The organism is Weizmannia sp. FSL K6-0777, assembly GCF_038593185.1.
Taxonomy (GTDB): Bacteria; Bacillota; Bacilli; order Bacillales; family Bacillaceae_C; genus Weizmannia; species Weizmannia faecalis.
Genome location: NZ_CP151971.1, coordinates 2,535,728 through 2,766,413 on the forward strand (window position 1 = coordinate 2,535,728; position 230,686 = coordinate 2,766,413).

General features: G+C 44.7%; 198 protein-coding genes, 16 tRNA genes, 3 rRNA genes, 7 pseudogenes, 1 riboswitch and 3 other annotated features (1 of these 228 only partly in view). Of the genes and pseudogenes, 61 read left to right on the forward strand and 163 right to left on the reverse strand.

Going from position 1 to position 230,686, the window contains the following annotated elements:
- Positions 1-218: 218 nt before the first annotated feature.
- The 3 genes from NST70_RS12185 (at position 219) to NST70_RS12195 (ending at position 2,472) form a co-directional block, all read left to right on the forward strand.
- On the forward strand, positions 219-746 hold the full coding sequence (locus tag NST70_RS12185) for a hypothetical protein (RefSeq protein WP_014097485.1): 528 nt from the start codon (positions 219-221) through the stop codon (positions 744-746).
- A 68-nt stretch (positions 747-814) separates the two neighbouring features.
- Positions 815-1,354 (forward strand): hypothetical protein, encoded by a 540-nt coding sequence (locus tag NST70_RS12190; protein ID WP_285958800.1) that lies wholly within the window; start codon positions 815-817, stop codon positions 1,352-1,354.
- 200 nt (positions 1,355-1,554) lie between these two features.
- On the forward strand, positions 1,555-2,472 hold the full coding sequence (locus NST70_RS12195) for an Rpn family recombination-promoting nuclease/putative transposase (protein ID WP_014097483.1): 918 nt from the start codon (positions 1,555-1,557) through the stop codon (positions 2,470-2,472).
- 199 nt (positions 2,473-2,671) lie between these two features.
- On the opposite strand, the gene smpB is transcribed toward NST70_RS12195, so the two are convergent.
- The 16 genes from smpB to fdhF form a co-directional block, all read right to left on the reverse strand.
- Positions 2,672-3,136 carry an SsrA-binding protein SmpB gene (smpB, locus tag NST70_RS12200; RefSeq protein ID WP_014097481.1) on the reverse strand — a complete coding sequence of 155 codons (465 nt, stop codon included), beginning with the start codon at positions 3,134-3,136 and terminating at the stop codon, positions 2,672-2,674.
- A gap of 39 nt (positions 3,137-3,175) precedes the next feature.
- Positions 3,176-5,470, reverse strand: a complete 2,295-nt coding sequence (gene rnr, locus NST70_RS12205) for a ribonuclease R (RefSeq protein ID WP_276210451.1) — start codon at positions 5,468-5,470, stop codon at positions 3,176-3,178.
- A gap of 27 nt (positions 5,471-5,497) precedes the next feature.
- Positions 5,498-6,247, reverse strand: coding sequence for a carboxylesterase (locus NST70_RS12210; RefSeq protein ID WP_026684975.1), 750 nt, complete (start codon positions 6,245-6,247; stop codon positions 5,498-5,500).
- Positions 6,248-6,441: 194 nt separating this feature from the next.
- On the reverse strand, positions 6,442-6,675 hold the full coding sequence (secG, locus tag NST70_RS12215; RefSeq protein WP_014097478.1) for a preprotein translocase subunit SecG: 234 nt from the start codon (positions 6,673-6,675) through the stop codon (positions 6,442-6,444).
- Between the two features lie 1,016 nt (positions 6,676-7,691).
- Positions 7,692-8,987, reverse strand: coding sequence for a phosphopyruvate hydratase (eno, locus tag NST70_RS12220; RefSeq protein ID WP_035190575.1), 1,296 nt, complete (start codon positions 8,985-8,987; stop codon positions 7,692-7,694).
- Between the two features lie 229 nt (positions 8,988-9,216).
- Positions 9,217-10,752: a 2,3-bisphosphoglycerate-independent phosphoglycerate mutase gene (gpmI, locus tag NST70_RS12225; RefSeq protein ID WP_061565845.1), complete on the reverse strand. Its 1,536-nt coding sequence runs from the start codon at positions 10,750-10,752 to the stop codon at positions 9,217-9,219.
- The gene (tpiA, locus tag NST70_RS12230; protein WP_342475188.1) at positions 10,745-11,506 is read right to left on the reverse strand and encodes a triose-phosphate isomerase; all 762 of its coding nucleotides are present in this window, start codon (positions 11,504-11,506) and stop codon (positions 10,745-10,747) included. The genes gpmI and tpiA overlap by 8 nt, the downstream gene beginning before the upstream one ends.
- Before the next feature lie 26 nt (positions 11,507-11,532).
- Entirely contained in the window at positions 11,533-12,717 is a 1,185-nt protein-coding gene (locus tag NST70_RS12235; RefSeq protein WP_014097473.1) for a phosphoglycerate kinase, read from the reverse strand.
- An 89-nt stretch (positions 12,718-12,806) separates the two neighbouring features.
- Positions 12,807-13,814: a type I glyceraldehyde-3-phosphate dehydrogenase gene (gap, locus tag NST70_RS12240; protein WP_014097472.1), complete on the reverse strand. Its 1,008-nt coding sequence runs from the start codon at positions 13,812-13,814 to the stop codon at positions 12,807-12,809.
- Between the two features lie 65 nt (positions 13,815-13,879).
- Positions 13,880-14,908 (reverse strand): sugar-binding transcriptional regulator, encoded by a 1,029-nt coding sequence (locus NST70_RS12245; RefSeq protein ID WP_026684781.1) that lies wholly within the window; start codon positions 14,906-14,908, stop codon positions 13,880-13,882.
- 135 nt (positions 14,909-15,043) lie between these two features.
- Entirely contained in the window at positions 15,044-15,289 is a 246-nt protein-coding gene (locus tag NST70_RS12250; protein WP_014097470.1) for a glutaredoxin family protein, read from the reverse strand.
- 193 nt (positions 15,290-15,482) lie between these two features.
- The gene (rpoN, locus tag NST70_RS12255) at positions 15,483-16,817 is read right to left on the reverse strand and encodes an RNA polymerase factor sigma-54 (protein WP_017551322.1); all 1,335 of its coding nucleotides are present in this window, start codon (positions 16,815-16,817) and stop codon (positions 15,483-15,485) included.
- A 199-nt stretch (positions 16,818-17,016) separates the two neighbouring features.
- The gene (locus NST70_RS12260) at positions 17,017-17,142 is read right to left on the reverse strand and encodes a hypothetical protein (protein ID WP_014097468.1); all 126 of its coding nucleotides are present in this window, start codon (positions 17,140-17,142) and stop codon (positions 17,017-17,019) included.
- Positions 17,143-17,156: 14 nt separating this feature from the next.
- Entirely contained in the window at positions 17,157-17,375 is a 219-nt protein-coding gene (locus tag NST70_RS12265; RefSeq protein WP_014097467.1) for a heavy-metal-associated domain-containing protein, read from the reverse strand.
- On the reverse strand, positions 17,368-17,874 hold the full coding sequence (locus NST70_RS12270) for a DUF1641 domain-containing protein (protein WP_014097466.1): 507 nt from the start codon (positions 17,872-17,874) through the stop codon (positions 17,368-17,370). Before NST70_RS12270 ends, NST70_RS12265 begins: the two co-directional genes overlap by 8 nt.
- Positions 17,875-17,945: 71 nt before the next feature.
- Positions 17,946-20,939: a formate dehydrogenase subunit alpha gene (gene fdhF, locus NST70_RS12275; RefSeq protein WP_017551324.1), complete on the reverse strand. Its 2,994-nt coding sequence runs from the start codon at positions 20,937-20,939 to the stop codon at positions 17,946-17,948.
- Positions 20,940-21,068: 129 nt separating this feature from the next.
- Between fdhF and NST70_RS12280 the strand changes: the two genes are divergently transcribed.
- Positions 21,069-21,287: a hypothetical protein gene (locus tag NST70_RS12280; protein ID WP_014097463.1), complete on the forward strand. Its 219-nt coding sequence runs from the start codon at positions 21,069-21,071 to the stop codon at positions 21,285-21,287.
- Between the two features lie 308 nt (positions 21,288-21,595).
- Here the strand turns inward: NST70_RS12280 and NST70_RS12285 are convergent, their stop codons facing one another.
- The 6 genes and pseudogenes from NST70_RS12285 to NST70_RS12310 form a co-directional block, all read right to left on the reverse strand.
- Complete coding sequence (locus NST70_RS12285) at positions 21,596-22,894, reverse strand: globin-coupled sensor protein (protein WP_017551326.1); 1,299 nt, start codon at positions 22,892-22,894, stop codon at positions 21,596-21,598.
- A gap of 240 nt (positions 22,895-23,134) precedes the next feature.
- A complete protein-coding gene (locus tag NST70_RS12290; protein ID WP_014097459.1) occupies positions 23,135-23,368 on the reverse strand; it encodes a hypothetical protein in 234 nt (77 codons plus the stop codon).
- A gap of 1 nt (position 23,369) precedes the next feature.
- Positions 23,370-23,602: pseudogene (locus NST70_RS12295) on the reverse strand (hypothetical protein).
- Positions 23,599-23,826 (reverse strand): hypothetical protein, encoded by a 228-nt coding sequence (locus NST70_RS12300; RefSeq protein ID WP_014097458.1) that lies wholly within the window; start codon positions 23,824-23,826, stop codon positions 23,599-23,601. Before NST70_RS12300 ends, NST70_RS12295 begins: the two are co-directional and overlap by 4 nt.
- On the reverse strand, positions 23,823-24,737 hold the full coding sequence (locus tag NST70_RS12305; protein ID WP_014097457.1) for an Rpn family recombination-promoting nuclease/putative transposase: 915 nt from the start codon (positions 24,735-24,737) through the stop codon (positions 23,823-23,825). Before NST70_RS12305 ends, NST70_RS12300 begins: the two co-directional genes overlap by 4 nt.
- A 210-nt stretch (positions 24,738-24,947) precedes the next feature.
- Positions 24,948-27,044: a PBP1A family penicillin-binding protein gene (locus tag NST70_RS12310; RefSeq protein ID WP_014097456.1), complete on the reverse strand. Its 2,097-nt coding sequence runs from the start codon at positions 27,042-27,044 to the stop codon at positions 24,948-24,950.
- A 228-nt stretch (positions 27,045-27,272) separates the two neighbouring features.
- Between NST70_RS12310 and NST70_RS12315 the strand changes: the two genes are divergently transcribed.
- Together NST70_RS12315 and NST70_RS12320 are read left to right on the forward strand one after the other, a co-directional pair.
- Positions 27,273-27,776 (forward strand): universal stress protein, encoded by a 504-nt coding sequence (locus NST70_RS12315; protein ID WP_014097455.1) that lies wholly within the window; start codon positions 27,273-27,275, stop codon positions 27,774-27,776.
- A 298-nt stretch (positions 27,777-28,074) separates the two neighbouring features.
- Positions 28,075-28,155 (forward strand): annotated as a pseudogene (locus NST70_RS12320) (YjcZ family sporulation protein); the annotation flags it as partial.
- 139 nt (positions 28,156-28,294) lie between these two features.
- Here NST70_RS12320 and NST70_RS12325 read toward each other — a convergent pair.
- The 7 genes from NST70_RS12325 to NST70_RS12355 all read right to left on the reverse strand — a co-directional run bounded on the left by NST70_RS12325 (position 28,295) and on the right by NST70_RS12355 (position 36,221).
- On the reverse strand, positions 28,295-29,311 hold the full coding sequence (locus tag NST70_RS12325; RefSeq protein ID WP_035184070.1) for an oligopeptide/dipeptide ABC transporter ATP-binding protein: 1,017 nt from the start codon (positions 29,309-29,311) through the stop codon (positions 28,295-28,297).
- Positions 29,312-29,443: 132 nt separating this feature from the next.
- On the reverse strand, positions 29,444-30,352 hold the full coding sequence (locus NST70_RS12330; RefSeq protein WP_046721102.1) for a C40 family peptidase: 909 nt from the start codon (positions 30,350-30,352) through the stop codon (positions 29,444-29,446).
- A 163-nt stretch (positions 30,353-30,515) separates the two neighbouring features.
- Complete coding sequence (locus tag NST70_RS12335; RefSeq protein ID WP_014097451.1) at positions 30,516-32,126, reverse strand: peptide ABC transporter substrate-binding protein; 1,611 nt, start codon at positions 32,124-32,126, stop codon at positions 30,516-30,518.
- Between the two features lie 97 nt (positions 32,127-32,223).
- A complete protein-coding gene (locus tag NST70_RS12340; protein ID WP_017551332.1) occupies positions 32,224-33,231 on the reverse strand; it encodes an ABC transporter ATP-binding protein in 1,008 nt (335 codons plus the stop codon).
- Positions 33,232-33,236: 5 nt separating this feature from the next.
- Positions 33,237-34,190: an ABC transporter permease gene (locus tag NST70_RS12345; RefSeq protein WP_014097449.1), complete on the reverse strand. Its 954-nt coding sequence runs from the start codon at positions 34,188-34,190 to the stop codon at positions 33,237-33,239.
- Between the two features lie 146 nt (positions 34,191-34,336).
- Positions 34,337-35,266: an ABC transporter permease gene (locus tag NST70_RS12350; protein ID WP_061565851.1), complete on the reverse strand. Its 930-nt coding sequence runs from the start codon at positions 35,264-35,266 to the stop codon at positions 34,337-34,339.
- Between the two features lie 250 nt (positions 35,267-35,516).
- Positions 35,517-36,221 (reverse strand): gamma-glutamyl-gamma-aminobutyrate hydrolase family protein, encoded by a 705-nt coding sequence (locus NST70_RS12355; RefSeq protein ID WP_014097447.1) that lies wholly within the window; start codon positions 36,219-36,221, stop codon positions 35,517-35,519.
- 273 nt (positions 36,222-36,494) lie between these two features.
- Here NST70_RS12355 and corA point away from each other — a divergent pair, with 273 nt between their 5' ends.
- Positions 36,495-37,445: a magnesium/cobalt transporter CorA gene (gene corA, locus NST70_RS12360; protein ID WP_014097446.1), complete on the forward strand. Its 951-nt coding sequence runs from the start codon at positions 36,495-36,497 to the stop codon at positions 37,443-37,445.
- A 79-nt stretch (positions 37,446-37,524) separates the two neighbouring features.
- Here the strand turns inward: corA and NST70_RS12365 are convergent, their stop codons facing one another.
- A complete protein-coding gene (locus NST70_RS12365) occupies positions 37,525-37,791 on the reverse strand; it encodes a YhdB family protein (RefSeq protein WP_014097445.1) in 267 nt (88 codons plus the stop codon).
- A 372-nt stretch (positions 37,792-38,163) separates the two neighbouring features.
- Here NST70_RS12365 and NST70_RS12370 point away from each other — a divergent pair, with 372 nt between their 5' ends.
- Complete coding sequence (locus NST70_RS12370) at positions 38,164-39,573, forward strand: SpoVR family protein (protein WP_342475198.1); 1,410 nt, start codon at positions 38,164-38,166, stop codon at positions 39,571-39,573.
- 116 nt (positions 39,574-39,689) lie between these two features.
- Here NST70_RS12370 and NST70_RS12375 read toward each other — a convergent pair whose 3' ends face one another.
- Together NST70_RS12375 and NST70_RS12380 are read right to left on the reverse strand one after the other, a co-directional pair.
- Complete coding sequence (locus tag NST70_RS12375) at positions 39,690-40,673, reverse strand: acyltransferase family protein (RefSeq protein WP_061565852.1); 984 nt, start codon at positions 40,671-40,673, stop codon at positions 39,690-39,692.
- A gap of 307 nt (positions 40,674-40,980) precedes the next feature.
- The gene (locus NST70_RS12380; protein WP_014097441.1) at positions 40,981-41,682 is read right to left on the reverse strand and encodes a GDSL-type esterase/lipase family protein; all 702 of its coding nucleotides are present in this window, start codon (positions 41,680-41,682) and stop codon (positions 40,981-40,983) included.
- Between the two features lie 421 nt (positions 41,683-42,103).
- Between NST70_RS12380 and NST70_RS12385 the strand changes: the two genes are divergently transcribed.
- Entirely contained in the window at positions 42,104-42,532 is a 429-nt protein-coding gene (locus NST70_RS12385; RefSeq protein WP_014097440.1) for a disulfide oxidoreductase, read from the forward strand.
- A gap of 19 nt (positions 42,533-42,551) precedes the next feature.
- Positions 42,552-43,034, forward strand: a complete 483-nt coding sequence (locus tag NST70_RS12390; RefSeq protein ID WP_014097439.1) for a thioredoxin family protein — start codon at positions 42,552-42,554, stop codon at positions 43,032-43,034.
- Positions 43,035-43,096: 62 nt separating this feature from the next.
- On the opposite strand, the gene NST70_RS12395 is transcribed toward NST70_RS12390, so the two are convergent.
- Positions 43,097-43,492, reverse strand: coding sequence for a YhcU family protein (locus tag NST70_RS12395; RefSeq protein WP_026104608.1), 396 nt, complete (start codon positions 43,490-43,492; stop codon positions 43,097-43,099).
- 337 nt (positions 43,493-43,829) lie between these two features.
- Here NST70_RS12395 and NST70_RS12400 point away from each other — a divergent pair, with 337 nt between their 5' ends.
- The 4 genes from NST70_RS12400 to NST70_RS12415 all read left to right on the forward strand — a co-directional run bounded on the left by NST70_RS12400 (position 43,830) and on the right by NST70_RS12415 (position 46,396).
- Positions 43,830-44,450, forward strand: a complete 621-nt coding sequence (locus NST70_RS12400) for a DUF47 domain-containing protein (protein ID WP_014097437.1) — start codon at positions 43,830-43,832, stop codon at positions 44,448-44,450.
- Positions 44,451-44,462: 12 nt separating this feature from the next.
- A complete protein-coding gene (locus NST70_RS12405; RefSeq protein WP_014097436.1) occupies positions 44,463-45,461 on the forward strand; it encodes an inorganic phosphate transporter in 999 nt (332 codons plus the stop codon).
- Between the two features lie 129 nt (positions 45,462-45,590).
- Entirely contained in the window at positions 45,591-46,151 is a 561-nt protein-coding gene (locus NST70_RS12410) for a GNAT family protein (RefSeq protein WP_014097435.1), read from the forward strand.
- 32 nt (positions 46,152-46,183) lie between these two features.
- On the forward strand, positions 46,184-46,396 hold the full coding sequence (locus tag NST70_RS12415; protein ID WP_014097434.1) for a hypothetical protein: 213 nt from the start codon (positions 46,184-46,186) through the stop codon (positions 46,394-46,396).
- Between the two features lie 365 nt (positions 46,397-46,761).
- Here NST70_RS12415 and yhbH read toward each other — a convergent pair whose 3' ends face one another.
- From yhbH to queG, 5 genes are all read right to left on the reverse strand, one after another.
- Positions 46,762-47,928 (reverse strand): sporulation protein YhbH, encoded by a 1,167-nt coding sequence (yhbH, locus tag NST70_RS12420; protein WP_014097433.1) that lies wholly within the window; start codon positions 47,926-47,928, stop codon positions 46,762-46,764.
- 235 nt (positions 47,929-48,163) lie between these two features.
- Positions 48,164-50,059 carry a PrkA family serine protein kinase gene (locus NST70_RS12425; RefSeq protein WP_014097432.1) on the reverse strand — a complete coding sequence of 632 codons (1,896 nt, stop codon included), beginning with the start codon at positions 50,057-50,059 and terminating at the stop codon, positions 48,164-48,166.
- 654 nt (positions 50,060-50,713) lie between these two features.
- Positions 50,714-51,187 (reverse strand): tRNA (uridine(34)/cytosine(34)/5-carboxymethylaminomethyluridine(34)-2'-O)-methyltransferase TrmL, encoded by a 474-nt coding sequence (gene trmL, locus NST70_RS12430; RefSeq protein WP_026104609.1) that lies wholly within the window; start codon positions 51,185-51,187, stop codon positions 50,714-50,716.
- 35 nt (positions 51,188-51,222) lie between these two features.
- A complete protein-coding gene (locus NST70_RS12435) occupies positions 51,223-52,104 on the reverse strand; it encodes an amidase domain-containing protein (RefSeq protein ID WP_019721276.1) in 882 nt (293 codons plus the stop codon).
- A gap of 320 nt (positions 52,105-52,424) precedes the next feature.
- Complete coding sequence (queG, locus tag NST70_RS12440) at positions 52,425-53,555, reverse strand: tRNA epoxyqueuosine(34) reductase QueG (RefSeq protein WP_035189499.1); 1,131 nt, start codon at positions 53,553-53,555, stop codon at positions 52,425-52,427.
- Positions 53,556-53,925: 370 nt separating this feature from the next.
- Between queG and NST70_RS12445 the strand changes: the two genes are divergently transcribed.
- Positions 53,926-54,549, forward strand: coding sequence for a MarC family protein (locus NST70_RS12445; RefSeq protein WP_017551342.1), 624 nt, complete (start codon positions 53,926-53,928; stop codon positions 54,547-54,549).
- A gap of 329 nt (positions 54,550-54,878) precedes the next feature.
- Here NST70_RS12445 and NST70_RS12450 read toward each other — a convergent pair whose 3' ends face one another.
- A complete protein-coding gene (locus tag NST70_RS12450) occupies positions 54,879-55,808 on the reverse strand; it encodes a manganese-dependent inorganic pyrophosphatase (protein ID WP_017551344.1) in 930 nt (309 codons plus the stop codon).
- 172 nt (positions 55,809-55,980) lie between these two features.
- On the opposite strand from NST70_RS12450, the gene NST70_RS12455 reads away from it, so the two are divergent.
- Positions 55,981-56,445: a ferritin-like domain-containing protein gene (locus NST70_RS12455; protein ID WP_014097426.1), complete on the forward strand. Its 465-nt coding sequence runs from the start codon at positions 55,981-55,983 to the stop codon at positions 56,443-56,445.
- An 8-nt stretch (positions 56,446-56,453) separates the two neighbouring features.
- Here the strand turns inward: NST70_RS12455 and NST70_RS12460 are convergent, their stop codons facing one another.
- Positions 56,454-57,311 carry a proline iminopeptidase-family hydrolase gene (locus NST70_RS12460; protein ID WP_014097425.1) on the reverse strand — a complete coding sequence of 286 codons (858 nt, stop codon included), beginning with the start codon at positions 57,309-57,311 and terminating at the stop codon, positions 56,454-56,456.
- A 150-nt stretch (positions 57,312-57,461) separates the two neighbouring features.
- Here NST70_RS12460 and NST70_RS12465 point away from each other — a divergent pair, with 150 nt between their 5' ends.
- The 3 genes from NST70_RS12465 to NST70_RS12475 are packed head-to-tail and all read left to right on the forward strand — an operon-like array spanning position 57,462 to position 59,688.
- Positions 57,462-58,259: an amino acid ABC transporter substrate-binding protein gene (locus NST70_RS12465; RefSeq protein ID WP_014097424.1), complete on the forward strand. Its 798-nt coding sequence runs from the start codon at positions 57,462-57,464 to the stop codon at positions 58,257-58,259.
- Positions 58,246-58,938, forward strand: a complete 693-nt coding sequence (locus NST70_RS12470; RefSeq protein WP_014097423.1) for an amino acid ABC transporter permease — start codon at positions 58,246-58,248, stop codon at positions 58,936-58,938. Before NST70_RS12465 ends, NST70_RS12470 begins: the two co-directional genes overlap by 14 nt.
- Positions 58,939-58,950: 12 nt before the next feature.
- Positions 58,951-59,688 carry an amino acid ABC transporter ATP-binding protein gene (locus NST70_RS12475; RefSeq protein WP_061565103.1) on the forward strand — a complete coding sequence of 246 codons (738 nt, stop codon included), beginning with the start codon at positions 58,951-58,953 and terminating at the stop codon, positions 59,686-59,688.
- Between the two features lie 62 nt (positions 59,689-59,750).
- Here the strand turns inward: NST70_RS12475 and NST70_RS12480 are convergent, their stop codons facing one another.
- The gene (locus NST70_RS12480; protein WP_026683951.1) at positions 59,751-60,587 is read right to left on the reverse strand and encodes a formate/nitrite transporter family protein; all 837 of its coding nucleotides are present in this window, start codon (positions 60,585-60,587) and stop codon (positions 59,751-59,753) included.
- A 667-nt stretch (positions 60,588-61,254) separates the two neighbouring features.
- A pseudogene (locus tag NST70_RS12485) lies at positions 61,255-62,304 on the reverse strand (IS630 family transposase).
- A 146-nt stretch (positions 62,305-62,450) separates the two neighbouring features.
- On the opposite strand from NST70_RS12485, the gene NST70_RS12490 reads away from it, so the two are divergent.
- The gene (locus NST70_RS12490; protein WP_142010184.1) at positions 62,451-62,702 is read left to right on the forward strand and encodes a hypothetical protein; all 252 of its coding nucleotides are present in this window, start codon (positions 62,451-62,453) and stop codon (positions 62,700-62,702) included.
- A gap of 365 nt (positions 62,703-63,067) precedes the next feature.
- Here the strand turns inward: NST70_RS12490 and NST70_RS12495 are convergent, their stop codons facing one another.
- A complete protein-coding gene (locus tag NST70_RS12495; protein ID WP_014097420.1) occupies positions 63,068-64,228 on the reverse strand; it encodes an iron-containing alcohol dehydrogenase in 1,161 nt (386 codons plus the stop codon).
- A 378-nt stretch (positions 64,229-64,606) separates the two neighbouring features.
- On the opposite strand from NST70_RS12495, the gene pflB reads away from it, so the two are divergent.
- Positions 64,607-66,871 carry a formate C-acetyltransferase gene (pflB, locus tag NST70_RS12500; RefSeq protein WP_342475208.1) on the forward strand — a complete coding sequence of 755 codons (2,265 nt, stop codon included), beginning with the start codon at positions 64,607-64,609 and terminating at the stop codon, positions 66,869-66,871.
- Positions 66,872-66,960: 89 nt separating this feature from the next.
- The gene (pflA, locus tag NST70_RS12505) at positions 66,961-67,698 is read left to right on the forward strand and encodes a pyruvate formate-lyase-activating protein (RefSeq protein ID WP_014097418.1); all 738 of its coding nucleotides are present in this window, start codon (positions 66,961-66,963) and stop codon (positions 67,696-67,698) included.
- A gap of 260 nt (positions 67,699-67,958) precedes the next feature.
- Here pflA and NST70_RS12510 read toward each other — a convergent pair whose 3' ends face one another.
- The 6 genes from NST70_RS12510 to NST70_RS12535 form a co-directional block, all read right to left on the reverse strand.
- Complete coding sequence (locus NST70_RS12510) at positions 67,959-68,516, reverse strand: NADPH-dependent FMN reductase (RefSeq protein ID WP_014097417.1); 558 nt, start codon at positions 68,514-68,516, stop codon at positions 67,959-67,961.
- A gap of 18 nt (positions 68,517-68,534) precedes the next feature.
- Entirely contained in the window at positions 68,535-69,068 is a 534-nt protein-coding gene (locus tag NST70_RS12515) for a DUF6241 domain-containing protein (RefSeq protein WP_014097416.1), read from the reverse strand.
- A 118-nt stretch (positions 69,069-69,186) separates the two neighbouring features.
- Positions 69,187-70,167: an ABC transporter permease gene (locus tag NST70_RS12520; RefSeq protein ID WP_014097415.1), complete on the reverse strand. Its 981-nt coding sequence runs from the start codon at positions 70,165-70,167 to the stop codon at positions 69,187-69,189.
- Complete coding sequence (locus NST70_RS12525) at positions 70,164-71,075, reverse strand: ABC transporter ATP-binding protein (RefSeq protein WP_014097414.1); 912 nt, start codon at positions 71,073-71,075, stop codon at positions 70,164-70,166. The genes NST70_RS12520 and NST70_RS12525 overlap by 4 nt, the downstream gene beginning before the upstream one ends.
- Complete coding sequence (locus NST70_RS12530) at positions 71,072-71,875, reverse strand: GDSL-type esterase/lipase family protein (protein WP_017551795.1); 804 nt, start codon at positions 71,873-71,875, stop codon at positions 71,072-71,074. The genes NST70_RS12525 and NST70_RS12530 overlap by 4 nt, the downstream gene beginning before the upstream one ends.
- Before the next feature lie 420 nt (positions 71,876-72,295).
- A complete protein-coding gene (locus NST70_RS12535; RefSeq protein ID WP_014097412.1) occupies positions 72,296-72,526 on the reverse strand; it encodes a hypothetical protein in 231 nt (76 codons plus the stop codon).
- Between the two features lie 235 nt (positions 72,527-72,761).
- Between NST70_RS12535 and NST70_RS12540 the strand changes: the two genes are divergently transcribed.
- A complete protein-coding gene (locus NST70_RS12540) occupies positions 72,762-73,997 on the forward strand; it encodes an IS256 family transposase (protein WP_026684065.1) in 1,236 nt (411 codons plus the stop codon).
- Positions 73,998-74,683: 686 nt separating this feature from the next.
- Positions 74,684-75,664 (forward strand): hypothetical protein, encoded by a 981-nt coding sequence (locus NST70_RS12545; protein WP_061086853.1) that lies wholly within the window; start codon positions 74,684-74,686, stop codon positions 75,662-75,664.
- A gap of 405 nt (positions 75,665-76,069) precedes the next feature.
- Here NST70_RS12545 and NST70_RS12550 read toward each other — a convergent pair whose 3' ends face one another.
- Positions 76,070-77,107 carry a hypothetical protein gene (locus tag NST70_RS12550; RefSeq protein ID WP_014097410.1) on the reverse strand — a complete coding sequence of 346 codons (1,038 nt, stop codon included), beginning with the start codon at positions 77,105-77,107 and terminating at the stop codon, positions 76,070-76,072.
- Between the two features lie 544 nt (positions 77,108-77,651).
- Here NST70_RS12550 and NST70_RS12555 point away from each other — a divergent pair.
- Positions 77,652-78,338 (forward strand): response regulator transcription factor, encoded by a 687-nt coding sequence (locus NST70_RS12555; RefSeq protein ID WP_046721857.1) that lies wholly within the window; start codon positions 77,652-77,654, stop codon positions 78,336-78,338.
- Positions 78,338-79,696: an ATP-binding protein gene (locus tag NST70_RS12560; RefSeq protein WP_061086854.1), complete on the forward strand. Its 1,359-nt coding sequence runs from the start codon at positions 78,338-78,340 to the stop codon at positions 79,694-79,696. The genes NST70_RS12555 and NST70_RS12560 overlap by 1 nt, the downstream gene beginning before the upstream one ends.
- 179 nt (positions 79,697-79,875) lie before the next feature.
- Here NST70_RS12560 and NST70_RS12565 read toward each other — a convergent pair whose 3' ends face one another.
- The gene (locus NST70_RS12565) at positions 79,876-80,508 is read right to left on the reverse strand and encodes a DUF5666 domain-containing protein (protein WP_014097407.1); all 633 of its coding nucleotides are present in this window, start codon (positions 80,506-80,508) and stop codon (positions 79,876-79,878) included.
- A 292-nt stretch (positions 80,509-80,800) separates the two neighbouring features.
- On the opposite strand from NST70_RS12565, the gene NST70_RS12570 reads away from it, so the two are divergent.
- The 4 genes and pseudogenes from NST70_RS12570 (at position 80,801) to NST70_RS12585 (ending at position 84,453) form a co-directional block, all read left to right on the forward strand.
- Positions 80,801-81,328, forward strand: a complete 528-nt coding sequence (locus NST70_RS12570) for a folate family ECF transporter S component (RefSeq protein ID WP_026684938.1) — start codon at positions 80,801-80,803, stop codon at positions 81,326-81,328.
- Positions 81,329-81,473: 145 nt separating this feature from the next.
- Positions 81,474-82,196 carry a GntR family transcriptional regulator gene (locus NST70_RS12575; protein ID WP_035185274.1) on the forward strand — a complete coding sequence of 241 codons (723 nt, stop codon included), beginning with the start codon at positions 81,474-81,476 and terminating at the stop codon, positions 82,194-82,196.
- 132 nt (positions 82,197-82,328) lie between these two features.
- Positions 82,329-82,979, forward strand: a pseudogene (locus NST70_RS12580) (oligopeptide:H+ symporter); the annotation flags it as partial.
- 160 nt (positions 82,980-83,139) lie between these two features.
- Complete coding sequence (locus NST70_RS12585) at positions 83,140-84,453, forward strand: IS1380 family transposase (RefSeq protein WP_168986133.1); 1,314 nt, start codon at positions 83,140-83,142, stop codon at positions 84,451-84,453.
- Between the two features lie 565 nt (positions 84,454-85,018).
- Here the strand turns inward: NST70_RS12585 and NST70_RS12590 are convergent.
- The 3 genes from NST70_RS12590 to NST70_RS12600 form a co-directional block, all read right to left on the reverse strand.
- Positions 85,019-86,329, reverse strand: a complete 1,311-nt coding sequence (locus tag NST70_RS12590) for a transposase family protein (protein ID WP_013858128.1) — start codon at positions 86,327-86,329, stop codon at positions 85,019-85,021.
- A gap of 347 nt (positions 86,330-86,676) precedes the next feature.
- Positions 86,677-86,758: transfer RNA gene (locus tag NST70_RS12595), tRNA-Leu, on the reverse strand.
- A 117-nt stretch (positions 86,759-86,875) separates the two neighbouring features.
- Positions 86,876-87,895: an LLM class flavin-dependent oxidoreductase gene (locus NST70_RS12600; protein WP_017550137.1), complete on the reverse strand. Its 1,020-nt coding sequence runs from the start codon at positions 87,893-87,895 to the stop codon at positions 86,876-86,878.
- A gap of 373 nt (positions 87,896-88,268) precedes the next feature.
- Here NST70_RS12600 and NST70_RS12605 point away from each other — a divergent pair, with 373 nt between their 5' ends.
- Together NST70_RS12605 and NST70_RS12610 are read left to right on the forward strand one after the other, a co-directional pair.
- Positions 88,269-88,472: a hypothetical protein gene (locus tag NST70_RS12605; RefSeq protein ID WP_017550138.1), complete on the forward strand. Its 204-nt coding sequence runs from the start codon at positions 88,269-88,271 to the stop codon at positions 88,470-88,472.
- Between the two features lie 48 nt (positions 88,473-88,520).
- The gene (locus tag NST70_RS12610; protein WP_272870388.1) at positions 88,521-88,733 is read left to right on the forward strand and encodes a YetF domain-containing protein; all 213 of its coding nucleotides are present in this window, start codon (positions 88,521-88,523) and stop codon (positions 88,731-88,733) included.
- Positions 88,734-88,974: 241 nt separating this feature from the next.
- Here the strand turns inward: NST70_RS12610 and NST70_RS12615 are convergent.
- The 19 genes from NST70_RS12615 to NST70_RS12705 all read right to left on the reverse strand — a co-directional run bounded on the left by NST70_RS12615 (position 88,975) and on the right by NST70_RS12705 (position 96,436).
- Positions 88,975-89,056, reverse strand: a tRNA-Leu gene (locus tag NST70_RS12615).
- A gap of 9 nt (positions 89,057-89,065) precedes the next feature.
- Positions 89,066-89,139 (reverse strand) — tRNA-Cys (locus NST70_RS12620).
- Positions 89,140-89,144: 5 nt separating this feature from the next.
- Positions 89,145-89,219 (reverse strand) — tRNA-Gly (locus NST70_RS12625).
- Positions 89,220-89,222: 3 nt separating this feature from the next.
- Positions 89,223-89,294, reverse strand: a tRNA-Gln gene (locus NST70_RS12630).
- A gap of 7 nt (positions 89,295-89,301) precedes the next feature.
- Positions 89,302-89,377, reverse strand: a tRNA-His gene (locus NST70_RS12635).
- An 8-nt stretch (positions 89,378-89,385) separates the two neighbouring features.
- Positions 89,386-89,459 (reverse strand) — tRNA-Trp (locus tag NST70_RS12640).
- 8 nt (positions 89,460-89,467) lie between these two features.
- Positions 89,468-89,549 (reverse strand) — tRNA-Tyr (locus NST70_RS12645).
- A gap of 8 nt (positions 89,550-89,557) precedes the next feature.
- A tRNA-Thr gene (locus tag NST70_RS12650) sits at positions 89,558-89,633 on the reverse strand.
- Positions 89,634-89,637: 4 nt separating this feature from the next.
- Positions 89,638-89,713: transfer RNA gene (locus NST70_RS12655), tRNA-Phe, on the reverse strand.
- 18 nt (positions 89,714-89,731) lie between these two features.
- Positions 89,732-89,807, reverse strand: a tRNA-Asp gene (locus NST70_RS12660).
- Between the two features lie 12 nt (positions 89,808-89,819).
- Positions 89,820-89,893 (reverse strand) — tRNA-Met (locus NST70_RS12665).
- A gap of 9 nt (positions 89,894-89,902) precedes the next feature.
- Positions 89,903-89,978: transfer RNA gene (locus tag NST70_RS12670), tRNA-Val, on the reverse strand.
- 11 nt (positions 89,979-89,989) lie between these two features.
- Positions 89,990-90,061: transfer RNA gene (locus NST70_RS12675), tRNA-Glu, on the reverse strand.
- Between the two features lie 13 nt (positions 90,062-90,074).
- Positions 90,075-90,164 (reverse strand) — tRNA-Ser (locus NST70_RS12680).
- 4 nt (positions 90,165-90,168) lie between these two features.
- A tRNA-Asn gene (locus NST70_RS12685) sits at positions 90,169-90,243 on the reverse strand.
- A 6-nt stretch (positions 90,244-90,249) separates the two neighbouring features.
- A 5S ribosomal RNA gene (gene rrf / locus NST70_RS12690) occupies positions 90,250-90,365 on the reverse strand.
- A 176-nt stretch (positions 90,366-90,541) separates the two neighbouring features.
- Positions 90,542-93,474, reverse strand: a 23S ribosomal RNA gene (locus tag NST70_RS12695).
- A 318-nt stretch (positions 93,475-93,792) separates the two neighbouring features.
- Positions 93,793-95,346, reverse strand: a 16S ribosomal RNA gene (locus NST70_RS12700).
- The 16S, 23S and 5S rRNA genes sit together here with 15 tRNA genes alongside, the layout of an rRNA operon.
- A gap of 217 nt (positions 95,347-95,563) precedes the next feature.
- The gene (locus NST70_RS12705; protein ID WP_017551383.1) at positions 95,564-96,436 is read right to left on the reverse strand and encodes a nucleotidyltransferase-like protein; all 873 of its coding nucleotides are present in this window, start codon (positions 96,434-96,436) and stop codon (positions 95,564-95,566) included.
- Between the two features lie 139 nt (positions 96,437-96,575).
- On the opposite strand from NST70_RS12705, the gene NST70_RS12710 reads away from it, so the two are divergent.
- Entirely contained in the window at positions 96,576-96,935 is a 360-nt protein-coding gene (locus NST70_RS12710) for a YgzB family protein (protein ID WP_035183901.1), read from the forward strand.
- Between the two features lie 111 nt (positions 96,936-97,046).
- Here the strand turns inward: NST70_RS12710 and budA are convergent, their stop codons facing one another.
- Positions 97,047-97,796, reverse strand: coding sequence for an acetolactate decarboxylase (gene budA / locus NST70_RS12715; RefSeq protein WP_017551385.1), 750 nt, complete (start codon positions 97,794-97,796; stop codon positions 97,047-97,049).
- Positions 97,797-97,880: 84 nt separating this feature from the next.
- Positions 97,881-99,569, reverse strand: coding sequence for an acetolactate synthase AlsS (gene alsS / locus NST70_RS12720; protein ID WP_035189984.1), 1,689 nt, complete (start codon positions 99,567-99,569; stop codon positions 97,881-97,883).
- A 193-nt stretch (positions 99,570-99,762) separates the two neighbouring features.
- Between alsS and alsR the strand changes: the two genes are divergently transcribed.
- Positions 99,763-100,650, forward strand: a complete 888-nt coding sequence (gene alsR, locus NST70_RS12725) for an acetoin biosynthesis transcriptional regulator AlsR (RefSeq protein ID WP_014097391.1) — start codon at positions 99,763-99,765, stop codon at positions 100,648-100,650.
- Between the two features lie 193 nt (positions 100,651-100,843).
- Here the strand turns inward: alsR and perR are convergent, their stop codons facing one another.
- From perR to NST70_RS12740, 3 genes are all read right to left on the reverse strand, one after another.
- Complete coding sequence (perR, locus tag NST70_RS12730) at positions 100,844-101,293, reverse strand: peroxide-responsive transcriptional repressor PerR (protein ID WP_014097390.1); 450 nt, start codon at positions 101,291-101,293, stop codon at positions 100,844-100,846.
- A 210-nt stretch (positions 101,294-101,503) separates the two neighbouring features.
- Complete coding sequence (locus tag NST70_RS12735; RefSeq protein ID WP_328228394.1) at positions 101,504-102,058, reverse strand: cob(I)yrinic acid a,c-diamide adenosyltransferase; 555 nt, start codon at positions 102,056-102,058, stop codon at positions 101,504-101,506.
- A gap of 318 nt (positions 102,059-102,376) precedes the next feature.
- Positions 102,377-102,781: a potassium channel family protein gene (locus tag NST70_RS12740; RefSeq protein ID WP_013860258.1), complete on the reverse strand. Its 405-nt coding sequence runs from the start codon at positions 102,779-102,781 to the stop codon at positions 102,377-102,379.
- 143 nt (positions 102,782-102,924) lie between these two features.
- On the opposite strand from NST70_RS12740, the gene NST70_RS12745 reads away from it, so the two are divergent.
- The 5 genes from NST70_RS12745 (at position 102,925) to NST70_RS12765 (ending at position 108,040) form a co-directional block, all read left to right on the forward strand.
- Complete coding sequence (locus NST70_RS12745; protein WP_342475220.1) at positions 102,925-104,217, forward strand: glutamate-1-semialdehyde 2,1-aminomutase; 1,293 nt, start codon at positions 102,925-102,927, stop codon at positions 104,215-104,217.
- A gap of 130 nt (positions 104,218-104,347) precedes the next feature.
- Positions 104,348-105,352 (forward strand): sulfonate ABC transporter substrate-binding protein, encoded by a 1,005-nt coding sequence (locus NST70_RS12750; RefSeq protein ID WP_328228396.1) that lies wholly within the window; start codon positions 104,348-104,350, stop codon positions 105,350-105,352.
- Entirely contained in the window at positions 105,349-106,131 is a 783-nt protein-coding gene (locus NST70_RS12755) for an ABC transporter permease subunit (RefSeq protein ID WP_017552891.1), read from the forward strand. The genes NST70_RS12750 and NST70_RS12755 overlap by 4 nt, the downstream gene beginning before the upstream one ends.
- A 16-nt stretch (positions 106,132-106,147) precedes the next feature.
- Complete coding sequence (locus NST70_RS12760) at positions 106,148-106,936, forward strand: ATP-binding cassette domain-containing protein (protein ID WP_342475222.1); 789 nt, start codon at positions 106,148-106,150, stop codon at positions 106,934-106,936.
- A 462-nt stretch (positions 106,937-107,398) separates the two neighbouring features.
- On the forward strand, positions 107,399-108,040 hold the full coding sequence (locus NST70_RS12765; RefSeq protein ID WP_342475223.1) for a YitT family protein: 642 nt from the start codon (positions 107,399-107,401) through the stop codon (positions 108,038-108,040).
- 92 nt (positions 108,041-108,132) lie between these two features.
- Here NST70_RS12765 and NST70_RS12770 read toward each other — a convergent pair whose 3' ends face one another.
- A complete protein-coding gene (locus tag NST70_RS12770) occupies positions 108,133-109,404 on the reverse strand; it encodes an MFS transporter (RefSeq protein ID WP_342476222.1) in 1,272 nt (423 codons plus the stop codon).
- Positions 109,405-109,534: 130 nt separating this feature from the next.
- Here NST70_RS12770 and NST70_RS12775 point away from each other — a divergent pair, with 130 nt between their 5' ends.
- The gene (locus NST70_RS12775; protein WP_230090475.1) at positions 109,535-109,882 is read left to right on the forward strand and encodes a hypothetical protein; all 348 of its coding nucleotides are present in this window, start codon (positions 109,535-109,537) and stop codon (positions 109,880-109,882) included.
- 279 nt (positions 109,883-110,161) lie between these two features.
- On the opposite strand, the gene NST70_RS12780 is transcribed toward NST70_RS12775, so the two are convergent.
- On the reverse strand, positions 110,162-110,440 hold the full coding sequence (locus NST70_RS12780; RefSeq protein ID WP_014097379.1) for a YqhV family protein: 279 nt from the start codon (positions 110,438-110,440) through the stop codon (positions 110,162-110,164).
- 237 nt (positions 110,441-110,677) lie between these two features.
- Here NST70_RS12780 and NST70_RS12785 point away from each other — a divergent pair, with 237 nt between their 5' ends.
- Complete coding sequence (locus NST70_RS12785) at positions 110,678-111,757, forward strand: aromatic acid exporter family protein (RefSeq protein ID WP_014097378.1); 1,080 nt, start codon at positions 110,678-110,680, stop codon at positions 111,755-111,757.
- Between the two features lie 155 nt (positions 111,758-111,912).
- On the opposite strand, the gene NST70_RS12790 is transcribed toward NST70_RS12785, so the two are convergent.
- The 10 genes from NST70_RS12790 to NST70_RS12835 form a co-directional block, all read right to left on the reverse strand.
- Positions 111,913-112,782 (reverse strand): MurR/RpiR family transcriptional regulator, encoded by an 870-nt coding sequence (locus NST70_RS12790; RefSeq protein ID WP_035183891.1) that lies wholly within the window; start codon positions 112,780-112,782, stop codon positions 111,913-111,915.
- Positions 112,782-114,251, reverse strand: a complete 1,470-nt coding sequence (locus NST70_RS12795) for a PTS transporter subunit EIIC (protein ID WP_035189993.1) — start codon at positions 114,249-114,251, stop codon at positions 112,782-112,784. Before NST70_RS12795 ends, NST70_RS12790 begins: the two co-directional genes overlap by 1 nt.
- Before the next feature lie 17 nt (positions 114,252-114,268).
- Positions 114,269-115,156: an N-acetylmuramic acid 6-phosphate etherase gene (gene murQ, locus NST70_RS12800; RefSeq protein WP_179234587.1), complete on the reverse strand. Its 888-nt coding sequence runs from the start codon at positions 115,154-115,156 to the stop codon at positions 114,269-114,271.
- A complete protein-coding gene (locus NST70_RS12805; RefSeq protein WP_035183885.1) occupies positions 115,147-116,226 on the reverse strand; it encodes a MupG family TIM beta-alpha barrel fold protein in 1,080 nt (359 codons plus the stop codon). The genes murQ and NST70_RS12805 overlap by 10 nt, the downstream gene beginning before the upstream one ends.
- Before the next feature lie 331 nt (positions 116,227-116,557).
- Entirely contained in the window at positions 116,558-118,306 is a 1,749-nt protein-coding gene (locus NST70_RS12810; RefSeq protein ID WP_014097373.1) for an ABC transporter ATP-binding protein, read from the reverse strand.
- Positions 118,307-118,406: 100 nt separating this feature from the next.
- Entirely contained in the window at positions 118,407-118,937 is a 531-nt protein-coding gene (locus NST70_RS12815) for a DUF402 domain-containing protein (protein ID WP_014097372.1), read from the reverse strand.
- A gap of 154 nt (positions 118,938-119,091) precedes the next feature.
- Entirely contained in the window at positions 119,092-119,346 is a 255-nt protein-coding gene (locus NST70_RS12820; protein WP_179234589.1) for a YgaB family protein, read from the reverse strand.
- A gap of 146 nt (positions 119,347-119,492) precedes the next feature.
- On the reverse strand, positions 119,493-119,723 hold the full coding sequence (locus tag NST70_RS12825; protein WP_035189998.1) for a gamma-type small acid-soluble spore protein: 231 nt from the start codon (positions 119,721-119,723) through the stop codon (positions 119,493-119,495).
- A 95-nt stretch (positions 119,724-119,818) separates the two neighbouring features.
- Complete coding sequence (gene fabL / locus NST70_RS12830; protein WP_014097369.1) at positions 119,819-120,568, reverse strand: enoyl-[acyl-carrier-protein] reductase FabL; 750 nt, start codon at positions 120,566-120,568, stop codon at positions 119,819-119,821.
- A 282-nt stretch (positions 120,569-120,850) separates the two neighbouring features.
- Positions 120,851-121,765 carry a LysR family transcriptional regulator gene (locus NST70_RS12835; RefSeq protein WP_014097368.1) on the reverse strand — a complete coding sequence of 305 codons (915 nt, stop codon included), beginning with the start codon at positions 121,763-121,765 and terminating at the stop codon, positions 120,851-120,853.
- A 124-nt stretch (positions 121,766-121,889) separates the two neighbouring features.
- Between NST70_RS12835 and gltB the strand changes: the two genes are divergently transcribed.
- Complete coding sequence (gene gltB, locus NST70_RS12840; RefSeq protein WP_342475229.1) at positions 121,890-126,452, forward strand: glutamate synthase large subunit; 4,563 nt, start codon at positions 121,890-121,892, stop codon at positions 126,450-126,452.
- Between the two features lie 289 nt (positions 126,453-126,741).
- Positions 126,742-128,199: a glutamate synthase subunit beta gene (locus tag NST70_RS12845; RefSeq protein WP_342475231.1), complete on the forward strand. Its 1,458-nt coding sequence runs from the start codon at positions 126,742-126,744 to the stop codon at positions 128,197-128,199.
- A gap of 129 nt (positions 128,200-128,328) precedes the next feature.
- On the opposite strand, the gene NST70_RS12850 is transcribed toward NST70_RS12845, so the two are convergent.
- The 6 genes from NST70_RS12850 to NST70_RS12875 all read right to left on the reverse strand — a co-directional run bounded on the left by NST70_RS12850 (position 128,329) and on the right by NST70_RS12875 (position 131,720).
- Positions 128,329-128,637, reverse strand: a complete 309-nt coding sequence (locus tag NST70_RS12850) for a YfzA family protein (RefSeq protein ID WP_035190004.1) — start codon at positions 128,635-128,637, stop codon at positions 128,329-128,331.
- Between the two features lie 34 nt (positions 128,638-128,671).
- Entirely contained in the window at positions 128,672-128,965 is a 294-nt protein-coding gene (locus NST70_RS12855; protein ID WP_337680480.1) for a hypothetical protein, read from the reverse strand.
- Entirely contained in the window at positions 128,952-129,311 is a 360-nt protein-coding gene (locus NST70_RS12860) for an ABC-2 transporter permease (RefSeq protein WP_342475233.1), read from the reverse strand. The genes NST70_RS12855 and NST70_RS12860 overlap by 14 nt, the downstream gene beginning before the upstream one ends.
- A complete protein-coding gene (locus NST70_RS12865) occupies positions 129,289-130,164 on the reverse strand; it encodes an ABC transporter ATP-binding protein (RefSeq protein WP_035190007.1) in 876 nt (291 codons plus the stop codon). The genes NST70_RS12860 and NST70_RS12865 overlap by 23 nt, the downstream gene beginning before the upstream one ends.
- A 330-nt stretch (positions 130,165-130,494) precedes the next feature.
- Positions 130,495-130,653 carry a small, acid-soluble spore protein K gene (locus tag NST70_RS12870; protein WP_014097362.1) on the reverse strand — a complete coding sequence of 53 codons (159 nt, stop codon included), beginning with the start codon at positions 130,651-130,653 and terminating at the stop codon, positions 130,495-130,497.
- A gap of 86 nt (positions 130,654-130,739) precedes the next feature.
- A complete protein-coding gene (locus tag NST70_RS12875; protein ID WP_014097361.1) occupies positions 130,740-131,720 on the reverse strand; it encodes a metal-dependent hydrolase in 981 nt (326 codons plus the stop codon).
- A gap of 178 nt (positions 131,721-131,898) precedes the next feature.
- On the opposite strand from NST70_RS12875, the gene mutY reads away from it, so the two are divergent.
- On the forward strand, positions 131,899-133,017 hold the full coding sequence (gene mutY, locus NST70_RS12880) for an A/G-specific adenine glycosylase (protein WP_026684724.1): 1,119 nt from the start codon (positions 131,899-131,901) through the stop codon (positions 133,015-133,017).
- Positions 133,018-134,847: 1,830 nt separating this feature from the next.
- Here mutY and NST70_RS12885 read toward each other — a convergent pair.
- Both NST70_RS12885 and recX read right to left on the reverse strand, forming a co-directional pair.
- Positions 134,848-135,165, reverse strand: a complete 318-nt coding sequence (locus NST70_RS12885; RefSeq protein WP_014097359.1) for a YfhH family protein — start codon at positions 135,163-135,165, stop codon at positions 134,848-134,850.
- Positions 135,146-135,961, reverse strand: a complete 816-nt coding sequence (gene recX / locus NST70_RS12890; protein WP_026684896.1) for a recombination regulator RecX — start codon at positions 135,959-135,961, stop codon at positions 135,146-135,148. The genes NST70_RS12885 and recX overlap by 20 nt, the downstream gene beginning before the upstream one ends.
- 86 nt (positions 135,962-136,047) lie before the next feature.
- Between recX and NST70_RS12895 the strand changes: the two genes are divergently transcribed.
- Together NST70_RS12895 and NST70_RS12900 are read left to right on the forward strand one after the other, a co-directional pair.
- Positions 136,048-136,170: a YfhE family protein gene (locus tag NST70_RS12895; protein ID WP_014097357.1), complete on the forward strand. Its 123-nt coding sequence runs from the start codon at positions 136,048-136,050 to the stop codon at positions 136,168-136,170.
- An 80-nt stretch (positions 136,171-136,250) separates the two neighbouring features.
- The gene (locus NST70_RS12900; RefSeq protein ID WP_017551419.1) at positions 136,251-136,433 is read left to right on the forward strand and encodes a YfhD family protein; all 183 of its coding nucleotides are present in this window, start codon (positions 136,251-136,253) and stop codon (positions 136,431-136,433) included.
- A 258-nt stretch (positions 136,434-136,691) separates the two neighbouring features.
- On the opposite strand, the gene trpA is transcribed toward NST70_RS12900, so the two are convergent.
- The 24 genes from trpA to NST70_RS13020 form a co-directional block, all read right to left on the reverse strand.
- Complete coding sequence (gene trpA / locus NST70_RS12905; protein WP_014097355.1) at positions 136,692-137,483, reverse strand: tryptophan synthase subunit alpha; 792 nt, start codon at positions 137,481-137,483, stop codon at positions 136,692-136,694.
- Positions 137,476-137,880, reverse strand: coding sequence for a hypothetical protein (locus tag NST70_RS12910; RefSeq protein WP_328229590.1), 405 nt, complete (start codon positions 137,878-137,880; stop codon positions 137,476-137,478). Before NST70_RS12910 ends, trpA begins: the two co-directional genes overlap by 8 nt.
- A complete protein-coding gene (trpB, locus tag NST70_RS12915) occupies positions 137,873-139,078 on the reverse strand; it encodes a tryptophan synthase subunit beta (protein WP_071452051.1) in 1,206 nt (401 codons plus the stop codon). Before trpB ends, NST70_RS12910 begins: the two co-directional genes overlap by 8 nt.
- On the reverse strand, positions 139,056-140,480 hold the full coding sequence (trpCF, locus tag NST70_RS12920; protein WP_342475238.1) for a bifunctional indole-3-glycerol-phosphate synthase TrpC/phosphoribosylanthranilate isomerase TrpF: 1,425 nt from the start codon (positions 140,478-140,480) through the stop codon (positions 139,056-139,058). Before trpCF ends, trpB begins: the two co-directional genes overlap by 23 nt.
- Positions 140,481-141,506, reverse strand: coding sequence for an anthranilate phosphoribosyltransferase (gene trpD, locus NST70_RS12925; protein WP_342475240.1), 1,026 nt, complete (start codon positions 141,504-141,506; stop codon positions 140,481-140,483). It abuts the gene before it with no gap.
- Complete coding sequence (locus NST70_RS12930; RefSeq protein WP_342475242.1) at positions 141,490-142,089, reverse strand: aminodeoxychorismate/anthranilate synthase component II; 600 nt, start codon at positions 142,087-142,089, stop codon at positions 141,490-141,492. The genes trpD and NST70_RS12930 overlap by 17 nt, the downstream gene beginning before the upstream one ends.
- Entirely contained in the window at positions 142,070-143,452 is a 1,383-nt protein-coding gene (gene trpE / locus NST70_RS12935) for an anthranilate synthase component I (protein ID WP_342475244.1), read from the reverse strand. The genes NST70_RS12930 and trpE overlap by 20 nt, the downstream gene beginning before the upstream one ends.
- A gap of 174 nt (positions 143,453-143,626) precedes the next feature.
- Positions 143,627-143,877: a binding site (T-box leader), on the reverse strand.
- A 44-nt stretch (positions 143,878-143,921) separates the two neighbouring features.
- Positions 143,922-144,164, reverse strand: a binding site (T-box leader).
- A gap of 272 nt (positions 144,165-144,436) precedes the next feature.
- Complete coding sequence (locus tag NST70_RS12940; protein ID WP_315958678.1) at positions 144,437-145,618, reverse strand: FtsX-like permease family protein; 1,182 nt, start codon at positions 145,616-145,618, stop codon at positions 144,437-144,439.
- Complete coding sequence (locus NST70_RS12945) at positions 145,615-146,298, reverse strand: ABC transporter ATP-binding protein (RefSeq protein WP_061577815.1); 684 nt, start codon at positions 146,296-146,298, stop codon at positions 145,615-145,617. The genes NST70_RS12940 and NST70_RS12945 overlap by 4 nt, the downstream gene beginning before the upstream one ends.
- Positions 146,299-147,357, reverse strand: a complete 1,059-nt coding sequence (locus NST70_RS12950; RefSeq protein WP_342475246.1) for a biotin/lipoyl-binding protein — start codon at positions 147,355-147,357, stop codon at positions 146,299-146,301.
- A gap of 187 nt (positions 147,358-147,544) precedes the next feature.
- Positions 147,545-149,098 carry an IS5 family transposase gene (locus NST70_RS12955; protein ID WP_265114716.1) on the reverse strand — a complete coding sequence of 518 codons (1,554 nt, stop codon included), beginning with the start codon at positions 149,096-149,098 and terminating at the stop codon, positions 147,545-147,547.
- 744 nt (positions 149,099-149,842) lie between these two features.
- Positions 149,843-150,067: a hypothetical protein gene (locus NST70_RS12960; protein WP_061577745.1), complete on the reverse strand. Its 225-nt coding sequence runs from the start codon at positions 150,065-150,067 to the stop codon at positions 149,843-149,845.
- A gap of 20 nt (positions 150,068-150,087) precedes the next feature.
- Positions 150,088-150,627 (reverse strand): stage II sporulation protein M, encoded by a 540-nt coding sequence (locus tag NST70_RS12965; protein WP_061577744.1) that lies wholly within the window; start codon positions 150,625-150,627, stop codon positions 150,088-150,090.
- On the reverse strand, positions 150,599-151,318 hold the full coding sequence (locus NST70_RS12970; RefSeq protein ID WP_061577743.1) for an ABC transporter ATP-binding protein: 720 nt from the start codon (positions 151,316-151,318) through the stop codon (positions 150,599-150,601). Before NST70_RS12970 ends, NST70_RS12965 begins: the two co-directional genes overlap by 29 nt.
- Positions 151,311-152,963, reverse strand: coding sequence for a hypothetical protein (locus tag NST70_RS12975; protein WP_061577742.1), 1,653 nt, complete (start codon positions 152,961-152,963; stop codon positions 151,311-151,313). Before NST70_RS12975 ends, NST70_RS12970 begins: the two co-directional genes overlap by 8 nt.
- Before the next feature lie 224 nt (positions 152,964-153,187).
- Positions 153,188-153,520: an uberolysin/carnocyclin family circular bacteriocin gene (locus NST70_RS12980; protein ID WP_061577741.1), complete on the reverse strand. Its 333-nt coding sequence runs from the start codon at positions 153,518-153,520 to the stop codon at positions 153,188-153,190.
- A 47-nt stretch (positions 153,521-153,567) separates the two neighbouring features.
- A complete protein-coding gene (locus NST70_RS12985) occupies positions 153,568-153,912 on the reverse strand; it encodes a T7SS effector LXG polymorphic toxin (protein ID WP_061577740.1) in 345 nt (114 codons plus the stop codon).
- A gap of 605 nt (positions 153,913-154,517) precedes the next feature.
- A complete protein-coding gene (locus NST70_RS12990) occupies positions 154,518-156,071 on the reverse strand; it encodes an IS5 family transposase (protein WP_342475087.1) in 1,554 nt (517 codons plus the stop codon).
- 450 nt (positions 156,072-156,521) lie between these two features.
- Positions 156,522-157,322: a GNAT family N-acetyltransferase gene (locus NST70_RS12995; RefSeq protein WP_061574706.1), complete on the reverse strand. Its 801-nt coding sequence runs from the start codon at positions 157,320-157,322 to the stop codon at positions 156,522-156,524.
- A gap of 58 nt (positions 157,323-157,380) precedes the next feature.
- On the reverse strand, positions 157,381-158,151 hold the full coding sequence (gene istB, locus NST70_RS13000) for an IS21-like element helper ATPase IstB (protein WP_035191190.1): 771 nt from the start codon (positions 158,149-158,151) through the stop codon (positions 157,381-157,383).
- A complete protein-coding gene (locus NST70_RS13005) occupies positions 158,135-159,139 on the reverse strand; it encodes a hypothetical protein (RefSeq protein ID WP_342475252.1) in 1,005 nt (334 codons plus the stop codon). Before NST70_RS13005 ends, istB begins: the two co-directional genes overlap by 17 nt.
- A 281-nt stretch (positions 159,140-159,420) precedes the next feature.
- Entirely contained in the window at positions 159,421-160,731 is a 1,311-nt protein-coding gene (locus tag NST70_RS13010) for a transposase family protein (protein WP_013858128.1), read from the reverse strand.
- A gap of 183 nt (positions 160,732-160,914) precedes the next feature.
- The gene (locus tag NST70_RS13015) at positions 160,915-161,430 is read right to left on the reverse strand and encodes a helix-turn-helix domain-containing protein (protein ID WP_342475253.1); all 516 of its coding nucleotides are present in this window, start codon (positions 161,428-161,430) and stop codon (positions 160,915-160,917) included.
- A 964-nt stretch (positions 161,431-162,394) separates the two neighbouring features.
- Positions 162,395-163,354 carry a LacI family DNA-binding transcriptional regulator gene (locus tag NST70_RS13020; protein WP_061577576.1) on the reverse strand — a complete coding sequence of 320 codons (960 nt, stop codon included), beginning with the start codon at positions 163,352-163,354 and terminating at the stop codon, positions 162,395-162,397.
- Between the two features lie 327 nt (positions 163,355-163,681).
- Here NST70_RS13020 and NST70_RS13025 point away from each other — a divergent pair, with 327 nt between their 5' ends.
- Positions 163,682-164,251, forward strand: coding sequence for a Uma2 family endonuclease (locus NST70_RS13025; protein ID WP_041848315.1), 570 nt, complete (start codon positions 163,682-163,684; stop codon positions 164,249-164,251).
- A 93-nt stretch (positions 164,252-164,344) separates the two neighbouring features.
- Here the strand turns inward: NST70_RS13025 and NST70_RS13030 are convergent, their stop codons facing one another.
- The 3 genes from NST70_RS13030 to NST70_RS13040 all read right to left on the reverse strand — a co-directional run bounded on the left by NST70_RS13030 (position 164,345) and on the right by NST70_RS13040 (position 167,494).
- Positions 164,345-164,758, reverse strand: a complete 414-nt coding sequence (locus NST70_RS13030; protein ID WP_041903402.1) for a hypothetical protein — start codon at positions 164,756-164,758, stop codon at positions 164,345-164,347.
- 207 nt (positions 164,759-164,965) lie between these two features.
- Positions 164,966-166,201, reverse strand: a complete 1,236-nt coding sequence (locus NST70_RS13035; protein WP_064505188.1) for a DnaB-like helicase C-terminal domain-containing protein — start codon at positions 166,199-166,201, stop codon at positions 164,966-164,968.
- 81 nt (positions 166,202-166,282) lie between these two features.
- Positions 166,283-167,494, reverse strand: coding sequence for a DnaD domain protein (locus NST70_RS13040; RefSeq protein WP_061577575.1), 1,212 nt, complete (start codon positions 167,492-167,494; stop codon positions 166,283-166,285).
- Positions 167,495-168,003: 509 nt separating this feature from the next.
- On the opposite strand from NST70_RS13040, the pseudogene NST70_RS13045 reads away from it, so the two are divergent.
- Positions 168,004-168,290, forward strand: a pseudogene (locus NST70_RS13045) (transposase); the annotation flags it as partial.
- A gap of 280 nt (positions 168,291-168,570) precedes the next feature.
- Here the strand turns inward: NST70_RS13045 and NST70_RS13050 are convergent.
- From NST70_RS13050 to NST70_RS13125, 16 genes and pseudogenes are all read right to left on the reverse strand, one after another.
- A complete protein-coding gene (locus NST70_RS13050; RefSeq protein WP_061575799.1) occupies positions 168,571-168,996 on the reverse strand; it encodes an NUDIX hydrolase in 426 nt (141 codons plus the stop codon).
- Between the two features lie 193 nt (positions 168,997-169,189).
- A complete protein-coding gene (locus NST70_RS13055) occupies positions 169,190-170,089 on the reverse strand; it encodes a hypothetical protein (RefSeq protein ID WP_328229432.1) in 900 nt (299 codons plus the stop codon).
- A 69-nt stretch (positions 170,090-170,158) separates the two neighbouring features.
- Positions 170,159-170,908: a 5'/3'-nucleotidase SurE gene (locus NST70_RS13060; RefSeq protein WP_342475257.1), complete on the reverse strand. Its 750-nt coding sequence runs from the start codon at positions 170,906-170,908 to the stop codon at positions 170,159-170,161.
- Positions 170,905-171,909, reverse strand: coding sequence for a hypothetical protein (locus tag NST70_RS13065; RefSeq protein ID WP_342475258.1), 1,005 nt, complete (start codon positions 171,907-171,909; stop codon positions 170,905-170,907). Before NST70_RS13065 ends, NST70_RS13060 begins: the two co-directional genes overlap by 4 nt.
- A 92-nt stretch (positions 171,910-172,001) precedes the next feature.
- Positions 172,002-172,478, reverse strand: coding sequence for an AAA family ATPase (locus NST70_RS13070; protein ID WP_342475260.1), 477 nt, complete (start codon positions 172,476-172,478; stop codon positions 172,002-172,004).
- Positions 172,479-172,482: 4 nt separating this feature from the next.
- A complete protein-coding gene (locus tag NST70_RS13075; protein ID WP_342475262.1) occupies positions 172,483-173,490 on the reverse strand; it encodes a hypothetical protein in 1,008 nt (335 codons plus the stop codon).
- A gap of 149 nt (positions 173,491-173,639) precedes the next feature.
- Positions 173,640-174,413, reverse strand: coding sequence for a glucose 1-dehydrogenase (locus tag NST70_RS13080; protein WP_342475264.1), 774 nt, complete (start codon positions 174,411-174,413; stop codon positions 173,640-173,642).
- Between the two features lie 24 nt (positions 174,414-174,437).
- Positions 174,438-175,688 (reverse strand): aminotransferase class V-fold PLP-dependent enzyme, encoded by a 1,251-nt coding sequence (locus NST70_RS13085; RefSeq protein ID WP_342475266.1) that lies wholly within the window; start codon positions 175,686-175,688, stop codon positions 174,438-174,440.
- 44 nt (positions 175,689-175,732) lie between these two features.
- Positions 175,733-176,938 carry a methionine adenosyltransferase gene (locus tag NST70_RS13090; RefSeq protein ID WP_342475267.1) on the reverse strand — a complete coding sequence of 402 codons (1,206 nt, stop codon included), beginning with the start codon at positions 176,936-176,938 and terminating at the stop codon, positions 175,733-175,735.
- Positions 176,931-178,028 carry a myo-inositol-1-phosphate synthase gene (locus NST70_RS13095; RefSeq protein ID WP_342475269.1) on the reverse strand — a complete coding sequence of 366 codons (1,098 nt, stop codon included), beginning with the start codon at positions 178,026-178,028 and terminating at the stop codon, positions 176,931-176,933. The genes NST70_RS13090 and NST70_RS13095 overlap by 8 nt, the downstream gene beginning before the upstream one ends.
- Before the next feature lie 20 nt (positions 178,029-178,048).
- Entirely contained in the window at positions 178,049-179,035 is a 987-nt protein-coding gene (locus NST70_RS13100) for an HAD-IIB family hydrolase (protein ID WP_342475270.1), read from the reverse strand.
- Between the two features lie 47 nt (positions 179,036-179,082).
- Positions 179,083-179,337 carry a PqqD family protein gene (locus NST70_RS13105; protein ID WP_342475271.1) on the reverse strand — a complete coding sequence of 85 codons (255 nt, stop codon included), beginning with the start codon at positions 179,335-179,337 and terminating at the stop codon, positions 179,083-179,085.
- The gene (locus NST70_RS13110) at positions 179,334-180,167 is read right to left on the reverse strand and encodes a hypothetical protein (protein ID WP_342475273.1); all 834 of its coding nucleotides are present in this window, start codon (positions 180,165-180,167) and stop codon (positions 179,334-179,336) included. The genes NST70_RS13105 and NST70_RS13110 overlap by 4 nt, the downstream gene beginning before the upstream one ends.
- On the reverse strand, positions 180,151-181,320 hold the full coding sequence (locus NST70_RS13115; RefSeq protein WP_342475274.1) for an MFS transporter: 1,170 nt from the start codon (positions 181,318-181,320) through the stop codon (positions 180,151-180,153). Before NST70_RS13115 ends, NST70_RS13110 begins: the two co-directional genes overlap by 17 nt.
- Positions 181,310-181,948, reverse strand: coding sequence for a CPBP family intramembrane glutamic endopeptidase (locus tag NST70_RS13120; protein ID WP_342475275.1), 639 nt, complete (start codon positions 181,946-181,948; stop codon positions 181,310-181,312). Before NST70_RS13120 ends, NST70_RS13115 begins: the two co-directional genes overlap by 11 nt.
- A 217-nt stretch (positions 181,949-182,165) precedes the next feature.
- Positions 182,166-182,540: pseudogene (locus tag NST70_RS13125) on the reverse strand (transposase); the annotation flags it as partial.
- A 4-nt stretch (positions 182,541-182,544) separates the two neighbouring features.
- Between NST70_RS13125 and NST70_RS13130 the strand changes: the two are divergent.
- A pseudogene (locus tag NST70_RS13130) lies at positions 182,545-182,892 on the forward strand (transposase); the annotation flags it as partial.
- 572 nt (positions 182,893-183,464) lie between these two features.
- Here NST70_RS13130 and NST70_RS13135 read toward each other — a convergent pair.
- The 3 genes from NST70_RS13135 to NST70_RS13145 form a co-directional block, all read right to left on the reverse strand.
- Positions 183,465-183,890, reverse strand: a complete 426-nt coding sequence (locus NST70_RS13135) for an FtsX-like permease family protein (RefSeq protein WP_342476224.1) — start codon at positions 183,888-183,890, stop codon at positions 183,465-183,467.
- Positions 183,891-184,118: 228 nt separating this feature from the next.
- On the reverse strand, positions 184,119-186,530 hold the full coding sequence (locus tag NST70_RS13140) for a glycogen/starch/alpha-glucan phosphorylase (protein WP_342475276.1): 2,412 nt from the start codon (positions 186,528-186,530) through the stop codon (positions 184,119-184,121).
- Positions 186,531-187,047: 517 nt separating this feature from the next.
- Positions 187,048-189,024 (reverse strand): methyl-accepting chemotaxis protein, encoded by a 1,977-nt coding sequence (locus tag NST70_RS13145; protein WP_342475277.1) that lies wholly within the window; start codon positions 189,022-189,024, stop codon positions 187,048-187,050.
- Positions 189,025-189,270: 246 nt separating this feature from the next.
- Between NST70_RS13145 and NST70_RS13150 the strand changes: the two genes are divergently transcribed.
- From NST70_RS13150 to serA, 3 genes are all read left to right on the forward strand, one after another.
- Positions 189,271-190,233, forward strand: coding sequence for a D-2-hydroxyacid dehydrogenase (locus NST70_RS13150; RefSeq protein WP_017550951.1), 963 nt, complete (start codon positions 189,271-189,273; stop codon positions 190,231-190,233).
- 389 nt (positions 190,234-190,622) lie between these two features.
- The gene (locus NST70_RS13155) at positions 190,623-191,783 is read left to right on the forward strand and encodes an alanine--glyoxylate aminotransferase family protein (RefSeq protein ID WP_014097324.1); all 1,161 of its coding nucleotides are present in this window, start codon (positions 190,623-190,625) and stop codon (positions 191,781-191,783) included.
- A complete protein-coding gene (gene serA / locus NST70_RS13160; protein WP_026684362.1) occupies positions 191,776-193,401 on the forward strand; it encodes a phosphoglycerate dehydrogenase in 1,626 nt (541 codons plus the stop codon). The genes NST70_RS13155 and serA overlap by 8 nt, the downstream gene beginning before the upstream one ends.
- A 78-nt stretch (positions 193,402-193,479) precedes the next feature.
- On the opposite strand, the gene NST70_RS13165 is transcribed toward serA, so the two are convergent.
- The 11 genes from NST70_RS13165 to ilvD all read right to left on the reverse strand — a co-directional run bounded on the left by NST70_RS13165 (position 193,480) and on the right by ilvD (position 207,360).
- Complete coding sequence (locus NST70_RS13165) at positions 193,480-194,508, reverse strand: PTS sugar transporter subunit IIC (protein ID WP_342475281.1); 1,029 nt, start codon at positions 194,506-194,508, stop codon at positions 193,480-193,482.
- Positions 194,509-194,847: 339 nt separating this feature from the next.
- Positions 194,848-195,978 (reverse strand): HAD family hydrolase, encoded by a 1,131-nt coding sequence (locus tag NST70_RS13170; protein WP_014097321.1) that lies wholly within the window; start codon positions 195,976-195,978, stop codon positions 194,848-194,850.
- A 144-nt stretch (positions 195,979-196,122) separates the two neighbouring features.
- Positions 196,123-197,175: a threonine ammonia-lyase gene (ilvA, locus tag NST70_RS13175; protein WP_026684364.1), complete on the reverse strand. Its 1,053-nt coding sequence runs from the start codon at positions 197,173-197,175 to the stop codon at positions 196,123-196,125.
- Complete coding sequence (gene leuD / locus NST70_RS13180) at positions 197,132-197,722, reverse strand: 3-isopropylmalate dehydratase small subunit (protein WP_014097319.1); 591 nt, start codon at positions 197,720-197,722, stop codon at positions 197,132-197,134. The genes ilvA and leuD overlap by 44 nt, the downstream gene beginning before the upstream one ends.
- A gap of 84 nt (positions 197,723-197,806) precedes the next feature.
- Positions 197,807-199,222, reverse strand: a complete 1,416-nt coding sequence (leuC, locus tag NST70_RS13185) for a 3-isopropylmalate dehydratase large subunit (RefSeq protein ID WP_014097318.1) — start codon at positions 199,220-199,222, stop codon at positions 197,807-197,809.
- A gap of 146 nt (positions 199,223-199,368) precedes the next feature.
- Positions 199,369-200,469: a 3-isopropylmalate dehydrogenase gene (leuB, locus tag NST70_RS13190; protein ID WP_014097317.1), complete on the reverse strand. Its 1,101-nt coding sequence runs from the start codon at positions 200,467-200,469 to the stop codon at positions 199,369-199,371.
- Positions 200,470-200,488: 19 nt separating this feature from the next.
- The gene (locus NST70_RS13195; protein WP_061086985.1) at positions 200,489-202,030 is read right to left on the reverse strand and encodes a 2-isopropylmalate synthase; all 1,542 of its coding nucleotides are present in this window, start codon (positions 202,028-202,030) and stop codon (positions 200,489-200,491) included.
- Positions 202,017-203,045, reverse strand: a complete 1,029-nt coding sequence (gene ilvC, locus NST70_RS13200) for a ketol-acid reductoisomerase (protein ID WP_014097315.1) — start codon at positions 203,043-203,045, stop codon at positions 202,017-202,019. The genes NST70_RS13195 and ilvC overlap by 14 nt, the downstream gene beginning before the upstream one ends.
- 31 nt (positions 203,046-203,076) lie before the next feature.
- Positions 203,077-203,598 carry an acetolactate synthase small subunit gene (gene ilvN / locus NST70_RS13205; RefSeq protein WP_013860312.1) on the reverse strand — a complete coding sequence of 174 codons (522 nt, stop codon included), beginning with the start codon at positions 203,596-203,598 and terminating at the stop codon, positions 203,077-203,079.
- On the reverse strand, positions 203,595-205,310 hold the full coding sequence (ilvB, locus tag NST70_RS13210) for an acetolactate synthase large subunit (RefSeq protein WP_061086986.1): 1,716 nt from the start codon (positions 205,308-205,310) through the stop codon (positions 203,595-203,597). Before ilvB ends, ilvN begins: the two co-directional genes overlap by 4 nt.
- Before the next feature lie 349 nt (positions 205,311-205,659).
- Positions 205,660-207,360 carry a dihydroxy-acid dehydratase gene (gene ilvD / locus NST70_RS13215; protein WP_342475289.1) on the reverse strand — a complete coding sequence of 567 codons (1,701 nt, stop codon included), beginning with the start codon at positions 207,358-207,360 and terminating at the stop codon, positions 205,660-205,662.
- Between the two features lie 468 nt (positions 207,361-207,828).
- Positions 207,829-208,070 (forward strand) — a binding site (T-box leader).
- A 57-nt stretch (positions 208,071-208,127) separates the two neighbouring features.
- Here ilvD and brnQ point away from each other — a divergent pair.
- A complete protein-coding gene (gene brnQ, locus NST70_RS13220) occupies positions 208,128-209,474 on the forward strand; it encodes a branched-chain amino acid transport system II carrier protein (RefSeq protein WP_258921148.1) in 1,347 nt (448 codons plus the stop codon).
- A 220-nt stretch (positions 209,475-209,694) separates the two neighbouring features.
- On the opposite strand, the gene NST70_RS13225 is transcribed toward brnQ, so the two are convergent.
- Both NST70_RS13225 and NST70_RS13230 read right to left on the reverse strand, forming a co-directional pair.
- Positions 209,695-210,552 (reverse strand): STAS domain-containing protein, encoded by an 858-nt coding sequence (locus NST70_RS13225; RefSeq protein ID WP_342475290.1) that lies wholly within the window; start codon positions 210,550-210,552, stop codon positions 209,695-209,697.
- A 432-nt stretch (positions 210,553-210,984) separates the two neighbouring features.
- The gene (locus NST70_RS13230) at positions 210,985-212,244 is read right to left on the reverse strand and encodes a hypothetical protein (RefSeq protein ID WP_342475292.1); all 1,260 of its coding nucleotides are present in this window, start codon (positions 212,242-212,244) and stop codon (positions 210,985-210,987) included.
- A 216-nt stretch (positions 212,245-212,460) separates the two neighbouring features.
- On the opposite strand from NST70_RS13230, the gene NST70_RS13235 reads away from it, so the two are divergent.
- Complete coding sequence (locus NST70_RS13235; RefSeq protein WP_026684372.1) at positions 212,461-212,664, forward strand: hypothetical protein; 204 nt, start codon at positions 212,461-212,463, stop codon at positions 212,662-212,664.
- Here NST70_RS13235 and NST70_RS13240 read toward each other — a convergent pair.
- A complete protein-coding gene (locus NST70_RS13240; RefSeq protein ID WP_014095882.1) occupies positions 212,659-213,777 on the reverse strand; it encodes an RNA-guided endonuclease TnpB family protein in 1,119 nt (372 codons plus the stop codon). The two genes, NST70_RS13235 and NST70_RS13240, sit on opposite strands and share 6 nt — an antisense overlap.
- Positions 213,778-213,864: 87 nt before the next feature.
- On the opposite strand from NST70_RS13240, the gene NST70_RS13245 reads away from it, so the two are divergent.
- The gene (locus NST70_RS13245; protein ID WP_003352379.1) at positions 213,865-214,005 is read left to right on the forward strand and encodes a ribbon-helix-helix protein, CopG family; all 141 of its coding nucleotides are present in this window, start codon (positions 213,865-213,867) and stop codon (positions 214,003-214,005) included.
- Positions 214,006-214,079: 74 nt separating this feature from the next.
- On the forward strand, positions 214,080-214,475 hold the full coding sequence (locus NST70_RS13250) for a hypothetical protein (protein WP_017550132.1): 396 nt from the start codon (positions 214,080-214,082) through the stop codon (positions 214,473-214,475).
- Positions 214,476-214,497: 22 nt separating this feature from the next.
- On the opposite strand, the gene NST70_RS13255 is transcribed toward NST70_RS13250, so the two are convergent.
- Positions 214,498-215,133, reverse strand: a complete 636-nt coding sequence (locus NST70_RS13255; RefSeq protein WP_014097308.1) for a Bax inhibitor-1/YccA family protein — start codon at positions 215,131-215,133, stop codon at positions 214,498-214,500.
- Between the two features lie 150 nt (positions 215,134-215,283).
- Positions 215,284-215,387: riboswitch (SAM riboswitch) on the forward strand.
- Between the two features lie 140 nt (positions 215,388-215,527).
- Between NST70_RS13255 and NST70_RS13260 the strand changes: the two genes are divergently transcribed.
- The gene (locus tag NST70_RS13260; RefSeq protein ID WP_035183803.1) at positions 215,528-216,631 is read left to right on the forward strand and encodes a 5-methyltetrahydropteroyltriglutamate--homocysteine S-methyltransferase; all 1,104 of its coding nucleotides are present in this window, start codon (positions 215,528-215,530) and stop codon (positions 216,629-216,631) included.
- Between the two features lie 120 nt (positions 216,632-216,751).
- Here the strand turns inward: NST70_RS13260 and NST70_RS13265 are convergent, their stop codons facing one another.
- From NST70_RS13265 to NST70_RS13280, 4 genes are all read right to left on the reverse strand, one after another.
- On the reverse strand, positions 216,752-217,987 hold the full coding sequence (locus NST70_RS13265; RefSeq protein WP_014097306.1) for an OFA family MFS transporter: 1,236 nt from the start codon (positions 217,985-217,987) through the stop codon (positions 216,752-216,754).
- A 430-nt stretch (positions 217,988-218,417) separates the two neighbouring features.
- A complete protein-coding gene (locus NST70_RS13270) occupies positions 218,418-219,167 on the reverse strand; it encodes a LytTR family DNA-binding domain-containing protein (protein ID WP_014097305.1) in 750 nt (249 codons plus the stop codon).
- Positions 219,127-220,827: a sensor histidine kinase gene (locus NST70_RS13275; RefSeq protein ID WP_172653407.1), complete on the reverse strand. Its 1,701-nt coding sequence runs from the start codon at positions 220,825-220,827 to the stop codon at positions 219,127-219,129. Before NST70_RS13275 ends, NST70_RS13270 begins: the two co-directional genes overlap by 41 nt.
- Positions 220,828-221,933: 1,106 nt before the next feature.
- Positions 221,934-222,950: an asparaginase gene (locus NST70_RS13280; protein ID WP_035183786.1), complete on the reverse strand. Its 1,017-nt coding sequence runs from the start codon at positions 222,948-222,950 to the stop codon at positions 221,934-221,936.
- A 472-nt stretch (positions 222,951-223,422) separates the two neighbouring features.
- On the opposite strand from NST70_RS13280, the gene NST70_RS13285 reads away from it, so the two are divergent.
- The 4 genes from NST70_RS13285 to NST70_RS13300 form a co-directional block, all read left to right on the forward strand.
- Entirely contained in the window at positions 223,423-224,991 is a 1,569-nt protein-coding gene (locus NST70_RS13285) for a multicopper oxidase (protein ID WP_014097300.1), read from the forward strand.
- Between the two features lie 364 nt (positions 224,992-225,355).
- On the forward strand, positions 225,356-225,940 hold the full coding sequence (locus NST70_RS13290) for a TetR/AcrR family transcriptional regulator (protein ID WP_017550125.1): 585 nt from the start codon (positions 225,356-225,358) through the stop codon (positions 225,938-225,940).
- Between the two features lie 142 nt (positions 225,941-226,082).
- Positions 226,083-228,992 carry a YhgE/Pip domain-containing protein gene (locus tag NST70_RS13295; RefSeq protein WP_035188796.1) on the forward strand — a complete coding sequence of 970 codons (2,910 nt, stop codon included), beginning with the start codon at positions 226,083-226,085 and terminating at the stop codon, positions 228,990-228,992.
- Positions 228,993-229,553: 561 nt separating this feature from the next.
- A protein-coding gene (locus NST70_RS13300) for a TIGR02677 family protein (protein WP_035188800.1) crosses the window boundary here: on the forward strand, positions 229,554-230,686 show its 5' portion. The gene runs 358 nt beyond the window's last position; the window shows 1,133 of its 1,491 coding nt (coding positions 1-1,133); the start codon lies at positions 229,554-229,556; its stop codon lies off the right edge, out of view.

Here is a 230,686-nt window from a genome sequence, read left to right on the forward strand (position 1 = left end):
AACCCCTTTATCTTTTTGATCGGTTTCATTTCCAATTCTGTTGCCCCTTCAGCATATCGTTCACAGCATTTTTACCGTCCTAGTAGTTGGTCCACTGTACCAATTAGAATACTATGAAAGCATTCTCATATAATGACAATTTAGAAAAAAGACTGTGCCGCGTTTTCCTGACAGTATGATACAGCAGAAAATACATACAATACCTATAGGTGAAAATAATGAATGAAAGAAAACTGTATAAGTCCCCCCTTTCTGCCCTGCTGTGGTCGGCTGCCTTTCCGGGCTTCGGGCAGCTTTACAACGGTGATTATTTTATCGGATTTCTGCTCATGCTTTGTACGGCAGCCATCAATTTCGGTTCGAACCTGAATATGTCGGTTTACGTTGCGTTTAAAGGAAATTTTGGCCTGGCCAGCGAACGATTCCATCCCGAGTGGGGGATTTTTTTCCCTGCCGTTTACTGCTTCTCCCTGTGGCAAGCCTTTAACCAGTCGGTATCCATTAACCGGAGATTGGCATCATTAGGGGTAAAAAAGCCAAAAAAAGCAACACATTTAACCGGTTTCTTTTTCGGCATGTTGGCGGGTTTCAACTTTGGCCTCTTCTGGCATTTCTCTTTTTTCAGGTTGCTCGGATGTTTGCGTGTTCTCGATTTGCCAGTGATTAACGGGCTAGTGATCGGTTCTATTTGTGCCGCCTTGGGCCACTGGATTGAGTCTCTTTGTGATAAACACGATAAAAAGTAGATCCTTTAGCGTTTCGTACATACTCAACAAGAAATAAAAAAGAAATTGAAATAAAGGAAGTATGCTTTTTGGAAAAGCCAACAAATTATAAGTCCCCGGTTGCGGCACTCTTGTGGTCTTTTGCATTGCCTGGATTTGGTCAATTTTATAACGGTGACTATTTGCTCGGTTTTCTTTTTATGGCTTTGGAATTGACCATTAACCATCAGTCCCGTTTGAATTTGGCCATTATTTATGCATTCCAAGAGAACTTTGAAAATGGGCATCATGTGATTAATTATGAATGGGGCATGTTTTATCCATCCGTACTCTGTTTTTGTCTTTGGCAAGCTTTTAACCGGGCAAAAGAAATCAATTGGCATTTAGAACAGAAAGGGGTTTCACCTCCAAAAAACAAAGTCAGTCTCACAGGAGTTCTATTTGGACAAGTAATAGGAATGAATTTTGGCTTTTATTGGCACCATTTTTTCTTTTACGAAAAATTCCGTATGCTGCGCTTTCTTGATATTCCGGTTATGAACGCATTCGTTTTTGGGCTTATTTTTAGCTTTATGGGTTATGGAATCGAAAAATTTTTTCGTTCGTCGAAAAAAGTAAAGTTCAATTAAAAGACTTGCAAGCAGTGGTACTTTCTTGATTCTGGTAACGGTAAAAAAAGCTCATTCTGCAGGGTAGTCTGAAGTTTTGAAAGCAGGGAGGCAAACAATGTGAAAGTCGGTTTTGTTTATAAAAAAAGATAAGCCGGTATTGAAAAACGAACGTTTGTCCTTTATAATAAAACTGAAAAATAAGAAAAGGAGTGCTGCCATTGGAACTGGTAATGGAAAAACATGCCGGTTATCACGTGCATGATCGTTTTTTTAAGGAGCTGATCCAAAACTTTTTTCAGGAGTTTATGGAGGCGTTTTTCCCGGATGTGTCAGCTGATCTCGACTACCGCCGGGTGCGGTTTTTGTCGCAGGAACAGTTTACGGACTTTCCGGGCGGTGAGCAAAAACGGGTTGATATTCTTGCCGAAACAAAGGTAAAAGGGAAAGACACGGTGATTCTCATCCATGTAGAGCCGCAGTCGTATTACGAGAAATCTTTTCCTGAACGCATGTTTCGTTATTACATGATGATCAATCTCCGGCACCGGAAACCGGTATTGCCGATTGCTGTTTTTAGTTATGAGGAGAAAACAGAAACCCCTGATACATACATCTTTGCGTTCCACAACATTGAAATTCTTCGTTTTCACTATTTATCCATTCATCTGATGAAACAAAATTGGAGAAATTATATCCGGAGCAACAACCCAGTTGCCGCAGCATTATTAAGCAAAATGGGGTATACAGAAAAAGAACGGGTGCAGGTCAAACTGGAGTTTCTGCGGATGCTGGCCCGGATGGAGCTTGACCCTGCAAAAATGAGGCTGCTATATGGTTTCTTTGATTATTATTTAAAATTGAACGAAAAAGAGGAGGCGGAAGTAATGGAAAACATTAAAATGCTGGATCCGAACGAAGCAGAGCAAGTATTAAAGCTGCCGAATTCTTACTTTGACCGCGGGTATAAGAAGGGGAAAGAGGAAGGAAGAGAAGAAGAGAGAAAAGAATTGCTGCAAACGATTCCAATTGCCATCAAAATGTTGCTTTCGGGTATGGATCTTCAATTAATTGTAGAAAAAACCGGTCTGAGCCAGACGGAAGTGGAAAAAATAAAACAGCAACTGGAGAATTTATAAGATGGAAGTCAGGCTCCCTGGTGAGGATGGAAAAGAAGTTGTCTTAGACTTGCCAAATGCAACAGTTGGAACAATGGCAAGGCAAAAGCCGTTAGACCCCTCTTTCCCTCAATTGAAAAAGCCATTTCTTAAGGGAAGCGCGCAATCTTCAATCCGGCGCTTTCCCTTTTTTCGCTCAAAGAGCCGTCATCCTGTTTTTCTAGTGCTGGCGTGCTTTAAAGGCACGTTCAATCTCGCGGGCGGCTTCTTTCTTCTTCAGGGATTCACGCTTGTCATAATTCTTTTTCCCGCGGGCCAGGCCGACGAGCACTTTTGCATACCCATTTTTAATATAGATTTTGAGCGGGATTAAAGCATAACCTTTCTCTTTTGTCACACCGGCCAGCCGGTCAATTTCTTTCTTGTGCAGCAAAATTTTCCGCGGGCGGAGCGGGTCATGATTGTACCGGTTTCCCTGCTCGTACGGGCTGATGTGCATCCCGTAGACAAAGACTTCCCCATTTTCCACACGGGCAAACGAATCACGCAAATTTACGCGGCCAGCCCGGATCGATTTGATTTCTGTCCCCTGCAGAACAATGCCTGCTTCATATGTTTCTTCGATAAAATAATCATGGCTTGCTTTCTTGTTTTGCGCCAGCACTTTCCCTTCGCCTTTTGGCATTTCATTTCCCCTCCGGTGAAGGCAGCCGAAAAAATCCGGTTACCTTCGATTTGCTTTTTTCTTTTTCTTTTTCGGCGGCCTCGTCGCCCAGTCTTCGTCGGCATGGTGCGATTTTTGCGGCCTAGTAGAATGGGTGCCGCGCACTTTGACGATCTTTTTCGGGCGTTCTTCTGTTTTTTCTCGGCGGTTGTTTTGCATGCCGACAATTTCAAAATCAATATTGTGTTCGTCTTTGTTCACATTGAGCACGCGGACGCGGATCTCATCACCAATGCGGAATACATTTCCTGTTCGTTCGCCGATCATGGCATATTGCCGCTCATTGTAATGGTAATAGTCATCTGTCATATAGCTGACATGGACAAGCCCTTCAATCGTGTTCGGCAGTTCGACAAACATGCCGAAATTCGTAACTGAGCTGATAATCCCGTCGAATTCTTCCCCGATTTTGTCTTCCATAAATTCGGCTTTTTTCAGCTCATCCGTATCCCGTTCAGCTTCTACTGCTCGGCGTTCCATTTTCGAGGCATGGTCCGCAATTTCCGGCAGTAATGCTTTCCATTTTTCTTTCGTCTTTTCATCCAATTTTCCGCTGATCAAATACGTGCGGATCAGCCGGTGGACAATCAGGTCCGGATAACGGCGGATCGGTGAGGTGAAATGTGTGTAAAATTTCGTTGATAAGCCGAAGTGGCCAATGCATTCCGGATCGTACTTCGCCTGCTGCATCGACCGCAGCATGACCGTCGACACGACCATTTCCTCAGGCCGTCCGGAAACCGTATCAATGATTTCCTGCAACGCACGCGGATGCACTGAATTGGCTGTACCGCGTACGATCAGACCAAAATTGGTAATAAATTCAAAGAACCGCTGCAGTTTCTCCGCTTTCGGCTCTTCGTGGATCCGGTAAATAAACGGCACGTCCAGCCAGTAAAAATGTTCGGCAACCGTTTCGTTGGCAGCAAGCATAAATTCCTCGATCAGCTTTTCTGCAACCGACCGCTCACGCAACACAACATCCGTTGGTTTGCCCTTTTCATCGACAATGACTTTTGCTTCTTTAAAATCAAAATCAATAGCGCCGCGCTCCATCCTTTTTTTGCGCAAAATCTCCGCGAGTTCGGCCATTTGTTCAAACATTGGAACGAGCGGCTCATAGTGTTTTCTAAGCGCTTCGTCGCGGTCGACAAGGATTTTATTAACGTCCGCATACGTCATACGAGCGGTCGTTTTGATGATGCTTTCAAAAATTTCATGATTAACAACGCGGCCTGTTTCATCAATTTCCATTTCGCACGACAGCGTAAACCGGTTGACTTGTGGATTCAGGGAACAGATGCCGTTTGACAAACGGTGCGGGATCATCGGAATGACGCGGTCAACAAGGTACACGCTCGTCCCGCGTTCAAATGCTTCACGGTCAATCGGCGATCCTTCCGTTACATAATGGCTGACATCTGCAATATGGACGCCGAGCTTATAATGACCGTTTGCCAGTTTTTTCACGGTAACAGCATCGTCGAGATCTTTTGCATCAGCCCCATCAATCGTTACAATCATTTCCCCGCGCAAATCGCGACGGCTGCCAATTTCACTCTCATCAATTTCTTCCGGCACCCGGTTTGCCTGTTCGAGCACTTCTTCCGGAAAGGCTTGGGGCAGCCCATACTGATGGATAATCGACAAAATATCAACACCGGGATCATTTTTATGGCCAAGAATTTTGATGATTTCGCCTTCCGCATTTTTCGTGCCTTCCGGGTAGGCGGTAATATGGACAATCACTTTATGGCCTTCGACAGCACCACCGTTTGCTGTTTTCGGTATAAAAATATCGCTGCCGAACCGTTTGTCATCGGGTACGACAAATCCGAAATGTTTGCTTTCGACGTATGTGCCGACAAGTTCTGTCTGGCCCCGCTCAAGAATGCGCACAACGGTTCCTTCCTGGCGCTGGCCTGAGCTTTTGGTGGACACACGGACAATCACGGTGTCTCCATTTAACGCATGGTTAGTTTCATGCGGCGGGATAAAAATATCGTCCATCCCAGGCTCATCGGGGGCGACAAAAGCAAAACCTTTTGGATGGCCGATCAGTTTTCCCCGTACGAGATTCATTTTTTCCGGCAGGCCGTAACGGTTGCTTCGCGTGCGGACAATGAGGCCTTTTTCTTCCATATAAACGAGCACTTTCACAAATGCTTTAAACTCGGAAGAATCGTCAATGCCGAACGCTTTTTCCAGTTCCTGAACCGTCAGCGGCTTGTACGTCTCTTCTTTCATATAAGATAAAATTTTTTCAACATCTTGCCGTAGTTGGTCTTGTTCCATTTATTTCCCTCCTTTTTCGGGAAAATTTTAAACCGACCAGTCAAGTGACTCCAGAAACGTGTACACATCTTCGTGAAGTTGATCTTTTTCGTCGTCGAGTGTAATAACATGGCCGGAGTTCTCATACCATTTGAGTTGCTTATGGTCTGTTTCCACTTCTGAATAAATAATATTGGCGCTTTCCGGGCGGATCATTTCGTCATGGCGCGCTTGTACGACAAAAACGGGCGCATAAATGTGATCGACATGGTTGCGCACATCCTGAATAAGCTCTTGCAGCGATTGCAGCGTATGCATCGGCGTCTTTTTGAATTCCCGCATTTCCTGTTCGATTTGCGCTTCGCTTTTCCCTTCGAACTGTTTGTATTTGCGGGCATACGCAACCACGCCTTCATACATCGTTTGCTCGCTTTTTATGTACATGGGCGCGCACATGGTGATAATTCCCTTTACAGGTACAGTGTAACCCAATTTTAAGGAAAATACCCCGCCCAATGACAATCCGGCTACTGCAATTTCATGATACCCTTTTTCTTTTAATAACTGGTAGCCATTCATAACATCTTGCCACCAGTCGCTTGGACCCGTATGCAAAAGGTTTTCAGGCGGTACCCCGTGCCCTTTGTATTGCGGCGCATGGCAAGTGTATCCTTTTTTTTCAAGGAAGCGCCCGAGCATCCTGACGTCGGCGCTGCTTCCGGTAAATCCGTGCAAAAGCAGTACAGCCCTTTTGCCGGCTTCAAATAAAAACGGTTTTGGTGGTACAATTCTCATCATCCGTAAAAAACGCCTCTTTCCTGCTGTTTTTCTTTGGGGCCTTTGTTCATTTTATTTGTAACAAAGTCGTTTCGGAAATGCCAGCAATCCGCATAAAAATACCCGGCCTGGATTTTGAGACCGGGATGGAAGTCATAAAGTTTACAGGCATGTGCGGATAAGGCTTCTTTATAAGTTGCCTGATTTGCATACCCTTATAGGTTTATATATGCAAGTCCGATGGCCAGCAGGAAAAATAAAACAGCGAGCACAATCGTAATCCTGTGTAAAATCAGGTCAATTCCGCGCACTTTTTGTTTCCCGAAAAGCTGTTCAGCGCCGCCGGAAATGGCGCCGGACAATCCCGTGCTTTTCCCGGGCTGGAGCAGTATGACTGCAATCAACAGAATTGAATCGATGATTAGTAATGTTAATAACAATGTATGCACAACTGCACACCTCCTGAGACGGGCAATACCTAATCTTGAGTGTACCATATTGGGGGGCAGGGTTCAACTACATTGGAATAATTGTCCGAAAATGAACAGTATCTTATTGGTCCGGCCCCCGTTTTGTCTTTATGGGCTCGATGATGAAGGATGTTTTTTGATTTCCGGGTACCTGTTTTGTCTTACACGTGGCTAATGAAAAATATCTCTTTCATCCAGGTACTTCGTTGTCTTTCGTAAGCCCCGTGAAGAACATTTCTCTGGTTACCGGTCCCTGGTTTGTCCTTCATAACCTTTCCTTGTTTCTCAGCCCGTATTTTGTCTTTCATAGATCCAATGAAGGACATTTCTTTCGCCCTGGTGCCTCATTTTGTCTTTCATAAGCTTGATGAAGGACACTTCTCTGGTTATCGGTCCCTGTTTTGTCTTTCATAACCTTATTGAAGGACATTTCCTTGTTTCTCAGCCCGTGTTTTGTCTTTCATGAACCCTATGAAGGACATTTCCTTCGTCCCGGCGCCTCTTTTTGTCTTTCATGAACCTTATGAAGGACATTTCCTTCGTCCCGGCGCCTCGTTTTGTCTTTCATGGAACCGATGAAGGACATTTCTTTCGTCTCGACTCCCCGTTTTGTCTTTCATGAACCCTATGAAGGACATTTCCTTCGTTCCAGAGCCTCGTTTTGTCCTTCATAAGCTCGATGAAGGACATTTTCTTCATCCAGGCGCCTCGTTTTGTCTTTCATAAGCCCAGTGAAGGACATTTTCTTCGTCCCGACTCCCCGTTTTGTCTTTCATGAACCCTATGAAGGACATTTCTTTCACCTCGGCCCCTCGTTTTGTCTTTCATAAGCCCAGTGAAGAACATTTCTCTAGTTACCGGTCCCTGTTTTGTCCTTCATGTCCCTCACCCCGTTCCGCGTTTTTGTCAGCCAGACGCAAAACGAATAGCCCCATTTTTCCCGTACAACCAAAAAACTGCCCGGTGAAAACCGGGCAGCCTGCAGCAGAATGGCATTATTTTTTCAAGTTGTAGAAAGTTTTTTTGCCAAGGAACTCGGCTGTTTCAGCCAGTTCGTCTTCGATGCGGAGCAATTGGTTGTATTTTGCTACGCGGTCGGTACGGGATGGCGCACCTGTTTTGATTTGGCCGGCGTTTGTCGCAACAGCAATATCCGCAATGGTGCTGTCTTCTGTTTCGCCGGAACGGTGGGAAACAATTGCAGTATAGCCTGCACGTTTTGCCATTTCAATCGCATTGAAAGTTTCCGTCAAAGTACCGATTTGGTTTACTTTGATCAGAATGGAGTTGCTGATGCCTTCTTCAATACCGCGGGCAAGTTTTTCAGTATTGGTTACGAACAGGTCGTCGCCTACCAATTGGACTTTCTTGCCAAGGCGTTCTGTTAACATTTTGAAGCCTTCCCAGTCATTTTCATCCAGACCGTCTTCAATCGAAATGATTGGGTACTTCGAAATTAATTCTTCATACCAATTCACCATTTCTTCCGCAGTCAGGACTTTGCCTTCGCCGGCTAAATGGTATTTATGGTCTTCGTCGCTGTAAAGTTCGGAAGATGCAACGTCCATTGCAAGCAAAACTTGTTCGCCTGGTTTGTAGCCGGCTTTTTCGATGGCTTCAATAATGGTAGAAAGGGCTTCTTCATTCGATTTCAAGTTTGGTGCAAAACCGCCTTCGTCACCGACAGCAGTATTATAACCTTTCGCTTTTAAAACAGAACGCAGGTTGTGGAAAATTTCAGCACCCATGCGCAACGCTTCTTTGAAAGTCGGAGCGCCGGCAGGCATGATCATGAATTCCTGAATGTCCACGTTGTTGTCAGCATGCGCACCGCCGTTTAAGATGTTCATCATCGGAACCGGCAGTTGTTTTGCGTTGAATCCGCCAAGGTATTTGTACAAAGGCAAATCCAATTCGTTTGCTGCAGCACGGGCAACAGCAAGGGAAACGCCAAGGATGGCATTTGCGCCAAGTTTGCCTTTGTTCGGTGTGCCGTCAAGTTCGATCATTGCTTTATCAACGCCGACTTGGTCAAATACATCGTAACGGCCGATAATCGCTTCAGCGATCGTGTCGTTCACATTTTTAACAGCTGTTTCGACACCTTTACCGAGGAAACGGCTTTTGTCGTTGTCACGGAGTTCAACGGCTTCGTATTCACCTGTAGAGGCACCGCTTGGCACCAATGCGCGGCCAAAACCGCCGTCTTCTGTGTAAACTTCTACTTCAACAGTTGGGTTGCCGCGCGAGTCCAATACTTCGCGTGCATAAACATCAGATATTAAAGACATCTTCTTATCTCTCCTTTTTCAATGCATAAATGGGGTTTCCATCACTTTGCCCGGCACTTTCCAGGCATGGCGCTAAGGGCATGTCCGCAAAAAATTTTTCCGGCATGCCCCCGGGTGTCATCCCATTCCATGCCCGCAGCACCTTTCAGGCATGGTGCTCCCGTTTTCAGGGCATCACTTTCAACGCATTTGGCCCGATTTTCCTTTTATCAGGCTTTCCCACAAAGGGTCATTTTTTAATCAGGCTTGTGCCTGTCATTTCTTTCGGTTTTTCAATGTTCAGCAGATCAAGCATGGTTGGTGCCAGGTCGGCAAGGATGCCGCCGTCACGCACTTCAACGCCTTTTTTCGTGATGATGACCGGAACCGGATTTGTCGTATGGGCCGTCATCGGTTTGCCTTCCGGTGTCAGCACTTCATCCGAGTTGCCGTGGTCAGCCGTGATAATGGCATAGCCGCCTTTTTCAAGGATCAGGTCCACGATTTTGCCGAGGCATTCATCGACTGCTTCGATCGCTTTAATGGTTGGTTCCAGCATGCCGGAGTGGCCGACCATATCCGGGTTTGCAAAGTTCAAAATGATAGCATCTTGTTTGTCATTCCGAATTTGCTCCAGCAAAGCATCCGTTACTTCATAGGCGCTCATTTCCGGTTGCAAGTCATATGTTGCCACTTTAGGGGAGTGAATTAAAATTCTTTCTTCCCCTGGAAATGGTTCTTCACGCCCGCCGTTCATAAAGAACGTTACATGCGGATATTTTTCAGTTTCTGCAATCCGCAGCTGTTTTAACCCGTGCTGTGACAATACTTCGCCGATTGTATTGTCAAGACCGACCGGTTTGAAGGCAACATAGCCTTTGACCGTTTCCGAAAAATGTGTCATGCAGACGAAGTACAAATCTTTCGGGTGATTCGAGCCGCGGTCAAATGCACGGTAATCTTCGTTCGTAAAAGCATTTGAAATTTGGATGGCACGGTCCGGACGGAAGTTGTAGAAAATGACCGAGTCATGATCCTGAACCGTTGCAACCGGTGATCCGTCTTCTTTTGTAATCACAGAAGGAATAACGAATTCATCAAAGATGCCATTTTTATAGGAATCTTCAATGACCGCCATTGGGTCCGGATATTTCGGACCTTCGCCGTATGCCATGGCGCGGTACGCTTTTTCCACACGGTCCCAGCGTTTGTCACGGTCCATGGAATAGTAACGGCCGGTAATCGTTGCAAATTCGCCGACACCGTATTCTTTAAATTTTTCTTCTGTTGCTTTGATGTATTTTTCCGCTGTTTTCGGGCCTACATCACGTCCGTCAAGGAAAGCATGGACGTACACTTTTTTCACACCTTGATCGGCTGCGAATTTCAGCAGCGCGAACATATGGCGGATATGGCTGTGCACGCCGCCGTCCGACAACAAGCCGAATAAGTGGAGGCTTGTCCCGTGTTTTTTCACGTTTTCAACCGCGCCGAGGAAGGTTTCGTTCTTTTCAAACTCGCCTTCGCGGATCGACATGTCTACGCGCGTCAAATTTTGGTAAACGATACGCCCTGCACCGATGTTTGTATGGCCGACTTCCGAGTTCCCCATCTGGCCGTCAGGAAGGCCGACGGATTCGCCGCTTGCGCCGAGTTGATTGTGCGGGAATTCCTTCCAGTAGCGGTCAAAATTTGGTTTTTTTGCTTGGGCTACAGCATTGCCGTATGTTTCTTTCCGGCAGCCGAAGCCGTCTAAAATGATTAATGCCACAGGTGCTTTACTCATGGCTTACCGCCTCCAATAATTGCAAATAAGATTGTGGGTCAAGGCTTGCACCGCCCACTAATGCGCCGTCAATATCCGGTTGTTCCATAAATTCTTTAATGTTGCCGGGTTTTACACTGCCGCCGTATTGAATTCGAACGCTGTCAGCAACATCCCGGCTGAATTGGTCCGCGATCACACTGCGGATATAGGCACAAACTTCGTTGGCATCTTCGGCAGTCGAAGATTTGCCTGTTCCGATTGCCCAGATGGGTTCATAGGCAACGACAACCTGTTTTGCCTCGTCGTCAGAAAGCCCGGCAAAAGCAGCTTTTACTTGCGATCCGACGATTTGTTTTGTTTCATTGTTTTCCCGTTGTGCCAGTGTTTCTCCCACGCAAACGATTGGTGTTAAATGATGGGCAAAAGCAGCTTTTACTTTCTTATTGACTGCTTCATCCGTTTCATTAAACATTTCACGGCGTTCAGAGTGTCCCAGGATGACATATTCAACATGCAAATCAGCGAGTGCAACCGGGCTGATCTCGCCTGTAAAAGCACCACTTTCTTCATAGTGCATGTTTTGGGCGCCAATTTTTACGCGGGTGCCTTTCGTTGCTTCCACCAGGCGTTCCAAAAAGAGCGCAGGCGCACATATGACGCTGTCGACAACAGATTCGCCAGGTACCGAATGTTTTACCTTTTCGGTAAAAGCCAGCGCTTCCGGCAAGGTTTTATTCATTTTCCAGTTCCCCGCAATGATCGGTTTACGCAATAAGGACACTCCCTTTCCTGATAAAATTATTTGTCATTTAAAGCTGCGACGCCAGGAAGTGTTTTCCCTTCCATGAATTCAAGCGATGCGCCGCCGCCTGTTGAAATATGGTCCATTTTCTCTGCCAGATGGAATTTTTCAACAGCTGCCGCAGAGTCGCCGCCGCCGATGATGCTGTAAGTGCCGGTTGCATCCGCGAGCGCTTCTGCAACGCCTTTTGTCCCGTTTGCATAGGCGTCCATTTCGAATACGCCCATCGGTCCGTTCCAAATGACAAGTTTCGATTCTTTGATGACTTTGGCATACAGTTCAACCGTTTTCGGGCCAATATCAAGTGCCTGCCAGTCAGCCGGGATTTCTTCAATCGCTACCTCTTTTTTGTTGGCAGTTTCGGAGAATTCGTCTGCTACGATCGCATCAACCGGCATATAGAAGTTGACGCCTTTTTCTTTCGCCTTTGCCATAAAAGATTTTGCAAGGTCAATTTTGTCTTCTTCAAGCAGCGATTTGCCGATTTCATGGCCTTGTGCTTTGACGAACGTATAAGCAAGGCCGCCGCCGATGATCAGGTTGTCGACTTTATCCAGCAAATTGTCGATGACGCCGATTTTGTCTTTTACTTTTGCGCCGCCGATAATGGCAGTAAAAGGGCGTTCCGGATTGGACAATGCTTTGCCGAGCACATCCAGTTCTTTTTGCATTAAAAAGCCGGATACTGCAGGCAGGTGATGGGCAATCCCTTCTGTTGATGCATGGGCACGGTGGGCAGCGCCGAATGCGTCGTTTACATACAGTTCAGCTAAAGATGCAAATTCCTTTGCCAATTCCGGGTCATTTTTTTCTTCACCCGGATAGAAACGGACGTTTTCAAGCAACAATACGTCACCATTATTCATTTTGCTGATTTCCGCCTTAACCGATTCGCCATAAGCTTCATTTGCTTTTTTGACGTCTTTTCCAAGCAGTTCGCTCAGGCGTTTTGCAACCGGTGTGAGGCGCAACTCTTCCACAACCTGGCCCTTAGGACGGCCGAGGTGGCTGGCAAGAATGACTTTCGCACCGTTTTCCACCAAATATTTGATCGTTGGAAGGGCAGCACGGATTCTTGTATCATCCGTTACATTGCCGTCTTTTAACGGAACATTGAAGTCGACACGGCAGAAAACGCGTTTGCCTTGCAATTCAACATCTTTAATCGATTTTTTGTTCATGGCAAAACGAACCTCCTTTTGTTTTACAGGCATTGAAAAAAGGGAGAGGGGATTCTTCCCCACCCCCCTGCAACGTTTTATCGTTCAAATTAAAGGCCTTTAGAAGCGATGTATTCAACAAGGTCAACAACGCGGTTGGAATAACCGAATTCGTTGTCATACCAAGAAATGACTTTTACCATGTTGCCTTCGATAACCATTGTGGATAATGCATCAATGGTCGAAGAAACAGTTGTATGGTTGTAGTCACGGGATACAAGCGGTTCTTCGCTGTATGCGAGAATGCCTTTCAATTCGCCTTCAGCCGCTTCTTTAAATGCTGCGTTTACTTCTTCAACCGTTACGTTTTTGCCAAGTTCAGCAACAAGGTCAACAACAGAAACGTTTGGAGTCGGAACGCGCATGGCCATACCGTTCAATTTGCCTTTCAGTTCAGGCAATACAAGTGCAACTGCTTTAGCAGCACCGGTTGTAGTCGGGATGATGCTTTGTGCAGCTGCACGTGCACGGCGGTAGTCTTTGTGCGGCAAGTCAAGAATTTGCTGGTCGTTTGTGTAAGAGTGAACAGTTGTCATCATACCACGTTTGATTTCGAATTTTTCTTGCAGCACTTTTGCAAACGGCGCCAGGCAGTTTGTTGTGCAGGATGCGTTCGAAATGACGTTATGGTTTTTAGGATCGTATTTGTCTTCGTTAACACCCATTACGATCGTAATATCTTCGTTTTTCGCAGGAGCGGAAATGACGACTTTCTTTGCGCCTGCTTCAAGGTGTTTTGCAGCCCCTTCACGGTTTGTGAAACGGCCTGTTGATTCAACAACAACGTCAACACCGAGGTCGCCCCATCCGAGATTTGCAGGTTCGCGTTCAGCCAAAACTTTTACTTTATGGCCGTCTACAACGATGGAATCACCGTCTACAGTGACTTCTTCTTCCAGGTTGCCATGAACAGAGTCATATTTTAACAAGTGTGCAAGCATTTTTGCGTCTGTCAGGTCATTGATTGCAACGATTTCAACATTAGGATTGCCTAAAGCAGCACGGAATACGTTACGTCCGATACGTCCAAATCCGTTAATACCAACTTTAACTGCCATTTGTATTTCCTCCTTGAGTCGTAAAGATTTTATATTTCAAAAGGGTTATCCCTTTTAAAAACAGGTTAGCGCCAAGCGAGAATTTGTTTTGCTGCCCCTTCGTCCGTAATCAGAACAGTGGATTCCGGTTTCGTGTTCATGTAGGCTTTAATGGCCTTTGCCTTGGATGCCCCGCCGGCAACCGCAAAAACATGGCGGATCCGGTGCAAATCCTCGAGTTGCAGGCCGATCGTCCGGACCTTGTGAACAATTTCACCCTGTTCGTTAAAATAGTACCCGAACGCTTCTCCGACTGCATGCCCACGGATGATTTTCTCCATCTCTTCTTTTCCGGTCTTGCGGCGTTCTGCCATTGTCATGGCTTCGCCAATGCCGTGCAGCACAATATCCGCTTGTTTAATAAGGGTAAGGACTTCTTTAATGGACGGCTCGTTTACGACCGATTTGTACACTTCCGGGCTGACCTGGTCAGGCACATATAATACCCTGTGTTTTCCGCCGGTCCTTTCCGCCATTTTTGCGCAGATCGTGTTGGCCTGATTTGCGACATCTTCACCAATCCCGCCTCTGGCCGGCACGAACAGCAGCTGCCTCTTGGCACTGATGTCGGGAGTTAACACATCTGCGACTGCGGCCATCGTCGATCCTCCGGTTACAGCGATTATATTGTTTCCCGTTAAGGCGGCTTTCATTCTTACAGCACAAGCCCTTCCAAGCTCGTTTTTCACCCACGGTTCTTTGTCGCTGTCCCCTTGAACCACGACCACGTCTTCGAGGCCCAAAGCTTGTTTCAGCTTTTCTTCCGTTTCATTTATACCCGATATTTCTCTCATCATGCTTTCCATATTTTGTAACAAGGCAGCACCATCATTTGTCACCGACATGCCCGAGGGTTTTACGTCAATGAGCTTTTGGTTTTTCAAAAAATCCGTTTCGCTCCGAAGAATGCGTTCTGACATGCCAAGCATTTGTGCCAATGTTCTTCTTCCCACCGGTTCCGCAAAAGAAATGGAACGGAGAATCCGGTATCGTTTTTGCATGACAGCGAGGATATCGGGGTATAATTTTTTTTGAACCTCTATCAACGATCGCATAGATAATGTACTCCCTTAAATAATTATGTAGGTCGTGTTGAGTCCCACAGAGACATTTTTTGTCCCACCTGCTTCAAAAAAAATTACCCTCGCTACATGTTTCATTCTAGCAGGATAAATTTTGCATTTCAACTATTATTGCTCATGAATTTCATGTAAGCGCTCCTTTATGGCAAAAAGGTGAATCCGCCCATATCCGAGCAGTTCCCCTTTGTACTCGATAACCGGGATCATAAGGCCGTATTTTTCCGTCCATGCATCGCACGCTTCGATGTCTTTTTCAATCAGCCGGAACGGGATTTCCTTTTGCAGGAGTTGCAGCTGTTCTTTTGCTTCCGCACAAAGCGGGCATTGTTTTCTTGTATATAGCACCAGTTCCATTTTAAAATCCTCCCCCTTTCCGGCCATTCGTGGCAGGCACATGGGCTGTGCTCCCGACCCGATATACCCAAATGCCTGATCCGTTATTTATTTATTTCAAAGTGTGTGCGAAATTTGCCCGTTCCCGTCCGATTCGTCCTTTTTTGCCGGCGGATGAAACGCGAAACTTCCGTTTTGAAAAAATATTCCCGGCTTATTCGTACCTTTTTCTTTTGGAAGATGACGGAATGCCGAGCTGTTCGCGGTATTTCGCCACTGTCCGGCGCGAGATTTCAAACCCTTTTTCATTTAATACGGTCACAATCGCCTGGTCGGAAAGCGGCTTCCGCTTGTCTTCCCCGCTTATAAGTGCTGAAATTTCATTTTTGACCTCGGCGCTTGATGCTGCTTCTTCCCCGCCGGCAGAACGAACCGGCAAGGCGGTCGTGAAAAATGTTTTTAATGGGAAAGTCCCGAATGGCGTTTCCATATACTTTTCTCTCACTGCACGGCTCACCGTCGACTCGTGCATCCCGATGTCATCCGAAATTTCTTTCATCGTAAGCGGCTTCAAATGCCCTTTTCCATATAAAAAGAAATCCCGCTGTTTTTCAAGCAGTGCTGCGCCGACTTTTAGCAGCGTTTCTTTCCGGCTTTCGATGCTTTTTCGGATCCAGTAATATTCCTGCGTTTTTTCTTTTAAATAACGGGTGACGCCGGCATCTCCGGCCGGGTTCATGCTTGCATAACTTTCATTCAAACGGAGTTTTGGAACCTGGTTTTCTACAAGATACAATTCGAGCTTTCCCGCATGATTTTTGACCAAAAGATCGGGAACGATGTATTGCGGCCGATCTGCCATAAAACCGGATCCAGGACGCGGGTTTAACGTCTGCACATAATCAGATACCCGCTGGATTTCCTGCAGGGATATATCAAGTTTTTTCGCAATGCCTCTCCATTTTTTTTCGGCAAAATCGAGAAAATGGCGGCTGATCAATTCTTCCGCATGCCCGGGCGCATCCGGATCCCTTTTTATCTGGATCAGTAGACATTCCTGAAGCGATCTTGCGCCGATTCCGGCCGGATCCAGCGACTGGAGAATGCCAAGTGCTTTTTCGGCGTCTTCTTCGGAAATGGCAGCCATTTTTGCCGCTTCCTGAACCGAGATGGCAAGGTAGCCGTTTGCATCCAGATGGCGCGCATAAAGTTGGACCGCTTTCAAAATCTTGTTTGATAACGCTTTCATATCCAATTGGCTGATCAAAAAGTCTGGAAGTGTTTCCGTCTGTGCAGGAATTTGTTCAATCCAGTTTTTGTCCTGGCTTTTTTTCTGCCCCTTTACACGGCTCAGCCCGGAAAAACGGGAATCGACCAGTTTAATATTGGCGCTGGACAGTTCGATGAGAGGATTTTCCGCAGCTTTTTCTTCCAAAAAAGATGCGAGCTCCTGGGATGAGAACTGAAGAACCTCGATTGCTTGTTTTAATTCCTGGGTCATTGCCAGTTTCATTGACTGCTTTTGCCACAATCCGACTTGAAGATCCATAACATTCCCCCCTTGGCAATGATAAAAGGCTTCTCTTGCTATTGTCTTTTATTTTACAACATTTTTGTGTTTTAGTATATGCAATGGCAAGAAGTCCCATGCTTCCGGGGATATGGGCAGCCGGCAAACGCAGACGCCATTTTTTTTGCCGGAAAATTTGCGCACATAAATGGCGTTGCGGTGCCGCAACGCCATTTGCTTAATTTTCTTCTTCAAAATCGAATTTCCGGTCGGTCCGGCAGTTTTCACAGACATAAAGCACTCTTCTTGATTCCGCTTCGTTTTCTTCCGGTGTTTGGGAACCGCAGATTTCGCATACTTTCAAGTGCCTTCCTCCTTTTATGGTTCCATCATTTCAGCACGGTAACCCTGCTCCGTCACGGCTTGCATCATATCGTGGCAGGATGCCGATTGGTCATTATAGGTAAAAGTCGCTTCTTTTCTTGCCAAACTGATTTCAATATCGCGGACGCCCCAGACTTCATTCAGGGCGCGGCGGACTTTGGCGGCATCTTCTTCATTCACCATATCACTTACTTTCAACATCCCTTTAGCCAATGTCCGTTCCTCCTTCAGGAAGCGAATGGTTTTGCTCCATGGCTTCCCCCATCCCCGCCAAAATGCTTGTCATCATGGCAAGCGACCGTTTCACTTCCGGGGAGCGCATGCTTTTTCCGAGCTTCCACAGACTCTCCTGGCCCCCGGATTGGGCTGCTTTTTCAAACCCGCTCGTGATGCCTGACAAGATCGTTTGCAGTTGTTCCGGATCGATGGCGCCTAAAAATTTAAATACGTTCATCCCGTTTTTGACGACATGGTACATGGTGGGCTGGTTTAGTTGCCCTAAGGCAATTTCGGCAACGTCAACGCGGTTTTGGAGCAAACCTTCCATCGCATTAAGCACGCCCATGCCATCCAGCTGTTTGATGATCTCTAACAGTTTAATCAGTGATTCCCCGTTTTCGGCGGCTGCCTTTACAACCGCCGACAGAGAGGCTGCCTGCCATTCTTCCGGGGCCGGATCCACTTGTTTAATTTGCCTGATCGCCTTCGCCATATGCTTTCCCTCCCGGCTTTATTAATTTCACGGCCGGAACAGAGCCTTCCCGTCCGCGGATTTCTTTCTCATTACCGGCCCGTCCCGTTTGCCTGATCACCTTCGCCATATGCTTTTCCTCCCGGTGAAAATAATGCCGTGATCGGGATAAAGTCATCCCGCTTCCATTTTTCTTCCACTCTTACACTGATTTGCGGAATCCGATTGCCATAACGGTGGTTCACCTTTGGCAGCGGCGGTTTTCCTTTTTCCTCTAAAATCTCCATTTTTACGCCCATTTCTTTATAGTTCGGGGTATGGGTCACCCTGTCATGATAGCTGCTCGTCAGCCGGTTCACCATTTCATCCTCTTTCCGGGCGTTCATCGTTAAGTACAATTCTTTTCCTTGTACCCGCCCGGTCACAACGGCCCGTACTTTCACCTTTCCGTAAGGCGATGTCAGCCGTACAAGCGCCCCGTCTTTTATCCCCCGTTCACTTGCTGCCTCCGGTGAAATCTCAAGCCACGGCTCCGGCACTTTGTGATGGATGCCCGGAGAACGGTCCGTCAAATTCCCTTCATGGAACTGTTCCAGCAAGCGGCCGTTGTTAAGATGGTAATCAAATCCCTCCCCGGCTGAAAAAGGCGGTTCCCAGTCAACCGGTACCAGTCGGGCTTTACCGTCCGGAAAGGCAAAACGGTCTTGATATAGAAGCGGTGTGCTCGTACCGTCTTTTTTAACCGGCCATATTTGGCTGTTAAACCCTTCCAGTCTCTCGTAGCTGATGCCTGCAAAGTACTTTGCTAGGCTTGCCGCTTCTGCCATGATTTCGCCGGGGTGCTGGTAATGCCACTGGGCTCCCATTTTGTTCGCGAGCTCCTGAAAGATGACCCAATCCGGCTTCGATTCACCCATCGGTTCAAATACCTGGTAAAAGCGCTGGATGCGCCGTTCCGTATTTGTAAACGTCCCTTCTTTCTCAAGGCTCGGCGCAGCCGGCAGGATCACATCGGCAAATTGGGCCGTTTTGCTGAAAAACACATCCTGTACAACAAAAAAGTCGAGCTTTTCCAGATGTTCTTCCACAAAATTAATATTGGAATCAACGATCGCCATTTCTTCACCGAACAGGTAGAGGCCCCGGAGCTTGCCGCTTTTTATCCCGCCGATCATTTGATGATTGTCAAGCCCCGGGTTTTCCGGAAGTTTGACCCCCCAAGCCTTTTCGTACCGTTCCCTCACTTCATTATCTTCTACTGGTTCGTAGCCCGGGAACCAAGCGGGCATCGTTCCAAAATCACAGGCGCCTTGCACATTGTTGTGCCCTCTGAGCGGATATGCCCCCGTCCCAGGGCGGCCGTAATTACCGGTAACCAATAACAAGTTGGAAATGGCCGTGCTTGCATCCGTCCCGCATGTGTGCTGGGTGATGCCCATCGCCCAAAGAATGCATACGGATTTGGCTTCATGGATCATCGTTGCCATTTTGATTAAGTTCTCTTTCGAAATGCCGGTTTTCTCCTCGGCAAACGCCAGCGTGTATTTTTCCAGTGAAGCTCTGAACTTGTCTAGCCCTTTGACCCTGGCTTCAAGAAATGCTTTGTCTTCCCAGCCCTGATCGAGAATGTATTTTGTCACGGCGTTAAGCCAAATCAAATCTGTGCTTGGCTTCGAATGAATAAATAAATTGGCGCGGCTGGCCAGTTCGTTTTCCCTTAAATCGACGACCATAAGCTTTTGTCCATGCAATTTGTGCGCCCGTTTAATGCGTGTCGCAAGGACAGGATGGGATTCGGCCGGGTTCGCCCCCACCGTAACCACCAAATCCGCCTGCTGGATATCCCGGATGGTGCCGGAGTCCCCGCCAATACCAACGGTCCGCAAAAGCCCTGACGTTGCCGGCGACTGGCAGTAACGCGAGCAATTATCCAGATTATTTGTACCGATGATCGCGCGGGCGAATTTTTGAAAGAGATAGTTTTCTTCATTCGAACATTTAGATGAAGCAATAAAGCCAAGCGCGTCCGGCCCGTGCTGTTCTTTTATTTCCTGCAATTTGCTTGCGATCAGATTCAGGGCTTCATCCCAGCTTGCTTCAACAAATTCTTCCCCTTTGCGGATCAACGGCTTTGTTAAACGTTCTTCGCTGTTGACGAAGTCCCACCCGAACTTTCCTTTGACACATGTCGAGATGCCGTTTACTGGCGCATGTTCCTGCGGCTCGACTTTTAAAATGTGGCGCCCTTTTGTCCAAATTTCAAAACTGCAGCCGACACCGCAATAGGTGCAAACGGTTTTCGTTCTTTTGATTCTCGATTTTCGCATTGCCGCTTCCATTTCGGATATTGCAAAAATCTCTTTATATCCCGGTTCGACTTCTTTAGTGAGATCGATCATCGGCTCCAGCACTTTTTGCGGAATGCCGGTTAAATACCCTGCTTCCCCGAGCATGGACTTTTCCATAAGCGCATTGCACGGGCAGACCGTGACGCAATGGCCGCAAGATACACAAGAGGACTCATCGATGGGAACATCATTGTCCCAGATCACTCTTGGCACTTCCCGGTCCCAGTCAATCGTCAATGTTTCATTGACTTGCAAATCCTGGCAGGCCTCAACACATCTTCCGCAAAGAATGCACTGGTCCGGTTCATAGCGGTAAAAAGGATGGGATTGGTCCGGCGGGTAGGGTTTAGCTTCAAACTGGTATTTTTGATGCTCGATTTCAAGATGCTCGGCCGTGTTATGGACAACACAATTGCCATTATTGTTGTCACACACGGTGCAATAAAGCTCGTGGTTTTTCAGAATCCGTGACATTGCTTCATATTGGGCATCTTTTACAGGTTTGGAACCGGACTCCACTTCCATTCCCGGCTCTACCTTGGTTGCACATGCCCGCACCAGATTCCCGTTTACGTTCACAAAACAGGTATCACAAGTTTGAATCGATCCGAGATTCGGATGGTAACAGATCGCGGGGATGTACATATCGTGGGCGTTGGCCACTTCCAAAATCGTTTGCCCTTTACGCGCCGCCAGTTCTTGCCCGTTTATTCGAATCGAAAAGGTTGCTTCTTCCATCATCGGTCCCCCAATCATGCCTTTTTTATTAGGATTGCCAATTGACTTTCTTCTATAACTGATTTGGGATTGTTTCTTTACCATTTTGCGTATAATAAAAGTAGATTTTTTTAAAAAGGGGATCAAACCATGGAACAAGCGGAATTGTTTGAACGAATCAAAAACATGATTATCTCATCCACAAAAGAACCGAAATATACTGCACTGTCTACTGTCAAGCTTGCCGATCTATTTGACACGGACCCTCGTGAAATAGAGAGGGTCATCGGGGAATTGGTTGAAAAAGGAAAACTGAAGAAATCCAAACTTGAGGAACCGCCGCACGCGGAAATCTATTCCTTGCCTTGACTTGTCCCGCTCCCTGCATCCGGCAAAGCGGTTTCGAAAAAATGAAAAAACATGGGTGTAAGCTTGCATAAGCCGGCTTTGGATGCTACCTTTAAGAAAGGGAAAGCTGCAAACGGTTTAAATGGCCGGAGCATTTTGTGTGGGGGAGGGGAATCTATGAACGGGTTTATGAAAAAACAATATTTACCTATGATAATCGTTGCCATCGCCTTGGGCATTGTGATGGCCCCATTTGTTTTAAACTTGATTGCCTATCTTGCTTTGCGATAAATTTTATTGGTAGTTTCTGTTAAAAAAGCGGGAATTTTTCAGATTCCCGCTGCATTGTGGAGTTTTTCAGCCGCGGCCGCGACCCCGGCGCTGGCTGTTTCAATTTCTTTTACAGTATTGACGAGTTCTGCTATATGGCCTTGGACGGTTAAAGCAGTTTGTTTGCTTTGTTTGACCGTGGCGGTAATTTGCTGGAACGATTGCCCTGCCTCTTCCGCGCTGCCCAATCCGGAGTGAATGGCGCTGTCAACTTGGATTAAAGAATTTTTAACATCCAAATTGTATTGCCCTGAGGCGGATAACATCGATTGGATCTGCCCTGCCAGCTTTTTCGTCTCCTCTGATAACTTCCGGATTTCTTGAGAGACAATCGAAAATCCTCTACCATACTCTCCGGCCCGTGCTGCCTCGATGGCTGAGTTTAACGCGAGCAGGTTGGTCTGGTCAGCGATCTCTTTCACAGACAGCACCACATCTTCAATCTGGCGGGAAGAGTCGCTCAGATTCTCGATCGTTTCCATCATTTCTTTTGTACGGGTGGCAATCATTTTGACATCGCGGATCAGGATGCCCAGCTTTTTTTGCCCCTCTGCTGCCGATGACTCGGCATAGCTTGCTTCCCGGCTGCTCTCAATAGCCATTTCATCCGTTTTTTGCAGATTGAAACCTAAAGATTCTACCGAAGCTTGGGTTTCCTCTGCCAGCGCAACCAAACCTTCACTGATTTGTACCATTTGTTCTTTCAAATCGTGCTGCCCGTTTTGATACTGCTCATTCAGTCTCCTGATCGTCTCATTTTCGTAAGCTTCAAGAACGATTTGTTGTTCAAAACTCAATATTTTGCTGATGGCAGCCGAGATGATCCGGACTTCTTCTTTCCTGCCGATTTCTTGAAAAAGGATATCGTTCAAGACATTTTGAATATTTTGGAAAGAACCGATATACCAGCCGTGTTCAAGGCCGATCCGGTAATGCGTGCTTGCAATCTGCAAGCGTTTTTCGACAAAATTTTTGTTGATGTTGCCTTGAAACATTTCAATAAGATGGACCCTTAACGTTTTTTGGAGCCGCTCAACCGTACTGTGTTTTTCAATGATATCCCTCAGCTCCTGCACTTGCAAAATCGCATCATAAAAGGCCTTGACAATTTTGTCAATATATTTTTGTACAAGGGGTTGTGCACTTTTTATGATTTTTAAATCTTCTTCTGTCAGGTGAATCAATTTCAATCGTTCCGGAATGCCAGGTTGATCGAGATCGATGGAAACCTCCATTTTTTCTGCATTTTCCAATACGCTGCTGTGTTTATCTGATTTCAACTTATAATACAGACCCATTCTGCCTTCCCTCCTATCGATGCCAGTCAAAAATGAACATCAGATACGCCCCACCTATGTCTTTAGACCTATTATACAATAATTTTTCCTTATTTCTATCTTTTCAATAAAAGAATCGTTCCCCTTTTTCTGTTGAAGCATTGTATGAGTGAGCGGGGTGAGGAGGAATGGCACAAGTTCTGAAAGGGAGGGGCTTATGTATAAGCCCCTCCCTGTTTTTTCGGTGATGGTGAAAAGCATTTACGGCTCCTGCCCTTCTACCTGCCTTTTGATTTTCATGATCTCATCTTCACTCAAGCCGGATGCTTGGGCAATGAGTTTCACATCCACTTGATTTTTTAACAAATTGACAATAAATCTTCTTAACCTTTCTTCACCTTCTTCTTTCCCCTTCTTATACCCGCGGTCAAAGTAAGAATTCGGCAAGTCTAAGAAAACTTCTTTTCCATCCACACCGGGAAATTTGACTTCCATCTTATGAATACTCCAGTCGCTGTTTTATTTTTTCCACTTCTGTCTGGCTTAGGCCGGTCATCTCAACTATCAATTGTGGGTCCAGGCCATTCTTAAGCATCCTAACCACAATTGTTTGTAATAATTCCTTTCTCCCCTTTTCTACTCCTTCTTCTAATCCTTTTTATACCCGCGTTCAAAATAGGAGTTCGGCAATTTTAATACTTGCTCTGCTTCGTCATAGCTCAGGTTCAAGGCTTTTCCCCTTCTATCTGCCTTTTGATTTTCATGATCTCGTCTTCACTCAAGCCGGTTACTTCTGCAATGAGCTTCAAATCTAATTGCTTTTTTAACAAATTAGAAATAAATCTTTTTCTTAATCTTTCTTCACCTTCTTCCAATCCTTTCTTATACCCGCGGTCAAAATAGGAATTCGGCAATTTCAATACTTGCTCTGCTTCGTCATAACTCGGGTTCAAGGCTTTTCCCCTTCTATCTGCCTTTTGATTTTCATGATCTCGTCTTCACTCAAGCCAGATGCCTGGGCAATGACCTTCACATCCACTTGATTTTTTAACAAGTTGACAATAAATCTTCTTAATCTTTCTTCACCTTCTTCTCTTCCTTCCTCTTTCCCCTTCTTATACCCGCGATCAAAGTAAGAATTCGGCAATTTCAATACTTGCTCCGCCTCGTCCGGGTCCAGCATTTTAATGTTTTCCATTACTTCCGCCTCCTCTTTTTCGTTCAATTTTAAATAATAATCAAAGAAACCGTATAGCAGCCTCATTTTTGCAGGGTCGAGTTCCATCCGGGCCAGCATCCGCAGAAACTCCAGTTTGACCTGCACCCGTTCTTTTTCTGTATACCCCATTTTGCTTAATAATGCCGCGGCAACAGGGTTGTTGCTCCGGATATAATTTCTCCAATTTTGCTTCATCAGATGAATGGATAAATAGTGAAAACGAAGAATTTCAATGTTGTGGAACGCAAAGGTGTATGTATCAGGGGTTTCTGTTTTCTCCTCATAACTGAAGACGGCAATCGGCAATACCGGTTTCCGGTGCCGGAGACTGATCATCATGTAGTAACGAAACATGCGTTCAGGAAAAGGTTTCTCGTAATACGACTGCGGCTCTACATGGATGAGAATCACGGTGTCTTTCCCTTTTACCTTCGTTTCAGCAAGGATGTCAACCCGTTTTTGCTCACCGCCCGGAAAATCCGTAAACTGTTCCTGCGACAAAAACCGCACCCGACGGTAGTCGAGATCCGCTGAAAGATCCGGGAAAAACGCCTCCATAAACTCCTGAAAAAAGTTTTGGATCAGCTCCTTAAACAAACGATCATGCACGTGATAACCGGCATGTTTTTCCATTACCAATTCCAATGGCAGCACTCCTTTTCTTATTTTTCAGTTTTATTTTATAGGACAAAAGTCCGTTTTTCAAGTACTTTTCACTCTCGCAAGCTGCCGAGTTTAACGGCAAACAGGGGAAAAACATGCAGTCCCCGCAATCCTTTTTAAAAGCAATCAATCATTAAAGCCGAAATGTCTCACCTTGATGGAAGACATTTCGGCTTTATAAGTGTGTACTGTTTATTGACCAAGAATCCCTTTCAGCTGCTTTTTAATCTTATCTGTCGCACCTTTCCAAAATCCTTGGTTATCCTCAATTTTTTTCTGCAATTTATCGGCTTGTTCTTTTATCGCTTCATCGATGTTTTGCAGTTTTTCTTTTAACGGGTTACCGTTTTCCTTCTGGTCATTGATGGATTCCACCCCGAAGTCACCCGGTTTTGTATATTTCAGTGTGGCATTCATCACACCATTGAAAACCGGCACAATGCCCTGTTCACTCAGACCGTATAAATAATGGTTCCGGTCTGTCTGGTCATATCCCATCCAGACCACCCCGACAAGATTTGGCGTATAGCCCGCAAACCATTGATCCATTGTACCGTCGACCCCGCTGAACGGCAATTGGGTGGAGCCTGTTTTTCCGGCAATTTTATAGCCGGGGACCGCTACCCCTTTGCCGGTTCCGGATTCCACAACGTTCAGCAGCATAGATGTCATTTCCTGGGAAACTTTTTTCGATATGACCCTTTCCTGCTTGTCTTTATGCTCTGCCAAAACTTTTCCGGTCGGGCTCACGATTTTTGTAATGATGTGCGCTTCGGAACGTTTTCCGTTGTTTGGAAACGTGGTGTAGGCCTCTGCAATGTCTTCGGGGGAAACGCCGTTTTGAATATTCCCGAGCGCAATGCCGAGCTGCTTATCCTTCTTTGTGACCGGGATGCCGAATTTTTTCGCCGACTCGTACCCTTTTTCCACCCCGATTTTATTCAACAGCCAGACAGCAGGAAGATTAAGCGATTTTTCGACCGCCATGTACATCGGCACTTTACCGAGATATTGGTTGTTATAGTTTTTCGGCGCATAACCGCCTTTAAACGTCATTTCTTTATCTTCTAGCATCGAGTCGGGGCTGTACCCTTCTTCAAGCGCCGGCGTATAAACGGTAATCGGCTTCATGATCGATCCGGGTTGCCGTTTCAGCTGCGTTGCCCTGTTGAAGCCGCGGAATACTTTTTCTCCCCTTCCTCCGACAAGCCCGCGGACGCCGCCGGTTGACGGATCTACAAGTATTGCGCCGCTTTGGATGATCTGACCGGATGTGCCGGAAGGAAAGAGTGATGATTTCTGGTAAACATTTTCCAATGCTTTTTGAATATTTTGATCCATGGCGGTATAAATTTTATACCCTCTTGTTAAGATCTCTTCCTGTGTCAGTCCATACTGATCGATTGCCTCGTCCAGCACCGCATCGACGTAATACGGGTATTTGCCTGTCAGTGCATCTGTTTTTTTATCTTTTAGCACAAGCTTTTCGCTTTTTGCCTGTTTATACTCGGATTGCGTGATCATCCCGTACTCTTTCATGGCGAAAAGCACGACATTACGGCGGTGAATGGCGCGTTTATAATGACGGTACGGGTCGAGTGCATTCGGTGAATTAACAAGGCCCGCCAAAGTTGCCGATTCGGATAAGTCCAGATCTTCCACGTCTTTTCCAAAATATTTATTGGCCGCTTTTTCAACACCCCAGGCGCCTTCCCCGAAATAGACCTGGTTTAAATACATCTCCAAAATTTCTTTTTTTGTGTAATGCTTCTCAATTTCAATCGCCAAAAAAAGCTCCTGAATTTTCCTTTTTAATGTCCGTTCCGGGGAAAGCAGCGCATTTTTCGTTAACTGCTGGGTAATGGTGCTTCCCCCGGCAGCCGCCCCTCCGATCCGGATATCTTTTAAAAGCGCGCTCAAGGTACCGATGATATCAAACCCATGGTGTTTGTAGAAACGGTGGTCTTCGATGGCTACCACCGCATTTTGCAGGTCTCCCGGCATTTTTTTAATCGATACGCCTTCCGAGCGGTTTGCCGAAATTCTGCTTGCTGTGTCCCCGTCTTTGTCATAAATAACGGTCGTCTGTTCCAGCCCTTTTTTTAACTGCCCGACATTCGCGCTTTTTGCATAATAAGCAAAAAAAGCTAAAAAGCCAAGCAATGAAAGAGAAGCTGCCAGAATGATGATTTGAGTCATATGGGCTCTTTTCCAAATTTTTTTGAACCCGTCCCAAAACACCCGGAAATAAGGTTTGATTTTATCTATATAAGGTTTGAATTTGTTCATATCTGTTGATGTCCTCATCTTTCCCCAATCTGTAAACCTTCTATCTCAAACACCATGCTGATTTGCCCTTTAGCAAAAGGATATTATGAATGGCCGGAAAAATCAATGACAACTATAGAAAATACAGTGCTTTAAAACCGTAAAAATGCACTGAAACCGTTTTTTTCCTTCTGGTTCCGGGTAAAGAAAAGAGGGTGTTTCAAGCCATACATGAAAGGATGATGGTACATGTACAAGCATATTGCCATTGCATACGATGACTCAGAGGGGAGCCGGAAAGCGCTGGACAGAGCCTGTTCATTGGCCCTTGCCTTAAGAGATATAAAATTATCCGTTGTCCACGTGAACCAGGAAAGTGAAGTGGCAGCACCGGTACCGGATGAAAACATCGGCGTGCCGCCAACCATTTCCGTGCCGGGGCTGGACGGTCGGGTTTACCCGGTTGACCCACCGCCGGTTGATGAACCTTCCACACAGCAATTCATCTTAAACGATGCGGAGGAAGTCATGAATCATGCCCGCGAATTATTAGATGCAAAAGGGGTCAAAGCCGATACCCATATTTTAGAAGGCAAGGTGGCCGACAGCATCATTGATTTCGCCCGCAACGAGAATGTAGACTGCATCATTACTGGAAGCAGCGGAAAAAATGCTGTGAAAAGTCTATTCATTGGAAGTGTGAGCAAAAGCCTTGTAAAAAATGCGGAGGTGGATGTGCTTGTCGTGAAATAACCAACCATCGGCACCGCTAATGGCAAAAATGGAAGGGAAACAACTATTTTGACAATAGACAAAAAATTGTATCCCTATAAACGATAACAGATTGGCAAACATGATCGCATTCTGGTGGAAAACCGTGGCGGACGTACAGGAAAGTCGCAATTCCAGAATGCTTTTTTGTATTCTTTGATAAACGTCCAAACTTCTGTCTTCCGTCTTGCATACATTAACATTGCATGACGGAAAGATGGAGGTGAAAAATATGGGCTTTTGGGGCTGCGGATACGGCGGCTATGGCGGTGGCTATGGCGGCGGATACGGCAACAGCTTTGCGCTGATTGTTGTACTGTTTATTCTGCTGATTATTGTAGGTGCCGCATACCTGTTCTAAGAACCGAGGCCCGGCCTTATTGGGCTTGGGCCCGGCTTCTTTTTCCCAAACGCTTATAAGAAAACCATTCGTACGGTTTCTACATACCACTCCCGCGCTGTTCCACCGGCTTGCCGCAGCTGCATGTCTTTTCAAACAATCAAACTTTTCCTACCTGATTTGCACTGGAAGAAACGGTTGCTGCCGGACTGCCCTTTCCATCGTAAAGATGACATGCGACATAATGGTGGTCTTCAATCTCCAGCCATTCCGGTTTTACACTTGCACATATATCCATTGCTTTCGGGCATCTTGTCCGGAATACACACCCGCTCGGCGGCGTAACCGGGCTCGGGATTTCCCCTTTTAAAATAATTCTTTCCCTTTTATCTTCAATTTTCGGATCCGGAATCGGAATGGCCGACAGCAACGCTTCCGTGTAAGGATGCAGCGGTTTGCGGTACAGGCTCTTGCTCTCCGTCAATTCGACTAGATGGCCGAGATACATGACGCCGATCCGGTTGCTGATATGCTTTACCATCGATAAATCATGGGCAATAAACAAGTAGGTGAGGTTTTTTTCCCTTTGCAGTTTTTTCAATACATTGACAACCTGGGCCTGGACAGAAACATCCAGTGCGGAAATCGGCTCATCGCAAATCACAAACTCCGGGTCAAGCGCGAGCGCCCTTGCAATCCCGATCCGCTGCCGCTGCCCCCCGCTGAATTCATGCGGGTACCGGCCTGCATGCTCTCTGTTTAGCCCGACTTCTTCGAGCAATTCATATATTCTTTCAAGCTCTTCACGTTTGTTTTTATAAATGCCATGGACTTCAAGCGGTTCAGCAAGGATCTCGCGGACAGTGGAACGGGGATTCAGAGAAGCATACGGATCCTGAAAAATCATTTGGACATTTCTTTTCATCAGAAAACGCTCCCGCTCATCCAGTGCGTGGATATCTTTGCCGCCGTAAAGGATTTGCCCTTCAGTTGGGGTGTAAATCCCCATCATCAGCCGCCCTGCCGTCGATTTTCCGCATCCCGATTCCCCGACAAGCCCGAACGTTTCCCCTTTATAAATATCAAAAGAAAGATCGTCCACCGCTTTTAAAAATTGTTTCTTCCCAATCTCAAAATATTTTTTGACATGCTTGACTTCCAACAGTTTTTCCATCATGGTGCACTCCCTTCACTCGGCTGCTGTAACCCGTATTGCTTTTGCGGCAGGTTTGCCGCATTCTTCCGGCCACCAACGCCGCTCTGCACTTCATTCGCAACCAGTTGCGTTGCGGTTTCCCATTGCGCGGCTTTACATCCAGTAACGCCGCGCACAGCATAGTTCTTTTTCGTAAATCGTTCCTTCCATATCCAGCAGTTCAACAGGCCGGCCTGTTTTCGGCGAGTGGAGTAGCTTCCCCTCCCCCGCATAAATCCCGACATGGTGGATGACGCCTCTTCCTTCCTCATGGGCAAAAAATAAAAGATCGCCGGGTGCGATGCTTCCAAGCGGGACGGCTGCTCCTCCTTTTGCCTGTTCATGGGCGTCACGGGCAATGGTCCTGCCTGTCGCAGCAAGCACCATCGTATAGGAAAATCCTGAGCAGTCATAGCCATATCCGCTCATGCCGCCCCATAAATACGGCAGGCCGAGAAACATTTTTCCGGCGTCAAGCATATACCTGTTCTGGCTGCCGGGACTGCTCCCTTTCAACTGCACATCTTGTTTTTTGAGCGATGCCGGTTTCCCGTGCACCGTTTTTACAACGAACTGGTCCTTTGTTTCATCCACTACAAAAAAACGTGTTTGAAAGCTCACTTCAAATAAAGGGAGTTGATTTTCATCATAGAGCATTGCAAATGGTTTTTTGACGGCACAAACAGCAGCATCTTGCGGCCATCCTTCTCCCTGCTTCAGCTGGCAGCGGGGAACCCAGCCGGGATAGCCGTCCGGATGTTTGCTGGAACGCTGTTCCGGAACAGAAATATACGCCCACTTCCCCTCTGTTTTGTGGACAATGACTTTCAGGCCGTAGAGCACCTGTGTCTGGATTTTATTTTTCCGCCAAAGTTCGTGCCGCTGTTCCAATGAGAGTCCGGTGAGCCACTGCTTCATATTCGCCGGGTTCCGGAGGGCTTCTTCGTCTCCGGCACCCGGTGATTGTGCGGAAGTCCAAACGGTGGCGACAGGGGTATCTACCAAATAAACTTGCTTTCCCATGTTCAACCCCCTTTCCCTCAGATTTCCATGTTGGGCAGTATCAAGCGGGAACTCCCCCGCTTGATACTGCCCATTCTTTTCCATTCGTCCAGACAGCCGGGCTGCGGATAATGCCTGCCATATGGCTCTCATGGGCAAACCGTCCCCTGCCAAAAACAGAACATTATTTTACATTGGCCCATTTCAGTTCAAGATAGCCGACAGGGTGGCGGACAATGCCTGTTACATGATCTTTTTGCAAAAATACCTGGTTGTAAAAATAGAGCGGGAAGATCGGCATGTCGTCAAACAGAATTTTTTCCGCTTCGTGCATCAGCTCGTAACGTTTCGTTTCATTGGTTTCATTTTTTGCCTGCTGGATCAACTGGTCATATTTCTTATTGCCCCATCCAGTCCTGTTCATCGCTTGCCCGGTTGTGAAGCTTTCGAGGAAGTTAATCGGATCCCCGTAATCAGCAAGGAATGAACTGCGGGACAATTGGAATTTCAATTTTTTCTGCTCAGCCTGGAAGACATTCCATTCCATATTGGCAAGTTTTACCTGGATGCCGAGATTTTCTTTTAGCATCTGTTGGATTGTTTCAGCAATTTTTTTATGAACCGGGTCCGTGCTGTAAGTGAGGGTGACCTCAGGCAGTTTCGTATACCCCTCTTCTTGCATTCCCTTTTTCAGGAGGGTTTTCGCTTCTTTTGCATTTGAAGTATACAAATTGCCTCCTTTTTTCCGGAAGTCGTTGCCGTCAGGTTCGGTAAACCCGTAAGAAACAAAACCGTAAGCCGGCTTTTCATCATTTTTTGTGACATATTTGACAATTTGTTTCTGGTCAATGGCCATCGCGAATGCTTTCCGGATATTTTTATTCTGGAACGGTTCTTTATTGACATTAAACCGGTAAAAATAAGTGCCGGCCTGGTCCTCTACTTTCACTTTTCCTTCCTTAAACAGCCGGGCTGCCATATCTGCAGGAACATCTGAAACATCCAGTTCCCCGTTTTGGTACATTTGGTATTCAGTGTTCGGATCGTCAACCTCCGCCCATTTCACTTTATCAAGTTTTACATTTTTGGCATCCCAATAGTTTTCATTTTTTTCCATGATGAAATGATCATCGTGTTTCCATTCTGTGAGCTTAAACGGCCCGTTCGAAACATACGTTTTCGCTTCTGCAAACCATTTCGGATTTTTTTCTGCCACTTTCTCGTTGATCGGGAAGAAAGCAGGGTTTGCGATGACGTTCAGAAAATAAGATTGCGGCCCGGTTAACGTGACTTCCAGTGTTTTGTCATCGGCCGCTTTCACTTTGACGCCGTCTTTTGATCCTTTTCCGGTGTTATACGCCTCCCCGCCTTCAATAAAGTATCCTAAAAATGCGGCAGGCGAAGCAGTTTTCGGGTCGAGCATTCTTTTCCACGCATATTCAAAATCACCCGCTGTCACCGGATCCCCATTTGACCATTTTGCATTGTCCCGGAGGTGGAACGTATACGTCTTGCCTCCATTTGTGACATCCCAGCTTTTTGCAATCGCAGGGTGCGGCTTATTGTCTTTGCCGAGGCGGACAAGCCCTTCCATTAAATTGTTCAGTGCATTCCATGAAACGGAATCGAACCCGATTGGCGGGTCAAATGAGGTGGGCTCAGACCCATTGTTTAAATTTAATACCTTTTCTTTGCTGCTTCCACCCGGACTGTTTTTTGAGCTTGACTGGCTCGTACAGGCAGCAAGCGAAGCAATAAGCGCCAAACTGACAATCATACTCCAAAATTTCTTCATACATTTCCCCCTTTTCTTTTCCGCATTGCGGGCAGCCCTGACCCGTTTGTCCCCCTTGCAGTATCTGGGCGCCGTAAATGCCTGTTTTCTATTTCATCTACAGGCGTACACCCGTAGTTGAAAACGCAAATTTTGCCCGTTCGTCCTGCAGCCAACAATAAACCTGATGGGAAGCTGATTTTTTCGTGCGAAAAGGTTCCACACGGCTGCATACTTCCATTGCCATTGGGCATCTCGCCGTAAACGGGCAACCGGGAGGCGGCGCAAATAAATCCGGCGGCGTACCGGGAATCGGAATCAGTTCTTCCTCTTCCATATCAAGCCTTGGGACCGAGTTTAGCAATCCTTTTGTATAAGGGTGTTCCGGATGATAAAAGATTTCTTCTCTTGTGCCGGTTTCGACAATCTTACCGGCATACATCACCGCTATCCGGTCGGCAACCTGGGCCACAACACCGAGGTCGTGCGTGATCAAAATAATGGATACGCCCGTCTCCCGCTGGATTTTCTTAAACAGTTCAAAAATCTGCGCTTGAATGGTGACATCCAAAGCAGTAGTCGGTTCGTCCGCGATAATGATCTCCGGATTGCAAATCAAAGCCATCGCAATCATGATCCGTTGGCGCATGCCGCCGCTGAACTGGTACGGGTATTGTTTTAACCGTTCATGCGGGCTCGGAATGCCGACCATGTGCAACATGTCAATGACCGTTTTTTTCGCTGCCTCGCGGGATAGATTTTGATGCTCCTGAACCGCTTCAAGCAACTGGTTCCCGATGGACAAAGTTGGGTTCAGACCTGTCATCGGATCCTGGAAGATCATGGAGATTTCCGCCCCGCGGATTTTCCGCATTTGCTTTTCGCTGTATTTTAAAATATCCGTTCCTTTAAAGTGGATCGAGCCGCTTAATTGTTTCACATTATTATTGGGAAGAAGCTTGAGGATCGCTTGCGATGTCACGCTTTTGCCGCATCCGGATTCACCGACAATGGCAAGCGTCTCGCCTTTGTTTAAATAAAAGTTCACCCCGCGCACAGCCTGCACCGTTCCGCCGTATGTCGAAAACGAAACGTGCAGGTCTTCCACTTCCAGAATCTTGTTCATTTCCGTCACCTCCTCAGCTTCGGATCGAGCGCATCCTGCAGCCCGTCGCCAAGCACATTAAATGCGAACATCGTCAGCGAAATAAAGAATGCCGGGAAAAATAAGCGCCACCACTCGCCCGTTAAAATCGCCGACAACCCGTCATCCGCCATCACGCCCCAGCTCGCATGCGGCGCCTGAACCCCCAATCCTAAAAAACTGAGGAATGCTTCACTGAAAATGGCACTTGGCACGGTCAGCGTCATTTGGACAATAATTGGGCCCATTGTATTGGGGAGCAGGTGTTTGCGGATGATCCGTGACGTTTTGGTGCCGAACGTTTTGGAGGCCATTACAAATTCATAGTTTTTTATCTGTAATACCTGGCCGCGGACAATCCTGGCCATGCCGACCCATCCTGTTACGGTAAGCGCAACAATAATTGTGCCGAGCCCCGGCCCCATCACAACCATCAACAAGATCACAACAAGCAAATAAGGAAGGCCGTACAGCACTTCAATAATCCGCATCATCACTTGGTCGGTGCGACCGCCTTTGTAACCTGCAATACCGCCGTATATCACCCCAATGAAAAATTCAATGATAGCCGCCATAAACCCGACAAACAGCGAAATACGCGCGCCATACCATGTTCTTGAAAACATATCGCGTCCGAGCTGGTCGGTCCCGAACCAATGCTCCTTGGAGGGCGGCAAATTCTGGTTCGTTAGTGACAGTTTCGTCACGCTTTCAGGTGCAATCAGCGGGCCGATGATGGCCATCATGATCAAAAGAATCAGCACGACAAGGCCGAGCATCGCGAGCTTATTTTTGGCAAGCCGGTTCCATACATCATGCCAGTATGATATGCCCGGCCTGACAACGGCTTCCTGCATTCCGGCTTCTTTCTTTTTCGGGACAAACCATTCATCCGGAATCTCTGAAATGGTATCCACTCTATCCTGATTGGCTGTTTGCAAGATGTCCACCCCTTATTGCTCTATTTTATGCACCAGATTTTGTGAATCGGGACGATGGTTGTTTTTGCTCGCCTGCACCTTGTGTTACGAAAAGCCAAGGCCCGATACTTATGTAAAGCCGGGCTGCTTCTTTTCGAAACCAGGGCTCACTGTTCTTTTTTATGTAATTTGATCCGCGGATCGAGAATGCCGTACGCGATATCCACGAGAAACAGCATAATAATCAAAAAAATGCTGTAAAATACGGTTGTCCCCATGATGACAGGATAATCCCGATTATTGATGCTTTCGACAAAATACTTTCCCATGCCCGGAATGGAGAATATTTTTTCAATGACAAAGCTTCCCGTCAAAATGCTCGCCGTCAATGTCCCTAAAATGGTAATAACCGGCATCAGCGCATTTCTGAGGGCATGTTTGATGATAATTTTAACAGGAGAAAGACCTTTTGCACGGGCGGTTTTGATGTAATCCTGCGTCAGCACTTCCAATAGGCTTGACCTTGTCAGGCGGGCGATGATGGCCATCGGGCTGACTGACAAGGCGGCAGTTGGCAGGATCATATGCGCCGGGGATGTCCACGTTGCAGCCGGCAGGATTTTCAGATTGACCGCAAACTCCTGGATTAACATCGTTGCCAGAATAAAGTTCGGAATCGAGATGCCAAGCACGGCGATGGTCATCGCCAGATAGTCGATGATGCCGTTATGTTTTAATGCAGCAAAAACGCCAAGCACGATGCCGGATAAAACCGCAACCAGAAGTGCTGTCATACCAAGTTCGAATGAAACCGGAAAGCCCCTGCCCAGCATGTCGTTTACCGTCTGGGACGGCTGTTTGATGGACGGGCCGTAATCAAATAAAAGAATGGATTTCACATAATACAAATACTGGATATAAACCGGCTGATCCAGATGGTACTGCGCCTCCATATTTCTTTGCACGGCTTCGGATGTATTGCGTTCTTGGTTAAAAGGCGATCCCGGAATGGCCTGCATCATGATAAAAGTCAGGGTGGTGATCACCCACAGTGTGACAACCATGGCGGCAAGCCTTTTGAGTACATACTTTGCCATACGCAGACACCTTCTCACGTTTAAAATGGGCATACTGTTGTGGTATATTTTTATTATTAAATAAATAGACGAAAAATTCAATAGCGTTCAATATTTATTTTAATTCCACAATAGCAATATTTTCGGAATACAGGAAGCGCTTTTATTTTTTCTTGTTCTCCACCGGTAGAAGACAGGAGTTAAGCAAGCGCCTGCAAATTTTCCGGTTTAAAAAATACGAGGAGGCAAGCATTTCATAACAGCAAACGGACTAAACGGTTTTACAGGAAGCGATAAAGGCGGAAAATATTTTCAAGGAAACAGGATCCTTTATGGCGGCCAAAGCTTCAGGATGCCACTGAACGCCAATCATAAAACGGGCATTGCGATTTTCCACCGCTTCAATGATTCCATCAGGCGCACGAGCAGAAACCATAAGCGGCGCTTTCACGGTCCGGACTGCCTGGTGATGAAAAGAGTTTACTTTCATCGTTTCGCTTCCGGCCCATTTTTCCAGTAAACTTCCCGGCAAAACATGGACCGTGTGGGAAAGATGGGAACGGGCGGCCCGCTGTTTGTGCTGCAACAGCGGGGGTTTTCCCTGGCTGTAAATATCCTGGAACATATCCCCGCCGGATGCAACAGCGAGAATCTGGATGCCCCTGCAAATGGCGAGAATCGGCACATCCGCCTGAATCGCAAACCGGCATAGCGCAATCTCAAATGCATCGCGGCCGGGCTCAATTTCACCGAGCCCCGGAACCGGCTCTTCCCCGAACCAGGATGGATCTACATCACCTCCCCCGGAAAGCAGAATTCCGTCCGTTTTGGACAATAATAAAGGGATGTCCGCTTCACCGCCGGCCGGAAGCAATACCGGGACGCCGCCCGCCATGCGGACAGCCTTGATGTAGTCATCAGCCAAATACTGGGAAGTCTGATTGGCACTGCATGTAATGCCGATCACCGGTTTCATTTTTCATCATCCTTTCGCATTTTTTGTATCAACAGCACGGGCGCCTGTCTTTGCGCCCGGTTTTTCTGCCAGGCCCAGCGTGAATGGCCGTGACGTTTATGTTCTTGCTGCTTTCGATATCGCGGATGCCCTTCTTTTTTCGCGCCCGTTATCCCGAAAAAAAGACGAGCGAATTGCCTTTCATTTTGATTTAATGCAAGGCCGTCTGCGACATAGTAAAATAATGCTAAACGGACGATTGGCAAACCTCATGTGAAAAGGATGTGCCTTTTTATGATACATATTATGGCGATGACAAAAGAAAATGTACTGAAAGCCCCCGCTTCCATTGAAGAATTGGAAGGGACCAGCTGGAAATGGTATTGGATTGATTTCGACCAGCCTTCACAAGAAGAAATATTAAAACTGCGCCATCCGCTCGGTTTCCATCCGCTGGCCATCGAAGACTGTATTCATAAGCTGCAACGGCCGAAACTGAATGATTACGAAGACCATGTCTTTTTTGTATTCCAAAGCCTGAATCCCGACAGGCTGCAGAAAGAAGAATTGAACCTGTTTCTCGGGGAGCATTTTGCCGTGACCTTTCACCATCTCCCGTCAAAAGAAATCAGCGAAGTGCGGGATAAGCTGAAAAAAACGGATAAACCGGGCAAATGGGGGCCGGCCATTATTCTTTATGAAGTACTGGACAAGATTGTCGATCAATATTTTCCTTATTTGTATAAGATTGAAGACCGTCTGAATGAAATTGAAGATAACTCAAAAAATGAATCGATGGAGGATCTGCTTACAAGCCTGTATTCAACGAGGCATGATTTGCTTGTGTTAAGGAATACGATTATGCCGATGACGGATCTTGTGTACCGGATGCTGAATTCCCATACGATTCCAGGCATTCAGGAAAAACGCGCGTATTTTCATGATATCCATGACCACTTGCTGAAACTATCCGGGATGGTGGAGTCCAATCGTGAGTTTACGACCGATATCCGGGACAGTTATTTGTCTTTAAACTCACACCAAACGAACCGGGTAATGAAGATTCTTACCATTTTCACTACGATTTTTATGCCTTTAACTTTTATTGCAGGGGTGTACGGCATGAATTTCAAATATATGCCCGAACTGGAATGGAAATACGGTTATTTCGCTACCCTTATTGTCATGTTTCTGATCGGCGCCGGCATGACTTACTGGTTTTTCAAAAAAGGCTGGCTGAAATGAATTTGCAAACACCCCGCATCCGCCCAGAATAAAGCAGGACTGGAACAAGGTGCAAAGCAAAAAAGCGGAGGCGCCTTTTTCAGGCATGGCCTCCGCTTTGGTACACAAAACCCGGTTCCGCCCCGCTCCGGTCCGCCATTTCGTTGGCATGGTCAATATAGCGGTGCAGCGCAAACAGGCATCTTTCAATTACGTTATAGTCATGCGAAAAATGATAAGCATGTAAGACATGCTCAATTTTTTTGGAAAGAAAATCATCTTTCGTCCGCACCATCAAAATCAGCAAATTATCCCATTGCGAGCGGTGTGTGTAATATAAAGCGCGGTCATAATCAATGGGATTCATCCCGGCTCCCCCTTTCTTGTGCATTTGCTTGAAAAAAGCAAATCCTAATAAAAGGAGTCAACATTATTGTATGTGTTTTTCCTGATTTTGCGCGCTGAAAAACTTGCCTGGAGGGAAAACAAAAGGCTGTTATCATTTGGAATGCATTTTGCTGGTTTTCAGCCCGTGGCAAGCTTTTATGCAGCCGGGTCAGAATCATTCGGATCTTTTTTACCGGAAATAACGGGTGATTTCCAGTGCTTTGTCGCCTGCTCGTGCGCGGGCTGTTTCATTTCTCGTGATCATGCGAAAATCCTTCTTTGTGTCCTCATGTTTTTTCCCTTTCATTCATACATTGGAAAAAAGGGTGACTTTTAAAGGGAGGAACATTTCATGCGTGATCATGAAAGCCTGCAATATGCGATTGATGAGATAACGGAAATCGCGTCCGGTTTTGGGCTTGACTTTTACCCGATGCGCTACGAAATCTGCCCGGCGGATATTATTTATACTTTTGGCGCTTACGGCATGCCGACCAGGTTTTCGCACTGGAGTTTCGGTAAGCAGTTTTTCAAAATGAAGTTACAGTATGATCTCGGGCTGAGTAAAATTTATGAGCTTGTCATCAATTCCGATCCGTGCTACGCCTTTTTGCTGGATTCCAACACGCTTGTTCAAAACAAGCTGATTGTGGCGCATGTTTTGGCGCATTGTGATTTTTTCAAAAACAATGTCCGTTTTCAAAACACGAAGCGTGATATGGTGGAGAGCATGTCTGCAACGGCGGAAAGAATCCGGGCATATGAGCTGAAATACGGTAAAAAGGAAGTGGAGCAATTTATTGATGCCGTGCTGGCAATTGAAGAGCATATCGACCCGTCGCTCATGCGGCCGAAATTGAACTGGAGCATGGAAGACGCGGAAGAATGGGATGAGGAACCGAAACGCAAAGAGGGACCTTATGATGAATTATGGTCGCTTGATGAGAAAAAGCCGGAACAAAAAGCAGTGAAAAAAACGAAAAAGTTCCCGCCACAGCCGGAAAAAGATATTGTCCTTTTTATTGAACAATACAGCCGGGAATTGACGGAATGGCAGCGTGACATTATGACCATGATCCGCGAAGAAATGCTCTATTTCTGGCCGCAGCTCGAGACAAAAATCATGAATGAAGGGTGGGCCTCTTTCTGGCATCAGCGGATCATGCGCGAACTTGATTTGACAACAGATGAAGCAATTGAATATGCGAAACTGAATGCGGGCGTTGTCCAGCCGTCCAAAACCGGCATCAATCCGTATTATTTGGGAATCAAAATTTTTGAAGATATTGAAGAACGCTGGAACAACCCGACGGAAGAAATGAAAAAACGGGGCATACGGCCTGGGACCGGGTGTGAAAAAATATTCGAAGTGCGCGAAATTGAAAGCGATATTTCATTTCTGCGCAATTACTTGACAAAAGAACTGGCCACAAGGGAAGATATGTATTTGTTCCAAAAACAGGGGCGGGACTATAAAGTGGTGGACAAAGAGTGGGAACATGTACGCGACCAGCTTGTCAGCATGCGGGTAAACGGCGGTTTCCCATATTTGACCGTTACGGACGGAGACTACCGGAAAAACGGGGAATTGTATATTAAACACTGGTATGAAGATATTGAACTTGATTTAAAATACCTGGAAAAAGTGCTGCCCTACCTTTACCAGTTATGGGGCAGAAATGTCCACCTCGAAACGGTTGTGGAAGAAAAGCCGATTGTCTTCTCTTATGACGGAAGAAGCGTGCAACGGAAATACATGTAAAAAACACGAGCCCTCCGCTCAATAAAAAAAACAGCTTTCATGATTGGGACGCAGCATACCAAAAAGCGGCGAAAAACCATTTGATTTTCCGCCGCTTTTTAGCTATTTTATTTTTTCTACAACCGGAGTTCAATAATCGGCCTTGTAAATTTCCGGATATAGTAACTGCCGAGAAATAAACAGATGCCAAGTGAAAAAACAATCAGCAACAGGTAATTGCCCGCCAGCCAGTCAAGCACATTGGGGGAAGCGGCTGCTTCTATTGTCTTAATGATAAAACCGTGCAGCAAATACACATAGAGCGTACGCTCGCCAATTTTTGTCCACTTGTACCCTTTGCTCGGGATTAACAGGAAGAACCCGAGAATGACAAGCAGCGTGACAGCATATTGGGCCAGGCGGATTAGCCCGCTAAACCAATATTCCATCCCCATGCCGGCGTAAGAGGTATCGCCAAGGAGCCACGGCACAGCATCTTTCGGGAAAAACTGGCCGGTTGCAAGCGTGACGGCACACAAAATCAAAATGCCGGCTGCCGGCGCGTAAGGTATATTGCGCATTTTTTGCAAATGCTTCCCTTCCAGCAAAAATCCGAGCAGAAAATACGGAAAAAATACGAACGTGCGGGAGAGGCTCAGAAAACTTCCGGCCTCATCCCAGTAGCCAATCCCTATGCCGAGCGCCGCCGCAGCCGCGAGACCGAAAAAGTGGAAGCGGGCAAACAGATGGAGCAAAAGGTTCCAAAAAAACAAGCTCAGCAAAAACCATAATGTCCAGTGCGGTTTCAGAAAATTTACTGTCAGGTGCGATTCTTCGCCTGTATAGTAATAATAAACGGAATAAATACATTGAAAAATGAAATACGGGACCAAAATCTTTTTAAAGGATTTTGAAATATGGCCTTTTTTTCGGTATCCTTTTGAAAAATAGCCTGAAATAAGAATAAATGCTGGCATATGAAACAGGAAAATGACGGTATACAGCGTAAAGAGGAAATTGTCTTCGGTTTTAAACGGGCTGATCAGATGCCCGAGAACGACAAGATAAATCAGAATAAATTTTGCATTGTCAAAATACGAATTTCTTTTTCCTGCTGACATCTGCCATCCCCCGTTCCTGTTGTACAGCAAGTATTGCGATGTCGACGTCTTCCGTTTTCTATACCCCCTGTACGGGAAAATGAATCAATATTCATGCAGGAAACCCTGCGGTTCCTATTATACAAACTTTATATTACAAAACGGTAAAAATTTATTTAAACCATGAAGATTTTTAACAGCATTGCAAAAAGGCCGGTCACCGGCCTTTTTGATCACAAATATGGTTGGTTTGTTTTGTGCAAGGGGCGGGCAGCATCTGTGACGTTCGGTCAAACCGCCGGAAACCCCTCTTGCCTGCTTGTATTGCTTAAATTCCGCTCCCGGCTTTTTGCCCGGCAAATTGCGCAGTTAAATCCGTGTAAATTGTTTTCGCCATTACTTTATAACCTTCTGCTGTTAAATGGATGCCATCATCACTGATCAAGTCCTTCAGGTCACCGGCTTTTTTGATCGCTGTCCGGACATCAATGGCCGGGACGTTCAACTGGTTGATGAGTTTTTTCAGGCACCTGTTATATTGGCCGTGCCAGTGTTCAATACCGCCCGACAATCCGATCCAGTGGCCGATGCTTTTCCCAAAGCGTGCACTGATGGACTGGTAGTAGCGTTTCGGGTCAAGCGGCGGGAGCGTCAGCAAAATGGGCGTAATGCCCTGTTCTTTTACGGTTTTGACTAGATGCCTGATATTGTTCGCATATCGCTCAAGGGGTACAACCGGGACATGCGTATCATCCGGTTTCTCTGCTACTTCGTTCCATTTGAAATTGCAGTCATTACCGCCAATACAGATCAGCACGGCATGGGGATGCTCGCCGATCACATCCTTGTCGAGACGCCGAACAAGCAGGTCGGAATTATCATTGAACACGCCTTTATTAACAATCTCTGTGCTGCTGTCACCAAAATACTGCTGAAGTACTGTGGGATAATTGTCTTTTAAAATCCGGAGCCTTCCTTTTATACAAGTGACACCTCTTGTAATACTATCCCCGAAACAAACAATTTTCATTTGAGGCCCTCCCTTGAATGCATAATCATGCAAAAAGTCAGAATGATAGACATATTTTATTGTAAACTTGCCGGGCTTATTCGACAAGTGATTGTACTGCCCGCGGGCGAACGCTCTCCGCTTCTCATTGTCCAGGTGCGGGGGCTGTCGGCTTGTGAATTTCCAGTCCCCTCTCCTACGATAGGCGGGCGACGATTCATCGTGTTTCCTTTCGCTCGGCCGAAGACGATAAAATCCGTACGCCGCTGTACAGTCGCCTCCGCCTTTCTTTGTCCGGCTGTTGCTCCTAGCCCATCGAGTGGAATAACCCGTCCATCATGAAGCGCATGTCTATTCCGGCCGGAACAGTCGCCTCCGCTTTTCATTTTTTGGGATGGATACTATAATTTACAAGGAAGGGATTGATGAAGGAGGTAAGGGATTGAGTAGAGGACGGAGGGAAGAGATTTGGTTTTTTGCCTGGGCGGTTTCGGTCGTTGCTACGCTCGGCAGTCTTTATTTTTCGGAAATTAAGGGGTATGAACCGTGCGAACTGTGCTGGTACCAGCGCATTCTCATGTATCCAATGACGGTCCTGATCGGGATGGCCGTTGCCAGGAAAGATACCCGCATGTCGCTTTATACCGCTGTTTTGTCCGGAATCGGCATGTGTGTGTCACTTTACCATTACTGTCTGCAAAAACTTGCTTTTTTTTCGGACAGGCTTCCTGCATGCGGCCGCATCCCCTGTACGGCGGAATACATCAACTGGTTCGGCTTTATCACCATCCCCTTTTTGGCTCTCACAGCATTTGTCCTGATTTTTATTTCAAGTCTCATCGTTTGGAAGCAGGCTGGCACTTCCAAGTAAACATAACTGGAGGATTATCATGAAAAAAATTATCCTTTTTTTGGCCATTGTTCTCATTGTTTTTGGCGGGATTGCCGGAATCACAAAGTATAAGCAATCCCAGCAGGCGAAAAACAATCCGTATGCACCCGCAAAAAGTGTAAGCAAATTATCGGCGGAAACGCGTGACCAGCTGGATGACCCTCTTTACCAGAATATTATTTTGCCAAAAGAACTGAACCGTGATTTAAAATCCGGCAAAGATGTCACCGTTTATTATTTCATGCCGACCTGCCCGCATTGCAAACGGACGACGCCTGTTGTATCACCGCTCGCGAAAGATATGGGCATCGATTTGAAGGAATTTAACCTGACTGAATTCGAAAGCGGCTGGGATGACTACAAAATCAAAGCGACACCGACGATCGTCCATTACAAAAACGGCAAAGAAGCCGCACGCCTTGTCGGAGAGCATACAAAACAGGAGTTCCGCCAGTGGTTTAAAGCACATGTAAAAAAATAAGGCTGCGTGCTTGCAAGGAACCCTCAAAAAAAATAATGCCCGGTTTTTCCGGGCATTATTTTTTACACAAGCAGGCGATTGGCTGCTTTTTTAAACATACTGAACGTATCCGTATGCTTCTTCTGAAAATGGGAAAACGAAAAAGGAAAATGCAAACCAAACTGTTCAAGCGTAAATTTATTAAATTCAAACAGGCCGGCGTAATGCTCGTCCCGCTTATTCTCTTCCGTTTCCAAAATGGAAATGATGGTCTGCAGACTGGCAATCATCTGATACCCTGCTTTTAAAGTGCCGATTTGTTCTGTTGGGTCATCCGGCAGGGCAAGCACCCTGTCGCGCTGGAATGCGGTGATCTCCTCATCCGTAAAGTAATCAGGAAATACTTCTGTAAACATATGGCGGACCAATTCCGCGATCTTATCCATCTGTTCTTCCGTAGCAGCATAAACGATCTTCACAGCAGTCCCACCCTTTTTGAAAAATCCATATGTAAGCCAAATCATAGGCGCAATATAAGTACAGCATAGCATAGGAAAACGGGAAAAAAGTATGGTAAATGTGACCATGGCCCTGCCCCCTAAAAAGATTGGATTTTTTCTGAAAAAGCGGGACAAAAGCCCAAGCCTCATAGCCGGACTTTCTTCCAACAAAGCAACCTGTTTTTAGCTTTTTGACGAAAGTCGAAAATTGGAACCGTATACAAAATTTTATTTTCGACATTCTTCTTTTATCTTCGCAGGAAATCAGATAAAATAAAGACGTTTGATAATGAAAAGGATATGAGGAGGATCTTACATGGTATTTAAAAACAAGAAAGACAAGTTTACAGTGCTGTTTGGCCATATTTCGACCAACCTCCGGGAAGCCACCAATTACTTTGCCGACTATAAAATCCATAATAAAGACGATTTAAAAATTTTTACTGAAAAAATGAAAGAATACGAAACGACCGGGGATACTTACGTCCATGACATGATTCTGGAACTGAACGATGCCTTTATCACCCCGATTGAACGGGAAGACCTTTTGTCACTAACGAACAGCCTCGATGACGTGCTGGACGGCATTGAAGAAGTTTCCGGATTATTTGAACTGTACAATATTTACCAGGCGGACGATTTTATGGTCGAATTTGTTGAAATGATCCGCCGCTGTACCGACGAAATTGAAAAAGCAATTGACATCCTTTTTTCGAAAAAACTCGACAAGATCCGCCCGCATGCCATTAAAATTAAAGAATTTGAATTCCATTGTGACGAAATTTTAAGAAAATCATTAATTCACCTCTTTCAAAACGAAAAAGACCCGATTCGCCTGATCAAATATAAGGATTTGTATGAAAAGATGGAAGATGTGGCCGACTACTGCCAGACGGTGGCCAACATTTTAGAGACGATTATCATGAAAAATGCGTGAGGAGTCTGCTGAATGGATAGCATTTTAGTATTAACTGTCTTAATAGTAATTTTTGGATTTGGATTCGACTTCATCAATGGATTCCATGACACGGCTAACGCGATTGCAACGGCCGTTTCGACAAAAGCATTAAAACCCCGGCATGCGATCGTAATGGCCGCGCTTATGAATTTTCTCGGCGCCATTTCTTTTACAGGTGTTGCCGAGACCATTACGGAAAGTATTGTAAACCCGTTCACCCTTGCAAACGGACAGGTGGTCATTTTGTCCTCACTGATGTCAGCGATTATTTGGAATTTGATTACATGGTATTTCGGCATTCCGAGCAGTTCTTCCCATGCCATCATCGGATCCATTGCCGGCGCGGCGATTGCCTCGTCAGGTTTTCATGTAATCGAATATCGTGGTTTTATCAGCATTATTGAAGCCTTAATTTTATCCCCGATCCTCGCTTTTACGGTCGGTTTTACGGTTTACAGCATTTTTAAAGTTGCATTTCAGAATTTTAAGCTTGCGAAAACGAACCGACACTTCCGGCTGATCCAAATTTTCACCGCCGCTCTCCAGTCTTACTCCCATGGGACAAATGATGCCCAGAAATCGATGGGGATTATCACAATGGCTTTGATTGCCAACCATTATATTGCCGAGAACCATATTCCATTCTGGGTCCAGGTCGGTTGTGCGGCGGCAATGGGGCTTGGGACATCGATCGGCGGCTGGCGGATTATTAAAACGGTCGGCGTCAATATTATGAAGATCCGGCCGATTAACGGGGTTGCAGCCGACTTGAGTTCAGCTTTCATTATTTTTGGTGCAACATTTATCCACTTGCCGGTCAGCACCACCCATGTCATTTCTTCTTCCATTCTCGGGGTTGGTTCGGCCCACCGAATTAAAGGGGTCAAATGGGATACTGCAAAAAGAATGGTGATCACTTGGGTCATTACCCTTCCGATTTCAGCCGTTTTATCCGGTGCGATTTATCATATTGTAAACCTTTTTTGGTAAAACGGGCTGAAAAAAGAGCAGCGTTAAGCATGCTCTTTTTATATGCAAAAGAAATTTACATAGACAATTGAAAAATTTCCATTTTATGATACATTTTTAATAAACCATTCAGAACTGCGGGGGATAGATGTGAGAATCGAAGACATATACCGGAACTTGCCACTGCTTGAAACGGACCGGCTTGTTTTAAGAAAGCTCAAGCGGGATGACGTGCTCGATTTATTTTCCTATGCGTCAAGAAGTGAAGTAGCAAAATACGTGACGTGGGATGCACACCGGTCTGTCCGCGATTCGAAAAATTTTATAAATTTTGTGCTCAGCCAGTACCGCGAACACAAGATTGCCCCCTGGGGAATTGAAGACAAAGAGACACGAAAGCTGATCGGGACGGTCGATTTTGTATGGTGGAAGCCGGAAGAAAGGACGGCCGAGATTGGCTATGCCCTTTCTCCTGAGCACTGGGGAAAAGGCATCATGACAGAAGCCGCTAAAAAGCTGATTGCTTTCGGGTTTGAACACATGTATTTGATCCGCATCCAGGCCCGCTGTTTTGCAGAAAATATCGCGTCGGCCCGCGTCATGGAAAAAGCCGGCATGACCTATGAAGGCACTTTGCGCAAAGCCGTTTATAGAAAAGGAAAACATTGGGATCTCAAAATCTATTCCATTTTAAGAGAAGAGCATTTTTAACGGCCATAGCATGAAGGAAAGGAGATATCCCTATGGAATGGACAATAGACGACAGAATTTATGATACATTTTGGGAAGCTGAGGAAGTAGGATTCTCCAGTGTTAGTGATATGGGGGAAGGAAGAGGATTCATTACGCCTGATTTGAAAGTTGCAAGTGTCCTTTCCTACGCTTTATGTGGATTACCGGATGTAACATACCTTGTTCATACAGAAGAATTTTTGGAAGATGGCATTCTTAAATAGGGCTTGCTGAATAAGTGAAATTCCTAGATTTGGCAAGGCTGCTGACAGCTTTGGCCACCATTTAAATGCATGGGTTTTACAACAAATCCAGGGAAATGCCTGCACGTGAAATCCGATTCAACGTATGGAGAAGATCAAATCACCCCTTTTCGCAAAAGGATTCTTCTATATTTTGAGACAGATGTTGTAGATAAATTGGGCACAAACTCAGCGTCGGATTCGTTCAGCAAGCCCTAAATATAAGATATGGGTAGAAAACTTATGAGATCACAGCACGCGGCACACACAGAATCAGGTGAATCACCCGTTATCAGCACCCGCAAAAATAAGGGGCCCGCATCAGCCGTTGTGCAGCCCCTTTCTTCTTATGCCAAAGCTTTGTCTGCTTCCTTTGAAAAGAAACTTTTCATCGCATGGAAAACATCTGCTTTTTGTTTCAGCACGTAATATTTAAATTTCTCATCTTTAATATTTTTATAGGCCGACATGAGGGTGCTATGGCGGTTGTACTGGTTCACTTCCCCGTAGTAGAACATATTCGAGACTTTCATAATTTCCTGGACAAGTTTCACGCAGCGCGCATTGTCTGATGTCAGGTTGTCGCCGTCCGAGAAATGGAAGGGATAAATATTAAAGCGGTACGGGTCATATTTTTCATTGATCAGGCTGAGCGCTTTCCGGTAAGCCGATGAACAGATCGTGCCGCCGGACTCCCCTTTTGAAAAGAAATCTTCCTCCGATACGACTTTTGCCTCTGTATGGTGGGCGATAAATTCAATTTCCACGGTCTCATATTTCGTCCGCAAAAAACGCGTCATCCAGAAGAAAAAGCTGCGCGCCATATACTTTTCCCATATCCCCATACTTCCACTTGTATCCATCATCGCAAGGACAACTGCTTTTGATTCCGGTTTTTCCACTTCATTCCATGTGCGGAATTTGAGATCTTCCGGCACGATCGGGTGAAAGGCCGGTTTGCCATTCATCGCATTCCTTTTAAACGCCGACATCATCGTCCGTTTTTTATCAATATTGCCCATCAGCCCCGTTTTCCGAATATCGTTAAATTCAATCGCCTCTACCGTGTTCTCATCCCGCTCTTTCCTTTGAAGATTTGGCAGTTCCAATTGGCTGAACAATGCTTCCTCGATTTCCATCAGAGATACTTCCGCTTCATAATAGTCTTCACCCGGCTGGTCGCCTGCTCCCTGGCCTTTACCCGGTCCCTGCTCGGGGGAACCGTCGCGTGCAATGATATCGCCGACTTTGGAATCGCCCTGGCCCTGGCCGACATGTTTATTTTTATCATAATTATAGCGAATTTTATATTCGTCCAATGACCGGATCGGTATTTTGACAACATCCCGGCCGTCTGACATAATGATGCTTTCTTCCGTAATTAAGTCGGGCAGATTGTTGCGGATGGCTTCCTGGACCTTTTCCTGATGTCGGACCTGGTCATCATGCCCTTTGCGGTGGAGCGACCAGTCTTCCTGTGAAAGAACAAAATGCTTCTGATCCTGTTTATCCATGCTCATCCTCCATGCTCATCCTCCCTTTTTTGAAAAATTTGCCGAGAATTTCGCCGTCACCATACCGGATATCCTAACATATGCTATTTTGGCGTTTAAAAACTTGGATCATCACATTTAAGATTACTCTATCTTATGCAATAAGGCAGAATATTTGACATTTTTCTTTTAGAAACAGGCTAAAGCCGGATAAGGAAAAAACCGGGCTGATATCGCCCGGCTTCCGGCTGCCGGATTACCGGTTCAGCAAGCTCCCGACATAGCGCAGCAGTTCATTGGCCGATGTGGAATTATAGCCGTAATCATCAATTAAACGCGCCACCACTTCATTGATCTTCTTCAACTGCTGTTCATCCGGCGTTTTTGTGGATGTTGTAATCTTGACAACGTCTTTTAAATCCGCAAACAATTTTTTCTGGATGGCTTCACGGAGCCGGTCGTGTGAATTATAATCAAACCGTTTCCCTTTTCTCGCATAAGCCGAAATGCGGATGAGGATTTCTTCCCGGAACGCTTTCTTCGCATTTTCCGAAATGCCGATCTGTTCTTCGATCGACCGCATCAGTTTTTCATCCGGATTAATTTCTTCGCCTGTTAAAGGATCATGCAGCTTCACTTTGTTGCAGAATGCTTCTACATTGTCGAGATAATTGTCCATCAGCGTTTTCGCCGATTCTTCATACGAATATACAAATGCTTTCTGCACTTCTTTTTTGGCAATTTCATCGTATTCTTTCCGCGCTAAAGAAATGAAATTCAAATACTTCTCTTTCAATTCCGGGGTAATCGACGGATGCTGGTCAAGCCCTTCCTTCAATGACAGAAGCACATCGAGGGCATTGATGGATTTCATTTCTTTTTTGATGATTGTAGAGGAAATACGGTTGATGACATAGCGCGGATCAATCCCGAACATGCCTTCATCCTGGTATTCATTTTTCAGTTCCTTTACATCCTGTGAATTGTACCCCTCTACTGCCATCCCGTCATACAAGCGCATTTTCTTAAGCAAATCGATATCCGCCCGCTTCGGTTCGCGCAACCTTGTTAAAATGGTAAACATCGCCGCAACTTTCAGCGTATGCGGAGCGATATGAATATCCGCCACATCGCTTTCCCGGATCATTTTTTCATAAATTTTCTCTTCCTCGGTTACCCGCAAATTATACGGAACCGGCATGACAATAATCCGTGAGTGCAAAGCTTCGTTTTTCTTATTGGCAATAAAAGAGCGGTATTCGGTCTCATTCGTGTGCGCGATGATCAATTCATCAGCAGAAATCAGCGCAAACCGGCCTGCTTTAAAATTTCCTTCCTGCGTCAGCGACAACAGATGCCAGAGAAATTTCTCATCGCATTTGAGCATTTCCTGAAATTCCATAATGCCGCGGTTGGCCTTGTTCAGTTCGCCGTCGAAACGGTAAGCGCGCGGATCCGATTCGGAACCGTACTCGGCAATGGTCGAAAAATCAATGCTGCCGGTTAGATCCGCGATATCCTGCGATTTCGGATCCGACGGGCTGAACGTGCCGATCCCCGTCCGCTTGTCTTCGGAAAAAAAGATCCTTTCAACGAGCACGTCTTCAATCCTTCCGCCATACTCTTCCTCCAGCCGCAGCATATTCAAAGGAGACAAATTGCCTTCAATCCGGATACCGTATTCCTCGTAAAAATCCGCCCGCAAATGTTGCGGAATCAAGTGAAGCGGATCTTCATGCATTGGGCAGCCTTTGATGGCAAATACAGCGCCCTGTTCAGTCCGCGAATACGCTTCAAGGCCCCGTTTTAACATTGTCACAAGCGTCGATTTTCCGCCGCTTACAGGTCCCATCAACAATAAAATCCGTTTTCTGACATCCAGCCTTTTCGCAGCCGGGTGGAAATATTCTTCCACCAATTTTTCAAGCGCCTCTTCCAAACCGAATAATTGATGGCTGAAAAAACGGTATTTTTTTACTCCGTCCACTTCCTCCACACCGGCATCCTTAATCATATTGTAAACTCGGGAATGAGCGGATTGTGCAACCCATGGCTTTTCTTTTAGCAAGTCAAGATACTCCCTGAACGTTCCTTCCCATCTCAGTTTTTCCTCTTCTTCACGGTAGTTTGTGAGTTTCCTCAGAATATCCATTTCGTACCTCCCCTTAGTCTTGTTGAAGAGACGTTTATATAATCTATGCCCCCAAGCGAGGGAACATGATAAAAAGAGACAACCTTATTCGGGACGAACGGACAGCGATAAACGCGAAAAACGAATAGGAAAAATTTCGTTTAGGGAGATTCTGGTGGATAAGGTACGTTCAAAAATTGAAAATAGGTGCATCTTTCAGTGAAATGGGCTATAATGAGGGGCAAAGAAGGAAAAACAGGGAGGATATCGAAGTGAAAACGTTCCTTATTATATTGGTAGCGATTTCATTCTTGTCCGCCATTTTCACGGCTGGATACGAAGACAAAGGGGAAAACTTCCGCGAGCAAGAGCCGGAGTATTAAAATGCTGCTCAAAGATTTTTTTGCACCGGGGATCTTCCGTGGGCAAAAGGCCAGGTGATCCCGACCATTTCCGGCATTGGCGCTTCCACACACGAAAGGCCGGGGAAATTCAGCCTGGCAGTGTGGCAGGGATTTTGAGCGGGCAAGGCCTAGAAAAAATGCAGCTTAAAACATTCGGAAGGGATTTTTCACCGGGATCTTTCGTGAGCACGGGCCGGATGATCCCGACCATTTCCGGCATTGGCGCTTCCACACACGAAAGGGCCGGGCGATGAACCAGCCCGGCCCTTTGTCATTTTAATCCTGGATAATGCTGCTGCCGCAACGCTTCATATACAAGGATGGCGGCAGTATTGGAAAGGTTAAGCGACCGCACTTTGTCTGTCATCGGAATACGCAGGCAGCGGTCCTTATTTTTTTCAATCAAGTCATTCGGCAGCCCCGAGGTTTCCCGGCCGAACATGAAATATAAATTTTTGTCCGGATCGCTGAAATCAAAATCCGTAAACGGCTTTTCGCCAAACGTCTCAATGTAGTATACTTCGCCGTCCGCATTTTTTTCAAAAAATTCTTCCAGTGAATCATAATAGACGATATTCACATGCTTCCAATAATCCAGCCCGGCTCTTTTTAACATTTTATCATCCGTTGAAAAGCCGAGCGGGCGGATCAGATGGAGCGTTGTCCCGGTCCCCGCGCAAGTGCGTGCAATATTGCCTGTGTTGGCGGGAATTTCCGGCTGGTACAATACAACATGCAAGCTCAACATTTGTCACCTCGGGACTTATTATAACACGTTTCTCAACTATCATCTTCAATGGTAAAAAACTTGTACTTGATATTCGGCGTATAGGCGGAAGAGTCTTCATACGTCCAGTACCGTTTACGGCTATTGGTCGTATGGGCATTCACAAGCGGCATCCCGTAATAATCATAACCCGTGACAATGAGCGTATGGTCAAACCGGCCGTCCCCCTGGAAATCGATACAAATGACGTCACCGTACTTCAGCTCCTGCGGTGACGAAACTTCCTTTGCGCGCAAACCGGTTTTAGAATACTGCAGGTATGTCTTAAACGAATGTGCAACCGTCCAGCTGTAACTCCAGTTATTGTGCATCATCCACCAGCCCTGTGCCCTGTCCGGGTATCCGCGCATCGGTGCCCCGCCGGCGTGAAGGCATTGCGAGATATAGTTCGTGCAGTCATCCGTAAACGATTTGTAAGCCGGATTAAAACGGTTCCACCACTTTTCCGCATACTGGACAGCTTTCATGCGGTCATACACGTATGCGATCCGTTCGCCGCCAGCTGCTCCAGTTTTCTGCTCCTCATCATCCGGCAGAGGACCGCGCCATTCCGGAATGTCCGGCACAAGTTCTTCGTCTTCATAAAGCCTTCCATCGTAAAAAGATGCTTTTCTTTCCTCCAATGCTTCTTCAATGTAAAAAGCCGCTTTTTGTTTGATCATATACTGCATATGCACCGTATAATAAAGAAAGCTGTGGCTTCCCTCCTGGTCAGCCCGGGTTACTTTTGCTTCCGCTTTCACCTTTACAATCCGGGCATCCCGATTTGAAAGCCCCGTCTTTTTTCGTTCAATATCTTCAAATTCCCGCTCTGTTCCTCGCCCGGTAAAGTGAGCAAGCCTGTTTTCAAGATGTGCCTGGATTTGTTCTTTCAATCAGAAAACCCCCTCTCTTCATCACTATATGATGAAAAAGCGGGGGAAATCAGTATCTGTATATTTTCGTGCTTTTTGAAAACGCAAAGATTCTTTTGTTTTGCTGAAAATTTGCGTTGGCGCTGCTTTTGGCACATAAAAAAGCGGCAGCCGTTATCAAGGAACGTGATACATTCCTAGAGCTTTCTTGACGCAGTACCGTTCCATGTGCCGATTTTTTGCCCGTCTCCACGAAAGAAACAGCATCGAAGTTGATCCTGAAAATAGGCGCCGGCTGATTTTCATTCTCCTGCTGGTGCCGCGTTCACAGCGATGGGCGTCTAATCAAAAAATGCAAGGCCTTTTTCGATTTCATTGCGGACATCCGGATCTTCTTCCTGTTCGCGTGCGGAAAGAAGTGCAGCTTTTGCTTCTTCCCCGCCGATTTTCCCAAGCGCCCAGCCTGCCGTCCCGCGAATAACCGGGCGCGGATCTTCCTGCAAAATTCGGATCAGCTCCGGTACTGCGCTTTCTTCCTTAAAATGGGCGAGCGCGATAATCGCGTTTCGCTGGATCGGCTTTTTCCCGCGCCACGATCCTGCCATATGGCCGAACCGTTCTTTAAACGCGCGGTTGCTGAGGCGGAGAATCGGTTCCAGAAGTGGCTTGGCCGCTTCCGGTTCCGGCTCCATTTCCTCATGAAAATGAAAATCAATCCCTTTGTTTTTCGGACAGATTGTCTGGCACGAATCACAACCGTACACGCGATTGCCGATTTTCCCTTTAAACTCGTCCGGCAAGTAATCTTTTGTCTGCGTTAAAAAGCTGATGCACCGTTTGGCATTCAGCTGCCCGGCAGAAACAAGCGCGCCGGTCGGACAGACATCTAGGCATTTCCGGCAGTCACCGCACTGGTCCTCAACAGGTGTATCCGGTTCAAACGGAATATTGGTAATCATCTCGCCTAAGTACACATAGGAACCAAATTCCGGTGTGATGATCGAACAATTTTTTCCGCTCCAGCCAATGCCGGCCCTCTCGGCTACCGCCCGGTCGGAGAGTTCCCCTGTATCGACCATCGATTTGCAGCGGGCCCCTTCCACTTTTTCTTTAAGAAAATCTTCCAGTTTCGAAAGCTTGTCCCTTAAGATGGTGTGATAGTCCTCGCCCCAAGAAGCCCGGCAAAAGATCCCGCGGCGTGCGCCTTTTTTCCCTTTCGGCGGATTCTTGATTTTGGACGGGTAGGCGAGCGCAACGGCAATAATCGACTGGGGCGAATCAAAAATTAAAGAAGGATTCACCCTTTTTTCAATATCTTTTTCCTCAAAGCCGGACTGGTAGCCGAGTTCCTGTTGACGGATCAGGCGCTGCTTCAACTCCGTAAACGGGTCTGGAGAAGCAAACCCGATTTTGTCGATTCCGATTGTTTTGCTGAAGGCAATGACTTCTTTTTTCAATTCGGCCGTATCCATGATTCACCTCCCCCGGAAAACAAATTATATAAAATGAACTTAATTTGCATTCAGCCCGAGCACCAATTTGCATGACGAGGACTTTTTGTACGGCAACAAGCGGCAATATGCGTATTGCTGCCATTAAAAACGTGCCATCATCAACTGTAAAAATGATTGTCACAATAAAAACGCAGGGATTCTCCCCCGCTTTCCGGGTGAAACACTGCGTTGCTTCTTACATACATCAAAACGATATGAACATTATATTAAAGACATCCGCTTCTGTAAAGAAACGCGGGGATCCGTCCATCAAAAAACTGTTACCCCTGTTACATTTTCCACCAACAGGGTAATGCAATAAAAAAATAAACAAAAAGGGGTGTGGAAATTGTTCGGCGAAATTATAAAACTTTCGCTCGGTTTTTTTGCGGTGATGAATCCGATCGGGAATATTCCGATCTTCATTTCATTAACCGGCGGATATTCCTTAAAGGATAAACGGAAAACCGCCCGCAAAGCGGTCATTGTTTCTTTTATCATACTAACGGTTTTTCTTTTGCTTGGAAAATTATTGTTCGAGGTCTTCGGGATTACGATTCATGCGTTTCGCGTTGCAGGGGGGATCTTAATCTTCGGGATTGCCTACAGCCTGCTGCACGCTAAAAATGCAAGATCGCAAAGCCCGCATCCGAATGAGCGGAAAGAAGTTGAAGCCCGGGATGACATCTCTATTACACCGCTTGCCCTCCCGATCCTGGCCGGGCCCGGGACGATCGCAACTGTCATGGCGCAGACGTCTTCCCATTCCCTGCCAAACCTGGCAAGTGTTTTAATCGGCTATACCATTGTGCTCGCTTTAACCTTTGTATTGTTTTATTATTCATCTTCGATTATCTCCAAGCTCGGGCAAAGCGGCCTTAACATTATAACAAGGCTGATGGGGCTGATTCTTGCCGTCATGGCGGTTCAAATGATCGCAAGCGGCATCCACGGGCTGTTCCCGAAGCTGTAAAACAATCCGCTTCCATATACGGAACATATGGATATCTGCGTCCCGTTCTGGTCCCCCGGTTGAAAAAACGGTGCCGGTTGCGGAAACAGCGGGGATTCCGCAAGCCAAGATTTGAAAATGCAGCACAATATCCAAGGATCATACGGGTATCTGAGTCGCATTCCGATCCCCCGTTGAAAAAACCGGTGCCGGTTGCGGAAACAGCGGGGTTCCGCAAGCCAAAATTTGAAAAGGCAGCACAATACCCAAGGATCATACGGGTATCTGAAAGCCCTGTTCCGGTTTCTTGGAATGAAAAAAGCCGGTGCCATGTGTCGGCACCGGTTTTTTCAGCTATGAAAGGATTCGGTTAAAACCGGAACAATTTGTTTTTTCCGTGATACAACGCCTTTTAAAGTGGCCGTGTTGTTTTCCAGCTTGACATTATAGGCTTTTTCCACAATATCCGCCGATTTGCCGAGTGCAAGTGCGACGGAATCGTTTGTTAAAATATCCGTTACAACAAACAGGAACAAATCAAGCCCTCTGTCTGTAATCTGCGCTTGGATCGCCTGTTCAATTTCCGCCTGTTTCACGAGCACGTCATTTGTATCAACGGCATTTACCTGGGCAATCACCACTTTATGGCCAGCCATATCAAATTCTTTGGAGTCAAGTGTAATCAGCTGTTCCACCGTTTTGTCACTTAAATCCGCGCCGGCTTTCAGCATTTCAAGGCCGTATGTATCTGCATCCACACCGGCAATTTCAGCCAGTTCTTTCGCTGCCTTCACATCTTCTTCCGTGCAAGTCGGGGATTTAAACAAAAGCGAGTCGGAGATGATCGCAGAAAGCATCAGGCCAGCTATTTCTTTACTGATTTCAACCCCATTCTCTTTGTAAAGTTTATTTAAAATCGTTGCTGTACAGCCGACCGGTTCCGCACGGTAATAGAGCGGGTCGCTCGTTTCAAAATTGGCGATGCGATGGTGGTCAATGACTTCAAGGACCCGCACGCTGTCAATGTCGTCCGCGCTTTGCTGGCGTTCATTATGGTCCACAAGAATGACATTTTCCACTTCGTTTGCAACCGTTTGAACGAGGCGCGGCGCTTCCATGTGGAATGTTTCCAATGCGAATTTCGTTTCATTGCTCAATTCTCCTAACCGGACCGCCTCCGCGTCAACGCCCAATTTTGTTTTTAACGCTGCATAGGCAATCGCTGAACAAATCGCATCCGTATCCGGGTTTTTATGGCCGAAAACAAGTACTTTTTCCATTTCTTTGCTCCTTTTCTAAAAAAATATGAAGGAAATCTGGCATAGACATTCCTATTATAAAACATTTCGGGAAAATTTTTAAACATTGTCCGCTGGATGGATCAGAAAAAATCGGAACGATCCGCTTTTGCCCATCATACGATATACCGGTTGAAAGTGAGGAGGGAATCCAATGTTTGTCCATCCGTTTGATGATCATGCCGGTTTGAGAAACACACAGCCTGACGCCGGGAACCAGCAGGCAGTATGGCTCGCCAATCTAATCCAGGCAATAAACGGCGAATATAGTGCCATCGCCTGCTACGAGCAAATCGCAAGGAGAGCCCCGTCTGCTGAAGCCCGTAACATCATTATGGAAATCCGTGATGATGAGATTCGCCATTTCCAGACATTTTCGCAGTTTTACACGAACCTCACAGGCAGAAGGCCGCAGCCGCAAATCAGCGAAGCCTGCCCTTCCACTTACAAAGGAGGGCTTGAATTTGCCGTGAAAGACGAACAAAACACGGTCGATTTTTACAGAGAATTGGCGCGTTCCGCAAATAGCCCTGCCATGAAGCAGGCGTTTCTTGAAGCGGCAAGAGACGAACAGCATCACGCCGTCTGGTTTCTTTATCTGCTCATCAATATCCGCTGACCGTGCGCTCAAACACCTGCCAAAAATTCCCGGATCACCCGCACAAATTCATGGGGCTCTTCAAGGTACGGCTGGTGTGAGCTGTTTTCAAACATATGGAATTTTGCCCCCGGTATGAGCCGGCTATAGGCCCTCGTTGTTTCCGGCCTGGCTTCATCGTAACGCCCGCAGGTAAATAAGGCAGGCAGCCTGATCTCATGCAGGCGGCCTGTTACGTCAAATGTTTTCAAATTGCCGGACGGGTAAAATTCTGACGGCCCCCACATCGTCAAGTATACTTCTTCATTCGGACGGGCAAATTCCGATTGCAAGACGGCCGGCTTTTCTTCAAGACGGTTGACAAATTTTTTATAGAAAACTTTCATTGCCTCTTTGTATTCCGGAGAGGATGTCCGCCCCTCGCGTTCTGAACGCGCCAAAATTTCCTGGACATCGGGCGGCAGCTGTTTCCGGTGTTCATCCTGATCCTCTTTCCACTGTGGAGCGCTCAGGCATGGCCCGGAAAATATAACGCTTTTTACCCCTGCCGGCTGCTTCAGCAAATAGTTTGCCGCAAGCATTGTTCCCCACGAATGGCCGAGGATGTGGACTTTATCCAATGCAAGTGCCTCACGAAGCCGGGCAAGCTCCTCTGTGAATCTGTCAATTGTCCAGAGTAAGGGGTCATCCGGGTGGTCTGATCTTCCGGAACCGAGCTGGTCGTAAAAGACAACCGGCCGTTCATCCCCGAGTGCTTCAAGGGCAAAAAACGGCATATGTGTCCCACCAGGCCCGCCGTGCAATACGATAAGCGGCGTTTTGCTTCCGGTGCCCGTTATTTTGTAAAAGACATTCCCTCCCGTGACTTTCACATATCCTTCTGCCATATTGGGTTAACCACCTTTCGCTTTCCCTCATCCATATTTTACTATACAAAGCCTTTTTTCTGGATATTTTTTACCCCTTTGTTTACAATACAAAATGCTGGTTAAAGCATAGCTGTAGACTGTAAAGATAATAAAAAGGGAGTTGACAACATGAGAAAATACATCAAATGGCTGGCCGTGTTTTGCTTGCTGCTTGCGTTAACGGCATGCGGAAAAAATACGGACAACCAGAACGCTTCAAAATCCAATGACTTATACGGCCAGATCAAATCAAAAGGCGTCCTTTTGATCGGGACAGAAGGAACATATCCGCCATTTTCTTTCCATAAAAACGGAAAATTAACAGGCTACGATATTGATGTTGCAAAAGAAGTTGCAAAACGGCTCGGATTAAAAGCCGAATTTAAAGAAACCCAGTGGGATGCCATGTTTGCCGGGCTCAATTCCAAACGGTTTGATATGATCGCAAACCAAGTCGGGATCCGCGCAGACCGCCAGAAAAAATATGATTTTTCCACACCATATACGATTTCAAAAGCCGTTGTCCTTGTACGCAAAGACAATACGAACATCAAGTCCTTTGCTGATTTAAAAGGCAAAAAATCAGCCCAATCGCTTACAAGCAACTTTGCCACTATTGCCAAGAAAAATGGTGCCAATATTGTAAGTGTGGAAGGCTTTAACCAAGCGATCCAGCTTTTGACTTCAAACCGTGTGGATGCAACGGTCAATGATTCCCTAACTTATCTGGATTACAAAAAGCAAAAACCGAATGCTGCCATTAAAGTTGCCGCCACCGCAAACGATGCCAGCAAATCCGCTCTTTTGTTCCGGAAACATTCAGGGAAATTGACAGACAAAGTAAATGATGCTTTAAAAGATATGAAAAAAGACGGCACACTAACAAAAATTTCAAAGAAATGGTTTGGTGAAGATGTTTCCCAATAACCTTGCGTTTATCAGCAGCAACCAGCTGCATTTGGTGCAAAGTTCCCTTCTGTCGATGCTGAAGGGAGCTTTGCATTATACGATTCCATTAACGATCATCACTTTCTGTATCGGTCTTGTGCTGGCACTTGCCACGGCGCTGGCACGAATTTCCGGTATTAAAATACTGGAATGGATTGCCCGAATCTATGTCTCAGCAATCCGCGGAACCCCGTTGCTTGTGCAATTATTTATCATTTTTTACGGGCTGCCGTCTGTGCACATTACCATTGGTTCTTTTCCAGCCGCCATTATCGGCTTTTCGCTCAATGTCGGCGCGTATGCATCAGAAATTATCAGGGCAGCGATTTTGTCGATTCCAAAGGGACAATGGGAAGCAGCCTATTCGATCGGGATGAACTATTCACAGGCTTTGAGAAGAATTGTACTCCCACAGGCCGTCCGCGTATCGGTACCGCCACTTTCTAATACGTTTATCAGTCTCGTGAAGGATACGTCTCTTGCTTCCTTGATTTTGGTGGCCGATCTGTTCCGTAAAGCCCAGGAAATTGCCTCCACCACTTATCAATTTATGCTGCTGTATGTCGAAGCGGCCTTTTTGTACTGGGTGATTTGTTTGATTCTCTCAATAATCCAGCAAAAGTTGGAAGGCCGTTTTGATAAATACATCAGCAAGTAAGGAGGGACCTGTATGATTCGAATAGAAGGGTTACATAAACAATTCGGCAACCTTGAAGTGCTGAAAGGCATTGACTTAACCATTGAAAAAGGGAAAGTGATCGTCATCATCGGCCCATCCGGTTCTGGTAAAACCACGCTGCTCCGCTGTATGAATGCCCTTGAAATCCCAAATCAAGGCAGAGTACAGATCGGTGATGTATCCGTTGACTTTTCCCAACATCCCAATAAAAAAGAACGCGCGGCTTTGCGGCAAAAATCCGGCATGGTTTTCCAACAGTACAATCTTTTCCCGCATAAAACGGTTCTCGAAAATGTGATTGAGGGGCCTATCATTGTAAAAAGGAAAAACCGCCAGGATGCAGTAAAAAAAGCTGAAATGCTGCTGGAAAAGGTAGGCCTGCTTGATAAAAAAGATGCGTATCCGGCAAGCCTTTCCGGCGGTCAGCAGCAGCGCGCCGGGATTGCGCGGGCGCTTGCGATGGAGCCGGAAGTAATGCTGTTTGACGAACCGACATCCGCACTGGACCCGGAACTTGTGAGCGGCGTGCTAAATGTGATGAAGGAGCTTGCTGAAGAAGGGATGACAATGGCCGTTGTCACACACGAAATGCGGTTTGCCCGCGAAGTTGCAGACAAGGTGATTTTCATGGATGGCGGTGTCATCCTGGAGCAAGGCAAACCGGAAGAAGTATTCCATCATCCAAAAAACGCACGGACCAAGCAATTCCTGCAGCTGATTCAAAGCTAATGAAACGGATCAGGTTTTTCGATATAAAACGAGCTGCCCTCTATCAGGCAGCTCGTTTTATATTACTTGATTTTTTCAGCCGAAAAAGGGGATACGGTGTGTGTGTCAACAACAGCAACCGGCACTTTTTCTTTTTTCTTTGATGTTAAGAAGGCGTACATGGCACCGACAAAGACGCCGCCGCCAATCATATTGCCGAGCGTTACCACACCAAGGTTGTGCAAAATGCCCACGAGTGTAATGGTATCCGGGTGTGGTGCGGCAAGTGCCAGCGAGAACAGCACCATATTGGCAATGCTGTGTTCGTAGCCTGAAATGACGAAGCCAAACACGAGCAGCATCATCGAAGCGATTTTAGCCCCGTCTCCCTTTACGTTTATCGGAACCCAGAACCCTAAACAAACAAGCCAGTTACAAAGAATCGAACGGAAAAACATTTGGGCCGTCGTCAGGCTAATTTTCCCACCAACAACCGACATTAAAAACTGGCTGTTATCCGAATCCGCATAGAGTCCGCTGTAATGGATAAACAGCGCGAAAATCGCCGCACCGATCAAATTTCCGGCATACGTTGCCACCCAGTTTGTGAGCGCATCTTTCCAAGTTGTCGCTTTTTTTACCGTGCTCATTGTCATCATCATCGTATTGCCGGTAAAAAGCTCGCCGCCGCCAAACATAATAAGCACAAGCGCTGCGCCAAAAAATATTGAAGCCATAAAGGAAGTAACCGGAGACTTCGCATCAAAAAACGGCTCAGCAAGACGGTAACATATTATAATGGCAAAACCGATGAACATACTTGCCAACGCTGCTTTTGTCACATAACGAAGCAAGGATTCTTCCAGATATTTTTTCTTATTTAATGCCATTTGAACAACAGATTCAACGGCCTCGTACATAAACACCATCTCCAACATGAAAAATGTTTAATTGTGAATCATATCACAAACAACTGCCTTTCTATCATATCCCCTTTTTCCCTGTTTGTGTTTGTATATATTTTGAACGTTTATGAAGCGATTACACGAGAAAAGACTATTGATAGGCCGTCAGAGCTGCCCTATTTTACAAGCCAAAATCCGAGAAAATATTATATGTATATAATATTCATATTTAACAAAAAAGTATTGCTATTAAAGTCCTTTTTCATTAAAATAAGTTACAGAAAGAGAAGATTTGAGGAAGGATATAGAAAAAAATTAATTGAACGGAAAATTGCGGAGGGTACAAATGCTGCAAAGTCATTCTTATCGAATACTACATAATAAACTCAGTTTGGTTTGTCTTCTCCTTATTTTATTCATTCCTTGTGTGGAAATCATACAATTACTTATCAACCAAATCCAGTTTGGTGATAAGTGGGATCCTGCTTTTGCATTTTTCCTGACAGGCTCAAGCAGAGCGCATGGAGCACAAATCGTCTTAATTTGGTTTTTGCCAATTTATTTCTTGATTGCTTTTTCGGACGATGCCATATTGGATTATAAATTGGGATACAGAAATGTAGTCGTTAATAAAATCGGAATCAAAAAATACTGTTCAGAAAAGATACTATATAAGATGAACTTAAGTTTTTGACAGCTCTAATCTAACAAGCAGCCGGTCAATGACTTCTTGGCTCTTTTGGCTGGCTTGTTTCATAAATTCCGCCACGTGGGAGCGAATTTGGTAAAATTTGCTGAAAAAGACGTTGTTTACGACATCTTGCTTTAGCCACTTCCATAATCCTTCCACTGGGTTCTACTCAGGGCTGTATTTAGGAAGAAAAACAAATTCCATTCGTGGATTTTCTTTCAGGAAATCCTTGATAAATTGTGATTGATGCACTTTGCTGTTGTCCAAAACCATTACAATTTTACCTTGCGGGTATTTACTTAAAATGAGTTCTACAAAACGTCTAAAGGCCAAGGAATTACTTTTTTCTTCTTCATAGTGCGTAATTTCGCCGGTTTCATAGTTTATGGCAGCGAACAGCTTTGCACCCTTATGCTGGCCGTATGTTTTGATTTTTCGCTGCTGTCCTTTTGGGAACCAGTTATACTGCAGAGCCTGATAAGCACGGATGAATGCCTCATCTTCGAATAACAGGTGATCGATGATCCCATTCTCCAGTTGCTGTTTTAGCTTTAGGAAAGTGACTTCTTTGAATGCTTTTTGCTCTTCAGGATCTGCTTTTGCCAAAGTATATGTGGCCTTTGTATAGCTAAACCCAAGCCGGTGTAACATTTTAGAAACGCCCCTTGGGGTATACGACTGTTGAAATTCACGCTGGATCCAATCGGCGATTAACGGGAGCGTCCAAGTGTATTTTGCTTCGAACCCAACTTCTGCAGGGGTTTTGTTTATAATGGTTTCGGCCAACTGCTTTTGTTGATCTTCCGTTAATTTCTCAGGTTTACCTGTTGGTTTTTTCATTTGAAGGCTGGAGATTCCTCCTTCTTCATAAGCATGACAGTAATTCATGACCGTTTGCCGGGTACGTCCTATAATCTTAGCAATTTCTGGATAAGTCCGGCCTTCTAAATGTAACAGCACAGAGAGATAACGCTCATAAAGATGTTTATCCCTTGTGTTTTGCATAGCGTTTCGCAATTGTTCAAGTTCTTGATTCAACATTTTTTCTCCGCCCTTTTTAGGATAGTTACAATCTATATACCCAAAAAAGGACCGAGGAAGTGAGCAAAAATGATTAATTCGTTTTATATAGATTAAAAAAAGATAAGAATGGAGATTACTTCATTCAACATTCCGGTTATTACAGAGTGGGAAAACAACTGCAAGAAGGAAAATATAGATTGTCTTTTGTTGACCATGAAAAAACGCATAACCGAAAACCATTTGTACAAATCACCTCATCAGATAGTACTATCCGTCAATCTTATTCATTTGAAAAGAAAAACCAAAGACAAATTAAATTGAACCTTAAAAATCAGGAAATATTAGAAATCCATAAAGGTTTCTCAAATGAATACCAAAATTACGTTATTTTGCTACAACCGCTGAGCAAATCATAAATTCCAAAACGGGCGATGAACGTACGATTTGTGTGCTTGTCGCTTTGTCTAATTTTACGTAACCCCTCCTAGGTAAACCATCAGGGAGCCATTTGCTTTGAATCTCTCGTATGGTTCTTCTAAAGGGGATTTTTTTCGTCCCTCTCCAATCCAACAGGCTCATCTTCCACTTGCCCAGAACCTGGTATGCATTGCGGGCGGTGGTTGCAATCCGGAAAATTTGCGCCAGCTGTTTTTTCCGTCGCGACATGGACGCCTGTCTTTTGAAAAAAGGTATAGACAAAAAATACCTGCAGGCCGGACACTTGGAAAAAGTGCCCAGCCTGCAGGTGCCAGTTTACTCAAATTCCCCTCCGTCTTCTTCCTTACATCGCTGCTTTTATAATCGCTTCCACTTCTTTTTGTGTTGGTTTGCGCGGGTTTGTGGCTGCGCACGCATCCTGCATTGCATGCTGGGCGAGGATTTCGATATCTTCTTCTTTAGCCCCGAGTTCTTTAAAGCCTTTCGGAATGTTCAGCTGTGCTGCCAGCCTTTCAATTGCTGTAATGGCTTTTTCCGCCGCTTCGTCGACGCTCAGGCTATCCGTCTTCTCACCCAGTGCAACGGCAATTTCTGCAAATCTTTCTTTCCGCGCAATCAGATTGAAACGGCACACATGCGGGAGCAAAATCGCATTGCAAACGCCGTGCGGCAAGTTATAGAAACCGCCGAACTGGTGCGCAATCGCGTGGACATAGCCCAAAGATGCATTATTAAACGCCATGCCTGCCAAATACTGCGCATATACCATTTGTTCACGCGCTTCCATATCATTGCCGTTTGCAACAGCCTTTGGCAAATATTGCGGAATAATTTGAATCGCTTTAATGGCGCATGCATCCGTTACCGGTGTGGCCGCAGTTGAAACATATGCTTCCACTGCATGGGTCAAAGCGTCAAGCCCCGTTGCCGCAGTTAAAGACGGCGGCATCCCGACCATTAATAATGGATCATTAATGGACAAAACCGGTGTCACATGTTTATCTACAATCGCCATTTTCACTTTCCGACTCGTATCGGTAATAATCGTAAATTTTGTCATTTCGCTGGCAGTCCCGGCTGTTGTATTAATTGCAACGAGCGGCACCATTGGTTTTTCAGAACGGTCCAGCCCTTCATAATCATGGATTTTGCCCCCATTGGCCGCAACGAGCCCGATCCCTTTTGCACAGTCATGCGCGCTCCCGCCGCCAAGTGAAACGATTGAATCGCAATTTTCTTCATGATAGGTTTTTAACCCGTCTTCCACATTTTTGTCTGTCGGATTTGGTTCAGCCTTCGGATAGATCGCCACTTCCAGGCCGGCTTCTTTTATATAGGCTGCAATTTTTTCGGAATACCCCAGTTGGTGGAGCCCTTCATCGGTTACAATCAGCGGTCTGCGACACCCAAGATTTTTCAGCCTGTTTCCAATTTCTTCTGCCGTCCCCTGTCCAAACAAGTTTACGGAAGGCATTTGAAAATCAGTACGTAATCCTGTTAACATCTTTCCCCACTCCTTTTATGTAACTGCTTACATGAAAAATATAACGCAAACGCTTTCATCTGGCTGTGCCAATTTTGTGAAATATTGAGCATGTTACCAAATCACAAACTCTCCCCAAGAAAAATAATCATGTGAAAAACTGATCAATTTGTGTTATAACACGCTTTCATCGCATTTTTCTATTATATATCTACGGCCAAATGTTTTGAACATTCTTTGACAACTGCTTTTTTTGGCCCCAAAATGTGAACGCTATCACTATCTTTTTAAAATCGACCATGCTAAAATGAAAGCGTAATAAGAAATGTTCACTATTTAACAAACAAACATCCAATTCTGAAGGCAGCTCATTAATAGGCTTAAAGGAGGCCATTTAAAATGACTGAACAATTACTGACAAAAGCAACGCTCTCCAAAAAACAATGGGAAGGCTTCAAAGGAGGAAACTGGCAAAAAGAAATCGATGTAAGGGACTTTATTCTGAAAAATGTAACCCCTTACGAAGGCGATGAAAGCTTTCTTGCCGGCCCGACTGAAGCCACTTTAAAATTATGGGATCATGTCATGGAACTGTCGAAACAGGAACGCGAAAAAGGCGGCGTCCTGGATATGGATACGAAAATTGTATCTACCATTACATCGCATGGCCCGGGCTATTTAAACAAAGAACTTGAAAAAATTGTCGGTTTCCAAACCGATAAACCGTTCAAACGTTCGATGATGCCGTTTGGCGGAATCCGGATGGCAGAAAGTGCCTTAAAATCTTACGGCTATGAAATTGATCCGGAAATCAAACATATTTTTACAGAATGGCGGAAAACCCATAACCAAGGTGTATTCGATGCCTACACACCGGAAATCAAAGCTGCACGGCATGCCGGCATTGTAACAGGCCTTCCGGATGCTTACGGCCGCGGCCGCATTATCGGCGACTACCGGCGCGTTGCCCTTTACGGTGTAGATTATTTAATTGAGCAAAAGAAAAAAGATCTCGATTTAATCGGCTGCGGCTTGATGACAGAAGAAGTCATCCGTGAACGTGAAGAACATTCGGAACAAATTCGTGCATTGCAAGAATTGAAACAAATGGCACAAAGCTACGGATTCGATATTTCCGAACCGGCTTCAAACGCACACGAAGCTTTCCAATGGCTGTATTTCGCGTATCTGGCTGCCATTAAAGAACAAAATGGCGCGGCCATGAGTCTTGGGCGCACATCCACTTTCCTTGACATTTATATTGAAAGAGATTTGAAAAACGGTGTCCTGACTGAACGGGAAGCACAAGAACTCGTCGACCACTTTGTCATGAAACTCCGCCTCGTCAAATTTGCAAGGACGGAAGATTACAATGAACTGTTCAGCGGCGACCCGACATGGGTAACAGAATCGATCGGCGGCATGGCTTTGGACGGCCGTACACTCGTTACGAAAAACTCGTTCCGCTTCCTGAACACGCTTGATAATCTCGGCCCTGCGCCGGAACCGAACCTGACCGTGCTCTGGTCGACGAAACTGCCGGATAAATGGAAACAATATTGCGCGAAAATGTCGATCAAGACAAGCGCCATCCAATATGAAAACGATGACTTAATGCGTGAAGAATACGGCGATGATTATGGCATTGCCTGCTGTGTATCGGCGATGCGGATCGGCAAACAAATGCAATTCTTCGGCGCCCGTGCCAACCTGGCAAAAGCTTTGCTGTATGCGATTAACGGCGGCGTTGATGAACGGTATAAAATGCAAGTCGCACCTCCGTTCCAGCCGATCACATCGGAATATCTCGATTACGATGAAGTCATGGAAAAATACGATCGGATGCTAGACTGGCTTGCAGGCGTTTATATCAATGCTTTGAACATCATTCATTATATGCATGACAAATACAGCTATGAACGGCTTGAAATGGCATTGCATGATCGCAATGTACTGCGCACGATGGCTTGCGGCGTTGCCGGCCTGTCTGTTGCAGCCGACTCTCTAAGCGCCATCAAATACGCGAAAGTAAAAGTCATCCGTGACGAAGACGGCCTTGCCGTTGACTATGAAGTCGAAGGCGATTACCCGAAATACGGTAACAACGATGACCGCGTCGACCAAATTGCCGTCAATCTCGTCAAATCGTTTATGCAAAAACTGCAAAAATATCCGACTTACCGGAACGCTGTCCATACTTCTTCGATCTTGACGATTACATCGAACGTTGTATACGGCAAGAAAACAGGAAGCACTCCGGACGGCCGGAAAGCAGGCGAACCTTTCGCACCTGGTGCAAACCCGATGCACGGCCGCGATTCCCACGGCGCAGTCGCATCGTTGACATCTGTTGCGAAACTGCCTTATAAATATTCGCTTGACGGCATTTCCAACACTTTCTCGATTGTCCCGGAAGCGCTCGGACACGAAGAAGAAACACAGGTCTCCAACCTGGACGGCATGCTGGACGGCTATATGGCGAAAAAAGCGCACCACTTAAACGTCAACGTCCTGCATCGCGAAACATTGCTGGATGCGATGGATCATCCGGAAAAATATCCGCAATTGACGATCCGTGTATCGGGATATGCGGTAAACTTCATCAAATTGACAAGGGAACAACAACTTGAAGTCATTAACCGCACGTTCCATGAAATGATGTAAACTGATTCGGGCGGCATGCACCTGCGTGCCCCCTCCCCCCTATTAAACACTTAACTTATGGGGAATCTATATAGAAGGATTTGATTGAGATGAACATGACAACGCGCATTCATTCCACTGAATCGTTTGGCACAGTCGACGGGCCTGGCATCCGCTATGTCGTATTTACGCAAGGCTGCCCGCTGCGCTGCAAATTTTGCCACAACCCGGATACATGGAAAATCAATGAAGGCAATGAAATGAGCGTCGAAGAGATTATGAGCGATGTGCGCGATTACCTGCCTTTTATTAAAGCTTCCGGCGGTGGCATTACAGTGAGCGGCGGCGAACCACTTTTGCACCTCGATTTTCTAATCGAATTGTTTAAAGCGTGCAAAGAAATTGGCGTCCATACTGCCATTGACACAGCGGGCGGATGTTTCTCGCGCAGTCTCCGGTTTATGGAAAAACTGGATGAATTGATGAAATATACAAATCTTGTGTTATTGGACATCAAGCATATTGACCCGGAAAAGCATAAATGGCTGACGGGCATGTCAAATGAGCATATTCTCGATTTCGCCCGGTATCTCGCTGACAAGCATATTCCGGTCTGGATCCGCCATGTGCTCGTTCCCAGCGTCGATTCAGAAGAAGATTTGCAAAAAACATCTGATTTTATCCATTCGCTGCCAAACGTTGAAAAAATTGAAATCCTTCCGTACCATAAGTTAGGCGTCTACAAATATGAGGCGCTCGGCATCGACTATCCCCTCAAAGGTGTCGAACCGCCGACAAAAGAACAAGTTGCACATGCGGAACAGATTTTAAAAAGGGAATTGCAGTAAAGAAAAAGCGCCGGCTGTCCGCCGGCACTTTTTTATTCCGCCTAAAAGAACGATACAATGTTAAGAAAGTGGAAAAACTTAGAGCTCCTCTCCCCTGAAAAATTGCCCCGGGGTTTTTTATCCTTTTGCTGGTAACGCGTCATACGGCAAGATAAACGGCAAAATGGTCGCCTTCCTTCGCCTAGAGCACGTCTACCTAAGCTTCGCTGATGATCCACTATCGCCCATGCGCAACGGCCACGGCACTAGGCAAAAGTGCATCATCCCAAATTTCCAGGATTGCCTCCGGAGAAAGCTTTTCTCAATTGCAACAGTTCATGCGCAAGCTTTCGGATGCGTGCCTGGATATCGGCATTGATGATTTCATTGTCCTCATTAAAATCATCATTGTGGATAAAAACATTGCGGACTGCACAGGTGGCCTTTAAAAAGGTTAACACCGGTTTCAGCTGGTATTCAGCAACAAGAAAATGTTTGTCCGAGCCGCCGTTCATCACAATGCCGCATACTTTGGACTGAAAAGCATCGCGGTGCAAATGGTCGAGCAGATTTTTCAAAGCGCCTGTAATGGACGCCTGGTAAATTGGCGAGCCAAAAACAAGGATATCCGCTTCAAGCATTTTATTAACGACCGCAATCGTATCATCATTGTAATAAGAAAGTGGAAACCCTCTTGCAAACTCCACTTCATAATCTTTTAAATCGAGCAGTTCAGTTTCCGCTTCCGGATCTTCCGCTTTAATTGCCATAAGCACCTCATATACACCAATGGAGGTCTTCTCACCGGTAAGCGAGCCGGATATACCTAAAATTTTCACCGTTTCCACTTCCTGATGTCATTTGAAATTTTCCTTAATATATGCCGCTTCTTCAGAAGGCGTCAACCGCCGCTCCGCTTTTCCGATGTTGCCTTTCTGGTAAGCCCAAATCTCATTATGGGCCTTCACCGCATTGCTGAAATCGCCTTTTTTCCACGGTTTTAATATACTGAGCAGCATATCCTGCAGTTCTGTATCCGCAAAAGTTTGATTGCTAATTGCCGAATACAGGGCGTCCACCTTTTCTTTTGTGATTTCGGAAGCTCCCCATTTTTCATTTGCCGCCACTTTTTGATGCGTCATATTATGTACTTCCTGCACCAATGCTTCTTCGCTCATGCTTTTGTATGCCGAAAGTTTGCGCTCAGGCGTCTTCTGGCGGAAGCTTTCCTGTATAACCGCTTTTGCAGCCGTCTCTTCCTCTGCAGCCGGTTTTTTCGAAGGTGCTGCCTCCGTTGCAATCGCTTCTCCTTTGTTAAAGTAAAAATAAGTGACACCTGCAATAAACATAAACACAGCAATCCCCATCCCAACGACAAACCGTTGAAACACAGCATCTCCCCCTTTGCTTATCATACGAAATTCGTGCTGCCCCGTAAAAAATCCTGCTTTATCATTGTATTAATGCAGCGAAAAAATTTTACCGGAAATTGGCGGAATTCCGTTTTTCTTAATAAACATCCCGTTTTGTAAACACAACAAAAGAAACCACGAGCGAGAGAAAAAGCCACACAAGCAGCACAGCAACCGAAAATCCGAGCGTCATGCCTGCAACAGGCGGGCTTGTACCATTGAGATAATTTGTCAGCTGCAAATTCACCATAAACAAATATTTTGCGCTTGGCCAAGCCGATACCATGTTGGTCAAAATCGCGCCGGCAATCAATGAGGATAACATAATTCCCATTACGGCGGCCGTGCTGCGCAACAGGACAGAAAGCATAAACGTGAGGCTGCCTGAAACGACGCAGACAAACCAGGCAAGGCCGAACGCCATGAGCAAATATTTCCATTGCGGGACAGCATGCACATGTGCAGTAAGGAGCTCGTCCCCTTTTATCGTAAAACCGGTAAGCATTGGCATGTTCCAGCCGCGGTAGCCGAATACTATTCCGGAAATGGCATAGGTAAAAACGGCTGTGCACAGCAAAATAAACGAAACGGACAGCAGCATGGCAATGTACTTGCTAAGCAGGATGCGCCATCTTTTCACAGGGCGCGTCAGCAATAATTTGATTGTCCCGCTGCCCGCCTCAGCAGACACGATATCGCTTGCCGCCACCATGACGAACAGCGGCAAAAGCATGCCGATCGCATTTTCAATAAATACCCGCATAAACGTCGGGGCACCCGGCGCGTTCGGATTGATGTTGTGGTTGAGATAATATTGTTCCTGACTCAATGTGATACGCAAATATTTTTTAAAATCATCAGAAAGGCTTGCCGATCCGAGCCGGTTTTGCGTATCGACAATTTGTTTCTGGAGCTTAACCCGCCAGTCGGTTGTCCCGATTTTTTCCTGCAGCGCTTTCGATTCTTTGTACTGCGCGTAGGTAAAAATGGGAACAAGGCAGGCGATAATCAAGATAATGACAAGAATCCGCTTTTTCTTCCAAAGCTTCAACTGTTCATTGTATATAAGTTGGATCATTTTTTCCTGCCCCCTGTCAGTTCCAAAAACAAATCTTCAAGCGCCGGCAGCACGGCCTTCATTTCTTTCACCCTGACCCCGTTTTGAACGAGCATCTCGTTCCATAAAGCATTTTTTTCTTCATCATAAGGGGTCACAAGGAGGCCGTCTTCCCCTTCTGCCACCTGTGTCTCCGCCTGAAGCAAGGTGCGTGCTTTCTCTATTGGCGCAACTTTCCAAAAGGTACGCGCTTTTTCGGAAAGCAGCTCGTGTACATTCCCGGTCCGAATCACCTGGCCGTTATGGATAATGGCCACTTTGTCGCACATCAGCTGCACTTCGCTTAACAAATGCGAAGAAACGAGGACGCTTAAATGCGCTTTTTCGGCAAGCGACCGGATAAATTCGCGCATTTCCCGGATGCCTGCCGGGTCAAGCCCGTTTGTCGGTTCATCAAGAATCAAAAGCTTCGGGTTTCCAAGGAGCGCCTGGGCAATGCCAAGCCTTTGCCGCATGCCGAGAGAGTATGTTTTTACTTTATCATGGATCCGGCCAGTTAAGCCAACGAGCGCCGCCACTTCATCCAGCCTGTTTCTCGGAATGGACGGATCCATCCGTGCAAAATAGGCAAGATTTTCATAGCCGGTCAAAAACGGGTACATCTCCGGATTTTCGACAATGCAACCGAGATTTTTCATGGCTTCCGTAAACTCGGTCCGTACGTTTTTTCCGCCGATCAAAATTTTTCCCGAAGTCGGGCGGATCAGACCTGTCAGCATCCGAATCGTTGTTGTCTTCCCTGCCCCGTTCGGCCCGAGAAATCCGAATACCTCTCCCGGCATCACTTCAAAACTGATGCCTTTGATGATTTCTTTCCTGCCAATTTTTTTATGGACATCGATAACCTTAAGTGCGGGAATCGTCGTCATTTCGCTTTCTCCTCCCGATAATGGATCAGGGAAGCAACACGCTCTCCGATCAGTTGATAACCGGCCGTATTCGGATGGAATTTGTCACTGTATAAATAGTCGTTTACATTTTGTTCAAAAAGGTCAAACGTCGGCACATAGATGACTTTTGGAAAGTCAGACGCGACAGAAGCAGAATCAAAGTTCCATTTTCTGACGATCGCAGAGGTCGTTTTCGCCTCGGACAAATCGATAAAAGGATTATACAGCCCGACATGATAGACGATTGCCGTTTTGTTCACCGCCCGAATTCCTGCATAGATCTGTTTTAAATTGGCCAAATAAGGCTTTTCCAGCTTTTCGATATAGGCGGTATTCAAATGGTCAAGCGCCTCTCCGCCCGCAAACAAATCATTGCCGCCGATGGTCAGCAAAATGATATCCGCGCTCTTGAGTTCGCGTTTGATCTGCGGTTGTTTGAGCTGTTCAAGCAGCCCGCTTGATGTAAGCCCTTTGATGCCATTGTTTTGGAGTAGAACAGCCTTCTTCGTTTTTTTCTTTAAACGATCCGCAGCATCACCCGCATATCCCTTTCCTGCTGTATCTCCCGTTCCCCTTGTGAGTGAGTCGCCGATTGCTGTAATCGTGATTTGTTTCGTACCACCCGCTTTTGACGTGTTATTGCCGGTTCTGGCAGTTTCCGTCTTTACGCCTGTTGCTTTCGTCTGCTGGTCTTCAAACACCATCCACAGGCCGGCCAGAAACAACAAGGCTGACACGGCAGAAACAATAGAGATGGCGGAAATTAAATGCTTTTTCATTTCGCTATTCCTTTCTTTCCTGTTTATAACTTAAAGGATAGCAAAGGAAGCCGACTTTTTAAAATCGCGTGCTCCAAATAAATGCACAAGGTCCATTCTAAAAAAAGCGTTGTCCGGTTTCCAGGTAACACGCTGCAGAAATGTTTGATTGCTGCGGGCTCTCTCCCAAAATACAGCGCTGATGGGTTTTACGGAGACGAAACAGTGCAAGTTGCCAAGTACTGTAAAGGAAAGCGGATATAGAATTATGAACCGGCGACAGCGGGATTGGCTGGTGTTGCCCAACAGTGTTTAAAAAGGGATCAAAAAGCGTGGAAAAAGTTTTCAAAAAACCATAATAAGATTAAAGAATTTTGTAAGAATAATGAATATCCAACAAAATAAAAAAACTGCTGGTATATCGTGGATTCTGGGAGTTTTTTACAAGTAAATCGCAAATAAAGCCGCCAAAACAGCCATAACAAAGTAATCATTACTATCCATTTTCGTACCGTTTTTAACAAAAACACTTAAAGCCCAATGCAATATTGTTCCATCAGCCGTCTTAGAAACGAATTTTTTGCCGATATTGTAATACAGCACTTTGAATAAGGCAAATGCAATTGAAAGAAACAAATAAAGCAAGATAAACTTACCAAAAAACAAAAGCATTGCCGTCAAGTTAAGTCCGTATAATTGTGTAAAAAGGGTTATCTGAATATGAGGGAATATGGAGTATAGGGGCTGTTTTTCTGGAGGGGGCTGGCCAGCCCCCTCCAGAAAAACAGCGGGATTTCATTTCTCTTGCCGTCTCTATCATTTTTTTATAGAAAATGAGCCAGAGCCCATCATCTCAGTTAGAATAGAGTTAACCAAAAAACTAAATTTCTAAAGGAGAGATTCAGGGATGGCTCAATTACAGATTACTCTAGATGAACAACTTTTGCATCAATTATTTCTTGGCGATTCAAAAGAATCGGGTATAAATGCCCTTTTGGAGGCGATTTTGAATCAAGTTCTGGAGGCACAGGCCAGCGAACAGCTGAAAGCCGAAAAATATGAACGTAATGAAGCTAGAATTGATTACCGAAACGGCTCCTACCCCCGCCAACTAAAAACCCGCGTGGGAAAGCTCTCTTTGTACGTTCCCAGGCTGCGCAACGGTCATTTTTCAACTGATCTCTTTCAGCGTTATCAGCGTAGTGAACAAGCACTGGTCCTGTCTTTGATGGAAATGGTGATTAATGGTGTTTCTACGCGCCGTGTCAGTCAAATCACCGAAGAGCTCTGTGGTTCAGACTTCTCGAAGTCGACCGTGTCGAATCTTTGTGGGCAGCTGGATCCCGTGGTTACGGGCTGGAATAACCGTCCCCTAGAGGGCAGCTATCCGTTTCTGTTTGTGGATGCAATTTATACAAAGGTGCGTGAAAATGGCCGTGTCCGTTCCCGGGGTGTATTGATTAGCTATGGTGTCAACGAGAAAGGCTATCGATCGATTCTTGGCCTAAAAGTCGATGACAGTGAAAGCACAGAGGCTTGGAAGAATTATTTTGATTGGCTAAAATCTCGTGGACTAAAGGGCGTAGATGTAATCGTTAGCGATGATCATGGCGGTTTAGTCAGCGCTGTTCAAAAAGCGTTTCAGGGAGCAACGTGGCAAAGATGTCAAGCTCATTTTCTGCGTAACGTACACGATCGGCTTCCAAAACATTTAGAGAGCGAAGGAACTGAACAAGTGAAAGCCATTCTCCACGCTCCAGACATTGAAACAGCACACACACTACTTCAGTCCTTTCTGAATACTTATCAGGATAAAGCGCCTAAAGTGACTGAAATGGTAGAGGAAGCCTTTGACGATGTCACTGCAGCACTCTCACTTCCGGAGCCGTATCGTCGTCGCCTGAGAACGACAAACGGCATGGAACGACTCAATGAAGAATTTCGCCGTCGGGAACAGGTTATCCGTATTTTTCCTAACCGGGATTCCGTAATCCGGCTAATGGGTTCTGTTCTCATGGAAAAGGATGAAAAATGGGCAGAAGGACGCCGCTATTTGAAGATGGAAGACTATTTTGAATGGAAAGCCAAACAACCGAAATCGTCTGACCAATCCAACAAAGCGACAGACATTTATTCGGGTTAATTACTCTATCCCGACTGAGAGGAATTTACACACAAAAAAAGACTTGACCTTGCCGTCACTCCTATATTTAGTATTCTTCAATCAATAACTTAATTTTACCAAAAACGTCTATAAGAGAAAAAGGGACATTTGTAATGGCTTTCAATAATTTTTGCGCAAATTTTACACAAAGGTAAACAAAAATCTTGATAAATTGTTGGTTTAGAAGATACATTCGACACCCGACCACCGGTACGCGCTCTTTTCGCGTCAAAATCAATTATGATCAGGGACATTGCTTTTGGCGACACATGAAAAAGTAATGTTTAGTCCAACTTATATAAAAAGATGATGTTTTCTTTGACAAAAAAGCTTATCAAATTAGTGATGAAATTTTCATTCAATGTAGATAATATACATAGGATCTAGTATAATATAGATAGTCCGTTAATTAGTAGACAGCTTAAAGGAATAAGTAGGTAAATTGGAATATCATGTATAAAATTGGAACTCAAAAAAGAATTTTATGTACCTTAAACAACTGGCAGGAGGAGAAATCGTCCCTGAAGATCAAGACAGCAATAATAGAACAAAGTCCCTTAAAAATAACTGAAAATTCTCCAACATCAACCCAACACTGTAATTATTTTATAGAAAGAATATGGAATGAAAAGCGATTTTCAAATTTATGCAAAGGAGGTAGACCGGTGCTAAATACGCATAATGACATAAAGCAAACATATTATGCAGAAATCAAAGAAAAGAAGATTAGTTCTTATGGAGCTTATGCAAAAAAGGGAAAGGGAGTCAAACACGAGATAGGAAAAATTTATTTTGCCAGTGACTTATTAAGAGGGAAAGAAAAAAAGTTATATAAAAAATCAGGAAAGGTAAAGGTGTACAATATGTTTACAAGTTTAATGACCTACGAAGATTTAAAATCGCATCCGAAAGAACGACAAACGGAAATTTTAACGAAATGGAGGGAGACCTATTCAGAGAATGAAATAATAGAAGCATTAGGTATTGAAGAAGAGGTGTACTATCAATTGTTGACTGATTTAGGACTTGAAATGAAGAAGAAACGGACAATTCCGCACTCAAAACCGGACGCTGATCCAAACCAAGTGATTCCATTTAATGATTTAAAAAAGCTTCCAAAAAAAGATCAATGGCTGCTTATATCCGAATATACAGAAAAATGGAACGCCCAATCAATTGCAAAAATTTGGGGGAAACGAGATTCTTCCGTTCATAATTATAAACACAATCTGAAAAAATTAGCCCTCAAAAACGGGTGGATAGATGAATATAAGAAAGATAAAGCACAGGAGAATATAAAAGATTTTACGCCGGCTGCTGTGGAATCCGGACAAGAACCAGCTGGAAATGCAGGGGATGAACGTGTTGACCAACTGATGAGTGAGTTTAAGGAAATGAAAATGTTGATTAATAACTTATTATCTTCAAATAACCAAGTTGCCGTTGAAGAAACAGAAAAGATAGCTGAACGTGACGCAACAGAAAATGAAGAAAATAATGAAAAACCGGAGTCCTTTACGATGAATTATGAAAATGAAACAGAAGGATTTATTATCTTTCAAGACTTAAAACGGTTCATCGCAGTTTTGGAAAAAAATCCGGATCGATTTAAAGTTGAAGTGAAGTTAACTCGAATTGAAGAATAATTTTTCCTGAAGAATTTGGGCTAATTAGAAAATCAAACGAATAGCCGGGATGTAGAATACTGGCGCTACAAAAATTACCATTGAATATAAAAATGGATAAAAAAATGCTATGTTAAGTGATTTTTACTGCAAACGTCAGTTCCTTTTTTATCTATTAAATTTTTTTAAAACAACTAGGTAGCACCCAAGAAGCTCATTTTTTAAAAGCCACACGCTAAAGTCAATTTTGCATGTGGCTATTTCTTTATTTAGTGTGAAATCTTTCAAAGAGAACTCTTTGGGTGCTAATATTGTTAAGTGCTTTGCAATCTTAAGAAATTTTCAGTGGCAATTAATGAGTGCTCCTCTAAAATCACTATTTCTTTGATTATATAGAAAGGCAGCCCATCCCTTGTCTCAATTCATTTAGTTATTCACACATTTTTTAATTTTTTTCACTTCATCTATACTGAGTTTTACCATTTTTGCAACTTTTTCAACTGAAAATCCTTCCCTTAATAACTCGGCTGCCAAATTCCTTTTTTCTTCCATTTTCCCTTTTTCAATCCCTATTTCAATTCCTTCTTCCTTCCCCTTTTCAATCCCTTTTTCAATCCCTTTTTCTATCCCTATTTCAATTCCTTCTTCTTTCACAGTTTTCAGATACTCTGCAAATGTAGGAGCTTCTTTAAGCTCTTCAGAATACAGCATATGGTTTGCCTCCTTTTCAATGTGAATAAATAACTCTTTCGTTAATTGTTTTGTTAACTCACCAGGAAGATACAGAAGATAGTCAATAAAGTAACAAAGCGCTTCCGCATAATTAGAACTAAGATTTTGGTTGGATAAGATGAATTCTTTTAACAATTTTTTCTTAACTTCATATCGTTTCTGATAGTTCTTTTCCGTTAGATGAAGGTAAATACCCGCCAATACTGCAATGGCAAAAGGGTTCGTAGACTTTTTCAAAGAAGGAATGTCCGCTTCATTAAACTTATAAGTGTTAAAGCGATACGTAAGTTCAGTGCCGTAAAAGGAGTATTGGAACGGCTCTGAGTTATTTGATTTAGACAAATCGGTCAAAATCGCAATGGAATAAATGTTTTCTTGGAAGCGATCAAACAAGCGATAAAAATAAGTAAACATTCGTTTGGAAAAGTCCGGATCTTGTTTTTCTTGAATTTCAATGTGAATGAATACATATTTTTCTTCGCCGTTTTTCAAGGAAACCTTTACAATTTTGTCTGCAATTCTTTTCCCTTTTTTATGCTTGATGATGACTTTGTGCAGTTCCTGTTCGAGAAAAACAATTCCTTTTCCAAAATCAATGGTCTCATACAAATCAGGTGCAAAGAATAAAATAAATTCCTCAAACAGTTCACTTATAATTTTCTTCCAAAGCCCGTCGTAATCAGTTCCGGGTAAATAGTTTACCTTTTTCTCCAGAATAAGTACTTCTCCCATTATTTTACCCCATCCTTTGCTAAAATTGAATTATTAATCATATTATACACGATAAGAACGTTTGTTTCCACAAAATTTTTCGACCACTATATTGTGCTCCACCAGGTTTTATCCATAGGCCGAATGAAGAACACCGGAAGCGATTAAACGCACACTACCCAAAGTGGTATGGCAATTTAGGCAGTGGAAGCTTTTTTCAAGGAACGGAGCTGAACAACTTCGAAAGGGCCAACATTGCCAGCAGCTCCACCCACCAATCCGGCATGGTCGGAAAGAAAATTTCCAAAACGATCTGGATATCCCGGTGGAAGTGGAATACGCGACGACTTCCGCGACTTCCAACAACCCTCTCTGTTATATCAAATCATTCATTCATTCATTTTTTGACTTTGAGGCGATGGGCCGGAAGAGTTTAAAAACCGTTTCAACGCACTTTGATTTTTCAAACAAAAGTACTGACTGCATTCCTTTCAAAACAGAAAATTGTTAAAATAATGATGGGAATGCACTTTCAGAAGGAGCTGGTCCAGAATTGTCAAAAATCATGATTGTGGAAGACGATGTGAAAATTGCACGGGTGCTGGAGCTCGAATTGCAGCATGAGCACTATGATACCGTTTGGGTAGAGAACGGATCACAAGCACTCAACCTGCTAGAAAGCGAAGATTGGGATTTGGTACTGCTGGATGTGATGATCCCCGGCTTGAGCGGTCTCGAGGTTTTGCGGCGCTACCGTATGAGAAACAGCCGGACACCGGTCATTTTGCTGACAGCCCGCAATTCTGTCCTCGATAAGGTGAACGGGCTAGACCATGGTGCAAATGACTATATTACAAAGCCTTTCAATATTGAGGAATTGCTCGCGCGGATCCGTGCCGCGCTGAGAACGGGTGCACTCCATACCGGCAAATCCGAAAACAGCAAGAAACACGAATATGCCCTTGCCGATTTACTTGTCAACACGGCAACAAGGCAGGTGACAAGAGGCGGCAAACCGATTGAATTGACAAAACGGGAATTTGATCTTTTATGTTATTTGTTAAAGAATAAACGCATTGTATTAAACCGAGAACAGTTGTTAAATGAAGTATGGGGATTTGAATATGCGGGAGATACGAATGTTGTAGATGTTTATATTGGCTATTTGCGCAAAAAAATTGACCACGGGCACGAAACAGCGCTGATCCACACAGTGAGGGGCGTTGGTTATACAATGAAGGAGACGGGTTAATGTCGATTAAGAAAAAACTTTCGGCATTGCTTATTCTCTGGTCTTTTATTGTGCTTTTTGCCGGCAATACCATTGTATTTTTGGCGTTTCTTTATTTTTCAAAAGACCGGTTGGAAACAAGCCTGGAGAACAGTGCTGAACAATTAGCTGAAAGTGTGGGCAGCGGGGATGCGCTTTTTTCCGATCCGGAACCGATATTGCAAACGCATGTACCGGATGAAGGGATGATCCGTTTATTTAATGCACAGCACCAAAAGATTTATGTAAAAGCGGATGAAGAGGACCTGTTGTCCATCAAACCGGTGTTTCCGAAAGATGACCAAACCCGTACTGTTAAAGGTGAGGATTTCACTGCTATTGTGGCCTCCTATCCGATCATGGAAAACGGAAAATACCTTGGAATGTTGGAACTCTCCGTGGTCCCCGAAGACATATTTGAAGACAGCCGACTGCTGCTTACGATCTTACTGGCCTCCTCTGCTGTTTTAATTGTGCTGGCCGCATTTGTAGGTGTAAAAACTTCCGGTCTGTTCTTAAAACCGGTCTCAACGATGATGAAGACGATGGCGGATATTGAAGAAAACGGCCGCTTTGAAAAGATCCCGCTTGCCCTGAATCATCACGATGAACTGTACCAAATGGCGCTTACCTTTAATGCCATGATTGACCGGCTTGAGGCCATGTTTAAAAAGCAGGAGCAATTTATCTATGACGCCTCCCATGAACTGAAAACACCGCTTACGGTTATTGAAAGCTATGCTGCCATGTTACGGCGCTGGGGAAAAGATGATCCCGAAATCCTGGCTGAAGGGATTGCCGCCATTTCGGATGAAAGCCGGAGACTCAATTCTATCGCCGAGCAGCTGCTTGCGCTTGCCCGTAGTGAAGATGTTTCGTATGAGTTGCAACCGGTTGATGCCGCCAATCTTTGCAGGCAAACTGCAAAGCGGCTCAGCCAATCATCCAACCGCAGCATTTCTGTGAAAGCTGAAACACCCGGGCTGTATGCATGGACCAATGAAGAAAAGTTTGTCCAGGTGCTGGTCATCCTTTTGGACAATGCACTGAAATACAGCCGCTTTCCCGTACAGATTGAAGTGGGAAGCGATAATGATTTTGTGACGGTCACCGTAATAGATCACGGCACCGGCATTCCAAAAGAAGACTTGCCGCATCTCTTTGAGCGGTTTTACCGGGTCGACAAAGCGCGAACACGGGGAACCGGCGGGACCGGACTGGGCCTTTCGATCGCCCATTCAATTATGACCCAGCATGGCGGGGGGATTAAAATTGAAAGCGAAGAAGGAAAAGGGACGCGGGTGTGCCTGCAGTTTAAAAAAGTGGTTGATGCCTCATGATCCATCCAGACGGCTCCGGTTTCTTGCGGAGGCGGCCGGGATTCCTGCTGTTTGCTCTTGCCTGTTCCGCTTTGATTCATCCCCTGCATTCATTTTTCAAAAAAGCAAACCGGTATAATTTGCAAAAAAACTGCCTGGGTTTTGGCAGTTTTTTACTCGTGTATTCCTAATTTTCACGGTCAGTCATCATAGCCATCAAGAAATTCGTCATCAAGTTCTGCAGATAAAATTTTATCATGTTCATCAAGATCCAATTCGACTGGTACACCCTTTAGACTGCCACGGTAGCCGTCCCGGTCAAGACGGTAGAAGTGCCCCTTTGTAAAGCTTTTTGTTGTGCCATTCGCCTCAACCTTCATTGATTCTTTTTCGTCTGATACGATAACAGCTTTCACATCCATTGTCCGTTCTGTTTCGATTTTTACCGCTTCTTCTCCTGACGCCTTCAATTCAACAAGCACGCCTTTTTTTAACGGCAAGGAAAAATCTTCGACTACTGTTTGATTCGTCAACTTGAATGTTTCGCTTCCGCCGAACGGAAATGAAACGGTAATGCTTTGTTTATCCAGCGCAGTGACTTTGCCTTCTGTTTCGCGAATGACTGGATTAGCTGTTTTGCTCTGCCCGCCTTCTTTATTAACTGTGTAAGAAGCAACAGGTTCCTCTTTTTTTGCTTCTGGCGCAGAAATGGTTTCGGCTGGGTCTGAATAAACGACTGGCCGTTCTTCTTTCATATTCATTCCGACTGCAATGCCGGCTCCCCCTGCAACGGAGAGGACTATTACCCCGATTAAAACTTTTATCCACTTCATTACGGTTCAATCCCCTTTCACTTGTTTGTTACTATATATTAGTCAGAAAATTTAATAAGACCTTAAGCAAAATTTAAGAATTGGATAAGAATTTCAGCTTTTAACAAACAATCAGGAGGCAATAACGAAGCAGATCTATCCCCTGTTTCATCAAGCATTCGGCCGCTTTATCCCCCTTTTTTTTTCACATTGACAACATCTTCCCTGCGGAGGATAATAAAACTATAAAACTATTGTGAATTTGATGTTAACGTCTGTACATGGGGTAGGTTTACATAATGGGGGTTAAACAATGAATGTTAAAAAAATCGTGTTTGCCGGTCTTTTTATTGCATTAGAAGTGATTTTCACCCGTTTCTTGTCCATACAAACACCAATCATACGAATTGGATTTACTTTTATTCCTACAGCTTTGTCTGCTGTCTTATTGGGACCGTTATTTGCAGGAATAACAGCTGGATTGGCAGATATCATAGGAATGGTGCTATTTTCGGGAGGAGCTGCTTATTTTCCTGGTTTCACCCTCTCTGCGTTTCTGTCAGGTGCCATTTACGGCTTGTTTTTATATCGAAAATCCGTGCGATTTTGGAGAGTATGCATGGCGGTATTGATCATTACAGTTGTTGTTAATCTTGGATTAGATACACTATGGCTATGGATGCTAACCGGAAAAGGGATATTAGGCTTATTGCCAGCAAGATTCATTAAATCCGTCATTATGTTCCCCATACAGGTAATACTGATCCAAGTCGTGTGGAAATCTCTTGCGGTTAGCTTAAGGCTTGAACCCTCCCACCACTTCCCCAACGGTTTTAGGTAGGGCATTTCTTTTTGAATCCAGCACTTTATGGGGAGACTCGTGTTTATGGGGAAGTTTACGCGGTGCCTGATCCTAAATAAATATTGACAATTGTGATTTTTGTTATTATACTAACTTATAAAGTTATAACTTTTGGAGGAGCAGCATGCAAATCGACAAAAATCTACCAACTCCTTTATATCATCAGGTACAAGAAATTCTTGACAAAAAAATATCCATTGGCCAATGGGAAGAAGGATTTCAAATACCTACCGAGAAAGAATTGGCGCGCATCTTTAACGTAAGTGCAATTACTGTGAAAAGAGCGGTTCAGGAATTAGTAAAGAAGGGCAAACTGTATCGTGTTAGAGGAAAAGGTACTTTTGTATCGAAGAAAACAGAAGAAAAAAGCATTTTGGATGTCGTGACATTCGGTAGCGAAGAAGTGAAGATGAGCCCACATAAATTGCTATATTCTTCAATTGTTCAAGCTGATGATGTCATTTCAGAAAAGTTAAAGTTGAAAAAAGAGGATCAAGTTATTCAGATGATTCGCCTTAAATATGAGAATGATGAACCTGCTGCGATAGAACACACTTTTTTAGTTCATGATTTGTGCAGAAACTTTTTACCTGAAATGACAGAAAAAGAACTTATATACAACGTGGTTCAGCAAAACGGGGTTAGTCTAGACAAGGTGAAGATCAACTTTTCGTCTATCAGTTCGGATTCCTACGAGGCTAATCTTCTAAAAATAAAAAAGGGCACACCCCTTTTTGTTATAGAACGGGTGACATTTACCGAAAAAAACGTCCCTGTAGAATATTCCAAGTTCGTCATACGTCATGATAAAGTCGATTATTATATTGAAGTTAGTCTCAACATGTAAGTGAATTTGGATAAAAAATGTTAGTGATATTTTTACAATCAAAAGTTATAAAAATATAAAGTTATAACTTTATATTTTTACCTAATAATGTCAGAAATTAAAAATTTAAACCAAAATTAAGGAGAATAAAGAATGCGCGATTCCGAAAATGCTGTAAAGAACCAAAAAGTCCAGCCATCCTACTTGCCGCCGCAGAAAGGTTTTTTTGGCCACCCTAAGGGTTTGTCGACGTTATTTTTTACAGAAGTGTGGGAACGTTTTTCTTATTATGGCATGCGTGCTATTCTTCTTTTTTATATGTATGACCAAATCGTACATGGAGGCTTGGGGTTGTCTCAAGGTACGGCTGCCGCCATCATGTCCGTATACGGGGCTTTAGTCTTTATGTCGGGTATTATTGGAGGATGGCTGGCCGACCGCTTGCTCGGCACATTCCATTCTATACTGTTAGGCGGAGTATTCATTATGTTAGGCCACATCGCTTTAGCTGTACCGGCCGGAGTAGTGGCTTTGTTTATCTCAATGGTTCTCATCATTGTCGGAACGGGGCTTCTCAAACCAAATGCCTCAAATGCAGTCGGACATTTATATACCCAAGATGATATCCGCCGGGACGCCGGTTTCAGCATATATTATATGGGCATTAATATTGGGGCTTTTATTGCACCTTATATTGTTGGAACATTAGGACAAAAGGTGAATTATCATCTCGGTTTCGGAATGGCAGCAATAGGAATGGCATTGGGCTTGATTATTTTTTTCTTAACAGCTAAGAAAAATTTATATGAACCTGAATTATTCATAGAAATACCAAAATAATCTACAAACGTTAATCTACCATGGAATTAACCTAAGTTGTTCATGCATCAAATAAATGCAAAAAGAATCCATTTCTGATAAGGTTAAAGCAACTACGAAATAACCATCAGAAAGGATTCTTATAATGGCTACTTTACCGCAAATAACGCTAGATTTCAATCGTCAAATTAAATTGTCAAATGATGGAGGTTCTCTTTCCTCTGATACAGGGGAACTCATCTTTAGAGAGTTCGATGAGAAAATAGGTTTTTCAAAAACAATCGCTCGATTTCTTCATTTAAAAGACGAACGACATTACTTTATCCATTCGAATGAAGATTTACTCCGCCAAAAGATTTATCAAATCATAGCCGGGTATTTCGAAGATGACGCAGCCGATCAATTGACAAATGACCCGGTTTTTACAAAAGTCGTGGGGAAAGATGCATTAGCTTCCCAGCCTAGTTTATCTCGCTTTTTTTCACGATTTGATGCTGAATCGATCGCTCAATTAAATCAAGCCAATCAGGAACTTTTAGACAAAGTACATCAATTCAGAGAGCCAAAGGCTCTTATCATAGACTTGGATTCAACACACGCTGACACGTACGGAAAGCAAGAATCCGCAGCTTACAATTCACATTATGGTACAGTCGGTTTCCATCCATTAGTTGCTTTCGACGGTATAATGGGTGATTTCCTTAAAGCCCGGCTGAGACCGGGAAATGTGTATACTTCGAATGGGGTTGTGGACTTTGTGAAACCTCTTATTGAACATTATAACGAGAAATTTCCCGAAACCCTCCCATTCTTACGGGGAGACAGTGGTTTTGCTGTCCCAGCTTTGTATGAACTATGTGAAGAACAATCGGTCTATTACGTGATTCGTTTAAAGTCAAATGCCAATTTGCAACGTCTCGCCGATGAGCTGCATCCTGCCTCTACACCGACTGATACAACGAAATTAGAATGTTATTACGAGGAAAGCGAGTATCAAGCAAAGTCATGGTCCAAGCCGAGAAAAGTGATCATTCAGTCTGTCCGTCCTGCTGGAGAATTATTTTTCACGCATTCATTTTTTGTAACGAACATTGCTGCATTCTCCCCGCAGGATATTGTTAAAGCGTACAAAAAACGTGGAACAATGGAAAACTATATCAAAGAAGCCAAGAATGGCTTCGGCCTCGATAAAATGAGCAGTCATGCTTTCCAAATGAATGAAGCGAAGATGATGTTGAGCCTGTTAGCTTATAATCTAACGAATTGGCTGCGAACCCTTTGCTTTCCAGAGGGGCAACAGACGATGCAAATTGAAACGATTCGGACAAGAATCATAAAAGTGGCCAGTAAATTAGTAAAATCAGGACGATCCTTTTACTTTAAATTGTCCTCTAGTTTTGTGTACCAGGAATTCTTTTGGGCGGTACTTCGGAAAATTCAATACCTACAACTTGAATAAGCCAGCAATACTGTTATTAACTTCAAAAAAATTTAATTGGCAGACCAAGGGATTAGTCTGCCCAAAAACGGTAATTTATTGGAACTGAAAGGCCAGACTTTATCAAATTGAAAAAAACAGCTTTAAATCTTTGGCAACGAAGAAACAAATGAAGGTTTTCTGCTTCAATTTACAACATCGCCCGCAGGTATGAATAATTCAGGATGAAATATCCTTCAGGCCTATGAATCCTGTAAAAAGTGGGGAAGTTAAGACTCTTTCTTTAAAATTCGTCAGCGGTGCGATTGTGATAGCTCTTTTACTAGTAGTCTTGCAACAGATGGGTATTTTGACCATACGCTTCTTTGTCAACTGCATTACGATTGTAGCCAGCTCTGAAGAGTAAATTCATCAATTTTTAGATGTTTTATGATAAAATGACTTATCCACATTTAGAAAATTTTTCCATCTATTTTTTCTGCTTTCAAAGTCAAAAAGAGCCGAATTTGCAAATTTCTTTTTTAAAATTGTGGATAACTTCAAAAAAACCTTTTTTTACATCACATCCTTTGCTATAATATAACCATTAAGTAAACCTTACTTGTATTGGCTTACTTAAATGGGTGAAATCCTCGTCTGTTAAAATGCGTGTCCGAAACGATTCCAACAGATTTGAGGATTTTTCTTTTGCCGTTTTTTTGAGTGCTTTTAAGATTGACGAACCTTTTTCAAACAGCTGTCTAATAATATCTGTTATTTGAACTAATAAATAATGATTTTTCATGGCTGTGTAGTTTTGGCTATTGGCATGTTCTATATTGTAACGATTATTTTTTTGTTCGTTAAATCCTTGATTTTCAATCTTCCAGCGGCTTCTTCCTGCAGCGATGAGTCGTTCCACGTTCTTTTTCGTGATTTTAATATCCGTTATAAATACATACTCTTTCGATTTCCCATCCTCTGTTTTCATTGTGGCCTCCATCAGATTGACCGTTCTGTCTTTGTAGGCAATATCATTCACCCAAACTAATGAATTCTGATCCTTACTTTGTTCCAGCTCTTTTATTGCCTTAAACTCCGTCGAGATACTTTTAATTCTCCCTTCCTTAAATCTGCATATATATTTCCATTTGTGCGCCCTGCACAGATTAAATACCGTTTCACATGCATAGAGACTATCTCCCAAGATACAAATCGGTAGTCTTTTAAATATTTTTTTTATTTTCTTTGCCAGCCTGTCGAAGGCTTTTAATTCACAATCTTGCTTAGAAACATTTTCTGATTCATTTTCGATAAATTCGGAGGCAATACTGAAGACCATATCCCCCACGACAAGCTTGGCTTCAAGTACATGGTGCATATAAAGTACGTTCGTTTCTCCTGTTTCTTTATTTGTATATGCCCGTCTCAGGCAGTGTTTACAATGTTTCTCATGAAAGGTGTGTAATCCAGTTCCATCAATGATGACACCCCAGTACTTTCCTTCAATTCGATAAGACTCGAGAGACCTTTTTTTCAATAATTCTTTAATCATATACGTTCTAATTTTTTCTAATTCATTTACATCTAAGCCAGATAAAAAGTCGTTAATTGTATCATAATGTGGAAGTTCTTCAAGAGAATCTAAGCCTAACACCTTCCCTACATTTTTAATACATTCTTCTTTATTAAAACTCTCACTCATGTTTCTCATGGATTTTAGGCCGGTCATATTTTTCAACATCATCGTAAATAAAAGGACCTCTGGACCATAAGTGATATAGCTTTGATGTCGGTGGTCTGCTACCTTTTTTAGGTTATTCATCAGGTCTTTGAAAAAATGCTTCTGAATTTTAAGGAACTCGAAAAAATAATTTGCTTCTTTTTCACGATTTCTTTTTTCTTTTCTAGTAACCAAAATAAAAACCCCCTCAAAACAGCCAAGTTTAATTAGGGCTTGCTGAACGAATCAAATTTTAGCTTGTATTCGACTTGTCACTAAGCCATGCCAAAATATTCGTCCAGCAAGCTCTAATTATTTAAATTATTACATATTTAGCCGCATTTTTGGGGGGGGGGAATAGTTAAATTATCACGAAAAATTTTTACTCCTCAGAGCTGCTTTAGTAAATGCAAACCGAAATTCATCCCTTACCTTCTGCCCTTCACCGATTGAAGAGAGTGACTTCTTCCGGAAAATGAAAAAACGCTCCTTACTAGATTATAAGGAACGTTTTACCGAAAAACTGAAATGTGATCTTTTGATACCGGTGGTCGGGGTCGAACCGACACTCCCGAAGGAACACGATTTTGAGTCGTGCGCGTCTGCCAATTCCGCCACACCGGCATGATCCTATGAATCTCAAACAAAACTGTTTGTTATGTCACTTTTATAATTATATCCAGATCGTAAAAAATGTCAATAACCATTGTGTGAAAAAGGGAAGCAAAACAGCTCCCCTATTCACATATGATCTTCCTTCAGTTCACTTAGGATCTCATAAGACCGCAGCCGCTCTTCATGGTTGTAAATATGCGATACAAACATCAACTCATCGACCTGTGTATCATCCAAAAATTCTTCCATTTTCTCTTTGATTGTCTGTTTTGAACCGATAAAAGCATATTCAAGCTGACGCAATGCCGCTTCTTTTTCAAACGGAGTCCAAATCCCGTTCATGCTATCGACAGGCGGCTGCAGCGTCTGCGATTTTCCACGGATAACGCCGAGGAAAAACTGGTACAGGCTTGTTGCGATCCTTTCTGCTTCTGCATCTGTGTCAGCTGCTACGCCATTCACACACGCAATCACATATGGCTTTTGCAAATACTTGGACGGTTTGAAGTTCTCCCGATAAAGGTATAAAGCATCAAACAATTGCGCTGGTGCAAAATGGCTTGCAAACGAAAACGGCAGGCCGAGCCTGGCAGCAAGTGTGGCACTGTATGTACTTGACCCAAGAAGCCAAACCGGAACATCCACCCCTTCTGCCACGACGGCCCGTGCATACGTCCTGCGTTCTTTATCCGAGAGAAAATAGTTCATCAGTTCTTGGACATTATCCGGAAAATCCATTTCCCCGCCCCTTAAATTCCTTCTGAGCGCCGCAGCTGTCAATTGGTCTGTACCCGGCGCACGGCCAAGGCCGAGATCAATTCTGCCTGGATAGATGGAACCCAGTGTTCCAAACTGCTCAGCCACGACAAGCGGTGCATGATTTGGAAGCATCACACCGCCAGACCCGACACGGATGGTTTTCGTCCCTGCCGCTATATACCCGACTAAAACAGCCGTTGCAGAGCTGGCTACTCCCACCATATTATGGTGCTCCGCGAGCCAGTATCGTTTGTAGCCCCAATTTTCAACATGCTGTGCGAGGCTTAGGCTATTTTTAAACGAATCTGCCGGTGTCTTTCCAGATAAAACGGGGATCAAATCTAAAACCGAAAATGCAACGTCATTCAACTTTTTTTGACTACCCATTGTCCGCTTCCTTTCCTTCTACTCGTGAAGATAGATCTATTGTAAAATAACAGATTCCCAAAACAAAATGATTTGCCTAACCTGTCCGGTGTATCCCAATGATGAGAACGTTCGTTTATGATACTGAAATTAAGGGAAAATGCAATGAAAAACAGTGCTCGTATGATCGGACCCATGGGCGTTGGGTGTTTCGGGTACAAGCTTCCCAATAGAAGCAGCAGAAAGAGCATTGGTATCCAAACTTCATGAAGTTGGCGAAATGGAAAATAGACTGCTTGTTGAAGCAGTATGCATAACTGGATCAAGCGTTGGAAAGCCCCGTAAAAGTGAACAATCGAGAGAAAACCGGACCTTTTGAAGGAGGGGGTTAGCGATGCAAATTGGCATGGACTTATTAAAATTGATTATGGGCTTTCTTGCGCTCATTTTTTGTCTAAAATGTACCGGCGCCAAAAGCATTTCAAACCTTACGCCAATCGACTTCATCTGGAGCATAATGCTGTCTGAAATCGTCGGCAACGGCCTTTATGACCCAAGTGTAAAATGGTACTACATTCTTGTGATGCTTTCTGTTTAGGTCATCATTAAAATCATTTTTGACATCCTCATTTATCGCTATGATAAACTGGAAAAATTCCTTATCGGGGATAAAACGGTGATTATCGATAAAGGAAAAATTAACAAAGTCGTACTGAAAAAAAATAAAATTGATATGAATCAACTGTCGGAGTTATTGAGAAAGCAGGGCGTATTTTTGCTTGATGAAATTGACCAGGCCTATCTTGAAAAAGATGGGACGGTTACGGTGAAAAAAAGAAAAAACAACCCTAGTAAATAGTAGGCTGCCCAGTTCTGTTCTCATTATAAAAGGAAAATCTAAGATAGTATTTCCAAACCTTTCTTATTAGATCAATTCCCTTTTTGTACAAGTTAAAAAACTATAGATACTCACAAGTGTACGCTTTCAAGCAGCCACTTAAATTGGCCTCGGCTTCAATAATATAATTGCAATAAAAAAACGCTTCTCTTTATCTTGAGAAGCGTTCCATTTGGCATCAGCTTTCAATGTGATGCTATTATACCGGTGGTCGGGGTCGAACCGACACTCCCGAAGGAACACGATTTTGAGTCGTGCGCGTCTGCCAATTCCGCCACACCGGCATGATATGATGGAGGCGGCAACCGGAATCGAACCGGTGATAAAGGTTTTGCAGACCTCTGCCTTACCTCTTGGCTATGCCGCCATCAATGGAGCGGAAGACGGGATTCGAACCCGCGACCCCCACCTTGGCAAGGTGATGTTCTACCACTGAACTACTTCCGCATACTGGGCCAGCTGGATTCGAACCAGCGCATGACGGAGTCAAAGTCCGTTGCCTTACCGCTTGGCTATGGCCCAATAAATATGGGGCGGATGGTGGGAATCGAACCCACGAATGCCGGAGCCACAATCCGGTGCGTTAACCACTTCGCCACAACCGCCATCATAATGGCAGGGGCAGTAGGAATCGAACCCACACTGGAGGTTTTGGAGACCTCTGTTCTACCTTTAAACTATGCCCCTTTAAAAAATGGAGGGGGACGGATTCGAACCGCCGAACCCTGAGGGAGCGGATTTACAGTCCGCCGCGTTTAGCCACTTCGCTACCCCTCCATATTGCGTGGTGCCGGCCAGAGGACTTGAACCCCCAACCTACTGATTACAAGTCAGTTGCTCTACCAATTGAGCTAGACCGGCCAAATGGTGGCTCGGGACGGAATCGAACCGCCGACACAAGGATTTTCAGTCCTTTGCTCTACCGACTGAGCTACCGAGCCACAATTATGTAAAATGGATGGCGGTCCCGACGGGAATCGAACCCGCGATCTCCTGCGTGACAGGCAGGCGTGATAACCGCTACACTACGGGACCTTTATATGTAAATTGCGGGGGCAGGATTTGAACCTGCGACCTTCGGGTTATGAGCCCGACGAGCTACCAGACTGCTCCACCCCGCGATGATAAAATGGTGGAGGATGACGGGATCGAACCGCCGACCCTCTGCTTGTAAGGCAGACGCTCTCCCAGCTGAGCTAATCCTCCAGTTATAATGATGACCCGTACGGGATTCGAACCCGTGTTACCGCCGTGAAAGGGCGGTGTCTTAACCGCTTGACCAACGGGCCATATGGATCATGACGGAGAGCAAGGGATTCGAACCCTTGAGACAGCTTTTAGCCGCCTACACGATTTCCAATCGTGCTCCTTCGGCCTCTCGGACAGCTCTCCATGATGGCTCCGCAGGTAGGATTCGAACCTACGACCGATCGGTTAACAGCCGATTGCTCTACCACTGAGCTACTGCGGAATACAAGCCCGGCAGCGTCCTACTCTCGCAGGGGGAAACCCCCAACTACCATCGGCGCTGGAAAGCTTAACTTCCGTGTTCGGGATGGGAACGGGTGTGACCTTTCCGCCATCGCCACCGGACCTTAATGACAAAAATCATTATAACAAAGTTTTCATTTCTTATCAACAGGAATTATGTGATTCCCTGAAAACCGGATGGGAGAAAAAACTGTAAACGGAGAATGCGTTTTTACTTCTAACTTTGAGAATTGTCTAGCTCCAGCGCACCTTTTTCAAGGCGGCCTTCACTTTTCTATTTGGTTAAGTCCTCGATCGATTAGTATCCGTCAGCTCCACGCGTCGCCGCGCTTCCACCCCGGACCTATCAACCTGATCATCTTTCAGGGATCTTACCAGTATAAACTGTGGGAAATCTCATCTTGAGGGGGGCTTCATGCTTAGATGCTTTCAGCACTTATCCCTTCCGCACATAGCTACCCAGCGATGCCTTTGGCAAGACAACTGGTACACCAGCGGTGCGTCCATCCCGGTCCTCTCGTACTAAGGACAGCTCCTCTCAAATTTCCTGCGCCCGCGACGGATAGGGACCGAACTGTCTCACGACGTTCTGAACCCAGCTCGCGTACCGCTTTAATGGGCGAACAGCCCAACCCTTGGGACCGACTACAGCCCCAGGATGCGATGAGCCGACATCGAGGTGCCAAACCTCCCCGTCGATGTGGACTCTTGGGGGAGATCAGCCTGTTATCCCCAGGGTAGCTTTTATCCGTTGAGCGATGGCCCTTCCATGCGGAACCACCGGATCACTAAGCCCGACTTTCGTCCCTGCTCGACTTGTAAGTCTCGCAGTCAAGCTCCCTTATGCCTTTACACTCTGCGAATGATTTCCAACCATTCTGAGGGAACCTTTGGGCGCCTCCGTTACCTTTTAGGAGGCGACCGCCCCAGTCAAACTGCCTGCCTGACACTGTCTCCCACCCCGGTAAGGGGTGCGGGTTAGAATTTCAATACAGCCAGGGTAGTATCCCACCGATGCCTCCGCCGAAGCTGGCGCTCCGGTTTCCAAGGCTCCTACCTATCCTGTACAAGCTGTACCAAAATTCAATATCAGGCTGCAGTAAAGCTCCATGGGGTCTTTCCGTCCTGTCGCGGGTAACCTGCATCTTCACAGGTACTATAATTTCACCGAGTCTCTCGTTGAGACAGTGCCCAGATCGTTACACCTTTCGTGCGGGTCAGAACTTACCTGACAAGGAATTTCGCTACCTTAGGACCGTTATAGTTACGGCCGCCGTTTACTGGGGCTTCAGTTCAGAGCTTCGCCTTACGGCTAACCCCTCTCCTTAACCTTCCAGCACCGGGCAGGTGTCAGCCCCTATACTTCGCCTTGCGGCTTCGCAGAGACCTGTGTTTTTGCTAAACAGTCGCCTGGGCCTATTCACTGCGGCTTCCCGGGGCATACACCCCAAAAAGCACCCCTTCTCCCGAAGTTACGGGGTCATTTTGCCGAGTTCCTTAACGAGAGTTCTCTCGCTCACCTTAGGATTCTCTCCTCGCCTACCTGTGTCGGTTTGCGGTACGGGCGCCTTTCACCTCACTAGAGGCTTTTCTTGGCAGTGTGGAATCAGGAACTTCGGTACTAAAATTTCCCTCGCCATCACAGCTCCGCCTTGGCGCGAAGGATTTGCCTCCGCACCGGCCTAACTGCTTGGACGCGATCAACCAGTGTCGCGCTTGCCCTATCCTCCTGCGTCCCCCCATCGTTCAAACGGTGAAGAGGCGGTACAGGAATATCAACCTGTTGTCCATCGCCTACGCCTTTCGGCCTCGGCTTAGGCCCCGACTAACCCTGAGCGGACGAGCCTTCCTCAGGAAACCTTAGGCATTCGGTGGAAGGGATTCTCACCCTTCTTTCGCTACTCATACCGGCATTCTCACTTCTAAGCGCTCCACCGGTCCTTCCGGTCCGGCTTCAACGCCCTTAGAACGCTCTCCTACCACGGACACCAAATGGTGTCCATCCGCAGCTTCGGTGATACGTTTAGCCCCGGTACATTTTCGGCGCAGCGTCACTCGACCAGTGAGCTATTACGCACTCTTTGAATGATGGCTGCTTCTAAGCCAACATCCTGGTTGTCTAAGCAACGCCACATCCTTTTCCACTTAACGTATACTTTGGGACCTTAGCTGGCGGTCTGGGCTGTTTCCCTTTCGACCATGGATCTTATCACTCACAGTCTGACTCCCAAGCATAAGTTTTTGGCATTCGGAGTTTGTCTGAATTCGGTAACCCGATGAGGGCCCCTCGTCCAAACAGTGCTCTACCTCCAAAACTCTTCGCTTGAGGCTAGCCCTAAAGCTATTTCGGAGAGAACCAGCTATCTCCAAGTTCGATTGGAATTTCTCCGCTACCCACACCTCATCCCCGCACTTTTCAACGTGCGTGGGTTCGGGCCTCCAGCAAGTGTTACCTTGCCTTCACCCTGGACATGGGTAGATCACCTGGTTTCGGGTCTGCGGCCTCATACTCTTTCGCCCTGTTCAGACTCGCTTTCGCTGCGGCTCCGCTTCTTCAGCTTAACCTTGCATGAGACCGTAACTCGCCGGTTCATTCTACAAAAGGCACGCCATCACCCGTTAACGGGCTCTGACTACTTGTAGGCACACGGTTTCAGGATCTCTTTCACTCCCCTCCCGGGGTGCTTTTCACCTTTCCCTCACGGTACTGGTTCACTATCGGTCACTAGGGAGTATTTAGCCTTGGGAGATGGTCCTCCCGGATTCCGGCGGGATTCCTCGTGTCCCGCCGTACTCAGGATCCACTCGGGAGAGAACGAAGTGTCAGTTACAGGGCTTTTACCTTCTCCGGCAGGCCTTTCCAGGCCGCTTCACTTACCCCGTTCTTTTGTAACTCCCATATGAGTGTCCTACAACCCCGGAAGGCAAGCCTTCCGGTTTGGGCTGTTTCCTGTTCGCTCGCCGCTACTTGGGAAATCGCAATTGCTTTCTCTTCCTCCGGGTACTGAGATGTTTCAGTTCCCCGGGTGTGCCCTTCCTGCCCTATGGATTCAGGCAGGAATCCTGTCCGATTAAAGACAGGGGGTTTCCCCATTCGGAAATCTCCGGATCAAAGCTTACGTACAGCTCCCCGGAGCATATCGGTGTTTGTACCGTCCTTCATCGGCTCCTAGTGCCAAGGCATCCACCGTGCGCCCTTTCTAACTTAACCATAAAAAGGTTTAAATCCAAAAATAAGCGATTCTCGGTTTACTTGGTTTGTTTCTCCTATCCGGTTTTCAAAGAACACATACTGAAGGATTGAACCTTCAAAACTGAACAAAACGGAAACGTCAAACTTAATTGTGGAAAACGAAGTTTTCCTTTTCTGTCTAGCTCCGGGCGCTATCGGCTAGCGTATTTCTACGTCTTCTCCCTACGATAAGTCAACATCGATTCGCCTTTAAGGCTCATCGTGTTTCCTTTATCTCAGTCGAAGACTACGAAATCCGTACGCCGATGAACGAGCGCCCTACGCTTTTCCCCTTAGAAAGGAGGTGATCCAGCCGCACCTTCCGATACGGCTACCTTGTTACGACTTCACCCCAATCATCTGTCCCACCTTCGGCGGCTGGCTCCGTAAAGGTTACCTCACCGACTTCGGGTGTTACAAACTCTCGTGGTGTGACGGGCGGTGTGTACAAGGCCCGGGAACGTATTCACCGCGGCATGCTGATCCGCGATTACTAGCGATTCCGGCTTCATGCAGGCGGGTTGCAGCCTGCAATCCGAACTGGGAATGGTTTTCTGGGATTGGCTTAACCTCGCGGTCTCGCAGCCCTTTGTACCATCCATTGTAGCACGTGTGTAGCCCAGGTCATAAGGGGCATGATGATTTGACGTCATCCCCACCTTCCTCCGGTTTGTCACCGGCAGTCACCTTAGAGTGCCCAACTGAATGCTGGCAACTAAGGTCAAGGGTTGCGCTCGTTGCGGGACTTAACCCAACATCTCACGACACGAGCTGACGACAACCATGCACCACCTGTCACTCTGTCCCCCGAAGGGGAAGGCCCTGTCTCCAGGGAGGTCAGAGGATGTCAAGACCTGGTAAGGTTCTTCGCGTTGCTTCGAATTAAACCACATGCTCCACCGCTTGTGCGGGCCCCCGTCAATTCCTTTGAGTTTCAGCCTTGCGGCCGTACTCCCCAGGCGGAGTGCTTAATGCGTTAGCTGCAGCACTAAAGGGCGGAAACCCTCTAACACTTAGCACTCATCGTTTACGGCGTGGACTACCAGGGTATCTAATCCTGTTTGCTCCCCACGCTTTCGCGCCTCAGCGTCAGTTACAGACCAGAGAGCCGCCTTCGCCACTGGTGTTCCTCCACATCTCTACGCATTTCACCGCTACACGTGGAATTCCACTCTCCTCTTCTGCACTCAAGCCTCCCAGTTTCCAATGACCGCTTGCGGTTGAGCCGCAAGATTTCACATCAGACTTAAGAAGCCGCCTGCGCGCGCTTTACGCCCAATAATTCCGGACAACGCTTGCCACCTACGTATTACCGCGGCTGCTGGCACGTAGTTAGCCGTGGCTTTCTGGCCGGGTACCGTCAAGGCGCCGCCCTGTTCGAACGGCACTTGTTCTTCCCCGGCAACAGAGTTTTACGACCCGAAGGCCTTCTTCACTCACGCGGCGTTGCTCCGTCAGACTTTCGTCCATTGCGGAAGATTCCCTACTGCTGCCTCCCGTAGGAGTTTGGGCCGTGTCTCAGTCCCAATGTGGCCGATCACCCTCTCAGGTCGGCTACGCATCGTTGCCTTGGTGAGCCGTTACCCCACCAACTAGCTAATGCGCCGCGGGCCCATCTGTAAGTGACAGCCGAAGCCGTCTTTCCTTTTTCCTCCATGCGGAGGAAAAAACTATCCGGTATTAGCCCCGGTTTCCCGGCGTTATCCCGATCTTACAGGCAGGTTGCCCACGTGTTACTCACCCGTCCGCCGCTAACCTTTTAAAAGCAAGCTTTTAAAAGGTCCGCACGACTTGCATGTATTAGGCACGCCGCCAGCGTTCGTCCTGAGCCAGGATCAAACTCTCAGTAAAGATGTTTGATAAAAGCTCAAAAAGAATTTGACGTTTCGTTTTGTCCAGTTTTCAAGGAACAATCCGTTTTGACAGTGACTAAATTATTATACCATCATAACGAAGTCTTTGTCAATAACTTTTTTCGTCTTTCGTCGTTGCTCTTTCATGTTCATCAGCGACGTATATAACTATACCAAGTTATTTATTATGCGTCAATACTAAATTTGATATTTTTTTATTGTTTTTTTGGAATCCGGTACCGTCTATGGAAGATTTCAGGCCCCTTTGTCGGCACTGTAATTTCCTCGATCATATTTTTTTCAATTAAAAATTCAAGCAGAACAGGCAAGTCAATACTGTACGATTGAAGGCCTGGATGGAAAAGCAGTTCGTCAATTGTCCATTCTTCCCGTTCTTCCATCAGTTCCAGTAAATGCTGCGCGCCAAACGATGTCTTCGAATAAATGTGGAATTCACTCGCAAGAAAGAGCAGTTCAAGGCGCTTTTCCAGCGACTCTTCACTTGTTACCAGTTCTTCGTACAACTTGAAGATTTGCAGATCAATTTGCTTTACCTGGTTCCAGACGGTTATTTCCGGGTGAAAGCCGTTTTCGATCACCGCGAGTCTGGCGAGATGGTGCAAGGCGTGAATGATGTGATTATAGGCATCGAGGTACTGGCGCTGTTTGAAGAAGTCTTTCCCGTTTAAATACCGACGGATCAATTTGGCAAATTCCGTGCCGATTTTGACCTTTCGTTCATGAAACGGAAAATCCCTTACTTCATCTTTTAAACGTGCCATGTACTCATTCCGGTCAAATAAGATCAGCCCTTCTGTAATCCATTCAAATATATTGCTGTTTGTCCCGTACAGCATCCACTCTTTCAACTGGTTCTCTGCCACGACATATAAGGCGGCTTTTTTGTCTTCATAGCGGTAATGCTTGACGTAGAGCGGCTGGTCCTGCTCTTTGACAATGATGAAGAGAATGGCGTCGAACAAATTGGTTGCGGCATCTTCATCCGGCTTTTTTTCAATATACAGGACAGAAAGGGTATTTGGAAGGCTTGCCCTTTCCTGGTAAATCGGCCTTAAAATGTCTCTCATGCGTCATTCCTCCATCATGCTTTCTATGAACGTATTTCTGCAAATCCCGGGAAATCCCCTGCAAATTTTCGAAACAAATTTCAGTATATTGCATTCCTTCCTTTTTCGCCAGTTATGTTATATTTAAAAGAAAGGGGGAATGGTATTGGCAAAGTATTCAAGCAAAATCAATAAAATTCGGACATTTGCCTTAAGCTTGATTTTTTCCGGATTTATCGTCATGTATATCGGGCTGTTTTTCCGGGCGCATCCGGTTGTTGTAACCCTTTTTATGCTGTTCGGCCTGTTCTTTATTTTATTGAGCACAGTGGTTTATTTCTGGATCGGCATGCTCTCGACGAAAGCGGTGCAGGTTGTATGCCCGGGCTGCGGCAAGCCGACAAAAATGCTGGGCCGGGTAGATATTTGCATGCATTGCAACGAGCCGCTGACACTGGATCCTGAGCTTGAGGGAAAAGCGTTTGACGAATCATATAATCGTAAGCGATTGCAGAAGTGACAGGCGGGGTGGAGATGAAAAAGCCTAGGTTGCCGGAGTCAGGCAAGCCCCGCCCAATTTGAAGAAACCCGCATCCGGTTTTCGCCGGATGCGGGCCGTCTTCGCCTTCGTTCAGCCTTCTGTCTTTTCCAGTTCCTCTGCCAAATTGGCGCGGGAAAGGTTCGCATTTAAAAAAGCGTCTGTTTCCGGAAGTTCCAGATGCATATGCGTTTTTTTGCTGATCCGGATCGTCCCGTAGTCAAGCACATAGTCAAAGACATGGCCGCCGCCGGTGCGTTTGTCGTCAATAAAATGGAGGTGGAAGCCGGCGACCGCGATTCCTTGTGCAAACATCGGCGTCCAAAAACCAGCAAGCGTTCCTTTTGTATTTTCAAACGAGTAAACCGGCTGGGATTTCACCGCTTCCGTCATGGGAACCGGTTTTTCCTGGTAGGAGACGGTTCTTGTGTTCATTTTTTTAAAAACACCGTCCACACGAATGGCATAAAATAAATTTTCGCTGCGGACGAGATCTTTGATCAAGTCTTCCAGTTCGGGTTTTGCTAGAGGACCTTCAGCTGTATAGGTGATATCCTCCGAAAAATGTGCAAGCGAGCAAAACGGTGACTTGTCTTCAGGCTGTACACGTTTTGCCGTCCCGTCCTTCAGCTGATAGAACGCATTGTCAAAGGCAATCAATTCCCCGTCCAAATGGTTGAAAGTGCCGATGCCGAAATCGCCGAACTTTTTTAATTCAGCAAACGTCTTGTCGCTTTCGTATACGCCGTCAAGAAGCGATGTCATCGTGGACAATTGGTATACTTCATCGGTCCGGCTTGTTAAAATTTGCTCTGTATTTTGATTTTCTGCAGCAGTACGCATGGTAAACCCCTTCTTTCTATCGTATCCTGAAAAATTTGTGCCGGCTGAGTCCAAGTTATAGCAGCTGCCCGCCGCAGTAAGTGATTATACCAATTGGTTAGGCAGCAGTTTTTTCGCCAGTTCCAGGTTGTCGCTATAATCAACCGGGACATCGACCACGACCGGGCCTTCTGAGTCCAGCGCTTCCTTCAGTACAGAAACCAGCTCATCAGGTGCATTCACCCGCAAGCCTTTTGCGCCGTAACTTTCCGCGTGTTTTACAATATCAACGGGGCCGAAGTCTGCTCCCGATGTGCGCCCGTATTTCATTTGCTGCTGGAACGCCACCATGTCATACGTGCCGTCGCGCCAGACGATATGCACAAGCGGTGATTTTAAACGGACGGCCGTTTCAAGTTCCATGGCGGAGAACAGGAAGCCGCCGTCTCCGGAGATCGATATTACTTTTTCATCCGGATTGACAAGCGTTGCGGCAATCGCCCACGGAAGCGCAACCCCGAGCGTCTGCATGCCATTTGAAAACAGCAGGCGGTTCGGTTCATATACCCTGAAATGGCGCGCCATCCAAATATAATGGGAACCGACATCGCATGTCACGGTCACATGGTCATCAATCAACGAACGCAAATCATGAATGAACTGGAGCGGATGCACAAGATTTTTATCCGCCTTTTCCGATGGTTCGTCGCGCAAATTCAGCTGGTTGCGGAGATGTTCCAAAAGTTCCATGGACTTACTGCTCATATTTAAACGGGCCAGCTGTTCTTTGATGCTGTCAACGCTCGCTGAAATGTCACCGACAAGTTCGATTTCCGGCTGGTAATCATGATCGATATCGGCGCGGATTTCATCGAGATGGATGATTTTTCTTTCCCCTTCGCTGTTCCAAAACTTCGGATCGTACTCAACAGAATCGTAACCGATCGCAAGCACCACATCCGCATGCTCAAGCAAAATATCGCCCGGCTGGTTGCGGAACAAGCCGATGCGGCCGAAGAAACGGTCTTCCAAATCTCTTGAAATCAAGCCTGCCGCCTGGAATGTTTCAACAACCGGCAATGCGATTTTTTTCAGGAGGGACCGGACCGCTTTCACGACTTTCGGGCGGCTCGCACGCATCCCGACCAGAATGACCGGCAATTTGGCATGCTGGATCGCTTTTACAGCTTCTTTAATCGCTTCTTCATTTGCTTTCCCGAGTTCCGGGCTTTCAAGCGGACCCAAAGCTTTGACAGACGCCGGCTCCATCAGCACATCCTGCGGGAAGCTGATAAAAGCTGCCCCTGCCTGTGCTGAAGCGGCAGAACGAAATGCATTTGTCATCACTTCCGGCACTGTATCCGGATGAACCACTTCCGCTGCGTATTTTGTAATCGGCTGAAACAGGGATACATTGTCCATCGACTGGTGCGTTTTTTTCAGTCTGTCTGCGCGCGGCACGTTTCCTGCGATTGCAACGACAGGATCGCACTCCGTATTCGCAGTGGCAAGCCCGGTGGCAAGGTTGGAAGCCCCCGGCCCGCTCGTTACCAGGCAGACACCCGGTTTTCCTGTTAAACGCCCGATAGCAGCGGCCATAAAAGCGGCATTTTGTTCGTGGCGGCATACAATCAATTCCGGGCCGCGTTCTTTTAGGACATCAAATACGGCATCGATTTTTGCGCCCGGAATGCCGAAAACGTACGGCACTTCCTGTTTTTCAAGGCAATCGACAACCAGGTCTGCAGCTGTTTTTTTCGTCGTATTGGTTGGATTTGAATTCTTTTTTTCCACAGTTCCCACTCCCAAGGACAGCCCTATTTTGAACTTTCCCCCGTTTATTACAGGGGAAAACGTTCATCTATAGGCTGAGCGAACTTGTTTCTATCTATACTTTACACCACACGAGGAAATGTTTAAAATATATTATTGTGCTATAAATAATATATAATAAATATTAATCCCAATGAGGGAGGAGGAAATACAGATGGAACTGCGCCATCTTCATTATTTTTTAACGGTCGCGGAAGAACTACATTTCGGAAAAGCAGCAGAGCGGCTGCAAATGACCCAGCCACCGCTTTCCCAGCAAATCCGGCAGCTGGAAGAAGAAATCGGGGTGGACCTTTTTATCCGCAATAAACGTCATGTTGAACTGACGATCCCGGGAAAAGTTTTTTTAAAAGAGGCCAAGCAGGTCCTTGAGCAGCTGGACAGGGCAGTGGAAAATGCACAGCGGGCTGAGCGGGGGGAATTCGGGAATGTGGTAGTCGGCTTTGTCGGTTCGGCGACTTATGACATTTTGCCGGCTATCGTCCGGGAATTCCGGCTGAAATATCCGAAAACGGCCGTTTCCCTTCATGAGTTGTCAACCCCGGACCAGATTCGGGCGCTGCATCGGAAAGAAATCGATGTCGGCCTGCTGCATCCGCCGATTCATGATCCTTTAATTGAAACGGCTGAGATCCAGACAGGTGCGGCTGCCCTTTCAATGCCGAAAAACCATCCGCTTGCCCAAAAGGAAAAAATCCGCATCGAGGATCTGGCGGACGTCCCGTTTGTCGTTGTGTCGCGTGATATTTGGCCGGGCCTTTATGATGAATTTCTGTCTCTTTTCAAGGACGCCGATTTCAGCCCGAAAATCGTCCAGGAAGCCACCGAGTACCAAATGGTCGTCGGCCTTGTGACAGCCGGAATTGGAATCGGGGTGCTACCACGGACAGCCGAAAAATTATTTAATCTCGATATTGTGTACAGGGAGATTGAAGGGCACCCGTTAAATGCCGTTTTGTCCATTGCGTACCGGAAGGAAGACCAAAACCCGGCCCTTGCCAATTTCTTAAACATCTCCGGCCGGGTGGCAGCAGAATTTTAATGGATTTTTGACCGATTGCATAAATACAATGAAAAATCCGGCCTCCCAACGAAAGAAGAGCCGGATTTATTGCATAAAAGTGTATAAAGTTGCACCGCTAAAACTTTTTAAAAACCTTGCTTGCGGTTTATCAGGTCCCGGTTTAAAGCCGCAAAAAAAGAACCGGACGAACCATTTCGCCGGCATTTGCGCTTTATTTTGCTTCCAGGTAACTGTGCTTTTTCATACATTCCGGACAGGTACCGTAAATTTCCATACGGTGGTGGCTTACTTTAAAACCGGTCACATGCGCGGCAAGCTGTTCCACTTCATCCAGGCCCGGATAGTGAAAGTCGACAATCTTTCCGCAGTCTTCGCAAATAATATGGTAATGGTTTGATGTGACAAAATCAAAACGGCTTGAAGCATCTCCGTAAGTCAGTTCCTGTACCAATCCGATTTCCTTAAAAACGCGCAAGTTATTGTAAACGGTGGCCACACTCATATTCGGGAATTTTCCCTCAAGAGCCTTATATATTTCATCGGCGGTTGGATGTGACATGGATTCAATTAAGTATTCCAATATCGCATGACGTTGAGGGGTAATACGAACGCCCGACTGTTTCAAGGTTTCCAGTGCTTTATTCAACTGCTGCTCGGACACCGCCATGCACCTCTTTTCTAACAATTATCATTCTTAATTTATAATCTTTATAAAAAGTTTACAAAATAACCCCCTGTTTTGTCAAACAAATTAGCGAATCCATGCGCCGGGAATTTCCCTTTTCCGCGCTCTTCAGGCTCAAAAAAGAAGGAAATTCGTTCATTAGGATGCCTTTTTTTCAGCCGGGAGTATGTAAAAGCAATGCCCCGGCTATTCCTCAAGCGGCTGGAGCGGGTGGTCTTTCACCCCAAGGCAGTGATTGATATATCTTGCCGCAACGAACAGGAAATCGGACAACCGGTTTAAAAACGACAGCACAAGCGGATTTACGCCATCGACCGCAACACTTGCCCGCTCCGCCCTTCTTGCAACTGTGCGCGCCGCATGCATCGCCGCTGCTGCCGGATGCCCGCCCGGCAAAATAAAGGTTTTTAACGGTTCCAGTTTTCCATCCCATTTATCAATCAAAGCCTCAAGTTCATCGATATAAGCCTGTTTCAATTTCCAGTGCACTTCTTTTCCCTGGGGCGTGGAAAGCTCCGCACCGGCATGGAACAGCATCGTCTGGACCCTGCTGAAACATTGTTCCAATTCTTCTTTTTCCGGAAATTGTTCGCCGTGCAAAAAACTGAGCGCAACGCCGATCGCCGAGTTCGCCTCATCCACTGTTCCGTAAGCTTCAACACGCGGATCGTTTTTCGCTGCTCTTACCCCGTAAACGAGCGATGTCGTCCCTTTATCACCGGACCTTGTATAAATTCTCATCTTGTCCCCTCCGCATCAATTTGATGGATCAGCCTATATAAACGCCGCCGCGCTATTTTTTCAATCTGCCCTTTAAAGGGATTCCCTGTAAAACCATATATTAGTTTTGTATCACGAATTCGAAAAAATTGCCATAAAAAAAGAAACCGAACAAGTCGGCTCAAAGATATCGTTATTTTTTTGAGGAGGTAATATACACTATGAACCCGCGGCAAATCCGCGTGGACAAAAGCCGCCCCGGATACAAAAATAGGCGCCGGCCGCATTTTGATCTTCCCTGGCGGACAACGGCCGGCATGCGGGAATCCCCCTGCCAGGCTATTTTTTTTCCGAGTCAAAAGCGGATCTTACCACAAACGCCGCCGGGATGGTATAGCCGATTAACGCTTCAATGATAATAAGAACCCGTGCGGCCCCGATCGGAACAATATCCCCGTACCCGACCGAAAACAGCGTGACGGCACTCAAATACATATAATCAAGCAGTGTGCGGAAATCATGCCCTTCCAACAGCTTTCCGTGATGGAGCGCAATTTGGAATCCCATCATATCGAGCAGTAAAAACAACAACCCGAACCCGATCATGATATTGGTGTACGTAAAAGCAAGAAAGAGAAAACGTTCAAATGAAAGCTGCTTCGCGCGCCAGGATGCCGGATAAAACAAGGTGCGCAGGCTCATCACAATACAAAGGACAACCAATATGCCGAGAAAATAAAACATGCCCGATACCCCCGGCGCCTTTCAAGTTTGTCCTTCCATTGTATGCCCCCGCCGCCCGGCTTATGACAGTCTTTACGGGAAGAAAATGGAAGGCTACAATAGAATGGTGGAATTGGCCAATGCCAATGAGGAGGGAACGATAAATGGATTTTTCAAAATCTGAAAGCTTGTATAAAGAAGCACTTGAGCATATTGTCGGCGGCGTAAACAGCCCGTCCCGCTCGTATAAGGCGGTGGGCGGCGGAGCCCCAGTTGCCATGGAAAGGGGAAAAGGCGCGTACTTTTATGACGTGGACGGCAACCGCTACATTGATTATCTGGCGGCATACGGCCCGATCATTACCGGCTTTGCCCATCCGCATATTGCTGCTGCCATTAAAAAAGCAGCCGACAACGGCGTTTTGTTCGGCACGCCGACCCCGTATGAAGTGCAATTCGCAAAAATGCTGAAAGAAGCGATCCCGTCCCTGGACAAAGTCCGCTTTGTCAACTCGGGAACAGAGGCGGTCATGACAACGATCCGCGTTGCCCGCGCCTACACGGGACGCGACAAAATCATTAAATTCGAAGGCTGTTACCACGGCCATTCTGACCTCGTGCTTGTCGCAGCGGGTTCAGGCCCGTCGCAGCTCGGCATGCCGGACTCAGCCGGCGTAACAAAAGCCATCGCAAACGAAGTCATCACCGTCCCTTATAATGATGTGGAACCTTTTAAACAGGCACTCGAAAAATGGGGCGATGAAGTTGCCGCCGTACTGGTTGAACCGATTGTCGGCAACTTTGGCATTGTGCCGCCGAAACCGGGATTTTTGGAAGCCATTAATGAACTGGCGCACAAAGCCGGCGCCCTTGTCATTTACGACGAAGTGATCACCGCTTTCCGTTTTATGTACGGCGGCGCGCAAAACATGCTCGGCGTTACCCCGGATTTAACCGCCATGGGCAAAATCATCGGCGGCGGACTGCCGATCGGGGCATACGGCGGCCGCAAAGATATTATGGAAGAAGTCGCACCGCTCGGCCCTGCTTACCAGGCCGGAACCATGGCCGGAAACCCGGCTTCGATGCTTGCCGGAATTGCCTGCCTTGAAGTGCTCCAGGAAAAGGGCGTGTATGAAAACCTCGACCGTCTCGGTGCCATGCTTGAAAAAGGCATTTTGGAAGCAGCCGAAAAACACGGCGTCACCATTACCATTAACCGCGTAGTCGGCGCCTTTACCGTTTACTTTACGGACGAAAAAGTCGAAAACTATAAGCAGGCTGAAGCATCCGACGGCGAGCTGTTCGGGAAATTTTTCAAACTGATGCTCGAGCAAGGCATTAACCTTGCCCCGTCAAAATATGAAGCCTGGTTCCTCACAACCGCGCATACGGAAGAAGATATCGCAGAAACAATCAAAGCCGTCGATCATGCTTTTTCACAACTGAAAAAATGATGCGCCAACAAAGCACTGCCTTTCCCGAAACGGAGGCAGTGCTTTTTATTCCCCCGGTCAGTACAAGTACCTAATCAAGGTTTGCGCATAAATTATAAGGAACTTTACTGAATGAGGGGATGTGTTCTGCTTGAGAAAAATTTTCAAAAAACGTGCCGGCATCGCACTGCTCGGGTTTTTGCTTCTCTTTTCCATTTTCGCCACGGGATGCGGCGGAAAACAGGAGACAGGAAAAAAGCAGCAGACTAAAACCAGGCAAAATGTCATCCGAATCGGCTATCAGAAAAACTGCCCGCTCTTGATTTTAAAAGCAAGCGGCACTTTGGAAAAAAGGCTGAAACCGCTCGGCGTGAAAGTGGAATGGTACGAATTCCAGTCCGGAACGGCGCTTTTGGAGTCCCTGAATTCCGGAAATATTGATTTTGGCAGGACGGGGGACTCGCCGCCGATTTTTGCACAAGCTTCCGGGTCCGGCTTGAAATATGTCGGGGTTGGAAAATCAAAATACGAAGGTTCGGCCATCCTGGTAAAAAAGAATTCCCCGATCCGTTCCGTGGCAGATCTGAAAGGAAAAAAAGTCGGGTTTGCAAAAGGAAGCAGTTCCCATTATTTTCTTGTCAAAGCACTGGAAAAAAACGGCCTTTCGTACAAGGACATCACGCCGGCTTACCTGCAACCGGGGGATGCCAGAGTCGCCTTTGAACAAGGCACAATCGATGCATGGGCCATATGGGATCCGTTTACCGCCGATGCCGAAGTAACGGGCCATGCACGGAAACTTGTTACAGGAAAAGGATATACGACGGACCGCGATTATTTTCTCGCCACTCCGGCATATTTGAAAAAACATGAAAAAATCGTCCAAATCGTCCTCGATGAAGTAAAAAAATCGAGCGCCTGGGCAAATGAACATCCTGCCGAATTAACAGAATTGCTTTCAAAGGCCCTCGGCATTGACCAAAAAGCGATCAAAATTGCAGTAGACAGAAGGGAATACGGCCTTGATCCGTTTACCCCGGAAATCATCCAGGAACAGCAGAGCATCGCCGACAAATTTTACGAACTGAAATTGATCCCGAAAAAAGTGACGGTAAAGGATAATATTTACCATTTTAAAAAGGAAGAAGGAAAGTGAAAAATTTTACCGGCTTTTTCATCCAAAAACTGATTCCATGGGGCATCCCGGCCGTGATCATCATCATTTGGCAAATTTTTTCAAAGGAAGGCATCGTATCGCCAAAAATTCTGCCGGCGCCTTCAGATGTCCTGATTGCGGCAGTGGAACTGGCAAAAAGCGGAGAGCTCGGGCATCACGTCTGGATCAGTCTGCTGCGGGCTGTGACCGGTTTTCTGATTGGCGGAAGCATCGGCTTTATCCTCGGTTTGGTGAACGGCCTGTTCCGCACAAGCGAATTATTGCTCGACACTTCTGTCCAAATGCTCCGTACCATTCCGCATCTGGCGCTGATTCCGCTTGTCATTTTGTGGTTCGGTATCGGGGAAGAGGCAAAAATATTCCTTGTTGCCCTGGGGGTGTTATTTCCGGTATACCTCAACACTTTCCACGGCATCAAGTCCGTTGATAAAGGATTAATTGAGATGGGGAAAATTTACGGGTTAAAGGGCTGGCGGATGTTTGCCCATATCATTTTCCCGGGCGCCCTTTCCTCCATTTTGGTCGGCATCCGGTTTTCATTGGGCGTGATGTGGATTACATTAATTGTGGCCGAGACCATCTCTTCCACGTCCGGGATCGGCTACATGGCGATGACGGCAAGGGAATTTATGCAAATGGATGTCATTCTTTTAAGCATCCTGCTGTATGCCCTTTTCGGGAAATTGTCCGATGCCATCGCCCGCTTTTTTGAAAAAAGATGCCTGAAATGGCATACAAGTTACCAGGAACAATCTTGAAATCGGGGGGATAAATATGGAGAGCTTCCTGCAATTCGACCATTTAGAAAAGCGCTACGGAAACAGGGACGTTTTGAAAAATATTACATTATCGGTCAAGAGGGGGGAGTTTATCGCCATTGTCGGGAAAAGCGGGTGCGGAAAAAGCACGCTTTTGCGGCTCCTGTCCGGCCTGGAAAAGCCGAGCGACGGGCGGATTCTGATCGACGGGAAACCGCTCGGAAATCTGAACAGCAAATCGTGCATGGTCTTCCAGGACGGGCGACTGTTGCCGTGGAAGCGGGTGATCGACAATGTTGTCCTCGGTCTGGATGGCGATCACAAAAAGGAAGCAATCGAAGTATTAAAACATGTCGGGCTTGAAAACTATACCGATGAGTGGCCGGGCAAATTATCCGGCGGACAGAAACAGCGGGTGGCGCTGGCACGCGCGCTTATGCATCAGCCGGAACTGCTGTTGCTGGACGAACCGCTCGGCGCCCTCGATGCATTGACCCGGCTGGAAATGCAAAATCTGATCGAAGAAATCCGCAGATTAAACAGTTTTACCGCCCTGCTTGTGACCCATGATGTGGAAGAAGCCGTGGCTTTAGCCGACAGGGTCGTCCTGCTGTCGGACGGCGTCATTTCCGAAGACGTCCCGGTGAAACTGCCAAGGCCGCGGCAAAGAGACCGTGAATCTTTTGCCGCCCTTGTCAACAAAATCCGGAACCGGATTATGGTCGGCCCCGTGCAGGCACCACCAAAACAAGCGAACAGTTTTTCAGACAGCTGTTCTGTTTATCCCCTGCCCGGCACCCACTAAACCTGGGGATGGCGCTTTATGATCCGCTATGATCCGCGCCACTCCCTGTCTGTTGCCGCATTTTTAGCAGCCTCATAAAAAGCCGGTACCGGTTGGACCGATCGGCCTGGAGAGTTCAGCGTGCTTATAAACGGCTAAATCCCGGTCCGGCACGGCATCATAACACATGAGCCCGGCTGCGGCCGTGTTGCCCAAGCGCCGGACTTCCCGCCCATTTCAGAAGAGGCCCCGGCCGCATGAATGGTCGCAAACCGCGCCCGCCTGTAAAAGAGAGGCGGCTTTAGCTCACAGGAGAATCCCCCTCCATATACGGGGGTTTTTTACTAAAATGTACTTTTCATTGGCAGCGGATAAGCTTCTTCGCGCATCCCCCCGCACTTTCTTGAAAGACCGGCATGTGCCCGATTGTACAAGCATATAGTAAATTGTAAGGCATTCTCATTCAGTTGAGGGATGATTTTCTTGAAAAAGCCACACAGCCGGAATGTAAAAAAATTGTTGATCATTATTGCCGGGGCTGCCATTCAAGGCTACTCAATGGGTGTATTCTTATTCCCGAATGCCATCCCGTCAGGCGGTGCCGGGGGGCTTACAGTGCTCTTCCACCACTGGTTCCACGTCCCCCTCAGCATTGCGCTTTGGATGCTGAACTCCTCCATGCTTGTGTTCGCCGTGTATTTTTTAAGTGCTGCCAGTGCAATGGGCACGCTCCTCGGGATTACAGTTACATCCGTTTCAGTCAATCTTTCCGGGTTTTTATGGGACACGCCATTCCATAACGAATGGCTTGATCTTGCCTGCGGCTCCGTATTGCTCGGCATCGGCATCGGCATTCTGCTCCGGCAGGGTGTTTCCAACGGCGGGATCGGCATTGTTGCCCTCATTATTTCCAAATACAGGAGCGTCAACCCGGCTACCCCCCTTTTTATCATCAACGGGCTCATTTTTATTCTGACGGCGTATGTGATCGACTGGGAAATTGTCGTACAGGCCGTCATTTGCCAATATGTGTCAACCAGAATTGTCGCCTGGATTTATCAATTTTCCTTCCAAGCCATTTACTTAAAGCTTCCCTTTCTTCCGTTAGGCTGGCGAAAAAAATAAACGGGCCAGGACCGGTGCCGGCAATTCACGCACAAACCGCGCTCTCCATCCTCTCAATCGAAAAAATTGCCAGCACCCGGAAAAAAATCCGGTTATCTGCCGCCCGCCGGTTCCAAAATGGTGCGCCGGCTTCTTTTCTTTTTTTCTTCCCCGCCGGATGAGCCTTTTTCAGTCTGCGGGCGGATCAATAATAACGACAGTAACCCGACTGCAAATGTAAAGCAGGCAATCGAGATAAACATCCCCGGCCGCGACCACGCCATCAGCCTCCCGAACACCGGCGGCCCGACAGCCACCCCGAGAAACCGGACAGATCCGTACAGTGACGTGACAAATCCCCGTTTTTCTTTTCCAACGGCATTCGTAATAAAGCTGTTGACACACGGCAAAATCAACCCGGTGCCGAGGCTGCCAATGGCAAGGACCGGAATAAACAGAAAAAGCCCTCTGAAAAACGTAAGAAGCGCGTAAGAAAGGGTCATCAGGCAGAAGCCCGTGACAATCAGTTTTTTCATCAAGCGCTGGTTTTTCCCGATTTTGCTGCCGGTAATATAAGATGTGGTACACATGACAAGCAGCGGAATCGCCAGAATCAGCCCTTTCATCACACCGTCAATTTTATAACTTTTTTCCAACACATTGGATAGGAAAAAAAGAATACCAAAAAGGGTAAACAAGCATGTCGCGCCTGCAAGATAAGCAGTGCATAGCCACCGCCCGTCGTCTTTAAACACACCGGCAAGTCCTTTTACATATTTCCCGAGCCCAGGTGGTTCTTTCTTTTTTGGTTTTTCTTTAATAAAGACCCATGTTAAAAAAATGGAGACAGCGACCACTACCGGAAAAGCAAAAAACGTGCCGTACCATACGAGCAATGCGATCAGTGCCCCTAATATCGGAGACAGCACTTTTCCAAACCCGTTTGAGGCTTCCACAAGGCCGAGCACCCGGCTTTCTTTATCGCCTTTAAACAGATCCCCAGTGAGGGCCATGGCGATTGGTGCTGTACCGGCTGCCCCGATTCCCTGAAGCGTGCGGCCTGCCAGGATCCAGGCGAAAGCATGGGAAAACAAAGCGGCTGCGATTCCCGCCAGAATGCCGCCTGCCCCGTATAAAAACAATGCCGGCAAAATTACGGCTTTCCGGGAAAAGCGGTCGGAAAGATAGCCGAGCACCGGGATGAACACGGCCGCCACAATGGAGAAAACGGAGATCGTCAAGCTTGCCTGAAAGGAAGTCAAGTGAAGTTCAGACTGCATTTTCGGCAGGACAGGAATCAGCATCGAATTGCCAAGCGTCATAATTAATGGAATGGAGCCGATTGCTGCCACTGTCATTACAGAAGGTTGTTTGCTTGCCATAATATCCTCCCCGGATTTCAATTTTTGCTCTGTTAGATTATCCGGAAGCAAACATTTTATTCTTTTGCCCAAACGAATACTGCAGCCCATTACGGGAAGGATATGGTTACCTGTTACGCAAGGAGGAAAAAACGTGAAATTATTTATGGAATACATTTTGGAGGAAATCGAAAAGATCGGGGTGCAGCAAGGTTACAGGGTCTCTTTGTCGCAAAAGATAGACGAGCAGAATTATATTCGCGGTGTGATGCAATTTTTTGACAGCGGATTTGACATTTATTATGCTTTGATTTTCAGTTTCCCCGAAAGCCATCCGAAGCTGCAGTATACGTTCTGGGTGCTGAACCAAACCGGAAACCGGGCTGTGATCGAAAAAGACGGATCCGGGGAAAAGATGATGGAGACGGTCAAGGAAACGGCATTGAAAGAAATCCATGTCAACCTGATGGAAGGCGGCGAAATCCGGCATCTGCTTAAATAAAGCAAACGATCGGCACTTGCCCGCAATAAAAAGGGGTGCTGCTTAAAGGGTTTGAAAAACAGGGAGCTGCCGGGTTCCTCCCTCATTACGCTGCCAGTGGATGCAACAGGTTCCGGCCTAAAGGCATAGGGGTTTACGGCCTTCATGACAAAACGGGGCTTTCGATTGCGGAGATCCCCCACGGCAAACCGAGATCCCTACTGTAACCCGGCATTACCATCCCCCAACAAGCCGGCCGGTTGCTCACTCCAGCCCTAATCCGCTTTCTTTTCACAAAGCTTACCCGTTGCTTTTAATCCCGTACAAAATGCAGCCAACCCCGGCCAGAATCCACAGCATTTTGGCAAACGAGATTTTATCGGAAATTCCGATCACCCCGATCGCCGTTGTCGTAATTAAAACAACAGGCCCGACAATAGCAAGAGAACTGTTGATGAGAAGCGCTTTTTCCACTTGATTGTATTTGAGCATCAAAATGGCCGCGGAAATTTCGATCATTCCTGAGATCAGCCTGAGCGCAGCCATACTAAGCACATACTTTTCAATCAGCCACAACATCGTTTCCCCTCTTCATACGCGCATTTTGGATTCATTTACCTCATGTATATTCCGTGCCGAGCAAAATTAGGACAAATTCTCCGGTCTTATCCCACGCACGTCTTCCGGCAAACATGTTATAATGACAAAATCAAAGGGTCTGCCGGTTTAAAAAAATTTTTGGACGGAAATAGTTTAGTGCAGCCTTTTGGAACATATCATGTAAATATCTTTGCAAGGAAGAAAGGAATTGCCAATATGAGGGTTGGAGCCCGCATTGTCAAAACAGGAATTGCCATTACGATTGCGTTGTTTATCGCGCAATTATTAAAAATGCCGTCCCCGGTGTTTGCCGGGATCGCTGCCACTTTTGCGATTAAACCTACGATATACCGGTCTTACCGGTCCATTATCGATCAGGTCCAGGGCAATCTGATCGGCGCTTTGCTCGCGGTCATTTTTGTCATGGCCTTTGGCAACCATTTTTTAGTCGTCGGTCTCGGGTCTGTGTTGATCATCATTTTAATGTTGAAACTGAAGCTCGATGATACGGTCGGCCTCGCGCTTGTAACCATGATTGTCATTATGGAAACGCCAAGTGACAATTTTCTGCAGACGGCCGGCATCCGCTTTGCGACATTGTTTATCGGGATTTTCAGCTCGTTTCTTGTGAATTTGATTTTCCTGCCGCCGAAATACGAGGCCCGGCTGTATGTCCGTCTCACCCATGTGACAGAAGAACTGCTCAAATTCATCCGGATTGCAGCGCGCCAGGAAGCCGATTACCAGCTTTTAAAAGAAGAACTTCCCGACATTAAAGAGCGGGTGTACAAAGTAGAGCAGCTGTACACTTTATTTAAAGAGGAAAAAATCTACGGGAAAAGCAACAGGATCGAGCGGCAGCGGAAAGTGGTGCTGTATAAAGAAATGGTGGCCATTTTGAATTTAAGCTATATTATTTTAAAACGGCTGCACCAGTACAAAGCGGATATTGCCGGGCTGCCAGAAACATTCCGGAGCATGCTGCAGGAACAAATGGAATACCTTGTGAACGAACATGAAAAATTGCTGCTCATGTTTCTCGGAAAAGTCAAAGCCCATGCGCAAAAATGCGATACGGCTGACAAACAGCGGAATGAGCTGATGGACATTTTTCTGCAGAACTTAAAAGATGAGACTTTCCGCGCTGATCTCCAGTCCTATCACGTGATGAACTTGCTGGCGCTGCTTGTGGATTACCAGGAAGAGCTTGAACATCTGGAAAAATTGATCACCGTGTCCCAAACCTATCACCACGAACAATCAGAACTCAATCTTGACGAATTGGAAGACCAATAGGGGACGGCAGGCCAGCCGTCCCCTATTGGATGCACGGCCCTGTTTTCATCCCGAGCCGGTGCGCCTTAGATTTTGCACTTTTAGTAAAGATTTTCCGCTTTTCGAAACGGCCGCTTTATTTGCTGCGCTTTTCACGCCGGGCTTATGGCCGGTTTTTAGTTGTTTTCTTTGCGGAAAAAAGTCTGGATATTGATTTTTGAGTTTTTTAAGCGGCCCATGATTTCATGGTAATGCTTTGCAACATAGGCGAAGTACAAAACATCAATCGTGAACAGTTGTGCAGCCAGGGATGTGGTTGCTGCGCTTCTCAGCAGGACCGCTTCCCCGCCATGGTGGATCAAAGGCGCATCCACGATACTGGCAAGCGTACTGTCCCGTTTTTGTGTGATGCCCACTGTAAAAAGCCCGTTCTGTTTGGCAATCTGCGTCAGCTTGATAGCTTCATTGGTTTCGCCTGAATTTGAAATCGCCACAAACATACAGTCTTTGGAGGCGTTGATCAAAGAAGAACCGAGCAGATGGTGATCCAGCGTGTGGACCACCGGCTTGCCAATTCTTGAAAACTTATGCGTGAAGTCTTCAGCTGCCACATGGGAGGCGCCAATTCCGTATACGTATATGGCCGGGCTTTTATCCACCATGGCCGTTATCTTTTCAATGCAGCTGGTCTCAAGAAGATTTGCGGTTTGTGTGATCGACTGATTAAACCGCAAAGCCAACTTATCAGCAATCATGGCAATATCTTCATTCGGTGTGATATCCGTATAAATTTCCCGATCCAGCCCCCCGGAGGCATCCGCATACAATCTGATTTTTAATTGTGAAAAGCCGGACAGCCCGATCGACCGGCAAAAACGCACAACGGTGGCCGGGCTGACACCTGCTTTTTTCGCAAGTTCGCTTGTATTGTCATTGACCGTTTCCACAGCATGGCTGAGAATATACTCGCCGAGCTTTTTTTCTGATTTTGACAGACTGGTTAATTTGGATTTAATTTGCAGAATAATATTCTCATCCAATTCCATCACTCACGATCTGCGTCGGTCTCCTTCATCGCATCTTTCGGAATACCGAAGAAATAAGTGGCAACGAAGCCCCCAATATAACCGGCTACCAACCCGGCGATATAACCGAGCCAGCGTCCGTGCGCAATCAACGGAATTAAATCAATCCCGCTTGTGCCGATTGCGATCGCGCCGATATTACCGATGCCCGCGATCACTGCCCCGCCGATGCCGCCGCCGATACACGCGGTAATAAATGGGCGCCCAAGCGGCAAAGTCACACCGTAAATTAACGGTTCGCCAATGCCCATAATGCCAACCGGCAATGCCCCTTTAATCAACTGCACGAGTTTTTTATTTTTCCGGCACCTGATCCACAAAGCAATCGCCGCGCCGACCTGCCCTGCGCCTGCCATTGCAAGGATCGGCAACAGCGGTGTCATCCCTGTCTTATTGATCATTTCAATATGGATCGGGGTGAGGATCTGGTGCAGGCCGAACATGACCATCGGCAGGAAGAAAAGCCCCAGTATAAATCCTGAAAAAGCGCCGCCGACTTTCAACACCCACGTGATCGAGCCAACAAGAGCGCCTGATACCGCGCCTGCAACCGGCATGACGATGAAAATAGTAAAAAGTCCGATAACTAATAATGCAATTGTTGGCGTCACAATGATATCCACAGCATTTGGAACAATTTTATGCAGCCTTTTTTCAACAAGCGCTAAAATCCATACTGCAAAAATAACACCGATGATCCCGCCTTGTAAAGGGGAAAGGGCATCTCCGTTAAAAATATTCGGAAGCGGATTTTTCGGATCCATGCCGGTTAACATCGTCACAGCCCCGATGACCCCGCCAAGGCCCGGTGTCGCCCCGAACTCATTTGCACTATTAATTCCGACATAAATGACCAAATAGAGATACAATCCGTTTTTAATAATGTTTAATGTCGTAATAACGGACACCCAGTTCTGGCTGAGGGCTGAGGAGTCCGCAGCCATGATATTTTGGAAAATGGCAGCAACCCCGCCGATAATCCCGGCGCCGACAAAAGCCGGAATAAGCGGTACAAATATATTGGAAATCGATTTTAAAGCCCTTTTGAAACCGTTACTTTTATGTTTCGCCTTTTCCCTTGCCTTTACTTCGGCCGCTTTGGCTTCCGCCATTTCGCGGTTTGACCGTCCGGCATCTTTATGAACCGTTGACTTCGGAAAATTTTCCCCTAGTTTTACACCGGCCTCTTGCACCATGAGATTGGCGACTTTGTTGACAATGCCGGGGCCAAGCACGACCTGGAGCGTTTCATCCTCCACGACGCCGAGCACGCCGTCAACCGCTTTCAGGCCTTCGATATTGACTTTACTGTAATCCGCTATGGTAAGCCGGACTCTTGTCATGCAATGGATGATCTTTTCGACATTTCCCATGCCGCCGACATTTTCGTAAATTTCCCTTGCCAGTCGTTGTTCTTTCGTTTCGGTCATTTTTTTCATCCCCCGGTTTAAACGATTTTTCTAATAAAACCATTTGCCTGTGCCATTTTCTCCTCTGCCTCTTCCTTGGAAAGATGGGTTAACAACATGACAATGGCCAGCTTCACATTTTTGCCGGCTGCGTAAAAAGCCTGTTCAGCTGCTTCATAGCTGCATCCGGAAGCCTGCATAATAATCGATTTCGATCTCTCCACCAGTTTTGCGTTTGTCGGTTTGACATCCACCATTAAATTTCCGTATACTTTTCCAATTCCAACCATTGCAGCAGTTGAAATCATATTCAATACGAGTTTCTGGGCGGTGCCCGCTTTTAGCCGGGTTGATCCCGTCAACACTTCAGGGCCGGTTTCCACTTCGATCGGAATATCGGCATGCCGGCTAATTTCAGCATTTTTGTTACAGGAAAGCGACGCCGCCACAGCACCGGCTTTTTTCGCGTAGTCCAGCGCGCCAATCACATACGGTGTTCTGCCGCTTGCCGCAATGCCGATGACTGTATCCTTTTCTGATAAATGGATGTGCTTTAAATCTTCTTCCCCCATCTCTTTCGAATCCTCCGCCCCTTCAACGGCAACGGTCATGGCCGCAGGGCCGCCTGCGATCAGCCCCTGCACCATGGACGGGTCCGCACTGAATGTCGGCACGCATTCGACAGCATCGAGAACGCCGAGCCGCCCGCTTGTGCCTGCTCCGCAATAGATCAAGCGTCCACCCTTGTTAAAAGAACGGATAACGGCTTTTACCACTTTTTCGATTTGTGCTAGTTCTTTCCCTACACGGATTGGAACCGTTTGGTCTTCCTCGTTCATCAATTGCAAAATTTCCTTTGTGGACAACGTATCGAGATTCATTGTCTTTTCGTTGCGCTGTTCTGTGGCGAGTTTTTCTAAGTCCATTCGTTTTCACCTTCATTGTCCGTCATTTTAAACCGTGTACCCGAACCAATAAAATCAAGGAGCGGCAAGTCGCGGCCGGCAATCTGCCCGATGACGTTTACTTTCGCATCGGCAGGCAGGTTCCGCTTTGTGATTTGCAATTCCCCTTTGTATCTTGCGTACAGGTTATTGTCGAGCGTAATGCTGCCTTTGTTGCGGGGAATGTTGTTTTCGGGCTCGATATCGTCCTTTTGGTTGCATGTTCTCGACTGCTCGCTGCGGATCGCGTCCCTTGCCACATCCATCCGGTTCCGGTGGTTTTTAAAAATATACGGGCGCCATTTCGGATCTGCAGCCGTTGCATGAAGCAGTATGGTATCATGGCAAAAAAATTCCCCGATCTGGCTGCGGGATTGCGGCGTTAACCCCGGATCCCCGATATAAGCATGGTCAACCGCATAATCCCTTAACAGCGAGCAGATGGCTGCCAGCGGATTTTGATGGCGGTGGATTTCTAATGTCGGCAGGGATTCGTATAAAGGAAATCGTAGCTTTCCATCGCCGGGCGCAAATGCCGTAATGCTGAATCCTTTGCTTTTCAGCCATTTGTTTTTTTCGTAAAACCAATTTTCATCCAGTCCGGTTCCGGGCCTCGGATAATAATTATGCCAGGCCTCAAGCCGTCTGAAATTAGCGCCGTGCTGTTTCAGCTGCTCATAATCCTGTTCCGTTAATGTGCTGGCGTTTAATCCGACCGTCATCGTGTTCGACAGGCGGGCAACCTGTTCCCAGCTGACACCGGCATCGATGCGCAGGCCATTGATACCGCTTTCAATAATGCGTGCAGGATCATCAATGGACAGTCCGATATGGTGGAGCACGTTTCCAGAGATGTCGATCATGACTTTCATCCCGTTCCGTTTTGCAGCCTCCAAGAGCGGAGCAAGCCTTTTCCGGTATTGGGACGGGTCATCTTCCGGTAGCTGTAAGGATGTAAATATCCCTTCCATTCCAATTGCTGCCATTCGGTGAATGCAGGCTTCCTTCTCTTCTGACCAGTCTTCATTCAAGTATATTGAAAATCCAAGCAATCATGCATCCCTCCTTTGATACTATTATATGCACTTTGAAACAATATTTCAACATATTTTTATTATTATATTTATAAAAGAAATTTTGTTTCATTTCCTGACAAAAAAACGGAGGCCCCGCGTTTTTAAACGGGATCTCCTCCATTTTTTGCCGACGAGCGAGCGCCCTCCGCTTTTCTTTGTCCAGCTCCGGCTCCTAGCGGCTAGCGGATTTTTACGTCTTCTCCTTTCGATAAGCGGGCATCGATTCGCCTATCGGCTCATCGTGTTTCCTTTATCTCGGTCGAAGACTACAAAATCCGTACGCCGCTGTACAGTCGCCTCCGCTTTTCTAATCATCCAGTTGTTGGATTTGGAATAGGTTGTAATAGAGCCCTTGTTTTGCCATTAATTGTTCGTGGGTGCCGGTTTCTTTGATCTCTCCGTTTTCAATTAAAACAATGCGGTCTGCGTGGGTAATGGTGGACAGCCTGTGGGCAACGATCAAGGTCGTCCTGTTGCGCGCCAGTTTTTCAATGGCTTCCTGAATCAAATGCTCGCTTTCTAAATCAAGCGCGGATGTCGCTTCGTCAAGGATTAAAATCGGCGGGTTTTTCAAAAATACACGCGCAATCGCAATCCGCTGCTTCTGCCCCCCGGACAATTTAACACCCCGCTCGCCCACCGTTGTTTCATATCCGTCGGCAAGATTCATAATAAACTCATGGGCGTTCGCTGCTTTTGCCGCCTGTACGACTTCCTCGTCCGTCGCCTGCGGATTGCCGAGCAAAATATTGGATTTCACCGACTCGCTAAACAAAATATTGTCCTGCAGCACCATCCCGATTTTATCGCGCAGGCTTCGCACTTTAAACGTGCGGATATCCTGGCCGTCCAGATAAACGGCCCCTTTTGTCACATCATAAAACCGGGGGATGAGGCTCACAAGGGAAGACTTGCCGCCCCCGCTCATCCCGACAAAGGCAACCGTCTCCCCTGCCCTGATCTCAAGATTGATATTTTTCAGCACCGGCTCTTTTTCATCATCATACCGAAATTCGACGCCATCAAACCGGATATTGCCGCGTACATTCCTGCACTCCACCGCGTCCGGCCGGTCATCAATGTCATATTTTTCATCCAGCAGTTCAAACACCCGGTCCATTGAAGCGAACGCCTGCGTCAGCGTCGTGCCGGAATTGACGAGCCTTCTGAGTGGACTGTATAAATTATCAATATAAGCGATAAACGCTGCGAGCGTGCCGACAGTAAGGCTGCCTTTAATCACGAGATAGCCGGATACAAAAATAATGAAAAGCGGCGCGATATCGGTAATGGTATTCACAACTGCAAACGATTTAGCTGTCCAGCTTGTGTGTGCCAATGCTTTTTCCAGAAAATTGTGGTTATGCTTGTCAAACTGCTTTTGCTCATGGTCTTCAATGGCAAAACTTTTAATAACAGCCATGCCTTGCACCCGCTCATGAAGATAGCCCTGCACCTCTGCGAGCGCTTGCGACCGTTTCCTCGTCAAAAAACGCAAATTGCCAAAAAAATATTTGACCGAAAAAATATAAAATGGAAAAACGGCGAGTGAAATTAAAGTCAGCCGGGCATCCATCATAAACATCATGACAATCGCAATCAGAACCGTTGTCATATCGAGCCAGACGTTCATCAGCCCCGTAATAACAAAATCTTTCGTCTGCTCGACATCATTCATCACCCGGGAAATGACTTCCCCTCCGCGCGTGTTGGCATAAAACCGGAAACTCAATTTTTGAAGATGGGTAAAAAAGCGGTCGCGGATATCATACAATATTTTACTTGCCGTCCACTGCGCAAAATATTGCCGGTAATATTCAACGGGTGGCCGGACGATAACAAAAATGGCAAGCATAAAAGACATCACCCAAACAAGCTTATGCAGCTTCTCGTCCGGTGAAAGCCCGTGGTTGCCGATAATATCATCGATCACATATTTAATCAAAAGGGGGATTAAAAGTGGGATCGTAAACTTGATGATCCCGATGATGATCGTCGCAACGATTTGAAACCAATACGGCTTTACAAATTTCATGTATCTTTTCACACTACCCATGCGCTGCACCTCCTAAAGCAAACAAAACGCACCATTTATTTCCCTTATTTTTCAAATTTACGCATACAAAAAACCTGTTGGCGTTCAACAGGCGGTTTGCTTAACGCAAATAGGTCAGGTAGCGTTCGTACCAAATATCAATAAAATCGGGGCTGAACGGTCCCTTCCGCTGCCGGATCCAGTGAATGAGAATGTCCACGTTTCGCTTTAAAATATGGTCGATGACATCGGGATAGCCCATTTTTTTGCGATGGTATTCATATTCATCCTCATCCAGCAAAGTAAACGTCATATCCGGATAGACTTTGATGTCGAGATCATAATCAATATATTTTAACGCTTCACTGTCGTAAACAAACGGCGACCCCAAGTTACAATAGTAGTAGACGCCGTCTTCACGGATCATGCCGATAATATTGAACCAGTGGTCGGCATGGAAGTAGCAAATTGCAGGTTCTCTCGTAATCCATGTCCTGCCGTCCGATTCGGTTACCAAAGTCCGGTCGTTTCCCCCGATCACCAGGCTTTTCGTGCCCTTCAAAACGGTTGTTTCTTCCCATATCCGGTGAATATGGCCGTTATGCTTATAGCTTTGAATTTGGATTTTATCACCTTCTGCCGGGATTCCCATCATCTCATGCCCACTTTCATGATTGTTTATATGTAAACCTGTGCCCACTATGTGCCGGAATAAAACTTATGTAATCAATCGATCTGTTTTCTATCTATTATAACGGTTTCTGAACGCGATTAAAACTAAACAATCCTATTTGAAATAGGATTGTTTATGTGCAAATTTTTGAACTGTGGTAAACTCGGATCAGTTCAACCGTCTGCGATTCAAAAACTTTTTCAATTTCCTGCAATTCTTTATTCATTCGGCCGATTTCATCAAGGATATCTTCCGCCATTGTTTCTTCCTGCAACTTCAATAGTTCGCTTTTCACTTCGTTGCATCTCTCCATTTCCGATTGCAAAAACAGCAGCCTATCCATCGTGACCATTTGCTGTGCGACAAGCCGATTAAATTCTTCCATCAAAGTTTTTTACCCCCTAAAGGATGAATTGAACTTTTCATTTACACATATTCTCGATGGGAGGGCAAAATCCTTTGACTTCTTTTGTCGAACACCGCAGCCATAGAAAGAAAAAAGAGGCCCCCGTTCGGGAAACCTCTTTCTATCGGTTATTGCTGGCCAAATTGTCCGGCGTTTTGCGATTTTTTCGCTTCAGCTTTCTGGTTTTGTTTTCTTACTTCCTGTGCGTTCGTTTCGCTTGCGAATTCAGAACCGAAAGAACCTTGGCCGGAAGCAGACTTCGCGTTTTGCTTTCTTACTTCCTGCGCATTCGTTTCGCTGGCAAATTCAGAACCAAAATTTCCTTTGGCAGCCTTATTGAAGTTGTTGTTGTTTGCCATCGTTATCACCTCCACGGGTATTAATGTAACCAGAGGTGCAACGATTTATCCTTCTCATAAAAACTGGAAAATAAAGGAACTCGAGATTGGCGTACTCAACTTAAAAGAAGCGAGCGGCCGCCGTCCACGATTATCGTTTGGCCGCGGATCATAAATGCCTCATCCGAAATTAAAAAGCGTACGGCGTTCACCATATCCTCGACCTCGACCATTCTTCCTGCCGGCGTATGTTTCCGCGCGTCTTCCAGCAGTACTTCGCGGTTCGGGAAAGACTTGAGCGCATCCGTATTGAGGACCCCGCCCGAAACTGCATTCACGCAAATACTCGGCGCCAGCTCAACTGCCAAATAGCGGGTTAAAGCTTCAAGCGCTGCTTTCGACACACCGACCGCCGTATAATTTTCGATATAGCGGATCGAACCGAGCGAACTGAGGCTCACAATTTTCCCCCCGCCGTTTTCTTCCATGAGTTTAGCGGCTTCCTGTGCACAAAACAGGAGTGCCCTGCTGTTAATATTCATCGTCCAGTCCCAATGGCGATCTTCCAGCTCCATTGCTGGGCGTTCGACACCTGAAGCGGCATTATTGACAAGCACATCCAGCCTGCCGTATGTATCCCGGATTTGTGCGAACATTTCTTTTATTTTTTTCACGTCCCCGACATTTGCTTTAATCAGAAGCGCTTTTTGCCCCATTTTTTCAATTTCCGCGGCCACTTCTTCGGCTTTGGACCGGCTGCGCGCATAATTGATGACCAGATCATAGCCGTCCTTTGCAAGATCAAGCGCAATCGCCCGGCCCAGCCCCTTGCTTGACCCGGTTACAAGTGCCACCTTATTTGCCAATGATTCCACCTTCTCTGTTTTCTTATGATTTTTTGCAATGCTCTCCCTTTTTCAAAAAGCCGTCGTAACATTCCTGCCCTTTAACACCCGAGCCTAAAACGGCCGGAATGCGATATTTTTTACGCCTCAGTTTACAGAAACGGCGACTGTTCCTTGTTCCTGTATCCGCATCTCAGAACTGATTCAAATACCGCGGTCATGCGCACGCCTGCCTAAAAGCCCGGTTTACGGCGGCTGTCCCTTGTTCCGGAACCGGTTCAGATTGCGCGACGCTCCGCAAGCTTATCTTTGGAACCGGTTCAGCCTGTCATAAAATGATGTTAAAAATGTATAAAGGGCTTTTTCTGAAGCCGCCATTTCCCTTTTTTTCGGGATCATCACACCGACCGGGCGCATCAGTTCCATATCGCTGATTTCCGCTTTTACGATTTCTTCAGACAGATTAAATAATAGCGCAGGCTCAGGCAGAATTGCAACACCCGTTCCGCTTGCAACAAGGCCTTTAATCGTTTCCATGTCCTCGCCTTCAAATGCAATCGCAGGTTCAAAACCAGACTTCCGGCAGGCGGCGAAAAGAATTTCACGAATCGAAAAACCTTCCCGGAATGTAATGAAGCGTTCGTTTTTCAGCTGAGCGAGCCGGATCATTTTCTGCCCGGAAAGCGGGTGATCGCGGCGGAAAAGCAACATGAGTTTTTCCATATATAAAATTTCCCCGCTTACGGCAGGATGGTCATCCGGCACAGGAGAAGCAAGCGCCAGTTCAAGTTCGCCATTTTCAATCAACCGGATCAAATAGCTGGGCGTCCCTTGCACAAACTGGTACTCGAGGCCGGGATGTTTTTCGCGAAACTGTGCCAACAGGGAAGAAAACGTCTGGACCGATAACCCGGTTGAAAAACCGAGGCGGACCGTGCCGTTATCCGGATCGAGAAATTCATGCATTCTTTGCTTCGCTTTATCAATTTCGAGCACAACTTTTTCAGCGTGTTCCAAAAAAACTTTTCCGATCGGCGTCAGCCTGACATTTCTTCCTTCACGCCAAAAAAGGGAAACGCCAAGCTCAGCTTCCAAAAGAGAAATTTGCCGGCTGATGGCGGATTGGGCGACATGCAGCTCATCTGCAGCATGCGTCACATGCTCCCTTTTTGCGACTTCAATAAAATAAATCAGCTGTCTTAACTCCATCCGAATCACACCATTCTCAATTTGAGATTAATTTCATCTTAACTATATATTGTAAGAAAGAATCACAAGAGGGTAAAATTTAAAATAATCTTACTTTTCGGACTCGACCTGATGATGGAAGGAATGTGAAGCAATGAATAATCAACATTATGGACTTTACCGACCTGAATTTGAACATGATGCATGCGGCATCGGCTTTTACGCGGACATCAAGGGCCGCGCGTCTCATAAGATCATCACCACTGCTTTGGAAATGCTGAGAAGGCTGGACCACCGCGCCGGTAAAAATGCCGACGGGACAACGAGCGACGGCGCCGGTATTTCGATGCAAATCCCGCACGCGTTTTTTGAGGCCGTATGCTCCTTCACCCTTCCAAAAAAAGGGGAGTATGCAGTGGGAATGCTTTTTCTGCCGCATGATCCGGATGCTGCGGAGGAAATCCTGAATGAATTCCGCATCCAGGCTGCATCACTCGGCCTTTCAGTACCCGGTGTCCGTGAAGTTCCGGTAAACCCGGAAGTTCTTGGGCGCCAGGCGGAAGAATCGCGGCCGCACATCGTTCAGATTTTCGTTTCTTCTTCAAACGATAACACGGAAGAAGCAGTTTTTCAAAGAAAGATCTATATATTGCGGAAACTGGTTGAGAACAAATTCGGTTCCTCTTTTTATGCCGCCAGTTTTTCGAACCGGACAATTGTATATAAAGGCATGCTTTCGGCAGAACAGCTCCCTCTGTTCTACATTGATCTGCAAGACGAACGGTTTCAATCGGCCCTGGCGCTGATCCACTCGCGGTTCAGCACCAATACGTTCCCGAGCTGGGAGCGGGCCCACCCGAACCGGATGATCGCCCATAACGGGGAGATCAACACCATCAAAGGGAACGTCAACTGGTTCAATGCAAAAATCGAATTGTTTGCAAACGAACTGGGCCTTGACACATTGAAAAAAATCCAGCCTGTGATCAACGCAAACGGTTCGGATTCGGCGATTTTTGACAATGTCCTTGAATTTTTAACGACAAACGGCATCTCCCTTCCGCACGCGATCATGATGATGGTGCCGGAGCCATGGGAAGACAACGAAGACCTGCCGCCTTACTTAAAATCATTTTATGAATACCATAGCCAGATTATGGAACCGTGGGACGGACCGATGGCGCTCGAGTTTACGAACGGAAAGCAGATCGGGGCGGTGCTTGACAGAAACGGCTTGCGCCCGGCCCGTTACTACATTACCCATGATGATAAAATCATTTTTGCATCCGAAGTCGGCGTCGTCGATGTGGAACCGGAAAACGTCAAAGAACGGCGCCATTTAAAACCGGGTCAGCTTTTGTTCGTGGATCTTGAAAAAGGTGCCCTTATCCCAAGTGATGAACTAAAAGCACAGGTCAGCCTTGAAAAACCGTACGCCGAGCATCTCGAAGATTCAGTGATAGACCTGGAAGAAAGCCATTTTATCCCGGCTGCATCCAGTCTTGAAGAAAATGAATTGGCTTATCGGCAGACATTATTCGGCTACACTTATGAAGAATGCACAAAGTCCATCGTGCCAATGGCGCAGGAAAAGAATGAACCGATCGGGGCAATGGGCGTCGATACACCGATTGCAGTTTTATCGGAGCGCCCGCAGCTTTTGTTCCATTATTTCAAACAAAGCTTCTCGCAGGTCACGAACCCCCCGATTGATTCCATTCGCGAATCATACGTTATATCTACGGTTACCTGGCTCGGCCCGCAAGTATCGCTTGACGGTCATGACGATACCGCCCATAAAAAAATCCGGCTAGAACACCCGTTTTTAAGCACGGACAAATTTAACGCCATTTTAAACCAGGGAATGAAAACCGCTTTTCTTCCCGCGTACTATTCGCCGGATATCACCCTTGAAGAGGCGCTGGAACAATTGCTCAAGGAAGCGGACGAAAAAATCGGGGAAGGTGCGGAAATTTTAATCCTTTCCGACCGTGCGCAAGGGCATCGTGCCGTGCCGATTCCTTCCCTGCTTGCCGTATCCGCCCTGCACCAGCATATGATCCGCCTGGGCACAAGGCCGAAAGCAAGCATCGTGCTGGATTCAGGGGAACCGCGGGATTCTCATCATATGGCCGCTCTTTTAGGTTACGGTGCCGATGCGGTACACCCGTATCTCGCGCTTGAAACGATTCAAAATTTAATCGACGAAGGGCATATTGATTTGCCGTATAAAAAAGCAAGTGAAAACTATTTAAGCACACTAAAGAAAAGCGTCGTCAAAATCATGTCGAAAGTCGGGATTACGACGATGCAAAGCTATCGCGGGGCGCAAACTTTTGAAGCGCTCGGCATTGCAGAAAGCGTCTGCGACCGCTATTTTACCGGTACCGTCTCGCAGCTTGGCGGGATCGGGCTCGCAGAAATCGGCCAAGAATCATTGAAACGTTATGAAAAAGCACAGGAGTTGCTTTTCCAGCACAACAAAGCGCTTGATCCGGGAAGCGAGCTGCAATGGCGGAAAGACGGCGAGTACCATTTGTTCAACCCGCAAATGATGTACACTTTGCAGCAGGCAGCCAGAACGAACAACAAGGAACTGTACCGCAAATTTTCGGAAACGTACCACCACGGGCCGTACGCCACGATCCGGAGCTTGCTGGCAATTGAGAGCAACCGGAAACCTGTCCCGCTTGATGAAGTGGAACCGGTCGAATCGATTTGGAAAAGGTTTAAAACCGGCGCGATGTCGTACGGGGCATTAAGCAAAGAAGCGCACGAAGCACTCGCGATTGCGATGAACCGCATCGGCGGAAAAAGCAACAGCGGCGAGGGCGGCGAAGAAAAAGAACGTTACACGCCTGATGCAAACGGAGATTCAAGACGGAGCGCCATTAAACAGGTGGCATCCGGCCGTTTCGGTGTCACCAGCCTGTATTTAACAGATGCGGATGAAATCCAGATTAAAATGGCCCAAGGTGCGAAACCGGGCGAAGGCGGCCAGCTTCCAGGCTCGAAAGTTTATCCGTGGATTGCCGAAGTTCGTGGCTCCACTCCGGGCGTGGGTTTGATCTCGCCTCCTCCGCACCATGATATTTACTCGATTGAAGACTTGGCGCAGCTGATTTACGATTTAAAAAGCGCCAATCCGCGCGCCCGTATTTCGGTGAAACTGGTGGCAAAGTCAGGCGTTGGGACAATCGCGGCCGGTGTCGCAAAAGGCCTGGCCGACACGATATTAATCAGCGGCCATGACGGCGGTACCGGGGCGAGCCCGCAAACGAGCATCAAACATGCCGGCATGCCGTGGGAACTCGGCCTTGCGGAAACCCATCAGACGCTGACGTTGAACGGCTTGCGTAACCGTGTTGTCCTTGAAACAGACGGGAAACTGATGACCGGCCGGGATGTCGTCATCGCCGCCTGTCTCGGCGCCGAAGAATTCGGATTTTCCACTGCGCCACTTGTTGTGCTTGGCTGTATCATGATGCGTGCCTGTCATCTTGATACTTGCCCGGTCGGCGTGGCCACCCAAAATCCGAAGCTGCGCGCCAAATTCATGGGCAAACCGGAATATGTTGTTAACTATATGCGGTTCATCGCAGAAGAGGTCCGCGAAATATTGGCTGAATGCGGCTACCGCAGCCTTGATGAACTTGTCGGCGAAACCGGCTTGCTGAAAGTGAAAGATGAGGTTAAAAACCATTGGAAAGCGAAACAGCTTCATTTTGATAAATTACTGTTTAAAGCGGGTGATACACCATTTGCTGTGCAAGGCAAAACGGCGCAAAGCCATAAACTGGAAGAACGCTTTGACAGCCGGGAATTGAACCATTTATCCGTATCCGTCCGGAACAGGCAGCAAACAGCCGTCACCTTGCCTGTGCGCAACACCGACCGGGCAATCGGCACCACTTTGGGCCATATCATTACAAAAACTTACGGTGACGAAGGGCTGCCGGAAGATTTTATCCACATTCATCTGCATGGTTCAGCAGGGCAAAGCCTCGGCGCCTTTATCCCGAAAGGCCTGACACTGAACCTTGAAGGAGATGCCAATGACTACGTCGGGAAAGGATTATCGGGCGGAAAAATCGTTGTGAAGCCGGGTGCCGGATGGAGCCGGGACGAAGAACAGGCCATCATCGGCAACATCGCCTTTTTCGGGGCAACATCGGGCGAAGCATATATCCGCGGAACGGCCGGCCAGCGTTTCTGTGTCCGTAACAGCGGCGTACATGCCGTTGTCGAAGGCATCGGAGACCACGGCTGCGAATATATGACCGGCGGACGCGTTGCCGTGCTCGGCCCGATCGGCAAAAACTTTGCGGCCGGGATGTCCGGCGGGATTGCCTACATTTATACCGGCGCAATGGGCGAAGATGAAGTTTTATCCCGGATCAACCAGGAACTTGTCAGCATTGAAGGTGTGGATTCTGATGAAGATATGCGCGAACTTTACCATATGATCCAGAAACATTATCAATACACCGGCAGCCCTGTTGCCAAACGGATTTTGAAGAATTGGGAGCTGGCCCTGCATCAGTTTGTCAAGATTGTTCCACGCGAATACAAAGCGATGATGGAACTCATCCAGTACTTTCTGGATCAGCAAATGCCGCTTGATGAAGCGAGGCTTGCCGCTTTTGAATATAAAAAATCCGGAAAGCATCTGCCGGAAATTGAAAAAGAAAAAGCTTTCCCGACAGAAGTAAAGTAGACGGGTAAATCCATCAGGAAGCGTCCGGATGGATTTACAGGATTGTGTGTGGATTGAAACGAAAAAAACGGAGACCTATCATGTCCCGGCAGCGGCCGGATAAGAAGCACAAAGATGGCTGCTTTTTAAGAAAAAGGCATCGCACGCAAATTTTCCGGAAGAAAGCCGGATTGTACTGCCCGGGCCATTTTCGTAATAGCAGGTTTTATCCAAAACAGAAAAAAGCTGAAATTGTACGACATCTATATCCCTCCGGCAGCGGCCGGGTGATTTGTGAGGAGTGTGAGACATGCGCGGAACGACAGATTTTATTGAACAGAAACGCGAAAAACCGAAAGAACTGGATGCCGCAAAGCGGGTGGCTACTTGGAAAGAATATGTGCAACCTTTCCCGGAAGAAAAATTGAGAACGCAGGCATCCCGCTGCATGGAATGCGGCACCCCGTTCTGCCAGATGGGGGAACTGATCGGCAGGCAAACGAGCGGCTGCCCTTTGTATAATTTAATTCCGGAATGGAACACCCTTGCCGCCCAGGGAAAATGGGAAGAGGCCTACCAGCGTTTGCTTTTAACCAATAATTTCCCGGAATTCACATCGCGCGCCTGCCCGGCACCATGCGAAGGCTCGTGCACAGCCGGGCTGGTCAGTGAACCTGTCACCATTAAAAGCATTGAAAGAGCCATCATTGACCGTGCCTGGGAAGAAGGCTGGATCAAGCCGAGAATCCCGCTGAAACGGAACGGCTTAAAAGCAGCCGTTGTCGGAAGCGGGCCGGCCGGATTGACGGCAGCTGACGATTTAAACCAGGCAGGCTATGATGTTACCCTCTTTGAAAAAGAAGACCGTTTTGGCGGGCTGCTCATGTACGGGATTCCGAATATGAAAATTGAAAAGCAGTATGTAGAGCGCAGAGTGGACCTGTTGCAGGCGGAAGGGATCACGTTTAAAGCCAATACAGAAATTGGCAAAGACATCACGCTTAAAGAACTGGAGTCTGCTTTTGACGCCGTCCTGCTTTGCATCGGCGCGGAAAAACAGCGTGACATGGACATCCCGGGGCGTGATTTAAAAGGCATCTACCCGGCGATGGAATATTTGAAAGCCAATACGAAACACCTGCTTGACCATGGGGAAAACGGCGAACCGCAAATATCGGCAAAAGGAAAAAAAGTGATTGTCATTGGCGGCGGCGATACCGGTGCGGACTGTGTGGCAACCGCAATCCGGCAAGGGTGCAAGAGCGTCGTACAGTTCGGAAAGCACGGAGAACTGCCGAAAGAACGCCCGGAACACGAACCATGGCCGGTGAACCCTTCCCTGTTCACACTGGATTATGCATATGAAGAATCATTTAAAGTGTTCGGGGAAGATCCGCGGCAATATTATATCCAAACCACAGCATTTCACGGCAATGAGAACGGCGAAGTAACAGGGCTTGTCACCGTGCCGTTTTCGGATCCTCGAGGAGCGGAACAGCAAGTATGGGAAGCAGATCTTGTGCTCATCGCCATCGGATTCCAGGGTGTCGATGATTCCAAGTCAGCTGGCATCGAACTTCAAAACGGGCTGATTCAAACCTTACCTGGAAGTTTCCAGACAAATCGGGAAGGCATTTTTGCCGCCGGCGATGCGAAACGCGGCGCAAGCCTGATTGTCTGGGCCATGCAGGAAGGCAAAAAAGCAGCAAAAGAAATAGACCTGTATCTCTCTCAAAAAGACAAAGCGACCTGCCAGCCGTCTGCATAAAAAACGGCCCAAAGCTTTTTGAAAAAGCTTTGGGCTTTTTTTGCGTTACACGATGCCTTTATGGCTTGCAGTTTGTCCTTTTTTATCATGGTGAAGGTGGCACTTCATAAATCCGATTCAATACAACACTCATTGGGAGTAGCTGTGGCGCTTGGGCAACATTCTAATAAGACCATCTATGATTAAAATAGCACCCCATATAACAAATATTAAGTTAAATTGCGGACTTTTATAAATTTGAAGCCAGTCATAAATCGGGCTTATTGCGGATACAGACCATTTTCCATAATCATTCAAGTTGAAAATATTTTTTGACGCGGAAACATTGTCAAAGATAAAGAAAACAAGCTGTGCAAGGACAAATATCAAAAGATGAATATACCAACCGTACCGTTTTTTGGCTGCGTTAGCATGCCCATTTTTAACTGCTTTCGCCATTCTGCTTTCCCCTCCTTCTTTCCCCTTTAAACTATCAAAATTCTTTTTTTCGGTAGATGATCACCGAGGTAGCGTATGAGAGAATGAATAAAAAAATGGATACCAATAAGAAACTTAAAGAAAAAATCTCTTCAGCTCCCTTCATTTCCCCTATAAACACTTTCATCAAAAAGGATATGAAAAAGAACATTACAAAGGCGAAACCTATACTCCCCATTGTAATCATATCTGATTTTTCTATTCCAAATATATATGTCAGTGGATATACTAAAGAGGCAGCACAAACCATCATTCCCATACCCCGTAATCCAATGTTAAAAAAAATCATCCATAACGGTTGGTGAGACAAAAATACTTGCACAATAAAACAAAGCGAAAGTTAATAACAAACTCGTGAACAATAAAAGCAAGAATGTGATAAACTTACTTTGAATAATTTTGCTTTTTTTCAACGGAAGCGTGATTTCAAATTTATTCCAACCCGACATACTATCCTGTTTTAATACTTCAAATGCATTCATGGGTATAATTAAAAATGGTAATAATACAGCGATCTTCAACGCCGTGGGATTTCCACTTATAATAAGCGGAATGATAGCTGCTGTAGATATAAGCAATGAAAATTTAACACTTTTATCTATAGAATATAAATTATTTAAAATGAGTCCTTTCATAATTTTCTCCTTTCATTAATAATAAGGTAATATCATCAATGGAAAAATTCTTTTTATGAAATTTTGCAGGCAGCTCATTTTTATTTGAAACAAGCACATCCACATAATCTGTTTGGTTTTTATATGCAATAATGCCATTTAAACGCAAGTCATTTAACTCATGCTCTTTACATTGTATGATCGCATAGTTATTTAAAAGGTCATTCTTACTTGTTTTTAACACAATTTCACCTTTTTTTATGAAAACCAGGGTATCCGCAACCTTTTCAATATCACTGGTGATATGGGATGATAACAAAATAGCACCTTTCTGATCTCTTACAAATTTTAGCAGTGCTTCTAATACGTCTTCCCTTCCCACAGGATCTAGCCCTGATGTCGCTTCGTCTAATATTAATAATCTCGCACCATGTGAAAGAGCAACAGCGATCGAGAGCTTCATGGCCATTCCCCGAGAAAAACTATTTATTTTTTGCTTTTTAGGCAGCGAAAAAAGTTCAATATAATTAAAATATTCTTGGTTATCCCAATTATGATAAAGATAGCGAAATACTTTCGATAACTTTATCGCATCCAAATTACCGGAAAAATTCATGGCATCATACACTACGCCAATGTGATTGTTGATTTCTTTTTTGGCTTCAGCTATTCTCTCTCCAAAAATTTTTATGCTTCCGCTATCGATATGTAACGTTTGCAGGATTGCCCCCATTGTGGATGTTTTCCCCGCGCCATTTTCACCAATAAATCCTGTAATGGATCCATAGGGTACGGAGAAAGATATGTTCTTTAAAGCGAAGCGGGACTTGGAGAATGACTTGCACAACCCTTCAATTTCTAAAGCATATTCCAAAGTTACCCCTCCTCCAATCACAAAAAACGCGCTATTTTTTCCAATAATCATTATAGCAACAATTCTTCATATTTTCCAGCAAGCTTTCCATCATTATTTATTGATAATGCAAAAATTGAGATTATTGTGATGATCATCTATGTTGTAGCATACAGCGGAGGTAAAATGATGATGACCGCCTGTAACCGGCCAAAAAAATGAATAAATTTTCTTCCTCTGAGAGAACGATCTCTATTCGTACCATTACCTGCCTTGCTCTTAAAAGAAACCATTTTTATTCCTGCCGATGAAAATATAAGAGCTGCCGGTGTAATCCAGCAGCCCTTTCTGTTATGACTCGCCGCGGCGGCCGGATGCGTGCATGCGTTCTTGCGGGTGCGTGTTGGTTGTGCCGTCCGCGCGTTTCGAAGCATATTCAGCTTTTGCCCGCGGTTTGCCTTCATATACATTGTCATGATGGTACGGGAAACCTTTTTCTTTATTCCGCATGTTAACGCCCTCCTTAACAAAATAACCGGTGGGGAATGGCCCCCGCACCGGTTATTTTGCGCGTTTTCAGATGTAAAATCCGATCCTTATCTTGGTACAACATCAAGTTTTTTCTTTAGCTTTTTCTTATTAAAAATCCATCCGGTGTAAGAACCGGTTATTTCCAGATCTTCATTCAATTTCACAACAGCAACAAACGGATAATGCCCGTTTTTCCGGTAGCGGAGGTCGGTAAAACGGACCTCCCAGCCGTTATCAAGTTCTTTGACCTGCCAGTTATAGACAGGGGAAAAACTTAAGAAAGCTGACAAATTTTTATCCTGCTTTGCCGCTTCAATAATTTCATTTTCCGGTACCGGAAGCCGTTTGAATTTGTCCAGAATGGTGACCGCCGACTTAAATGCGGATGCAACATAGTAGGCATCTTTCGTTCTTACGGCAATCTTCCATTGGTGAAAACGGACAGTCGGGGAAATAATGATATTTTCCGCATCCGGAATCCTGGCCAGGACGGCTTTTTTTACATCGTGACGTGCCGCGAATCTGGCGATATAATATAAAAATATGAAGATGTACATGGCCAGGAAAGTTGGCCCCGGTTGTGCCCCGAACAGCCAGGCGGCAATGCCGATCACATGGATGGTGAAAATGAACGGGTCAAATGTATTGATCACGCCGAGCGCGACCCATTTATATGAGAACGGCCGCAATGCCTGTGTCCCGTACGCATTAAAGATATCGACGAACACATGCAAAAAAACAGCCAAAAAAGACCAAAGCCATAAATGAAGCGCATCCGTTCCAGGGAAAAAGATGCTGAGCACAGCTGTAATGGCAAGCGGCCACAGCAAGACGGCGGGAACAGAATGTGTAATGCCGCGGTGGTTGCGAATATAAACCGCATTATTTTTAAATTTAAGCAAAGTATCGATGTCTGGTGCCTGTGAACCTAAAACCGTGGCAATGAGAACGCTGTGAAAATGAACCGCATCTTGTGCGACCACAGGGTCCAACGTTGCCAAACCTCCAAGTGCAAATCCCATAACAACATGGGTTCCTGTATCCAATCTTATTCCTCCTAAAAATGGTTCTGGCTCCTTATTAAAGCGCTTATTTCTTTCATATGCCTTCATCATATGGTAAATTAAAAAGAATTGCAATAGACAGAAGCGGTCAATTCAGGATTTCCTGATTGTATTTTTCCCGTTTATAAAATGTATAGCAATCATTTGGGGGAGTTAAACATTGAAAAATTTGCCAATCGACGACTTTGATATAAAATCTTTTCAAGATGATCTGATTTCCTGGTTTGAAAGGGAACAGCGGAAACTTCCGTGGCGGGAGGACCGTGACCCGTATAAAATTTGGGTATCGGAAATCATGCTGCAACAGACAAGGGTGGACACCGTCATCCCCTATTTCCGGCGTTTTATGGAAAAATTCCCGACAATTGAAGCGCTGGCGGATGCCAGTGAAGATGAAGTGCTAAAAGCGTGGGAAGGACTCGGCTACTATTCGCGCGTCCGGAATTTGCACGCTGCTGTAAAAGAAGTGGAGGAACATTACGGCGGCACGGTTCCGGACACGCCGGAGGAGGTATCGAAGCTAAAAGGCGTAGGGCCATATACGGCCGGTGCGATTTTAAGCATTGCATACGGCCTGCCGGAACCGGCTGTGGACGGCAATGTGATGCGGGTGCTGGCAAGAATTTTATCCATATGGGAAGACATTGCAAAGCCTTCTGCAAGAAAGGTTTTTGAAGAAGTCGTCCGCAAGCTGATTTCCCGGGAGAATCCGTCTTTTTTTAATCAGGCTTTAATGGAACTCGGGGCGCTCGTTTGCACACCAAAATCGCCGTCATGCCTGCTTTGCCCGGTCCGGGAGCATTGCCGGGCGTTTAGAGAGGGAACCATTGATGAGCTGCCTGTGAAATCAAAAGGGAAAAAGCAGAAACAGATCCGGCTTCAGGCAGCCGTTTTGGAAGATGAAGACGGGCGCATTTTGATCCATAAGCGTCCGGATAAAGGGCTGCTTGCAAATATGTGGGAATTTGTACAAGTGGAAGAAAGCACCGTTTTGCCGGCAAGACAGGTGCTGAAGGACTATCTTGGAGATGTTTTTAAAATTGAAGCAGCGCTTGAAACCGAACATTTTACGGAAATACGCCATGTTTTCACCCATTTAATTTGGGATATCCGGGTATACCACGGGAAAATTTTAAATCAGGTACAGGAAACGAATGAATTAAAATGCGTGCCTCCTGATGAGATTGAAACGTTCGCATTTCCTGTCCCCCATCAAAAAATTTGGAAAGCCTTCCGGGAACAGGCAAAAAGTGAAAAGGTGAAGGACATTAAAGGATAGGCTTCGTTTCAAAATGTCTTTCATCACCAGGATGAAAGACAAAAAGGGGCGGACCGCGGGATGAAATGTCTTTCATAACTAGGATGAAGAACAAAAGGGAACGCACCCCAAGCTGAAATGTCTTTCATAAACAGGATGAAGGACAAAAGGAGACGCACCCCAAGCTGAAATGTCCTTCATAAACGGGATGAAAGACAAAAGGGAACGAACCGCGGGATGAAATGTCCTTCATAAACGGGATGAAGGACAAAAAGGGGCGAACTGCAAGCTGAAATGTCCTTCATAAACGGGATGAAAGACAAAAGGAGGCGATCCGCGGGATGAAATGTCCTTCATAACTGGGATGAAGGACAAAAGGGAACGAACCGCGGGATGAAATGTCCTTCATAAACGGGATGAAGGACAAAAAGGGGCGAACTGCAAGCTGAAATGTCCTTCATAAACAGGATGAAGGACAAAAGGGGACGATCCGCGGGATGAAATGTCTTTCATAACAGGGATGAAGGACAAAAGGAGACGCACCCCAAGCTGAAATGTCCTTCATAAACACGATGAAGGACAAAAGGGGACGATCCGCGGGATGAAATGTCTTTCATAACAGGGATGAAGGACAAAAGGAGACGCACCCCAAGCTGAAATGTCCTTCATAAACACGATGAAGGACAAATGGAGACGATCCGCGGAATGAAATGTCTTTCATAAACAGGATGAAAGACAAAAGGAGGCGAATCCATTGTCTTTTTGAACCTCAGTAAAAGACATTTCAACATGGGACGGGCATGCTTTTGTCTTTTTGCGCCTTTGTAAAAGACATTTCAACCAGCATCGTGCACCCTTTTGTCCTTTTAAACCTCTATAAAAGACATTTCGACCGGCATCGTGCACCCTTTTGTCCTTTTGAACCTCTGTAAAAGACATTTCAACCGGCCACATGCACCCTTTTGTCCTTTTGCGCCCCTCTAAAAGACATTTCAACCGGCAACGTGCCCTCTTTTGTCCTTTTGAGCCTTTGTAAAAGACATTTCAACCGGCAACGTGCACCCTTTTGTCCTTTTGAACCTCTGTAAAAGACATTTCAACCGGCCACATGCACCCTTTTGTCCTTTTGCGCCATTGTAAAAGACATTTCGACCGGCATCGTGCACCCTTTTGTCCTTTTGTGCCCCTATAAAAAAGACATTTCGACCGGCATCGTGCACCCTTTTGTCCTTTTGAACCCTTGTAAAAGACATTTCAACCGGCAACGTGTCCCCTTTTGTCCTTTTGCGCCATTGTAAAAGACATTTCGACCGGCCACGTGTCCCCTTTTGTCCTTTTGCGCCCCTCTAAAAGACATTTCAACCAGCTTCGTGCACCCTTTTGTCCTTTTGTGCCCCTATAAAAGACATTTCGACCGGCATCGTGCACCCTTTTGTCCTTTTGAACCCTTGTAAAAGACATTTCAACCGGCAACGTGTCCCCTTTTGTCCTTTTGCGCCATTGTAAAAGACATTTCGACCGGCCACGTGTCCCCTTTTGTCCTTTTGCGCCCCTCTAAAAGACATTTCAACCAGCTTCGTGCACCCTTTTGTCCTTTTGAACCTCTATAAAAGACATTTCAACCGGCCACATGCCCCCTTTTGTCCTTTTGAACCCTTGTAAAAGACATTTCAACCGGCAACGTGTCCCCTTTTGTCCTTTTGCACCTTTGTAAAAGACATTTCAACCAGCATCGTGCACCACTTTTGTCCTTTTGAGCCCTATAAAAGACATTCCGACTGGCAACGTGCACCCCTTTTGAACCCCTATAAAAAACATGTCAACCCGCGACAAATCCGTCCTAACTTTCATTCAATCCACCGGTTTCAGCATCGAAATCGGGAGGGCTTCGATCGGTTTGCCCCCGCTAACCCGGTAACCCCAGGCAAAGACGCCGTCAATATAATCAATTTTAAAATAGACGCCGGGGTCTCCTTCAATTTCATAAATTTCCCCTTTTTGAAAAGAAGCCGGGTCCAGCAAATACGACTTTGCCATCGCAATTTTCCGCTCAAGCACGGCAAACTCATTCACAATACCAAGTTGTTCGGCCTTGCGCGCTTTTTCCGTCAATTGTGCAATTTCCTGCTTTAACTCATACTCGCTCATTTCACTGTATCTTTTTTCCATCTCCATCCTCCTCTTCTCGCAAGTAGCGGTCTATTAAATCAACCGGGAACCCTTTCCGGTATAAAAACTGCTTCATTTTTTGCCTGTATGCATATCCCGAAAGTCTACCGTATTTGCGCTTTGCTTTTTCAGCGTGCTGAAGAAGGGCTTCCCACTCCGCTTCTTCATCCTTTTCAATATGAAGCGCCGCCATCGCAGCGGAAATCACTTCAGGTGGATAACCTTTTACGACAAGCCCCTGCTCCACTTTTTGCTTTAAAAGCTTCTCTGACAACCGGGCATGCTGCCTGGACAGTTTTTCCGCAAGGGCAAGGGCGTGTTCCACTTGCTGATCCGCATCAAAAATTTCAAGCGCCTTTTTCACAAGCTCTGGTGCAATGCCTTTTTGCTGGAGTTCCCTTCTAATAACAACAGGCCCTTTATGTGTTGTGTTCATTTGTGTTCGTACAAAACTTGCGGCAAATTCCGCATCATCCAGATACTGCATTTCATAAAGCTTTGATATGACACTCCGGATGACTTCCGGTGCAAATTCCTTTTTTATCAAATCATCACGCACTTCTTTTTCCGACCGCATCCGATAGGAAAGAAAATGGATGGCAGTATTAACGCCTTTCCGGATATCATCTTCGGCAAGGATCGCTTCAATATCAAGCTCATCCAATTCCTTCCCTTTTAAAAGCTGGTACCGTGCCAGCACTTCTTCATCAACACTGAACCGGTACTGTCCATCAAGAAAAATATTGTAACGTTCTTTATTGTTTTTTTGAACTGAGATTTTTGTAATGACCGGCACATGCATACCTCCCTTGTCTATTTTACCATTGAAAGTGTAGAAAGCGGTATGACCGGGAACAATAATCCAAAAAGGAGGTTTTACGAATGCCGAAAGATAAAAAAGTTCAGACGAAAAGCACATTAAGAAGCATGCAGGAAGTGACTTACCAGCGTGAATTTAAAAAAGCCGACCGGGCCGGAGGATACACGGACAGCGGACGCAAATAATTACCTGTTTAAGAAAAACCTTTTACGCAAAAAGTAGTTTTGCGGGGGCAACCGCAAACTGCTTGAAAGGGGTTTTTTAAATGGGCCGCGGACATCAGCATAAAACACGCGATAAAAATAAAGCAACATTGCCGCAAGTACCGAAGAACATGAAAATAGACGGGAAAGACATTGAATATTCGAGGGAACTCGCAGATGGGGAAGATTTGGAAGCACAAGCCCGTTCCGACGCTGCGGCAAAAAGAGCGAAAAACAGTCGGTAAAATAAAACGGGAGGCCTTTCCATGAGGCTCCCGTTTTTTGTGGATGATGTGCATAAACCTTTCAATACCTTTATTCCCAATATGATTTGATGTGCATAAATTTGTGCACATTTTTTGTGTATAAAATGTGGATATTGTGGATAACCAGAAAAATCCCTTTTCTTTACCAGTTCAAGATGTGTATAACCCTGTGGAAACTCAACTGGAGCACGGACGACCGTGTGCGTAAACCGTTTCGGCGCGTGCGTACAGGCATTTTTACAGCTGGTTTGGTGCTGCTTGTTGCTTTGCGCTTTCCACAAGCGCGCGGATTTTTTCCGTTTCCCCGTGCTGGAAGAGCTCGATGATTTTGCTCCCGGCCACCACGCCGCTGCAGTAACGGGTTAAACGGCGGACCTGCTCCGGGCTGGAAACGCCAAAGCCGGCAAGAACAGGCACCCGGCTGATGCTTGATAAGAAATCCAGGTAATCCTCGATATTGTCGTGAAAATTTGTACGGGTGCCGGTTGTACCGGTGACCGTGACAGCATACAGAAACCCATCTGAACGGGAGGCGATTTCCTCAAGCCGGTCTTTCGGGCTTGTAATGGCAGCCAGCCGGATGAGCGCCAGGCCGCATTTTGCCAGTTCTCCGGCAATTTCCTCTTCTTCCTCGATGGGCAAATCTGGAATAATCAGTCCGTCAACACCGGCATTCGCGCAGTCTGCTGCAAATTTTTCCAGCCCGTAGGCAAAAACCGGGTTGAAATACGTCATGAGAATAATCGGAACTTGCCTTGGATGGGCTTTTAAATGGTCCAGCACTTTTTTCATTGTCGTACCTGCCTTAAAAGCGCGGAGTCCTGCCGCCTGGATGACCGGGCCGTCTGCGACCGGGTCGGAAAACGGAATGCCAAGTTCAATTGCCGTTGCCCCGCAAGCTTCTAAAAACGCAAGCCTTTTCTCCGTCTCTTCCATTCCGCCGTCCCCTGCCATAATATAAGGGACAAACGCTTGATCACCGCGTGCAAGAACCGTTTCAAACTGTGCTTCCAATTTTTGTTTACCCATTGTTTTCCCCTCCAAACAAGCGGCTGACCGCTCCTTCATCTTTGTCCCTGCGCTCCAAGAGGCTAGCAGCGACCATTTTTGCCGGTTTCAGCGCAAAACTGCTACCATGTATGCTTTCCAGGGCCGGAATGTTACCTATTCCAAACAAGCGGCTGACCGCTCCTCCATCTTTGTCCCTGCGCTCCAAGAGGCTAGCAGCAATCGTTTTTGCCGATTGCAGCGCAAAACTGCTACCATGTGTGCTTTCCAGGGCCGGAATTTCACCTATTCCAAACAAGCGGCTGACCGCTCCTTCATCTTTGTCCCTGCGCTCCAAGAGGCTAGCAGCAATCGTTTTTGCCGATTGCAGCGCAAAACTGGTGCCATGTGTACTTTCCAGTGCCGAAATTTCACCCATTGTTTTCCCCTCCAAGCAAGTGGCTGACTGCTTCTACATCTTTGTCTCCACGTCCTGACAGGCAAACGGCGATCGTTTCGTCTTTTCCCATTGTTTTTGCCAGTTTCAGCGCAAAACTGATGGCATGTGCGCTTTCCAGTGCCGGGATAATGCCTTCTGTCCTCGAAAGCAGCCGGAATGCATCCAACGCTTCTTCATCGTTCACGGACGTATACGTAACCCGGCCCGTTTCTTTTAAATAGCTGTGTTCCGGCCCGACTCCTGGATAATCAAGCCCGGCCGATACCGAATAAGCTTCCTGGATTTGCCCGTCGTCATTTTGCAGCAGATATGTTTTCATGCCGTGAAGCACGCCGAGTTTGCCGTCGCTTAAAGACGCCGCGTGCTTTCCTGTTCCAAGGCCGGCGCCGCCCGCTTCCACGCCGAACAATTTTACGGACTTATCTTCCACAAACGGATAAAACATGCCGATCGAATTGCTGCCGCCGCCGACACAGGCGACAACTGCATCGGGAAGTTTGCCTGTCTGTTCTACAATCTGTTTTTTCGTTTCTTTCCCAATCACACTTTGGAAATCGCGGACAATTTGCGGAAACGGATGCGGGCCGACTGCTGAACCCATAATGTAGTGCGTGTCTTCCACATGGGCAACCCAGTAGCGGAGTGCCTCGTTGACCGCATCCTTCAATGTGCCGCTGCCCTGCGCCACACTTTTGACCTTTGCACCGAGCAATTCCATTCTGAATACATTGAGCTTTTGCCGGCGGATATCTTCTTCCCCCATAAAAATTATGCATTCAAGGCCGAGCAGCGCGCACACAGTTGCTGTTGCCACTCCGTGCTGGCCGGCGCCCGTTTCGGCAACGACTTTCTTTTTTCTCATTCTAAGCGTAAGCAGCGCCTGGCCGACTGTGTTGTTGATTTTATGTGCCCCCGTATGATTCAAATCTTCGCGTTTCAGGAAAATTTTCGGGCCGCCGCCAAGCTTTGTTAAGTTTTCTGCAAAATAAAGCGGGGTTTCACGACCGACATATTGCTTCAGCAGTTTCTCCAATTCCGCATGAAAAGCCGGATCGTTCATGGCTTCACGATAAGCTTGCTCGAGTTCTTTAACAGCTGGCATCAAGGTTTCCGGGACGAATCTCCCCCCGAAAGTCCCGAAACGGCCGTTTGTATCAGGCAGTTTGTATGTTTGCATTATCGTCACGCTCCTCTAATTTTTGAAATACTTTTCTTGCTGCTTGCACAAAGGTTTTGATTTTATCCGGGTCTTTTTCCCCGTTTGTCTCCACCCCGCTTGAAACGTCGACGATATGCGGCCGGGCGGAAAGAATCGCGGCTTCGACATTTTCCGGTGTGAGCCCGCCGGCAAGCACCACCGCCCGCTCATCCGATAGCGCCTTTGCCAATTCCCAGTCAAACGCCTTTCCGTTACCGCCGCGATATTTTCCGCCGGCGCTGTCCAAAAGCACCAGATCGCACCGGTAATCGTGTATCGCTTCGAGATCAGCATCTGTCCTTACCGGGAAAGCCTTGATTACCGGATAAGGGATTTGCGCGACGTCTTCTGCTGTTTCATCACCGTGCAGCTGCAGGTAATCGAGCCCGGCCCGCTCTGCAATTTCCGCCATTTTTTCAGGCGATTCATTGACGAATACGCCCACTTTTTCGATAGAATCCGGCAACGCTTCTGCAATCTGTGCTGCTTTTTCCGGTGTAATCTTCCGTTTGCTTTCGGCAAATACAAAGCCGATCATGTCCGCCCCTGCAGAGACAGCCGCTCGGGCCGCTTCAAGCGTGCGAATGCCGCAAACCTTGACTTTCCGTTTCTCCGGGAGACCGGTCAGTCTTTTTATTGCCGTTTCCGGGTCGTTTGCACGCATCAGCGTTTCCCCGACTAAAATCCCTTTTGCCCCGGCATGTTCAGCGCGAACGACATCTTTCCGGGTGCGGATGCCGCTTTCACTAATCACAAGCACATCCGGATTTGAGATTTTTGGCGCGAGCTTTTTGGCAACGCCGAGATCAACGTCAAACGTCTTTAAATTGCGGTTGTTGATGCCGATAATCCGGGCCCCTGTTTCCACAGCGGTTTCCAGTTCCGCTTCATTGTGCACTTCAAGCAGCACTTCAAGGCCGGCGCCCAGGGCATAATCGTACAGCTGACGGAGCCTTTCGGGGGAAAGAGCCGCTGCGATCAGGAGAATTACGCTTGCACCATATGCTTTTGCCCGGTCGATCTGGATTTCGTCGATAATAAAATCTTTGCAGAGAACCGGAATCCGGACTGCATCGCTTACGGCTTTCAAATCTTCCACCGACCCTTTAAAAAAGGCTTCATCCGTTAAAACGGAAATGGCGCCGGCGCCTGCTTTTTCGTAGGCAAGCGCCTGCCGGATGGGATCCACGCCCGTTCGGATATCCCCTTTTGATGGGGAGGCCCGTTTGATTTCAGCAATGATGCTTGTTTTTTCGGCGTGCATAAATGTTTCATAAAGAGAAGGGGCTTTGCGCGCGTTTGGGGCAAAAGCCTTTCCTGCAGCTTTGATACGGGCCACTTCTTTTTCTTTTTCGGCTAAAATCTTTTCTAAAAATGCCATTTAAATCGCCTCCTGCGTGAGTTTCCGGCTCGCTTCAATGAGCGCGTGCAGTTTTTCAAGTGCCGCGCCCGATTCGATTGCCTGCTCCGCAATCTGGATCCCTTCTTTTACCGTCTCTGCCCGCCCTGCAGCAAAGAGCGCAAGCCCGGCATTGAAGAGCACCGTATCACGATAAGCACCTTTTTCCCCCTTTAATACTGACAGCAAAATATCGCTGTTTTTTTGCGCATCGCCGCCGTGGATCGCTTCAAGCGGGTAATACGGCAAACCGACTTGTTCCGGCGTCAGCGTAAACGTGGTAATTTTCCCGCCGTCGAGCAGCGCAAAATGGTTTTCCCCCGATAAAGATGCTTCATCAAGATAGCCGGCGCCATTGACAACGAGCGCGCGTTTTCTGCCAAGGCGGCCGAGTACTTCTGCCATTGTCCTGAGCATATCGCGCCGGTAAAGCCCAAGCAGTTGTGTTTCCAGGTTCATCGGGTTTGTGAGCGGGCCGATCAGGTTAAAAATCGTCGGAATCCGCAAATCTTTCCGGATTTTCATCATTTTTCCAAGGGCCGGATGGACTTTCGGGGCAAACAGGAAGACGATGCCGATTTCTCTCAGCAAGCCTTCAATTTCTTCCGCCGGGAAAGACAAGGAAATCCCGAGTTTTTCAAGGACATCGGCGCTCCCGGTCTGGCTTGAGACGCTGCGGTTGCCATGTTTGGCGACCTTCACGCCGCTTGCCGCCAGCACAAACGCGGAAGTCGAGCTGATGTTAAAACTGTGGCTGCCGTCCCCGCCCGTCCCGCAGTTGTCCATAAGTCCAGAAACGCTGCACGGAACCGGCACGGCTTTTTCACGGATCACTTCGACCAGCCCGGCAATTTCTTCCGCCGTTTCGCCTTTGCTTTTCAAGACGGCCAAAAATGCGCCCATCTCCCCTTCTGTCACTTCATCTGAAAACAGTGCGCGGGATGCTTCCCGCATTTCTTCAAACGTCAGCCCTTCTTGTGCCAAAATTTTTTCAAGATACGGTTTCAACTTTCTCATCCTTTCTGATTTCGCGTAAAAAATTTTCAAGCATCTGTTTGCCGGTTTCCGTCCCGATCGACTCGGGATGAAACTGGACGCCGAAGCATGGGGCGGATTGATGTTGAATGGCCATGATTTCGCCGTCATCAAGAGATTCGGCAACCACTTCCAGGACTTCCGGGATCTTTGTCCGGTCCATGACAAGCGAGTGGTAGCGCATCACTTCGACCGGATCCGGCAGGCCGCTGAAAATTCCTTTCCCGCCATGGCGTACAAGGGAAGTTTTGCCATGTTTGATTTCTTTTGCTTTTGTGATCCCTGCCCCGAACGCTGCGGCAATTGCCTGATGGCCGAGGCAGACGCCGAGCAGCGGGATTTGCCGGTAAAATGTTTTGACGGTTTCAATGGAAATGCCGGCATTTTCCGGCACGCCGGGCCCTGGCGAGAGGACAATGGCTTCCGGCTTGAGCCTTCTGATTTCATCCACGGTGATCCGGTCATTGCGGAACACCTTTACTTCCTCCCCAAGTTCGCATAAATACTGATACAAGTTGTAAGTAAAAGAGTCATAGTTATCGAGCAATAAAATCATGCGTCTGTACCTCCAGAATCGATCTCGCCTTGTTGAGCGTTTCTTCATACTCTTTTTCCGGATCGGAATCGTACACAATGCCCGCGCCCGACTGCAAATAAGCGGTGTTGTCTTTAATCAGGAGCGAGCGGATGGCGAGTGCAAAATCAATGTCGCCGTTCAGATTGATATAGCCGACCGCGCCCGCGTACATGCCGCGCTTCAGGCTTTCCAGGCTGTTGATAATCTGCATCGCGCGGATTTTCGGCGCGCCTGATACCGTGCCGGCCGGAAGACAGGAGATGAGCGCGTCAATTCCGCTAAAACCGTCCCGCAATTTCCCCCGCACTTCCGAAACGATATGCATCACATGCTGGAACCGCTCAACTTCCATGTATTTTTGCACCCGGATGCTTCCGGGCTCGCACACCCGGCCGAGGTCGTTCCGGCTCAGATCAACGAGCATTTTATGTTCAGCGAGTTCTTTCTCATCGTGTAAAAGCTCGCTTTCAAGGCGCTCATCTTCTTCCGGGGCATTGGCGCGCGGGCGTGTTCCCGCAATCGGATTCGTATATACCACACGCCCCTTCGTTTTGATCAAACTTTCCGGCGATGCCCCAAGAACGACATAACCGCCGAAGTCGAGATAAAACATATACGGGGACGGGTTCGCTTTCCTTAACTTCCGGTAAAAATAGAACGGATCTTGCGAAAGCGTCCCTTTCATGCGCTGTGACAGGACAACCTGGAAAATGTCCCCGTTTTCGATATGCTGTTTTGCGGTTTCGACCATCTTCATAAATGCCTGCTTTTGAATGGCGGGGGCAAAGTCAACCGGGCCATGGTCGACAAATGGTTCTGCGCTTGTCTGCCGGCAGATCGCTTTTTCCATTGCCGCAAGATTTTTTTCTATTGCCTCCCCGTCTTCCCCGGTTGAAACAAGGTAGACGGTCTGGCTTTTATGGTCGTAAACAGCTATGTTTTGGTACAGCATCAAATGCAGATCCGGGATTCCTGTTTCATCTTCCGGTACATGGCCGATTTCTTCATACTGGCGGATGGCGTCATAGCCGATATAGCCGACCGCCCCGCCGTAAAACGGAAAGGGAAGCTGGATATTAAGACGCGGCAACAGGCCTTTGACAAGATCGAGCGGCTTACCTTTTTTTATTTCACGCCGCCCCGTCATCCGGTCAATCACCTCCAGTTCATTATCCCGCCCGATGAACGCTTTTACCGGATCAGCCCCGATAAAAGAAAACCGGCCGTTGCTGTCATTTTGCAGCGAACTTTCGAACAAAAACTTGCATTTTCCTCTCAGTCTCGTAAAAATCATGACCGGCGTTAACACATCGCCATTTAGCTTAACGATTTTGTATTGCATCCGTCCGCACTCCTTTTTTATTGAAATGGTAACTAGCAGGCCGTCTTTCGCGCTCCGGCTCTTCACCTCTGCACCGGCTGTATATCCTTCGCTTAACAGGCGGGTTCCGATCACAGATCCCGGGTCCCGGCTAAATAAAAAAAACGTCCTCTGCCCGCAGCTGTATGCTGCAGGACAGAGGACGTTTTCCAACGCGGTGCCACCTCTCTTGAAAGGATTTAAAACCTTTCCGCTTATTCGGGTACGGAGCAAGCCACTCTTTATACCCTATCCCGGTAACGGGGGAAGCCGTGTTTCCCTACTGCACAAGTTCAGGAAACCTCTCGTAAGCCCATTCTGCAAAGGCGGATCGTGCCGGGCTCCCACCTGCGCCGGCTCTCTGGGACGCTTGCCATTTGCATACTCTTCTTACTCAGCGATTTTCTTTTATGAGATTTTTAACGGAACGCAAAAAGGGTTCCCAATCCATGTAAAGGACGGGGAACCCGCGGTGCCACCTTTATTGGCTTGATCAGCCCGGCTTTGACGGTATCAGGGAAAAACCGTAATACCTGCCTTTTGTAACGATAAGGCATTCGCCAAAGCCTACTCCGGAATCGTTTCGGTTTGGAAGCTCGGAAGCCCATTCGCCTGCACGTCATCACCGGTTCACACCACCCACCGGCTCTCTTTGGAATCCACACAGGTTACTCTTCTTCTTCATCGCCTGAAAAATGTTTCATTGATTGATTATTATCTTAATGCTGAAAATAAAAATTGTCAACCTTCATTTCAAAAATTTTTTTATTTTTTTCAGCCCATTTTTCCAAGTAACATTTGGCGGACAAACCTTGTCTTTCTTGTGAAAAAGTGGCTTAGCCTGCCCGGGAAAAAATACGCGAAAGGGCACGCATGGCCACTTCGTTCGAAGAAGGGGTCCGGTTAGGACATTTTACTTTGCACATTCATCATTGTTTAGACCACTGTATTCTTCCAATCAACATCCTAACGCAAAATATCGATCAAGTTCTTATTGGCTGCATTTTTAGCCGGCAATATGCCAAATAGAATGCCGACAAAGGTAGAGACGCAAAAAGCGAGTAAAAAGCTTCCTACACCGATCACGGCACGGAAAGGTAAGAAGAGCGAAATAAGCCACGCGAGTCCACCACCTATCCCAAAACCAATCAAGCCGCCTATTCCCGTCAACAACACCGCTTCCAAAAGGAACTGGAATAAGATATTCTTTGGGGTTGCGCCGATAGCGAGACGAATGCCAATTTCCCGGGTACGCTCAGAGACAGAAATATACATCATGTTCATTACACCAATCCCAGCAATAAACAGCGAAATCCCGGCAATTGCGCTAATGAAGTAGGTTAAACTGTTAATGACTGATCCAATGCCTTTCAAGATTGACCCCATTTCTATATGCTCATAGCTTCCCTGCAAATGATGGCTGCCCTGCTTGTTGAGCAGGCTGACGATTTTTTTTGTTTGTTTACTGACGTTCTCCCCGCGATTGAAGACCAGTTTTAATTTATTTCCTACGTTGCTGATATTACTTTTCTCATAAACGTTTTTGGGAATCATTATATCATGAAAATCATCGGCATTTTCAAAGACTCCGATAACATGGTAGCTAATCCCATTCACGATGACAGCCGTATCTAAAGCACGATTGGGTTGAATGTAAATAGAAGCCGCCAGTTTTTTTGAAATTAAAGCAACAGGATCAGCGAATGTGATATTATTTTGAGAGATATTATGGCCAGCAGAAATCTCTTGTTCCGAAGAAGAACGTTTAAGAAGCTTTACTGTTACGTTTTGTTCGCTACCATTTAGCGAAGCCTGGACATCGACTGTCCCATTGTCATCGTTAATAATATGAGCCTCTGCCAGTCCGAAGCTTGCCCCGGCGGAATTTAATAACGATAGATCCGACTCATTAAAACCAGATTCGGCCGCGTTCAAATCGTCAGCATGATATTCCACGACAGTTGACTGCTTGCCCGAATTGGACGCCTGTAAATTTTTAAGAGTTGCTTTCTCAACGCCTTTACCTAAGGAAATAATCGTAATCACCGAGGCAATGCCGATAACGATGCCCAACATTGTTAAAATACTTCGCCTTCGATTCGCCAAAAGCGAACGTATTGCAGTAAAAAACAGTTCGGCTGCCCTCATTTGCTGACGCTCCTATCGCTTTCAATCCGGCCATCCATAATTTGAATCATACGCTGGCTCTGGCTGGCAACTTGGTAATCGTGCGTAACCATAATAATGGTGGATCGTAATTTTTGATTTAAGTCAAGGAACAGTTTTAAAATCTCTTGCGAAGTATGCCTGTCAAGTGCGCCTGTGGGCTCATCGGCCAGTAAGAAACTTGGCTTGGATATAAGGGCGCGGGCAATGGCAACACGCTGTTGCTGGCCGCCCGACAGCTGGGACGGCAACTTTTTAGCAATTCCTTTTAAATGCACACTTTGCAATACATTATTCACTCGTTCGCCGATGTCCTTTCGGCGGTATCCGGCATAAAGCAACGGTAAACCAACATTCTCAGCAACCGTTAAATTCGCAATCAGTTTAAAATTTTGGAAAACGAAGCCCACGTTTTGATTTCGCAACTTTGCATAGTCTTTTGATGACTTGCCAATTACCGAATTCCTCTTAAACAAGTATTCACCCTCAAATTGATTATCAAGAAAGCCAATGATATTAATGAGCGTTGATTTGCCCGAACCCGACGGCCCCATAATTGCCACGAACTCTCCTTGATTAATTTCCAAAGAAATATCCTTCAGCACATGAATTTTTTCATCTCCTTGATGATAATACTTGTTGAGCCGTTCTAATCGAATCAATCAGTTCACCTTCGCTCCATCTTTTAGTCGTTTGTCCGGATCAGCCACAATACGATCGCCGGGGTGCAATCCGCTTTTGAGGGTGTAGAAACCGTTCTGTTTCTCTACTGCCACAGTGCGAAAACGTGCTTTTCCATTTACGACTAAATAAACGGCCGTTTGACCATTCTTTTTTATAATGGCTTTGCTCGGAAGCTTTATTTGCTTTTGTGGTATTGTGATTTGCACGCTTTGGCCTGCCATAAAGCAGCGATCCACATCGACCGTGAAGTCATACATTGAAAAGCCTTTCTTAGTAGCGGTTTTTGAGGGTATTTTGGAAATAAACTGAATGGTTGTGGTCTGCCTCTTCCCGTTTGCCAAGGCCTTAATAACCACTTTACTCCCTACACGCAACTTGTCATAGTCATATTCGGAAACACTCGACTGGACCTCTAAAGCATCCGAGCTGATGCTGTATTGCGATTGGCCGCTATTATTAGTGGAAATACTCATCACACCATCAAACGGTGCTTTTAATCTGCCCTCCACTCTATTCTCCAGCTGATTTAATTGATCCTGTTGATTTTGCAAACCAGCTTCTGTATCTCGATAGGTATTCTGATCTCTTGCAATTTCAAGATTTAGCTCCTCTTTATTCTCTTCTTGGTGTACTGCTGATAATTTCTTTTTAAGATAAGCAATGTTTTGTTTTTGAACCGCTAAGTCGCGCTGCATTTTTAAAATACTCTGTTTCACCTCAGTAATCTTCTCTATGATTTCGATATTATGGGTTGTTAAGAGAACATCCCCTTTTTTCACTTCATCACCGTTCCGTACATTTACTTTTTGTACTGTACCATCCGGTATTTGCAAATTTTGTGTCTGCTTTGCTGAAACCTTCCCTGTTTCAACTAACGCCGGAGTATATTTGACCACATATTGCTCGTAATGGGGTTCGCTTTTTAAACTTGCATTCGTCCTTAAAACAATTACCAAGCACAGCACTCCAAAAAGGGCGGCAATAATAATCAAAGCAATAATGAGATTTTTCTTCCCGTTAGCTGTCTCTTCATTCATAATAAAACCTCGTTCATAAATATGTTTTTATTTCTTGTTAATAAATGTGGCTTAAAACGCAACTATGGAAATCTACTTTTTAAAATCGATAACGGCAATGACGGCTGTTATTAACGATATGCAAAGTGCGAGGAGACCAAAAATAACTGCCACCATATTTAGGGCTTGCTGAACGAATCAAATTTGGTCAGATACAAGCCAAATTCCGATTATCAAAATATAAAATAGTGTTGTGTAAAAATTTCAAAAAAAGAACCCTGAGCTTGCGCTCCAGATTCAGTATGAGGAATTGAAGGGCTACTACTGTTTCGCTGGTCTCCTGAAGGCGTGCTCGAATAAGGCCCAGCCCATACTTGCGCTTGCCTTCGCCAAATTTGCCTTCAACGGCATTACGTTCAGAGGCATCCTGCCTTGCGACGCGTTCCAAGGTTTTGTCTTCCGTTCTGGATGGGCGTCCTAACCTTGGCCCACTCAGACGAATGCCAAGAGATTTGCAGTATGCCAGATTATTACGGTTTCGGTAAATTTTATCTGCCAAGATCGCTTCCGGATAAAATCCGAACCGGTTGTAGTAGTTTTCAACAGATTCCTTGAGAGTGGTCCCTTCATTGTAATTTTCCCAGTCGAGGTGCTCAATCAAGGCATAACCATCTACGACACTGATGGCGACTTTTGAACCGAACTCCACGTTCGCTTTTGCCTTGCCGCGCACAATTGGACGGACATGTGGCTGGGAAATGCTTACAATCCGGTGGTCAACCCGGTGTGTTTTCTTTTTGTACATTTCTGCCTGTTGGCGGTAAAGTTCATGAATCACGAGAAGTTGCCTGTATTCATCTTTGCTTAAAAGAGACAGAGAGCTTTGGGAAACAAGATTTTTAATGATCTCCAGATCTCGTTTCACATATCCGAGCTGTTTGCCTACAGCTTTCCGGATTTTCCGGGCGCCAGCTTTACGTTGCTTAGCGACAGAAAGATAGTCCTTGCGGGCTCTTTTTCTGTAGGTCCGTGGCTTACGTAATTTCCCTTTGTGTGGTTCATGCAGGACATCAATGATATGTTCCAATTTCTCACGGGCTTCGTTCAACAACCCGAGGTCTGTAGGGTAAGCAATATCAGCCGGTGCACAGGTTGCGTCCAAAATGAGCTTTCCTCTGTTCTTCGTTTTGGGAGAAGCCGATTCAGTTGAATGCTTTTCTGAATCGGAACCGGAAGGCTGAAGATCGCCACGATCATGATCATGATCATTACGATCTTCATCATCATGATCGTCATCGTCGTGATCCTGATCATCATTGTTGTCGTTTTCCTTAGATGCTTCTTCCAATTGGCGTTTTTGTTCTTCCAGAACGATCCATTCATTCAGTTCGTTGATGATATTTGCGCCCAAACGTTTTCTAAAACGAGTCATCAGAGAATGGTCGAATGGGGCTTTTTCCTGGAATTCAGGCAAGCCGATAAAATACTGAAGATACGGGTTTTCTGTGATCTGTTCGACTGTTTCCCGGTCAGACAGCCCAAGCCGTTCTTTGATATAAAGAGCCCCAAGAGCGATTCTGACAGAATAAGCCTTTTCGCCTTTGAATTTCTTCTTGAAGGACTTGGCATACTTTTCTTCGGCCATCCACCAAGGAATCATTTCAGCAAGACGGACCCAGCGATTTTCTTTATTTAATTTTCCACCGAATGGTAGAAAAAAATCATCTACAAAAGTTAATTGATGTTCGGTCTTTTTGTACATCGTAACAGCCTCCAAGTGCAAGGTTTTTTACGTGTTTCCTTTGAAATCCTTACACTTTATATTCGACAAAAGTAGCCAAAATCCTTGTCAAATCTGGAATTTTTGCTTATTCAGCAAGCCCTAAATTACTATTTTACTTTCGTAATCTGGGATAATTATAATCCTTGAAGTTGAGAAACAGCTACTCCTGCAATTTTTAATAAATAGAAACACACACAATATACAATTAATACTCGTTGAGACAGTTGTGTATATTGTTTCAGTAGCTTGTATAGCACATATATGGATATATATATTAATGGATTTAAAAATAAATACAAAGGGTTATTTAAAAGTATTATTTTAGTGGGATTATTATTTAAAAAATTAAAAATAGATAACGGTATATTAATTAAATAAATGATTATATTAGCTGCACTTAAAATATAAATAAACGTTTTTTTTGTAGCATTAGCATCGAAAATTATACCGAAAAAGTACGCTATTAAGCTAGAAATAAGAATACTTATGGTAATTGCTAGAAGGTTTAGTAATAATACTATTATTAATATTGTTAAAACAGGTAGCCCTGATAAATTTTCACTTGAGGAAGTCAACAAGTTATTTAAGTATTTAAAGATACTTATCTGAAAAAGAGAGACTAAGGATAAAATAATTAAAAAATTGAACAAGATTGTCTTTGTTTTAATGGAATTGTTTTTCATTATTGTAACACCCTCTTATAGATTTTTAATATATATATCCTTAATATATAAATGCAATAACTGTAATTATTAATATTACAGGTATCAAATAGGCGAAAATTTTTAATGCTTTATTGCTAAGTGAGTCAGCTAATTGAATACACGTTATACCTATAGAGATTGTTATTAGTATTAGTCCTATAGAAGAGAAACCTGTAAAAAAAACAAGGATTAAACCTAATAAAAATAAAATTGTTTCTGTGAAACTCAAAATTTTCTTATTCATTATGAACCTCCTGTAATATGTTAAGGTGTGATATAGATTTCTATAATAGAAGAGGTTATTGTTAGAAAGATGACTACTATTAGTAAAACAAAAATGTCTTTTACCATAGTTACAAATTCTTCACTGAATTTCTTTTCTGAAAATAATATCCTGATAAGAAGTTGCATACTCTTTAATCCAATAACTCCACTCGCTATTATAGCTGGTATCTCAAATATTCCATGTGGAAGAATCTTGATTATAATTTCCAATATACTCGTACCACTAGAAAGTTTCTCACTGACTGTAAGTCCTATAAATACACCATTTGATATTAATAAGATTATGGAAATGATACCGAAAGAAAAAAAACCTATAGCTATGTTACCCATAGCAGATATATTATTAGTAAATAATTTTATTGCGCTATCAGGTATATAGACTTCTTGAGTAGTTATGTCAGATTGTTTAAGATTAAATAAGAACCCTAAAATTAAACCTAAAATTAAGCATAAAAGAGAAATTAGAAAGAGAAACGAATCCTTTTGAGAACTAGTAATTAATTTCTTTATTAACCTCATTTATATAAATATCCTTTATTTTGATTTCTAATTCTTTGATACTAAAATCTTTAACATCAAATTCTGTAACCAATATGCCCTCATGCAATATACCTATTTTATGACAAATATTGTGTGCTAGCTCTAACATATGTGTAGTAAGAATTACTGTTTTTCCCTCGGAACAAAGATTTTTCAAATGGTCTTTAATAATATTAGAACTTATCATATCGACACCAGTAAGTGGCTCATCTAATAAAAGAATGTCTGGATGGGAGATAAGAGCAGCAGCTATTGATATTTTTTGTTTCATTCCATTAGAGTAGTTAGATATCAATTGATCTTTTGAGTGAAATAAATTAAAGTCATGAAGTAATTTGCTTATCATAGTAGTACTTTGTTCTTTCGATAATCCTAAGATGCTTGCTGCAAAATAAAGATATTCTTCCCCTGTTAGATAGTTATATAACGCCGTGGTATCTGGAACGAATCCAATCTTAGAATTCCCCGAAGAGGATTCATTATTATTACTAATCTTTATATATCCTTCTGATGGCTTTGTCATCCCTGAAATAATCTTTAACAATGTCGTTTTTCCTACTCCATTAGTTCCAACAATCCCATATATAGTACCGTTATTTATTCTAAAAGAGATATTTTGCAGTACTTTCTTTTTCCCAAAGTTTTTTTTAATATTTATAGCTTCAATCATTGTTAAAAACAATCTCCTTTAAATCAAATTTCAACAAGTATAATTTGGTGATTTTATACACTAAGAATGTAATGAAAATTAAAATTATTGTTATAGATATAGCCATTGGTTCAAATGATGTTTTAAAATGCTCTTCCGTAAAATAGATGCTTATAGGAATAAAGGAATATACAATTATAAGAATTGTGTTAAGTGTATCATTATAAAAAGCTGCTTTCTTAGAATCACCTATCTCATAAAAATGCTCCCAATTTTTCTTAGGAAACAAAGCTGTAGTAGCAATTTGAACTATACCGCACAGTATTCCAAACGTATAGGAAATGCATATAATTAATAGTATGCGATAGGGATTAACATCTATTAAAAATATGGATAAGATGATCATTAATAAGGTAACAGTAAGAACAAATATATGGTATATTTTTAATTTTTCACTCACTATTTCCCACAGTGTAACTTTACGATTAATGAATAGTTGCATATTTTTAGTCTCATGATCTACAGCAAGTAAAATCCTGAGGGAATCCCCGACTATTTGATATATATATATAGAAAATAAAATAGTAATTGAAACGAAATATAAAGCTGATGAAGACGACAAAAATATTTTAATAAGAGGAATAGATATTCCAGAGATTAATGCTAAAACAGCAAATGTCCTCCCTAGATGTTCACACCACCATTCATTAAGCCTTGTAAGATAGATATAATCTTTCACAAAGAAAGGGTATCTGTTTTTAACAAATGGACTTCTTTTATAATTAGGTTTGAAACTAGCTTTATTGTTCATGTAAGGCAGTAAATCTATTTTGTGTAGAGTGTAGTACCATACGGTTAACATTAATAAGTTTGATATTAATCCTAATATTAAGATTGATATTAAAGGTAATATAAAATTTTCATTTATTTTTAAATGGTGGTTTAAATTATATGTGTGGAAAAAAGATCCCTCAACGATAACTTGGAATTTAACTAGTGATTCTTCTTGCTTTAATATTTTACTTAATAAAGTAAATGGTAATAGAAAAAGAAAAATACATGAGAAGATATACAATACAAAATTTAGTATATTGCTTACGATTAAAGATTGAAACAATTTCGAAAATAGAAAAATAAAAAAGCTAAATAAAAAATTTATAAATAGACTAATTAAGAAGTATATAAAAGTGGCTATAACTAATGCAAATATCCCAGCAGGTTCATAGCTTTTTAAAATACCTAAATAAAACGGGAAAAATAATAAAATCCAATAGAATAGGGTACTCTTAACGCTTGTTTCTAAAAATCTTGATAGCAACCTTAATATTCTAAATTCCTTGCTCTGAAAAAGCGTTTTGTTTGTATCTAATAAAAAATAAACTTTATTATTATTGTAAAAGGACAAGGCTTGGAACATTATATTTGCAATTAATAATAATAAAGAAAACGAGAACACATTGGTTTTATTAAAGTTGTCTTTGAAGTAGAAAGACAATATAAAAATTAAAGAAAATAGTATGACAGCCAACATTATAAACCAAAATTTTAATCGTTTTAACGAAACACTTAGTCCCCAATCATCGAATAATTTTCTTATATTTGATTTTCTTTCGTAAAAATAGATACTATAAATTTTTTTCCAGTTATTAAGTTTTAAAATAAACATAGTTTCAACTCACTTTATTTTTTATTACAGTAAATCTATCTAGATTTTATTTAAGTTATTTAATTAATGTAAAACCATACTTTTAAGTGCGAGAAAATTACAATAGCTCATAATTAGCTTCAGTATTTGTAGTGTTGTACTACAAATACTGAAACTGGGCTTAAGGGATCATGTGTTTAATTTGTAATTAATCTTACCAGTTAGGGGGGGTAAATAAGATTAGATTACCAAGCTTTAGCTACATCTTTACCTTTTTTCTTAATCATTGCTTTAGCTGCAAAAAGCGCTGCTGAAACGCCTACTCCTGCTCCTGATGCACCAAAGATAATTCCTATAACTGCCCAAACTGTAGAACCACCTGACAACAGGTCAATAGCTAAGCCAGCAGTAGATAATTTAATACCTAATTTAGCTGCAAGATGAGCCCCAACATTTGAAATTTCAACTGAGCTTACACCAAGCTGAGTTGAAGTTACTACTAAAGATAATAAAAACATACTTACTAAACTTGCTACTACAACATTTTTAACATTAAGCTTAACTAATGTATTTTCCATATTCAACACTCTCCTTAGCTATTTATTTCCCCTCCCCTAGAAGCAGTCTACCATTTTCCAAAAAAAATGTAAAGGCTTTTTTTAGAAAAATTTGGGCTTGCTGAATAAACAAAAATTCCAGATGATTCGAAAGCAGACAGATCTTTTAGAACCTTGTTCAGCTGCTCGTTGTATTCGGATAAAAACGACTGCAGGTACAAGAGATACGGCTGGTGAAAATCCCGGAAATAGCCATGCATGGTATTGCCAGCCTTGTCTTTAAACGCACCCTCCATGTTCACAAACGAATCAATTGCCTGCTGGGGGTCCGTAATCTGTTCGGATTTTTCCTTTAAAGCACTTTGCGTATCCGTGACAACTTGTTCAAACAATTTTACATCAAGAATTTTCATTGTGTCACCGGCTCATCGCCTGGCCTTCAAAACCATCCTGATTCCATGAAAGCTGCAGATTCATAAGCGGAATGGCACTCATGTTTACACCCCAATTTTCGTAAAATCTATATAGTTTTATTATCCAGTACAGTGGGAATATTGTCAATTTAGCGAATGTAAGCAAATAGGTAAATAGAAGCAGAAGATGAGAGAACATTGCAGAAGTGTTTGTTTATTCATGGGATAATTTGAATCTTTTTAAGCGAAGAACGGGAAGGGAAGAAAGTCTACCTTGAATTGATCCCTACAACAATTGAAGTGAATAGGAAGAAACGAAGCATGAGAAAAGTTTTCAAAGTGATTGAAAGAGCCATTAGCAGAAACGGTCAAATTTTTTTAATGCCGGAATATGAATTTGAAACGTACTGACCTTGCTTGAAGTACCGATCCATGTGATCATCCCACTCTATCGTAACCATGGCACATGCGAACAGTATCACAGTGAAATCAAGTCAGAGTTGGATCTGGAGCGTCTGCCCTCCGGGAATATGGAACCAAGGGGCTTGTTCACGGATTCAGATATATGAATTATAGTTAGGGCTTGCTGAACGAATCAAATTTGGTCAGATACAAGCCAAATTCCGATTATCAAAATATAAAATAGTGTTGTGTAAAAATTTCAAAAAAAGAACCCTGAGCTTGCGCTCCAGATTCAGTATGAAGAATTGAAGGGCTACTACTGTTTCGCTGGTCTCCTGAAGGCGTGCTCGAATAAGGCCCAGCCCATACTTGCGCTTGCCTTCGCCAAATTTGCCTTCAACGGCATTACGTTCAGAGGCATCCTGCCTTGCGACGCGTTCCAAGGTTTTGTCTTCCGTTCTGGATGGGCGTCCTAACCTTGGCCCACTCAGACGAATGCCAAGAGATTTGCAGTATGCCAGATTATTACGGTTTCGGTAAATTTTATCTGCCAAGATCGCTTCCGGATAAAATCCGAACCGGTTGTAGTAGTTTTCAACAGATTCCTTGAGAGTGGTCCCTTCATTGTAATTTTCCCAGTCGAGGTGCTCAATCAAGGCATAACCATCTACGACACTGATGGCGACTTTTGAACCGAACTCCACGTTCGCTTTTGCCTTGCCGCGCACAATTGGACGGACATGTGGCTGGGAAATGCTTACAATCCGGTGGTCAACCCGGTGTGTTTTCTTTTTGTACATTTCTGCCTGTTGGCGGTAAAGTTCATGAATCACGAGAAGTTGCCTGTATTCATCTTTGCTTAAAAGAGACAGAGAGCTTTGGGAAACAAGATTTTTAATGATCTCCAGATCTCGTTTCACATATCCGAGCTGTTTGCCTACAGCTTTCCGGATTTTCCGGGCGCCAGCTTTACGTTGCTTAGCGACAGAAAGATAGTCCTTGCGGGCTCTTTTTCTGTAGGTCCGTGGCTTACGTAATTTCCCTTTGTGTGGTTCATGCAGGACATCAATGATATGTTCCAATTTCTCACGGGCTTCGTTCAACAACCCAAGGTCTGTAGGGTAAGCAATATCAGCCGGTGCACAGGTTGCGTCCAAAATGAGCTTTCCTCTGTTCTTCGTTTTGGGAGAAGCCGATTCAGTTGAATGCTTTTCTGAATCGGAACCGGAAGGCTGAAGATCGCCACGATCATGATCATGATCATTACGATCTTCATCATCATGATCGTCATCGTCGTGATCCTGATCATCATTGTTGTCGTTTTCCTTAGATGCTTCTTCCAATTGGCGTTTTTGTTCTTCCAGAACGATCCATTCATTCAGTTCGTTGATGATATTTGCGCCCAAACGTTTTCTAAAACGAGTCATCAGAGAATGGTCGAATGGGGCTTTTTCCTGGAATTCAGGCAAGCCGATAAAATACTGAAGATACGGGTTTTCTGTGATCTGTTCGACTGTTTCCCGGTCAGACAGCCCAAGCCGTTCTTTGATATAAAGAGCCCCAAGAGCGATTCTGACAGAATAAGCCTTTTCGCCTTTGAATTTCTTCTTGAAGGACTTGGCATACTTTTCTTCGGCCATCCACCAAGGAATCATTTCAGCAAGACGGACCCAGCGATTTTCTTTATTTAATTTCCCACCGAATGGTAGAAAAAAATCATCTACAAAAGTTAATTGATGTTCGGTCTTTTTGTACATCGTAACAGCCTCCAAGTGCAAGGTTTTTTACGTGTTTCCTTTGAAATCCTTACACTTTATATTCGACAAAAGTAGCCAAAATCCTTGTCAAATCTGGAACTTTTGCTTATTCAGCAAGCCCTAACTAACGGAATGTTTATTTTTGGAAATTAAAAAATATACCAAATGGAAAATAAGAGTATCCGTTTAACTGAAATATTAACTCATACACCACGTTACTTGACATGGAGCCTCTGCGGTTATGATTCTACGCAAAGGGGCAAGTTGCATGGTTCGGCAAAAGATCCTATCATGACCGCCACTCCATATCAAGTTATAATTATGCAGAAATAGATGCATACACTTAGTTGCCAAACTGTACATTTTCTGATTGCCACTAACAGGAATGTTAGCAGCTATTATAGCAATAACTATCACTACTTTTTGTAAATTAAAATTTAACATAATGGGTTATCTAACAATACCTTGTGATATTTTATACAAAGGAAATTTCCCTACTGGTGTAAATCCTAGTTTTGTAAATAATAGTTCACCTGAATCCGTAGCAGTTGCGACCGCAAATCGGTTACCGTCGGATCGAAACTGATTTAAGATGCTATTGATCATCGAAGAGGCGAGTCTCTTTCTTCTCATATCTGGTATAGTAGCTAAGTCGTAAATTCCAACATTTCCGTTCTTTGCAAAAGTCGAACAGCAAACACTAGGCTTATTTTTGTAGATTCCTAAATACATATGAAATAGTTGATTTTCTTCATTTATTAACTCCGTATATATATAACGCAATGTTTTTATTCTCTCTGAGTGTTTTGCAGTGATACCGAATCCCTGTATAAATATGTCAAACCAATCGTCAATATCGTCATTGACACATACCTTTTTCACTTGAAAATCAGTTGCAGAATCAGTACCTAAGTTATTGAGGTCTAAGTACATTCCTGTCAACTCAGCTTGTTTTTTAAAATGGTTCTGTTCTAAAATCTGGCACAAATTATAAGGCTTAGATGTAGGTCCTACAATCCAACTCCATAACTTGTTGCTCATTCGTAATTGGTTTATGAGGTCTACTATGTCATTTTCATTAGAAAAGTTAGTTTGTACAATACGATGGTAGTCTCGAATAGAAATATATTTTAAATTTTTTGAATAATAATATCCTTTATCGCCGTTGTAATGCCGAAAATGCATGACAAAATCAATATTGTTATAATCAATAGCTCTTAACATATCCTCATTAGTTACAGAAAGTGTCAAAACTAACATCTCCTTTTTATGGTGTAGCCGTCAAGTAAAATTGAACACTTTTTGCTAATTAATTTTGAACACTTTTTTTCATAAAAATGGATGATCGATGTTTCATGCGATAGCTGTCATCGTTCCTAAAATGGATGACTTCTGCTCGGTGTAATAATCTGTCCAAAATAGCTGTCGTAATACCTGGATCCCCCAATAGTTCACCCCATTCATTTGGGCCCTTATTAGAAGTTAGAATGACAGAAGCATTGTCATACAAGTCGTTAATTAAATGGAAAAACAAATTTGCCTCCCGTGAATCCATGGCCATGAACATCAAGTCATCAATGATGACCAGGTTTGAATCCCGGATGCGCTTCATTCTTGTTTGTGATTTTCGGGTAACATCTTCCGTCTTCAATGTTTGGATAAGCTGCCCCATGGAGATAAAAGAAACTTTGTAGCCCTGATGAATTGCCTCTATCCCTAATCCCGTTGCCAAATGTGTTTTTCCTACTCCAGGCGGTCCCAGAATAATTAAATTAAAAAGCTGATCAAGCCATGTGAATTCTTTTAACTGATTGATCTGTCTCCTACTTAGCGATTGTTGCTCGTCTACTTGGAATGCATCTATTGTCTTGTAAAACGGAAACGTTGCCCATTTTAATCGTTTTTCAATCAATTTCTCATCACGGCGTTCCAACTCATAGCTAGTCAGATGTTCCAGAAAAGTGCGGTATGTCCAATCTTGTGATTCAGCTTCTTGAATCAGAGATGGCAAATGATTTGCCGTCTCTGATAATCGCAATGTTCGAAGCTGCTGCTGAAGTTGTTCAAGTGACTGTGTCATACTTTGTTGCTCCTTTCAACACATCCAAATATTGTGCTAATTCCCGGTTCTCCGGCTGTGTATCCAGAAGTGAAGGTTCTATGCCATGCAATGCCTTAATCTCCTCTTCTGCCCGTTTAAATTCCTCTTTTTGTTGCTGCTGTCGCTGAATGAATGCCAGTACGTCACTATATTCACTCGCACTGTATATCCCACGTTTGATGCATTCGCACAATGCTTCATCCCTAGTTCTTTGATCAGAAGCTTTAGACATCTTTAAAACGATTCCCAGCTGATCCCGAACATAACGTGGATATCTGTGATGAATTTCTTCCAGAAAAGCTTTAGCCCTTTCTTCATCTGTAAAATACGAAGATACAGTGGAAATATACGCAGCTATCCCTTTAGTACGATCTCGTGTGTGCTGCCTATCTTGTATAAGTTTTCCTCTCTCGAATAAAATGATATGGTTGGCAATAACTGGCCCATCTGTTTGTTCACGTATTACCAGACGATTCTCAGCTGTTATTTCAATATAGACATCTTTATCTTTTTGATAGGTTCCGAGAGGAACCGAATAGCGATTGGATTGATAGACGATCGTATTGTCCTTACGCACTGTTCTTGTTATACTAGAATTAATACTTGTAGTAGTAATTTCTTTGATAACCGGTTTGAGGTGTTGCTTTTCCAATGTAAACACTTCAACTGGCCTTTTTTTTGTTGTATTATGCACTTTTCGGTTCCCAGTCCTCTCCAGCCAGGATATGCAGCTTTCATTCCATTGATCAATATTTTGAAAGATGCGGTGTTTGGCGAAATTGCCCTTCACATAACCAACGACATTCTCAATTCGCCCTTTGCTTTCCGGGTCAGCTTTTCTGCAGAAATAGACCTTCAATTTTCTCGCTTCCCGATAAGACTGAAATTCCTTTGTCAGAATTAAATCTCCCGCATTCTCGTTTACCATGAGCAGGGCATCCTGATCATATACCAGTTCATCGGTCATCCCTCCAAAGTATTGGAAAGCGTGCTCATGCATGCGAATCATATCTTTTGTCGTAAAAGGCCTGTCCAGCCATTCAACATACTTACAGTTCTGAAGAGTAAATTCATCAATTTTTAGATGTTTTATGATAAAATGACTTATCCACATTTAGAAAATTTTTCCATCTATTTTTTCTGCTTTCAAAGTCAAAAAGAGCCGAATTTGCAAATTTCTTTTTTAAAATTGTGGATAACTTCAAAAAAACCTTTTTTTACATCACATCCTTTGCTATAATATAACCATTAAGTAAACCTTACTTGTATTGGCTTACTTAAATGGGTGAAATCCTCGTCTGTTAAAATGCGTGTCCGAAACGATTCCAACAGATTTGAGGATTTTTCTTTTGCCGTTTTTTTGAGTGCTTTTAAGATTGACGAACCTTTTTCAAACAGCTGTCTAATAATATCTGTTATTTGAACTAATAAATAATGATTTTTCATGGCTGTGTAGTTTTGGCTATTGGCATGTTCTATATTGTAACGATTATTTTTTTGTTCGTTAAATCCTTGATTTTCAATCTTCCAGCGGCTTCTTCCTGCAGCGATGAGTCGTTCCACGTTCTTTTTCGTGATTTTAATATCCGTTATAAATACATACTCTTTCGATTTCCCATCCTCTGTTTTCATTGTGGCCTCCATCAGATTGACCGTTCTGTCTTTGTAGGCAATATCATTCACCCAAACTAATGAATTCTGATCCTTACTTTGTTCCAGCTCTTTTATTGCCTTAAACTCCGTCGAGATACTTTTAATTCTCCCTTCCTTAAATCTGCATATATATTTCCATTTGTGCGCCCTGCACAGATTAAATACCGTTTCACATGCATAGAGACTATCTCCCAAGATACAAATCGGTAGTCTTTTAAATATTTTTTTTATTTTCTTTGCCAGCCTGTCGAAGGCTTTTAATTCACAATCTTGCTTAGAAACATTTTCTGATTCATTTTCGATAAATTCGGAGGCAATACTGAAGACCATATCCCCCACGACAAGCTTGGCTTCAAGTACATGGTGCATATAAAGTACGTTCGTTTCTCCTGTTTCTTTATTTGTATATGCCCGTCTCAGGCAGTGTTTACAATGTTTCTCATGAAAGGTGTGTAATCCAGTTCCATCAATGATGACACCCCAGTACTTTCCTTCAATTCGATAAGACTCGAGAGACCTTTTTTTCAATAATTCTTTAATCATATACGTTCTAATTTTTTCTAATTCATTTACATCTAAGCCAGATAAAAAGTCGTTAATTGTATCATAATGTGGAAGTTCTTCAAGAGAATCTAAGCCTAACACCTTCCCTACATTTTTAATACATTCTTCTTTATTAAAACTCTCACTCATGTTTCTCATGGATTTTAGGCCGGTCATATTTTTCAACATCATCGTAAATAAAAGGACCTCTGGACCATAAGTGATATAGCTTTGATGTCGGTGGTCTGCTACCTTTTTTAGGTTATTCATCAGGTCTTTGAAAAAATGCTTCTGAATTTTAAGGAACTCGAAAAAATAATTTGCTTCTTTTTCACGATTTCTTTTTTCTTTTCTAGTAACCAAAATAAAAACCCCCTCAAAACAGCCAAGTTTAATTAGGGCTTGCTGAACGAATCAAATTTTAGCTTGTATTCGACTTGTCACTAAGCCATGCCAAAATATTCGTCCAGCAAGCTCTAATTATTTAAATTATTACATATTTAGCCGCATTTTTGGGGGGGATAGTTAAATTATCACGAAAAATTTTTACTCCTCAGAGCTGACATACTTATATCTAGAATGCGATAACACAAAGCTTATAAAATACAATTTTACACATTTACCTTGAGGCGTTTTCTGATTGGTTTTCCCGAAGTCTACCTGAGCTTGTTGCCCCATTGGCGGGTCAGGTATCGCTTGATAAACCCGTTGATGTGTCTCTTTTGGTATGGCATATTTTTCACGAAGTTCTTTGACATAACTACGTACCGTACTTTCCCCAACAATTAGTTTAGGGTAGTGCTCCATCAACCAATCATGGATCTGTGCCGAAGACACATCTGGGTTTTCACTCAGCCAAGTATGAATAATCATTTCATAAGCATCGAGCTTCTTAGTTCGAGTCTTTGTTGAGGCCTCCCACAAAGCCATTTCTTCCGGAGACTTTTCCAGATATTTATATACTGTGGTTCTTGATATACCAAGCTTTCTGGCTATTCTTCTTATCTTAAATCCTTGTTCTTTTAATTGCTTGATCTTCATGTACATTTCCCATTTGTCCACCTTTACTTCCTCCATAACAATATAAATCAAACTATATTATTATATCGTATCGAGGGAATTATTATCAGGGGAATAGCGTCGATGTATTTGATAGGTGTTGCCCCTCCCCGGGGCAACACCTATCAAATGCAAAATACCTGTCCCCATATCTCAGTAAAAGTGTTCATTTTTATCTAGCAGGAATGGTCTACTTTAGTTTAGCATTCACATCAATACACAAATGGCAATCAAAAATAACATGAAATTCTTTTTTATAGTATAAGAAAGTATAAAAATACAGGTAAATAACTCGGGATCAGTTTTATTGTCTAGCTCCGAGCGCCAGCGACTGAGAAACTAACTCCCCTTTAATGTGCTCCTGCGCCATAGCCTATTCGAGGAAGCGGATGTTCAGCTCGTCGCAAAGCTTCATGAAGTATATCAAGGAAGATTACTCATGAAGTTCACTCTAGGAGTAGCTTCACTACGATAAGTCAACATCGGCTCGTCCCTCGCCGTGTTTCCTTTTCCTTAGAAAAAGCTACTCGCTTTTTCTTCGTGCGATGCTTATTCAAGGAAGATTATTCAGAGTCCTCGAAAATGCATTCGCTTTTTCTTCGTTCGATGTCTATTCGAGGAAGCAAATCTGTTCTCATTGCGGGGAGGTCGGGCCACAGGACGTGGTCAGACATGCGTTGCAACAGGACGTTGCCGCTTTTAGCCGGCCAGTTTGTACGTCGCTAAGCGGGCGCTCTGCGCTTTTCTTATCATAATTACCCTCAAAAAACTCTTTATTTAATATACGATTCACTGCTTGATAGGGTTTCATCTTTTTTAGCAATCTCCCTTGTTACTCATGTGGATCGAATGGAAAGCTACTCTTAACCCTGCTCTTGTCCGGTAAGTAATTTCTTACATTTTTTCCAATGCACCCCAACTGTCCCTCAGTCCCTTTTCTCTCCATTAGTATTTAGTCTTCAACAAGTTATACAGTTCCTCTCTCTATTAGTTTGACGATGATTTCCTTACTGGATATTTCTTCATCTATTGCTTGGAGAAAGAGGTTTTTCCCCATTTCCATTAACGGAATTTCAATGGTGGTTATGTTCATCATTTCGGCAATCGGTTCATTATTAAAGCCGATAATTGCTAAATCATCCGGGATCGATATTTTCCTTTTTTGACAACTGATGACAATTCCCGCAGCAACCTGATCGCTGGTTACCAACAATGCTGTCGGAGGATCCATCATCGTGGTTAATTTTTCAATAACTTTTTCTCCATCCCCAAAATATATACACTGATCAATGATATATTCCGGGCGATATGGCAAATGATATTTTTCATGAAACTCTCGATAGGCAAGTTCTCTCATATGACTATTTGTCCCTGATGTTCGACCGATGCAATAACCAATTTTTCGATGACCTTTTTCGTACAAAAATGCTAATGCTTTATGAAAAACGGTATAATGATTGACAAAGGTTGTTGAAAATTTCCTGCTTTTTATATCCTCACATAAAACAATTGGACCAAATTGTAGATGATCTTCAATGATTGACAAATCGGTTGCTCTGGAACAAATAATTAGCGCATCAATCTGTTTTTGCTTTAACATTTGCAGGGCTTCTATTTCCCTTTCCTCCCGATAGTCCGTTTGAAATAAGACGATCTTATAATTTTTTTTGATTGCCTGATTTGTTATTCCTTTTAGCACTAAAGAGAAATAAGGATGTTCAAAATATGGGAGAACAACACCAATTAAGTTTGTTTTCCCTTTAATCAAATGAACGGCATTTATATTTTTTTGATAATTTGTCATTCGAATCGCATGGATTACAGCTTTTCTTTTTGCTTCACTAACATAAGGATGATTATTTAACACCCGGGATACAGTTGTAACTGACACCCCAGCCATTTTTGCCACATCTTTAATATTTGTCATTTCACCATTCACCTTATAAAAATTTTTCAATAAAGAAAAAGATTATTATTAGTCTCATTTTAATTTATGAAATGGGTTTCATGTCAATTTTTGCCTGATTTGATTTTCTTTGATTATTTTTTCTTGCTCTGAAATGGATTTCATAAAACAAACTATTGTCAAAGGGGAATCTAACCTCTTACGACAAAAGTTGAGCTATCGGCGTAACGGTTCGTCCGGCGTAACGATAAATTCAACTTTTGTCTCCAAGTAATATTAACATAATGATGTATAATGTTTTGTGCTATGATAAAATATCGTTAAGGAAAAGTTGAAAGGGATGATTGTATGGCCATTCCGAGCGAAAAAAAGAAATATTCATATGCCGATTATTTAACGTGGAATGAAGGTGAACGGATTGAATTAATTGATGGGGAAATTTTCAATATGTCTCCTGCTCCTTCACGCAGGCATCAACAGGTACTCAGAGAGTTAGCTACAGCTTTTTCAGTTTTCCTGAGAGGAAAGGAATGTGAAGTATTTTTCGCTCCTTTCGACGTCCGACTTTTGGCGGATAACAAACGAGACGATGAGATCAATAATGTTGTTCAACCCGATTTATCCATTGTTTGCAATAAGGAAAAACTGGATGACAAGGGGTGTAAAGGTGCTCCGGATATGATAATCGAAATCCTCTCACCTTCATCTGTTAAGTTAGACCGTTGGAAGAAATATCAACTTTACGAAAAAGCAGGTGTAAACGAATACTGGCTTGTTGACCCGGTTAACAATTCTGTAGAAGTATATCTTTTAATTGATAACCAATACAAATTTCAGGGAGTCTATACAAAAGAAGATACCGTTTCTGTTCATCTTTTTCCCGATTTTAAATTAGACCTAAATCAAGTGTTTGAATAGATAAGTTCAATATTACGATATTAATATTTGCGAGCCTCTCATTATGGAGAAGCTCCCTTATGTGATTGGGCCGATGAATCTGAACCTTCACCTTTACCCAAACGAAATGAAGGTAGGAAAGTGATTATATGTTCTTTTTAGCTCTCGAAAGGTCATGACTTTGTTTCCTACAATTATTTCTGTATCAAGCGGGCAATAATCAAGTTCGAGCGGTGCTTTTCGAAATGTTCTTTTAAATAAATTGATTGCATCTTGCTCATTTGCCGCAAAAATATAAACAACGCCACCACCATCCACCTTCAGTTCAAAGACGTAAATTTTTCGGAAACCGAGCGGGTTTTTTCGAATCAATTCCGCCACTTTATCTTGGTCTGCCTGATTGAAATCGAGCTTTGAAACATCGTCTTCCAGTGAAATTTTATTTTCCGAGAGTAGGTGCTGAATGTAGTAGACGAGAATATGTTCTTCATAATAAAGACAATCCATATAAAATTCTTTCAGTGTCATTCATTATCACCTCATCACTTTTATTCGTTGGATTAAGTTCTGCCCGCTGTTGGTCCGAGGGTGGGGCGAGGGGGAGATTGGTCATGTCCCCGAAGAATGGGCTCAGGTTAGTCGAGGATTCGCCCCCATGACCGAACTGGGCTGTGGGACCTTGTCACCTTGACCTTGTCCGGCCTCACTATAAGACGAGAAAACCGTCCCCTAGCCTCACCTTGACTCGATTTTGCCGGTGTGTTCGTTGTATTTTACGATTACGGTTCCGACCGGGCCGTTGCGGTTTTTGGCAATGATAAGTTCGAGCGAGTTATCGGTAATCTCTCTGTCATAATACTTCTCCCTGTACAGGAAAATGATTACATCAGCATCCTGTTCAATGCTTCCTGACTCCCTGATATCAGACATAAGCGGTCGTTTATTGCTTCTCGTTTCCACGCTCCTGTTCAGTCGGGCTAAACAAATGACCGGTATATGAAAATCCTTTGCCATTTTCTTTAAACCTTGTGAGATTTCTGATACTTGCTGATGCGTATTGCCAAAGTACGGGTTAATCGGCCGAATCAATGTTAAATAGTCGATAAAGACAACCGGTTTCCGATCCGGATATTCATACATCAATTTTCTGATTTGTGCCCTCATTTCAGGAATCGTTTGTCCAGATTCATCAAATATAATCATGTTCGTTTCATCAAGATTTGCGATAATGGTCGTCCATTTTTCTTTTTGCTTCGGTTTTAAAAACTTATAAGGATTCCGCATTTTAACTCGATTAATATTTCCGGTAGAGGCTACCAATCTGGAAATAATCAGTTTTTCAGGCATCTCCAATGAAAAAAGAATCGGTAAATACCCGGCCCAACCTGTTTCTTTTGCAAAATGAAGCATCACGTCGGTTTTCCCCATGGAAGGTCGGGCAGCTAGAATCGTGACTTCTCCTTCTTGAAAACCCCCTGTTATGTCATCCAATGCTTGTATACCGGTCGTTATTCCTGTCGTATCTTCTTTTTCCTCCCAAGGTGCTTCGTAAATCGCTGCTAATCCTTCAGAGATGGTCGTGCCATTTTTCAGTTTTAGGTTTTCGATTTTTTCCAACTCGTCTATAACTCTGGCACTCTCCCATTTTTCAAAGGTTGCCTTGGTCAAAATCATTTGCGTTTGCTGTTCCTTCCATGCGTCCAAAATTAATTCTTCTACCTCATCAAATTTTTCAAGATCACAAAAGGCATTGAGCTCGTTTAAGTAACTGATACCGCCATAGATTTCTAAGTCCGGAAGCATGGATAAGGCGATTAAGTTAAAATACTTGCCAGCGGAATGAAGCTCCACCATTTTTGAATACAATTGTTTGTGACGTAAATCTTGAAGATGATCTGGCCGAATAACCGTGTCATTAATTAAAGGATTTTCCTGCATCAAACAACCTAGAAACACTTTCTCATGCATCATAATCCACTCACCTCCAAAGGGGCAGGTCCCTTGTCCCATTTTTAGTCAATGTTGTTAAGGTAGGCTGCGGGACCTGTCTATCTATTCGTCTTCTCCGGCATCCATGTCGAGAATAAAGTTTCTTGGAATATCCCGTTCCATTCGGGGTTTTTGTTTTGCGCTCTTGTCCAGTCGTTCCCGATATTCCTTTTGTGCGGCACGAACCTCATTGATGGTTTGATAGCCTTTATCCACCCACCGGCGAAGAATTCCTTCCACGTAACTCCAATTTTTATTCCCGCTTTCGACAGCTATTTTCATCGCTTCTAAAACAAGTTCTTGGGACAAATCCTCACACCACGCTTGTATTTTTTCAAAAAGATACCCACTGATGGTTCCAAACCCGTTTTGTTCGAAAAATGTAAATGGGTTTTGTTCTTCTGCGCGCGCGTGCGTAACTATTACTACGCTTTTTTTCTCTGGGGTAGTCTCTGAAGTAGTCTCTGGTATTGCTTTGGTTATGTTTGTTCGTGCTAGTGCCAAGCTTGCACCCAGGTACTGACCGGCTTGCTCACCCGATGTGGTCAAGTTGGAATTATTTTGGTCGTTGTGTTTAGTCAATTTGGTCACCGTTTGGTCAGTGTGATTGGTTAAATTGGTGCCAGTTTGATTTGTCGGATTGCCGAAGTTAGCACCATTTTGGTTCGTGGGCTTGCTTAAGTTGGTATCTGATTGGTTTGTCCGTTTGCTTAAGTTGATATCCGATTGGTTCGTCGATTTGCTTACATTTGCATTCGTTTGTTCATCCTTGCCTATATTAGGTTTGTTTTGGTCAGTCAGATTGGTCTGTGTTTGGCGGTGTGATTCCTTGCTTAAATTGGTTGCATTTTGACTGTACGACGCATCCATGTGCTTTCCGTTGTTTCGCTGCGTTTGGTCGCTTGTATCAGTCCGCTTGTTACAGAGGTTGGAAAGTTGCGCATCCTCATCCATCAGCGACTCCAAGTACTCGTAATTAATTCGATACCATTTGGTTTTGTCCATCTTAAAACGATTGTAATTTCCGGAAATGATTAAGCCTTCCCTTTCAAGCTTCCCAATAATTCTCCGGATTGTACTCGTTGACCAAAAAGGAAACTGCCTGTGCCAATCCTCGTATGTGTTATACACCCATTGATATCCATCATACGTATGCTTGCTATCTGCTAGCCAGTAGTGAAGTTGTTGGATAAACAGCGCCTGATTCAGTCCAATCTTTTTCGCTAATGTCGGTAGAACTAAAATTGGACTTTCATTGATTAATAGCTTGCTCATTTTCGACTCCCCCTTGTAATTATCCTTTTATTAGTGTTATAGATTCCTTTTTGCAAAATGAACATAAGATTGTCAAAAATTTTTTGATAGGGAGGGAACAGCTCCATTGACTCATTTTAGAATATCCCGAGAAAAGTAAAACGGCACCTCCCCTTAGCACATTAAGTATTAGCGTGTAAAAGGACAGTGCAAAAATAAAAGGGAGCTCATGAAAAACAAGCTCCCACAAAAAATCTTAATCAGCAAATACTAGACATTTTTGACCTTTCATTAGAGGCCACTGAAAAACTGTATGTGTAAAATTTTACTCGAAGGGCAAGATGAGTGGAAAAAAATGGGAAGACGCTCTATCATTTAAATGTACGCTAGTAGGCGAATACATTTAGAAAGAGGTCTTCCTATGGATATTATATCAATAATTGCTAGATTGTTAAAGGATACAAAAAGTCTTAAATGCGCTCGCTAAAGCAGCTGAATACACGCTAAATCGAGCGAATGGACTAAAAGCATTCTTGGATGATGGACGAATAGAAATTGATAACAATCCCGCTGAGAATGCCATCCGTCCGAATGTAATTGGTCGAAAAAATTGGTTATTTTCCGTAAGTGAAGCTGGTGCGAAAGCAAACGCAATCTGTCTAAGTATCGCAGAAACAGCTAAAGCGAATGGAGTAGATTTCTACCAGTATCTAGTGAAGTTACTGAGAGACCTACCAAATTTATTCATAGAAACCCAGAAATTATAAACAACTATTTGCCTTGGTCAAAAACGATCCAAGCAGAATGTGTAAAATAACCGTAAATCTGATTAAAAAATCATGGTTTTACGGTTATTTGTAGTACGTACCGTGAAGGTACGTTTATTTTTTTATTTCGGGCTTACCTTAATTACAACGTTCATAATGAGAAATTTCGTTTCGTTGAAATTGAAGAATTTTAAATCATCGTTTGCATTAATATCCAGAAAAAATCTGCACATAGAGCAGATATGTAAGAGTTTATTCATCCTGCCTTTGTTGTGGTGAAGGCTCCCTGTATAAATATTTCCTTTCGGCATCTCTAATTTCTCATTTTTACTAAAAATAGTTCAATATTTCACGCGACGCAAAGTTTTCTATTTTCTGCAACTCTTCCTTGCTCCACCACTTTAACTCTATAAATGTATCTTTCTCATTTTTAGTCATATTTTCGATAGACAATATTGTGTCAGATTGAATAGCAATTTTATAATAAATCTCACGACTTATAAAAGGACCCTTTTTCCCTTCAATTAATACATCCATTTCAAATATTGGTTTGTCATGAATATCAACAACAATGCCAAGTTCTTCGTTTAATTCTCTTTTTAATGCTTCTACTGGAGTTTCATTCTCCTTAACACCACCGCCCGGAGTTACCCATAACACTTTGTTTCCTACAACATCTTTAAATTCAAACTTTTGAAGAAGAATTTTATTAAATTCATTCACTATCACCGCTCTAGAACATTTGCGTATTCTCATTGAATTTCTCCTCTGGCTTTAAATTTTCCCTTGATCTTCTTAATCCAATTGTGCAAACCGGTTCAACTTCGCTGTCACTAACAATGAATCCCCTAAAAAATTCTCCCATTCCCCAAAGCTTTTGTTGAAAGTAAGGGATGTAAATTTATGTTAGCGAATTTACTCATCTACATTAAAATAGTTAATGTTATGTTTAAAAATATTTTATACATTTTTCCATTGCATCAAGCGTCCACTCTAAATACCATTTTAATTGATCATGACCAGATACATAAAACTTCTCAATTGTATCTTCTTTTGGCACAAAGGTGATGAATACCATATTTCTTAGATTATTAACCTCTTCATTCAATAAATTTTCTTCTTTCAAATACTTCTTTAATTTTACTGGATTAATAATAAAATCCCCGCGTTTATCTCTACATAAGTAACAGGCAGAAGATACTATATCAAATAAATGTGGTCTAACTGAAAGTGAATCCCAATCAATTAAATTGATTCGATCTTTGATAAATAAGATGTTTGTATTCTGGTACTCTCCATGTGATACTGACTTCCTCATTATGTCATAGTCATTTTTATTAAAATCTAAAGAATCATAAATATCCATAATTCTTTTCTTGTATTGAGCATCAACTTCCCCGAAATAATGATTAATGAGGTTAAATGTTTTTTTAATCATATCATCCGGATTTTGATACCATTTACGAACGCTGAAATTATCATGAAATTCAATTTCGCCCACTTCCGGTGTTATTTCAAGGAAAGTCTCGAGATAACTTCTCGCCAACATTAAATGCGAAAGGTTTGAATGTTGAAATTCTTCACCTTCCCTGTAAGTTGTCATTAACCAAAAACAACTGTCATAATACGTGAAAATTCTGTCATATTTATTCAATACAATATGATTTATCCATCCTTTTTTAATAAGACTACTAAATAATACTTCATTAATTACAATTTCACTAGGTACTCTTTTTAAAATATATTTTTCATTAATTAAGAGAACTGGATAGGTAATATTACTATTTAATACACGATATTTTTGTAGTTTTATTTGATATAAATCCATTACAGGTAATAATTTCATCATAGAAAGCCGTCCCCCTATATTCTTTTTCGGATGGTGTTGCAAATTTTCTATTGTTTGTTCAATTAATTATTAAACTTCTAAGTAATATAAATTTCTTAAACTATATTTCAATTCTTCAAGTGATTTTTGATCTGATTCATTTAAAACAAATCCACTAAACCTGTTATAAATTCCAATCATTAAGAAGTTCTTTTTATTATCATTTCTCGATTTATTGACCGAAATCCTGTAACCATTCTTTTCTGGTTTTAAATCTGGTAGTTGGAATGAATAGTCTATGTTTTGATTTTCTATAAGAATTGGGGCCTTAATAAACTCAGAACTATTAGTCTCCTTAATGTTGATATTTAGTATCGAATTCTTGCTTATTTTATTAAGAGGTAAGTTAAGGATAAACTTATCTAAATTTTTTAAAATTAAACTATCCTTCATAATCCCTTCATATGATAGTGCGATACTAGGTATTCCATAGCTCGATGCTTCTAATGCGGCTGCAATTGTTCCACTATAACAAATTGGGGATCCATAATTTAAACCATCATTAATTCCAGATATCATAAGATCAATTTTAATTCCTTTTAGCTCTAAATCCTTAATTGCAATAAGTGAACAATCAACAGGAGTACCATATACAATATAATTATTGTGGCCGATTTTACTAATATTAATATTACTATTCAAAGAAATTTTATGTGAATATCCCGAAGAATTAACATGTGGAAAGTAACAAAAGACATTGTTACTTCCTTCTAATGCTTTTTTCAAAAGATATGATCCTTCAGATTCCCAACCATCATCGTTAACTATCAATATATTCATGAGATATTCACCACTTTAGACTTTAAAAGGTATTCTATAATTTGAAAGGTATCCATTCCCTCGACTTTATCAAATAGTGTAAGTTCTCCATCATTATCCTCAATCAGTGGGTTACGCATTAAATTTTGAATCTGAGTATTACTAAATCCCAACCGAATAAGTTCACTCCCCATTCTAGTATCTTTAATATCAATTGTTTTTGAATAAAGTAGGAGTGCTTTCATTCCTTCTAAAGGGCTAGGAGAAACATGTACGCCATTATACATTGTATTAATGTTTATTCCTAAAGCTTCTTGATTACTAAATAGAATATTGCGAATACTGTTCTCCTTAGCATATATAGGATTAAAATTACCTATAACTTGTTCATCTAGTTGCCAATAAGGTATGTCACTATTACATTCTAGAACAATAATATTACTATTTTCATTACAAAAATGTTTCTTTTGATAAGGATGAAATGCGTTTAAAATGCCATAATTAATGCCATTATGATTTAGCTTTAATAAGTAAAGTCCATTTCCAAATTTATCCGAACCAATATTATGAGCTATTTTCTCTAGGTATTCCTCATTAAAGTCCTCAGGATATAGTTCTAAAAAATTGTACGCTCCAATAATATTAATATCTTTATATTTATTTTTAATTTTATTAATAATCTTGGGAGGGATACACCCTGCTCCCAAATGTGCGTATTTATTTAACATAAAGTATTGATTTTCTATAATTGAGTTTTGGGTTAGATATCGACCATTCATTGAATAAGCTGAACTTATGGTAATATTGTTCTTTATCAAATTATCTATCACTATCTGTATTATAGTTTCATTGTTTTTACCATTTATAGGTAAACATTCAGGTTTAATAATAACAATAAATTGATTATTATAATTTTTCCAATCATTATTATACGGTATAGCAATATGCATAGTAGGTGTTCTGTTTTTATTTATTATATCTAAAGATATTTTTAATTTTTTGACAATATCGGTGGTATCCATGTTCTCACCTCTATTAATTATCTCGCAAATAGGTGATCTAATAACATTTATGCAACACTAATGATAAATATAGAACTGGAATTTGCTCATTATTAGTGTCTAATTAAAACTTTATATTTATTCCTTTTCCACTTTCGAAATAGAAATTTATATACAAAATATTGCTTTATAGTATAAATTAGTATCCCATTAGGAGAAAAAAAGAATCCCCAACTTTCTATATTACCGTTACATATTTCTGTTTTCTCTTTAATTCTTTTATAACTTCTTTTACATACTCTTGTTAATAAAACTAATAAGGGTTTTTTTATATAAATAATTTCATCTGCAAATTGAAAGTATTTATCTAGCCCTGAATAGTAGCCATCTATTATCCATTCAGACTTATTAACTATAGAATTTATTGAAGTTATGAATTCATCATCAGAGACCTTTTTCCAACCAGCTCTCCACCTCAATTCATCTAGACTATAACAATTAATCCCTTTGGCCGAAGATAATTCTTTTCCGAGGGTTGTTTTACCAGATCCCGGGGGGCCAACAATCCAAATTTTTCTAAAGTTATCCATGGCTTCACATCAACTCTTCTCTTACTAAGTCCACCGTTTGGCGCAAATTATTGAAATTCTGCTTTAAAATAAAGCCCCTACAGTTATTTACGATACCTTCTATAATTTCTTCATTTTTATTCTCATCTGTAAAAGGGAAGTACTTTTCGAAGTCTCTAAAGTATTTATTTATATCTGGTTCTATGTTTGATTTTAATAATTCAACAAATTTGCTTTCATTGACCTCTTCCAAAACAGGCTTTTGAATATTATCCATAAAAGTCGGGAAGATTATATAGTCTACTTTACATTGAGAATAAACTTTTGCAGTAAGAAAATGTTTTAGTTCATTCGGATACACAAATGTCGCTTGATTTTTCCAATTAGTATCATTACTTGGATGCCTTAGTTTATTAACTATATCTTCTCTATTCAAATTTAAGGCAGAAAATGTATCGTTTCTAACTGAAATGGCCCGTGGCCACCCATAACCAATAACTTTTTTATCAATGATTTGAATCGAAATATCATCATTTGTTACATAATCCATATCACTATACTTCAAAAAGGATAATATAGAGGAAGTTTTTCCTGATTTTTTCCCCCCCATAAAAGCAATTCCTATTTCATTGTTCGTTATTAGTCCCCCGTGGAAAAAAGACATGCCTTTTGAATAGAAATAATTCCGAAAAATATCTCTAATTAACCTTATAATAATCTGTTTTTTCCATTTTTTATCTATTGGCTTATTGACTGCAATTATTTTTTCCTGAGGAACCACTAAAAACTCCCTTTGAGGTTCATCTAGCATTTTAAATTCCGTTCTTATAACCTCTATTTCTTTATTTTCTGTTATAACACTGTTAGAAGAATCACTAATCTTCCAATAATTTTTATGGAAAAAGTTCTTTGAAGGTTCAATCTTATTAATGGTATAATAAGGTTCTATATCCCTTCTAATAGAATCTAAACTTTCAGAGTCTGTTTGTAAAAAAACTGAATAATCATTACGTATAACTTGATACCAGCTCATCAGCTCTATTCACCTACTTTTTTATAAAATTCCTGGATTTGTACCAAGTTATAAGTTTAATAATAAAGATTTTGAAAATAGAAAGGAATATGTGCTATTTATATTCATTCCATTAATATTATCAAGTTATTCTTGTTATGTAAGAGTAATTATTTTGCAATATATCCACCATCTACTATCAAGTTTTCTGCTGTTATAAAGCTTGAATCTTCTGACGCAAGAAATACAATAGCTCTAGCTATTTCCTCTGGCTCAGCAACTCTTGATAACATATTACCACCCCCAAAGTCTGGGTGTAGATTAGCACCTTCTTTGTCTAAGTTATGAGATTTCTTTATATAATACTCGTTATTTTCTGTCCAGACAGTACCGGGACAAATATTATTAACTCTAATATTATATTTTCCTAAATCTAAAGCCATGCATCTCGCCATATTTATCAATGCCCCTTTTGTTGTACTATATAGAAGGTAATTTTCTTGAGCAATGAGACCAGATATTGAGGCTACATTAACTATTGATCCAGAACCATTTTTTTTCATTGAAGGCAAACAATACTTGGCACATAAAAATGGGCCTAAAACATTTGTTTTAAAGACCTCATTCCATTCTTCAACGGTCGCGTTCATTCCAGAATTATTGAATAGCCCCGCATTGTTTACTAGAATATCAATCTTAGAATATTTTTTTAGAGACTTTTCCACCATCTGTTTTATATCGTTTTCATTTGAGACGTCTGCCTTAACATAAAAAGCATGTCCATTACGTTCTTCAATCATCTTGACAACATTTAAGCCAGCTTCTTCATCTCTATCTACTACTACGACCTTACATCCTTGTAATCCAAACTCTAAAGCGGTCGCCTTACCTATCCCGGCTCCCGCTCCAGTAATAATTACCACTTTATCTTTTAATCCCCTCATAAGAGTCTCCCCTTGTCAGTAGAATTACATTAAATACTTCCTATTTTTTGAAACTTTCTTAAAAGTTCGAGCTATTTGGAAAGCTTTTTCTTCTGTAAGATCATGGTATGCTGGTAATCTCAAGCTTTTTCGTGAATATATTTCGCAATTTATAAGTGAACCCCTTGGTTGATTACCTATCTTTTCTTCCAGAAGATCTATAGAAAAGATTTTATTTTGGTATTTAGAAAATATAGGTTCTAGGTGTAAAGGCTTTGTCGTAGAGATTACTATAGGGACACCCTCTGCATTCAAGGCCTTTACATATTTGTCAATATTAATTTCTTTATCTAAATACAATAATTTAAAGCTGAAGTATGACGGCAAAGTGTTAGCATGAATTCTATCCAAAAGCTTAACTTCAGATATATCTTTCAACGACTCTTTAAGTAACTTCATACTTGTATGTCTTTTATTTATATATTCATTTATTCTCAAAAATTGTTGATTAATCATACCTGCTGCAAGCGGGTGAATTCTAAAATTAAAACCTAAGCCAGTATAAGAATAAGCTCTAAGATTATCATCCATTACTTCTTCGAATGATCTCTTTTGAAGATAGCTAAATAATATGGCTCTTTCATAGAAATCCCTTCTCTTGGTAACAAGAAGACCTCCTTCCCCCCCTGATAACAATTTTTTTTGTTGGAAGCTGAAAATAGCAAGGTCGCCAAAGGTTCCGACTTTTTTATCCCCAATCTCTGCCCCGATTGCTTGAGCACAGTCTTCAACAATTACTGCCTTATATTCACTTTTTCTTAACCATTCACTTAGCACATCAACTTGTGCTGGGAACCCATCCATATGAGTTACCAGTATCAATTTAGTTTTTTTAGTTATTTTGCTTCTAATATCATCTATAGATACTAAAGGAGTATCTTTCTCGTTATCCGCAAAAATAATTTTAGCACCCATATTAATCAAAGGCATAACCGTAGCTGGAAAGGTATAAGAGGGTACGATAACCTCATCCCCTTCTGATATTCCTATTGCAAGAAAAGCAGTATAAAGTGCTGATGTACCAGAGTTTAATGCTAAACAATACGGTACCTTTAGGTAATTTTTAAAATTTGTTTCTAATCTTTTAACTTCATCAGATTTAAAATTAAAAGAAATTTCATTTTCATTTATCATATCTATTAAGTACGCTTTATCTTCTGGTGTAATAATTGGCCATTTATAATCAAGTTCAACCGTAACTGCTTTACTACCACCAAATAATGCTAATTTCTCCATAATTGCTCCTTTAAATTGTGATATTTATATGATGTATAACGTTATTACCAAAGTGTAACATCTGAAAAAATGAAACTTTCATTGACATCATCTATACTATTAAAGCCTTTTTCTATAATAGCTCTTATTTCTTGAACTTCGAGTTCACTTACTGAACCGTTTCTAATATTAACTATTACCTGTGCAGGTTGTTTAATAGGTGCTTCTTTATAAGTATAAACATGTAATTCTACATGAGTCCCCGTTCTTTCAGCAATTAATTGAGCTAATTGTTTAGTTAATAAGCCATAAATTTTCCCAGTATGATCTAAAGGGTTTTTCCCTGCAGGTGCTTCAATACTTATACTTTGCATAGGGGTTATCAGCCCATTAATTCTGTTCCCTCTACCTACTACCCCTACATCACCTGTATCTGCAGCACTTCCTAGCACTGTCAAGTATGGATTATTTGTTTTATCTTGTGGGTTAATGTTTAGTTTGATATTTTCGGTGTAATTCTCTTCTAAATAAAATGCAAGATGTTTTTTTACATCGGCAATTACACTAGTATACTCATCTAAGCTATTTACAAAATATGCTAATATTGGGATATTAACAAGTAATTCATAATCATGTTTATTCCGTAAGCCAATGACTTTTACATCCCAACCTGTCTGAGGGAATAATTTTTTAAACTGTTTTCCATTAATATAACGCTCAATATCCAATACCATATTTTCTAATTTTGTGAGTGGAAAATGACTAGATAGAAGGTTGCAATCATTTGAAACTAAATTAGATGAATCTATTGTTACTAAATCTCCAATATTCTCAGGTCTGTATCTCGAACTTTTTCTCCCTGCTCCCTGATGATCTACAGTCTCATCGATAATAATTAGATGCTTTTCAATATCAAATCCAGTTAAACAATTCTCCAATACTTGCTTACATGACATCTTAAAGATATCCATTAAAGGGACTTCTTCATTGTTGAATTTTTTTACACATTTCCCAGCCACAATAATTTTATATGGCTTAATTATTTCAGCCACTCCGAAATCTATTTTTGATTCCCCACCTATTAACATAACTTTGTCAAACCAATGGTGCGCAAATTTTTTGTATTTATTATAAAAATATAAAGAATAATTTTGAGAACACTTTTCTGCTATGGCATCGCAAATAGTGTCTGGGTGACCAATACCTTTTCGTTCTACTAACTCCGTATCTTTTAAACTATCTTGTGTCTGATTAATAATTAAATTAATCATTGAAAACCACCTCTTTACTTGCTACATAATCTTTAATCGCTGATAATGCTTCACTCTCTGTCATTCCTTTGACAGGACTTTTAAATAAAAATGGACAAGTTTTTTCAATGACTTCTCCAAACTCTTTATTATCTAGTGCTGTTTTTGCAATTCTTACCGCAGTAATGATCACTCCGGCTGAATTTGGGCTATCTTCTACTTCTAACCGTGTTTCCATAGTAATATTAGAGCCTAGAATTGAGGAACCTTCAATTCTTAAATAACACACCTTATTATCTTGGAGATATTCTACGTAACCATTTGGTCCTGCTGCAACTGTAGATGCATCAATCCCCGCTGCATACAGTGCATTTTTCTTGGAAATTTGCTTACTTAAATTTCTTGAAGGATCAGACAAATTAAAGAAATCCATATTGCCACCAAAGTTCAATTGATATGTGTTATTGACAGTAATTCCCCTGGAACTTAATAGTTCTATAAGTGCAGTATGTAAAGTTGTTGCTCCCATATGGCTTCTCATATCATCGCCAAGCAATGGGATTTTTTTCTCTTTAAATAAAGAATTTAATTTTTCATTTCTAATCACAAGCTCTGGAGTACAATTAATAAAAGCTACATTGGCATTAGCAGCTGCTATAGCATAGTTCTCAACTGCCTGTTTAGCTCCAGTTGGAATGTAACAAACCAATACATCTGTTTTAGTCTTTTTTAAGATTTCGGTAACATCATCTATGGTCACCAGTTCACTATCCCTATGCGGGTTAATTTTTGTAGAAAGAATCCCATCTAAGCCATCTGCCAATGGTCCAGCATGAACTTTGACATTTAAGTATGGTACTTCTACATGCTTTTTGGCACTATTTGGATAAGCAAAAATCGCTTCGGACAGGTCTAGTCCAACCTTTGTATCTGATACATCAAAACTACAAACAAATTTTATGTCCTCTGCTTTGTAACCACCTATACTATCAAACATAATTCCAGTCTTACTTAATTCAGATCCACTTTTAACATATTCAACTAATTGAACTAAACTAGAAGCGCACGAACCTACACCAGCTATACCTACACGGACTTCTTTTGAACTCATATCTAATCCCCACCTTATCACTAATTTTCTTCAATTATTTTTTTTGTTATTAAATACTCTAGTCCTTCTAACAGATCAAAAATATTATAATGAATAGTTAAGTTTCTAATAGAATCTAAGATATTTACTTCCCCATTTATGCTTCTCCATAAATCAAACATGAGTTTACTTACTTTTTGAACAGTATTTTTGCCTAAAACGTAGTAATTATCACCAAAAGTTCGTATTCTGAAATCTAAATTCTTCCTATACCTTACACCTTCATAAACTTCTACTTTGCTAAGCACTCTATCTAACAACGTGCTAATATTATCATTTGAGATAATCTGTATGTTTTTAATGTTTTTAATATTTTTTAAATTTTTATTGTTTTCGATCACAATATTAAAACCTGTCTCATCAAACAAGTGAATATCGCTCGGAAAATTACCTATTGATATAAATTTTGTTAGATCCCACCCTCTTTCGTTTGCTATACGTCTCAATGCAAGACCTTTATCAATTTCAATACTCATGCATACAACTGATTCTCGGTGAGCCCTAATCATCATATCTGATCTATCTTTGAAATTATTTTCAAATGAGTCTTTTTTAGTTATATTGTCCTTAAAATCTATCTCGATTTGTAGGACTGCTTCAGATATAAACAAGTTATCACTTAAATCTTTATTATTAAATAAATAAGATCCATTTTTTGTTATTAGTCTTGGTGTGAGGCCATTATCTACACACCATTGTACTATGTCTTTTGTTATGTTCTTATTCATAGCAGTTTCAAAAACTTCATTTGAATTATAATAAATCAAAGCTCCTTGTAACAAAATAAGAGGCTCAGTTATTTCTAATTTCTTCGCAATTTCCATCGTTTTTTTTATATCTCTTCCAGTTGCCAGAACGACTTTATACCCTCTATTTTTTAACTTCTTAATATATTGAAGGTCATCTAAATGAAGTTTATTCTCTCTTATAAGTGTGTCATCAATGTCTAATACTATTCCTTCGAACAAATCAATCTCCCACCTTCCTTGTTAAGCTATCTATCGGATGTTAAAGCTTAATCAACGTCAATGGCACCAATTTTTTCAAGACGGGCAATGATTTTTTCTAAATCCTTTCTAGCTTTTTTTTCCGATACATCGTATTCATTAAGGATCTTTTCTAAAAGATTTTCGAGTGTAACACCATCTTCTATGTTATCCCATATAAAAGGAGAGATTCCTTCTAAGAGAAAAACCTTATTATTACAAATGATATAATATTCATCTTCAAGTTTTTTCATTGCGGCAAAAGGGTTTTTATTTATAATCATTTTAAAAACACTTCCTTTCTGTTTTTTTCAATCTGTGTATTAAACTTCTGACACTCTTTCATAATGTTTAATGTCTTCATCTTGAGTGCAGCTGGATCATTCAAATCAATATTTGAATAAGCCATATTAAGAATAGCTTTTATATTCAAGTTACTCTGAGTGTGTTTTTCATACCTATTAATTTTTTTCATAAGCCACTTAGTATTTGGGTTTGTCTCTCCTTGAATGGCAAGGTAAGCGCTAATACAGTCTTCAAGTAGTCTAAGCGCCATATAAAATGAAGTCTCGTACGCTTTTTCTTCATATGCTCCTTGAATATCTTTAGACTTTACAGGGTAGTACAGAGACAATGACTTAGCAGGTAGAAAATTGAATAACTCATAATTTATTTTACTTTTCAGTTCCCAAAAGTTATCATCTTTAAATAAAGGAACAGCAAACTTCAGTCTATGAAACAAGTCAAACCTACTATCATGTGAAGTAGCAATACCTTCGTTAAGTTGCCGAATATATTCACTTAAATAACTTTCCTCATAAACTTCTATATCCAAATCTGTACCTAAATAGTTAATGTTAAAAACACTTACATTCGCTCTCTTTAAACAGGTCATATTCTGATTTGCTCTCGGATATTCTCTACAAAGATAGTCGACATCTATATTATTAGCTACTACAAATAGGTCTATATCAGATTTAGAATTCCCGAATCCCTCTAAAAGTGAACCTGCGGCATATATAGTATATATTTTATCTTCCGGTAAATAACTATATAGATCTGTCTTACTAATTACCTCCAAAGACATTTCTAAGATTTTATCCTTTGTCAACATTAGGAATAAGCTCCTTTCTGCACAGATAAGTTATAAATGAGAATAATACAAGTAATGAAAAAGTACATACAAAAACTGCTGTACTTCCGAAGTTGATGTACAGTGACGAACCTATACCAGTTCCCACCAATCCTGAAATATTATTTAGAGTAATCCTAATACTGTTCACTGTTCCATAGATTTCTTTAGGACAGTTTTTTTGATACCTCTCATTTAGCATCATTAATAGAGATGTCACACATCCCCCTATCAAGAATGCCAGTAAAGCTAATAAGGAAAAGCTGAAATTAATGAATCCAAACAAAAGATACAAAATACCGAAAATTAGTATAAATGGAGGTATTAGTTTGGGTTTCATTTTTAGATATTTACCATAAAAATACATAGAGATTAAAACACTACCAACGCTTTCAATAGCTAACAGGATGCTATATTTAAATGTTGAATATCCAAGGTCTTGGGTGATATATAAAAAGAAGATTGTTGTAACCATCATTGCACTTAACATAACACTGTTAATAATGAAAATAGGTAACGATAATTTTTTGTTTCCAAAAAATAAATTTAACCTTTCCCGAAGTGGTTTCACTCTTTCCTTATTTGTTTTGTTTGAGGAAGCCACTTTTATAAAAAAAGTAATTATAATAATTAGGAGAGTAAATATCATTAAAAAAACTAGACCAAAAAACTTATAAGCAAGAACGGAAATAGGTGCTATAACTGTTCCAATTATTATGTATGTAGAGCTTATTAAACTATTAAAAAACTCTAACCCACTGTCTCCTCTTTTATGGTATTCAGCAAACATTAGGGCATTCTGAACATTTTCAACAATACGTGAGAAAACTATAAAAATTATTAATGAAATTGCAAAAACTAATTTAAATTCAGTTGGAAAAAAAAATTGACTTACAAGGATAAGAAAAAGGACAATACTAGAAAAAACTAATGTGTATTTGTTTTTAATATTATCTATAATGAATATTCCCAACAGCCCAAATATAAACCCTCCGGCAGTTTGTATAACTCCTAATGAAGCAACAAACTCCTTATCATTAAACAGATCCATAGCTATCAAAGGTATTAATACTAAATATGCCTGTGCTATAAAGACAACAAGGATAAACAAGATACTATGTATTTTATATTGCAACTCGCCCCTCTCCCTTTCTTTTTTGATAGGAATAAATTCTAACGTTAGTTATAAACCAAGGTAAATTAAATAATATATGGAAAATAATCGAATATAATAAATTTTCTGAGACAAGATATATTACAACGGATGTAATAGAAAACAAACATAACTTCACATGATATTTGATACTCTTGTCATTACCAATGTAATGAGCAACACTGAATAGAAAACTACTTATTATTACAGAAAGAATTAGTTGAGGATAACTAGCCCCTAATGAGATAAAACCACGAAAGAAAAGTTCCTCAATGATAGGCACAATACTAACTTCACTAAATCTTGAAATTAATTGCTCCCCTTTCATTTTCGGCATAAAATCAAATAATGCACGTTTATTAGAATTCAACAAATTTTTATAGTCCAAAAGAATAAAAGCTAGCGAAAGAAAGATTACCACTATCAAATATAGTATATCGATATTGAAGTCTATTAATGGAAAAGGTATAAATAGAAAAATTAATAAATAAGGCACGGGCATTAGGAATATTCTCATAATTCTAAAAAAAATATTACCACGAACATACTTTCTAATAATATATGATAAAGAAAGAGACAATAAAAAAACTAGAGTAAACGTTATATACATGTCCAACTCCCCTGTATGAAGATAAGCAAATTAGGGGAAGCCAGTTAGATAATAAAGAATTATCCGACTGGCTCCCTTGGAAATTTTCCCTAAGGGTTAAACGTTAGTAATGACAGCTGTATTTACTTTTACTTCTGTAACTTTTGGTGTTGAATAGGTCTTTTTCATAAATTTCACCTCCCTTTCAATTAGGGCTTGCTGAACGAATCAAATTTGGTCAGATACAAGCCAAATTCCGATTATCAAAATATAAAATAGTGTTGTGTAAAAATTTCAAAAAAAGAACCCTGAGCTTGCGCTCCAGATTCAGTATGAGGAATTGAAGGGCTACTACTGTTTCGCTGGTCTCCTGAAGGCGTGCTCGAATAAGGCCCAGCCCATACTTGCGCTTGCCTTCGCCAAATTTGCCTTCAACGGCATTACGTTCAGAGGCATCCTGCCTTGCGACGCGTTCCAAGGTTTTGTCTTCCGTTCTGGATGGGCGTCCTAACCTTGGCCCACTCAGACGAATGCCAAGAGATTTGCAGTATGCCAGATTATTACGGTTTCGGTAAATTTTATCTGCCAAGATCGCTTCCGGATAAAATCCGAACCCGTCCTGTCACGACGTCAAAGCCGCTGAAACGGTGATGACTCAAATCCCTCATCCCTACAACTTTGGGGACAAAGGGTACATCAGCCACGCTCTTCGAGAAAAGCTGTACGAAGAACACCAAGCCGCGTTCTGGACACCGTCTCGACACAATCAAAAGCACGGCCCATCCAAGGCATGGGAAGAATGGATCAGGAAAAAACGCAAAGTCATCGAGACGGTGTTTTCGATTCTCGTAGACCAATACCGGATCACCGACATTCGAGCGAATTCCATTGCCGGGTTTGAAGTGGCACTCGATGGCATCTTGTTGGCTTATTCCTTGGTCACACTAGGGCTGGTTGAGCGCTGACGCTCAACTAGCACCACGGGTTCAAGGATATTTTTTATCAGTTATTAAGGACATTAAGAACTTTAGAAAGATACACTAATCAATGTATCTTTGGCTTTATCAGCCCGGCTTTGACGGTATCAGGGAAAAACCGTAATACCTGCCTTTTGTAACGATAAGGCATTCGCCAAAGCCTACTCCGGAATCGTTTCGGTTTGGAAGCTCGGAAGCCCATTCGCCTGCACGTCATCACCGGTTCGCACCACCCACCGGCTCTCTTTGGAATCCACACAGGTTACTCTTCTTCTTCATCGCCTGAAAAATGTTTCATTGATTGATTATTATCTTAATGCTGAAAATAAAAATTGTCAACCTTTATTTCAAAAATTTTTTTATTTTTTTCAGCCCATTTTTCCAAGTAACATTTGGCGGACAAACCTTGTCTTTCTTGTGAAAAAGTGGCTTAGCCTGCCCGAGAAAAAATACGCGAAAGGGCACGCATGGCCACTTCGTTCGAAGAAGGGGTCCGGTTAGGACATTTTACTTTGCACATTCATCATTGTTTAGACCACTGTATTCTTCCAATCAACATCCTAACGCAAAATATCGATCAAGTTCTTATTGGCTGCATTTTTAGCCGGCAATATGCCAAATAGAATGCCGACAAAGGTAGAGACGCAAAAAGCGAGTAAAAAGCTTCCTACACCGATCACGGCACGGAAAGGTAAGAAGAGCGAAATAAGCCACGCGAGTCCACCACCTATCCCAAAACCAATCAAGCCGCCTATTCCCGTCAACAACACCGCTTCCAAAAGGAACTGGAATAAGATATTCTTTGGGGTTGCGCCGATAGCGAGACGAATGCCAATTTCCCGGGTACGCTCAGAGACAGAAATATACATCATGTTCATTACACCAATCCCAACAATAAACAGCGAAATCCCGGCAATTGCGCTAATGAAGTAGGGTGAACTGTTAATGACTGATCCAATGCCGTTTAAGCCCCTCCTGCCGGAAATCTATTGGATGATATTCGCCAAGCCGGCATCTTTTCCTGCAGAAAAGCAAAAATTCGGACAAAATTTAATTTCGGAAAACGGCTTATGCTGCTGGATGCCCGGTCCCCCCATGAAAAGCCCGGCCCTTGCCGGCTGCTTTTTAGCGGAAGAATTCCGGGCAGTATGCAGCAGCTGAAAGCAAACAGTCCTTTTCGAGTTTTCCCCTGCAGGAAGCCTTTCAGAAATCCGTTAAAAAAGCCTTGTTTTGCTATGCACGTTCCAAATCTCGCCGGCATACTTGAGCACGGTATAATCAGAGGAAAATACGCCGGCATTGGCAATATTGACGAGTGCCATCTCCTGCCATTTGAGCGGCTCGCGATAAAGCTTGTCCACTTTTTTCTGCGCCAGCGCGTAATCCTCGAAATCTCTTAATACAAAAAACTCATCCCCGTATTTAATCAGGGAATCAAAGATATCCCGCCCTTCCGCCTGCACCCCGGGAATCGAGCCGTCAATCAACGCATCGAGCACACGGTGCAGCACCGGATTGTTCTTATAATAATCATAAGAATGATAAGACCGGTCATGGTAATATTGGAAAACTTCCTGATCGGTCAGCCCGAAGAGGATAATATTGTCCTCCCCGACGAGATCGCGGATTTCGACATTGGCACCGTCCAGCGTGGCCAATGTGACCGCGCCATTGAGCATAAACTTCATATTGCTCGTCCCAGACGCTTCCTTGGATGCGAGTGAAATCTGTTCGCTCACGTCAGCCGCCGGGATGATCCGCTCGGCCAGCGACACACCGTAATTTTCAATAAAAACGATCTTCAGCCTGTCCCTCACTGCCGGGTCATGATTAATCAGATCCGCCGCTGCGTTTATCAGCTTAATGATTTCCTTGGCATAGGTGTAACTCGGTGCCGCTTTGCCGCCAAAAATGAAGACGCGCGGGTAAATATCTGCTTCCGGATCATCCTTCAATTTAAAATACAAGCTTAAAATATGCAAAAGATTCAGCAGCTGCCTTTTATAAGCATGGAAACGTTTGACCTGCACATCAAAAATGGCATCTGTCCGGATGGCAAGCCCTGTCGTTTTCCCGATATAGTCCGCGAGCCGCTGCTTATTGGTTTGTTTGATTTCGGCAAGTTGCCTGAGTGCGCTTTCGTCGCGGCGGAAAGGTTCGAGCATTTTCAGGTCAGTCGGTTTCGCCGCCCACTCCCTGCCGATTTTGCTGTCAATAAAACTACGCAGCGGTTCATTGGAAAGCAACAGCCAGCGCCGGTGGGAAATGCCGTTTGTTTTATTGTTAAATCTGGACGGGAAAATGCGGTAGAAGTCACGAAGCACTTTTTCTTTCAAAATATTCGTATGGAGCTTTGCCACCCCGTTGATGCTGTGGCTCCCGATGATCGCAAGGTGTGCCATCTTCACGCTTCCGTCCGAAATCACCCTTGTCCGCTCAATCTTATCCCGGTCATACAAACGGGCCATATCCTCTATATAGCGGCGGTCAATTTCGCAAATGATTTGATAAATGCGCGGCAAAAGCTGTGCCATCATATCTGTCGGCCAGCTTTCCAGCGCTTCGGACATAATGGTATGGTTGGTATAGCTGAGCACTTTTACCGTCACATCCCATGCCGGTTCCCAGCCCATCCCTTCCTCATCCAGTAAAATGCGCATCAGTTCGGGGACACACAATGCCGGGTGTGTATCATTGATGTGGATGGCGACTTTTTCGGCCAGATGCGCAATCGGCAGGCCGAGTTTTTTATAGGTGCGGATAATGCTTTGAATGCCGGCCGAGACGAAAAAATATTCTTGCTTCAAACGCAACAGGCGCCCTTCATAATTGGAATCGTCCGGATACAGCACTTCGGAAATGCTTTCGATCCGGCTCTGCTGCTGAATAAAAGCATGGTACTCCGTGTTCGCATCCTGCAGCGGCATTTCTGCCGACCACAATCTTAAAGTGTTGACCGTGTTGTCCCCGTAACCGATTACCGGGGTATCATACGGCACGGCAAGCACCGTTTCTTCATTTTCATAATGGGGGACAAAATGTCCCGATGCGTCTTTCTCAAGCCAGACGTTGCCGTAAAACCGCACATTTACCGCCTTGTTCAGCCGGCGGGTCTCCCACACATTGCCATTCCGCAGCCAATTTTCAGGCAGTTCGACCTGGTAGCCGTTGACAAACTTCTGCCTGAAAAGCCCGTACTTAAAACGGATACCGTTTCCGTGCCCGGGGATCGCATGTGTCGCCATTGAGTCGATGAAACAAGCTGCCAGCCGGCCAAGGCCGCCGTTTCCCAGCCCGGCATCCAGTTCCACCTGTTCCAATGCCTCGAGTTCCATCCCCATTTCTTGAAGCCCCGCCCGGACTGTATCGAGAATGCCAAGGTTGAACAAATTGCTTTTCAACATCCTGCCGAGCAAAAATTCCATTGAAAAATAGTAAACTTGTTTCTCCCCTTTTTCCAAGTAACGCTGATTCGTGTTCCGCCATTCTTTCGCTGCATATGAACCGATCAATTTTCCGAGTGTAACATACTGTTCTGTCAAATCAGATTTTTCCACATCCATTGTGAAGCAGTCCGACAGCATCCTTTCGAAATCGGCCTTAAATTGTTCCTTTGTGAGTTCCATCCCATTTCCCCCGTTTTTGCCCGTCCTGCAGCCCTTTCTCCGGAGAGGCCCAGAGCCGTTCCTGCACTATTTTTTCAAATGCTGATTCTTCATTTTCCTGATTTTCAAGATTTTATAAATCGCAAATCCGGCGGCACAGAGAAAAATAAGCCAGCCCAACTGAAAAACCACATCAGGCCAATTGACATATTGATGCATGCTTTTCTCTCCCCCCATATAAGGTCATTTCCTTTTTCAAAAAATTTGTTCATCCGCTTCATAGTTTTATTTTAAAGGACGCCGGAGCCATTGTCACCGAAAATATTTTGCCGGCGCTCCGAAGCCCTTTTGTGGCCGCTGCTCCATCGTTTTCTCGCGTGGCAACTGCCACGGCCGTTGTGCGGCGGGCAAAATTCATCCCCCAAAATTCCCGCACTTGCATTGCCTTTTGCTTTGCCCGGGCGGAACCCGTTTTCAGTTGAATCCATGCGCCAAAAAAAGCGCCTAAAGCAGGATTCCTGCTTTGGGCGCTTCTTCTTTAAAACTTGTATTTCTTCACCATTTCCTGCAAGTACTCCGCCAGATAGGACAACGCTCTGGCCGAATCGCTGATGTCATCCATCGATTTCAGGTGGCTTTCAATGGAAGCGGCCATTTCTTCGGTTGCCGCCGCATTTTCTTCAGCAATTTGGGCAAGTTCGTTCGCAGTCGACGTCACTTCCTGGACGGAGGCGGAAATTTCTTCCGAGATCGCCGCCATTTCTTCTACTTGCGGTGTGATTTCTTTCATCCCGTTCATGATCGTGTCAAATTTTCCGATCGAATCTTTGGAACGTGACACGCCGGCTTCCACATCTTTGGACACTTGTTCCATTTCGCGGACGGAATCTTCCGTATCATGCTGGATTTGCGTAATCAGCTTTTCAATTTCTTTGGTCGAGTTTTGCGACTGGTCGGCCAATTTCCGGATTTCGTCTGCCACGACCGCAAACCCTTTTCCGTGCTCGCCCGCCCTTGCCGCTTCAATCGCTGCATTTAAAGCAAGCAAATTCGTCTGGGCCGCAATTCCTTTTATCACTTCTGTAATTTGGCTGATTTGCTTCGAATTTTCAAAGAGTGCCTGGATTTTTGCGTTAGATTGCGCGACAGAACCGGCAATGGACTTCATTTGTGCAACCGTCTCACGGACAGCCTCGCCGCCTTGTTTCGCATGTTCAAGCGTGGCATTGGACAGGCTGGAAATCGCCATCGTGCTGTCGGTTACTTTTTCCATTGCTTTTGCGATTTCGCTCATCGCCTGGGCGCTGTTTTCCGTGCCGTTCGTCTGTGTTTCCGCACCGCTTGCAATCTGGGCAGCAGCGGAGTTGATTTCATGGCTTGCCTGCGTTGTATTTTCCGCATTTGCCTTCAGCTCTTCGGAAGAGGAAACGACCATCTCCGCGCTTTTATCGACCTGGTCGAGAAGGTCGCGCAGGCTGTCCTGCATTTTTTTAAAACTTACAGCCAGTTCACCGACTTCATCTTTTTTCCGGATATCAATTTCCTCTGTTAAGTCCCCTGAGGAAATTTTTAATGCTGCTTCTTTCAGGCGGTTAATCGGCCGTGTCACAGACCGGATGACAAAATAGGCTAATACCGTACCGAGAACGAGAAAAATGACGATGACAAGAATCATCCGGTCAATGATCGGCTGTACAGCTTTGCCGACCTCATCGGCATACATTGTCCCTGCAATTTTCCAACCCGTCAGGCTGTCGGTTGTATAAACCATCACTTTTTCCTTCCCCTGATACGTATAGGAAGTGTGTCCGGAAACATGGTTAAATACGGTATCATACACTTTTTCTTTTGCATACGCCCCCGGTTTTCTTCCCGGCATCACGACGATGCGGCGCGCCGGGTCTACAAGCACGGCATACCCGTTTTTCCCGATTTTGATTTCTTTTGCCATCTTTTGAATCGTGCTTAATTTCAGGGAAACTGCGACAACCCCGGAGCTGTCTTGCGCCGTTTTGGCAATGGTGACAATCGTTTCCCCCGTGGTCGCGTCCTGGTACGGGGCTGTCACAATCGTTTTTCCAGGCTGTTCCATCGCTTCCTTATACCACGTTCTTTGCCTTGGATCATAACCTGCAGGCACGTTTCTATCAGGTTGGATCATCATTTTTCCGGATGATGTCCCAACAAAAACATTCAGGACATTGTTATGCAGGTCTGCGTACTGGCTGAACATCGACTTGATTTCGGACGGTTTTTTTTCCGTTTGGGCCGAAATTTTTTTAGAAAAATAATCCACATCGTCCATGCGCGGCTGGATCGTATCATGGATGATATTCTGCAACAGATTGACATTTTCCGTAGCGGCATTCAGCATTTGCGATTGGACTTCACTTCCTGCTGATTTTATTGAAAAATATCCGATCAGTACAGATGGAACGAGCAGGATCGCGAGGATAGAAACAATCAATTTCGCTTTCATATTCCATCGTACATGTTTTTCTACCATCTTTCGCATAACAGGGCAACTCCTTTAATCATTTTCATAGCGGATATCACTAATTCTTTTATCGTACCTTTTAGTCACTTTTTCATAGGGCTTTATACCCGGAAACATGCGTGCAAATAATTGATAAGGCTTACAGGCTGAAGGGATGGCGGTTTTTGCAAATGTGAAAAGAATATGACAGAAATTACCAGAATAAGCAGGAAATTTTTGCGGTATATCGAATATATGATTTAATGAAATAAAGGAGGGAGTTTGATGGCGGAAAGAACTATGATTATTGCGGAAAATCTTGCCCCCGGCCTGCTTGATGAAATCAGGAAACTGGTCCCGGAGTGGCGCATACTGGCCGGAAAGGATCCGGCGCATTGGCAGAATGAAGTGAAGAAAGCGGAAGTGATTGCGAGCTTTCGGAAAAAAATGGAAAAAGATGCATTATCGGAAGATTCCGCTCTCCGCTGGGTTCAAAGCTGGAGTGCGGGGGTGAACAGTTTCCCACTCGAACAATTTGAGAAAAAAGGGCTCTTTCTCACTTCTGCAAGCGGCGTGCACGCCTATCCGATTTCGGAAACCATTTTTGCAATGATGCTGGCATTGACAAGGAAAATCCATACATATGTCAGAAATCAAACGAAAAAGAAATGGGACCATGCCGGGTTAAAGCTGGAAATGCATGGAAAGACGATTGGCATTATCGGTGTCGGGGAAATCGGGCTTGAAACGGCAAAAATTGCCAAAGCCTTCGGGATGAAAGTGCTGGGCGTGCGGCGTTCCGGTGCGCCTGCCGAGTTTGTAGATGAAATGTATACGAACGGTCAGCTTCATGATATGCTGCCGCTTTGTGATTATGTTGCCGTCTGCCTGCCGCTTACGAAAGAAACGTATCATTTATTCGGGAAAGAAGCATTTGCCCGGATGAAGCCGTCTGCATTTTTTATCAATATCGGCAGAGGGGAAATCGCAAATGAAAAAGAACTGGCGGATGCGCTTTCCTCCGGCGAAATTGCCGGTGCCGGGCTGGATGTATTTGAAAAGGAACCGCTCCCTGAAGACAGCCCGCTTTGGGAGCTGGAAAATGTGATCATTACCCCGCACACGGCCGGCTCAACCGAACATTATGACGAGCGGGTTGTCCGGGATATCTTCATTCCAAATTTAAAACGGTACCTCGCTGGCAGCAAGCCGGACATTCATCTGGTCGACTATAAAAAAGGTTATTAACCTTTTTGCTGCGCGAATCAAAAAATACGGTGATTTTTAAATTATTTCATTTTTCCCTTTACAGAACTAAAATCTGCTGTTAGAATATTTAGCACAGAGCAAAATGATATTCGAAAAGTAATGATGAAGAAGGCGTATTTGCAAAAAGCCGCAGAGAGTCGGTGGTTGCTGCGAACCGATGCTTTTGCTGATACAATGCCCAGCGCTTCTGAACTGGCCGGCTGAAAATGATGTAGGCCGCACCCGGCACATGCCGTTATTTTCCCAGAGGCTGCATTTCGCAGCAAATGAGGGTGGCACCACGGTACATGACGTCCCTCCTCCACAAGGATTTTTTTGTGGCGGAGGGACGTTTTATTTTAATTTTATATTGGAGGATTGACGTACTCATGCTTTTTTGTAAGGAATCGCTATTCACACCAGGCCCGACACCCGTACCGGACCGCGTAAAACAGGCCATGAACCAGCCTATGGTCGCCCACCGCAGTGAAGTCTTTTCAAATAGCCTGAAGCAAGTGGCGACAAAACTGATGCCGGTCTTTGGCACAAAAGAACCGGTGGTCGTCATTGCCGGCAGCGGAACATCCGCACTGGAAAGCGCCGTCTGCAACGTTGTCCATGAAGGCGACCATGTCGTTGTCGTTGTCACCGGCGTGTTCGGGGAGCGTTTTGCTTCCATTTGCGAATCATACGGCGCCCATGTCCACCGCCTCAATATAGAATGGGGAACCGCCTGCCGCCCGGAACAGCTGGAAACGTTCCTTAAGGGGCTAAAAGATCCGGTCAAAGCGGTTTTTGCCACCTATTGCGAAACATCCACATCGGTGTTGAACCCGGTGAAAGACCTTGGGGCCGTTGTAAAACGAGTGACCGATGCTTTATATATCGTTGACGGCGTCAGCTGCATTGGCGGTGTGCCTGCAAATATGGAAGATTACCAGATTGATATCCTTGTTTCCGGTTCGCAAAAAGCGCTCATGCTGCCGCCAGGGCTTGCCTTTGTCGCCGTCAATAAACGGGCCAAAGAGGCAATCAAAAACGGCCCTGAGAAACGGTTTTATCTCGACCTGAACCGTTATATCGATTCGTATGATGAAGCTGTGACCACTCCATTCACTCCGCCGGTTTCCCTTGTGTTTGGCGCGGAAGAAGTGTGCCGGATGATTGAGGAAGAAGGCTGGGACAATGTCATCAAGCGCCATGAAATTTTGCGCGATATGACCCGTGCCGGCGTGAAAGCTTTGGGCCTTCCGCTCCTTGTCGAAAACGACGCGGATGCTTCGCCGACCGTCACAGCGGTGAAACCGGATGGTGATCAAGCCGGGGCAATCAAAAAATATTTGCAGGATCATTTTTCAATGGTCGTCGCAAGCGGGCAAAAGCAGCTGAAAGGAAAAATTTTCCGAATTGGTCATATGGGTTACAGCACGCCTTTTGACGTGATCAACGTTTTAACCGCGCTGGAAATGGCGGTACACGAACTGAACGGAAGGGACACTTTCGGCATTGCGGTGAAAAAAGCGGAGGAGGCATGGAAAGCACATGTTTAACATTTTAGTAACGGATAAAGTAAGCGAAGAAGGCTTAAAAAAACTGTATGCGCACAAAGATTTTATCGTTGAGCACCAACCGGGCATTGCGCCGGAAGATTTAAAAGCCACAATCGGCCAATATGACGGGCTGATTGTGCGGAACCAAACAAAAGTGACAAAAGACATCATTGAGGCATCCGGCAATTTGCGTGTCATAGCAAGGGCCGGGGTCGGCGTTGACAATATTGATGTCGATGCTGCGACGAGAAAAGGGATTATTGTCGTCAATTCACCGGGAGGAAACACGATTTCCGCAACGGAGCATACACTCGCCATGATGCTTTCCCTTTCCCGCAATATCCCGCAGGCACACAAGTCCGCAGCCGCAGGAAAATGGGAGCGCGAAAAGTTCAAAGGCGTCGAGCTTTTCAAGAAAACGCTCGGCGTCATCGGGACGGGCAAAATCGGGACAGAAGTGGCGAAACGGGCAAAAGCATTCGGAATGGCCGTGCTCGGGTATGACCCGTATTTAACCGAAGAACGCGCGGCAAAGCTCGGCATCAAAAAAGCAACGCTTGACGAAATTGCCGCCCAAGCCGATTTCATTACGCTCCATACGCCGCTGATGAAAGAAACGAGGCATTTGATCAATGAAGCATTTTTGGCAAAAACGAAAAAAGGTGTCCGCATCATCAATTGCGCACGCGGCGGGCTCGTTGACGAACAGGCGCTGCTTCAGGCGCTTCAGGAAGGCCGCGTTGCAGGGGCTGCCCTGGACGTTTTTGAAAACGAGCCGGAAATCACGCCGGGGCTTTTGGAACTGCCGAATGTTATTGTAACACCGCATCTCGGCGCTTCGACCCGCGAAGCACAGGTCCGGGTGGCGGCGGATGTCAGCGACGAAATCATCCATATTTTTGAATCTGAGGAGATCCGCAATGCCATCAATATGCCGCAAACTTCCGGGGAAAACCGCGAACGGATGGAACCGTTCCTCCTTCTTGGCGAACAGGTGGCACAGCTCGGCATCCAGCTTTTGGATGAAGCGCCGGAAAAAATTGAAATTACGTACGCCGGCGAGCTTTTGGATGAAGATACAAAACTGCTGACGAGAACGATTATCAAAGGGATTCTGGCGCGTCATCTCGGCAGCACCGTTAATCTTGTCAATGCCCTCCATCTCTTAAAGGAACAGGGGTTGACATACAATCTGCAGCGCAATGCGTCGTTTAAGGGCTTTTCCAATTATTTGGAATTGGCACTGTATAAAAAAGGCAAACAAGTGAATATCGGCGCTTCGATCATTAACGGGTTCGGTGGCCGCATCGTGAAGCTGAACGATTACCGTGTCGATCTCCGCCCGGAACAGCACCTTCTTTATATCCGGCATCTGGACATCCCGGGCATGATCGGTCAGGTCGGATCGATTCTCGGCAGCAACGATACCAATATCGGCACGATGCAGGTGGGCCGAAAAGAAATCGGCGGGGAAGCGATCATGGTGCTCACGCTCGATAAAACCGCAAGCCGGCAAGTGCTGGACCAATTAAAAGAGGTAATCGGCATTAAAGCCGTTCAGACTTTGGAACTCGCAACCGGCTATACCTTTCAGGAAGAACCTTTTGTAGAAGTATAAATAAAAAGCATTCACGGCAAAACGCTGTGAATGCTTTTTTCGAATACAAGTCAAAATGAGGCTTGTACAACCCGGTTTTTATTGGACTTCCATCCTGAGGTCTCCGGTTTTTGCCCAGCCGAACAATTTGAGGAAATGATAGATGCCGAGCGTTGTAAAAATGGGTAAAATCACACCTGCCGCAATATAAGCAAGCAGCACGCGCATTCCCTGATTTGCGAGAATATTAAGCGGTGCAATTAAAGAATTCAGGCCAAGCCCGCCGAGTTCATACGGCACCTTCAAATGGAACATCATCGTTGCAACTGGCGCACAAATGAGCGACGAAACAAACGGTGGAATGACAAGGCGCGGATTTTTCACCAAATTCGGAAACTGGACTTTCGGCGTAATCAATGACTGTGCAATATTGCCGCCCCAGTCATTTTGTTTCAGCGACATTGCCGTAAAACCGACAAACTGGACCGTACAGCCGATCAGTGCGGCTGCGCTGGATACCGGATCAAGCTGCAGCGCAATGGCAAGCGCGGCCGAAGAAGCAGGTGACATGAGCAGGATGCTCCAGACGAGCGATACAACCATTGAGCCGAAAAGCGGCGAACCCTGTACAGACGCCGTAATTTCACCGCTCAGCCATTGCAAAAACGGCGTGGTGACAGCAGCAAGGCCAACGCCGGCAACACCGCCAACAAGAATCGCGGCAAACGGAATTGCCATCATATCGAGCTTTGTTTTGCCAGTTACGCGTTTTCCGACCCACGTTGCGACAACTGCAGCCAGCACAGCACTTACAGGTTGTCCGGTAACAATCGTAATCAAGCCGTCCTGGGGTGTGCCGATCGCGTTTCCGCCGACTGCCGCACAAGCCATCGAACTGAAAATGACCAATGTATTGCCGCCAAGCTGGTATGCAACGCCTGCGCCGATGGCCGGTGCCAACAGCGATTTTGTCGCTGCCCCGATCGTCAAAAAGCCGTCCCAGCCGAGGAATTTCCCGAACGTTTCAAACAAAAGGCCCAGACCCAAAGTCACGAGCACAGCGTTTGCTACCCCGGCAGATGCTTTATACGCCCTATCAATGACATAATCTTTAGTTGCTTGCTTCATCTTTTCCACTCCTTGAAATATTCCGAATTAAAAGCTGTTACAATCGCCGTTTCTGTTTTAGTTTCCGTCTTCAATGATTTCCGTCAAATGCCGGCTTATCCATCTAGATTTCCGCTCCTTTTTTTATGATGTTAAAATATTACGTTAGTTTTAATTTTATTTAAAAATATTTTTTTCAAACTTTTATCTTCATTTTTATGGAGGAACTGGCAAAATTACACTATATTAATAAAATGATCATGTTAGATTTCCCTACAAAAATTTTCTTTTCAAAAAATGCCATTTTTCACGTAGCGGAATGTCCTGCGAAAAAGAGGCATGCCTTCGCATGCCCCAGCTCTACAAAAATATGTTTTTGAGGTCTGCCACATTTTCAAAAATATAATCTGCCCCGTGTTCTTCAAATTCGGCTTTTGCTTCTTTTCCGGACAAGCCGGTTAAAATGCCGGCAAATTGGGCGCCTATTTTTTGCGCAGCAAGCAGGTCTGCAAGCGAGTCCCCGACAATCAGGATTTCCTGCCCGTTTTCAAGCGGGAGGCTGCATTCCGTACAGTCGCGGGCGGGCGTGTTTTTCCCCTTTAAAGCAAGCAGGTAGGTAAAAGGGTTCGGCTTTGCAAGCGGCGTATGGCCGCCAAGCTCCTCTTCCGCCTTTAAAACGTCGTCCGCCGTTACAATATGCTCCTCATGAAACAACGGCAGCCAGCCAAGCGCCCGGAACGGCCCGTACGTTTCAAGCTGCGGCCTTCCCGTGCCGACACCAAGTTTCAGCCCTTTCTCTGCTAAAAAGGAAAACAAGGCACCGATTTTTTCCGGTTCAGCAAGCGGAATCTCCTCATCGAGAAACCCTTTTTTTCCCGTTTGCACGCTCGGCTTCCCGGTAGATGCCACAATATTTTGGTCGCCGACATACCATTCCTGAGAAGCATGCTCGCACACCGACCAGAGCGCGCCTTTTTTACCAAGCTGCGTATCTGTAAGCCCGAAGATTTCATAAGCAAGCTGATCCAACACTTTCAATAAATCCTGTTTCGTTTCAGGCCTCTTTGCAAACCAGTTTAAAAAGATGCTATAGTCGGTTTCAACCGGATAATGTGCAAGTACCTCGCGCATTTCATGAAGTGTTACATCACCGATTTCACTTGCCAGCCAGCCACGGATCCGGCCCGCTTCCTTTTCCTTTATTTGGGAAAGCAAGTGTAAAAGCTGGCAGGTGAACGTTAAATAAATCATATCCCAGTTCGCGTTCATCCCGCGCGATTTTAAAAACCGCAGCACTTCATCATGTTGAAAAACATCAGCCCGGATGCGCCTGATTTCCTCATCTGTTAAGGTTGTTTTAAATTGTTCCGGTGCGAGCCCTAAATAATGGCCACTATGTATCAATTCCCAGACGGTTAAGCCGGATGCGTCAAAATAACGTTCCTCGCTCAGCAATACGCCGTCCACATCAAATAATACCGTTTGAATCATCTCTTCACCTCTTTCCTACATCAGTGTAACAAAGGATGCTGTTTTTTTGTATCGTTTTCTCCCTTTTCGGCCTGCACAAAGAAAAGGCGCCCCGGGGCACAGCCTAGTGACAACGCCCGGCATGCCCCGGTCTGGTGCCCGGTTCTAAAGCGAAACAACCCTATGTTTTTTTTTGCCAGCCGTAGCCAGCCGTTTGAAGTGAGAAATTTTATCCAGATCCGCATTTCCGCCGCTTACAACAATGCCGACGTGCTTTCCTGAAACGCCAGCTTTGCCGCTTAATACAGCCGCGAATGCCGCCGCTCCTGCCCCCTCGACAAACATTTTTTCGCGTTCAAGCATATAAATGATGGCAGTGGCAATGTCTTCATCGCTTACTGTCACGACATCATCCACATACTTGCTGATTAATGGAAATGTCAGCTGGCCGGTCTCTTTTACAAGAATACCGTCCGCGATGCCCGAAACATGTTCGAGCTGGCTGTTGCCCATCCCTTTAAAGCGATTATAGGCGGCAGGCGCCCCTTCGGACTGCACGCCGATGACGCGGATTTTCGGATCATAATTTTTCAGGAGACAGGCCATGCCGGCAATTAATCCGCCGCCCCCGACCGGAATCACAACCGTATCAAGATCCGCGCATTGCTGGATCATTTCGAGAGCGATCGTTCCCTGGCCGGCCATTACTTCATAATCGTCAAACGGGTGAATAAACGTTGCCCCTGTGATTTGCTGGTCCAACACAGCCGCTTCATACGCTTCCTGAAAAGATTCGCCGGTCAGCACGACTTCCGCACCATACGCCTTTGTTGCCAATACTTTGGCAAGCGGCGTTTTTTCCGGCATATATATTTTTGCCTTCAACCCCTGTTTCGTTGCCGAAAACGCAACACCTTGCGCATGATTGCCCGCAGATGCCGCAATCACGCCGTTTTTTCTCGCATCCCCTGTTAAGTTCGTAATCTTATTCAGTGCGCCCCTGATTTTAAAAGACCCTGTGCGCTGCAGGTTTTCCATTTTAAAGTAAAGCCTTGTCCCTGCCATTTCATTGAATGTCGCCGATTCGTTCAACGGCGTCCGGTGCACGACCGGCAATAAATTTTCAAATGCTGCTACAATGTCTTTCGTTTGTAAGAAATCCCCATTGTTCTTGTCACACTCCTGCGTTTTCAGACGCTTCAAATTTTGAAATTTCATCTTCAAGCAATAATGTCAGCCCGATTTCATCCAGTCCCTTTAACAGCATATTCTTCGGATACGGATCAATGTCAAAGTGGATGGCCTTTTCTCTCGTTAATACCACTTGTTTTTCAAGATCAACCGTTAAAAAGAGCCGTTCTCTCTGTGCCTTGTCAATCAAATCACGCACTTCTTCTTCCGGCAGCTCTACGGTTAAAATCCCGTTTTTCAGACAGTTATTATGGAAAATATCAGCAAAACTTGGTGCGATAACTACTTTAAAGCCGTAATCCTGTAATGCCCAAGGCGCGTGCTCCCGTGAAGAGCCGCATCCGAAGTTGTCGCCTGCCACTAAAATCTGCGCACCATCGTATTTCGGGTCATTTAAAGGAAAATCTTCCCTTTTATTTCCGCTTTCATCGAAGCGCCAGTTGTAAAACAAGCATTCTCCGAACCCTTGGCGCTCAATCCTTTTCAAAAACTGTTTCGGAATGATCTGGTCGGTATCGACATTTTTCCGGTCCAATGGGAATACGAGCCCTGAAAAAGTTTGAAATGGCTCCATTTGCTTTTGCCCCCTCTCTTCGTATAGATGAATGAATTTTCTTCTGCTGCCTGCTGCAAAAGAAGCAGCACGGCATGCCGCCATTTAGCGGACTGGCTCAGGCTGTCCGAGCTTCCGGACATCGACAAATTTGCCGTAAATGGCGGCGGCTGCAGCCATTGCCGGGCTGACAAGATGCGTTCTGGCGCCTGTTCCTTGCCGGCCTTCGAAGTTGCGGTTCGATGTGGAGGCGCATCGTTCTCCGGCCGGGACAATATCATCATTCATGGCAAGGCACATGCTGCAGCCCGACTCGCGCCATTCAAACCCGGCTTGCGTAAATATTTTGTCCAGGCCTTCTTCTTCTGCCTGTGCTTTCACGCTTTGCGACCCCGGAACAATGAGGGCCCGAACCCCTTCTCTTACATGCCGGCCTTTTACAATTTCCGCTGCAGCCCGCAAATCGGCAATCCGCGAGTTCGTGCACGAGCCGATAAACACGTGCTGGACAGGGATGTCTGTGATTTTCATCCCCGGTTCAAGGCCCATGTATTGCAACGCTTTTTCAACCGCCTGCCGTTCGCCTGGATCGTTGATTTCAGCCGGATCCGGCAATGTTTCACTGATAGGGAGGCACATGGATGGATTTGTACCCCATGTAACCTGCGGCTCAATTTCTGCTGCGTCCATTTCAAGCGTTTTGTCATAGACGGCGCCTTCGTCTGATGCCAGCGAGAGCCAGTATGCCGCTTTTTCTTCAAAATTTTCCTTCGGCGCATATTTCCTTCCGCGCAAAAAGGAAATGGTCGTTTCATCCGGGCTGATCAACCCCGCCCTGGCCCCTGCTTCAATCGACATATTGCAGACGGTCATCCGCTCTTCCATGGATAAATTGCGGATCGCTTCACCGGTGTATTCGACAATATGGCCGGTGCCGACGCCAATCCCGAATTTTGCAATGATGGCAAGGATTAAATCTTTAGCCGTCACGCCTGGCCCCAGTTTGCCGTTGATTTTGATTTGCATCGTTTTCGGGCGCTTTTGCCATAATGTTTGGGTTGCCAGCACGTGTTCTACTTCACTCGTGCCGATTCCGAAAGCAATGGCGCCGAATGCACCGTGCGTGGACGTGTGGCTGTCGCCGCATACGATCGTTTTCCCGGGCTGGGTGAGTCCCAGTTCCGGCCCGATCACATGAACAATCCCCTGGTCTGGATGGTTGATGCCGGCAAGCGGGATGCCGAATTCCTGGCAATTTTTCTCCAAAGTGGACATTTGTTTTTTCGAGACCGGGTCTTTTGAAACCCTGCCCTTTGTTGTCGCAACATTATGGTCAACGGTGGCGAATGTTAAATCCGGCCTCCGCACTTTGCGGCCATTCATCCGTAACCCCTCAAACGCCTGCGGGGACGTAACCTCATGGACAAGGTGCAGGTCAATATAGAGCAGGTCCGGTTTCCCTTCTTCGCAGTGGACCAAATGGTTTTCCCATATTTTATCGATAATCGTTTTCGGTGCCATCGTATCACTCCCATCTGCCGCTTTTCGTTTTTTTAGATCAATCTCCGTTTCGCCTCTTCCTGTGATTAAAAACTGCACTGTTTTTCCATCCCGGAAAACGCGTGGACCGCCGTAAACAGCTACTTATTTTCTGTTGAAAAATACGCTCATTGCAAAATGCGTGGACGGGCTTCACTGTTATTTAATTTTTCAATCAGTTTGTCTGTGAGCTCATGGGTGCTGACCACTTTTCCGTTTTTCACCTGCAAATCACCTGTACAATAACCGTCTTGCAGCACATCATCCACCGCTTTTTCAATCGCCGCCGCTTCTTTCTCAAGTCCGAACGAATAACGGAGCATCAAAGCCGCCGACAGCACCGTCCCGAGCGGGTTGGCTTTTCCCTGCCCGGCGATATCCGGCGCTGAGCCGTGGACCGGTTCATACATGCCGAACCGGTCGGAACGGAGGCTTGCGGATGGAAGCATGCCGAGACTGCCGGTAATCACAGACGCTTCATCGCTTAAAATATCACCGAACATATTCTCAGTTACAATGACATCAAATTGGCCCGGATTTGCAATCAGCTGCATCGAGGTGGAGTCGACAAGCATATGGCTTACTTCCACATCCGGATACTTTTTCGCGGTTTCCTCCGCAATTTCGCGCCACATTCTGCTTGATTCCAGTACATTCGCCTTATCGACGGACGCCAGTTTTTTTCTTCTGATTTGCGCAAGCTGGAATGCTTTTTCAATAATTCTCTCAATCTCTTCCCTTGTATAAGCAAGCGTGTCTATCACTTCATTCCCGTCCGGCCCGCGCCTTTCACTCGGGCGCCCAAAATAGAGGCCACCCGTCAGTTCGCGGACGATAACAAGATCGACGTTTTCCACCCGTTCCCGTTTTAAAGGCGATGCATTTAAAAGCGGGGCATATGCTTTAACCGGGCGCAGGTTCGCAAACAGCCCCATTTCTTTCCGGATTCCAAGCAGGCCTTTTTCTGGGCGGAGGGAAGCCGGGTTATGATCCCATTTCGGCCCCCCTACTGCGCCAAGCAAAATGGCATCGCTCCTGCGGCAAATGTCAAGCGTTTCTTCCGGGAGGGGCGTCCCCGCTTCATCAATAGCGGCGCCCCCGATCAGCGCATTTTCAAAAACGGCTTCATGCCCGTAATTGTCCAATACGGTTTTTAAAACGCGGATCGCTGCATCCATCACTTCCGGCCCGATCCCATCACCGGGCAGTACGGCCAGTTTCATTTTCATTGTCGTTCCTCCCCGAAAATCACACCTGTACTTGTTTTCTCGATTGCTGTTCCATTGCGTGCGCCCTGTTGATTGCATTTAAAAATGATTTTGCGGAAGCTTCCAGTACGTCTTGGGCAGAACCGCGCCCGCCACATTCAAACTCCCCGAATTTCACTTTGACATATGCATCCGCAAGCGCATCCTGGCCGGAACCGACTGACTGCAGTTTATAGTCTTTCAGCTCAATCGGGCCGTCAAACAGCTTGCTGATCGTATGGTAAATCGCCTCAACGCTCCCCGATCCGGTGCTGGCTTCTTCAACAAGCGTTCCTTCCGGTGTTTTGATTCTTACTGTGGCGGTCGGAATATTCAATGTGCCGTACTGCACCTGCACACTTTCCAGTTCATAATGGGCAGCATCTGCCGCATCGGTTTGCTTTTCGGCTAAAATGGCGAACAAATCGTCATCGGTCACTTCTTTTTTCTTATCCGTCAATGCTTTGAAAGCTTTAAACGCTTCGTTCAGTTTTTCCTGCCCAAGATCAAAGCCGAGCGCTGCTGCTCTTTCTTTAAAAGCGTGGCGGCCGGAATGTTTTCCGAGCACAAGCCGGTTGCTTGAGAATCCAACCAGTTCCGGCGTAATGATTTCATATGTCGAAGCCTCTTTTAACACGCCGTCCTGATGAATGCCGGCTTCATGGGCAAAAGCATTGGCGCCGACAACCGCTTTATTGCCTGGTACAACCATCCCGGTCAGTTTGCTGACCAATTGGCTTGTGCGTTTGATTTCATCCAATTTCAAGCGGGTTTTCTTCTTGTAATAATCCTGCCTGATGTGAAGGGCGACCGCCACTTCTTCGAGGGCAACATTGCCTGCCCGTTCGCCGATGCCGTTGATCGTCCCTTCCACTTGCTGGACTCCATGTTCAATGGCTGAAAGCGTATTGGCCGTCGCCATCCCGAGATCATCATGGCAATGGGCGGATAAAATGACTTTATCAATATTCGGGACGTGTTCCTGAATATAGTCATACAGTGCACCGTATTCTTTCGGCGTCGTATAGCCGACAGTGTCCGGCAGGTTGATGACATTTGCGCCGGCATGGATCACTTCTGTAATGATCCGGACGAGAAAGTCTTTATCCGACCTCGTCGCATCTTCTGCCGACCATTGCACCAGCGGGAATTTTTGCTTCGCATATTTCACGGCTTCAACAGCGATGGCTGCCACTTCATCCGGCGTTTTTCGCAATTTGTATTGCATATGAATCGGCGATGTGGCCAGAAAAATATGGATCCTTGGCTCGGCGGAATGTTTCAGTGCATCCCAGGCTGCATCAATGTCCTGTTTGTATACCCTCGCCAGACCGGTAACGGAACTGTTTCGGACCGTTTTTGCGATTTTCTCAACCGCTTCAAAATCCCCTTTTGAAGATGCAGGAAACCCCGCCTCCATAATATCCACGCCAAGCTTTTCCAGCTGTTTGGCAATTTCGACTTTTTCCACTGTGTTGAGATTGACGCCTGCCGATTGTTCCCCGTCCCTTAATGTCGTGTCAAAAACATTAACCTTTTGCATTCACAGCCACTTCCTTTTGTTTAATCGGATTTTTGACAAAAGGCATTAAATCACGCAGTTCTTCTCCGACTTTTTCGAGCGGATGATTTTGCTCGCGTGTATTGATGGCATTGAACATTGGGCGGTTTGTCTGGTTTTCAAGCAGCCATCCTTTGGCAAATGTGCCGTTTTGGATATCTTTTAAAACCTCTTTCATGCGCTTTTTCGTATCTTCGTTCACAACGCGCGGGCCGGAGACGAAATCGCCCCATTGCGCCGTATCGGAGATGGAATAGCGCATATTTTTCAGACCTCCTTCATAGATCAAATCGACGATCAACTTCATCTCATGACACACTTCAAAATAAGCGAGTTCCGGCTGGTACCCTGCTTCCGTTAACGTTTCAAAACCGGCTTTGATTAAAGAGGTCAAACCGCCGCACAGGACAGCCTGCTCACCGAACAAATCCGTTTCGGTTTCTTCCTGGAAAGTTGTTTCCAAAACGCCGGCCCGGGCAGCCCCGATTCCTTTTGCATAAGCAAACGCCAGGTCTTTTGCTTCCCCCGTCACATCCTGGTGAACGGCAATCAGCGCAGGCACCCCGGCTCCTTCTTCAAATGTCCTTCTGACGAGATGTCCCGGGCCTTTTGGCGCTACCATAAAGACATCGACATTTTCCGGTGGGACAATCTGGGTAAAATGGATGTTGAATCCGTGGGCAAATGCGATGGCATTGCCAGGTTCGAGCCCTGCTTCCACTTCTTCTTTGTATACTTTTGTTTGCTGCTCATCCGGCAGAAGCATCATGATAACATCGGCTTCTTTTGCGGCTTCCTTCACAGGCTTAACGGAAAATCCATCCTGTTCCGCGCGGTTAAACGACCGGCCCGGCCTGACGCCGACAACTACGTCAAAACCGTTATCACGGAGGTTTTGGGCATGGGCATGGCCCTGGGAGCCGTAGCCAACAACGGCGATTTTTTTTCCTCTCAATGCTTCTTCTTTGATGTCTTTGTCAAGATAAACTTTTGCCATTTTTCATTCTCTCCTTTTAAGTTTAAGATTTTTATTTTAATAGAGAATAAGAGCTTAAATCGGTTACTTGTTTTTGCGAGCCGCGCAGAAATGCGGTCATCCCGGTACGGACCATTTCTTTAATGCCGTACGGTTTAAGCAGGTCAACGAGCGCCTCCACCTTGTCGCTGTCACCGGTTACCTGGATGGTGACAGATTCCCTGCTGACATCTATGATGGAGGCACGGAACGGTTCGACAAGCCCGCCAATTTCGCTTCTCGTCTGCGGTGTGCTCAATACTTTAATCAAGGCAAGTTCCCGTGAGACGATCGCCTGGCCTGTGATGTCCTGGACTTTGATCACATCGATCAGCTTGTTCAGCTGTTTTGTCAGCTGCTCTGCCTGCCTGTCGTCTTCAACATTGACGACAATGGTCATGCGCGAGATGCCTTCCGTTTCAGTGCGTCCGACCGTAATGCTGTCAATATTAAACTGCCGCTTTGCGAGGACGCCGGTAATTTTATTCAGCACCCCGCTCTGGTTTAAAACAGTGGCTACAACAATCCGCTTCATGGCTTCACCCCCATCATTTCATGCAGCCCCTTGCCCGGCGCGACCATCGGGAACACAGCTTCAAGCCTTTTCACGCGGCAGTCGACAACGACAGGCCCGTCATCCTCGAAAACAGTTTTCAGCACCTTGTCGAGTTCTTCATTGTTCGTTGCGCGGCAGCCTCTGATGCCGTAGCTTTCTGCAAGTTTGACAAAGTCGGGCTGCACCGGGATCGTCGAATAGGAATAGCGTTCTTCGTAGAAAGATTCCTGCCACTGCCGTACCATACCGAGATACTGGTTATTCACAATAAATATTTTGAGCGGCAGATTTAACTCTTTTACAACGGCAAGTTCCTGTAATGTCATCTGGAAGCCGCCGTCGCCGCTGATCGAAACCACCAGTTGGTCCGGATATGCGATTTGCGCGCCGATCGCCGCCGGAAACCCGAATCCCATCGTGCCGAGCCCGCCGGATGTAATCCACTTGTGCGGCTTTTCAAACCCGTAATACTGTGCCGCCCACATCTGGTGCTGGCCGACATCCGTCGAAATGATCGCATCCCCGTTTGTGTAATGATGGATTCTTTGAATGACATGCTGCGGGGACAATTGCTCACCATCATCTTCGTACCAAAGCGGGAAATTTTCGGCGTATTTTTTTAAATGGCGGACCCATTCATCCGTGCCGGCATTTTGCAAATCTTCCGAACAAATCTTCTGCAAGGCTTCCTTTGCATCTGCCACGATCGGGATATCGGTTTTGACATTTTTTCCGATTTCAGCCGGGTCGATATCAATATGGACAACCATTGCATTCGGGGCAAAGTGGGCTAAGTTGCCTGTCAGACGATCATCAAACCGGGCCCCGATATTAATGAGCAGATCGCATTCGCAAATGGCCATATTTGCCGCATACGTTCCATGCATGCCGCCCATGCCGAGAAAAAGCGGGTGACGGAACGGAAAACTGCCAAGGCCGAGCAGCGTGTTTACGACCGGGATCTGGCACTTTTCCGCAAACTTGAGTAAAAGATCAGACGCCTTTGCATGGAGGATTCCGGCGCCTGCCAATATGACCGGTTTTTCGGAATAAGAGACAGCTTCCACAAGCTTTTTAATCTGGAGCGGATTCGGGCTTGTATTCGGCTGGTAACCGGGCAGATATACTTCCCGGCTTTCTCCCATTTCCACCGTGCCCTGCTGGATATCTTTCGGGATATCGACCACCACCGGTCCGGGCCGGCCGGATTTTGCAATATGAAAAGCTTCTTTGACGACCCGCGGCAAATCCCGCAAATCCCTTACCTGGTAATTGTGCTTGGTAATCGGAGCCGTCATGCCGATGACATCGGCTTCCTGGAACGCGTCCGAGCCGATGACGGAAGTGCCGACCTGGCCGGTAAAGACGACGAGCGGAAGCGAATCCATCATCGCATCGGCAATCCCGGTAATCAGGTTGGTTGCCCCGGGGCCCGAAGTCGCAATAACGACACCCGGTTTTCCGCTAACGCGCGCATAACCTTCTGCCGCGTGAATGGCCCCCTGCTCATGACGGGCCAGGATATGCCTTATCGGCTGGTTGTAAAGGGCATCGTAAATCGGTAAAACCGCACCCCCTGGATAGCCGAACATGACGTCGACCCCTTCCCGCACCAATAACTGGACAAGCGCCTCAGCACCCGTACATTCTGCTGTTTTCACATTGCCATCCATTCTTGCTTTCGCACACACGATTTAACCTCCTATTCTGATTTGCGCAGGCTTCTTGATTTATCCCAATAAAAAATGCCTTTTTCTCCTTGAAAACGGCAAAAGGAACAATCGTTTTTGCCGGTTTTGCAGGGATGAAAAGGCATCTTTTCATGGTACCACCCAACTTCACGGCGTTCTCACAAACGCCGCCTCATGCAGCATCGTTTACAAAATGCTGCTTTTGGTAACGGGTCCTCCGCTTCATGCGGCTGACCCGGCAAGTCCTAGTAGGCAAAACCGTTCAGACTTGCACTCAGAGGCGATGTCGTGACCGGGGTATTTACCGGGCTCCCAGCATCCCCGGCTCTCTGAAAAATACCTGATCCGATCACTTTGTCCTCGTCAACGTTTTTTGCGGTAATCCGATTTTTAAAACCCCGCCTGTATTCGCGGAAGTCACGAGTGCGGAATATCTTGCCAGGTAGCCGTTTGTGATTTTCGGCTCCGGCTGCACCCAATTTTGTTTTCTCCTTTGCAATTCTTCATTCGGAACATGGAGCTCAATCCTTCTGTTGATTAAATCAATCGTAATGCGGTCGCCGTTTTCAACAAGTGCGATCGGCCCGCCTTCCGCCGCTTCCGGTGAAATATGGCCGACGCAGATGCCGCGGGTTGCGCCGGAAAATCTGCCGTCCGTAATCAAGGCAACGGTTTTGCCAAGCCCCCGGCCCATAATGGAGGATGTTGGCGCGAGCATTTCCGGCATGCCCGGCCCGCCTTTTGGCCCTTCATAACGGATCACGACGACATGCCCTTCACGGACAAGGCCGCTGTCAATCCCTTTTTGAGCCTCTTCCTGGGACTCGAATACAATGGCCTCACCGGTAAAGGTGTGAATATCCGAATCGACCGCTCCCACTTTGATCACGGCACCGTCCGGGGCAATGTTGCCATACAGGATGGACAAACCGCCGACCGGGCTGTAAGGATTTTCTTTCGGCCTGATCACTTCAGGATTGCGGATTTCCGCATTTTTCACATTTTCATAGATGCTTTTGCCGGTGATCGTCAGCCGGCCGGGGTGAATCGCCCCCTTAATCTTGCAAAGTTCATGGACAATTGCGCTGATTCCGCCTGCAAGGTGGACGTCGTGCATCGAGTAATCCGACGCCGGCATAATTTTTGCAAGATACGGGACTCTTTCCGCCACCTTGTTAATCCGTTCCAAATCGTAGTCAATTCCCGCTTCCCGGGCAATTGCCAGCGTATGCAGCACGGTATTGGTTGAACCGCCCATCGCCATATCAAGCGCGAAAGCATCATCAATCGCTTCTTCTGTGACAATATCGCGCGGCCGGATATCATTTTTGATACAGTTCATTAAATGACCGACGGCTTCCCGGATAATGCGGTGCCGTTCCTCCGACGTGGCAACGATGGTGGCGTTGCCGGGCGGCGTCAGGCCAAGCATTTCCATTAATGAATTCATCGAGTTTGCCGTAAACATGCCTGAACACGATCCGCATGTCGGGCAAGCGCTCGTTTCCAGCATTTTCAGCTCTTCATAACTGATTTTTCCGGATTTATGGGCACCGACGCCTTCAAATACCGATGTAAGGGACAACTGTTTTCCATCCGGCGCCATACCGGCTTCCATCGGCCCCCCGGAAACAAAGACCGCCGGCACATTTGTCCTCACGGCTGCCATCAGCATGCCAGGGGTGATCTTGTCACAGTTTGGAATGTAAAAGACCCCGTCAAACCAGTGGGCGTTGATGACCGTTTCGGCACTGTCGGCAATCAATTCGCGGCTCGGAAGCGAATACCGCATGCCGATATGCCCCATCGCAATGCCGTCATCCACCCCGATCGTATTAAATTCAAACGGGACACCGCCCGCTTCCCTGATGGCTTCTTTTACCACTTCCGCAAACTTATTGAGGTGTTTGTGCCCCGGGATAATATCAATATAGGAATTGCACACCCCGATGAAAGGCTTATCGAAATCTTCCGTTTTCAGCCCTGCTGCATATAAAAGGCTTCGGTGCGGGGCACGGTCGATCCCTTTTTTGATCATGTCACTTCGCATTCCATCACTCCCATTCTATTGCCTGCGGGGTATTTCTTATGCCCGGTGAAAATCCGGATTTTTAAATATCCGCCCGAGAGAATTTTTTATATTCTTTAATTGTTGTCAATCATACGATTTTTGGCCGCCGAGGTCAACCCTTTTCTGTCAACTTTTTTGACAATTTTGATTTGAGAATCTATTTGGAAACGCTTTCATTATTGATTTCATCGACTTTTTCCTTTTTCATTTTTTGAATTGCCCGGGGTTGGCCCCTGACTTCTTTCGTTTCATCTGCTTGCCGCTTTTTCAGATAGCTCTTGTATTGGGCCGGCTTTTGGCTTCTGTTCTTTCTTATCCCATTTCAGCAATTGATTTTTGCGGCTTCTGTCCTTTTTGATGGCAGGGACGGGGCTAAAAAATTTTCTGGGAGAGATGTTGACAGATGAAATGTTCAGTGATAATCTTATTTTCAAATAATATAAAAAACAAAAGTCGAGGACGGGAAGAGTAAGTTTGGATCTTGTTCCCCAGAGAGTTGGCATATTGCTGAAAGCCAATGTTCAAGGCCATTCCGAAGATCATCCCCGAGATGCAAAGCTGAAGTTTACAGTAGGCTTTGACGGCGATTCCCCCGTTAAGAAAGGAACACGTATGTTGGTACGTTGTATGAGGTGCCGCACGCTTTTGTGCGGAATAAGGGTGGTAACGCGAGCAAACTCGTCCCTGTTTCAGGGGCGGGTTTTTTGTTTTTCTCTATATTGCATCGAAAGGAAGCGGACATAGTTATGAAAAGAAACGAAGTATTGTTTATCGGCTTTATGTTGTTTTCCATGTTCTTCGGAGCCGGAAATTTAATTTTCCCTCCTTTTCTCGGCATCCAGTCGGGATCGTCTTACTGGCCGGCAATGGCAGGCTTTATCGTAACGGGGGTCGGGCTGCCGGTTCTCGTTATCGCGGCAGTCTCTTTTGTAGATGGCGGCATCCAGGCGATCGGAAACCGGGTCCATCCGGTTTTCAGTACAGTATTTACCGTGATTGTCTATTTATGTATCGGGCCGTTTTTGGCGATCCCAAGAAATGCAAACGTCGCTTATGAAATGGGGGTTAAACCGTTTCTTTCCGGGTCCGCCCACAGTTCGCCAGTCTCTTTGCTGTTGTTCAGCGCCGTCTTTTTCCTGCTCGTCTATTTGACCAGCCTGAATCCTGACAAAATGTCAAATACGCTCGGGCGCTGGATTACACCGGTATTATTGCTGGCAATGGCTGTCCTTTGCACAGCCGGCTTCTTTAAACTTTCTGGCCGCCCGTTTACGGCACCGGCAGCCGGATACCAGACCGGTTCTTTCTATAAAGGCTTTATTGACGGATACTCCACGATGGATGCGCTCGCTTCCCTGGCGTTTGGCATCGTCATTTTAACAGCGGTCAAACATCGCGGCGTCGCAAACCGGAAACAAATGACGGCCTATACATTAAAAGCCGGGTTGATTGCCGGCGCGATTTTGGCGCTCGTCTATGTCGCACTCGGATTGATCGGCGCAAAAATGGCTGCAAGCGGCACGTTCCAAAACGGCACCGATGTCCTGACGGCAATGTCTTCCCTGCTATTCGGGCAGGCCGGAAAAATGCTGCTCGGTTTTATTTTTATGCTGGCCTGCTTTACAACCGTCGCCGGTTTAACAACAGCGTGCGGGCAATATTTTTCCAATCTGGTGCCGAAATTCAGCTACCATGGCGTTATCATTGCCGTTGCCCTTACCGGCTTTACGCTCTCCAATCTCGGGCTTAATACCATTTTAAAATTTTCCGTCCCGTTTTTGGAAATGGCTTATCCGGTTACGATCGTGCTCGTTGTCCTGACATTTTTCCACGCGGCATTCCGCGGTTCGAAAAAAGTATACGGCTTTGCATTGTTGTTTACGGGCGTGTTTGCTTTAATCGAAGGGCTGAAAGGGTTCGGCGTCCCGCTTGGCTTTATCGGGGCATTCGCCCAAAAACTGCCGCTTGCCTCCGCCAGCCTTGAATGGGTAGTGCCGGCCCTTTGCGGAACGGCCATCGGGCTTTTATTCAGCCGGCTGGAACACCGCACAAAAGAAACACGTGCCGTCCAGGCAAGGGAACAAAGTTTGTAGCGGCCCGGAAAAGCTTCGAGGCGGCCAGCCTGGTCTCGCTTTTCCCGCGGATCGGACCGCAATTCCCCCGGGAGGAACGTATGGGGAATTGCGGGCAAATTTTTCGCCCGGCGCAAAGCCTGTAATCGAATCATAAACGTTTTACGTTTTCAGCCGCAAAAAAAGGCCCCGCCTCCTGGAAAAGTGCGGGGCCTTTTTTATGATTTCTATAATATAACCGTTAATACAGCGTAATTTCCTTGTTTAAATCATCATATTGAATATATTTTTTCAATGCCTGCTGTAATGTCCCTTTTGTTTCTGCTTTATTTTCAAAGGAAAGGCCCCTTGTGACCATCTGCCTTACAATTTCCGGGCGCAGGCCGGTAATGACCACTTTGCATCCCATCATCGAAGTGCCGTCAATCATCTTAAAAATATGGTCGACTACCTCCATCTCTACTTCTGCAATGCCGGAGAAATCCATTATCAACGTTTGGACATGCAGCCGCCCTACCTCAAGCAAAACTTTTTCTTCCAAAATATTGGTGCGGAACATATCAACAGAGCCGATTAACGGCAAAATACAGACGCTCGATGTAATCGGAATGATCGGGACGGACAGGTTTTCCACCAATCTTTTTTGCTGGTCGATCAGCTCATCTTTATAGGTAGAATACCGGATAAAAAAGTGATTTAAAAATTGGTCAATACGGTCATTGATTTTTTTCTCCATGTTAAAAAAGTAGTCCTGGTCCACTTCAATCCCTTTTTCTTCCCCGTACTTTCTCAGAAATACCCATAATGTCCGGCGGATCGCCTGCACCCACTCCAGTTTCAGTCCGAGCGTCAAAGAATGCGTTGCCCAGGCAATCCCTTCCTGGCGGGCAAAAGTGACCAATTCCTCATCCTGCTGTTCGACGACATACGTCACAATTTTAAAGGCATTATTCAACAAATCAATGTTCCCTATTCTTAAAATTTCATCAATTTTATTTTTTACATTTACGGCCTCATTTAATAACTTCTGTTCGAAGCTGTTTCTATTTTTCTTAAGGTATGTGATAATTTCTTCTTGTTCATTTACAATCGATCTCATTATTCCACACCTCATCTATTATGATAAAAGGATGGCTGTTGAAGCGGCGGCCGCCCGCGTTTTTGCGGCCTGTCCGAAGATCAGCCAGGACAGGGAAAATTGGCCCCACCTCTAAAAGAATACCATTCTTATACCCCATACACCAAATAAATTAACATGATGCTATATAAATGAACTTAAATTCCTCCCCAGGACCAGGCGCCAATTTGCATGAGGATGACTTTTTGCAGCAGGCAACAGAGCGGCAATATCATGCATAAGGGGCCATTATTTTCACCCGGGTCTCCGGCCGTGCAAAAAGCGGCCGTGGACAATTTGCACCAGCGTTGCGGGATGGGCGGCTATGCGCGAAAGGGGTCTCCCCTATGGCTTTCCCCATCCGGCCAAGTTTTTCCTTTCCAACCGGCAAAAAGCCGCTCCATCCAAAGCGGATTAAATGGCTGTTTCCCTTTTTTCTCTTGAAACCAATTGCGCGGTCATTTTCCTCCAGGCTGCTTTTGTATCCTGAAAATCGCGGTAATGCTGTTTGACGTTGCGGTGGTACTGCTCGAATTCCTCCAGTACATTCATAAAGTCATCCCGTCCGAAGTAGCGGCAAACTTTCGGAAGCGTCTCTTTCAGCCGGGCACGCACTTCCGCCATTTTTTCTTCATAGTTTTCCCTGTCGGTGATATACACATAAAGCGGCTTGTACCGGATCCAGCCGACACATGCTTTGTAAAAACGCTCCACGACCTGTTTCGTATCCGCTTTAATATAGCTTAAATTGGTCGGCAGCACCCCGAGCAGCAAATGCTGGTAAGCGCCGAATCCGTCATGGAAAGTATAGGCCGGAACGCGCAGCACGGTCCGGTCTGTCAGGCATGTGCCTAAGAAAGTATCCTCGCCCCGTGCATTCGGCGGATTGTAAAACGGCAGCACACGGTCCGGGTCTGTTAAATTCAGCGTCAAATTCGATCCTGAAATAAATTTTGCCCGGTTAATCTCTGGCACTTCTTCCGCCTCATCCTTTACAAGCACACCTGTATCGGCATATGTCACCCCGCCGTTTTTCATCACGGTTTTGATCGTATCCCAATTGACAATATCGTTGCTCAAGGCCTCAATGAGCGTGCGGAAATCTTTTTCTTGCAGGACGTCATTGAAAGAAATGAACGGAATCGGGGAAATGTAGCCGCAATGGTATCCGTTCGTAATATCGGCATTCCGGATATGTTCCAAATGCTTCCGGAGCACTTGCTGCCCCCCCCAGACAGCCGTTTGCCTGCTTTTTGTCACGGCAACCGGATACTCGTCATCATCAAGAAAAATGAGATAATCGATGCCTCTTTTCAACGCCTCATAAACGATGATATTGCGTTTGGACGCGTATCCTTCGCCGAACAAAAGGCCTGCTTCTTTTCTGCTCATGCCCATTTGGGATACGAGTTCTTCGGTTGCTTTACGCGTCTCCTTCTCCCCGACGAAATAAGCCCGGTCAATATCTTCCATGCATTCCGTTTCAATATGTACAAAGTCTTCAGGCTCTGCATTTTCGTAGTGCAAATCATAGGCAACAAACAAATGCAGCTTGATCCTGTCGCTCTCCGTCAGTTCGGATTCCTTCAAGTTATACATATACGTTTTTAAAACGTTTTTAAAACTTTTTCTTCCTGTTGCAAATCCGATGCCCACATTGATTTCCTTTGCCATTTTTTCCCTCTCCTTTTGCATTTCTATTTCCTTATACCCTGTTTGCATGCGAACCGAAACATGGCATAAATTCCCTGGCTTGCGGGTAAACTTCGATTATGTTGCGTGCAATGTTTGAATGAAGATGAAAAAGTGTAAGAAGATAAAAAAAGGATGTGCCCTGTTTTTTCCGGAAGCAGCCGGGGAAAACGGGCACATGAAAAAAGGAGCAGAGCAATGGCTGGGCAAATTCCTAATGAAAAAACGATTGATGATACCATTGATTTGATGAAAGAAGGGTATCTCTACAGTGAACTACCCACCACTTATCAACCTTACGGTTTGATTGAAGTGGGGGCTTCTCGACTTATCGTTGCTTTTACTAGCCAACGAAAACTGACCGAGCTAACCCTCTTGTTCCAAGAGTTTTGTTACTTATGATAACGCTAATAAGCGTAATCCCTCATTTTTGATATTGATTGCTGAATTGTGATCGCGATCTAATACAAAGCCGCAAGAACATTTATATACACGTTCAGATAATGGCATTTCTTTTTCCTTGCCGCAACATGAACACTTCTTAGTGGAGGGAAACCACTTATCAATTTTCACAAGTTGTTTCCCCTGTTCTTTTAGCTTATACGCTAAGAAAGTAGTGAACATCCCCCAGCCGTTATCATGAACGCTTTTCCCAAAGTGAAGGGCTTGAGACATCCCTTTCATGTTCAAGTCCTCAATCACGACAGCATCAAAGTTAGAAGCTAATTCTTTTGACTTATGATGAAGAAAATTCATGCGTTGGTTCGCCACTTTCTCATGTAATTTAGCCACTACTAGTCGTTGCTTGTTCCAACGTGCAGAACCTTTCTTTCTTCGAGAAAGAATTCGTTGTGCTTTTGCTAATTTATCTAAGGCTTGCCGATAGTAACGTGGGTAATTGGCTTTCTTACCCTGTTCACTCTCGACATATAGACCATCCATAGCAAAATCCAAACCAACAACTTTTTGTATTTTAACTGGACGAATATCTTTCTCATATTCTGTCAAAATTGAAATGTAGTACTTGCCTGTCTTTGTTTTAGAAATAGTGCAAGATTTGATTTTATAATCAGCAGGTATCTCTCTATGCTGTTTCATTTTTATTGGCTTTTTGATTTTTGGCAGTTTGATATGACCATTTTCTAGCTTAATATTTCCGTTGACCATATTAGTTGTATAGGATTGTTTTGCTTTACGATTTTTGAACTTTGGAAAATCCGCATTTCCTTCAAAGAAATTCTTATAAGCAGTCTGTAAGTTCATTTGTGCATTTGCCAAAGCTAAAGAATCCACTTCTTTTAGGAATGGAAATTCACTTTTATATTTTGCAGGAGTCGGAAACTTTTGCTTTTTAAGCAATTCTTTATCATCCTTGAACTTTTCATACGTTTCTTTGCGTTCAGCTAACATCTTATTGTAGACAAAGCGAACACAACCAAATGTCTTAGCTAATAATGCGGATTGTTCTTTGTTTGGTAACAAACGAAACTTGAAAGCTTTGTTTTGCTTGGCCATATCAATTCACCTCACTTTGTGCGGAAAAATTTCGTATATATTGATTATATCGTAAAAAATCCGTACAATCAATATGAGGTGATAATCATGAGAGAAGAGAAAGAACGTGTAGAAATTCGTATGCCTAAGACGATATTAGAAAAATTGGAGCAATATCAAAAAGAAAATGGGATTCCAACTAGAACAGCCGCAATCTTAGAATTGTTGAGAAAAGGATTGGAAAAATAACTTTGGCTAAAGCCAACCGAAATTCATCTCCCACCTACTCATTGGTGCGATTCGCACCTTTACATTCCTTGAGGATGGGAGACTTCTTTCGGAAAGCCGTTAAAAACCGGACGGACGATTATCATGCAATTTTGTTCGAAACCCGTCTGCTCGGGCAAAAAGCGGTGTGCATCAGTGGCGAGGAAGCAGTCAAAATGTTTTATGACCCGGAAAAATTCAAACGAAACGGGGCTGTGCCGAAACGTATTCAAAAAACGTTGTTTGGCGAAAATGCGATCCAGACGCTCGATGGAAAAGAGCATCTCCACCGGAAAGCGCTGTTTTTATCGCTGATGGGGCCGGATGCGCAGCAGCATTTGGCACAAATGGTCCGGGCAGCATGGGAAGCGCGCATCCCCGAATGGGAGCAAAAAGACCGTATTGTTTTGTTTGACATCCAACATGTGAAAAAGAAAACGCCTGCCGGTTAATGGCGGGCGTTTTCTTTTTTTCTTAATCGTCGCTTCCCAAAATGCCGAGAATTTGCAAAATGTAAATAAACAGGTTGATAAAATCAAGGTACAGGCTTAAAGCCAGAAGCGGGACCATTTCCTCGGAAATGCCATGGTGCTTCATTTGGTTAAAGTCAAAAACCACATACAGGGAAAAAACAATCGCGCCAATGAAGGAATACGCGAGCATCCCGGTTGAGGTTAGCGGACTAAAAATGCTGAATATTCCGATGAAGATCAATGCCAGCAATGCGACAAGCAATGCGGTGCTTAAAAAGCCAAGATCCCTTTTGGTAACGGCCCCAATGACACCCATCACGGCAAAAATGCCGAACGTGGAACCAAAAGCGAGCAGCACGACTTCAGCACCAGCCTGGGATGCATAATAAGCCACAATCGGATATGTCGTAATGCCGGAAATAAAGGTGAAGGCATAAACGAACATATACCCGACGCTCTTTTTCCTCCTTAACCAGAAAGCGGCAATGACCATTACAATTTCCGCGACCATCAGCGGCATCATGAGCGCAGGCGGAATAAATCTTCCCGTATATAAACCCGCGGTTGCAAACAGCAGTGAAACAGCAAAGACGCCAAGCACTTTCTGGAACACAGGCCTTGATTGTACAGCCTCCATAAAACCCCTCCTTGTTTTTCTTAGTACTATTATATTTTCACATCGCCCCTGATTTCAATCTTTCCGTCCCATTTTAAAAAATAATGCGAGTGCCCTTGACAAAAATGGGCGAAACATTTAAAGTGTATTTAAACCAAATAATATTTAAAATTCTTATCCAGAGAGGTGGAGGGACTGGCCCTTTGAAGCCTCGGCAGCGGTCTTTTTTTAAAGAACTGTGCCAATTCCAGAAAGCAATTGCTTGAAGATAAGAAGAGCGGACGGTTCTATTTTGCAATCCAAACCTCTTCTTATTGCCGAAGAGGTTTTTTTTTGATGGGCCTATGCAGTTAAAAGCAATTTCTTTCTGCGCACAGCAGCTGTTTAAAAAAATATGCAGAAAGAGGGAATCATGATGACAAAAACATTAACAAAAGCGCCGTACAGAGCAGACATTGTCGGAAGTTTTTTGCGCCCGGCCCGGCTGCACGATGCGCGGGAAAAATTTGCAGCGGGCACCATTTCGGCGGAAGACTTGCGTGCAATTGAAAATGAAGAAATCCGCCGGCTTGTCGACAAACAACTTGAAGCCGGCCTTGAAGCAGTAACGGACGGGGAATTCCGGCGAAGATTCTGGCATACGGATTTCATGGAGCATTTGAACGGGGTGGAAGGGTATGTACCGAACCATGGATACCGGTTTGTTGGCATTGAAACAGAAGCTTATGACGTCCGGGTAACCGGAAAAATCTCCTTTAACCCGGACCATCCGCACATAAAAGATTTTATTGCGCTGAAAGAAATCGCCGGGGACAGGGCGATTGCGAAAATGACCATTCCAAGCCCGAATCAGTTTTTCAATGCCGGGATCCGCAATGAAGACATTTACCCGGATCTTGAAGAATACACAAATGATATTATCCAAACTTACCGGGATGCGATCAAAGCTTTTTATGATGCCGGCTGCCGCTACTTACAGCTGGATGATGTCTATCTTGCCGGCCTGTGTGCACCGAAACTGCCGTTTACAGACAGTGACCTCAAGAGGGAAAGATTGATTGATCTCGCTTTACATGTAGCTAACAGCGTACTGGAAGGTAAGCCCGATGACCTGACCATCACAACCCATCTGTGCCGCGGCAACTACCAGTCGAAATGGGCTTTTGAAGGCCCATATGATAAAATTGCCCCGAAAATCTTTGCAAACGAAAAAGTAGACGGGTTTTTCCTTGAATACGACGATGAGCGTTCCGGCGGATTTGAACCGTTAAAATACATTCCGGAAGGCGGACCGAAAGTCGTGCTTGGCATTTTTACATCGAAAAAGGGCGAACTTGAAGATAAGGAACTGATCAAAAAACGAATTCAGGAAGCATCCAGGTATGTACCGCTCGAACAGCTTTGCATCAGCACTCAGTGCGGCTTCTCCTCCACCCACCACGGCAATCTTTTAACAGAAGAACAGCAGTGGGAAAAAGTAAAATATATTGTGGATACCGCAAAGAAAATTTGGGGATAAACCGGAAAAACCCGCTGGGCAGCCAGCGGGTTTTTTATCCGTCAGGACCGTGATTCAAGCACGAATCCCTTTTTCTTTTCATACAAGCTGTTTGTTCATAATTGAAGCGCACAGCCAGCTTTAATGCGAATGCTGGGCACGACCAACACTCCGTCGAACCCCGTGTGTGCGGGCTGCTTCTTCAGCCGGTGATTTAATGAAAAGCGTAATCGCAAAAGAGATCAGGCAGAGAATCGTGATCGCATGGAATGTCGGCATAAAGCCCCCGAGAAGAGAAGCAATGACCGATCCGGATAATGCGCCGATGCCGAACCCTTGGTAAATCACTGAATAATTGGCGCTTTGATTTTTCAGACCGAAGAAGTCTGAAATAATAGCCGGAAATACGGTGACATTTCCGCCGAAACCGAAAGCAATCGCTGCAACACAGATAAAGAACAAGGCGAAATTTAAGTGGGCATAGCTTAAAACGGAAACCGCAATGGCCGTTGCAAGCAGCGTCCCTGATACCACTTTCATTCTTCCAACATGGTCTGATAAACCGCCGAGAATGAGCCGTCCGATTGTGTTAAAAACGGCAATGAGTGCAACTGCATTGCTGGCCGTCGCAACATCCAGCCCGACAAGCCTCGTGCCAATGTCTTTTACAAGGCTGATCAGATACAAACCACTCATACATGCAGTGAAGAATACGATGAATAAAAGGTAAGCTTGTTTCGTTTTGAGCATTTCTTTGATGGTAAAATCTTTTCCGGCCGGTTGTTTGGATACAGTACCGGATGTGGTTGCATTTTCTGCTTCTTTCAAGAGGAAAGATCCGCCGGTGATCATGACAATCGCAATCACTCCCCAGCAAAGGAAAGCCTGTGTGACGCCAAACGAACTGAGGACGGCACCGTTTATAAACTTAAATACCAGGCTGCCAGTCCCGTACGCCCCGACGGAGATGCCTGAAACGAGGCCTTTTTTATCCGGAAACCATTTCATTAAATTGGATAAAGTCGTGATGTAAGCTGTCCCGTCAGCATAACCAACGATAAGCCCTGCCAACAGATAGAGCATCCAAAGTGTAGGTGCAAATGCACTCAAGATTAATCCTGCGCCAAGCAAAATGCCGGAAAAAGCAACCAAGCGGCGCAAACCCCATTTTGCCTGTAATTTTGTGGCAAACAATGTCGATACCGCAAGTGCCAGGCTTAAAATGGAAAATGTCGTCGATACGGCACTCAATTGCCATCCAAATTTATCAACAAGCGGCTGGTTAAACAAACTCCAAGTATAAACCGTCCCAAGCCCCATTTGCACAATCATCGTCCCCAATACAATCAGGCTGCGGTTTGCTTTTTGTTCTAACATGTCCGGTTCCTCCCGTTTCTTCTGTCCTTTTCTACAGCTCAAATTATAGTACGAAAATAAGGAGGGAACGCATTTTCGGAACGAGAATGCTTTAAAAAGGAATAAACGGTATACAAAAAGGAATGGACGGCATAGGATCAACCGCTTCCTGAAACTTTCGCGCTATATGTCCATTCAAGATGGCATATGGATAGATGCAGACATGCCAACTTTTATGCGCAAACGGTATGACCGGAAGCAAGCCATGACCGCTTTTTCAGTGCAACCCCTTGGAGGATGGCCTATCGGAAAGCAGGCATTCTAACTTTTCATGTGCGAACGACCGCAGTGCGCAAAACAGACCATGCTTATTTTGTCACGCCCGTCCTGGAAAAACAGGAAAAGCCGGCATGCACTTTTCGTGTTCATGCCGGCCGCTTTTCACTTTCGTTTAAAAATGCATCAGCGCTTTAAACTGTTTCACATTTCTTCTGCTTACCGGAATTTCCGCATCCATCCCGTTTAAGCGGAGTAAATACGTTTGATTGAACCACGGCACAATTTCCCGGATTTTTGTTAAATTCACTAGATAAGAACGATGGCAGCGAAAGAAAAGATCCTCAGGCAAAAGAGACTGGAACTCTGATATCGCCATGGGCATTTCAAACGTTTCCTGTTGTGTATAAACAAGCGTGATTTTCTCCTGGGCGGCGCAGTAAAAAATATCGTTTGCATCCGCCACAATAATTTTCTCGCCCTTGCGCAAGTTCACCCGCTCTTTCCGGTGCAGCCCGCCGTTTCGCGGCACAGCCCCTTCTTCCCCCAGCAATGAATGCTCTCTTTTATACGCAGCCTCGAGCCTTTTCAACATGGCGGCAATTCTTTTTTCTTCATACGGTTTTAAAATATAATCAAATGCTTCTAGTTCAAAAGCCTGGACGGCGTGTTCCTTATAAGCCGTTGTAAAAATAATATACGGTTTATGCGCAAATTTGCTGATGCTGCCTGCCAGCAGCATGCCATCCAGGGAAGGAATATTAATATCGAGAAAAATCGCATCTGTTTCATGTTCCTGCAAAAATTTCAACACATCCAGCCCATCTTCAAAACAATCGGTAATTTCAATCTCACTGTACGTTTCAATCAAATACGCCAATTCTTCACGTGCCGGTATTTCGTCTTCCACTATAATGGCTTTCATATTCTCCCACCTTCGGAACCTCAAAATAAACTTCTGTTCCGGGATTCAGCCTTCTAATGACCAGACCGTTTCCATAAATCAGTTTGACACGGCGATGGACATTATAAAGGCCAATCTGTGTGACCGGCATATTATCCTGATAAACATGCTCAATCACTTCTTCCGGAATGCCTGCCCCTGTATCCGTCACACTGATGCGTACTTTATCTCCTGCCTCTTTGACGGAGATTTTTACGACTCCTGGCCCTTTTACTTTTAAAATCCCGTGGTTGATCGCATTTTCCACAAGCGGCTGGATAATTAGGCTCGGGATCAGCACGGATACGACGTCAATCTCATATTCAACCTGCAGGCGGCTGCCGAACCTCGCTTTTTCAATCTCAATATAGTCGCGTACTTGCTGCAGTTCTTTATTAATATCAATAAAATCGTCGGTCAATTCAAGATTATAACGCATAAAACCGGATAAGTTCATGATTAATTTTCTTGCTTTATCGGGATTTCTGCGGGTCGTGGAAGCAATTGCATTTAACGCATTAAACAAAAAATGCGGGTTGATTTTTGTCTGGAGCGCCTTCCACTCCGCTTTATTGGCTTCTTCTTTGATTTCTTCGATGCGCGAAATTTCCATGAGCGTCGAAATCATCTGGGCAAGGCCGATTGCCATTGTCTGCAGGGAATAGGTGATTTTGTTCGCTTTTTTATAATAAATTTTCAATGTGCCGGTGACTTCATCCCGCTCTTTTAACGGAATAATCAGCAGGCACTGGATCTGCGGGGTCTGCTGGTCTTGGATATGGTTGCGGATCGTGATTTCCCCGCTTTTGATCGCAGTTTTTGTCAGATCACTGATAATTTCATGACCGATCTGGTACCTTTCCTGCCCGAATCCGACATAAGCCAGGATTTTTTTCGTATCGGTGATGGCAACCGCATCGGCGCGAATCTCGTTTTTAATAATGGCGCAGATTTTTTCTAACGATTCTGCATTGATGGCGCGGAAATAAGGCATCGTTTTATTGGCAATATCAAGCGCCAGTTTCGCCTGTTTTGCCGCCACAAATTCCTTCTCGCCCTCCACGCTTTTAATCAGCAGAACAATCAATCCGATATTGACGTCCCCCGCGATCATCGGGAAGGCAATTTTGGACACAATATCCACACCGGTGCTGAACGGGTGGGCAAAAACAAGAATCAAAAGCATGGTTAATATTTCACAAAACATCCCGGCTGCGATCCCGACGAACCAGCGCCAGGAATTTTTCACTTTCCTGCTGATCAGGCCGGAAATGACGCCGGCTGTAATACTCGTAATCAAGCACGGGATGGATGTCACCCCGCCAATATCTATTAAATAACGGTGCAACCCGGAGACAATGCCTGTGATAATGCCAACCCACGGGCCGAACAGGATGCCGCCTGATACGATAGCAATAATCCGCACGTTGACAAGCGACCCGTCCACCTTAATGCCAGAGTAAGTCGCAAAGATTGCAAAACTGCAAAAGACGGCAGTGATAAAACTCAGTTCAAAAACAGACGGCTGCTCTTGTTGAAAAATTTCTTTAAAACGCGGAATTCGCGTGATAAAAAATAAGCAAGTTAATAAAAGGGCAGCCCTCTCAAATATTTCCAGCAACATTTCAAATGACTTTTCCACTGCGCTCCCCCCCCCTCGTGAATGCCGGAAACTGCTTCTCAAGGCCGGATCTGGCGCCTATTTTCAATGTTTCCTAACAATTTGGCCGGTCTGGACCGTGAAGTTCGTGATAAAAGTCTATATAAAATGAACTTAAGTTTTTACATATAGCCCGAGCATCCATTTGTTTGAGCACTACTTTTTGCGGTAGGCAAGAGAGCGGTAATATTTTGTTCATTTTATATAGCATCTATTTTTCAATGTTTCCTAACTCCAGTTTACTAAATTCCCCGCACAGTTGGTATGAAATTTAATGGAATTTATGACGGCGGTTTTTGCAAACGCAGAAAAGGCCTGTGTTTTTGTGAAAAATGAACATAGTGCAGTCCTATGTAAAAAGCGATGATATTTTCATCGAATGTTAACGCGGGACGTTTCTAAGTTCGGGAAGGCACCCAAATTTTTGCTTTTGCTTAATGTAGAGCGCTTCTATGTTAAGGAAGCGGTCCAGTTTTTCGCCTTTCCTTAATGTAGAGCGCCTCTATGTTAAGGAAGCGGTCCAGTTTTTCGCCTTTCCTTAATGTAGAGCGCCTCTATGTTAAGGAAGCAGTCCGAATTTTCGCCTTTGCTTAATGTAGAGCGCCTCTATGTTAAGGAAGCTACACGAATTTTCGTCTTTCCTTAACATAGAACGCTTCTATGTTAAGGAAGCGGCACCAATTTTCGGCTTTCCTTAACGTAGAGCGCTTCTATGTTAAGGAAGCTACACGAATTTTCGTCTTTCCTTAACGTAGAGCGACTCTATGTTAAGGAAGCAGTCCGAATTTTCGCCTTTGCTTAACGTAGAGCGACTCTATGTGAAGGAAGCAGCACCAATTTTCGGCTTTCCTTCACATAGAACGCTTCTATGTGAAGCGCAATCTCCATTTTGCCAAAAGTGAGCGTGGAGGGATGATACGTGAAAATCCGCACAAAATTGGGGCCAAAAAAATGCCGGGAAAACGCTGCGAACAAGGGCTTTCCAGCGGGATGCTAAAATGCATTCAACTAAAGACTTCCCCTCCCGCAATCTTTCAACCGTTTTCCCAATCTCGTGCCAAATCCAAGCAAGCGGCGATTGCAATCTTTCAGCCGTTTTCCGGAGCGCTTCCCCCCCAATCCCGTGACAAATCATAAGCAAGCGGCGTTTCGATGATCTTTTTCACTTCAGCGGGATCGTCCGTTTTGCCCAGCGCCCACATCAGTTTCGGCACAATTGCTTCCGTATTCATATCCCCGGAAACAATTACCGGATATTGCGCGACTTTTCTTCCGACTTCATACAAATACAAATCATGCCCTTCTTCCAGGCATTGCGTCGAAATCATAACAGCAATCCCGGCATCGGTCAATTCCTTGATTTTCGGCAGCAAGTTGCGCCCTTCAAACGGCACCCCGCCGTTCCCGAAACTTTCAATGATCACCCCGCGGTAATGTTCCTTTAAAAAATCAAAGATCTCCGGCTTTGTGCCCGGGTACAATTTTAAGAGAAAGACATCCGGTGACAGACTTGTCTCAATATGAAACGGCTGCTCCGAGGGTGACGGCCTCCAATGATAGTGCACCTCGTCCCCTGTTACATAAGCAACATACGGATGATTGATGCTTTCAAACGCATCGTAGCTTTTCGTTCGCATTTTCACCGCCCTTGTGCCAATGATCACGCGCCCGTCAAACACGACAAAAACGCCGCCAATCTCCTCACAAGCAAACCGGAGGGCGTTGAAAAGATTTTTCTTCGCATCCGTCTTTTTAAAACTGATCGGCACCTGTGAACCCGTCAGTACAACCGGCTTATTCAGCCCCTGCAGCATATACGACAAGGCCGCCGATGTGTATCCCAATGTATCCGTTCCATGTGTAATCAAAAAGCCGTCATACTGTTCGTAATGTTCCGCGACTGCTTCAGCAATTTGCACCCAATGTTCCGGCTGCATGTTTGTGCTGTCGCGGTTCATTAATATCTTTGCGGTGACATCGGCAGACAAAGCAGCACGCTGAAAATATTTCAGCAAGTCTTCTCCCGAAAGCCCGGGTTTCAGCCCTTCGTCCCCCTCGACGGAAGCAATGGTCCCGCCTGTTGCCAAGAGCAAAATTTTTTTCATTTGTGCCACCTTCTTTTCTTACTGTCTCGGAAACCAATATAGGTTATTATATGTTTTTTACTGTGAACGTTCAATTTTTTGACGTCTTCAACTCATTGGGTAAAAGCCTTCTGCATCAGAATTTTAACCTGTTCTTCAAATTCAATAAAGACTCTTTGTACCCTTTAATCATCCAGCAATTATTGATATCATATCCATGGGAAGATCTCTCTCTAGATGTTCATCTAGCTGTGTACATTTAGATAATAGAGTGTCTTCCCTTTTTTCCATTCATTTGCTCCTTCGAGTAAAATTTTACACATACCCTCGCATCTCAACCATTTTTCAAACATGCCGATGCTTTTGATACGGCGGGCCAAATTCAGGCAAAAACGTTATCTTCGCCGCTGGTACCATTCGCCCTTTCCAAAAGCCTTGATGGCTCATATTCTGTTAGAAATGCACGGCATCAATTGATGAGGGAGTGGGGAGTTTGAGCCCAAATTTAGAAAAGTTTGTTGACCGCCTGCCGCTCGCGGAAAAAATCCGACCGGTGCGGGAAGAGGGCGGGATCGCATATTATGAAGTCACAATGGAAGAATTTTGGCAAAAGCTGCACCGGGATTTAAGGCCGACAAGATTATGGGGGTACAACCGCAGCTTTCCCGGGCCGCTTTTTGACGTACCACACGGGAAAAAGATACGGGTGAAATGGACAAATCATTTGCCGCAAAGACATTTCCTCCCGATGGACACCACCATCTTAGACGAGATGGGAACAGACTTTCCGGAAGTGCGGACTGTTGTGCATCTTCACGGCGGGGAAACTGAACCGGACAGCGACGGCTATCCGGAAGCCTGGTTTACACGCGATTTTAACAAAACCGGGCCGGACTTTAAAAAAGAAGTGTATGAATACACAAACAGCCAGCGTCCCGCCACTTTGTGGTACCATGACCATGCGATCGGCATTACGCGCCTCAATGTGTATGCTGGTCTGGCCGGCATGTATATCATTCGCGACCCAAAAGAAAAGGCTTTCCATCTGCCATCCGGCAAGTACGAAATTCCGCTGCTTCTTACAGACCGGACTTTCAACAATGACGGATCTCTTTTTTATCCGCGCCAGCCGCAAAATCCGGGACCCGAAACACCGGATCCCTCTGTCGTGCCGTTTTTTCTCGGCGACACGATTCTTGTAAATGGTAAAGTCTGGCCCTATTTGGAAGTGGAACCGCGAAAATACCGGTTCCGGATTGTCAATGCCTCTAACACGCGGGCCTATCGGTTATACCTTGATTCCGGCCAGGCTTTTTACCAGATCGGTACGGACGGCGGGCTGCTCAGGCGGCCGGTGCAAGTTGAAAATCTGGCATTGGAACCGGCAGAACGGGCGGATTTGATCCTTGATTTTTCCGAATATGCTGGGCAGACGATTCTTTTAAAAAATGACCTCGGTCCAAATGCCGATCCGGCCGACCAAACCGGCGATGTGATGCAGTTCAGAGTTGTGCTGCCGGTTGCCGGAGAAGACACAAGCCGCATTCCGCGGTCTTTATCTTCCATCCCGGTTCCTTCCAGCCATAACGTAAGCGCCATCCGCCATTTAAAACTAACCGGTGCAACCGATTCATACGGGCGCCCGCTGTTGCTGCTGGACAAAAAAAGATGGATGGATCCGGTCACGGAAACACCAAGGCTCGGCACAACCGAAATCTGGTCGCTTGCCAATACAACGGCTTTTACCCATCCGATCCATATCCATCTTATCCAGTTTCAAATTTTGGACCGCCGCCCATTTGACTTAGATTTATATAACGAAACGGGTCAAATCGTATACACCGGCCCTGCCACCCCGCCGGAACCGAACGAACGCGGCTTTAAAGATACCGTTGCCGCACCGGGCGGGCAGATCACCCGCGTTATGATGCGGTTTTCCCCGTATGCCGGCGACTACGTGTGGCACTGCCATATTCTCGAACACGAAGACTACGATATGATGCGGCCGTTCCAAGTCATCGATCCGGATTTGCCGGCATCAGACGGCCCCCTTTTGGATTAAAGGCTGCTTTCAAACGAATGGAGACCAACACCGGCTTGTAAAACTTTAACCGAGCGGAGATTTCTAAGCTGTTTTTCAAATAAATCACACAACCTCCATACAGCCGGGCGCCGGCAATTTTAACGAAATTAAAAGTTGTTTTTCAAGTAAATCAAGCCCGAAAATCCTGGTTTCCCGGATAAATCGTCATAAAAGGCCATTTATCCGGGAGCCAAAAAAACGGCAATTTAAAAAATTGTCACATGCAAGTTTGGCCACTATCTGGTATACTAAAAACGGAAGCGGATTCATACCGTTATTTTTTTGCCGTTTATATACTACTTGACCAATTCATTCATTTGGTCAAAAAAGGGAGGGGGTTGCAATGGCAGACAGGAAAAAACTGATTGTGGAAGCAGCTGCGAAATCTTTTTCTGAATTCGGCTACAAGGCGACCACGATGGACCATGTAGCAAGAAGGGCAGGCGTCGGCAAAGGCACGATTTATACTTTTTTCAAAAACAAAGAAGAACTGCTCCAATATATTATGGAAAGCCTGATTGCCGAAATGAAACATTCAGCCGAAGAAGCGATTGATGCGCGTTATTCTTTTCACGAAAACGTCCATCACGTGCTGTACCAATTGCTGGAGTTCCGGTTTAAGCACCAGCTCGCCATCAAATTGTACGAGGAAGTCAATCTTGGCACACCCGAAGTAGTGGATGCCCTCCACCATGTGGAAGAATCCATTCTGAACTATATCAGCCAGTACATCGGGGAGGCGGTGCAAAAGGGCGACATTTATCCATGCGATCCAAAACTAACCGCATTTATTATGTTTAAAATGTATATTGCCCTGATTTTTGACTGGGAGAAAAATCATCCTCCCCTGTCGAAAGAAGAGATTTCAAAACTGTTTGAACTGTATTTTTTTAAAGGTTTATCGGCAGAAAGCCATGTGTGCTCATGAACGCAAAGGGTGCCATCTGATGCGCTGCCCAGCCATGGAAGCAGAACGCTGTGACAGCATGTTTTTTCGTTTTCTTCATTATTTTTTTACCCTAAAATGACCGGATGACCAATTTAGTCATCTATTTAAGGAGGCATTCAAAATGAATGGCTATACTTTATTTGGAAAAGAACTAAAACAAATTATCCACCAACCGAAAGTCCTGATACCGCTCATTGCCGTCATTCTGGCGCCGATCCTGTATGCCGGCATGTTTCTCTGGGCATTTAAAGATCCGTATGCCAAAATGGACCAGCTGCCGGTTGCAGTCGTCAACCAGGACGAAGGGGCAAAAATGGATGGACAGCAGCTCACACTCGGAAAAGATCTGGTTTCGAACTTAAAGAAAAGCGGCGGCTTTGATTTCCATTTTGTATCGGAACAGCGGGCAATGGACGGGCTTCGCGGCCGCCAATATTATATGGTAATCAGAATTCCGGAAAACTTCTCCAAAAGCGCCACCACTCTATTGGCCAAAAATCCGGAAAAACTTCAGCTTCAGTACATGCCAAATGACAGCTACAACTTCCTGTCCAGCCAAATCGGCGAAACGGCCATGCTGAAAGTAAAAGAAAAAATGGCGGACGAAATTTCAAAAACGTATGCGGAATCGGTTTTTCAAACGGCCGAAAAAATGGCGGGCGGTTTTAAAACCGCAAGTACTGGGGCCGCAAAACTTAACGAGGGCGCTGTTAAACTGGATGACGGCGTCACGGTGTTAAAACAAGGGACTGGGCGGTTGCTTTCCGGGGCTGCTTCATTGCAAAATGGCAGCACAAAAGTACACAACGGGGCGCTCGCAGTAAATTCAGGCGCAGTCGCTTTAAACAAAGGAATGCCCGTTCTTCACGCAGGCATCGTAAAAGCCGGGGACGGGGCGCAAAAATTGAATGCCGGGGCAGGACAGCTTTATGCCGGCGCAGTTTCGTTAAACAACGGGACGGCACAAGCCAATACCGGTGCAAAAGCATTGAAAGCGAATCTTGAAAAGCTGGCATCCGGTTCCATTACTTTTACAAAAGGCATTTCTGACGCAGCTTCAGGTGCAGAAAAACTGGCAGCCGGCACCTCCACTTTGAGCACCGGCCTGAACCAGCTTTCAACAACGGGCAGCAATTCTTTATTGTCTGGCGCTACAAAACTGCAAAAAGGCGCAGGCGATCTTGCATCGGGAAGCAGTCAGCTCACATCAAAGATGAAAGAAGCAGAAACAGCCATTCCGGCACAGCTTTTACAAGGCACATCACGGCTCAATGCAGGCGTTACGCAAATGAAAACGGAATTGCCGAGCAAAGTCGCAAAAGGCGTTTCCACCGAGCTCAATAACAGCATCGGGCAAATCAATAGCGGGCTAACATCCGCGCAATCCCAAATCAGCAGCGCAATGGCTGCCCAAATCGATTCAGTGACAGAAGAACAAATTAAACAAACAGACGAACTTGTGGAAACATTGGGGAAACAAGCAAACCTGCCCGATGCGCAAATCGCACAAATGAAGAAGGCGGCTGAAAATCGTATTCAAAGCGGGAAACAAAACGTGCAGGATAAATTGCAAGCCGAAATCAACGCAGGGTTTAACCAGATAAAACAAAAAGCCCAAGCTGCGGTTCCTTCTGAAGATGCGATTGCTGCAAGCATTTCAAACCAAACGAATCCGGCTTTTGACCAGCTTACAGCGGGCATTTCAGAGCTGAACGCCAATATTGAAAATGACAAGGATCCTTCGAAAGAAACAGTCAAAAGCAGCTTGCACAAACTTTACGCAGGCGCCGTGGACTTAAATAACGGGATTGCGGCTTTAAATGCCGGCGAACAGACCTATACTGCCGGTTTACAGAACCAGTTTATCCCGAATTTGAAAAAAGCAAATGACGGGGCAGTCGGCCTTCAAACAGGCGCAGAAAAACTTGCAAGCGGCCTGAAACAGATCAATAGCGGGGCGGGAACCCTTGCCACAGGCGCCGGAAAGCTGGCAGACGGTTCATCAGCGCTCGCAGAAGGCACAGGCCGGCTGCAATCCGGTTCTTCACAGCTTGTAAACGGCTCTTTTGCATTGAAAAACGGGACCGGTTCTCTCGTTTCCGGCACAAACGAGCTGCAGTCTGGTTCAGCGCGGCTCACAGCAGGCGCAGAAAAACTTGCAAACGGCACCGGACAGCTCGCATCTGGAACTGGACAGCTCACATCCGGATCCGGGCAGCTTGCATCCGGCATAAAAGAGCTGAACAGCGGTTCCGGTCGTTTGTCTGACGGGACAAAACAATTAAAGAGCGGGACGGCGGAACTGAAAAACAAACTGGGTGATGCTGCCAACACAGCAAGCAAGATCCAGGCAAATAACAAAACGTACAACATGATGGCCGATCCGGTCAACCTTCATACAACGCATTACGACAGGGTGCCGAATTACGGTACCGGCTTTACGCCGTACTTCTTATCCCTTGGGCTCTTTATCGGGGCACTGATTTTGACAATCGTCTACCCGCTCGTTGAATCGGCAGGCATCCCGAAAAACGGCATCAGCTGGTTTTTCAGCAAATTGGGCGTACTCCTGATTGTCAGCATCCTGCAATCGGTCATTGCAGATGTGATCATCCTTTCGGGTGTCGGCATTCATGTAAAAAATGTGCCATTGTTTCTATTGTTCTCGGTATTAACAAGCTTTACCTTTATGGCGCTGATTCAATTTTTGGTTACGTTTTTGCAAAACCCTGGCAGATTCCTTGCCATTGTTATCTTAATCCTGCAGCTGACGAGCAGCGCTGGGACTTTTCCATTGGAAGTCATTCCGAAATTCATCCAGTGGTTTAACCCGCTGTTGCCGATGACCTACAGCGTGCGCGGATTTAAAGCGGTGGTTTCCAGCGGAGAGTTCGACGTGATGTGGCAAAACGCCGGCATCCTACTGATTTATATCGCAGCTGCCGAAATCCTCACCCTGTTGTACTTTGTCATCCGTTACCGCCGCCAGTACGGGGCGTTGCATGAACATGCCGTAGCAAAAGAAGTTTAAAGTGACGGCCGAGCTGCGGGGGCGGTTTTCCTCTGGCCGGCTCGTACCAGATTGGATGCCGAGCATGACATTTCCTCTGGCCGGCTCATAACAGATTTAACAGGCTGCCCGGTGTAATGGCCGGGCAGCCTTTCTATATAAACTGAACTTAAGTTTTTCGCGTCAAAATCCATTACGATCAGGATAAACATGGATTCTTGTAACACATAAAGAAGCAGTAAAATTGAGTTCAATTTATCTATTTCAGCCCGCACCGGTTCCGGAAGCATTCTATTGATTTTTGTAGATACCGCTGGTTTTTGGGATGCGCTTCCTTTTTTGGATAAAAGTGAAGACAGCTTGCCGTTTTTCAGATTCCTTCACGTAGAGCGCGGGAACAGTACAGGCTGCCGGTAAAGATTCCGCTTTTCATTTTTGTACTTGCCCCTCCCCCCATGCTATGCACCTGGCAGCAGCCATATTTAAGTCCAGGATAAAAAACCACAAAAACATATTTTCCATGCCAAAATTCCTGCGAATCTTATACAATAGAAGTAATACAAGCAAATGTGGTGAAACGAAATGGATCAGATCATGAAGAAAGTTGTCGAAGCGAGTTATCTGACGGCGGATTCGGCCGCCCAATACCGTGTGATTTTGCGCTTCTTTTATCGACAACATGAAAGGATGCGCGACTTTATTGCACCGGAGGAAGTGCTCGAATATCTGCGTTCGCTCCCGGCCTTCCAGGATTATGCGGAAGAACAGCTGCACCAGCAGTTGGCCCAGCTTGTGAAATGGAATAATCTGGTTGCTCGCCAGGATATGACCAATGCCAAAACAATCGAAGAATATAAGAAAAAAAGATTCCGCTACCAGTGCACACCTTACACGGTAGAAATCGAGCGGATGCTGATCCAGCTTGAAAAATTGGGAGACCAGTTCCAAGGATCGCTCGAACGTTCGCAATTTGACCGCCTACTCGCCTCTTTGGAAAAACTGGAAGAGGAACTGGAACATCCATTGAATAAACCTGCAGCCGATTACATGCATATTTGGGATGACATTTTTCACTTTTTCGGGACCATCCGGACGAATACGGCGGATTACATCGCTTATATCAACAGCGAAAAGACGTCACAACGGATGCAGACGGAAGCCTTTCTCGTATATAAAAACCAATTTACGGCTTATTTGCGTGATTTTATCGTATCGTTGCAAAAAACTTCCCTGCAAATCAGGGGAAGACTGCGTGAACTGGATGGGCAAAGATTGGCACCGTTTTTTGAAAAACTCGTGGAACACAGGCGCCAAATTCCGCGATTGGAAGATACGGCAGCTTCCGAACAAGAATGGCTGGAAGAGTTCCACGAATACTGGGGGTCTTTGCGGCGGTGGTTTCTTGGGGGCAGCTCTTCCCAAAGTGAATTGGAAATGTTGCAGATGCAAACAAATGAGATGATCCGGAGAATGGCCCGTTATGTACAACGGATCAGTGAACGCCAGCAACATTTCCGGAGCCGGAAAAAAGATTATTTGCATCTGGCCAAATGGTTTGCCGAATGCCGCAATCTTGAAGAGGCCCATCAATTGTCATCGATCGTGTTCGGGGCGATGACAGTAAGGCATTTGCATCTGGAGGAAGCGACAACGGACAATCTTCATGCCGAGACATGGGAAGAACAGCCGGAGATGCGGCAAATCAAGCCGCGAAC

Coding starts and splice junctions, on each gene's coding strand:
- NST70_RS12185 (WP_014097485.1), top strand. CDS start 219: ATGAATGAAAGAAAACTGTATAAGTCCCCCCTTTCTGCCCTGCTGTGG.
- smpB (WP_014097481.1), bottom strand. CDS start 3,136: ATGCCAAAAGGCGAAGGGAAAGTGCTGGCGCAAAACAAGAAAGCAAGC.
- rnr (WP_276210451.1), bottom strand. CDS start 5,470: ATGGAACAAGACCAACTACGGCAAGATGTTGAAAAAATTTTATCTTAT.
- NST70_RS12210 (WP_026684975.1), bottom strand. CDS start 6,247: ATGATGAGAATTGTACCACCAAAACCGTTTTTATTTGAAGCCGGCAAA.
- eno (WP_035190575.1), bottom strand. CDS start 8,987: ATGTCTTTAATATCTGATGTTTATGCACGCGAAGTATTGGACTCGCGC.
- gpmI (WP_061565845.1), bottom strand. CDS start 10,752: ATGAGTAAAGCACCTGTGGCATTAATCATTTTAGACGGCTTCGGCTGC.
- NST70_RS12235 (WP_014097473.1), bottom strand. CDS start 12,717: ATGAACAAAAAATCGATTAAAGATGTTGAATTGCAAGGCAAACGCGTT.
- gap (WP_014097472.1), bottom strand. CDS start 13,814: ATGGCAGTTAAAGTTGGTATTAACGGATTTGGACGTATCGGACGTAAC.
- NST70_RS12245 (WP_026684781.1), bottom strand. CDS start 14,908: ATGCGATCGTTGATAGAGGTTCAAAAAAAATTATACCCCGATATCCTC.
- NST70_RS12250 (WP_014097470.1), bottom strand. CDS start 15,289: ATGGAACTGGTGCTATATACAAGAAAACAATGCCCGCTTTGTGCGGAA.
- rpoN (WP_017551322.1), bottom strand. CDS start 16,817: ATGGATCTTCAAGTCGGATTGTGGCAAAAGCAGTCAATGAAACTGGCA.
- NST70_RS12270 (WP_014097466.1), bottom strand. CDS start 17,874: ATGGCGAAGGCGATCAGGCAAATTAAACAAGTGGATCCGGCCCCGGAA.
- fdhF (WP_017551324.1), bottom strand. CDS start 20,939: ATGGAAGAAGCAACCTTTTCGATTCGAATAAACGGGCAAGAACTGGCG.
- NST70_RS12280 (WP_014097463.1), top strand. CDS start 21,069: ATGGAACAAGCGGAATTGTTTGAACGAATCAAAAACATGATTATCTCA.
- NST70_RS12285 (WP_017551326.1), bottom strand. CDS start 22,894: ATGGGTCTGTATTATAAGTTGAAATCAGATAAACACAGCAGCGTATTG.
- NST70_RS12290 (WP_014097459.1), bottom strand. CDS start 23,368: ATGGAAGTCAAATTTCCCGGTGTGGATGGAAAAGAAGTTTTCTTAGAC.
- NST70_RS12310 (WP_014097456.1), bottom strand. CDS start 27,044: ATGAACAAATTCAAACCTTATATAGATAAAATCAAACCTTATTTCCGG.
- NST70_RS12315 (WP_014097455.1), top strand. CDS start 27,273: ATGTACAAGCATATTGCCATTGCATACGATGACTCAGAGGGGAGCCGG.
- NST70_RS12325 (WP_035184070.1), bottom strand. CDS start 29,311: ATGATGGAAAAACTGTTGGAAGTCAAGCATGTCAAAAAATATTTTGAG.
- NST70_RS12330 (WP_046721102.1), bottom strand. CDS start 30,352: ATGGGAAAGCAAGTTTATTTGGTAGATACCCCTGTCGCCACCGTTTGG.
- NST70_RS12335 (WP_014097451.1), bottom strand. CDS start 32,126: ATGAAGAAATTTTGGAGTATGATTGTCAGTTTGGCGCTTATTGCTTCG.
- NST70_RS12340 (WP_017551332.1), bottom strand. CDS start 33,231: ATGAACAAGATTCTGGAAGTGGAAGACCTGCACGTTTCGTTTTCGACA.
- NST70_RS12350 (WP_061565851.1), bottom strand. CDS start 35,266: ATGGCAAAGTATGTACTCAAAAGGCTTGCCGCCATGGTTGTCACACTG.
- NST70_RS12355 (WP_014097447.1), bottom strand. CDS start 36,221: ATGAAACCGGTGATCGGCATTACATGCAGTGCCAATCAGACTTCCCAG.
- corA (WP_014097446.1), top strand. CDS start 36,495: ATGATACATATTATGGCGATGACAAAAGAAAATGTACTGAAAGCCCCC.
- NST70_RS12365 (WP_014097445.1), bottom strand. CDS start 37,791: ATGAATCCCATTGATTATGACCGCGCTTTATATTACACACACCGCTCG.
- NST70_RS12370 (WP_342475198.1), top strand. CDS start 38,164: ATGCGTGATCATGAAAGCCTGCAATATGCGATTGATGAGATAACGGAA.
- NST70_RS12375 (WP_061565852.1), bottom strand. CDS start 40,673: ATGTCAGCAGGAAAAAGAAATTCGTATTTTGACAATGCAAAATTTATT.
- NST70_RS12380 (WP_014097441.1), bottom strand. CDS start 41,682: ATGAAAATTGTTTGTTTCGGGGATAGTATTACAAGAGGTGTCACTTGT.
- NST70_RS12390 (WP_014097439.1), top strand. CDS start 42,552: ATGAAAAAAATTATCCTTTTTTTGGCCATTGTTCTCATTGTTTTTGGC.
- NST70_RS12400 (WP_014097437.1), top strand. CDS start 43,830: ATGGTATTTAAAAACAAGAAAGACAAGTTTACAGTGCTGTTTGGCCAT.
- NST70_RS12405 (WP_014097436.1), top strand. CDS start 44,463: ATGGATAGCATTTTAGTATTAACTGTCTTAATAGTAATTTTTGGATTT.
- NST70_RS12415 (WP_014097434.1), top strand. CDS start 46,184: ATGGAATGGACAATAGACGACAGAATTTATGATACATTTTGGGAAGCT.
- yhbH (WP_014097433.1), bottom strand. CDS start 47,928: ATGGATAAACAGGATCAGAAGCATTTTGTTCTTTCACAGGAAGACTGG.
- NST70_RS12425 (WP_014097432.1), bottom strand. CDS start 50,059: ATGGATATTCTGAGGAAACTCACAAACTACCGTGAAGAAGAGGAAAAA.
- queG (WP_035189499.1), bottom strand. CDS start 53,555: ATGGATACGGCCGAATTGAAAAAAGAAGTCATTGCCTTCAGCAAAACA.
- NST70_RS12450 (WP_017551344.1), bottom strand. CDS start 55,808: ATGGAAAAAGTACTTGTTTTCGGCCATAAAAACCCGGATACGGATGCG.
- NST70_RS12455 (WP_014097426.1), top strand. CDS start 55,981: ATGTTTGTCCATCCGTTTGATGATCATGCCGGTTTGAGAAACACACAG.
- NST70_RS12460 (WP_014097425.1), bottom strand. CDS start 57,311: ATGGCAGAAGGATATGTGAAAGTCACGGGAGGGAATGTCTTTTACAAA.
- NST70_RS12465 (WP_014097424.1), top strand. CDS start 57,462: ATGAGAAAATACATCAAATGGCTGGCCGTGTTTTGCTTGCTGCTTGCG.
- NST70_RS12470 (WP_014097423.1), top strand. CDS start 58,246: ATGTTTCCCAATAACCTTGCGTTTATCAGCAGCAACCAGCTGCATTTG.
- NST70_RS12475 (WP_061565103.1), top strand. CDS start 58,951: ATGATTCGAATAGAAGGGTTACATAAACAATTCGGCAACCTTGAAGTG.
- NST70_RS12480 (WP_026683951.1), bottom strand. CDS start 60,587: ATGTACGAGGCCGTTGAATCTGTTGTTCAAATGGCATTAAATAAGAAA.
- NST70_RS12495 (WP_014097420.1), bottom strand. CDS start 64,228: ATGTTAACAGGATTACGTACTGATTTTCAAATGCCTTCCGTAAACTTG.
- pflB (WP_342475208.1), top strand. CDS start 64,607: ATGACTGAACAATTACTGACAAAAGCAACGCTCTCCAAAAAACAATGG.
- pflA (WP_014097418.1), top strand. CDS start 66,961: ATGAACATGACAACGCGCATTCATTCCACTGAATCGTTTGGCACAGTC.
- NST70_RS12520 (WP_014097415.1), bottom strand. CDS start 70,167: ATGATCCAACTTATATACAATGAACAGTTGAAGCTTTGGAAGAAAAAG.
- NST70_RS12525 (WP_014097414.1), bottom strand. CDS start 71,075: ATGACGACGATTCCCGCACTTAAGGTTATCGATGTCCATAAAAAAATT.
- NST70_RS12530 (WP_017551795.1), bottom strand. CDS start 71,875: ATGAAAAAGCATTTAATTTCCGCCATCTCTATTGTTTCTGCCGTGTCA.
- NST70_RS12535 (WP_014097412.1), bottom strand. CDS start 72,526: ATGCTTTTGTTTTTTGGTAAGTTTATCTTGCTTTATTTGTTTCTTTCA.
- NST70_RS12540 (WP_026684065.1), top strand. CDS start 72,762: ATGGCTCAATTACAGATTACTCTAGATGAACAACTTTTGCATCAATTA.
- NST70_RS12550 (WP_014097410.1), bottom strand. CDS start 77,107: ATGGGAGAAGTACTTATTCTGGAGAAAAAGGTAAACTATTTACCCGGA.
- NST70_RS12555 (WP_046721857.1), top strand. CDS start 77,652: ATGATTGTGGAAGACGATGTGAAAATTGCACGGGTGCTGGAGCTCGAA.
- NST70_RS12560 (WP_061086854.1), top strand. CDS start 78,338: ATGTCGATTAAGAAAAAACTTTCGGCATTGCTTATTCTCTGGTCTTTT.
- NST70_RS12565 (WP_014097407.1), bottom strand. CDS start 80,508: ATGAAGTGGATAAAAGTTTTAATCGGGGTAATAGTCCTCTCCGTTGCA.
- NST70_RS12570 (WP_026684938.1), top strand. CDS start 80,801: ATGAATGTTAAAAAAATCGTGTTTGCCGGTCTTTTTATTGCATTAGAA.
- NST70_RS12575 (WP_035185274.1), top strand. CDS start 81,474: ATGCAAATCGACAAAAATCTACCAACTCCTTTATATCATCAGGTACAA.
- NST70_RS12585 (WP_168986133.1), top strand. CDS start 83,140: ATGGCTACTTTACCGCAAATAACGCTAGATTTCAATCGTCAAATTAAA.
- NST70_RS12600 (WP_017550137.1), bottom strand. CDS start 87,895: ATGGGTAGTCAAAAAAAGTTGAATGACGTTGCATTTTCGGTTTTAGAT.
- NST70_RS12605 (WP_017550138.1), top strand. CDS start 88,269: ATGCAAATTGGCATGGACTTATTAAAATTGATTATGGGCTTTCTTGCG.
- NST70_RS12705 (WP_017551383.1), bottom strand. CDS start 96,436: ATGAGAGACATTTTAAGGCCGATTTACCAGGAAAGGGCAAGCCTTCCA.
- NST70_RS12710 (WP_035183901.1), top strand. CDS start 96,576: ATGGTATTGGCAAAGTATTCAAGCAAAATCAATAAAATTCGGACATTT.
- budA (WP_017551385.1), bottom strand. CDS start 97,796: ATGCGTACTGCTGCAGAAAATCAAAATACAGAGCAAATTTTAACAAGC.
- alsR (WP_014097391.1), top strand. CDS start 99,763: ATGGAACTGCGCCATCTTCATTATTTTTTAACGGTCGCGGAAGAACTA.
- NST70_RS12735 (WP_328228394.1), bottom strand. CDS start 102,058: ATGAGAATTTATACAAGGTCCGGTGATAAAGGGACGACATCGCTCGTT.
- NST70_RS12740 (WP_013860258.1), bottom strand. CDS start 102,781: ATGTTTTATTTTCTCGGCATATTGGTTGTCCTTTGTATTGTGATGAGC.
- NST70_RS12745 (WP_342475220.1), top strand. CDS start 102,925: ATGGATTTTTCAAAATCTGAAAGCTTGTATAAAGAAGCACTTGAGCAT.
- NST70_RS12760 (WP_342475222.1), top strand. CDS start 106,148: ATGGAGAGCTTCCTGCAATTCGACCATTTAGAAAAGCGCTACGGAAAC.
- NST70_RS12780 (WP_014097379.1), bottom strand. CDS start 110,440: ATGTTGTGGCTGATTGAAAAGTATGTGCTTAGTATGGCTGCGCTCAGG.
- NST70_RS12785 (WP_014097378.1), top strand. CDS start 110,678: ATGAGGGTTGGAGCCCGCATTGTCAAAACAGGAATTGCCATTACGATT.
- NST70_RS12790 (WP_035183891.1), bottom strand. CDS start 112,782: ATGGAATTGGATGAGAATATTATTCTGCAAATTAAATCCAAATTAACC.
- NST70_RS12795 (WP_035189993.1), bottom strand. CDS start 114,251: ATGACCGAAACGAAAGAACAACGACTGGCAAGGGAAATTTACGAAAAT.
- murQ (WP_179234587.1), bottom strand. CDS start 115,156: ATGGACTTAGAAAAACTCGCCACAGAACAGCGCAACGAAAAGACAATG.
- NST70_RS12810 (WP_014097373.1), bottom strand. CDS start 118,306: ATGGGTAGTGTGAAAAGATACATGAAATTTGTAAAGCCGTATTGGTTT.
- NST70_RS12815 (WP_014097372.1), bottom strand. CDS start 118,937: ATGGGAATCCCGGCAGAAGGTGATAAAATCCAAATTCAAAGCTATAAG.
- NST70_RS12825 (WP_035189998.1), bottom strand. CDS start 119,723: ATGGCAAACAACAACAACTTCAATAAGGCTGCCAAAGGAAATTTTGGT.
- gltB (WP_342475229.1), top strand. CDS start 121,890: ATGAATAATCAACATTATGGACTTTACCGACCTGAATTTGAACATGAT.
- NST70_RS12845 (WP_342475231.1), top strand. CDS start 126,742: ATGCGCGGAACGACAGATTTTATTGAACAGAAACGCGAAAAACCGAAA.
- NST70_RS12850 (WP_035190004.1), bottom strand. CDS start 128,637: ATGGCGAAAGCAGTTAAAAATGGGCATGCTAACGCAGCCAAAAAACGG.
- NST70_RS12855 (WP_337680480.1), bottom strand. CDS start 128,965: ATGATTTTTTTTAACATTGGATTACGGGGTATGGGAATGATGGTTTGT.
- NST70_RS12860 (WP_342475233.1), bottom strand. CDS start 129,311: ATGAAAGGACTCATTTTAAATAATTTATATTCTATAGATAAAAGTGTT.
- NST70_RS12870 (WP_014097362.1), bottom strand. CDS start 130,653: ATGCGGAATAAAGAAAAAGGTTTCCCGTACCATCATGACAATGTATAT.
- NST70_RS12885 (WP_014097359.1), bottom strand. CDS start 135,165: ATGGAAAAAAGATACAGTGAAATGAGCGAGTATGAGTTAAAGCAGGAA.
- NST70_RS12895 (WP_014097357.1), top strand. CDS start 136,048: ATGCCGAAAGATAAAAAAGTTCAGACGAAAAGCACATTAAGAAGCATG.
- NST70_RS12900 (WP_017551419.1), top strand. CDS start 136,251: ATGGGCCGCGGACATCAGCATAAAACACGCGATAAAAATAAAGCAACA.
- trpA (WP_014097355.1), bottom strand. CDS start 137,483: ATGGGTAAACAAAAATTGGAAGCACAGTTTGAAACGGTTCTTGCACGC.
- NST70_RS12910 (WP_328229590.1), bottom strand. CDS start 137,880: ATGGGTGAAATTTCGGCACTGGAAAGTACACATGGCACCAGTTTTGCG.
- trpB (WP_071452051.1), bottom strand. CDS start 139,078: ATGCAAACATACAAACTGCCTGATACAAACGGCCGTTTCGGGACTTTC.
- trpCF (WP_342475238.1), bottom strand. CDS start 140,480: ATGGCATTTTTAGAAAAGATTTTAGCCGAAAAAGAAAAAGAAGTGGCC.
- NST70_RS12930 (WP_342475242.1), bottom strand. CDS start 142,089: ATGATTTTATTGCTCGATAACTATGACTCTTTTACTTACAACTTGTAT.
- trpE (WP_342475244.1), bottom strand. CDS start 143,452: ATGCAATACAAAATCGTTAAGCTAAATGGCGATGTGTTAACGCCGGTC.
- NST70_RS12940 (WP_315958678.1), bottom strand. CDS start 145,618: ATGAGGGCAGCCGAACTGTTTTTTACTGCAATACGTTCGCTTTTGGCG.
- NST70_RS12950 (WP_342475246.1), bottom strand. CDS start 147,357: ATGAATGAAGAGACAGCTAACGGGAAGAAAAATCTCATTATTGCTTTG.
- NST70_RS12955 (WP_265114716.1), bottom strand. CDS start 149,098: ATGTACAAAAAGACCGAACATCAATTAACTTTTGTAGATGATTTTTTT.
- NST70_RS12960 (WP_061577745.1), bottom strand. CDS start 150,067: ATGAATAAGAAAATTTTGAGTTTCACAGAAACAATTTTATTTTTATTA.
- NST70_RS12965 (WP_061577744.1), bottom strand. CDS start 150,627: ATGAGGTTAATAAAGAAATTAATTACTAGTTCTCAAAAGGATTCGTTT.
- NST70_RS12970 (WP_061577743.1), bottom strand. CDS start 151,318: ATGATTGAAGCTATAAATATTAAAAAAAACTTTGGGAAAAAGAAAGTA.
- NST70_RS12975 (WP_061577742.1), bottom strand. CDS start 152,963: ATGTTTATTTTAAAACTTAATAACTGGAAAAAAATTTATAGTATCTAT.
- NST70_RS12980 (WP_061577741.1), bottom strand. CDS start 153,520: ATGGAAAATACATTAGTTAAGCTTAATGTTAAAAATGTTGTAGTAGCA.
- NST70_RS12985 (WP_061577740.1), bottom strand. CDS start 153,912: ATGAAAATTCTTGATGTAAAATTGTTTGAACAAGTTGTCACGGATACG.
- NST70_RS12990 (WP_342475087.1), bottom strand. CDS start 156,071: ATGTACAAAAAGACCGAACATCAATTAACTTTTGTAGATGATTTTTTT.
- istB (WP_035191190.1), bottom strand. CDS start 158,151: ATGACACAGTCACTTGAACAACTTCAGCAGCAGCTTCGAACATTGCGA.
- NST70_RS13005 (WP_342475252.1), bottom strand. CDS start 159,139: ATGACCGATGAACTGGTATATGATCAGGATGCCCTGCTCATGGTAAAC.
- NST70_RS13020 (WP_061577576.1), bottom strand. CDS start 163,354: ATGACAAATATTAAAGATGTGGCAAAAATGGCTGGGGTGTCAGTTACA.
- NST70_RS13025 (WP_041848315.1), top strand. CDS start 163,682: ATGGCCATTCCGAGCGAAAAAAAGAAATATTCATATGCCGATTATTTA.
- NST70_RS13030 (WP_041903402.1), bottom strand. CDS start 164,758: ATGACACTGAAAGAATTTTATATGGATTGTCTTTATTATGAAGAACAT.
- NST70_RS13035 (WP_064505188.1), bottom strand. CDS start 166,201: ATGATGCATGAGAAAGTGTTTCTAGGTTGTTTGATGCAGGAAAATCCT.
- NST70_RS13040 (WP_061577575.1), bottom strand. CDS start 167,494: ATGAGCAAGCTATTAATCAATGAAAGTCCAATTTTAGTTCTACCGACA.
- NST70_RS13050 (WP_061575799.1), bottom strand. CDS start 168,996: ATGAGAATACGCAAATGTTCTAGAGCGGTGATAGTGAATGAATTTAAT.
- NST70_RS13055 (WP_328229432.1), bottom strand. CDS start 170,089: ATGATGAAATTATTACCTGTAATGGATTTATATCAAATAAAACTACAA.
- NST70_RS13060 (WP_342475257.1), bottom strand. CDS start 170,908: ATGAATATATTGATAGTTAACGATGATGGTTGGGAATCTGAAGGATCA.
- NST70_RS13065 (WP_342475258.1), bottom strand. CDS start 171,909: ATGGATACCACCGATATTGTCAAAAAATTAAAAATATCTTTAGATATA.
- NST70_RS13070 (WP_342475260.1), bottom strand. CDS start 172,478: ATGGATAACTTTAGAAAAATTTGGATTGTTGGCCCCCCGGGATCTGGT.
- NST70_RS13075 (WP_342475262.1), bottom strand. CDS start 173,490: ATGAGCTGGTATCAAGTTATACGTAATGATTATTCAGTTTTTTTACAA.
- NST70_RS13080 (WP_342475264.1), bottom strand. CDS start 174,413: ATGAGGGGATTAAAAGATAAAGTGGTAATTATTACTGGAGCGGGAGCC.
- NST70_RS13085 (WP_342475266.1), bottom strand. CDS start 175,688: ATGGAGAAATTAGCATTATTTGGTGGTAGTAAAGCAGTTACGGTTGAA.
- NST70_RS13090 (WP_342475267.1), bottom strand. CDS start 176,938: ATGATTAATTTAATTATTAATCAGACACAAGATAGTTTAAAAGATACG.
- NST70_RS13095 (WP_342475269.1), bottom strand. CDS start 178,028: ATGAGTTCAAAAGAAGTCCGTGTAGGTATAGCTGGTGTAGGTTCGTGC.
- NST70_RS13105 (WP_342475271.1), bottom strand. CDS start 179,337: ATGATTATAAATAAAAACCCTTTTGCCGCAATGAAAAAACTTGAAGAT.
- NST70_RS13110 (WP_342475273.1), bottom strand. CDS start 180,167: ATGTTGACAAAGGATAAAATCTTAGAAATGTCTTTGGAGGTAATTAGT.
- NST70_RS13120 (WP_342475275.1), bottom strand. CDS start 181,948: ATGTATATAACGTTTACTCTAGTTTTTTTATTGTCTCTTTCTTTATCA.
- NST70_RS13140 (WP_342475276.1), bottom strand. CDS start 186,530: ATGGAACTCACAAAGGAACAATTTAAGGCCGATTTCGAAAGGATGCTG.
- NST70_RS13145 (WP_342475277.1), bottom strand. CDS start 189,024: ATGCGAAAGATGGTAGAAAAACATGTACGATGGAATATGAAAGCGAAA.
- NST70_RS13150 (WP_017550951.1), top strand. CDS start 189,271: ATGGCGGAAAGAACTATGATTATTGCGGAAAATCTTGCCCCCGGCCTG.
- NST70_RS13155 (WP_014097324.1), top strand. CDS start 190,623: ATGCTTTTTTGTAAGGAATCGCTATTCACACCAGGCCCGACACCCGTA.
- serA (WP_026684362.1), top strand. CDS start 191,776: ATGTTTAACATTTTAGTAACGGATAAAGTAAGCGAAGAAGGCTTAAAA.
- NST70_RS13165 (WP_342475281.1), bottom strand. CDS start 194,508: ATGAAGCAAGCAACTAAAGATTATGTCATTGATAGGGCGTATAAAGCA.
- NST70_RS13170 (WP_014097321.1), bottom strand. CDS start 195,978: ATGATTCAAACGGTATTATTTGATGTGGACGGCGTATTGCTGAGCGAG.
- ilvA (WP_026684364.1), bottom strand. CDS start 197,175: ATGAAATTTCAAAATTTGAAGCGTCTGAAAACGCAGGAGTGTGACAAG.
- leuD (WP_014097319.1), bottom strand. CDS start 197,722: ATGGAGCCATTTCAAACTTTTTCAGGGCTCGTATTCCCATTGGACCGG.
- leuC (WP_014097318.1), bottom strand. CDS start 199,222: ATGGCACCGAAAACGATTATCGATAAAATATGGGAAAACCATTTGGTC.
- leuB (WP_014097317.1), bottom strand. CDS start 200,469: ATGAAAATGAAACTGGCCGTACTGCCCGGTGATGGGATCGGGCCGGAA.
- NST70_RS13195 (WP_061086985.1), bottom strand. CDS start 202,030: ATGCAAAAGGTTAATGTTTTTGACACGACATTAAGGGACGGGGAACAA.
- ilvC (WP_014097315.1), bottom strand. CDS start 203,045: ATGGCAAAAGTTTATCTTGACAAAGACATCAAAGAAGAAGCATTGAGA.
- ilvN (WP_013860312.1), bottom strand. CDS start 203,598: ATGAAGCGGATTGTTGTAGCCACTGTTTTAAACCAGAGCGGGGTGCTG.
- ilvD (WP_342475289.1), bottom strand. CDS start 207,360: ATGCGAAGTGACATGATCAAAAAAGGGATCGACCGTGCCCCGCACCGA.
- brnQ (WP_258921148.1), top strand. CDS start 208,128: ATGAAAAGAAACGAAGTATTGTTTATCGGCTTTATGTTGTTTTCCATG.
- NST70_RS13225 (WP_342475290.1), bottom strand. CDS start 210,552: ATGAGATCGATTGTAAATGAACAAGAAGAAATTATCACATACCTTAAG.
- NST70_RS13230 (WP_342475292.1), bottom strand. CDS start 212,244: ATGGCAAAGGAAATCAATGTGGGCATCGGATTTGCAACAGGAAGAAAA.
- NST70_RS13235 (WP_026684372.1), top strand. CDS start 212,461: ATGGCTGGGCAAATTCCTAATGAAAAAACGATTGATGATACCATTGAT.
- NST70_RS13240 (WP_014095882.1), bottom strand. CDS start 213,777: ATGGCCAAGCAAAACAAAGCTTTCAAGTTTCGTTTGTTACCAAACAAA.
- NST70_RS13245 (WP_003352379.1), top strand. CDS start 213,865: ATGAGAGAAGAGAAAGAACGTGTAGAAATTCGTATGCCTAAGACGATA.
- NST70_RS13250 (WP_017550132.1), top strand. CDS start 214,080: ATGGGAGACTTCTTTCGGAAAGCCGTTAAAAACCGGACGGACGATTAT.
- NST70_RS13255 (WP_014097308.1), bottom strand. CDS start 215,133: ATGGAGGCTGTACAATCAAGGCCTGTGTTCCAGAAAGTGCTTGGCGTC.
- NST70_RS13260 (WP_035183803.1), top strand. CDS start 215,528: ATGACAAAAACATTAACAAAAGCGCCGTACAGAGCAGACATTGTCGGA.
- NST70_RS13265 (WP_014097306.1), bottom strand. CDS start 217,987: ATGTTAGAACAAAAAGCAAACCGCAGCCTGATTGTATTGGGGACGATG.
- NST70_RS13270 (WP_014097305.1), bottom strand. CDS start 219,167: ATGAAAGCCATTATAGTGGAAGACGAAATACCGGCACGTGAAGAATTG.
- NST70_RS13280 (WP_035183786.1), bottom strand. CDS start 222,950: ATGAAAAAAATTTTGCTCTTGGCAACAGGCGGGACCATTGCTTCCGTC.
- NST70_RS13290 (WP_017550125.1), top strand. CDS start 225,356: ATGGCAGACAGGAAAAAACTGATTGTGGAAGCAGCTGCGAAATCTTTT.
- NST70_RS13295 (WP_035188796.1), top strand. CDS start 226,083: ATGAATGGCTATACTTTATTTGGAAAAGAACTAAAACAAATTATCCAC.